The sequence below is a fragment of the Streptomyces sp. NPDC054866 genome, assembly GCF_053610745.1.
In genome coordinates, this window is sequence record NZ_JBSGZA010000004.1 from 1 (window position 1) to 223,745 (window position 223,745).

207 protein-coding genes, 1 rRNA gene, 5 pseudogenes and 1 riboswitch (1 of these 214 running past the window's edge) are annotated in these 223,745 nt (G+C 71.4%); of the genes and pseudogenes, 101 read left to right on the forward strand and 112 right to left on the reverse strand.

The genetic code is table 11. The annotated features are described in order from the left end of the window. From rrf to ACWGI2_RS20750, 11 genes are all read left to right on the forward strand, one after another. Window positions 1-94, forward strand: a 5S ribosomal RNA gene (gene rrf / locus ACWGI2_RS20700); the annotation flags it as partial. Window positions 95-255: 161 nt separating this feature from the next. Further along, window positions 256-864, forward strand: coding sequence for a CDP-alcohol phosphatidyltransferase family protein (locus ACWGI2_RS20705; RefSeq protein ID WP_453696796.1), 609 nt, complete (start codon window positions 256-258; stop codon window positions 862-864). Window positions 865-977: 113 nt separating this feature from the next. Next, window positions 978-3,473, forward strand: a complete 2,496-nt coding sequence (locus ACWGI2_RS20710) for a sugar phosphate nucleotidyltransferase (protein ID WP_453400027.1) — start codon at window positions 978-980, stop codon at window positions 3,471-3,473. An 89-nt stretch (window positions 3,474-3,562) separates the two neighbouring features. Further along, entirely contained in the window at window positions 3,563-4,462 is a 900-nt protein-coding gene (locus tag ACWGI2_RS20715) for a DUF881 domain-containing protein (RefSeq protein ID WP_453400026.1), read from the forward strand. Beyond that, window positions 4,459-4,791: a small basic family protein gene (locus ACWGI2_RS20720; protein WP_030794354.1), complete on the forward strand. Its 333-nt coding sequence runs from the start codon at window positions 4,459-4,461 to the stop codon at window positions 4,789-4,791. The genes ACWGI2_RS20715 and ACWGI2_RS20720 overlap by 4 nt, the downstream gene beginning before the upstream one ends. 5 nt (window positions 4,792-4,796) lie before the next feature. Further along, window positions 4,797-5,651, forward strand: coding sequence for a DUF881 domain-containing protein (locus ACWGI2_RS20725; protein ID WP_453697679.1), 855 nt, complete (start codon window positions 4,797-4,799; stop codon window positions 5,649-5,651). 82 nt (window positions 5,652-5,733) lie between these two features. Continuing rightward, window positions 5,734-6,702 carry an FHA domain-containing protein gene (locus tag ACWGI2_RS20730; RefSeq protein ID WP_453697681.1) on the forward strand — a complete coding sequence of 323 codons (969 nt, stop codon included), beginning with the start codon at window positions 5,734-5,736 and terminating at the stop codon, window positions 6,700-6,702. Window positions 6,703-6,718: 16 nt separating this feature from the next. Beyond that, entirely contained in the window at window positions 6,719-7,462 is a 744-nt protein-coding gene (gene ftsR, locus ACWGI2_RS20735) for a transcriptional regulator FtsR (RefSeq protein WP_453696797.1), read from the forward strand. 53 nt (window positions 7,463-7,515) lie between these two features. Next, entirely contained in the window at window positions 7,516-7,989 is a 474-nt protein-coding gene (locus ACWGI2_RS20740) for a bifunctional nuclease family protein (protein ID WP_006123076.1), read from the forward strand. 192 nt (window positions 7,990-8,181) lie between these two features. Then, on the forward strand, window positions 8,182-8,817 hold the full coding sequence (locus ACWGI2_RS20745) for a MerR family transcriptional regulator (protein WP_453696798.1): 636 nt from the start codon (window positions 8,182-8,184) through the stop codon (window positions 8,815-8,817). Between the two features lie 83 nt (window positions 8,818-8,900). Next, complete coding sequence (locus ACWGI2_RS20750; RefSeq protein ID WP_453696800.1) at window positions 8,901-10,319, forward strand: DNA polymerase IV; 1,419 nt, start codon at window positions 8,901-8,903, stop codon at window positions 10,317-10,319. Between the two features lie 120 nt (window positions 10,320-10,439). Here the strand turns inward: ACWGI2_RS20750 and ACWGI2_RS20755 are convergent, their stop codons facing one another. Next, window positions 10,440-10,817, reverse strand: a complete 378-nt coding sequence (locus tag ACWGI2_RS20755) for a PRC-barrel domain-containing protein (protein ID WP_453400022.1) — start codon at window positions 10,815-10,817, stop codon at window positions 10,440-10,442. 143 nt (window positions 10,818-10,960) lie between these two features. Further along, window positions 10,961-11,058: riboswitch (glycine riboswitch) on the forward strand. A 197-nt stretch (window positions 11,059-11,255) separates the two neighbouring features. On the opposite strand from ACWGI2_RS20755, the gene gcvP reads away from it, so the two are divergent. Next, a complete protein-coding gene (gene gcvP / locus ACWGI2_RS20760; protein ID WP_453696801.1) occupies window positions 11,256-14,141 on the forward strand; it encodes an aminomethyl-transferring glycine dehydrogenase in 2,886 nt (961 codons plus the stop codon). 108 nt (window positions 14,142-14,249) lie between these two features. On the opposite strand, the gene ACWGI2_RS20765 is transcribed toward gcvP, so the two are convergent. Both ACWGI2_RS20765 and ACWGI2_RS20770 read right to left on the reverse strand, forming a co-directional pair. Then, window positions 14,250-14,456, reverse strand: coding sequence for a DUF5999 family protein (locus ACWGI2_RS20765; RefSeq protein WP_160510115.1), 207 nt, complete (start codon window positions 14,454-14,456; stop codon window positions 14,250-14,252). Between the two features lie 304 nt (window positions 14,457-14,760). Next, entirely contained in the window at window positions 14,761-15,345 is a 585-nt protein-coding gene (locus tag ACWGI2_RS20770) for a hypothetical protein (RefSeq protein ID WP_453400020.1), read from the reverse strand. Window positions 15,346-15,828: 483 nt separating this feature from the next. Between ACWGI2_RS20770 and ACWGI2_RS20775 the strand changes: the two genes are divergently transcribed. Beyond that, window positions 15,829-17,346, forward strand: a complete 1,518-nt coding sequence (locus ACWGI2_RS20775; protein ID WP_453696803.1) for a glutamate--cysteine ligase — start codon at window positions 15,829-15,831, stop codon at window positions 17,344-17,346. Window positions 17,347-17,367: 21 nt separating this feature from the next. On the opposite strand, the gene ACWGI2_RS20780 is transcribed toward ACWGI2_RS20775, so the two are convergent. Beyond that, window positions 17,368-19,140 carry a substrate-binding and VWA domain-containing protein gene (locus tag ACWGI2_RS20780; RefSeq protein ID WP_453696805.1) on the reverse strand — a complete coding sequence of 591 codons (1,773 nt, stop codon included), beginning with the start codon at window positions 19,138-19,140 and terminating at the stop codon, window positions 17,368-17,370. Between the two features lie 166 nt (window positions 19,141-19,306). Here ACWGI2_RS20780 and ACWGI2_RS20785 point away from each other — a divergent pair, with 166 nt between their 5' ends. Then, a complete protein-coding gene (locus ACWGI2_RS20785; RefSeq protein WP_160503661.1) occupies window positions 19,307-20,107 on the forward strand; it encodes a CPBP family glutamic-type intramembrane protease in 801 nt (266 codons plus the stop codon). Between the two features lie 81 nt (window positions 20,108-20,188). Here ACWGI2_RS20785 and ACWGI2_RS20790 read toward each other — a convergent pair whose 3' ends face one another. Beyond that, window positions 20,189-21,019 (reverse strand): PhzF family phenazine biosynthesis protein, encoded by an 831-nt coding sequence (locus ACWGI2_RS20790; protein WP_453696806.1) that lies wholly within the window; start codon window positions 21,017-21,019, stop codon window positions 20,189-20,191. Window positions 21,020-21,221: 202 nt separating this feature from the next. Between ACWGI2_RS20790 and ACWGI2_RS20795 the strand changes: the two genes are divergently transcribed. Beyond that, window positions 21,222-21,587, forward strand: coding sequence for a hypothetical protein (locus ACWGI2_RS20795; protein WP_453696807.1), 366 nt, complete (start codon window positions 21,222-21,224; stop codon window positions 21,585-21,587). Window positions 21,588-21,616: 29 nt separating this feature from the next. Here the strand turns inward: ACWGI2_RS20795 and ACWGI2_RS20800 are convergent, their stop codons facing one another. After that, window positions 21,617-22,048, reverse strand: a complete 432-nt coding sequence (locus ACWGI2_RS20800) for a hypothetical protein (protein ID WP_453696809.1) — start codon at window positions 22,046-22,048, stop codon at window positions 21,617-21,619. A 181-nt stretch (window positions 22,049-22,229) separates the two neighbouring features. Between ACWGI2_RS20800 and ACWGI2_RS20805 the strand changes: the two genes are divergently transcribed. Continuing rightward, the gene (locus ACWGI2_RS20805; protein ID WP_160503658.1) at window positions 22,230-22,850 is read left to right on the forward strand and encodes a PadR family transcriptional regulator; all 621 of its coding nucleotides are present in this window, start codon (window positions 22,230-22,232) and stop codon (window positions 22,848-22,850) included. Between the two features lie 94 nt (window positions 22,851-22,944). Here ACWGI2_RS20805 and ACWGI2_RS20810 read toward each other — a convergent pair whose 3' ends face one another. Continuing rightward, on the reverse strand, window positions 22,945-23,373 hold the full coding sequence (locus tag ACWGI2_RS20810) for a type II toxin-antitoxin system Rv0910 family toxin (protein WP_453696811.1): 429 nt from the start codon (window positions 23,371-23,373) through the stop codon (window positions 22,945-22,947). Between the two features lie 305 nt (window positions 23,374-23,678). Here ACWGI2_RS20810 and ACWGI2_RS20815 point away from each other — a divergent pair, with 305 nt between their 5' ends. Continuing rightward, a complete protein-coding gene (locus ACWGI2_RS20815) occupies window positions 23,679-24,494 on the forward strand; it encodes a putative protein N(5)-glutamine methyltransferase (RefSeq protein WP_453696813.1) in 816 nt (271 codons plus the stop codon). A 48-nt stretch (window positions 24,495-24,542) separates the two neighbouring features. On the opposite strand, the gene ACWGI2_RS20820 is transcribed toward ACWGI2_RS20815, so the two are convergent. Next, complete coding sequence (locus tag ACWGI2_RS20820; protein ID WP_453400012.1) at window positions 24,543-24,713, reverse strand: hypothetical protein; 171 nt, start codon at window positions 24,711-24,713, stop codon at window positions 24,543-24,545. Between the two features lie 215 nt (window positions 24,714-24,928). Between ACWGI2_RS20820 and ACWGI2_RS20825 the strand changes: the two genes are divergently transcribed. From ACWGI2_RS20825 to ACWGI2_RS20835, 3 genes are all read left to right on the forward strand, one after another. After that, window positions 24,929-25,546, forward strand: a complete 618-nt coding sequence (locus ACWGI2_RS20825; RefSeq protein WP_453696815.1) for a Clp protease N-terminal domain-containing protein — start codon at window positions 24,929-24,931, stop codon at window positions 25,544-25,546. Window positions 25,547-25,630: 84 nt separating this feature from the next. Continuing rightward, a complete protein-coding gene (locus tag ACWGI2_RS20830; RefSeq protein WP_453400010.1) occupies window positions 25,631-26,647 on the forward strand; it encodes an EamA family transporter in 1,017 nt (338 codons plus the stop codon). Between the two features lie 163 nt (window positions 26,648-26,810). Continuing rightward, a complete protein-coding gene (locus ACWGI2_RS20835) occupies window positions 26,811-27,761 on the forward strand; it encodes a DMT family transporter (RefSeq protein WP_453697682.1) in 951 nt (316 codons plus the stop codon). 304 nt (window positions 27,762-28,065) lie between these two features. On the opposite strand, the gene ACWGI2_RS20840 is transcribed toward ACWGI2_RS20835, so the two are convergent. Together ACWGI2_RS20840 and ACWGI2_RS20845 are read right to left on the reverse strand one after the other, a co-directional pair. After that, window positions 28,066-28,701 carry an FMN-binding negative transcriptional regulator gene (locus ACWGI2_RS20840; protein WP_453400009.1) on the reverse strand — a complete coding sequence of 212 codons (636 nt, stop codon included), beginning with the start codon at window positions 28,699-28,701 and terminating at the stop codon, window positions 28,066-28,068. Continuing rightward, complete coding sequence (locus ACWGI2_RS20845; RefSeq protein WP_453696817.1) at window positions 28,701-29,417, reverse strand: pyridoxamine 5'-phosphate oxidase family protein; 717 nt, start codon at window positions 29,415-29,417, stop codon at window positions 28,701-28,703. Before ACWGI2_RS20845 ends, ACWGI2_RS20840 begins: the two co-directional genes overlap by 1 nt. Before the next feature lie 35 nt (window positions 29,418-29,452). Between ACWGI2_RS20845 and ACWGI2_RS20850 the strand changes: the two genes are divergently transcribed. After that, on the forward strand, window positions 29,453-30,784 hold the full coding sequence (locus ACWGI2_RS20850) for an aminotransferase class I/II-fold pyridoxal phosphate-dependent enzyme (protein ID WP_453400007.1): 1,332 nt from the start codon (window positions 29,453-29,455) through the stop codon (window positions 30,782-30,784). On the opposite strand, the gene ACWGI2_RS20855 is transcribed toward ACWGI2_RS20850, so the two are convergent. After that, window positions 30,775-31,794: a DMT family transporter gene (locus ACWGI2_RS20855; RefSeq protein ID WP_453696819.1), complete on the reverse strand. Its 1,020-nt coding sequence runs from the start codon at window positions 31,792-31,794 to the stop codon at window positions 30,775-30,777. The genes ACWGI2_RS20850 and ACWGI2_RS20855 overlap by 10 nt on opposite strands. A 38-nt stretch (window positions 31,795-31,832) precedes the next feature. Here ACWGI2_RS20855 and ACWGI2_RS20860 point away from each other — a divergent pair, with 38 nt between their 5' ends. Then, entirely contained in the window at window positions 31,833-32,738 is a 906-nt protein-coding gene (locus tag ACWGI2_RS20860) for a LysR family transcriptional regulator (RefSeq protein ID WP_453696821.1), read from the forward strand. Here ACWGI2_RS20860 and ACWGI2_RS20865 read toward each other — a convergent pair whose 3' ends face one another. Then, window positions 32,739-33,218, reverse strand: coding sequence for a pyridoxamine 5'-phosphate oxidase family protein (locus ACWGI2_RS20865; protein WP_453400004.1), 480 nt, complete (start codon window positions 33,216-33,218; stop codon window positions 32,739-32,741). Window positions 33,219-33,412: 194 nt separating this feature from the next. Here ACWGI2_RS20865 and ACWGI2_RS20870 point away from each other — a divergent pair, with 194 nt between their 5' ends. Then, window positions 33,413-34,054 (forward strand): cysteine hydrolase, encoded by a 642-nt coding sequence (locus ACWGI2_RS20870; protein WP_453400003.1) that lies wholly within the window; start codon window positions 33,413-33,415, stop codon window positions 34,052-34,054. 10 nt (window positions 34,055-34,064) lie between these two features. On the opposite strand, the gene ACWGI2_RS20875 is transcribed toward ACWGI2_RS20870, so the two are convergent. Next, window positions 34,065-34,523 carry a Rieske (2Fe-2S) protein gene (locus ACWGI2_RS20875; protein ID WP_453696823.1) on the reverse strand — a complete coding sequence of 153 codons (459 nt, stop codon included), beginning with the start codon at window positions 34,521-34,523 and terminating at the stop codon, window positions 34,065-34,067. 90 nt (window positions 34,524-34,613) lie between these two features. Between ACWGI2_RS20875 and ACWGI2_RS20880 the strand changes: the two genes are divergently transcribed. From ACWGI2_RS20880 to ACWGI2_RS20910, 7 genes are all read left to right on the forward strand, one after another. Then, the gene (locus tag ACWGI2_RS20880; RefSeq protein WP_453696824.1) at window positions 34,614-35,417 is read left to right on the forward strand and encodes a HipA family kinase; all 804 of its coding nucleotides are present in this window, start codon (window positions 34,614-34,616) and stop codon (window positions 35,415-35,417) included. Continuing rightward, window positions 35,414-35,815, forward strand: coding sequence for a DUF3037 domain-containing protein (locus ACWGI2_RS20885; protein ID WP_453696826.1), 402 nt, complete (start codon window positions 35,414-35,416; stop codon window positions 35,813-35,815). The genes ACWGI2_RS20880 and ACWGI2_RS20885 overlap by 4 nt, the downstream gene beginning before the upstream one ends. 135 nt (window positions 35,816-35,950) lie before the next feature. Further along, window positions 35,951-36,712: a 3-oxoacyl-ACP reductase FabG gene (fabG, locus tag ACWGI2_RS20890; RefSeq protein WP_453399999.1), complete on the forward strand. Its 762-nt coding sequence runs from the start codon at window positions 35,951-35,953 to the stop codon at window positions 36,710-36,712. Window positions 36,713-36,734: 22 nt separating this feature from the next. After that, on the forward strand, window positions 36,735-37,490 hold the full coding sequence (locus ACWGI2_RS20895) for an SDR family oxidoreductase (protein WP_453399998.1): 756 nt from the start codon (window positions 36,735-36,737) through the stop codon (window positions 37,488-37,490). 197 nt (window positions 37,491-37,687) lie between these two features. Next, window positions 37,688-39,265, forward strand: a complete 1,578-nt coding sequence (locus ACWGI2_RS20900) for an ABC transporter substrate-binding protein (protein WP_453400048.1) — start codon at window positions 37,688-37,690, stop codon at window positions 39,263-39,265. A gap of 93 nt (window positions 39,266-39,358) precedes the next feature. Beyond that, window positions 39,359-40,042 carry a uracil-DNA glycosylase gene (gene ung, locus ACWGI2_RS20905; protein ID WP_453399997.1) on the forward strand — a complete coding sequence of 228 codons (684 nt, stop codon included), beginning with the start codon at window positions 39,359-39,361 and terminating at the stop codon, window positions 40,040-40,042. Window positions 40,043-40,145: 103 nt separating this feature from the next. Next, window positions 40,146-40,634: a tetratricopeptide repeat protein gene (locus ACWGI2_RS20910; protein WP_160503640.1), complete on the forward strand. Its 489-nt coding sequence runs from the start codon at window positions 40,146-40,148 to the stop codon at window positions 40,632-40,634. A gap of 33 nt (window positions 40,635-40,667) precedes the next feature. Here the strand turns inward: ACWGI2_RS20910 and ACWGI2_RS20915 are convergent, their stop codons facing one another. Then, window positions 40,668-41,123 carry a hypothetical protein gene (locus tag ACWGI2_RS20915; RefSeq protein WP_453696828.1) on the reverse strand — a complete coding sequence of 152 codons (456 nt, stop codon included), beginning with the start codon at window positions 41,121-41,123 and terminating at the stop codon, window positions 40,668-40,670. Between the two features lie 246 nt (window positions 41,124-41,369). Between ACWGI2_RS20915 and ACWGI2_RS20920 the strand changes: the two genes are divergently transcribed. Continuing rightward, the gene (locus ACWGI2_RS20920) at window positions 41,370-42,275 is read left to right on the forward strand and encodes a Gfo/Idh/MocA family protein (RefSeq protein WP_453400047.1); all 906 of its coding nucleotides are present in this window, start codon (window positions 41,370-41,372) and stop codon (window positions 42,273-42,275) included. On the opposite strand, the gene lnt is transcribed toward ACWGI2_RS20920, so the two are convergent. Beyond that, on the reverse strand, window positions 42,199-43,869 hold the full coding sequence (lnt, locus tag ACWGI2_RS20925) for an apolipoprotein N-acyltransferase (protein ID WP_453696830.1): 1,671 nt from the start codon (window positions 43,867-43,869) through the stop codon (window positions 42,199-42,201). The genes ACWGI2_RS20920 and lnt overlap by 77 nt on opposite strands. A gap of 90 nt (window positions 43,870-43,959) precedes the next feature. Then, the gene (locus ACWGI2_RS20930; protein ID WP_453696832.1) at window positions 43,960-44,469 is read right to left on the reverse strand and encodes a nuclear transport factor 2 family protein; all 510 of its coding nucleotides are present in this window, start codon (window positions 44,467-44,469) and stop codon (window positions 43,960-43,962) included. Window positions 44,470-44,657: 188 nt separating this feature from the next. Between ACWGI2_RS20930 and ACWGI2_RS20935 the strand changes: the two genes are divergently transcribed. Both ACWGI2_RS20935 and ACWGI2_RS20940 read left to right on the forward strand, forming a co-directional pair. Beyond that, on the forward strand, window positions 44,658-44,798 hold the full coding sequence (locus ACWGI2_RS20935; RefSeq protein ID WP_453399993.1) for a hypothetical protein: 141 nt from the start codon (window positions 44,658-44,660) through the stop codon (window positions 44,796-44,798). An 8-nt stretch (window positions 44,799-44,806) separates the two neighbouring features. Then, complete coding sequence (locus ACWGI2_RS20940) at window positions 44,807-45,436, forward strand: HAD family hydrolase (RefSeq protein WP_453696833.1); 630 nt, start codon at window positions 44,807-44,809, stop codon at window positions 45,434-45,436. Here the strand turns inward: ACWGI2_RS20940 and ACWGI2_RS20945 are convergent. Continuing rightward, window positions 45,433-45,612 (reverse strand): hypothetical protein, encoded by a 180-nt coding sequence (locus ACWGI2_RS20945; protein ID WP_453399991.1) that lies wholly within the window; start codon window positions 45,610-45,612, stop codon window positions 45,433-45,435. The genes ACWGI2_RS20940 and ACWGI2_RS20945 overlap by 4 nt on opposite strands. 249 nt (window positions 45,613-45,861) lie before the next feature. Between ACWGI2_RS20945 and ACWGI2_RS20950 the strand changes: the two genes are divergently transcribed. Beyond that, window positions 45,862-46,704, forward strand: a complete 843-nt coding sequence (locus tag ACWGI2_RS20950) for a membrane protein (RefSeq protein ID WP_453696834.1) — start codon at window positions 45,862-45,864, stop codon at window positions 46,702-46,704. A 17-nt stretch (window positions 46,705-46,721) separates the two neighbouring features. On the opposite strand, the gene ACWGI2_RS20955 is transcribed toward ACWGI2_RS20950, so the two are convergent. The 13 genes from ACWGI2_RS20955 to ACWGI2_RS21015 form a co-directional block, all read right to left on the reverse strand. After that, window positions 46,722-47,036: a DUF6401 family natural product biosynthesis protein gene (locus ACWGI2_RS20955; RefSeq protein WP_453399989.1), complete on the reverse strand. Its 315-nt coding sequence runs from the start codon at window positions 47,034-47,036 to the stop codon at window positions 46,722-46,724. 90 nt (window positions 47,037-47,126) lie between these two features. Beyond that, window positions 47,127-48,002, reverse strand: a complete 876-nt coding sequence (locus ACWGI2_RS20960; RefSeq protein WP_160503632.1) for an undecaprenyl-diphosphate phosphatase — start codon at window positions 48,000-48,002, stop codon at window positions 47,127-47,129. A gap of 221 nt (window positions 48,003-48,223) precedes the next feature. Then, entirely contained in the window at window positions 48,224-49,864 is a 1,641-nt protein-coding gene (locus tag ACWGI2_RS20965; RefSeq protein WP_453696836.1) for an ABC transporter substrate-binding protein, read from the reverse strand. A gap of 145 nt (window positions 49,865-50,009) precedes the next feature. Next, window positions 50,010-50,147 carry a hypothetical protein gene (locus ACWGI2_RS20970; RefSeq protein ID WP_453696838.1) on the reverse strand — a complete coding sequence of 46 codons (138 nt, stop codon included), beginning with the start codon at window positions 50,145-50,147 and terminating at the stop codon, window positions 50,010-50,012. Beyond that, window positions 50,144-51,568: a serine hydrolase domain-containing protein gene (locus ACWGI2_RS20975; RefSeq protein WP_453696840.1), complete on the reverse strand. Its 1,425-nt coding sequence runs from the start codon at window positions 51,566-51,568 to the stop codon at window positions 50,144-50,146. The genes ACWGI2_RS20970 and ACWGI2_RS20975 overlap by 4 nt, the downstream gene beginning before the upstream one ends. A 128-nt stretch (window positions 51,569-51,696) precedes the next feature. Next, window positions 51,697-53,361 carry a PucR family transcriptional regulator gene (locus ACWGI2_RS20980; RefSeq protein ID WP_453696842.1) on the reverse strand — a complete coding sequence of 555 codons (1,665 nt, stop codon included), beginning with the start codon at window positions 53,359-53,361 and terminating at the stop codon, window positions 51,697-51,699. 89 nt (window positions 53,362-53,450) lie between these two features. Further along, on the reverse strand, window positions 53,451-54,296 hold the full coding sequence (locus ACWGI2_RS20985) for a GNAT family N-acetyltransferase (protein WP_453696844.1): 846 nt from the start codon (window positions 54,294-54,296) through the stop codon (window positions 53,451-53,453). Between the two features lies 1 nt (window position 54,297). Beyond that, window positions 54,298-57,690, reverse strand: a complete 3,393-nt coding sequence (locus ACWGI2_RS20990; RefSeq protein ID WP_453696845.1) for a serine hydrolase — start codon at window positions 57,688-57,690, stop codon at window positions 54,298-54,300. Window positions 57,691-57,745: 55 nt separating this feature from the next. Beyond that, window positions 57,746-58,798, reverse strand: coding sequence for a dipeptidase (locus ACWGI2_RS20995; protein WP_453696846.1), 1,053 nt, complete (start codon window positions 58,796-58,798; stop codon window positions 57,746-57,748). Next, window positions 58,795-59,796 carry an ABC transporter ATP-binding protein gene (locus ACWGI2_RS21000; protein WP_453696848.1) on the reverse strand — a complete coding sequence of 334 codons (1,002 nt, stop codon included), beginning with the start codon at window positions 59,794-59,796 and terminating at the stop codon, window positions 58,795-58,797. The genes ACWGI2_RS20995 and ACWGI2_RS21000 overlap by 4 nt, the downstream gene beginning before the upstream one ends. Then, window positions 59,793-61,775, reverse strand: a complete 1,983-nt coding sequence (locus tag ACWGI2_RS21005; protein WP_453696849.1) for a dipeptide/oligopeptide/nickel ABC transporter permease/ATP-binding protein — start codon at window positions 61,773-61,775, stop codon at window positions 59,793-59,795. Before ACWGI2_RS21005 ends, ACWGI2_RS21000 begins: the two co-directional genes overlap by 4 nt. Window positions 61,776-61,778: 3 nt before the next feature. Beyond that, window positions 61,779-62,732, reverse strand: coding sequence for an ABC transporter permease (locus ACWGI2_RS21010; protein WP_453399978.1), 954 nt, complete (start codon window positions 62,730-62,732; stop codon window positions 61,779-61,781). A gap of 169 nt (window positions 62,733-62,901) precedes the next feature. Further along, the gene (locus ACWGI2_RS21015; RefSeq protein ID WP_453399977.1) at window positions 62,902-63,363 is read right to left on the reverse strand and encodes a winged helix-turn-helix transcriptional regulator; all 462 of its coding nucleotides are present in this window, start codon (window positions 63,361-63,363) and stop codon (window positions 62,902-62,904) included. Window positions 63,364-63,521: 158 nt separating this feature from the next. Between ACWGI2_RS21015 and ACWGI2_RS21020 the strand changes: the two genes are divergently transcribed. Next, window positions 63,522-64,691 (forward strand): thiolase family protein, encoded by a 1,170-nt coding sequence (locus tag ACWGI2_RS21020; protein WP_453696851.1) that lies wholly within the window; start codon window positions 63,522-63,524, stop codon window positions 64,689-64,691. 7 nt (window positions 64,692-64,698) lie between these two features. Here ACWGI2_RS21020 and ACWGI2_RS21025 read toward each other — a convergent pair whose 3' ends face one another. Continuing rightward, complete coding sequence (locus ACWGI2_RS21025; RefSeq protein WP_453399975.1) at window positions 64,699-65,403, reverse strand: TVP38/TMEM64 family protein; 705 nt, start codon at window positions 65,401-65,403, stop codon at window positions 64,699-64,701. Between the two features lie 78 nt (window positions 65,404-65,481). Between ACWGI2_RS21025 and ACWGI2_RS21030 the strand changes: the two genes are divergently transcribed. Both ACWGI2_RS21030 and ACWGI2_RS21035 read left to right on the forward strand, forming a co-directional pair. Continuing rightward, window positions 65,482-66,180: a DNA alkylation repair protein gene (locus tag ACWGI2_RS21030; RefSeq protein ID WP_453696852.1), complete on the forward strand. Its 699-nt coding sequence runs from the start codon at window positions 65,482-65,484 to the stop codon at window positions 66,178-66,180. A 279-nt stretch (window positions 66,181-66,459) separates the two neighbouring features. Then, window positions 66,460-67,101, forward strand: a pseudogene (locus ACWGI2_RS21035) (GTP-binding protein); the annotation flags it as partial. Between the two features lie 80 nt (window positions 67,102-67,181). Here the strand turns inward: ACWGI2_RS21035 and ACWGI2_RS21040 are convergent. The 5 genes and pseudogenes from ACWGI2_RS21040 to ACWGI2_RS21060 all read right to left on the reverse strand — a co-directional run. Beyond that, window positions 67,182-67,372: pseudogene (locus tag ACWGI2_RS21040) on the reverse strand (glycoside hydrolase family 6 protein); the annotation flags it as partial. A 75-nt stretch (window positions 67,373-67,447) separates the two neighbouring features. Then, the gene (locus ACWGI2_RS21045; protein WP_453697683.1) at window positions 67,448-69,502 is read right to left on the reverse strand and encodes a glycoside hydrolase family 6 protein; all 2,055 of its coding nucleotides are present in this window, start codon (window positions 69,500-69,502) and stop codon (window positions 67,448-67,450) included. A gap of 115 nt (window positions 69,503-69,617) precedes the next feature. Beyond that, complete coding sequence (locus tag ACWGI2_RS21050) at window positions 69,618-71,150, reverse strand: GH12 family glycosyl hydrolase domain-containing protein (RefSeq protein ID WP_453696854.1); 1,533 nt, start codon at window positions 71,148-71,150, stop codon at window positions 69,618-69,620. Beyond that, the gene (locus ACWGI2_RS21055) at window positions 71,147-73,903 is read right to left on the reverse strand and encodes a glycoside hydrolase family 48 protein (protein ID WP_453696855.1); all 2,757 of its coding nucleotides are present in this window, start codon (window positions 73,901-73,903) and stop codon (window positions 71,147-71,149) included. Before ACWGI2_RS21055 ends, ACWGI2_RS21050 begins: the two co-directional genes overlap by 4 nt. Window positions 73,904-74,057: 154 nt before the next feature. Beyond that, complete coding sequence (locus ACWGI2_RS21060) at window positions 74,058-75,884, reverse strand: endo-1,4-beta-xylanase (protein WP_453696857.1); 1,827 nt, start codon at window positions 75,882-75,884, stop codon at window positions 74,058-74,060. A 412-nt stretch (window positions 75,885-76,296) separates the two neighbouring features. Between ACWGI2_RS21060 and ACWGI2_RS21065 the strand changes: the two genes are divergently transcribed. Then, window positions 76,297-77,130 (forward strand): spermidine synthase, encoded by an 834-nt coding sequence (locus tag ACWGI2_RS21065; RefSeq protein WP_453697685.1) that lies wholly within the window; start codon window positions 76,297-76,299, stop codon window positions 77,128-77,130. A 309-nt stretch (window positions 77,131-77,439) separates the two neighbouring features. Here ACWGI2_RS21065 and ACWGI2_RS21070 read toward each other — a convergent pair whose 3' ends face one another. From ACWGI2_RS21070 to ACWGI2_RS21080, 3 genes are all read right to left on the reverse strand, one after another. Continuing rightward, window positions 77,440-78,771 (reverse strand): MFS transporter, encoded by a 1,332-nt coding sequence (locus ACWGI2_RS21070; RefSeq protein ID WP_453697687.1) that lies wholly within the window; start codon window positions 78,769-78,771, stop codon window positions 77,440-77,442. A 98-nt stretch (window positions 78,772-78,869) separates the two neighbouring features. Continuing rightward, window positions 78,870-79,925, reverse strand: coding sequence for a hypothetical protein (locus tag ACWGI2_RS21075; RefSeq protein ID WP_453696859.1), 1,056 nt, complete (start codon window positions 79,923-79,925; stop codon window positions 78,870-78,872). 86 nt (window positions 79,926-80,011) lie between these two features. Next, window positions 80,012-80,983: a hypothetical protein gene (locus ACWGI2_RS21080; RefSeq protein ID WP_453696861.1), complete on the reverse strand. Its 972-nt coding sequence runs from the start codon at window positions 80,981-80,983 to the stop codon at window positions 80,012-80,014. Between the two features lie 96 nt (window positions 80,984-81,079). Between ACWGI2_RS21080 and ACWGI2_RS21085 the strand changes: the two genes are divergently transcribed. The 3 genes from ACWGI2_RS21085 to ACWGI2_RS21095 all read left to right on the forward strand — a co-directional run bounded on the left by ACWGI2_RS21085 (window position 81,080) and on the right by ACWGI2_RS21095 (window position 84,105). Next, on the forward strand, window positions 81,080-81,517 hold the full coding sequence (locus ACWGI2_RS21085) for a DUF4442 domain-containing protein (RefSeq protein WP_453400043.1): 438 nt from the start codon (window positions 81,080-81,082) through the stop codon (window positions 81,515-81,517). A gap of 247 nt (window positions 81,518-81,764) precedes the next feature. Next, complete coding sequence (locus ACWGI2_RS21090; RefSeq protein ID WP_453696863.1) at window positions 81,765-83,351, forward strand: carboxylesterase/lipase family protein; 1,587 nt, start codon at window positions 81,765-81,767, stop codon at window positions 83,349-83,351. A gap of 82 nt (window positions 83,352-83,433) precedes the next feature. Continuing rightward, entirely contained in the window at window positions 83,434-84,105 is a 672-nt protein-coding gene (locus tag ACWGI2_RS21095; RefSeq protein WP_453399966.1) for a DedA family protein, read from the forward strand. Between the two features lie 2 nt (window positions 84,106-84,107). On the opposite strand, the gene ACWGI2_RS21100 is transcribed toward ACWGI2_RS21095, so the two are convergent. Continuing rightward, the gene (locus ACWGI2_RS21100; protein WP_453696865.1) at window positions 84,108-84,638 is read right to left on the reverse strand and encodes a gamma carbonic anhydrase family protein; all 531 of its coding nucleotides are present in this window, start codon (window positions 84,636-84,638) and stop codon (window positions 84,108-84,110) included. 133 nt (window positions 84,639-84,771) lie between these two features. On the opposite strand from ACWGI2_RS21100, the gene ACWGI2_RS21105 reads away from it, so the two are divergent. Then, window positions 84,772-85,509 carry an acyltransferase gene (locus ACWGI2_RS21105; RefSeq protein ID WP_453696867.1) on the forward strand — a complete coding sequence of 246 codons (738 nt, stop codon included), beginning with the start codon at window positions 84,772-84,774 and terminating at the stop codon, window positions 85,507-85,509. Window positions 85,510-85,595: 86 nt separating this feature from the next. On the opposite strand, the gene ACWGI2_RS21110 is transcribed toward ACWGI2_RS21105, so the two are convergent. Then, window positions 85,596-86,459, reverse strand: a complete 864-nt coding sequence (locus tag ACWGI2_RS21110) for an EamA family transporter (RefSeq protein WP_453696868.1) — start codon at window positions 86,457-86,459, stop codon at window positions 85,596-85,598. 94 nt (window positions 86,460-86,553) lie between these two features. On the opposite strand from ACWGI2_RS21110, the gene ACWGI2_RS21115 reads away from it, so the two are divergent. Both ACWGI2_RS21115 and ACWGI2_RS21120 read left to right on the forward strand, forming a co-directional pair. Beyond that, a complete protein-coding gene (locus ACWGI2_RS21115) occupies window positions 86,554-87,138 on the forward strand; it encodes an XRE family transcriptional regulator (protein WP_453399962.1) in 585 nt (194 codons plus the stop codon). A gap of 38 nt (window positions 87,139-87,176) precedes the next feature. Further along, on the forward strand, window positions 87,177-87,734 hold the full coding sequence (locus tag ACWGI2_RS21120; RefSeq protein WP_453696870.1) for a YbaK/EbsC family protein: 558 nt from the start codon (window positions 87,177-87,179) through the stop codon (window positions 87,732-87,734). 35 nt (window positions 87,735-87,769) lie between these two features. Here ACWGI2_RS21120 and ACWGI2_RS21125 read toward each other — a convergent pair whose 3' ends face one another. The 3 genes from ACWGI2_RS21125 to ACWGI2_RS21135 all read right to left on the reverse strand — a co-directional run bounded on the left by ACWGI2_RS21125 (window position 87,770) and on the right by ACWGI2_RS21135 (window position 91,378). Beyond that, entirely contained in the window at window positions 87,770-88,987 is a 1,218-nt protein-coding gene (locus ACWGI2_RS21125) for a CaiB/BaiF CoA transferase family protein (protein ID WP_453696871.1), read from the reverse strand. A gap of 104 nt (window positions 88,988-89,091) precedes the next feature. Continuing rightward, window positions 89,092-90,630 carry a sensor histidine kinase gene (locus ACWGI2_RS21130; RefSeq protein WP_453696873.1) on the reverse strand — a complete coding sequence of 513 codons (1,539 nt, stop codon included), beginning with the start codon at window positions 90,628-90,630 and terminating at the stop codon, window positions 89,092-89,094. A 91-nt stretch (window positions 90,631-90,721) separates the two neighbouring features. Next, entirely contained in the window at window positions 90,722-91,378 is a 657-nt protein-coding gene (locus ACWGI2_RS21135) for a response regulator (protein ID WP_453696875.1), read from the reverse strand. Window positions 91,379-91,646: 268 nt separating this feature from the next. Here ACWGI2_RS21135 and ACWGI2_RS21140 point away from each other — a divergent pair, with 268 nt between their 5' ends. The 8 genes from ACWGI2_RS21140 to ACWGI2_RS21175 all read left to right on the forward strand — a co-directional run bounded on the left by ACWGI2_RS21140 (window position 91,647) and on the right by ACWGI2_RS21175 (window position 99,080). Beyond that, complete coding sequence (locus tag ACWGI2_RS21140; RefSeq protein WP_453696876.1) at window positions 91,647-92,414, forward strand: GNAT family N-acetyltransferase; 768 nt, start codon at window positions 91,647-91,649, stop codon at window positions 92,412-92,414. After that, the gene (locus tag ACWGI2_RS21145; protein WP_453399956.1) at window positions 92,411-93,208 is read left to right on the forward strand and encodes a lysophospholipid acyltransferase family protein; all 798 of its coding nucleotides are present in this window, start codon (window positions 92,411-92,413) and stop codon (window positions 93,206-93,208) included. The genes ACWGI2_RS21140 and ACWGI2_RS21145 overlap by 4 nt, the downstream gene beginning before the upstream one ends. A 198-nt stretch (window positions 93,209-93,406) precedes the next feature. After that, window positions 93,407-93,631, forward strand: a complete 225-nt coding sequence (locus ACWGI2_RS21150; RefSeq protein WP_453696878.1) for a hypothetical protein — start codon at window positions 93,407-93,409, stop codon at window positions 93,629-93,631. Continuing rightward, on the forward strand, window positions 93,628-95,997 hold the full coding sequence (locus ACWGI2_RS21155) for a heavy metal translocating P-type ATPase (protein ID WP_453696879.1): 2,370 nt from the start codon (window positions 93,628-93,630) through the stop codon (window positions 95,995-95,997). Before ACWGI2_RS21150 ends, ACWGI2_RS21155 begins: the two co-directional genes overlap by 4 nt. Continuing rightward, window positions 95,994-96,554 (forward strand): copper chaperone PCu(A)C, encoded by a 561-nt coding sequence (locus ACWGI2_RS21160; RefSeq protein WP_453696880.1) that lies wholly within the window; start codon window positions 95,994-95,996, stop codon window positions 96,552-96,554. Before ACWGI2_RS21155 ends, ACWGI2_RS21160 begins: the two co-directional genes overlap by 4 nt. Further along, window positions 96,551-97,384, forward strand: coding sequence for a DJ-1/PfpI family protein (locus ACWGI2_RS21165; protein WP_453696881.1), 834 nt, complete (start codon window positions 96,551-96,553; stop codon window positions 97,382-97,384). The genes ACWGI2_RS21160 and ACWGI2_RS21165 overlap by 4 nt, the downstream gene beginning before the upstream one ends. Before the next feature lie 190 nt (window positions 97,385-97,574). Beyond that, window positions 97,575-98,273, forward strand: coding sequence for a hypothetical protein (locus ACWGI2_RS21170; RefSeq protein ID WP_453696882.1), 699 nt, complete (start codon window positions 97,575-97,577; stop codon window positions 98,271-98,273). 213 nt (window positions 98,274-98,486) lie between these two features. Then, complete coding sequence (locus ACWGI2_RS21175) at window positions 98,487-99,080, forward strand: sigma-70 family RNA polymerase sigma factor (RefSeq protein ID WP_453399950.1); 594 nt, start codon at window positions 98,487-98,489, stop codon at window positions 99,078-99,080. Window positions 99,081-99,367: 287 nt separating this feature from the next. On the opposite strand, the gene ACWGI2_RS21180 is transcribed toward ACWGI2_RS21175, so the two are convergent. Next, window positions 99,368-100,276, reverse strand: coding sequence for a helix-turn-helix domain-containing protein (locus ACWGI2_RS21180; RefSeq protein ID WP_453696883.1), 909 nt, complete (start codon window positions 100,274-100,276; stop codon window positions 99,368-99,370). A 202-nt stretch (window positions 100,277-100,478) separates the two neighbouring features. Here ACWGI2_RS21180 and ACWGI2_RS21185 point away from each other — a divergent pair, with 202 nt between their 5' ends. After that, on the forward strand, window positions 100,479-101,366 hold the full coding sequence (locus ACWGI2_RS21185; protein WP_453400042.1) for an ABC transporter ATP-binding protein: 888 nt from the start codon (window positions 100,479-100,481) through the stop codon (window positions 101,364-101,366). After that, on the forward strand, window positions 101,363-102,211 hold the full coding sequence (locus ACWGI2_RS21190) for an ABC transporter permease (RefSeq protein WP_453696884.1): 849 nt from the start codon (window positions 101,363-101,365) through the stop codon (window positions 102,209-102,211). Before ACWGI2_RS21185 ends, ACWGI2_RS21190 begins: the two co-directional genes overlap by 4 nt. A 71-nt stretch (window positions 102,212-102,282) precedes the next feature. Here the strand turns inward: ACWGI2_RS21190 and ACWGI2_RS21195 are convergent, their stop codons facing one another. The 3 genes from ACWGI2_RS21195 to ACWGI2_RS21205 all read right to left on the reverse strand — a co-directional run bounded on the left by ACWGI2_RS21195 (window position 102,283) and on the right by ACWGI2_RS21205 (window position 103,968). Beyond that, window positions 102,283-102,687, reverse strand: coding sequence for a CoA-binding protein (locus tag ACWGI2_RS21195; RefSeq protein ID WP_453399947.1), 405 nt, complete (start codon window positions 102,685-102,687; stop codon window positions 102,283-102,285). Window positions 102,688-102,765: 78 nt separating this feature from the next. Further along, window positions 102,766-103,341, reverse strand: coding sequence for a TerD family protein (locus ACWGI2_RS21200; RefSeq protein WP_453399946.1), 576 nt, complete (start codon window positions 103,339-103,341; stop codon window positions 102,766-102,768). Between the two features lie 171 nt (window positions 103,342-103,512). Continuing rightward, entirely contained in the window at window positions 103,513-103,968 is a 456-nt protein-coding gene (locus ACWGI2_RS21205) for a tellurite resistance TerB family protein (RefSeq protein WP_453399945.1), read from the reverse strand. Window positions 103,969-104,061: 93 nt separating this feature from the next. On the opposite strand from ACWGI2_RS21205, the gene ACWGI2_RS21210 reads away from it, so the two are divergent. Then, window positions 104,062-104,739, forward strand: a complete 678-nt coding sequence (locus ACWGI2_RS21210; protein ID WP_453696885.1) for a transcriptional regulator — start codon at window positions 104,062-104,064, stop codon at window positions 104,737-104,739. 41 nt (window positions 104,740-104,780) lie between these two features. Here the strand turns inward: ACWGI2_RS21210 and ACWGI2_RS21215 are convergent, their stop codons facing one another. After that, window positions 104,781-105,425, reverse strand: a complete 645-nt coding sequence (locus ACWGI2_RS21215; protein WP_453696886.1) for a TetR/AcrR family transcriptional regulator — start codon at window positions 105,423-105,425, stop codon at window positions 104,781-104,783. Between the two features lie 125 nt (window positions 105,426-105,550). On the opposite strand from ACWGI2_RS21215, the gene ACWGI2_RS21220 reads away from it, so the two are divergent. Continuing rightward, complete coding sequence (locus ACWGI2_RS21220) at window positions 105,551-106,999, forward strand: APC family permease (RefSeq protein ID WP_453696888.1); 1,449 nt, start codon at window positions 105,551-105,553, stop codon at window positions 106,997-106,999. After that, entirely contained in the window at window positions 106,996-108,663 is a 1,668-nt protein-coding gene (locus tag ACWGI2_RS21225) for an amidohydrolase (protein ID WP_453696890.1), read from the forward strand. The genes ACWGI2_RS21220 and ACWGI2_RS21225 overlap by 4 nt, the downstream gene beginning before the upstream one ends. Here ACWGI2_RS21225 and ACWGI2_RS21230 read toward each other — a convergent pair. Then, a complete protein-coding gene (locus ACWGI2_RS21230) occupies window positions 108,638-109,324 on the reverse strand; it encodes a 4'-phosphopantetheinyl transferase family protein (protein WP_453697689.1) in 687 nt (228 codons plus the stop codon). The two genes, ACWGI2_RS21225 and ACWGI2_RS21230, sit on opposite strands and share 26 nt — an antisense overlap. 100 nt (window positions 109,325-109,424) lie before the next feature. On the opposite strand from ACWGI2_RS21230, the gene ACWGI2_RS21235 reads away from it, so the two are divergent. The 4 genes from ACWGI2_RS21235 to ACWGI2_RS21250 all read left to right on the forward strand — a co-directional run bounded on the left by ACWGI2_RS21235 (window position 109,425) and on the right by ACWGI2_RS21250 (window position 114,695). Continuing rightward, the gene (locus tag ACWGI2_RS21235; protein ID WP_453696892.1) at window positions 109,425-110,051 is read left to right on the forward strand and encodes a YigZ family protein; all 627 of its coding nucleotides are present in this window, start codon (window positions 109,425-109,427) and stop codon (window positions 110,049-110,051) included. Window positions 110,052-110,131: 80 nt separating this feature from the next. Then, a complete protein-coding gene (locus tag ACWGI2_RS21240) occupies window positions 110,132-112,489 on the forward strand; it encodes an FHA domain-containing protein (RefSeq protein ID WP_453696893.1) in 2,358 nt (785 codons plus the stop codon). Between the two features lie 35 nt (window positions 112,490-112,524). Beyond that, entirely contained in the window at window positions 112,525-113,673 is a 1,149-nt protein-coding gene (locus tag ACWGI2_RS21245; RefSeq protein ID WP_453696894.1) for a hypothetical protein, read from the forward strand. Continuing rightward, window positions 113,673-114,695 carry a serine/threonine-protein kinase gene (locus tag ACWGI2_RS21250; RefSeq protein WP_453696895.1) on the forward strand — a complete coding sequence of 341 codons (1,023 nt, stop codon included), beginning with the start codon at window positions 113,673-113,675 and terminating at the stop codon, window positions 114,693-114,695. Before ACWGI2_RS21245 ends, ACWGI2_RS21250 begins: the two co-directional genes overlap by 1 nt. Here the strand turns inward: ACWGI2_RS21250 and ACWGI2_RS21255 are convergent. Continuing rightward, window positions 114,684-115,961, reverse strand: coding sequence for a streptophobe family protein (locus ACWGI2_RS21255; RefSeq protein ID WP_453696897.1), 1,278 nt, complete (start codon window positions 115,959-115,961; stop codon window positions 114,684-114,686). The genes ACWGI2_RS21250 and ACWGI2_RS21255 overlap by 12 nt on opposite strands. A gap of 147 nt (window positions 115,962-116,108) precedes the next feature. Here ACWGI2_RS21255 and ACWGI2_RS21260 point away from each other — a divergent pair, with 147 nt between their 5' ends. The 3 genes from ACWGI2_RS21260 to ACWGI2_RS21270 all read left to right on the forward strand — a co-directional run bounded on the left by ACWGI2_RS21260 (window position 116,109) and on the right by ACWGI2_RS21270 (window position 121,675). Beyond that, on the forward strand, window positions 116,109-117,302 hold the full coding sequence (locus tag ACWGI2_RS21260; RefSeq protein WP_453696898.1) for a DUF6777 domain-containing protein: 1,194 nt from the start codon (window positions 116,109-116,111) through the stop codon (window positions 117,300-117,302). Between the two features lie 126 nt (window positions 117,303-117,428). Beyond that, the gene (locus tag ACWGI2_RS21265; protein ID WP_453696900.1) at window positions 117,429-118,592 is read left to right on the forward strand and encodes an exonuclease SbcCD subunit D; all 1,164 of its coding nucleotides are present in this window, start codon (window positions 117,429-117,431) and stop codon (window positions 118,590-118,592) included. Beyond that, a complete protein-coding gene (locus ACWGI2_RS21270; RefSeq protein WP_453696901.1) occupies window positions 118,589-121,675 on the forward strand; it encodes an AAA family ATPase in 3,087 nt (1,028 codons plus the stop codon). Before ACWGI2_RS21265 ends, ACWGI2_RS21270 begins: the two co-directional genes overlap by 4 nt. Before the next feature lie 55 nt (window positions 121,676-121,730). Here ACWGI2_RS21270 and ACWGI2_RS21275 read toward each other — a convergent pair whose 3' ends face one another. After that, window positions 121,731-122,177 carry an Lrp/AsnC family transcriptional regulator gene (locus tag ACWGI2_RS21275; RefSeq protein WP_453696902.1) on the reverse strand — a complete coding sequence of 149 codons (447 nt, stop codon included), beginning with the start codon at window positions 122,175-122,177 and terminating at the stop codon, window positions 121,731-121,733. 103 nt (window positions 122,178-122,280) lie between these two features. On the opposite strand from ACWGI2_RS21275, the gene ACWGI2_RS21280 reads away from it, so the two are divergent. Next, complete coding sequence (locus ACWGI2_RS21280) at window positions 122,281-122,799, forward strand: rhodanese-like domain-containing protein (RefSeq protein ID WP_453697690.1); 519 nt, start codon at window positions 122,281-122,283, stop codon at window positions 122,797-122,799. 6 nt (window positions 122,800-122,805) lie between these two features. On the opposite strand, the gene ACWGI2_RS21285 is transcribed toward ACWGI2_RS21280, so the two are convergent. After that, window positions 122,806-124,527, reverse strand: a complete 1,722-nt coding sequence (locus ACWGI2_RS21285; protein ID WP_453696903.1) for a DUF885 domain-containing protein — start codon at window positions 124,525-124,527, stop codon at window positions 122,806-122,808. A gap of 35 nt (window positions 124,528-124,562) precedes the next feature. Continuing rightward, a complete protein-coding gene (locus ACWGI2_RS21290) occupies window positions 124,563-125,075 on the reverse strand; it encodes a winged helix-turn-helix transcriptional regulator (RefSeq protein WP_160503580.1) in 513 nt (170 codons plus the stop codon). Window positions 125,076-125,135: 60 nt separating this feature from the next. On the opposite strand from ACWGI2_RS21290, the gene ACWGI2_RS21295 reads away from it, so the two are divergent. Further along, complete coding sequence (locus ACWGI2_RS21295) at window positions 125,136-126,434, forward strand: trans-sulfuration enzyme family protein (RefSeq protein WP_453696905.1); 1,299 nt, start codon at window positions 125,136-125,138, stop codon at window positions 126,432-126,434. Here the strand turns inward: ACWGI2_RS21295 and ACWGI2_RS21300 are convergent. Then, window positions 126,355-127,824: an N-acetyltransferase family protein gene (locus ACWGI2_RS21300; protein ID WP_453696906.1), complete on the reverse strand. Its 1,470-nt coding sequence runs from the start codon at window positions 127,822-127,824 to the stop codon at window positions 126,355-126,357. The two genes, ACWGI2_RS21295 and ACWGI2_RS21300, sit on opposite strands and share 80 nt — an antisense overlap. Window positions 127,825-127,977: 153 nt before the next feature. Continuing rightward, a complete protein-coding gene (locus ACWGI2_RS21305; protein WP_453696907.1) occupies window positions 127,978-129,561 on the reverse strand; it encodes an alkaline phosphatase D family protein in 1,584 nt (527 codons plus the stop codon). 276 nt (window positions 129,562-129,837) lie between these two features. Between ACWGI2_RS21305 and ACWGI2_RS21310 the strand changes: the two genes are divergently transcribed. Next, window positions 129,838-130,248: a VOC family protein gene (locus ACWGI2_RS21310; protein WP_453399926.1), complete on the forward strand. Its 411-nt coding sequence runs from the start codon at window positions 129,838-129,840 to the stop codon at window positions 130,246-130,248. An 82-nt stretch (window positions 130,249-130,330) separates the two neighbouring features. Here ACWGI2_RS21310 and ACWGI2_RS21315 read toward each other — a convergent pair whose 3' ends face one another. The 5 genes from ACWGI2_RS21315 to pdxR all read right to left on the reverse strand — a co-directional run bounded on the left by ACWGI2_RS21315 (window position 130,331) and on the right by pdxR (window position 134,607). Next, on the reverse strand, window positions 130,331-130,654 hold the full coding sequence (locus ACWGI2_RS21315; RefSeq protein ID WP_453696908.1) for a hypothetical protein: 324 nt from the start codon (window positions 130,652-130,654) through the stop codon (window positions 130,331-130,333). 15 nt (window positions 130,655-130,669) lie between these two features. Continuing rightward, window positions 130,670-130,924, reverse strand: a complete 255-nt coding sequence (locus tag ACWGI2_RS21320; RefSeq protein WP_160503574.1) for a hypothetical protein — start codon at window positions 130,922-130,924, stop codon at window positions 130,670-130,672. A 49-nt stretch (window positions 130,925-130,973) separates the two neighbouring features. Then, entirely contained in the window at window positions 130,974-132,680 is a 1,707-nt protein-coding gene (locus ACWGI2_RS21325) for a S8 family serine peptidase (protein ID WP_453696909.1), read from the reverse strand. Window positions 132,681-132,786: 106 nt separating this feature from the next. Next, window positions 132,787-133,077: a hypothetical protein gene (locus ACWGI2_RS21330; protein ID WP_453696910.1), complete on the reverse strand. Its 291-nt coding sequence runs from the start codon at window positions 133,075-133,077 to the stop codon at window positions 132,787-132,789. Window positions 133,078-133,158: 81 nt separating this feature from the next. Continuing rightward, window positions 133,159-134,607, reverse strand: coding sequence for a MocR-like pyridoxine biosynthesis transcription factor PdxR (gene pdxR / locus ACWGI2_RS21335; RefSeq protein ID WP_453696912.1), 1,449 nt, complete (start codon window positions 134,605-134,607; stop codon window positions 133,159-133,161). A gap of 142 nt (window positions 134,608-134,749) precedes the next feature. On the opposite strand from pdxR, the pseudogene ACWGI2_RS21340 reads away from it, so the two are divergent. Beyond that, window positions 134,750-135,586: pseudogene (locus ACWGI2_RS21340) on the forward strand (DMT family transporter); the annotation flags it as partial. Window positions 135,587-135,610: 24 nt separating this feature from the next. Here ACWGI2_RS21340 and ACWGI2_RS21345 read toward each other — a convergent pair. Then, window positions 135,611-136,456, reverse strand: coding sequence for an alpha/beta fold hydrolase (locus ACWGI2_RS21345; protein WP_453696913.1), 846 nt, complete (start codon window positions 136,454-136,456; stop codon window positions 135,611-135,613). Window positions 136,457-136,637: 181 nt separating this feature from the next. Between ACWGI2_RS21345 and sigJ the strand changes: the two genes are divergently transcribed. Further along, on the forward strand, window positions 136,638-137,528 hold the full coding sequence (sigJ, locus tag ACWGI2_RS21350) for an RNA polymerase sigma factor SigJ (protein ID WP_453696914.1): 891 nt from the start codon (window positions 136,638-136,640) through the stop codon (window positions 137,526-137,528). A gap of 246 nt (window positions 137,529-137,774) precedes the next feature. Next, window positions 137,775-138,536: a GntR family transcriptional regulator gene (locus ACWGI2_RS21355; protein ID WP_453399919.1), complete on the forward strand. Its 762-nt coding sequence runs from the start codon at window positions 137,775-137,777 to the stop codon at window positions 138,534-138,536. A 49-nt stretch (window positions 138,537-138,585) separates the two neighbouring features. Here ACWGI2_RS21355 and ACWGI2_RS21360 read toward each other — a convergent pair whose 3' ends face one another. From ACWGI2_RS21360 to ACWGI2_RS21370, 3 genes are all read right to left on the reverse strand, one after another. Next, complete coding sequence (locus ACWGI2_RS21360; protein WP_453696916.1) at window positions 138,586-139,743, reverse strand: ROK family transcriptional regulator; 1,158 nt, start codon at window positions 139,741-139,743, stop codon at window positions 138,586-138,588. A gap of 96 nt (window positions 139,744-139,839) precedes the next feature. After that, the gene (locus ACWGI2_RS21365) at window positions 139,840-140,454 is read right to left on the reverse strand and encodes a hypothetical protein (protein ID WP_453696917.1); all 615 of its coding nucleotides are present in this window, start codon (window positions 140,452-140,454) and stop codon (window positions 139,840-139,842) included. After that, window positions 140,444-141,958 carry an ROK family protein gene (locus tag ACWGI2_RS21370; protein ID WP_453696918.1) on the reverse strand — a complete coding sequence of 505 codons (1,515 nt, stop codon included), beginning with the start codon at window positions 141,956-141,958 and terminating at the stop codon, window positions 140,444-140,446. Before ACWGI2_RS21370 ends, ACWGI2_RS21365 begins: the two co-directional genes overlap by 11 nt. A 271-nt stretch (window positions 141,959-142,229) precedes the next feature. Between ACWGI2_RS21370 and ACWGI2_RS21375 the strand changes: the two genes are divergently transcribed. Continuing rightward, on the forward strand, window positions 142,230-143,717 hold the full coding sequence (locus tag ACWGI2_RS21375) for a hypothetical protein (protein WP_453696919.1): 1,488 nt from the start codon (window positions 142,230-142,232) through the stop codon (window positions 143,715-143,717). Window positions 143,718-143,754: 37 nt separating this feature from the next. On the opposite strand, the gene ACWGI2_RS21380 is transcribed toward ACWGI2_RS21375, so the two are convergent. Together ACWGI2_RS21380 and ACWGI2_RS21385 are read right to left on the reverse strand one after the other, a co-directional pair. Continuing rightward, window positions 143,755-144,417 carry a response regulator gene (locus ACWGI2_RS21380; protein WP_453696920.1) on the reverse strand — a complete coding sequence of 221 codons (663 nt, stop codon included), beginning with the start codon at window positions 144,415-144,417 and terminating at the stop codon, window positions 143,755-143,757. Window positions 144,418-144,431: 14 nt separating this feature from the next. Then, window positions 144,432-145,646 carry a sensor histidine kinase gene (locus ACWGI2_RS21385; RefSeq protein WP_453696922.1) on the reverse strand — a complete coding sequence of 405 codons (1,215 nt, stop codon included), beginning with the start codon at window positions 145,644-145,646 and terminating at the stop codon, window positions 144,432-144,434. A gap of 108 nt (window positions 145,647-145,754) precedes the next feature. Here ACWGI2_RS21385 and ACWGI2_RS21390 point away from each other — a divergent pair, with 108 nt between their 5' ends. The 3 genes and pseudogenes from ACWGI2_RS21390 to ACWGI2_RS21400 all read left to right on the forward strand — a co-directional run bounded on the left by ACWGI2_RS21390 (window position 145,755) and on the right by ACWGI2_RS21400 (window position 147,612). After that, the gene (locus ACWGI2_RS21390) at window positions 145,755-146,687 is read left to right on the forward strand and encodes an ABC transporter ATP-binding protein (protein WP_453696924.1); all 933 of its coding nucleotides are present in this window, start codon (window positions 145,755-145,757) and stop codon (window positions 146,685-146,687) included. A gap of 52 nt (window positions 146,688-146,739) precedes the next feature. Continuing rightward, window positions 146,740-147,045 (forward strand): annotated as a pseudogene (locus ACWGI2_RS21395) (ABC transporter permease); the annotation flags it as partial. 75 nt (window positions 147,046-147,120) lie between these two features. Further along, window positions 147,121-147,612, forward strand: a complete 492-nt coding sequence (locus tag ACWGI2_RS21400) for a hypothetical protein (RefSeq protein ID WP_453696925.1) — start codon at window positions 147,121-147,123, stop codon at window positions 147,610-147,612. Between the two features lie 32 nt (window positions 147,613-147,644). Here ACWGI2_RS21400 and ACWGI2_RS21405 read toward each other — a convergent pair whose 3' ends face one another. Further along, window positions 147,645-148,718, reverse strand: coding sequence for an enoyl-CoA hydratase/isomerase family protein (locus ACWGI2_RS21405; RefSeq protein WP_453696927.1), 1,074 nt, complete (start codon window positions 148,716-148,718; stop codon window positions 147,645-147,647). 324 nt (window positions 148,719-149,042) lie between these two features. On the opposite strand from ACWGI2_RS21405, the gene ACWGI2_RS21410 reads away from it, so the two are divergent. Further along, a complete protein-coding gene (locus ACWGI2_RS21410; RefSeq protein WP_453696929.1) occupies window positions 149,043-149,768 on the forward strand; it encodes a hypothetical protein in 726 nt (241 codons plus the stop codon). Window positions 149,769-149,783: 15 nt separating this feature from the next. Here ACWGI2_RS21410 and ACWGI2_RS21415 read toward each other — a convergent pair whose 3' ends face one another. The 7 genes from ACWGI2_RS21415 to ACWGI2_RS21445 all read right to left on the reverse strand — a co-directional run bounded on the left by ACWGI2_RS21415 (window position 149,784) and on the right by ACWGI2_RS21445 (window position 158,833). Next, the gene (locus ACWGI2_RS21415; protein WP_453696931.1) at window positions 149,784-151,034 is read right to left on the reverse strand and encodes an alpha/beta hydrolase family protein; all 1,251 of its coding nucleotides are present in this window, start codon (window positions 151,032-151,034) and stop codon (window positions 149,784-149,786) included. A gap of 121 nt (window positions 151,035-151,155) precedes the next feature. Further along, window positions 151,156-152,178: a methylmalonyl Co-A mutase-associated GTPase MeaB gene (gene meaB, locus ACWGI2_RS21420; protein ID WP_453696932.1), complete on the reverse strand. Its 1,023-nt coding sequence runs from the start codon at window positions 152,176-152,178 to the stop codon at window positions 151,156-151,158. A gap of 2 nt (window positions 152,179-152,180) precedes the next feature. Next, window positions 152,181-154,391, reverse strand: a complete 2,211-nt coding sequence (gene scpA, locus ACWGI2_RS21425; protein WP_453696933.1) for a methylmalonyl-CoA mutase — start codon at window positions 154,389-154,391, stop codon at window positions 152,181-152,183. Then, window positions 154,391-156,244: a methylmalonyl-CoA mutase small subunit gene (gene mutA, locus ACWGI2_RS21430; RefSeq protein WP_453696935.1), complete on the reverse strand. Its 1,854-nt coding sequence runs from the start codon at window positions 156,242-156,244 to the stop codon at window positions 154,391-154,393. The genes scpA and mutA overlap by 1 nt, the downstream gene beginning before the upstream one ends. A 141-nt stretch (window positions 156,245-156,385) precedes the next feature. Continuing rightward, complete coding sequence (locus tag ACWGI2_RS21435; RefSeq protein WP_453696937.1) at window positions 156,386-156,958, reverse strand: hypothetical protein; 573 nt, start codon at window positions 156,956-156,958, stop codon at window positions 156,386-156,388. 153 nt (window positions 156,959-157,111) lie between these two features. Then, window positions 157,112-157,912: a GNAT family N-acetyltransferase gene (locus ACWGI2_RS21440; protein ID WP_453696939.1), complete on the reverse strand. Its 801-nt coding sequence runs from the start codon at window positions 157,910-157,912 to the stop codon at window positions 157,112-157,114. 105 nt (window positions 157,913-158,017) lie between these two features. Beyond that, window positions 158,018-158,833: an SDR family NAD(P)-dependent oxidoreductase gene (locus ACWGI2_RS21445; protein WP_453696940.1), complete on the reverse strand. Its 816-nt coding sequence runs from the start codon at window positions 158,831-158,833 to the stop codon at window positions 158,018-158,020. Between the two features lie 603 nt (window positions 158,834-159,436). On the opposite strand from ACWGI2_RS21445, the gene ACWGI2_RS21450 reads away from it, so the two are divergent. Beyond that, complete coding sequence (locus tag ACWGI2_RS21450; RefSeq protein ID WP_453399900.1) at window positions 159,437-159,841, forward strand: SAV_915 family protein; 405 nt, start codon at window positions 159,437-159,439, stop codon at window positions 159,839-159,841. Window positions 159,842-159,903: 62 nt separating this feature from the next. Beyond that, entirely contained in the window at window positions 159,904-161,244 is a 1,341-nt protein-coding gene (lysA, locus tag ACWGI2_RS21455) for a diaminopimelate decarboxylase (RefSeq protein WP_453696941.1), read from the forward strand. Between the two features lie 34 nt (window positions 161,245-161,278). Here lysA and ACWGI2_RS21460 read toward each other — a convergent pair whose 3' ends face one another. After that, on the reverse strand, window positions 161,279-161,914 hold the full coding sequence (locus ACWGI2_RS21460; protein WP_453400039.1) for a response regulator: 636 nt from the start codon (window positions 161,912-161,914) through the stop codon (window positions 161,279-161,281). Beyond that, window positions 161,914-163,050: a sensor histidine kinase gene (locus ACWGI2_RS21465; RefSeq protein ID WP_453399898.1), complete on the reverse strand. Its 1,137-nt coding sequence runs from the start codon at window positions 163,048-163,050 to the stop codon at window positions 161,914-161,916. The genes ACWGI2_RS21460 and ACWGI2_RS21465 overlap by 1 nt, the downstream gene beginning before the upstream one ends. Before the next feature lie 134 nt (window positions 163,051-163,184). On the opposite strand from ACWGI2_RS21465, the gene ACWGI2_RS21470 reads away from it, so the two are divergent. Beyond that, window positions 163,185-163,862: a DedA family protein gene (locus ACWGI2_RS21470; protein ID WP_453696943.1), complete on the forward strand. Its 678-nt coding sequence runs from the start codon at window positions 163,185-163,187 to the stop codon at window positions 163,860-163,862. Between the two features lie 19 nt (window positions 163,863-163,881). On the opposite strand, the gene purB is transcribed toward ACWGI2_RS21470, so the two are convergent. Both purB and ACWGI2_RS21480 read right to left on the reverse strand, forming a co-directional pair. After that, a complete protein-coding gene (gene purB, locus ACWGI2_RS21475) occupies window positions 163,882-165,324 on the reverse strand; it encodes an adenylosuccinate lyase (RefSeq protein ID WP_453696945.1) in 1,443 nt (480 codons plus the stop codon). 110 nt (window positions 165,325-165,434) lie between these two features. Next, a pseudogene (locus tag ACWGI2_RS21480) lies at window positions 165,435-165,794 on the reverse strand (DUF4259 domain-containing protein); the annotation flags it as partial. Window positions 165,795-165,918: 124 nt separating this feature from the next. Here ACWGI2_RS21480 and ACWGI2_RS21485 point away from each other — a divergent pair. Together ACWGI2_RS21485 and ACWGI2_RS21490 are read left to right on the forward strand one after the other, a co-directional pair. After that, window positions 165,919-166,269, forward strand: a complete 351-nt coding sequence (locus ACWGI2_RS21485; protein WP_363206557.1) for a hypothetical protein — start codon at window positions 165,919-165,921, stop codon at window positions 166,267-166,269. 109 nt (window positions 166,270-166,378) lie between these two features. Continuing rightward, window positions 166,379-166,891 (forward strand): hypothetical protein, encoded by a 513-nt coding sequence (locus ACWGI2_RS21490; RefSeq protein ID WP_453696947.1) that lies wholly within the window; start codon window positions 166,379-166,381, stop codon window positions 166,889-166,891. Between the two features lie 33 nt (window positions 166,892-166,924). On the opposite strand, the gene ACWGI2_RS21495 is transcribed toward ACWGI2_RS21490, so the two are convergent. Continuing rightward, on the reverse strand, window positions 166,925-167,704 hold the full coding sequence (locus ACWGI2_RS21495) for an SGNH/GDSL hydrolase family protein (RefSeq protein ID WP_453399893.1): 780 nt from the start codon (window positions 167,702-167,704) through the stop codon (window positions 166,925-166,927). 17 nt (window positions 167,705-167,721) lie between these two features. Here ACWGI2_RS21495 and ACWGI2_RS21500 point away from each other — a divergent pair, with 17 nt between their 5' ends. Beyond that, window positions 167,722-168,213, forward strand: coding sequence for a GNAT family N-acetyltransferase (locus ACWGI2_RS21500; RefSeq protein ID WP_453696949.1), 492 nt, complete (start codon window positions 167,722-167,724; stop codon window positions 168,211-168,213). A 32-nt stretch (window positions 168,214-168,245) separates the two neighbouring features. On the opposite strand, the gene ACWGI2_RS21505 is transcribed toward ACWGI2_RS21500, so the two are convergent. Beyond that, on the reverse strand, window positions 168,246-168,716 hold the full coding sequence (locus ACWGI2_RS21505) for a DNA-binding protein (RefSeq protein ID WP_453696951.1): 471 nt from the start codon (window positions 168,714-168,716) through the stop codon (window positions 168,246-168,248). A gap of 349 nt (window positions 168,717-169,065) precedes the next feature. On the opposite strand from ACWGI2_RS21505, the gene ACWGI2_RS21510 reads away from it, so the two are divergent. After that, a complete protein-coding gene (locus tag ACWGI2_RS21510) occupies window positions 169,066-169,686 on the forward strand; it encodes a hypothetical protein (protein ID WP_453399890.1) in 621 nt (206 codons plus the stop codon). Between the two features lie 49 nt (window positions 169,687-169,735). On the opposite strand, the gene ACWGI2_RS21515 is transcribed toward ACWGI2_RS21510, so the two are convergent. Next, complete coding sequence (locus ACWGI2_RS21515) at window positions 169,736-172,927, reverse strand: carboxyl transferase domain-containing protein (RefSeq protein WP_453696953.1); 3,192 nt, start codon at window positions 172,925-172,927, stop codon at window positions 169,736-169,738. Window positions 172,928-173,006: 79 nt separating this feature from the next. On the opposite strand from ACWGI2_RS21515, the gene ACWGI2_RS21520 reads away from it, so the two are divergent. Together ACWGI2_RS21520 and ACWGI2_RS21525 are read left to right on the forward strand one after the other, a co-directional pair. Next, complete coding sequence (locus tag ACWGI2_RS21520; RefSeq protein WP_453399888.1) at window positions 173,007-173,684, forward strand: TetR/AcrR family transcriptional regulator; 678 nt, start codon at window positions 173,007-173,009, stop codon at window positions 173,682-173,684. Window positions 173,685-173,759: 75 nt separating this feature from the next. Continuing rightward, a complete protein-coding gene (locus tag ACWGI2_RS21525; protein WP_453697692.1) occupies window positions 173,760-174,074 on the forward strand; it encodes an AMP-binding enzyme in 315 nt (104 codons plus the stop codon). On the opposite strand, the gene ACWGI2_RS21530 is transcribed toward ACWGI2_RS21525, so the two are convergent. From ACWGI2_RS21530 to ACWGI2_RS21560, 7 genes are all read right to left on the reverse strand, one after another. After that, window positions 174,025-174,714 (reverse strand): HAD family hydrolase, encoded by a 690-nt coding sequence (locus ACWGI2_RS21530; RefSeq protein ID WP_453696955.1) that lies wholly within the window; start codon window positions 174,712-174,714, stop codon window positions 174,025-174,027. The genes ACWGI2_RS21525 and ACWGI2_RS21530 overlap by 50 nt on opposite strands. Before the next feature lie 59 nt (window positions 174,715-174,773). Next, window positions 174,774-175,256, reverse strand: coding sequence for an Lrp/AsnC family transcriptional regulator (locus ACWGI2_RS21535; RefSeq protein WP_453399886.1), 483 nt, complete (start codon window positions 175,254-175,256; stop codon window positions 174,774-174,776). A 110-nt stretch (window positions 175,257-175,366) separates the two neighbouring features. Then, a complete protein-coding gene (locus ACWGI2_RS21540) occupies window positions 175,367-176,530 on the reverse strand; it encodes a MalY/PatB family protein (protein WP_453696957.1) in 1,164 nt (387 codons plus the stop codon). 3 nt (window positions 176,531-176,533) lie between these two features. Further along, window positions 176,534-178,138, reverse strand: a complete 1,605-nt coding sequence (malX, locus tag ACWGI2_RS21545) for a maltose/glucose-specific PTS transporter subunit IIBC (protein WP_453696959.1) — start codon at window positions 178,136-178,138, stop codon at window positions 176,534-176,536. A 216-nt stretch (window positions 178,139-178,354) separates the two neighbouring features. Continuing rightward, window positions 178,355-179,140, reverse strand: coding sequence for an ABC transporter permease (locus tag ACWGI2_RS21550; protein ID WP_453696961.1), 786 nt, complete (start codon window positions 179,138-179,140; stop codon window positions 178,355-178,357). Continuing rightward, window positions 179,137-180,654, reverse strand: coding sequence for an ABC transporter permease subunit (locus tag ACWGI2_RS21555; RefSeq protein WP_453696963.1), 1,518 nt, complete (start codon window positions 180,652-180,654; stop codon window positions 179,137-179,139). Before ACWGI2_RS21555 ends, ACWGI2_RS21550 begins: the two co-directional genes overlap by 4 nt. Further along, on the reverse strand, window positions 180,651-181,616 hold the full coding sequence (locus ACWGI2_RS21560) for an ABC transporter ATP-binding protein (RefSeq protein WP_453696965.1): 966 nt from the start codon (window positions 181,614-181,616) through the stop codon (window positions 180,651-180,653). The genes ACWGI2_RS21555 and ACWGI2_RS21560 overlap by 4 nt, the downstream gene beginning before the upstream one ends. 111 nt (window positions 181,617-181,727) lie before the next feature. Between ACWGI2_RS21560 and ACWGI2_RS21565 the strand changes: the two genes are divergently transcribed. The 3 genes from ACWGI2_RS21565 to ACWGI2_RS21575 all read left to right on the forward strand — a co-directional run bounded on the left by ACWGI2_RS21565 (window position 181,728) and on the right by ACWGI2_RS21575 (window position 185,642). After that, entirely contained in the window at window positions 181,728-183,053 is a 1,326-nt protein-coding gene (locus ACWGI2_RS21565; protein WP_453696967.1) for a sensor histidine kinase, read from the forward strand. Further along, window positions 183,050-183,739 (forward strand): response regulator, encoded by a 690-nt coding sequence (locus ACWGI2_RS21570; protein WP_453696969.1) that lies wholly within the window; start codon window positions 183,050-183,052, stop codon window positions 183,737-183,739. Before ACWGI2_RS21565 ends, ACWGI2_RS21570 begins: the two co-directional genes overlap by 4 nt. A gap of 70 nt (window positions 183,740-183,809) precedes the next feature. Next, window positions 183,810-185,642, forward strand: coding sequence for a glycoside hydrolase family 15 protein (locus ACWGI2_RS21575; protein ID WP_453696971.1), 1,833 nt, complete (start codon window positions 183,810-183,812; stop codon window positions 185,640-185,642). A gap of 9 nt (window positions 185,643-185,651) precedes the next feature. Here the strand turns inward: ACWGI2_RS21575 and ACWGI2_RS21580 are convergent, their stop codons facing one another. From ACWGI2_RS21580 to ACWGI2_RS21610, 7 genes are all read right to left on the reverse strand, one after another. Continuing rightward, window positions 185,652-186,386: a class I SAM-dependent methyltransferase gene (locus tag ACWGI2_RS21580; RefSeq protein WP_453696973.1), complete on the reverse strand. Its 735-nt coding sequence runs from the start codon at window positions 186,384-186,386 to the stop codon at window positions 185,652-185,654. A gap of 6 nt (window positions 186,387-186,392) precedes the next feature. After that, window positions 186,393-190,805 (reverse strand): aminotransferase class I/II-fold pyridoxal phosphate-dependent enzyme, encoded by a 4,413-nt coding sequence (locus ACWGI2_RS21585; protein ID WP_453696975.1) that lies wholly within the window; start codon window positions 190,803-190,805, stop codon window positions 186,393-186,395. A 181-nt stretch (window positions 190,806-190,986) separates the two neighbouring features. After that, window positions 190,987-192,681, reverse strand: a complete 1,695-nt coding sequence (locus ACWGI2_RS21590) for a right-handed parallel beta-helix repeat-containing protein (RefSeq protein WP_453696977.1) — start codon at window positions 192,679-192,681, stop codon at window positions 190,987-190,989. Window positions 192,682-192,686: 5 nt separating this feature from the next. Then, window positions 192,687-193,649 (reverse strand): UDP-glucuronic acid decarboxylase family protein, encoded by a 963-nt coding sequence (locus tag ACWGI2_RS21595; RefSeq protein WP_453399874.1) that lies wholly within the window; start codon window positions 193,647-193,649, stop codon window positions 192,687-192,689. Then, window positions 193,646-195,016, reverse strand: coding sequence for a UDP-glucose dehydrogenase family protein (locus ACWGI2_RS21600; RefSeq protein WP_453696979.1), 1,371 nt, complete (start codon window positions 195,014-195,016; stop codon window positions 193,646-193,648). The genes ACWGI2_RS21595 and ACWGI2_RS21600 overlap by 4 nt, the downstream gene beginning before the upstream one ends. 11 nt (window positions 195,017-195,027) lie before the next feature. Continuing rightward, on the reverse strand, window positions 195,028-196,122 hold the full coding sequence (galE, locus tag ACWGI2_RS21605) for a UDP-glucose 4-epimerase GalE (protein WP_453696981.1): 1,095 nt from the start codon (window positions 196,120-196,122) through the stop codon (window positions 195,028-195,030). A gap of 6 nt (window positions 196,123-196,128) precedes the next feature. Next, window positions 196,129-197,958 (reverse strand): glycosyltransferase family 2 protein, encoded by a 1,830-nt coding sequence (locus tag ACWGI2_RS21610; protein ID WP_453696983.1) that lies wholly within the window; start codon window positions 197,956-197,958, stop codon window positions 196,129-196,131. 123 nt (window positions 197,959-198,081) lie between these two features. Between ACWGI2_RS21610 and ACWGI2_RS21615 the strand changes: the two genes are divergently transcribed. Further along, a complete protein-coding gene (locus tag ACWGI2_RS21615; RefSeq protein WP_453696985.1) occupies window positions 198,082-198,780 on the forward strand; it encodes a TetR/AcrR family transcriptional regulator in 699 nt (232 codons plus the stop codon). Here ACWGI2_RS21615 and ACWGI2_RS21620 read toward each other — a convergent pair. The 4 genes from ACWGI2_RS21620 to ACWGI2_RS21635 form a co-directional block, all read right to left on the reverse strand. Next, window positions 198,775-199,173, reverse strand: coding sequence for a MerR family transcriptional regulator (locus ACWGI2_RS21620; RefSeq protein ID WP_453696987.1), 399 nt, complete (start codon window positions 199,171-199,173; stop codon window positions 198,775-198,777). The genes ACWGI2_RS21615 and ACWGI2_RS21620 overlap by 6 nt on opposite strands. A 90-nt stretch (window positions 199,174-199,263) precedes the next feature. Continuing rightward, on the reverse strand, window positions 199,264-200,625 hold the full coding sequence (locus ACWGI2_RS21625; protein ID WP_453696989.1) for an aldehyde dehydrogenase family protein: 1,362 nt from the start codon (window positions 200,623-200,625) through the stop codon (window positions 199,264-199,266). Between the two features lie 42 nt (window positions 200,626-200,667). Continuing rightward, complete coding sequence (locus tag ACWGI2_RS21630) at window positions 200,668-201,237, reverse strand: TetR/AcrR family transcriptional regulator (protein WP_453399867.1); 570 nt, start codon at window positions 201,235-201,237, stop codon at window positions 200,668-200,670. Window positions 201,238-201,242: 5 nt separating this feature from the next. Next, the gene (locus tag ACWGI2_RS21635) at window positions 201,243-201,938 is read right to left on the reverse strand and encodes a type 1 glutamine amidotransferase domain-containing protein (RefSeq protein ID WP_453399866.1); all 696 of its coding nucleotides are present in this window, start codon (window positions 201,936-201,938) and stop codon (window positions 201,243-201,245) included. 111 nt (window positions 201,939-202,049) lie between these two features. Between ACWGI2_RS21635 and ACWGI2_RS21640 the strand changes: the two genes are divergently transcribed. Beyond that, window positions 202,050-203,000 (forward strand): LysR family transcriptional regulator, encoded by a 951-nt coding sequence (locus tag ACWGI2_RS21640; RefSeq protein WP_453399865.1) that lies wholly within the window; start codon window positions 202,050-202,052, stop codon window positions 202,998-203,000. 11 nt (window positions 203,001-203,011) lie between these two features. On the opposite strand, the gene ACWGI2_RS21645 is transcribed toward ACWGI2_RS21640, so the two are convergent. Continuing rightward, complete coding sequence (locus ACWGI2_RS21645) at window positions 203,012-203,404, reverse strand: nuclear transport factor 2 family protein (RefSeq protein WP_453399864.1); 393 nt, start codon at window positions 203,402-203,404, stop codon at window positions 203,012-203,014. 82 nt (window positions 203,405-203,486) lie between these two features. Here ACWGI2_RS21645 and ACWGI2_RS21650 point away from each other — a divergent pair, with 82 nt between their 5' ends. Beyond that, window positions 203,487-204,062, forward strand: coding sequence for a PadR family transcriptional regulator (locus ACWGI2_RS21650; RefSeq protein ID WP_453399863.1), 576 nt, complete (start codon window positions 203,487-203,489; stop codon window positions 204,060-204,062). Window positions 204,063-204,100: 38 nt separating this feature from the next. Here ACWGI2_RS21650 and ACWGI2_RS21655 read toward each other — a convergent pair whose 3' ends face one another. Further along, a complete protein-coding gene (locus ACWGI2_RS21655) occupies window positions 204,101-207,331 on the reverse strand; it encodes a bifunctional cytochrome P450/NADPH--P450 reductase (protein WP_453696991.1) in 3,231 nt (1,076 codons plus the stop codon). 182 nt (window positions 207,332-207,513) lie between these two features. On the opposite strand from ACWGI2_RS21655, the gene ACWGI2_RS21660 reads away from it, so the two are divergent. Next, complete coding sequence (locus ACWGI2_RS21660; RefSeq protein WP_453697694.1) at window positions 207,514-208,095, forward strand: PAS domain-containing protein; 582 nt, start codon at window positions 207,514-207,516, stop codon at window positions 208,093-208,095. 54 nt (window positions 208,096-208,149) lie between these two features. Here the strand turns inward: ACWGI2_RS21660 and ACWGI2_RS21665 are convergent, their stop codons facing one another. The 7 genes from ACWGI2_RS21665 to ACWGI2_RS21695 form a co-directional block, all read right to left on the reverse strand. Then, complete coding sequence (locus tag ACWGI2_RS21665) at window positions 208,150-208,488, reverse strand: helix-turn-helix domain-containing protein (RefSeq protein WP_453399861.1); 339 nt, start codon at window positions 208,486-208,488, stop codon at window positions 208,150-208,152. A 439-nt stretch (window positions 208,489-208,927) separates the two neighbouring features. Then, entirely contained in the window at window positions 208,928-209,236 is a 309-nt protein-coding gene (locus ACWGI2_RS21670) for an SCO5918 family protein (protein WP_453399860.1), read from the reverse strand. Window positions 209,237-209,283: 47 nt separating this feature from the next. After that, a complete protein-coding gene (locus ACWGI2_RS21675) occupies window positions 209,284-209,463 on the reverse strand; it encodes a CBS domain-containing protein (protein ID WP_453697695.1) in 180 nt (59 codons plus the stop codon). Between the two features lie 91 nt (window positions 209,464-209,554). Further along, a complete protein-coding gene (locus ACWGI2_RS21680; protein ID WP_453696993.1) occupies window positions 209,555-211,063 on the reverse strand; it encodes a DEAD/DEAH box helicase in 1,509 nt (502 codons plus the stop codon). A 288-nt stretch (window positions 211,064-211,351) separates the two neighbouring features. Further along, the gene (locus tag ACWGI2_RS21685) at window positions 211,352-211,555 is read right to left on the reverse strand and encodes a cold-shock protein (RefSeq protein ID WP_361840963.1); all 204 of its coding nucleotides are present in this window, start codon (window positions 211,553-211,555) and stop codon (window positions 211,352-211,354) included. A gap of 323 nt (window positions 211,556-211,878) precedes the next feature. After that, window positions 211,879-212,337 (reverse strand): PRC-barrel domain-containing protein, encoded by a 459-nt coding sequence (locus ACWGI2_RS21690; protein WP_453696995.1) that lies wholly within the window; start codon window positions 212,335-212,337, stop codon window positions 211,879-211,881. Beyond that, the gene (locus tag ACWGI2_RS21695; protein WP_453696997.1) at window positions 212,334-212,921 is read right to left on the reverse strand and encodes a PRC-barrel domain-containing protein; all 588 of its coding nucleotides are present in this window, start codon (window positions 212,919-212,921) and stop codon (window positions 212,334-212,336) included. Before ACWGI2_RS21695 ends, ACWGI2_RS21690 begins: the two co-directional genes overlap by 4 nt. 307 nt (window positions 212,922-213,228) lie before the next feature. Between ACWGI2_RS21695 and ACWGI2_RS21700 the strand changes: the two genes are divergently transcribed. Together ACWGI2_RS21700 and ACWGI2_RS21705 are read left to right on the forward strand one after the other, a co-directional pair. Further along, window positions 213,229-214,137 (forward strand): RNA polymerase sigma factor SigF, encoded by a 909-nt coding sequence (locus ACWGI2_RS21700; protein WP_453696999.1) that lies wholly within the window; start codon window positions 213,229-213,231, stop codon window positions 214,135-214,137. Between the two features lie 70 nt (window positions 214,138-214,207). Further along, a complete protein-coding gene (locus tag ACWGI2_RS21705; RefSeq protein WP_453399854.1) occupies window positions 214,208-214,615 on the forward strand; it encodes an STAS domain-containing protein in 408 nt (135 codons plus the stop codon). Window positions 214,616-214,699: 84 nt separating this feature from the next. On the opposite strand, the gene ACWGI2_RS21710 is transcribed toward ACWGI2_RS21705, so the two are convergent. Continuing rightward, window positions 214,700-214,846, reverse strand: coding sequence for a hypothetical protein (locus ACWGI2_RS21710; protein ID WP_202121071.1), 147 nt, complete (start codon window positions 214,844-214,846; stop codon window positions 214,700-214,702). 242 nt (window positions 214,847-215,088) lie between these two features. Between ACWGI2_RS21710 and ACWGI2_RS21715 the strand changes: the two genes are divergently transcribed. The 4 genes from ACWGI2_RS21715 (at window position 215,089) to ACWGI2_RS21730 (ending at window position 218,528) form a co-directional block, all read left to right on the forward strand. Continuing rightward, on the forward strand, window positions 215,089-216,597 hold the full coding sequence (locus tag ACWGI2_RS21715; protein WP_453697001.1) for an FUSC family protein: 1,509 nt from the start codon (window positions 215,089-215,091) through the stop codon (window positions 216,595-216,597). A gap of 158 nt (window positions 216,598-216,755) precedes the next feature. Next, complete coding sequence (locus ACWGI2_RS21720; RefSeq protein ID WP_453697003.1) at window positions 216,756-217,517, forward strand: GAF domain-containing protein; 762 nt, start codon at window positions 216,756-216,758, stop codon at window positions 217,515-217,517. Then, window positions 217,489-217,881, forward strand: a complete 393-nt coding sequence (locus ACWGI2_RS21725; RefSeq protein WP_453399851.1) for a DUF2267 domain-containing protein — start codon at window positions 217,489-217,491, stop codon at window positions 217,879-217,881. The genes ACWGI2_RS21720 and ACWGI2_RS21725 overlap by 29 nt, the downstream gene beginning before the upstream one ends. 86 nt (window positions 217,882-217,967) lie before the next feature. After that, window positions 217,968-218,528 (forward strand): VanZ family protein, encoded by a 561-nt coding sequence (locus tag ACWGI2_RS21730; RefSeq protein ID WP_453399850.1) that lies wholly within the window; start codon window positions 217,968-217,970, stop codon window positions 218,526-218,528. Here the strand turns inward: ACWGI2_RS21730 and ACWGI2_RS21735 are convergent, their stop codons facing one another. Then, entirely contained in the window at window positions 218,529-219,383 is an 855-nt protein-coding gene (locus tag ACWGI2_RS21735; protein ID WP_453697005.1) for an RNA polymerase sigma factor SigF, read from the reverse strand. A gap of 210 nt (window positions 219,384-219,593) precedes the next feature. On the opposite strand from ACWGI2_RS21735, the gene ACWGI2_RS21740 reads away from it, so the two are divergent. From ACWGI2_RS21740 to ACWGI2_RS21755, 4 genes are all read left to right on the forward strand, one after another. Further along, entirely contained in the window at window positions 219,594-220,070 is a 477-nt protein-coding gene (locus ACWGI2_RS21740) for an ATP-binding protein (RefSeq protein ID WP_453399848.1), read from the forward strand. A 58-nt stretch (window positions 220,071-220,128) separates the two neighbouring features. Then, window positions 220,129-220,362, forward strand: a complete 234-nt coding sequence (locus ACWGI2_RS21745; protein ID WP_453399847.1) for an XRE family transcriptional regulator — start codon at window positions 220,129-220,131, stop codon at window positions 220,360-220,362. A gap of 195 nt (window positions 220,363-220,557) precedes the next feature. Beyond that, window positions 220,558-221,784, forward strand: a complete 1,227-nt coding sequence (locus ACWGI2_RS21750) for a nitric oxide synthase oxygenase (protein WP_453697007.1) — start codon at window positions 220,558-220,560, stop codon at window positions 221,782-221,784. A 73-nt stretch (window positions 221,785-221,857) separates the two neighbouring features. Next, the gene (locus ACWGI2_RS21755; RefSeq protein ID WP_453697009.1) at window positions 221,858-222,922 is read left to right on the forward strand and encodes a lactonase family protein; all 1,065 of its coding nucleotides are present in this window, start codon (window positions 221,858-221,860) and stop codon (window positions 222,920-222,922) included. A gap of 93 nt (window positions 222,923-223,015) precedes the next feature. Here the strand turns inward: ACWGI2_RS21755 and ACWGI2_RS21760 are convergent, their stop codons facing one another. Beyond that, on the reverse strand, window positions 223,016-223,745 hold the 3' portion of the coding sequence (locus ACWGI2_RS21760) for a sirohydrochlorin chelatase (RefSeq protein ID WP_453399844.1). Its footprint extends 212 nt past the window's final position; only the last 730 of its 942 coding nucleotides appear in the window; the start codon falls outside the window, past its right edge; it ends in the stop codon at window positions 223,016-223,018.

Here is a 223,745-nt window from a genome sequence, read left to right on the forward strand (position 1 = left end):
AACGCCCGGTTACATTCCGAACCCGGAAGCTAAGCCTCACAGCGCCGATGGTACTGCAGGGGGGACCCTGTGGGAGAGTAGGACGCCGCCGAACTCAATTTATAGCCGTGGTCCCTGGACTTATTGTCCAGGGACCACGGCTTTTTGTGTTTCCGGGGCCTTTCTGGCCCTTGGCCACCCCTCTGCACCGCCGGCTGACAACTGACGGTAAGGTCAGGGGGCATCATCGGCTCGTTTCCCACAGGAGGCCCCCGGGTGGAGGTCCAGGAGACTCGCGTCCAGACGGACCGAGTCCTCACCATCCCGAACATCCTCAGCATGGCGCGCCTCGTTGGCGTACCCCTCTTCCTGTGGCTGATCCTCAGGCCCGAGTTCGGCGGGCCCAAGAGTGATCACTGGGCGCTCCTGGTGCTCATGCTGAGCGGGATCAGTGACTACCTCGACGGCAAGCTGGCCCGTCGCTGGAACCAGATCAGCAACTTGGGGCGGTTGCTCGACCCGGCCGCTGACCGGCTCTATATTTTGTCGACATTGGTCGGGCTCACGTGGCGGGAGATTCTTCCGCTCTGGCTGACCGCGGCGCTGCTGCTGCGCGAGATGATGCTGCTGGTGATGGTCGGGATCCTCAGGCGTCACGGCTATCCGCCGCCCCAGGTGAACTTCCTCGGCAAGGCAGCCACCTTCAACCTGATGTACGCCTTTCCACTACTGCTCCTCAGCGACGGAAGTGGCTGGATCAACACTCTCGCTGCTATTTTCGGATGGGCGTTCGCTGGATGGGGTACAACTCTGTACTGGTGGGCAGGGATCCTCTACGTGGTTCAGGTCCGCCGACTTGTCCGTGCGGACACCACGGCCGATTGAGCTTGCCGATTTGGCAGCTGTAGAGGCTTGCAGTCCCGTGAATGACATTTGCGGGACTATATTGGCGGGCTAAGTCGGCTAGATCGTCGTCTATTGAGGAGGACGCTTCCGACATGAAGGCCGTCGTAATGGCCGGAGGCGAAGGCACGCGCCTTCGCCCTATGACCTCGAGCATGCCCAAGCCGCTCCTGCCTGTGGCCAATAGGCCCATCATGGAGCACGTGCTGCGGCTGCTGAAGAGGCATGGGCTCACCGAGACCGTAGTGACAGTCCAGTTCCTGGCCTCCCTGGTCAAGAATTACTTCGGCGATGGTGAAGAGCTCGGGATGGAGCTCACCTATGCCAATGAGGAGAAGCCACTCGGCACTGCCGGGAGCGTGAAGAACGCCGAGGAAGCACTGAAGGACGATGCGTTCCTCGTGATCTCCGGTGATGCACTGACTGATTTCGATCTCACCGAGCTGATCAACTTCCATAAGGAGAAGGGCGCGCTCGTCACCGTCTGTCTGACGCGCGTGCCCAATCCGCTGGAATTCGGCATCACCATCGTGGACGAAGAAGGAAAGGTCGAACGCTTCCTGGAGAAGCCGACCTGGGGGCAAGTCTTCTCCGACACGGTGAACACGGGCATCTACGTCATGGAGCCCGAGGTCTTCGACTACGTCGACGCCGATGTGTCGGTGGACTGGTCCGGCGACGTCTTCCCCCAGCTCATGAAGGAAGGCAAGCCCATCTACGGCTACATCGCCGAGGGCTACTGGGAAGATGTCGGCACCCACGAGAGCTACGTCAAGGCTCAGGCCGACGTGCTGGAGCGCAAGGTCGACGTCGAGCTCGACGGGTTCGAGATCTCGCCCGGTGTGTGGGTTGCCGAAGGCGCCGAGGTGCACCCCGACGCCACGCTGCGGGGGCCGCTTTACATCGGTGACTACGCCAAGGTCGAGGCGGGTGCCGAGATCCGTGAGCACACGGTCCTGGGATCGAACGTCGTGGTCAAGGCCGGTGCCTTCCTGCACAAGGCCGTCGTGCACGACAACGTCTACATCGGTCAGCACAGCAACCTGCGTGGCTGTGTCATCGGGAGGAACACCGACATCATGCGGGCCTCCCGCATCGAGGACGGTGCCGTCATCGGCGACGAGTGCCTCGTCGGTGAGGAATCGATTATCCAGGGCAACGTCCGGGTCTATCCGTTCAAGACGATCGAGGCCGGCGCATTCGTCAACACCTCCGTCATCTGGGAGTCCCGGGGCCAGGCCCATCTCTTCGGTGCGCGTGGCGTCTCCGGGATCCTGAACGTGGAGATCACGCCGGAGCTCGCGGTGCGGCTCGCGGGGGCGTACGCCACGACCCTCAAGAAGGGCTCGACCGTCACCACGGCCCGTGACCACTCGCGAGGCGCGAGGGCGCTGAAGCGAGCGGTGATCTCGGCTCTGCAGGCCAGCGCCATCGACGTACGGGACCTGGAGAACGTCCCGCTGCCCGTGGCGCGGCAGCAGACGGCTCGGGGCAGTGCCGGCGGGATCATGATCCGTACGACGCCAGGAGTGCCGGACTCCGTCGACATCATGTTCTTCGACGGGCGCGGGGCCGACCTGTCGCAGGGGAGTCAGCGGAAGCTGGACCGGGTGTACGCGCGCCAGGAGTACCGGCGGGCCTTCCCCGGGGAGATCGGGGATCTGCACTTCCCGTCCAGTGTCTTCGACTCGTACACGGGTTCGTTGCTGCGCAATATCGACACCACAGGTGTGGCCGAGTCGGATCTGAAGGTTGTCGTCGATGCCTCCAACGGAAGCGCGGGCCTTGTGCTGCCGAGCCTTCTCGGGCGGCTCGGCGTCGACGCGCTGACCATCAACCCGGGGCTCGACGAGTCGCGTCCGACCGAGACCTACGAAGCGCGCAGGTCGGGCCTGGTGCGGCTGGGCGAGATCGTGGCGTCGTCACGTGCTGACTTCGGTGTGCGGTTCGACCCGGTGGGTGAGCGGCTCTCGCTCGTCGACGAGAAGGGGCGGATCATCGAGGACGACCGGGCGCTTCTCGTCATGCTCGACCTGGTCGCCGCGGAACGCCGCAGTGGTCGGGTCGCGCTGCCGGTCACGACGACGCGCATCGGCGAGCAGGTGGCCGCGTACCACGGGACTCAGGTGGACTGGACGACCACGTCGCCCGACGATCTGACGCGCGTGGGGCGTGACGAGTCGACCATCTTCGGTGGAGACGGCCGGGCCGGTTTCATCATTCCCGAGTTCAGCAGCGTCTTCGACGGTACGGCCGCCTTTGTGCGGCTCATCGGTCTCGTGGCGCGGACGCAGCTCACGCTGAGCCAGATCGACGCACGTATCCCGCGCGCCCATGTGCTGCGCCGTGACCTTGCGACGCCCTGGGCGGTCAAGGGGCTCGTGATGCGGACCGTGGTGGAGGCGGCGGGGGAGCGTTCGGTGGATACCACCGATGGCGTGCGGGTCGTGGAGTCCGACGGGCGCTGGGTGTTGGTGCTGCCCGACCCCGCGGAGGCCGTCACTCATCTGTGGGCCGAGGGGCCCGACGACGCGTCCGCTCAGGCGTTGCTCGACGAGTGGTCCGCCGTGGTGGACAGCGCCGGTCGCTGACCGGTGGCACGGGCCGGACGGCACCCTTGAGAGGTGCCGTCCGGCACGCCGGTGGGGCCATTCGGAGGTAACGCCCGCGACGTGCGACGATGTGCGGCATGCCGCAGCAGCCCCCCGTTCGGAGCACCCCCTCGCGCCCCCGGCGCCCGGACGCCTCCATGTCGCTGCTGAACACGGTCATGGACCACAGCCTGGACGAGGGCTACGCAGAGGCGGCGGCCCGCAAGAAGGCCAAGGGCGCAGGTGGCGTGCCGCGTCCGCTGCGGGCGAAGCTCGGTCTTGCCCTCGGCCTTGTCCTCGCGGCCCTGGTGGTGACGGTGGGTGCCGCGCAGGCACGGATAGCCGCTCCGGTCGTCGCCAAGGAGCGCGCGGAGCTCATCGACCGGATCGAGACGGCGACCTCCGACGCCGACGAGCTCGAAGAGGACGTCGAGACGCTCCGTGACGACGTGGACGAACGGCAGCGCGAGGCACTGAAGAAACACGGGGGCAGCCAGGGCGAGTTGGTGTCCCTGCTCTCCGGCGCCACAAAGGTCCAGGGCCCCGGCGTGAAGCTTGTGGTGGACGACGCCAAGGAAGCCGACCAGGGCGGGGGCGGGCCGCGCGAGAGCGCGGGATTCTCCGACACCGGACGGGTGCGCGACCGCGACATGCAACGGGTCGTCAACGGTCTGTGGCAGTCCGGCGCGGAGGCGATCACCATCAACGACCAGCGGCTGACGGCGCTGTCGGCGATCAGGGCCGCGGGGGACGCGATACTGGTCGACAACAAGCCGCTGGTGCCGCCGTATACGGTGCTTGCCGTAGGCGACGGACAGCGCTTGAGCACGAGATTCCAGAACAGTCGCGACGGTCAGTATCTGCATGCTCTGCAGGAGAACTTCGGCGTCCGGACCAGCATTTCCGTCCAGGATGATGTCCGACTGCCGGCAGCACCGAGTGTGACCGTACGTACAGCAGAGCCGAAGGCAGGAAAGGGCACATCGTGATCGCCGTACTGGGCCTCGTCGTGGGAGTCGTGGCCGGATTGTTGGTCCGGCCCGAGGTTCCGGCAGTGGTCGAGCCGTACCTTCCGATCGCCGTGGTGGCGGCACTCGACGCGGTGTTCGGAGGCCTGCGCGCGATGCTCGACGGCATCTTCGACGACAAGGTCTTCGTGGTGTCATTCCTCTCGAACGTGGTCGTTGCCGCCCTTATCGTGTTCCTGGGCGACAAGTTGGGCGTAGGTGCTCAGCTCTCCACCGGCGTCGTGGTGGTGCTCGGCATCCGGATCTTCTCCAACGCCGCCGCCATCCGCCGACACATCTTCAGGGCGTGACGCGGATGGCTACGGAGGAGACCTCCGGGGGCGAGAACCGGAGCAGGGAGCTGCCCGCAGAGGTGCGGAGCGCGCCCGCGGAGCCCGGGGAGGGCGCGGCGCCCGAGCAGGCCGAGCAGCGGGACGAGCAGGCGTCGCTCAGCGGCCGTCAGCGGCTGATGGAGGGGCTGTGGCCGCCTCGCGTCACGCGCCCTCAACTCATCGTGGCCCTGCTGCTGTTCGTGCTGGGGCTCGGCCTTGCCATCCAGGTGCGCTCCAACAACGACAGCAGCGCGCTCCGTGGCGCACGTCAGGAAGATCTCGTACGCATCCTCGATGAACTGGATGACCGTACACAGCGTCTGGAAGGTGAGAAGCAGCGTCTCGAGGACCAGCGGACCGGGCTTGAGAACAGCTCGGACCAGGCCGAGGAGGCTCGCAAGCAGACTGTCGAGAAGGAGCGTCAACTCGGCATTCTGGCGGGCACCGTGGCCGCGCAGGGTCCTGGAATCACGCTGACCATCGATGACAAGAAGGGGTCGGTCGAGGCGGACATGCTGCTCGACGCCATTCAGGAGTTGCGTGCCGCGGGGGCCGAGGCCATCCAGATCAATGACGTACGCGTAGTGGCCAACACCTATCTGTCGGATACGGACAGTGGTGGTGTCCGGGTGGACGGCCGCAAGGTCGGCAAGCCCTACCGGTTCAAGGTCATCGGCAAGCCGCAGGACCTCGAGCCGGCGCTGAACATCCCAGGTGGAGTGGTGCAGACTCTGGAGAAGGAGCAGGCCACCGTCACCGTGACGCGAGCGGAGAAGATCGTGGTGGACGCCTTGCGAGCGGCGAAGCGGCCTGACTACGCTCGGTCGTCGTCCCAGTGAGGCGGGGGTGCATGGGGGCCGCCGGTCGAGGGCATGAGGTTGCGGGGGGTCGGCGCACCGTAAGCGTGGTGCGTGGTGGAAACTGTTTGGCGGATACGGACGTTGTGAGGATGTCTGTGCTGCCGATGTACGCCGGTGTGTGCAATCAGGGTTCGTCCTGCCCCACGGGCGGGTCTGTTTCGGTCAAGGGGAATCGCCCGTGAAGTTGTTTGCGAAGTTGTTCGGCAAGAGCGCACGTGAGGACAGTGGCAATCCCGCCACCGCCCGGCACCGTGCCCCACGCCATGGAGATGCCGAGGAGCAGGGCGCCGAGCGCCCGATGTTCCGTGACCAGGTCGGTGGGCCAGGCGGTGACATTTCGGGCGCGCAGGGCGCGTCGTCTGTTGACCCTGCCGGTCCGGGCCGCATAGGTTTCGGAGAACCGTCAACCTCAAGTACGGGTGGAGGGTTTACCCCCGATCCGTACGCATCGAATGCCCCCGCGGGGCAGCCGCGGCAGGAGGATCCGTCCATGGCCCTGGTGTGTACGAGGTGCGGGAACCGCAACGCCGAGGCGAGCCGGTTCTGCTCCAACTGCGGCGCGCCGCTGCGGGCCGGGGCCGCGCCGGAGCGTCCGTCCGAGACGACCTCGACGATCTCCATCTCGGGCCTGGAGGCCTACGACGCGGAGGTGACGGGGCAGACCGCCTCGCCCGCCCTCTCGCCGGAGGCCCAGGCCGCCGTTGACGCACTGCCGCTCGGTTCCGCGCTCCTCGTGGTGCGCCGCGGACCGAACTCGGGCAGCCGCTTCCTTCTGGACGGCGAGCTGACCACGGCGGGGCGTCACCCGCAGAGCGACATCTTCCTGGACGACGTGACCGTCTCGCGCCGCCACGTGGAGTTCCGTCGCCTCGGGGACGGTTCCTTCACCGTCGCCGACGTGGGCAGCCTCAACGGCACGTACGTCAACCGGGAGCGCATCGACTCGGTCGCGGTGTCGAACGGCGACGAGGTGCAGATCGGCAAGTACCGGCTGGTCTTCTACGCGAGCCAGCGGGGCATCGGTATCTGATCTGTCAGGAAGGTCCATGCTTCAAACACCGAGGGGCGGTGCCGGCAACGGCACCGCCGCCGAGGACCGTCGGCTGATGAGCATCGGCGCCGTCCTGAACGCGCTGCGTGACGAGTTTCCCGAGGTCACGATCTCCAAGATCCGTTTCCTGGAGTCGGAAGGGCTCATCGAGCCGGAGCGCACGCCGTCGGGCTACCGGAAGTTCAGCCCTCAGGACGTGGAGCGGCTCGGTCACGTCCTGAGGATGCAGCGGGACCACTATCTGCCGCTCAAGGTCATCCGGGAGCACCTGGACGCCCTGGAGCGCGGTGAGCGGGTCTCCACGCCCTCCCTGGGGCAGCCGCGCGAGCCCGGTGACGCCTGGGGTGTGAGTGACGCCGTGGAGCCCACTGCCGCCCGTGTGGGCCGTGCGGAGCTGCTTGCCGCCGCCGAGATCGACGCGGAGCAGCTCGCCGACTGGGAGACGTACGGGCTTGTCGTGCCGTTGCCCGACGGTGGTTACGACGCGGAGGCCGTGACGGTCGCCGCGCTCGTCGTCGAACTTGGGCGATTCGGTATCGAACCCAGGCATCTGCGCGCCATGAAGTCGGCGGCCGAGCGTGAGGCCGGCCTGGTCGACCAGGTTGTGGCGCCGCTGCGCCGGCACCGCAATCCGCAGACCAGAGCCCATGCGGAAGCCCGTACGAAGGAACTCGCCGGGCTGACCGGAAAGCTGCATTCTGCACTGGTGCAGAGCGCGCTCGGGGTGCGGTTGCCCTGACTCGGGGGGTGCCCGACTACCCAAACCTGCCGGGCACGTCCTAGGGTTGCTGTGTGAACGAGCTCGACGTCGTAGGTGTCCGGGTGGAAATGCCCTCCAACCAACCGATCGTGCTCCTGCGTGAAGTGGGAGGCGATCGTTACCTCCCCATCTGGATCGGACCAGGTGAGGCGACCGCGATCGCCTTCGCACAGCAGGGGATGGCGCCCGCACGGCCGCTGACCCACGACCTGTTCAAGGACGTGCTGGAGGCGGTGGGTCAGGAGCTCACCGAAGTGCGCATCACGGACCTCCGAGAAGGGGTCTTCTACGCGGAACTGGTCTTCGCCAGTGGAGTCGAGGTGAGCGCCCGGCCGTCCGACGCCATAGCGCTCGCGCTGCGCACCGGAACGCCGATCTACGGCAGCGACGGTGTTCTCGACGACGCGGGCATCGCCATTCCGGACGAGCAGGAGGACGAGGTGGAGAAGTTCCGCGAGTTCCTCGACCAGATCTCGCCCGAGGACTTCGGTACCAACAGCCAGTAGGCCGTCACCAACAGCCGGTGGGCCGTCGCTTCCTGAGGGTCCGGCGGACCATTCGGCTAGCCTTTCCCGGCGGTGCGGTACAGCAAACCACTCTTAGGGTGATTATCACTCGGCGTGCCGAGTGTGGCGATCGTTGACGAGCCCCGGGCGACTGCCTACCGTCGTGAAGGCAGGTCAAGGACGGAGGTCGGCGTGAGAAGCAGCGGCGACGGTACGGCGATGGGCGGTCCGTATCCGCTTCACGGCAGCGCGGCCGGTCACTCTCCGCAGAGGCCGATGGCGGTTCAGGGGAGCGTTCAGGGGAGCGGGGACGCCACGTCCGGACAGTCCGAACAGGAACAGATCGGTTACCGGGGGCCGACCGCGTGCGCGGCCGCCGGCATCACGTATCGACAGCTCGACTACTGGGCCCGTACGGGCCTCGTCGAGCCCAGTGTGCGCTCCGCGGGGGGATCGGGGACCCAGCGGCTCTACAGCTTCCGGGACGTCGTCGTCCTCAAGATCGTGAAGCGGTTCCTCGACACCGGTGTGTCCCTGCAGAACATCCGGACCACGGTCCAGCACCTGCGTGACCGCGGTTTCCGGGACCTGGAGCGGATGACGCTGATGAGCGACGGCGCGACGGTCTACGAGTGCACGTCGCCCGACGAGGTCCACGACCTGCTCCAAGGCGGCCAAGGGGTCTTCGGGATCGCCGTGGGCGTCGTGTGGCGGGATGTGGAAGCGGCGCTTTCGCAGCTGCACGGGGAGCGGATCGACACCGGGGAGACGCTGGTGCGGCAGAACCCCGCCGACGAGCTCGCGAGGCGGCGCAACAGGGCCGTGTGAGCGGTCGCGGCCGCCGCCCGGTGTCCCGGGCGCGCGGTGGCGTTCTCGGGGCGTTGTCAGTGGCGTAGGGCAGCATCAGAGGTGTGAGAACCGCGCCCACGATTCTGCATCTCGACATGGATGCCTTCTACGCGTCTGCCGAGCAGGCCGCGAAGCCGAGTCTGCGCGGGAAAGCCGTGGTCGTGGGCGGGCTCGGGCCGCGGGGTGTGGTGGCCACGGCGTCGTACGAGGCGCGGAAGTTCGGTGTGCACTCGGCGATGCCCATGGGGCAGGCGCGGCGCCTGGCGCCCAATGCCGCCTATCTGGTGCCGCGCTTCGGGCTCTACCGCGAGATCAGCGAGCAGGTGATGGGGCTGCTGCGGGAGCTGTCGCCGCTGGTGGAGCCGCTCAGCCTGGATGAGGCCTTCGTCGATCTGGAGGCGGGGGGCGTTGCCGATGACCAGACGTCGGCGCTTGCCGTGGGCGAGCTGTTGCGTGCGGACATCAAGGCGGTGACGGGGCTCGCGGGGTCGGTCGGGCTCGCCGCGTCCAAGATGCTGGCGAAGATCGCCTCGGAGGAGGCCAAGCCGGACGGCCTGCGGCTCATAGTGCCGGGGACCGAGCGGGACCTGCTCGGTCCGATGCCGGTCCGGACGCTGCCCGGTGTCGGTCCTGCCACCGGGGACCATCTGCGGCGGGGCGGGATCACGACCGTGGGGGAGATCGCGGAGGCGGGCGAGGACGAGCTCGTACGGCTGCTCGGGAAGTCGCACGGCAGCGCGCTGTACGCGATGGCGCTCGCGCGGGACGAGCGGCCCGTGGTGGCGGAGCGGGAATCCAAGTCGGTCAGCGTCGAGGACACGTACGACGTGGACATCCATGACCGGGTGAGGGTCAGGGGCGAGGTCGCGCGGCTCGCCGACCGGTGTGTGGAGCGGCTGCGGGCGGCGGGGCACTCAGGGCGGACCATCGTCCTGAAGGTGCGGCGGTTCGACTTCTCGACGCTGACGCGCTCGGAGACGCTGCGTGGGCCCACGGACGACCCCGGGGTGGTGCGGGAGGCCGCGGCGCGGCTCCTCGAGGCCGTGGACACCACCGGAGGCGTGCGGCTCCTCGGGGTGGGGGTCACGGGACTCGCCGACTACACGCAGGAGGACCTCTTCGCGCAGGCCCAGGCCCAGGCGCAGGCGCAGGCGCAGGCACTGGCCGAGGGCCTTGAGCACGGGGAGGGCGAGGTTGCCGTGGGGGAGGAAACGGCCGTGGAGGAGCGGCCGCCCGTGGAGGAGGTGCCGCTCGCCGAGCGGCGGTGGGCCGCGGGGCACGATGTGCGTCACGCGCGGTTCGGGCACGGGTGGGTGCAGGGGAGCGGGCTCGGGCGTGTGACGGTGCGGTTCGAGACGCCGGGGTCCCTGCCGGGGCGGGTGCGGACCTTCCGGGTGGACGATGCCGAGCTTGTTCCCGCGGAGCCGTTGCCGCTGGTGGGACCACCGGAGGTGGGAGCTGAGCAGTGCCCCTTGGGTTAGCGGTGCCCGGCGATGGGCGTTGTGCCCACCCGTTCCGCCGGTGCGGAACGCCTGCCCACGGTGCGGAACGCCTGCCCACAACGAGGGCGGACGAGGGTGGTCGGCTTGCGGTCTGCGGGCTCAGGGCTCCTCGCCCGCTATGCGGCCGAAGTCCTTGTCCGGTGGCGTAGGTGACTCGGGAGGTGTGATGTCCAGGCCGTAGTGGTGGTAGAGCTGCAGTTCCTGTTCGGGGGAGAGGTGGCGCCCGACGCCGAAGTCGGGGGCGTCCTTGATCAGGGAGCGCTCGAAGGGGATGCGCAGGGTGCCGTCGCTCCTGAGCTCGCTGGGCTCCAGGGGCACGAACGTGTCCCGGCTGAACAGGCCCGTGCGTATGGCCGCCCACTCCGGGGCGCCGGTAGCGTCGTCGAGATAGACCTCGTCGATCGTGCCGATCTTGGCCCCGTTCCGGTCGAACGCCTTCCGGCCGATCAGGTTGCGCGGATCGATGTCGGTCTGCACGGGCCCTCCAACTGGTCGAGACGTGTCGAAGTGGGGCGTAACTCATCCTTGTTCATTCGTATTCACTACGAAAGAGCACTTCGGGGCAGGCGGCCACTCGAGGGATCCTCCATCGCCTCGCTGGTAGGCTGGCGATTGGCTGCTGACCCCGTGCGGGAGAGCTCTCCGGTTAAGGCACCGGAGGCGCCGAAGGAGCAACTCCTCCCCGGAATCTCTCAGGCCCCTGTACCGCACGGACGAGGTCACTCTGGAAAGTAGGGCGGGCGTCGGGCGGGCACGTTCGGAACCCTTCCTCACCGACGGTGAAAGCCGGTGCGGCGCCTCTCGCGGGGCACGGGCCGGTGAAGCTCTCAGGTTGAGATGACAGAGGGGGAGGCCGTCCGGGTACCCGTGCCGTGGTGCCCCTCGCAGGTCGCGTCAGACCAGGAGGCCTCCGCAATGACCGCCACTCCTCGCACCCCGCTCTCCCAGCTCGAACAGGGCATCCCCTTCGAGCAGCGGCACATCGGTCCCGATGTGGAAGCACGGGCCAAGATGCTCGCGCAGGTCGGATACGGCTCGCTCGACGAGCTGACCGCCGCCGCCGTGCCGGATGTGATCAAGAACGCCGAGGCGCTGAACCTCCCCGGGGCGCGCACCGAGGCCGAGGTCCTGGCCGAACTGCGCTCCCTCGCGGACCGTAACCAGGTTCTTGATTCCATGATCGGGCTCGGTTACTACGGGACCTTCACTCCGCCCGTGATTCTGCGGAACGTCATGGAGAACCCCGCGTGGTACACCGCTTACACGCCGTACCAGCCCGAGATCTCCCAGGGACGGCTCGAGGCGCTGCTCAACTTCCAGACCGTCGTCGCCGAGCTGACGGGGCTGCCCACATCCGGTGCCTCGCTCCTTGACGAGGGGACCGCCGCCGCCGAGGCCATGGCGCTCTCGCGGCGCATGGGCAAGGTCAAGGACGGTGTCTTCCTCGTCGACGCCGACGCGCTGCCGCAGACCATCGCCGTCATCCAGACCCGCGCCGAGCCGACCGGTGTCGAGGTCGTCGTCGCCGATCTGAGCGAGGGCATCCCGGCCGAGGTCGCCGAGCGCGGTGTCGTCGGCGTACTGATCCAGTACCCCGGCGCCTCCGGTGCCGTACGCGACATCAAGCCCCTCATCGAGCAGGCGCACGAGCTCGGTGCGATAGTCTCCGTCGCCGCCGACCTGCTGGCCCTCACGCTGCTCACCTCGCCCGGTGAGCTCGGCGCCGACATCGCCGTCGGGACCACGCAGCGCTTCGGCGTCCCGATGGGCTTCGGCGGCCCGCACGCCGGTTACATGGCGGTGCGCGAGAAGTTCGCGCGCAGCCTGCCCGGCCGGCTCGTCGGAGTCTCCGTGGACGCGGACGGCAACAAGGCCTACCGGCTCGCGCTGCAGACCCGTGAGCAGCACATCCGCCGCGAGAAGGCCACCAGTAACATCTGTACCGCTCAGGTGCTGCTCGCCGTGATGGCCGGAATGTACGCGGTCTACCACGGGCCCGAGGGGCTCAAGTCCATCGCGCGGCGTACTCACCGCTACGCGACCGTGCTGGCCGCGGGACTCACCGCCGGCGGGGTCGAGGTCGTGCACGGCGCGTACTTCGACACCCTCACCGTGCGGGTGCAGGGCAAGGCCGAGCAGCTCGTCGCCGCGGCCCGCGAGGGTGGCGTCAACATCCACCAGATCGACGCCGACCACGTCTCCCTGGCCTGCGACGAGACCACCACGCGCAAGCAACTGACCGCGATCTGGACCGCGTTCGGGGTCGAGGCCGACATTGAGGCGCTCGACGCGGAGACCGAGGACTCGCTTCCCGGCGGCCTGCTGCGCTCCGACGAGTACCTCACGCACCCCGTCTTCCACCAGTACCGCTCCGAGACGGCGATGCTGCGCTACCTGCGCAAGCTGGCCGACCGTGACTACGCGCTCGACCGCGGCATGATCCCGCTGGGCTCCTGCACCATGAAGCTCAACGCGACCACGGAGATGGAGCCCGTCACCTGGCCCGAGTTCGGGCAGCTGCACCCCTTCGCCCCCGCCCAGCAGGCGCAGGGCTATCTGACGCTCATCCGTGAGCTGGAGGAGCGGCTCGCCGAGGTCACCGGGTACGACAAGGTCTCGCTGCAGCCCAACGCCGGTTCGCAGGGCGAGCTCGCCGGACTGCTCGCCGTGCGCGGCTACCACCGCGCCAACGGCGACGAGCAGCGCACCGTCTGCCTCATCCCGTCCTCCGCGCACGGCACGAACGCGGCGAGCGCCGTGATGGCCGGCATGAAGGTCGTCGTCGTGAAGACCAGCGACGACGGCGAGATCGACATCGAGGACCTGCGCGCCAAGATCGAGAAGCACCGCGACGAGCTGTCCGTGCTGATGATCACCTACCCGTCCACGCACGGGGTGTTCGAGGAGCACGTCGCCGACATCTGCGCCCAGGTGCACGAGGCGGGCGGCCAGGTCTACGTCGACGGGGCGAACCTCAACGCCCTGGTGGGCCTCGCCCAGCCCGGCAAGTTCGGCGGCGACGTCTCGCACCTGAACCTGCACAAGACGTTCTGCATCCCGCACGGCGGCGGTGGCCCCGGCGTCGGCCCGGTCGGTGTGCGCGAGCACCTCGCGCCGTACCTGCCCAACCACCCGCTGCAGCCCGCCGCGGGCCCCGATACGGGCGTCGGTCCGATCTCCGCCGCGCCGTGGGGCTCGGCCGGAATCCTGCCGATCTCCTGGGCGTACGTACGCCTCATGGGCGGCGAGGGCCTCAAGCGCGCCACGCAGGTCGCCGTGCTCTCCGCGAACTACATCGCCAAGCGCCTGGAGCCGCACTACCCGGTGCTCTACACCGGTCCCGGCGGGCTCGTCGCGCACGAGTGCATCATCGATCTGCGGCCGATCAGCAAGGCGACCGGTGTCAGCGTCGACGACATCGCCAAGCGGCTCATCGACTACGGCTTCCACGCACCGACCATGTCGTTCCCGGTCGCGGGGACGCTCATGATCGAGCCGACCGAGAGCGAGGACCTGGTCGAGATCGACCGGTTCTGCGAGGCGATGATCAGCATTCGCGCGGAGATCGAGAAGGTCGGCGGCGAGTGGACCGCGGAGGACAACCCGCTGCGGAACGCCCCGCACACCGCCGCCGCGCTCGGTGGTGAGTGGGAGCACGCGTACAGCCGCGAGGAGGCCGTCTTCCCGGCCGGTGTGGTGGCAGCCGACAAGTACTGGCCGCCGGTGCGCCGTATCGACCAGGCGTACGGCGACCGGAACCTGGTCTGCTCCTGCCCGCCGCTGGATGCGTACGAGGACTGATATCGGGGCCTGCACATGCGTGGGGGCCGGTCCGGAGGTTTGTCTCTCCGGGTCGGCCCCTTTGTTGTCCGTGCTTGTCCGTGCTGTCCGTGCCGTGCTGCCGTCGCGTCAGGCGGCGGTCATGATCGTGTCCGTGCCCAGCGGTCGATGCGGGGCGATGATCTGACCGTCCGGCAGCAGTTCACCGGTGTCCTCGAAGAGGAGGACGCCGTTGCACAGCAGGCTCCAGCCCTGCTCCGGGTGGCTCGCCGTGAGGAGCGCGGCTTCCCGGTCGGCGGAGTCGGCTGTCGGGCACGGTGGTTGGTGCTGGCACATGGAAGGGTTCTTTCGCTGCGATGTGATGGCTGTGACGTCTGCCTTGCGGCTCGATGCGGTGTTCATGGCCGCCCCCCGTTTAGTCGGTCGGTCCCAGTGTTGCCCTACGGGCGTCAATCCGCAGGGATTTAGCGGCAGCGCTCCTTACTGCTTAATGACGTATCACCCGCCCGGACGGTTCAGCCCAACTGCACTGTCTCTTCGGGTGGTTCGGGGTGGTCATACCGGGCTAGTCCGTATGGGCACACGGCGCACCGAGCCCCGCGGCCGGGAAGGCGGCGGGGCACGGGGACGTACGGCGAGGTCAGGCGGGTGAGCCGAGCAGCGGGGCCGGGGTCATGCGGTGCGTGAGGACCTTGAGGAGCTCCGCGGCGCGGTGTGGGCGGTGCGCCGCGATGCCGGGGGGTGCGGGCGCCAGGGGTACGAGGACATCGGAGGGCGCGAGATGGCCGCTCGCGCCGTCCGCGGTGCAGTCGCCGTGCAGCCAGAGTGTGAGCATGTAAAGCTCGGGTACGGACAACAGTCGTGGCTGGTACGGCATGGGCATCGCTTCGGCCTGACGGAGGGCGCGCTCGGTGGAGGCAATGTACGGACCTTCGAAGAAGTGCGAGAAGGTCCACCCGTCAGGCGTCAGCATCGTGTCCGCGGCGGCGACGGCTCGCTCGCCGGAGCGGATCAGGAAGCGCCACCCCGCGAGCCGGGTGGGCGACGTGTCCGACGGGGTGATCCGGTCAAGTACGTGGACGGGCAACGGGAGTTCGGGGCTTGCGGGTCCCTGCGCGGCGCGCAGGGACGGGGTGCGGGCTTCGCGTACGGCGGTGGGTGAACCGAGTGCCGCGAGGACGCTGCGCAGGGCGGGCGCGGGAGCCGGGGGGACTTGCAGCGGCATGATGGGTCGCCTCTCTCATTCGACAGGCACGGTGGAACGAGGACAGGTGCGGACGTCGCTGTCTGCTCCGGGGTCAGAGGGGCGGGGGCTGGGGACCGCGAGCGCCAACTCTCTGCCTCGTTCGCGGAGTTTATACGACACGTGTTCAGGCAGTGTTTCGTCTAACCGCACCCGATATTGCCTGCAAGGCGTAATTCGGTCGCCATTTTGTGGTCTTTAACCCGATTCTGGAAGAGCCCGGACCTTTGACCTCGGACCCCTTCACGGGAGCGGACGGCCGATTCTCATCGGTGTTTTTCACCAGGCGCCGGTGCGAGGATTCCCCGGCACACCTCATGCCTGGCGAATGTGCCGCTCGTACTTGGCGTAGAGCGTACTGGGCCGGGGGCATGTGCGGGGCGTTATCGATCACATTGCAGGGCATCATCCACCGAGACACAGCGGCCGGATCATTGGCTGCCCATCCGAGGAGGGGACGCTTCGATGGGGGAGAAGGTCGTAGCAGGAAGTTTTGATCTGGCCGAACGGAACCGGTACCGGACCAAACTCAAGGAGTGTCTGGCGGGGTTGCGGAGGCTGCTGGACGAGGAGCGGTTCGACCGGCCCAAGAACCTGATGGGCGTGGAGATCGAGCTGAATCTCGCGGGGCCCGACGGCATGCCGAGAATGCTGAATGCTGAAGTTCTCGAACGGATCGCGAGCCGGGACTTCCAGACGGAACTCGGAATGTTCAATCTTGAAGTCAATATCGCACCGCACCGATTGGGCGGACGTGTTCTCGACCGTCTCGCCGAGGAGTTGCGCACCGGCCTCGCCTATGCCCACCGGAAAGCGAACGAGGTGAACGCCGGCATCGTGATGATCGGCATTCTGCCGACACTCGCGCACCATGACCTGGTCTCGGGAAACCTCTCCGACGTCGACCGCTATGCGCTGCTCAACGACCAGATCGTGGCCGCGCGCGGCGAGGAGTTCGTCCTGGACATCCAGGGCGTGGAGCGGCTCACCTGCACGTCCGCGTCGATCGCCCCCGAAGCGGCGTGCACATCCGTGCAGTTGCACCTCCAGGTCACGCCGGGCAGGTTCGCCGATGTGTGGAACGCGGCCCAGGCCGTCGCCGCCGCGCAGGTCGCCGTCGGCGCCAACGCGCCGTTCCTGTTCGGGCGTGAGCTGTGGCGCGAGTCGCGGCCGCCGCTGTTCCTGCAGTCCACCGACACCCGCCCGCCCGAACTCCAGGCCCAGGGCGTGCGGCCGCGGACCTGGTTCGGTGAGCGCTGGATCAGCGACGCGTACGAGCTCTTCGAGGAGAACCTGCGCTACTTTCCCGCGCTGCTGCCCCTCATGGACGACGAGGAGCCGCTGGAGGTGCTCGACGACGGCCGTGTGCCGCAGCTCGGTGAACTCGTCCTGCACAACGGCACCGTGTACCGCTGGAACCGCCCCGTGTACGGCATCGCGGGCGGCGTTCCCCACCTGCGGGTCGAGAACCGCGTCCTGCCCGCGGGCCCCACCGTCACCGACGTCATCGCCAACGCCGCCTTCTACTACGGCGTCGTACGCGCCCTCGCCGAGGAGCCCAGGCCCGTGTGGACGCGGCTGCCCTTCGAGGCCGCGGCCCGCAACTTCGACACCGCGTGCCGTGATGGCATCGAGGCTCGTCTGCGGTGGCCGCGGCGCGGCCGCTCGGGCGGGATCGTGGAGGTGCCCGCGGTCGCACTCGTACGCGACGAGCTGTTGCCGCTGGCCGCGGCCGGGCTCGACGCGTGGGGGGTCGAACCGGCCGACCGGGACTTCTACCTCGGCGTCATCGAGGAGCGGTGCAGGCGCCGGGTGAACGGGGCGTCCTGGCAGGCGGCGACGTACCACCACGCCCTGGAGACCGGGCTCGATCGCGAGGCCGCGCTCGCGGCGACCACCCGGCGCTACGCCGAGCTGATGCACGCGGGGGACCCGGTGCACACCTGGCCGGTGGGGCTGCCGGAACCCGCCGTCCTCAGCTGAGGGGCAGGGAGGCGGGCGGGCTCAGCCGTGGCTGCCCGCCTCCATGATGGCCTTGAGGATGACCGCGTGGATCTGCGCCGGGTCGTCGACCTGGTGGCCCGATCCGCCGGTCGCCTCCGCGATCTGCACGACCTCCTCCTTGTCCGCGTTCGGGCCGACCGCGATGGCGATGAGCGGCACCGGGCGCTTGGGGTCGGAGAGGTTCTCCAGCTGCGCGATGAGGTTGCTGCGCGAGAGGGAGCCGGGGTCCTGGTTCGCGCCGTCCGTGAGCACCACGAGGGCGTTGAACTTGCCGCGCGCGTAGGTGGACGTGGCTTCCTTGTACGCCGCGAGCGTGGTGTCGTACAGGCCGGTCGCGCCGCCCGGGATGGGCGTCAGGTCGCTGAAGGCCTCCGCGATCCTGTCCCGCTGGGTGCCGCCGCCCTTGCGGTCGCCGAGGCGCTCGGTCGGCACGAGCTTGCGGTAGTCGCGCTCGCCGTCCAGGAGGGTGGCGAACTCCCACAGGCCGATCTCGTCCTCGTCGGTGAACCCCGCGAGCGCTTGGAGGAGGGAGGACTTGGTGACCTCCATCCGGGACTGCTCGCGGCCCGGCACGAACTCGCCCATGGAGTCCGAGACGTCGACGACCGTGCTGAGCCGGGCACTCTGGACGGTGATCGTCCACATGCCGAGCGTCTCCTGGAGCTCCTTCTCGGAGGGCGGCTCGCTCGCGTCGTCACCGTACGGCTGGGGCGTGCGCCCGCCGGCCGCCGTAATCAGCTTCTCCGACGGGTCCTCGGCGCCCGTCCTGAAGCCGTGTTTCTCCAGGATCGCGCGGCCCTCCTCGTCGCTGAACAGGGTCATGAAACGCAGGGCGGCCCGGCTCTGGTCCGTGGACAGCTCGTCCTCCTGGACCAGCGTGTACGGGTAGTCGAGGCGCGGCGAGCCGTCCTTCGGATAGAACATGTCCAGGCTGTTCTCCTCGCCCGCCGACGCGTTGTGCGCGAACGCGGCCTGCTCGGAGAGGATCAGCGCCTGGTTGCGCCGCGGGTTGCCCTGTTCGGTCCCGGAGGAGTCGCGGGCCAGGGTGTCAAGGAGCTGGCCGTCGCTGTCGGACGTGCGTGCGGACAGCGCCTTGGCCATCCCGGCGGCCTGGGTGTCGCCGTCCTTGCCGCCCGACTTCTTCGCCGACGCGCTCAGCTGCGCCAGCGCGAGCAGGCCGGTCGCGCTGCGCGCGGGATCGGCGGCGCCGAGCCGCAGCTTGTCGCCCTTCATCGCCGCACCGGTCAACTCCGGCCAGCTGTACGTCTTCTTGGGCCAGCCCAGGGTCTTGGACGCGGAGGGGACCATGGCCATGCCGACCGGGGACGAGGCTATGTTCCCCGCGGGCGCCACCTTGTTCTGCCTGCCGCCCAGGCCCACGCGCTGCAGCCACAGTTCGGAGTCCGGCACCCACACGTCGTAGTCCGGATCGCCCTTGCCCCTGCGCAGTTCGTCGGCGACCTTGTACGAATCACGCGCCGAGACCCGTACGTCGATGCACGCCCCGTCGGACGTGACGTCGTTCTCGCGCGCGTCGTCCGCTGCCGCGCGCAGGGCGGGAGCGATGTCGGGGGCGGCGACCACGTCCAGCTTCACCGTGTCGTCGTGGCACGAACCGCCGAAGGTCAGCAGGTCGCTGCGGACCGCGACCGCCGTGCCCGCCGCGACCGTCAGGACGAGTGCCGTCGCGATGGCCACGGTGCGGCCGCGCGTACGCGGCCGAGGGTCGGGTGCGTCCGTCCCGTACTCATCGGGCAAGCTGTGACGTCCCATGGCGGTGGTGCCCCTCCTTGAGCGATGAAGCAACGAAAGAGGGGGCGGCATGACCGCAATCGGCGTCCGTCCCCCTCGGCCTGTCGCGCACGGTCTTCGTAACTTCTTTCGAGACCCTAGCGGGGCGGGGGTGGGGATGAGGCGGGATTACTCAACTGGAGGCGGAGTGCAAGCGGAGTCCGGGCCGTTGGCCGGTTCTTTTCGGGGCGAGGGGCCATCGCGACGGATCTTCCGGGACGAGACGCTGCTCGTCCTGGCGCTCTCACTGGGCGCGAGCGGTGTCTCCGCGCTGATCAGCTTTGTCGGATCGGTGACCAAACCGGGCGGTCTGAAGGACCAGGCGGCGACCATGAACGCGTCGGCCGCTCCGGGGCGGCCGTGGCTTGATCTCGCGTGGCAATTGTTCGGAATCACGACCGCGTTGGTGCCGGTGGCGCTGGTCGCGCACTTCCTGATCCGGGAGGGCGCGGGGCTGCGCTCGATCGGCTTCGACCGGAGCAGGCCGTGGCCGGACCTGGGGCGCGGGGCGGCGATCGCCGCGGTGATCGGCAGCACCGGGATCGCGTTCTATCTGGCGGCGCGGGGGCTCGGGTTCAACCTGACGGTGGTGCCCGAGGATCTGCCCGACGTGTGGTGGAAGTACCCGGTGCTCGTGCTGGCCGCGGTGCAGAACGCGGTGCTCGAGGAAGTGATCGTCGTCGGCTATCTGCTGCGCAGGTTCGGGCAGTTGGGGTGGACGCCGATGGCCGCGCTGGTCGGGAGCTCGGTGCTGCGCGGCTCGTACCACCTCTATCAGGGCATCGGCGGGTTCATCGGGAACATGGCGATGGGGGTGGTCTTCGTGCTCCTGTACCGGCGGTGGGGGCGGGTCGGGCCGCTGGTGGTGGCCCATTCGCTGCTGGATATCGGCGCGTTCGTGGGGTACGCGCTGCTTGCGGGGAAGGTGGGGTGGCTGCCGACGCCTTAGGGGTCGGGCGCTTCCGGCGGGCAGGTCCGGCGGGCAGTTCTGTGGGGACGTACGACTGGGGCGTACGTCCCCACAGCTGTGTCAGGCGTACAGCTCGCCCTCGATGACGGTGACCGCGCGGCCCGTCAGGAGGGTGCGGTCGCCGCGCAGTTCCGTGCGGACCAGGCCGCTGCGGGCCGACGCTTGCAGGCCGGTGAGCTCCGTGCGGCCCAGGCGCTGGGACCAGAAGGGGGCAAGGGCCGTGTGGGCGCTGCCGGTCACCGGGTCCTCGTCGATGCCGACGCGCGGGAAGAAGCCGCGGGAGACGAAGTCGTAGCCGTGGGTGGGGTCTTCGGCGCGTGCGGTGGCGATGATGCCGCGCTCGGAGTGCTGGGCGAGGGCCTTGTGGTCCGGGGTGAGGGCGCGCACGGTCTTCTCGTCGGCGAGCTCGACCAGCAGGTCACCGAGGTGGACCCCGGTGTCGTACGCGGCGAGCGGTTCGGCGCCGAGGGCTTTGGCCGCGCCGTCGGGGACCTCGGCCGGGGTGAGCGGGGCGGTCGGGAAGTCCATGGTGATGGTGCCGTCGGTGTGCGCGACCGTGGTCAGGACGCCGCTGCGCGTGGCGAACCGTACGGGGCCTTCGGCTGAGCCGGTGGCGTTCAGGACGTGGGCGGTGGCGAGCGTGGCGTGGCCGCAGAGGTCCACCTCGGTGGCGGGCGTGAACCACCGGAGCGCCCAGTCGGCTTCGGAGTCCGCGGGGAGGCGGTGGGCGAAGGCGGTCTCGGCGTGGTTGACCTCCGCGGCCACGTTCTGGAGCCAGGCGTCCTCGGGGAAGGCGTCGAGGAGGAGGACGCCGGCGGGGTTGCCCGCGAAGGGGCGGTCGGTGAAGGCGTCGACGATGCGGATGCGGTGGGGAGTCGGAGAAGTCGGCATGTCGACGACGCTAGCGGGCCAATGCGGGGCTGGGACAAGGCCAATTGCGGGTGAGTGGCCCGATTGGCCTGCTCGGCGATCTCGCCTCGCGTCCCGCAGGGGGCGGGCACAGGCTGGAAGGGAGGGGATTTCTGGGCCCCGACACCGGGACCGATGAGTCGGATGAGCTCGATGAGCCGGACGAGCCCCATGAGGAGGAGCCATGACGGCGACGACGCGGAACGACACTCCTGTGGCGATCGAAGGAGGCGGCGTGGAGCTGCGCATGCGGGATGTCGGGGGAGGCATGGCCGTCGCGTTCGTACAGCTTCCGGAGGGCGCGGACATGGCACCGGCCCTCACGGGGATGCCGGGCGGGTTGTGCCAGTGCCCGCACTGGGGGTACCTGCTCAAGGGGCGGCTGAAGATGCGGACAGCGTCCGGCGCCGAGATCTACGAGGCCGGTGAGGCCTTCTACTGGGCGCCGGGCCATGCGCCGGAGGCGCTCGAGGACTGCGAGTACGTCGACTTCTCGCCCGCGAAGGAGCTGGGCGAAGTGGTCGACCACGTCAAGGCCAACATGGGCTGAGCGGTCCGGACGGCCTGGCGAGGTGGCGGCTACGGGCCGGCCTCACGGGCTCGCGCGGCGACCGCGGCGACCGCGGCCTCCAGCAGGGTCCATCCGTCGACCTCGACCGCCGGCTGCCCTCCTCCCGGCTGCCCTCCTGGCTGCCGCCACCCGCGGGCCGACGCGACGTCGAGCAGGGCCCGGACGGCGCCCGGTTCGTGCAGGTTCAGAGAGTCGCCTCCGGTATGGCCCACGTCCCCGGAGCCCATGGGGAACCCACCCGGGACGTACCGGCCTGGGCCATCGGCGAAGGCGATACGCAGCGGGGCGCCGCTCCCGGTCGGCTGCGGATACAGGGTGAGGGTCTGGCGGCAATCCGCGGATCGGCCGCTGTCCAGCACGCGGTGGCTGTGGCGGAGCGTCCACAGGTACGCGCGCCCGTCTGCGACCAACCGGCGGGGCTTTCTCGGATCGCGGGGCACGGGGCCGAGCGTACGCGGGCTGATCCACGCCCTATGCGGCCTGATCCGCGCCCTCCTGGCGGTGATCGAACCTCGATGAGAGGGAGGGGGTTGTCAGGCGAACAGTTCCGATATATCGTTGACGCATCGCGACTGATCACCGACTACACGGTTGATCACTGACACAAGAGGAGTGATGGCGATGCGTTCCCACGGTTATGAACACGAGCACGGACGTGGAAAGTGCGGCCCCGGCCATGAGGGCCGCGGCGGCTTCGAGGGGCGGCGCGCGGCGTTCGGTCCCTTCGGGCCCGGCTTCGGCGGACCCGGTGGACCCGGTGGTCCCTGGGGTGGCCGCGGCGGCAGGGGCGGTCCGCGAGGCAGGGCGAGGCGCGGTGACGTACGCGCGTCGATCCTGGCCCTCCTGAAGGACCGGCCGATGCACGGCTACGAGATGATCCAGGAGATCGCCGAGCGCAGCGGCGGGGCGTGGAAGCCCAGCCCCGGTTCGGTCTACCCCACCCTCCAGCTGCTGGAGGACGAGGGCCTGATCAGCAGCGCGAGCGAGGGCGGCAAGAAGCTCTTCTCGCTCACCGATGCCGGTCGCACCGCGGCCGACGAAGGTCCCGACGCGCCTTGGGAAGAAGCCGGGCGCGGGGTCGACTGGGAGGCGCTGAGCGAGATCCGGCAGGCCGGTTTCGGTCTGATGGAGGCGTTCGGCCAGGTCTGGAAGACCGGCAGCAAGGAGCAGCGCGAGAAGGCTCTCACGGTCATCAACGACGCCCGTAAGAAGCTGTACCTGATCCTCGCCGATGAGGACTGAGCCGGTGGGGGCCGATGGTCCCCACCGCTTCTGAGGCGCCCCGCACTTCGCGTGTGGGGCGCCTCTTTGCGTGCGAGGGAGCCGTGAGTCAGGGTCAGGTCACCAAAGCCGCCAGCTTCCGCAGCGACTCGTTCAGCGCGGCCGTCGCCGAGTCCTTCAGCTTGCCCGCCATCAAGGAGACCGCCGCGCCCGTGAACTCCCCGTCTATGCGTACGTTCGTCGCGTCCCCCTCGGGGGAGAGGGTGTAGCGGGTGCCGACCGTGACGCCCATCGGGCCCTTGCCCTTGATCGCGAGGGTGCGCTCGCTCTCCAGCTCCTCGATCGTCCAGTTGACCTCGGCGGGGAAGCCCATCAGCTTCATGTTCTCCGCGAACGTGCCGCCCGCTTCCAGCGTGGTGGGAGCGCCGTTCGGGAAACTCGTGTGCGTGGCGTTCCACTCGCCGTACGAGGAGAAGTCGGTGAGTTGGGCCCAGACCTTCTCGGCGGGCGCCTCGATCCGTGCTTCCGCGCTGACTTCGGCCATGCGACGACCCCATTCCTTTCGGGCGCTGCGGCGGGGCGCAGCTGCGGTGTCGCGGAACGTAGCCGCAGGGCCCGGAACATTCAATACTGATGAACCGTCAGATGCTGTGGACGCTCCGGCCATGCCGCCCGGAACCGGGTCGGGTACTGTTGCCCTCCCCGTGACGGACGCGGGGAGACGGACCCAGGAGGTGAGCCCCATTACCGCAGTAGCAGGTCGGGTGCTCCCTCTTCGCGACCGCGCGGTTCACCCGGCATAGGTGACCGAAGGGAGCCCCACAGGCGTCCCGAAAGGTTTCTCTTCTCATGTCGGCTTCACCTTCCTCACCCGCGTCACCGTCCATAACGCCCCTCACTCCCGCCGCCATCGTCACCAGGCTGCGTGCCGCCGGCTGTGTCTTCGCCGAGGACGAGGCGGAGTTGCTCATCAGCACCGCGCGTGACCCCGCCGAACTCGCCGCCATGGTGGAGCGGCGCGTCACCGGTCAGCCGCTCGAACACGTCCTGGGCTGGGCGGAGTTCCGTGGTCTGCGGATCGCCGTGGACGTGGGGGTCTTCGTGCCCCGGCGGCGCACCGAGTTCCTCGTGCAGCAGGCCGCGGCCCTCGCCCGGCCCGGTGCCGTGGTCGTCGACCTGTGCTGCGGCTCGGGGGCGCTCGGGGCCGCGCTCGGCGCGTCCGTCGACCGGGTCGAGCTGCATGCCGCGGACATCGACCCCGCCGCCGTGCGGTGCGCGCGGCGCAACGTCGCCGACGTGGGGGGACGGGTGTACGAGGGCGACCTCTACGAGCCGCTGCCCGACGCCCTCCGGAGCCGCGTCGACGTACTGCTGGCGAACGTCCCCTACGTACCCACCGAAGAGGTCGGTCTGCTGCCGCCGGAAGCCCGTGTCCATGAGGCGCGGGTGGCGCTCGACGGCGGAGCGGACGGGCTAGACGTCCTGCGGCGGGTGACCGCGGACGCGGCGCGCTGGCTCGCTCCCGGCGGCCGGCTGCTGTTCGAGACGAGCGAGCGCCAGGTGCCGTACGCGCTGGAAGCGGTCGCCGAGGGCGGCCTCGCGCCGCGGTCGGTGAGCGACGAGGAGATGTACGCGACGGTCGTCATCGGGACGCGGCCCTCCTAGCAGGCGCCAGGTGGGGCTTGTCCGGGCAGGCGTGCAGGCGTGCAGGCGTCAGCCCACCCTGCGTATCACTGCCGCGTCGAAGAGATCGCACGCCCTCGGAAAGGGGCCCTCGTCGTGGCAGTGCCAGGCTTCCCAGAAGAGGTCGGCGGGCAGCGCGTTTTCGGGTGCGTACACCCGGTACACGTACTGCCTGCCGTCGATCGCGGGCAGCGCGACCATCCAGCACCTGCACTCCATACCTGAAAGACGAGCGGCCGGTGCGCCGTGGTTGCGTGCCCGGCGCGAATCAAGGCGGCGCGCGCCCCTCGGGGAAGAACAGCCAGATCTCATCCGTAAGGAGGAGAAGCCGCTCATGCGTACCCAACCTGTGTCGGACGCGAAGATGCTTCCCGCCGCCGATGACGCCGCCGCAGGGGACTGATGGGGTGAGAGATGTGCAAAGCCGTACTCCGCGGGGCGCCGAGCCCGGCCCGACCCGAGCAGAGACCGACTCCCGACTGAGCGCCGCGCTGACGTCGGTGGTGGCCGGCGCGCGCCGGCGTGCCGTACGGGACGGGGACCGGCAGATCGACACCGCGCATCTGCTGCATTCCCTCATGGAGACCGACCCGGGCGTGCGGGCTGCCTTCGACGACGGGGCGCAGGTGGTGCGGCTCCTCGGCTACCTGGTCCAGCGCAGCATCGGCTACGGCCTGCAGTGGCAGGGGACGGTCGAGGACTCCGGAGCGGTGCCGATGGTGCGGGCGGGCGACTCCGCCCCTGTGACTCCCGTGAATCCCGTTAACCCCGCGCCCCCCGTGAACCCTCGTATGAAGGAGGCGGGTTGGTCGCCGTCCGCGAGCGCCGCCATGGAGGCGGCCATCGAGCGGGCCGACCGCCGTGGCGAACCGCGGGCTCTGGGCATCGATCTCCTGGCGGCGCTCCTCGCCGATCCGGACTGCCGCGCGGTCGAGGTCCTGAGGCGGGCAGGGGCCGATGCCCGGGTGGTCCTCCGGCGGATCGATGACGATCAGTACGCGGATCAGTACGCGGATCAGTGCGCCGATCAGTAGCGGATCCGTACGCCGGGACGTCCGCCGATTGAGACAGGGTCTATCGGGGGTGACGCTCATGACACGTCCTGTCATGATGTGCCGGTGCAAGCGTCTCAGGGGAATCACACAGGCTCGCGGCCAAGCCGGGGGAGAGGCGTCGGCCTGGGGCTAGCCCTTGGCTCGGCGATCGCTTTCGGTGGCTCGGGCGTCGCGGCCAAGCCGCTGATCGAGGCGGGCCTCGACCCGCTCCACGTGGTGTGGCTGCGGGTGGCGGGCGCCGCCCTCGTCATGCTGCCGGTCGCCTGGCGTCATCGCGGGCTGCTGCTCCGCAGGCCCGCGCTCCTCCTCGGCTTCGGCCTGCTCGCCGTGGCCGGTGTCCAGGCCTGCTACTTCGCCGCGATCTCCCGTATCCCCGTCGGTGTCGCGCTCCTGGTCGAATACCTCGCGCCCGCGCTCGTCCTCGGCTGGGTGCGCTTCGTGCAGCGGCGGCCCGTGACGCGTGCGGCCGCGGTGGGCGTGGTGCTCGCTGTCGGCGGGCTCGCCTGTGTCGTCGAGGTGTGGGCCGGGCTGAGCTTCGACGCCGTGGGGCTGCTGCTCGCGCTGGGCGCCGCGTGCTGCCAGGTCGGCTACTTCGTCCTGTCCGACCAGGGCAGCGACGCGGGCGACGACGCTCCCGACCCGCTCGGCGTCATCGCGTACGGACTGCTGATCGGTGCCGTGGTGCTGACCGTCGTGGCGCGTCCCTGGGGCATGGACTGGTCGGTGCTCGCCGGGAGCGCGGACATGGACGGCACGGCCGTGCCCGCGTGGCTGCTCATCGGCTGGATCGTGCTCCTCGCGACCGTCGTGGCGTACGTGACCGGGGTGCTCTCGGTGCGTCGGCTCTCGCCGCAGGTGGCGGGTGTCGTGGCCTGTCTCGAAGCGGTCATCGCCACTGTGCTCGCCTGGGTCATGCTGGGCGAGCACCTGTCGGCACCGCAGATCATCGGGGGCGCCGTGGTGCTCGCCGGGGCGTTCATCGCGCAGTCGTCCACGCCCGCCAAGCCGCGCAAGGGGCCGGCCGCGGGCGGGCTGCCGGAGCCGGAAGAACAGTTGTCGTCAACCGGTACTGCCGTTTAGGGTGTTGATCATGCATTCACGCGCGCTCGTTCTTCCGCCCCCCGCCGCTTAGGCGCGGGCACCCTCCTGGATCACACCCGGCCGGTGGCCGGGTGGAACGACGCTGCCCGCAGACGGAGCCAGGGACCTTCTTTCCTTTCTGCGGAGAACTCACGTGTCGAATGTGTCGACTGCTGCCTCCGGCCTGTCCGTCGGACGAGGCCTCTTCTATCTGATCATCGCCGGTACGGCCTGGGGCACCGCCGGTGCCGCCGCCGCGCTGGTATTCAACGCCAGTGACATGGGGCCGGTCAGCCTGTCCTTCTGGCGCTGTGCGGGCGGCTTCGTGCTGCTGTTCGCCGTCCGTCTGGTGCGCTCGCGCCGCCGGTCGGTGGGCGCCGCCGTGGGCGCGCCGCTGCGGCGCAGGCTGCCGCGGATCGTGGCGACCGGCGTGGCCCTCGCCGTGTTCCAGACCGCCTACTTCGCGGCCGTCGAGTCGACCGGACTCGCGGTCGGCACGGTGGTCACGATGGGGGCAGGGCCCGTACTCATCGCGATCGGGGCGCGGTTGACCATGGGGGAGCGGCTCGGGCGCGGCGGTGTCGTCGCGGTGGGCGGGGCGCTTGCCGGGCTCGTGGTGCTCGTCCTGGGCGGCGGGGAGGCGAGCGTGCGTCCGCTGGGCGTCGGGTGGGGGCTGCTCTCGGCGGCCGCGTACGCCGCGATGACGCTGCTGACGCGGTGGTGGGGGCGGGACGGCGGCGCCGACTCGGCCGACACGACGGTCTGGTCGTTCGCCGTGGTGTCCGTCTGCCTGCTGCCGCTCGCCGCGGTGGAGGGGCTCGTGCCGCACGCCGCGGAACCGGCCCGGATGGGCGTCTACCTGCTGTACATCGTCGTGATCCCGACGGCGGTCGCCTACGCCCTGTACTTCGCGGGCGCCGCCGTCATCCGGTCCGCGACCGTCTCGGTGATCACGCTCCTGGAGCCGCTGAGCGCGGCGGTCATCGCGGTCGTGCTGCTCGGCGAGGAACTCACCGTGTCGACGGTGCTCGGCACCCTGGTGATGCTGGCGGCGGTGACGGGCCTCGCGGTCGCGGAGACGGTTGCTGTGCGGCGGGAGACGGTGCTGGCCTGAGTGTGTTCGCGGGGCGCGGCCGGTCTGGCCGCGCCCCGCGGATGCTGTCTCTCGGGGTTCAGGTGGACGTGCGGTGGTGGAATCGCGGGACGGTAGGGCTGGTCGTGCCCGCGTGGCGGGGCCGTATGTGTGTCAGTCCCGCGCTCCGGAGCTGCATATGTCTCAGTCCCGCGCCCCTGACGGGGTGCTCGGCGGCGGCGTGTTCGCTGTGCTGGCGCTGTCGCGTTCCGCGAGAGCTGCCACTGCGGTGGGGCTGGTCGTGCCCGCGTGGCGGTGGCGTATATGTCCCAGCCTCGCGGGGCGGTCAGCGGCGGCGTAGTTGGTGGGTGCGCGCTGCCGCGTCGTGGGGGCCGGCGCGGTTCGCCAGGGCTGTGGCTATTTGGTCCTGGACCTCCTGTGGTTTGTGGCTGGCGTACTTGAACTTCGCTCGTACGTCGGTCACTTCGAGGCACAGGGCGCGGATGCCGGAGAGCATGCGGCCGAAGGGGGCCTCGCCCACCGCTGCCGGGGCCGAGCCGCCCTCCGGCTGGAAGTGGGCGACCTGGCGGTTGAGGAGCTCGGCCTTCTCCTCCGGGGCGTCCACGATGCGGGCGGTGCAGCGGAGTTGGACGGCGGCGTAGAAGCTCGTCGGCACGCCGTGCTCGGGCGGGGTGTCCGGGGGCGCCTGCCAGGGGCCCGGCACGTACACGTAGTCGTCCACCACGCTGAGCAGCACTTCGGGATCGGCTTCGAGCGCGGGCCACAGCGGGTTGGGGCGGGCCAGGTGGGTGATCACCCTGCCGAGCGGGCCGTGGCCGGGTTCGAAGGCGAAGTGGGCGGGCTGGACGTGCGGCGGCTCTCCGGGGAGGCCGTTCACCGCGAGCTGGCCGAAGTCGTGGTCCGCGAGCCAGTGCTGCCACTCGGCGTCGGAGCGTGGGGCGTCCCAGGGGTGGATCAGCATCACAGTTCGATCAGGTAGTCGGGTACGTCGATGCCGGGGGTGAGGTCGGCCGAAGGGACGAGCGGGTCGTGGCCCTTGCGCAGCGGGACGACGCCGGCCCAGTGGGGGAGGTCGAGGTCCTCGGGGTCGTCGTTCGGGCCGCCGGTGCGCACCTTGGCGGAGACCGCGGCGAGGTCGAGGCTGAGTACGGCGGTCGCCGCGAGCTCCTTCGCGTTCGCGGGGCGGGAGTCGGCGGAGCGGCCCGGCACGACGTGGTCGACGAGCGCGTCGAGGGCGGCGCGCTTCTCGTCGGGGTCCGTGACCTGGTGGGCGGTGCCGTGGATCACCACGGAGCGGTAGTTGATCGAGTGGTGGAAGGCCGACCGGGCAAGGACCAGGCCGTCGACGTGGGTGACGGTCAGGCAGACCGACAGGCCCGGATCCTCCTGCGGGGCGGCGGCCGCCATCCGCAGCGGCCTGGATCCCGTCGAACCGTGCACGTACAGGCGCTCGCCCACCCGGCCGTACAGCGTCGGCAGGACGACGGGGGCGCCGTCGCGCACGAAACCGAGGTGGCAGACGTAGGCCTCGTCGAGTATCGCGTGCACCAACTCCTGGTCGTACGCGGCACGGTCCCGCCCGCGGGTGGGGACGGTGAGGTCGGTCGGCGCGTACGAGGCGGTGTCGGTGGCGGTCTCGACGCCGGTCTCGATGCCGGACTCGGATGCGACGCTCATTGCCTTCTCCATTGCACTAGTGCATAATCTGGTTTGTGCTAGGAGAGTATCGGATCGAAGGCCGGCGCGCAGCTGAGATCGCTGCCAGCGTGGAGCGTGCGGTGGGGGGCGGAGACCTGGAGCCGGGTCAACTCCTGCCGCCGATGCGTGAGTTGGCGGAGCGGCTCGGGGTGAATCCCAATACGGTGGCTGCCGCCTACCGCACGCTGCGCGAACGCGGTGTCATCGAGACGGCGGGGCGGCGCGGCAGCCGCGTACGCCCCAAGCCCGCGACGACGGTGCGTGAGCTGATCCGCGTGGACGTGCCGGACGGTGTGCGTGACGTGTCGAACGGCAATCCGGACACGGCGCTGCTTCCGCCGCTCGCCGAGGCGTTCGCGGCGGCCGCCGCCGAGGGCGACCGGCGTCCCGTGCTGTACGGGGAGGAGGCCGTGGACCCCGAAATGACCCGCCACGCGCGCGTGGCCCTCGACGAGGACGGAGTGCCGGACGGTCCTGTCGCCGTCACCTCCGGTTCGCTCGACGCCATCGAGCGCGTGCTGGCCGCCCACCTCAAGCCCGGCGACGCCGTCGCGGTCGAGGATCCCGGCTGGGGCAGCCTGCTCGATCTGATGCCGGTGCTCGGACTGCGAACGGTCCCGGTGGGCGTCGACGACGACGGGCCGCTGCCCGCAGAGGTGGAGGCCGCGCTGCGCGGCGGCGTACGGGCGCTCATCGTCACCGACCGCGCCCAGAACCCGACCGGCGCCGCGATCAGTGCCCCACGCGCGCGTGCACTGCGAAAAGTCCTCTCCGCGCACAAGGACGTGCTGCTCGTCGAGGACGACCACGGCCATGCCATCGTCGATCTGCCGCTGCATCCGCTGGCGGGCGTGACCCGCAGCTGGGCCTTCATTCGCTCCACGGCCAAGGCGTACGGCCCTGACCTGCGCCTCGCCCTGCTCACGGGGGACGCCGTCACCGTCGATCGCGTCCAGGGGCGGCAGCGGCTCGGCCCCGGGTGGGTGAGTCACGTCTCGCAGCGCGCCGTCGTGCGGCTGTGGACGGACGGGGCGGTGGACACGGGCGAGGTGGCCGCGTCCTACGGGAAGCGGCGTGACGCCCTGATCGCCGCGCTCGCCCGGCGGGGCGTCACGGCGCACGGGCGCAGCGGCATGAACGTATGGGTGCCCGTGCCGGACGAGACCGGGGCCGTCGCCAGGCTGCTGCACGCGGGGTGGGCCGTCGCTCCGGGGGCGCGCTTCCGGATGAGCGCGCGGCCCGGGGTGCGGATCACGGTGTCGACGCTCGGGGACGCGGACATCGAGGTGGTGGCGGACGCCGTCGCCTCCGCCACCGGGCCCGCCCCCGCGCGGCGCTATGAGTGATCGGGCCGGTTCCGCGCGCGATCACGGGGCCTGGACTGGGTGAGCGCCGCACCCGCCAGGATGATCACCGCGCCGACCGGCGTCGACCAGCTCAGGGACTCGCCGAGCACGGCGACGCCCGCCGCGGTGGCGATGACCGGGACGAAGTACGTGACCATCTGGGCCGTCGTCGGACCGACCTCGGCGACGAGGCCGTACTGGATCAGGAAGGCGAGCCCGGTGCCGACGGCACCCAGTGCCACGACGGCGAGGAGCGACACGACGGGGAAGTGCGTGGGCAACGACGTGAACAACGGCGTCACGACGGCCAGTTCGACGGTCGCGACCAGCAGCTGTGCGCCCGTCAGCGAGAGGTTCGAGTGACCGGATCCCGCCAGGGTGCGGCGCACGTAGATCCAGCCGACCGGATAGCTCAGCGAGGCGAGCAGCGCCAGCGACGTGCCACGGAAGTCGATGCCGCTGAAGCCCTGCCAGGCGCCGAGCACCGTGAGCACGCCGAGGAAGCCGATGCCCAGCCCCGCGACCCTGCGCCGCGTCGGCCGGTCCTCGGAGAGCGCGACCATGGAGAGCGCCATGCCCCACAGGGGCGAGGTCGCGTTGCAGATGCCGGCCAGCGTGGACGGGATCGTCAGCTCCGCGTACGCGAAGAGCGAGAACGGCAGGGCGTTGAGCAGCAGCGCGGAGACCGTGAGGTGCGCCCATGTCCGTGCCCCGCGCGGCAGCCGCTCGCGCTTCATCACGAGGACGGCGGCGACGACCAGGGTGCCGAACAGCAGGCGCCCCAGGGTGACTTGGAAGGGGGCGTAGCCCTCCGTGCCGACCTTGATCAGCAGGAAGCTGAAGCCCCAGATCAGCGAGAGGATGCCGAAGCGGAGGCGCCAGCCGAGGGCGCGGCGGCGCTTCGGTCGAGCGGGTTCAGCGGTGGCGGGGGAAGCGGTGGCGAAGGAGCCGGGAGGGGTGGTGGTGACGCGCATGTACGTCACATTGAAGCCTCCGACCTCGTAGAACAAGCGAAATTAGCTGCCCAGTACCGCGTAGCATCGCTTACATGTTGAACCTGGAGCGCCTGCGCACGCTCGACGCACTCGCCCGGCACGGCTCGGTCAGCGGCGCCGCGGCCGGGCTGCACGTCACGACGTCGGCCGTCTCCCAGCAGATGACCAAACTGGAGCGCGAGGTGGGCCAGCAGCTCCTCGCCAAGAACGGCCGCGGAGTGCGCCTCACCGATGCCGGACGGCTGCTCGCCGAGCATGCCGCGCGCATCCTCTCCCAGGTCGAACTCGCCAAGGCCGACCTGGAGGAACAGCGCGGCAAGGCCGTCGGCGAGCTGCGGATATCCGCGTTCCCCACGGCGATGCGCGGCCTGCTGCCCGCCACGCTCACCGCCCTGCGTGCCGGACACCCCGGCCTGCGCGTCCGCTCCCAGGAGATGGAGCCGCAGCCCGGAGTGGCCGCCGTGGTGCGCGGCGACATCGACCTGGCGGTCGTCCTCGACTGGTACAACAAACCGCTGCCGATGCCCGGAGGCCTGGTCAAGGCGTCCCTCCTCGACGACCCCGCCGATGTCGCCATGCCCGCGGCGCACCCCCTCGCCGACCGCGCCGAAGTGGACCTGGAGGAGTTCGCGGACGACGAGTGGATCGCCTGGGCGGAGGGGGAGTTCTGCCACGAGTGGCTGATGTTCACGCTGCGCGCCAAGGGCATCGAGCCGCGGATCGCGCACCGCGCGGAGGAGCACCACACCCAGCTCGCGCTGGTGGCCGCGGGCCTCGGCGTGTGCGTGGCACCCCAGTTGGGGCGAGATCCGATGCCGGCCGGGGTCAGGACCGTTCCGGTGCGCCACCGGGTGCGCCGCCATGTGTACGTGGTGTGGCGCGCGGACGCCGACCGCCGCCCCTCGATCAGGGCGGCGGTGGAGGCGCTCCAGGTGGCGGGGGAGGCTGTGGGCCGGTGATCAGGGGCGGGGCTGCAGGTCGGCCAGTTTCCGGAAGTCCCAGGACGCGATCGCGTCGGGCGTGAGCCGGATCCAGGCGTGCTTCCCGTCGTACGGCATCGTGTCCATCCCGAAGTACTTCTGATTGAACAGCCGCTCAGGGGCTTCGAGTTCGGGGCAGGGGTCCCCCACGCGCGGTGACTCGGCGACGAAGTCCGCCGTCCCGGACAGCTCCACGCCCCGCAGCTCTCCGTACTCCGTGCCCGCGTCGACGACCACGGCGATGCGCCGGTCGCCGCGCAGGTCCGCCCAGCGCTTGCTGCGGGTGATCGAGAACAGCCACAAGGACGTGCCGTCCCAGGCGAACCAGAGCGCGCTGACGTGCGGTGCGCCGTCGGCGGACACGGTGGCGACCCGGCAGGTGCGCTCCTCGGTGAGGAACGCGTCGAGCTCGCCCGGCGACATCATGATCCTGCGGCCCCGGCGCTGTGTGACGGCCATCGGTCCTCCCGTGGCAAGTGGAAAAGGTGGGCGCACAACCGAAACTGACAACCCGTCAGGACGGTGCGTGGGGAAAGCATGCGGTCTCTTCCGCCGTGGCGCAATGGCGGCTAACCTCCGCGCATCCCGGGCGCCGGCCGCCCGGGCCGACCCGTTCGACCCGTTCGACCCGGACTATCCGGACAGGGGGAGCGATGCCGCCGCAGGAACAGCTCAGGGAACTCCTCGACCCCGCCACCACCGTGCTGCTGACCGTCGAGTGCCAGCAGGGCGTGGTGGGGACGGAGAGCGCACTGCCCGAACTCGCCGACGAGGCACGCTCGTCGGGCTGCCTCGCCAATGTCGCGCGGCTCGTCTCCGCCGCCCACCAGGCCGGCGTCCAGGTCCTGCACGCCGTCGCCGAACGCCGCCCCGACGGGCGCGGCGCCAACCGCAACGCCCGCCTCTTCCGTGCCGCGGGGCGACTGCCCGTGCAGCAGCTCTCCGGGACGAGGGCGGTGCGGATCGCACCGCCCATCGAGGTGGCCGATGAGGACTTCGTCGTACGGCGGCTGCACGGGCTCTCGCCCCTGGCGGGCACGGACGTCGACCCGCTGCTGCGCAACCTGGGCTGCCGCACCCTCCTGGTGACCGGGGTCTCGGCGAACGTGGCGATACCGAACGCCGTCTTCGACGCCGTGAACCTGGGCTACACCGCCGTCGTGCCCTCGGACGCCATCGCGGGAGTCCCCTCCGACTATGCACCCGCGATGATCCGCAACACGCTCGCCCTGGTGGCCACCATCGCCACCACCGAGGAGGTCCTCGGCAGCTGGAAGCGTCCCCGGCCGGTGTGATCAAGATGTCCTAGGCCAGGGTGATCGAGTCGCCGTCCACGCTGATCTCGGCGGCGGGCAGCGGTTTCGGCGCCGGGGAGGCCTTCACGCTCCCGTCGGTGATGGAGAACTTGCTGCCGTGACAAGGGCAGTTGATGGTGCCGCCCTCCACGCTCGTCACCGGACACTGTTTATGAGTGCAACGGTTCGAGAAGGCCTTGAACTCGCCCTTCGTCGGCTGGGTCACCACCACCCCCTCCTCCTTGAAGATCTTGCCGCCGCCCACAGGGATGTCCGACGTCTTGGCGAGCGCGGCCCCCGCCGCGCCACCGGCGGCCTCGTCGGGCGTCTGCTCCGCGGCCGCGTCGGAGTCGTAACCGTCGTCGCTCTCACCGCAGGCGGCGAGGGCCGCGGCCAGGCTGACGACGCCCGCCGCGGAGACGACCGAACGGCGGGAGAGCTGGGGAAGAGGTTCTTTCGAAAGGGTCATGTCTGGTGGTACGAGGCCGCGCGCCGCTGTGTTCAAGCCCTCAAGCACTTCTTGCGCGAGCCCAGTTCGGACCGGCATTAACCTGGGGCAATGCTCACCGAAGTCACCGCGGTCCGCTACGCCACGCCCCTGCGGGAGGGCGGATCGCTCCCCGGCCTCGTCGAGGCCGCCGACGGCCGGGGAACGTACGCGCCGTACGTCATGAAGTTCACCGGGGCCGGACAGGGCCGCAAGACGCTCGTGGCCGAGGTGATCTGCGGGCAGCTGGCGCGCGGCCTCGGGCTGCGGGTGCCGGGCCTCGCGCAGGTCTGGCTCGACCCGGTGCTCGGCCTCGGCGAGCCCGATCAGCAGGTGCAGGAACTGCTCAAGTCGAGCGGCGGACTCAACCTCGGGATGGAGTACCTCTCCGGCGCGCTCGGCTTCGACCCGCTCGCGTACGACGTCGACGCGGCCGAGGCGGGCCGCGTCGTGTGGTTCGACGCGCTCATCAACAACGTGGACCGCTCCTGGCGCAACCCGAACATGCTCCTCTGGCACGGCGACCTGTGGCTCATCGACCACGGCGCGAGCATGATCTGGCACCACAACTGGCGCACCGCCGAGACCGCCGCCGCCAAGCCGTACGACGCGTCCGACCACGCCCTCGCCCCCTTCGGGCCGGACATCGCCACGGCCGCCGCCGAGCTCGCCCCGCTCGTCACCGAGGAGCTGCTCACCGCCGCCGCGGCCGACGTGCCCGACGCGTGGCTGGCGGACGAGCCGGGCTTCGACGACCCCGACGCCGTACGCCGTGCCTATGTGGCGGCACTGCTGCCGCGCGCCAAGACCATCCACGAACGGATCCAGCTGCCCGAGAGCCTCTCCGGGCCGCAGCGGAAGGGTGCCAACCAGTGACCGAGCAGCCGGCGCCGACCGTGCGGGACGTCTTCGAGTACGCCCTGGTGCGCGTCGTGCCGCGTGTGGAGCGCGGGGAGCAGTTCAACGCGGGCGTGGTGGTCTACTGCCGGGCCAAGTCCTTCGTGGCCGCCCGTACGCATCTCGACGAGGACAAGCTGCGGACCCTGGACCCGGAAGCCGACCTCGGGGGCATCAGGGCCGCGCTCGGCGCCGTCGAGCGGATCTGCGCGGGCGGCGAAGGGGCAGGCCAGGCCGAGCGGGACGACGCCGGGCGGCGCTTTCGGTGGCTGATCGCGCCGCGCTCGACCGTCGTACAGCCGGGGCCGGTGCACACGGGCCTCACGGCGGATCCTGCCGCAGAGCTGGACCGACTCCTGGACCTCCTGGTCAAGTAAGAATCACACGCACCCGGTGTGCCGTTGACACCGGGTGCCAGGGCTTCTAGCGTCTCGTTCAGCTGAAGGTACTAAGCGGTCGCTCACCAACGGGGCGTACCGTAGAGCCGCATCCCAAGGGCGAGGAGAACCAGCATGTCCACCACTGAGCAGCGCGTCGCGGTCGTGACCGGAGCAGCGCGAGGCATCGGCGCGGCGACCGCCGTGCGCCTGGCCGCCGAAGGCCGCGCCGTCGCGGTGATCGACCTCGACGAGGCCGCCTGCAAGGACACCGTCACGCAGATCACCGCTGCCGGTGGCAAGGCGATCGCCGTCGGCTGCGACGTGTCCGACGAGGCTCAGGTCGAGGCGGCCATCGCCCGGATCGCCGACGAGCTCGGCGCGCCCACGATCCTCGTGAACAACGCCGGTGTGCTCCGCGACAACCTCCTCTTCAAGATGAGCGCGAACGACTGGGACATGGTCATGAACGTGCACCTGCGCGGTGCGTTCTTGATGTCCCGCGCGATCCAGAAGCACATGGTGGACGCCAAGTTCGGCCGCATCGTGAACCTCTCCTCGTCCTCCGCGCTCGGCAACCGCGGCCAGGTGAACTACGCCGCGGCCAAGGCGGGACTCCAGGGCTTCACGAAGACCCTCGCCAAGGAGCTCGGCAAGTTCGGCGTCACCGCCAACTCCGTGGCCCCCGGCTTCATCGTCACCGAGATGACCAAGGCCACCGCCGACCGCGTCGGCATGGGCTTCGAGGACTTCCAGGCCGCGGCCGCCACGCAGATCCCGGTGCAGCGCGTCGGCCGCCCCGAGGACATCGCCAACGCCATCGCCTTCTTCACGGGCGACGAGGCGGGCTTCGTATCGGGACAGGTCATGTACGTGGCCGGCGGCCCGCTCAACTAGTTCTTCCCGGAGGGATGCGGAGATGACTGTGCAGGACAGCGGAAAGGCCGCGCTCGTCACGGGCGCGAGCCGCGGCATCGGCTACGGCATCGCGGAGGCGCTCGTCGCCCGCGGTGACCGCGTGTGCATCACCGGACGCAACGAGGACGCGCTGAAGGAGGCCGTCGAGAAGCTCGGCGCCGACCGCGTCATCGGCGTCGCGGGCAAGGCCCACGACGAGGCCCACCAGGCGGTCGCCGTCGAGCGCGCCATGGAGGCCTTCGGACGGGTCGACTTCTTGATCAACAACGCCGGTACGAACCCGGTGTTCGGGCCGATCGCGGAGCTCGACCTCAATGTGGCGCGCAAGGTCTACGAGACCAACGTGATCTCGGCGCTCGGCTTCGCCCAGCAGACCTGGAAGGCCTGGCAGAGCGAGAACGGCGGTGCGATCGTGAACATCGCCTCCGTCGCGGGTGTCGCCCCCTCGCCCTTCATCGGCGCGTACGGCATGAGCAAGGCCGCCATGGTCAACCTCACCCTGCAGCTCGCGCACGAGTTCGCACCGAAGGTGCGGGTCAACTCGATCGCGCCCGCCGTGGTCAAGACCAAGTTCGCCCAGGCGCTGTACGAGGGCCGTGAGGCGGAGGCCGCCGCCGCGTACCCGCTGGGGCGGCTCGGTGTGCCCGAGGACATCGGGGGCGCCGCGGCGTTCCTCACGTCCGGGCAGTCCGACTGGATCACGGGACAGACACTCGTGGTCGATGGCGGCATCTTCCTCAATGCGGGCGTCAGCTGACGAAGGGCGAACAATCGCCAGGTACGCCCTTCAAAAGGGACGTACACGCGCATCAAGTGCCCCGTCGGCGCCGCGAGTTGGCCCGGCGGGGCATTGCGATATTGTCTGCCGACCCATGGCATGGCCGATCGAGGAGCGTGCGCGTGTTCAGTGAAGTTCGCCTGGTGGCGGCGGCGGGTCTCCGTGGCCTGGCCGGGCTGCCCCGCCGGGGCCTGCGGCCGGCCGCGGCGCTGGTGTCCATATCCCTTCTCTCGGGATGCGGAATCTTCTCGTCGGACGAGTCCGACGAGGAGCGTCAGATCACCGTCGGCACGATGAGTGCCCCCAGTACCCTCGATCCGGCCGCCGCCTGGGACAGCTCCTGGGAGCTGTACCGCAACGTCTTCCAGACGCTCCTGAGCTTCCCCAGCGGGGCGGCCGAGCCCGAGCCGGACGCGGCCGAGTCCTGCAAGTTCACCGACGCGACGAACAAGGTCTTCACCTGCGAGCTGCGGGAGGACCTCAAGTTCTCCAACGGCCACGCGCTCGACGCGAAGGCGGTCAAGTACACCTTCGACCGCATGCGGCGCATCGATGTGAAGGGCGGGCCCACGGGGCTGCTCGGGTCGCTCGGCTCGGTCGAGACGAAGGGCGACCGGACGGTCACGTTCCGGCTCAAGAAGTCGGACGCCACCTTCCCGTTCGTGCTCTCCACGCCCGCCATGTCGATCGTCGACCCCAGCGAGTACCCCGCGGACAAGCTCCGCGAGGGCACCTCGATCGCGGGCTCGGGGCCGTACGACCTGGAGTCGTACAAGCCAGGCGAGCGGGCGGAGCTGGTCAAGAACGGCCACTACAAGGGCGCGGCCGACCGCAAGAACGACGCCGTCACGATCCGCTACTTCAAGAAGTCGGCCACCATGGTCGAGGCCCTGAAGAACAAGCAGATCGACGTCACCTTCCGCGGGCTCGCGGCGGAGGACATCGTCGAGATGCAGGCCAACAAGCACGCGCGCGAAGGCATCCAGCTCGTGGAGGGCTCGGGCACCGAGATCCGCTACCTGGTGTTCAATCCCGACGACCCCTGGGCCAGGAAGAAGCCGGTCCGCCAGGCCTTCGCCCAGGTCATCGACCGCCCGGCCATCGCCCACAAGATCTACCAGGACACCGTCGAGCCGCTGTACTCGATGGTCCCCCAGGGGCTCACCGGGCACGGCACGGGCTTCTTCGACGACTACGGAGACCCCAGCGACAGCAAGGCCGCGAACATCCTCAAGAGCGCGGGCATCAACGAACCCGTACCGCTCACGCTCTGGTACACGACCGACCGATACGGTTCGGCGACCGCGGGGGAGTTCAAGGAGATCAAGCGGCAGCTCGAGGACTCGGGCCTGTTCAAGATCACGCTGAAGAGCCGTCCCTGGACCGAGTTCGACGCGGGCACCAAGAAGCGCGAGTACCCGGTCTTCGGCCGTGGCTGGTTCCCCGACTTCCCCGACGCGGAGAACTTCATCGCGCCGTTCATCGGCACGAAGAACGTGCTCAACACGCCCTATCCGTCACGGGAGATCACCGACGAGGTGCTGCCGCGTTCGCGCCGTGAGGCCGACCGGGGCGCGGTGGCCGACGACTTCGAGCGGGCCCAGCAGCTCCTCGTCGACGACGCGCGGCTGCTGCCGCTGTGGCAGGGCAAGCAGTACATCATGGCGAGCGAGGAGATCGCGGGCGGCGAGCGCGCCCTGGACCCCTCGGCGATCATGATGATGTGGGAGTTGCAGCGCAAGACCAGCTGGTAGCGGGAGGCCGCGGGCAGCGGGCGACGGGTCGATTGTCAGTGGCCGCCGGTAGGTTCTGTGGTGAGAAGTGACCGCACACCGGAGGTTGTTGACGTGACCGACATCGCCATGCTGCCCGCGTCCTGGCGCGGAGTCCTCGGCGAGGAGCTGCAGAAGCCCTACTTCAAGGAGCTCACCGATTTCGTCGAGGAAGAGCGGGCCAAGGGGCCCGTCTACCCTCCGCGTGACGAAGTGTTCGCAGCGCTCGACGCGACGCCGTACGACCAGGTCAAGGTCCTTGTCCTCGGTCAGGACCCGTACCACGGCGAAGGGCAGGGGCACGGCCTCTGCTTCTCCGTGCGGCCCGGCGTGAAGACACCGCCCTCGCTGCGGAACATCTACAAGGAGATGAAGGAAGAGCTCGGCCACCCCGTGCCGGACAACGGCTATCTGATGCCGTGGGCCCAGCAGGGCGTCCTGCTCCTGAACGCGGTGCTCACGGTCCGCGCGGGAGAGGCCAACTCCCACAAGGGCAAGGGCTGGGAGAAGTTCACCGATGCGGTGATCCGCGCGGTGGCCGAGCGCCCCGACCCCGCCGTCTTCGTCCTGTGGGGCAATTACGCCCAGAAGAAGCTCCCGCTGATCGACGAGGAGCGGCACGTGGTCGTGAAGGGCGCGCACCCCTCGCCGCTCTCCGCGAAGAGGTTCTTCGGCTCGCGCCCCTTCACGCAGATCGACGAGGCGGTCGCGGCGCAGGGGCATGCGCCGATCGACTGGCGCATTCCGGACCTGGGCTGAGGTCGGCCGATCGACACTGGATCGCGCCTGTCCGCGATTCTCGGCGGGGGCGGATAGCGTCGAGAGCGGTGTGCACGATGGGCGTACGAGTGTGGAGGACCCGGTGGCGGAGCAGCAGGAGCAGGCGGCGGAAGACGCCATGATGACCCGGATCGGGCAGGCGGTCATGCTGCACCACGGGGGCGACCGTGAGGAGGCGCAGGGCCGCTTCCTCGGTCTGTGGTCGGAGATCGGCGAGGAGGGCGACCCGCTGCACCGCTGCACGCTCGCGCACTACATGGCGGACACGCAGGAGGACCCGTCGGACGAACTGGCGTGGGATCTACGGGCGTTGTCGGCGGCGGACGAGCTCACGGACGAGCGCCTGCACGAACACCACGACTCGATCGCGGTCCGCGGCTTCTACCCGTCCCTGCACCTGAACCTCGCCGCGGACTACGCGAAGCTGGGGCGCCCCGAGGCTGCGCGCAACCACATCCGGCGGGCGCGGGGCGCGGTCGGGGCGCTGGGGGACGACGGATACGGGGACGGGATCCGGGCGGCCATCGGGAGGCTGGAGCTGCAACTGGGGGAGGGCAGCGAGGTGGAGTGAGACCCGGCCGGGGGGGGCGTGTGCGGTGCGGGTTCAATGACCGTAGGCGTCCTGGCAGATGACTGCCTCGGGGCTGCCCGGCTGCCAGCCGCCGTACTGCTTGCCCAGGGCGCAGAGGTCGGGGACCGTGGGCGCGGCGGTGGGAAGAGCAGGCGGTTCGGCGGCCTCGGGGCGGCGGTCGTGGCGGCGCGGGGGTGGCTCCGAACGCCGCTCGGGGCTCGCCGAGCGGGGTGGTGCGGCGGGGACGGTCGGGGCGGTACCGGTGGCGCGGGGCGCCGGGTCGCGGGGCGGTCCGATGAGCTCCAGTGCCTCGCGGGCGGGGGCTTCCACGACCCGCGGGCGGGAGTCGCCGTCGGTGCGGGGCGCCGGGGGCGGGGCGCTCGCGGCGGACGGTCCCGGGGCGGGCTGCCGCTCGACGCTCACACAGCCGGAGAGGGCGGTGACCGCCACGGAGGCCAGGAGCGTGGCGGTGGTCGTGGTTCGGTGCATTCGCGCAACTCTGAGGGGTGGGGGGTGCTTTCGGCGAGGGAACGGGGGGAAGTTGGCCCGCATGGGTGAGGGCGCCTCTGGCCGGCGGGGGGAGCGGAGGGGACTGGGGGGCGGGGGTTTTGTCTGCGGGTTGACTTCGGTTTGGGCCGCCGCTTCGCGGCGGATCTTTCCCGCCCACCCACCCGATTGCCCGGCAGTATGCTGCTGGCGGAACTCATGCGGCGGTAGAGGAGACACAGGACAGTGGTGAAGGTCGGCTGTATCGGACTTGGTGACATCGCGCAGAAGGCGTATCTGCCCGTGCTCACCACCCTGCCGGGGGTCGAACTGCACCTGCAGACGCGCACGCCCGCGACCCTCGCCCGCGTCGCGGGCGTCCACCACATCCCCGACGAGCGCTGCCACACCGACCTGGACGCGCTGCTCGCCCAGGGCATCGACGCCGCCTTCGTGCACGCCTCGACCGCCGCCCACCCGGAGATCGTCACGCGGCTGCTCGAAGCGGGCGTGGCCACCTACGTCGACAAGCCCCTCGCGTACGAACTCGCCGACTCGGAGCGGCTCGTGCGGCTGGCCGAGGAGCGTGCGGTCAGCCTCGCCGTCGGCTTCAACCGCCGCTTCGCGCCCGGCTACGCGCAGTGCGTCGAGCACCCGCGCGAGCTGATCCTGATGCAGAAGAACCGCGTCGGTCTGCCCGAGGACGTGCGCACGCTCGTCCTCGACGACTTCATCCACGTCGTGGACACGCTGCGCTTCCTCGCGCCGGGGCCGATCGACCACGTCGGCGTGCGCGCCCGCGTCCAGGACGGGCTCATGGAGCATGTCGTGCTCCAGCTGGCGGGGGACGGGTTCACCGCGCTCGGCGTGATGAACCGGCTCAGCGGTTCCACCGAGGAGATCCTCGAGGTGTCCGGTCAGGACACCAAGCGGCAGGTGCTCAACCTCGCCGAGGTCATCGACCACAAGGGCCAGCCCAGCGTGCGGCGGCGCGGCGACTGGGTGCCGGTGGCCAGGCAGCGCGGCATCGAGCAGGTGGTGCTCGCGTTCCTCGACGCCGTGCGCGCGGGCAAGGTGCTCAGCGCCCGGGACGCGCTGGCGACCCATGAGCTGTGCGAGCGTGTGGTCCGTGCGGCTCAGGAGCAGGCTGCCTGAGCCGCCCCTTCGCGGGCCCCCGCAGGGAACGCACGCCCTCGGCCGCGCACAGCACCGTGAGCACGCCGAGTGCCGCGTGCACGGGCCAGTCGCCCAGCCGGACGTACGGCGTGACGCCCTCGGCCAGCGGTATGTCGTACGTCGCCGTGGTGCTCGCCGAGGTGCCGAGCGGCGCTCCGACCCGCTCGCCGCCCGCGGCGTACACCGCGGAGACGCCGGTGAGCGTGGCGTGCACCATGGGGCGGCCGGTCTCGGCGGCCCGCACCGCCGCGAGCGAGGCGTGCTGCTCGGGCGCCCAGCTCGACTGGAACGTCGAGGTGGACGACTGCGCGAGCAGCAACTGGGCGCCCTCGCGCGTCAGATGACGGCTCATGTCGGGGAACGCCGACTCGAAGCACACCAGCGGACCGACCTTCAGGCCGTCCCCGACCTTCATCACCACCGGACGCTCACCGCGCCTGCGGTCCTCGCCCGCCGCCTTGCCCACGGACGTCGCCCAGCCGAGGAGCGAGCGGGCGGGGACGTACTCGCCGAAGGGGACGAGCCGCATCTTGTCGTAGCGGTCGCCGGTCGGGCCCTCGGGGCCCACGAGGACGGAGCTCTTGAAGATGCCCGGCCGATCGGAGCGGCGGGCATCCACGTTCACCAGGATGTCGGCGCCGACCTCCTGGGACAGCGCCGCTATCCGCCGGGCGACGTCCGGGCGGTCCGCGAGGTCGTAGCCGACGCTGCTCTCGCCCCAGACGACGAGGTCCAGGTCCCGCCCCGCCAGGTCGCGGGTCAGCTCCTCCTCGCGCGCGAGCCGCTTGTCGGCGCTGCCGACCCCGTCGATGACACCCGGCTGGACGACGGCCACGCGCATCCGGCCCGCGGGCTCGGGGCGCGGCGCCCACGCCCAGGCGGACGTGGCCACGGCGGCCACGGCCACGAGCCCGGCGGTGGCGGGGACCGCCCTGGCGGCGGCCGTAAGTGACGTACTGGTGGGGCGCGCGGCGGCGTGGGGCGCGACGAGCGCCGCGATCCCGGTGTTCACGGTGACGATCAGGGCGCTGACCAGCCACACCCCGCCCACCGACATCAGGCGCAGGGCGGGCTCGACCTGCCACTGACTGGAGCCGAGCAGCCCCCATGGGCCGCCGAGCCCCTCCCAGGACCTGACCAGTTCGACCATCAGCCAGCCGGACGGCAGGACGACCAGCGCGGCCGCCGTCCGCCCCGGTGAGACCACCCCGCCCAGGAGGCGCCGCACCATCCAGCCCCACGGCGCCCACAACAGGCCGAGCAGCGCGGCGATGACGAGGGTGAACACATGCAGGCTCGGCAGCAGCCAGTGATGCACCGCCACCATGAACCCGATGCCGCCGAGCCACCCGTCGAGCGCCGCCCTGCGCCCGCTCTCCGCCGAGCGGGCAAGGAGGATCCAGGGCACGAGCGCGACGTACGCGAACCACCACAGCGACGGGGCGGGGAAGGCGAGGGCGGGCAGCGCGCCGGCGGCGATGGCGAAGGCGCCGCGCCATCGGGCCGAAGCGAGCGGCCCCGCGGCTGAGAGGCGTGGCCACCGCCGGTCCCGGTCGTCGCTGAGCGGATCCATGCAGCGCCTCCCTCGGTCCCCGACGCCCGGTCGTGCCTCCAGTGTGCGCGCCCCGGACGATCTAGGACAGTGCGCCTGCCATGCGTTTTCTCAGCCGGGTGTGCGGGTCCGTGATCGCTGCTGTGTCTGGCGCCACTTCTCCTGCACCGTCACCTGGCGCAGCCGCCAGCCCTGGTGCGTACGCAGCGCCGAGAAGGCGTAGCGGCCGCCGCAGATGAAGTCCGGGGCCGCGGACGCCGCGCCGTCGCCGCCCTCGCCTTCGCCTTCGCCTGAGGTGAACCGCATCGGGTTCACGTAGTCGGCCTGGACCTGCGCGGTGTCGCCGATGTCCTGGTCGAGTGTCCCGAACCGCAGCCTCCTGTTGACGATCAGATGCTGGCGCATCGGGAAGAGCTCCATCGTCCCTGCCAGCCACTCGGCCACTTCGGCGGCGCTCGCGTCGACACCGCCTGCCGAGCTGTAGTCGGCGCGTCCGTCCGGGGTGAAGAGCTGCCGGTAGGCGTCCCAGTCGCCGTCGTCGACGGTCACTGCGTACTCGGTGATGAGGGAGTCGATGGCCAACCGGTCCATCACGGCGGCGAGTTCCACGCGCTGCGTCATCGGGTCAGTGTTGGGCACAGGGGGTTCCCAGCCAAGAGGCGTGCAGGAACGTGCCGGAAAGGGTGCGGGAAAGGGCGCGGGAACGCGGCGCGTATCGTGCGGTCGATGAGGGGCGGGCTCGGGCCAACTGTCGTACGATGCCCGGCAGTTGGCGGTTCGCATGAGCTTCGTAGGAGCTTTGCAGGAGCATGGACACTCCGAGCTGGGAGGGAGGCCCGGTGAAGAACGAGCAGCGCATCGCGGCGTACAAACGGCAGGGCAACCGCAAGGAACTGACGGGGCGGCAGAAGCGCCGCATCGCTAGGAAGGCGCGTCAGGGCAAGGGGTGACGCGCCGGGTGAGCCCGCTCACCCGCGGCGTACTGATCGACGTCGGCGGTGTGCTCGTCCGCGAGTACCTGCCCGGCGTCGCCGCCGCCTGGGGAAGACGGCTGGGCATCCCGGCCGCCGCCTTCATGGCCGCCCTGTACGAGGGGGACGACTCCGGGGTCCTCATCGGCCGCGTCAGCGAGGACGCGTGGTGGGAGACCGTCCGGGGGCGGCTGCGCGCGGGACCGGAGGTGATCGCCGAGCTGCGCGGGGACCTGGCGTCCAGGGAGAGCTGGGACGAGGAGCTGGTGGCGTGCCTGCGCGGCCTGCGGAGGCGGGGCGTTCCGACGGCCGTGGTCAGCAACACCTGGCCCGGCCTGCGTGAACGGATGTCGGCCGGGGGTCTGCTGGACGTCGCCGACCACCTCGTCCTGTCCTGCGAGGCCGGATGCGCCAAACCGGACCGGCGGATCTACGAGATCGCGCTGCGGCTGACCGCCGTCGAGCCCGCGCAGGCTCTGTTCATCGACGACACCCCAGGCAATGTCGCGGCGGCGCGGGCGCTGGGGATGGCGGGGCACGTGCACACCGGCACGGCGGAAACCCTCGCCCGCATAGAGGAGTTCACGGCCTGGGCGATAGAGGAGTTCATGGCCTAGGCCGCTTTGACGACCTCTTCGCGCACGGCGGCAGCCCACTCCGTCACCAACTGTTCGTACTCACGGCGCTGTTCGGCCGAGAGGCGTCCTCCGGCACGCATCCACAGACCGCGGATTCGCTCGTTCAGTTCCGCGGCAGACCGCACGGAACCACGGGGCTGAGGGGTTAAGGGCATGCGTCAAGCCTAGGGGATAGCTACGACAATCGGAACTCTCAGCTACTGGGCAGATCCTCCAAGTGAGCAGATGCACAAGCGGCCGGGCCCGTCACACGCCGTCACCCGTACGGCGCATCACCGGGCGGTCCCCGGCCGTGGCCCCTGATATCCAGGGGAGAAGGGACGCGCCGGAAGCCGCGCGCCGTGGGGGATTCATCGCCCTGACGCCGTAGTGGCGGCCGGGGCCCACCGAGTGGAGGACCACTCATGTCCCAGTACATCAGTCTCTCCGTGGACTTCACCCAGGGCCTGAACGACGCCTGGTCGAAGGTCGCGCAATTCGTGCCGAAGCTGATCGGCTTCCTGGTCGTCCTGGCCATCGGCTGGTTCGTGTCGAAGATGATCGCCAAGGTCCTCGACCGGGTTCTGCGCAAGGTCGGATCCGAGCGGCTCGCCGAACGTGCGGGCGCGTCCCGGATGTTCGCGAACTCCAAGTACGACATGACGGGGATCGTCTGCAAGGTCGTGTACTTCGCCCTGCTCCTGGTCACCCTGCAGATCGCCTTCGGCGTCTTCGGGAGCAACCCGGTCTCCAACATGCTCGACGGCATCGTCGCCTGGATCCCGCGGGCCGTCGTCGCCATCGTCCTGATGGTCGTCGCCATGGCGGTGGCCAACGTCGTACGCGACATCGTCACCAGCGCCCTGTCCTCGATGTCGTACGGGAAGACCATCGGCACGATCGTCTGGGCCTGCATCGTCGCGCTCGGTGTGATCGCGGCGCTCGGTCAGGCGGGCATCGCCACGACGGTCACCCAGCCCGTCCTGTACGCCGCGCTCGCGGCCGGTGCGGGCATCCTGATCGTCGGCGTGGGTGGTGGCCTCATCGGCCCGATGCGGCAGCGCTGGGAGCGCTGGCTGAGCACGGCGGAGGTCGAGACGGCCAAGGCCCGCGGCAGCGTCAGCGCCTACCAGGCCGGCCGCCAGGACGCGATGGCCAACCAGCCCGTGCAGGAGCGCGAGCGCAGCGACATGCGGGGTGACATGCGCGGTGACACCCGCGGTGACACGGGCAGCCACATGCGTGGCGACATGCGCGACGACATGTGACCACCCGGAGGACTCCGTCAGAACCCGGAGGACTCAGGTACCAGGTCGTGCCGCCTCACGAGCCAGGAGATGGCGGTGAGGCGGCACACCGCGTAGTCATGACCCACCGGCTCGCGCCACCCGTTCTCGGACAGCGCGTCGAGGAATCCCAGGGCGTAGTCGGAGAGGATCTCCGGGTCCGGCGCAGGCGGCACGAGCCCGGCCCCGCCCATCTCCAGCCGATCCCGCAGCTCCGCGACGTGCTGGTCCACGGCGGCCGTGAAACCGGGCTCGAAGGCGAACTCGGCGAAGCGCGGGGCGTACGAGGCGCTGATGCGGGCGAGGGGCGACATCCCATCACCGTAGGACGGCCAAACCCTCCTGAAGAGGGTCTTTAGGCATGCCATTGGTCACAACGCCCCCGGCCGCGGCCGGTTCGGAACTCAGCCCGCGGACTCTCCGGCGTGCGGGCTGAGCACGCCCGCGCCGACGAGGGCGAACAGCACGATGCCGAGCAGGATCCGGTAGTACACGAACGGCATGAAGCTCTTGGTCGTGATGAACTTCATGAACCACGCGATGACCGCGTAGCCGACGATGAAGGCGATGATCGTCGCGAAGATCGTCGGGCCCCAGGACACATGCCCGCCCTCGCCCGCGTCCTTGAGCTCGAAGGCGCCGGAGGCGAGGACGGCCGGGATGGCGAGCAGGAACGAGTAGCGGGCCGCGGCCTCGCGGGTGTAGCCCATGAGCAGGCCGCCGCTGATGGTGGCGCCTGAGCGGGAGACGCCCGGGATCAGGGCCATCGCCTGGCAGATGCCGAAGATCAGGCCGTCGCGGACGCCCAGTTCCTTCAGGCTCTTGCGCTCCTTGACGGCGCGGTGCTTGGCGCCGGTCTCGTCGCGGGCCGCGAGGCGGTCGGCGATGCCGAGGACGATGCCCATCACGATCAGCGTCGTGGCGATGAGCCGCAGATCGCGGAACGGACCCTCGATCTGGTCCTTGAAGGTGACGCCGAGCACGCCGATCGGGATCGAGCCGACGATGACGAGCCAGCCCATCTGCGCGTCGTGGTCCGAGCGTGGCACCTTGCCGAAGAGGGAGCCGAACCACGCGGAGATGATCCGTGCGATGTCCTTGCGGAAGTAGATCAGCACGGCGGCCTCGGTGCCGATCTGGGTGATCGCGGTGAACGCGGCCCCCGGATCGTGCCAGCCCGCGAACGCCGCGGTCAGCCGCAGATGCGCGCTGGACGAGATCGGGAGGAACTCGGTCAGTCCCTGGACGAGCCCGAGGATGAAGGATTCAAGCCAAGACATGGAAACTGCGCCGTCCAAGTACGGATCATGGGCTGCGGGTGCGGTCATGTGATGGGAGATACGGGAGGTCTGAGAGCGAGGGGTGATCACTCCCTTGCCGTGGGGCAGCGTAGCGTCACTTGGTTACGAGACCGCCGGAGGGCCGCCGTATGCGGGGCGGTGGCCCTTCGTGCCGGGCGGTGGCCCTCCGTGCCGCTGGTCCGCCTCAGTCCCCGTACACCTCAGTCCCCGTACATCCGGATCGACGACGGCATGATGCTGCCGTGGTTCACCTCGAAGCGTGCGCCCGCGCCGAACGTCGGAAGCACGGCGTCGACGAACGGCAGCACGTCCACCGACGTGATCAGTGCCGACTCGGCGCGGCTCCAGGTGGGGCAGCCCTTGGTGCCCGGCATGCGCGAGGCCTTGTCGGCGAGGGTCGCGTACGCCTTGTTGTCGATGTGGGCGAAGTTCGCGCCGTCAGGGGGCTTCGGCCCGGAGACGAAGGGCCTGAGCTGGGGCGGGAGCCCCAGGCCGAGCGGCAGGATGGCGGCGTCCCAGGACGCGTTGCCCGCGACCACCTGGTTGATGCCGGTGTTGTCGATCCCGCGGATCGTCACGTCGGCCCCCACCTCCTGCCATGCCTTCTGGATCAGCTCGGCCGCGGACGCGGCCGGCTGCCCGATCAGGCTGGGATAGACGAGGGTCAGGGCGAGGCGCTTGTCGTCCTTCACGCGTACTCCGTCGGCGTTCTCCTTCCAGCCCGCCCTGTCCAGGAGGGACTTGGCCGCGCGCAGGTCGTGGGCCGGCAGCTTCCCGGCCACCGTGTTGTCCTTGCAGGCCTTCGGGTCGATGGTGATGAGCCCCCGCGAGGGCTTGCCGGTCCCGGCGGTGAGCACCTTGCCGATGTCCCCCAGGTCGACGGCCTGGGCGAGGGCCCGCCGCACAGGCTCGTCCCGTGTCGGGCGCCCCGGACCGTGGTGGAACCACATCTCGCCCCGAGCGGAGGCCGAGTCGGCATGGAACTGGCCGCGGCCGAGCAGGCGCTGCTGGTCGGGTCCGCCGAGGCTCGCGGCGTTCAGTTCGCCGGACAGGAGCAGATTGGCCGCGGTGGTCTCGTTGGCGACGACGCGGATGTGGACCTTGTCCGGCAGGCCCTTCCCTGCCTTTGCCTCTGCTTTTGCCTCTGTCTTTGCCCGCTGCCGCGGCTGCCGCGCGCCCGGGCCCCACGCGTAGTCCTTGCGCCGGGTCAGCGTGTAGTGATCGCCCGGAACCGCCTCGGTGAGGGTGAACATGCCGGTGCCGTGCTGTCCCTTGGCGACCGCTCCACGGTCGTCCATGCCTTTGCCGCAGACCATCGGCACACTGCCGATGTTGCGCAGCAGGAAGGCGTCGGGGACCTTGCTGGTGACGGTGATCTCACGGGTTCTGGCATCGGCCTTCACCGTGGTGCCCGGATTCACGTACAGACCGGCCAGCGGTGACCTGTTCTTCGGGTCGGCCACGAACGCGATGTTCGCCGCCACGTCCCGGACGGTCAGCGGCGCACCGTCCGCGCAGGTGACGCCGGGGCGCAGGGTGAAGCGGGCAGTGGTGGTGTCCGCCTGCCACTTCTCGGCGAGGCCCGAGGTCACGCCGCCGTCGCTCGCCACGTGGATCAACGGGTCGTAGAGGAAGCGGTTGACCTGGATGGCGGCCGCCATGACCGTCATCGCCGGGTCGAGCGTGCCAGGGTCGGACGGCATCGCCATGGTGAAGTTCCTGCCGTCGGCCAGGCTGCCGCCCGAGGCCGCCGGGCCGCCGGCGTTCGGCGCCCCGCCGCAACCGGTGAGGACCAGAGCGGCGGCGCCGCCGACCGCCGCGGCGATCCGCGCGGCTCTCATCGCAGACCTCGTCGCAGTTCTCATCCGTGTCTCCCTGCGGGTCGGTGGTGTACGGGCGGCGGGCGCCGCCGCGGGGTGTGCAGCTGTGTCCGTGTGCGTCCGGCTCCCGTCCGGCTCCCGTCCGGCTTCCGTTCGGGGCGTGGGATCAGGCGGCGTACGCCCGCAGGTGCTCGATGGCGGGGACCCGTTCGTCGCAGCGCGGCCCCGCCTCCGCGTCCGCCTCCGCCTCCGCCTCCGCGAAGATCGTCTCGATCCGCTCGCTCACAGCCTTCACAGCCCTCACGGCGCTACCCTCCGGTCAGCCCGCCCGGTGTGCAGGAACTGCGCGTGGCCCTCTCCGTCGTCGCCGACGAAGGAGTGCAGCCGGTGCATGCCCTGCTCGGGTTCCGCGGCGATCAGCGTGCCCTCACCCGCGGCCACCAGCTCGATCCGCTCCGGCACGCCGCCGATCTCGGCGAAGATCCCCTTCGGGGTCCGCTCGGCCCAGACCCGGCCGTCGGCGTCCTGGCTGATCACCGTGTCGGCGGCCGACGACGCGTACGTCCCGACGTACCGGGACGCGTCGACGCGCGGTGCCTCGGGGTCCGGCACCGGCAGTGCGGGCAGTTCGATGCCGGCGAGGTCGCGCAGGACGCGGCCGACGATCTCCGTATACAGCGCGACCGGGTCACCGCCGTTGGTCAGGACCGCCACCGCGATGTCGTGCCCCGGCACGGCGCGCAGGAACGCGGACTGGCCGATGGTGCCGCCGTCGTGGCCGACGACGGTGCCGCCGGGGAAGTCGAAGATCTCCCAGCCGAGGCCCCAGGAGTCGCCCATGAGCCCCAAGGGCGGCACGTCCACCTGCGGTCGGCGCATGGCTCGCGCGCTGTCGGCGCCGAGCACCCGTGAGCCGTCGGGGCCGAGGCCGTCGGCCAGGTGCATCCGGGCGAACGTCAGCAGGTCGCGGGGCCGCATGGCGAGCATCGCGCCCGCCGCGGCGTTCGAGCGGGCCAGCGCCCACACCGGCGCGGGCCGGGGATCGGCGTCCGGGGTGGCCCGGAGGTGGCCGACCGCGGCCCGGTGCAGGATCGCCTCGTAGGGTCCGGTGGCCGCGTGATTGAGTCCGAGCGGGGCGAAGAGGTGCTCGCGCAGACACGCGTCGTACGGCTTATCGCGCAGCACCTCGACGATCCGGCCGAGCACGCAGTAGGCGGCGTTGTTGTACGAGAACCGCTCGCCCGGCGCGAACAGTTGAGGCGTGTCCCCGAGTGTGGCGACGAACTTCTCCAGGCAGTCGTCGCCCTGGCCGGTGTCGGTGAAGAAGTCGCCCTCGAATCCGCAGACATGGCACATCAGCTGCCGGACGGTGATGCGTGCGGCGGCCTCGTCATCGGCGATCTTGAAGTCCGGCAGGTGGTCGCGCACGGGGCCGTCGAGATCCAGCTTTCCCTCGTCGACGAGCTGCATCGCGAGGGTCGCCGTCCAGACCTTGGTGATGGATCCGATCTGGAACACGGAGTCCGGTGTCGCCGCGACCCCGGTGTCCTTGCTGAGCACGCCCGCGGCGGCGTCGATCACCACGTCACCGAGGCTCACGGCCACGGCGGCGCCCGGTACCTGGTTCTCGTCGAGCAGCGCCGCGAGGCGTTCGGTCAACCACGCCTGGAGTGCGTTGAGTTGTGACTGTGCCCCGCCCTGAGACGGTGATGGTCCCTTCGGCATGCGTCTCCCTCGTGGGTCGGTCGAACTGGCAGCGAGGTTAGGCCGCGGGCCCCGCGCGGCGATTCGTCCGCGCGCACCATGCGGGAGGCCTCGTTCATCGACGGGTACCAAACCGGTGGGGCGAGCTGCTAGGACCGTCGCGTGTGCGGCCACAGGCGCAGTTGCAGCATGGCGGCGAAGCGCTCGTCAGTGTCCGTCAGATCGATGCCGCCCACCTCCGCGAGCCGTCGCAGCCGGTAGCGGAAGGTGTTCGGGTGCACATGGACGGCGGCGGAGGCCGTGGCGACGTCGCCGAACGCGTCGAGCCACGCCCGCAGCGTCTCGACGAGACAGGTGTGGTGCGCCGCGTCGTACGCGCCGAGCCGGGCCACGGGACCGGACGGCGGGTCGCCGCGTTCGGCGATCACATCCGTGAGTTCAAGGAGCAACGACTCGACGAGTACGTCGGTGATGCGGGCCACCGAGCGGTTCCCCTCGCCCGCCCGCAGCACTCGCAGCGCCCGGTCGGCGCCCGCCCGTGACGCGGGCAGTGCGGCGCTCCCCGGCGCCGGAGAGCCGACCCCGACGAGCAACTCCTGCCGCGCGCCCACGCGTTCCAGGAACTCCTCGGCGACCCGGGCGGCACGCTCCTCGGCGTCGGGCCGCCCGGCGGGGGCCGGGACGATGCCGTAGACGACGTCACCGACTAGCGCGGCGGCCGAGCGGGGGTGGACGGCAGTCAGATGCATCGCGAACGCGTCGGCGAGGCGCTGCCGTTCGGCCACGTACCGGGCGTGCCGCGCGGCTGACCTGTCGTCCTCCGCGCGGTCGGCGAAGGCAAGGGCGAGCACCACGCCCGGCTGTTCGGCGAGCCCGAGGCGGGCGACGGCCTCGGCGGCGCCGGGGCCGCCCTCCAGGGCCGTGCCCACGAGGTCGGCGCGCAGCCTGCGTTCGACGTCGGCGCCCGCGCGCAGCCGCAGCAGATGCAGCGCGACCAGCTTGGCGGCGTCGCGCAGTGCCTGGTCGCGCTCGGCGCTGAGCGGTCCGTGGACCGCGGCCCAGATGGAGCCGAGTATCTCGTCGCCGGCGCGGACGGCGAGGGCCACGCGCGGCAGGCTGAGGGCGCCGCCCTCCACCTCCACGAGGGGCTCCACGTAGACGGGCCGGTCGCTGCGGTACATGGCCTGGAAGACACCGCGCTCCTCCAGGACGCGCGTGTAGCGTTCGGGCACCTGGCGGCCGAGGATGGTCTCGACGCGCGAGGGGTCGGCCTCGTCCTGCCGCCCGGAGAAGGCGAGCACCCGCCAGCTGCGGTCCTCGATGGTGACGGGCGCGTCCAGGAGCGCCCCGACGGCGTTGGCCAGCGCGAACAGGTCCCCGGACGACACCCCGCCCAGGGTCTCGTGGCCCGTCTCCCCGACGTCCCCCTCCGCGATGAGCGCACGCAGCATCGCGGCGAGCTGCGCCCACGACGCGCCGCGCGTCAGGCCCAGCAGTGCGACCCCGGTCCGCCGCACCGCCTCGGTGACCTTCTCGTCGGCGGCGACCGGCGCACGGACGACGAGCCCCGCGGCCCCCTGCGCGGCGAGGGAGCCGAGCAACTGCACGATCTGCACCGGATCTTGTACGGCGACGCCGAGCACGAGCGCCTGCGGAGGCGGCACCGGTTCGTCGTGCGGGTCGTGGATGACGACGCCGCCGATGTCGTCGGCGCCGTCGGGGTCGCCGCACACGAGGTCCAGGAGGGTGGGGCCCAGATCCTCGAGGACGCGCCGGAGACTGGCTCGGGGGTGGGTGGTCACCGGGATGAGCACGCTTCCTCCCATGGGGGTGGCGAGAACCGGCTTCGTTCACGGCCTCTTATGCGTCGTTCACGGCTTCTTATACGTCGTACAGGTTCGGGTCAAGAGTTCTTCCTCTCGACGACGTACCGGCCCGCCCGGTCGAAGCCGGTGATCCGCGCCCCGTCCGCCAGCAGCCCGCCCAGGACGTCACGCAGGGCGGAGCGCCAGGCGGCCGCCCGGGCCGGGTCGGTGGCGCGCAGCTTCTCGATGTCGCCGGGCACGGCGACCAGGACGGTGGGCCCGTCGAGGGTGCCGGGGACCGGGCCGTCGTGCGGGGAGACGTCGAGGCCGGTGACGGCGCCTTCCGTGAGCGGCGCGGGGCGCTGTCCCGCGCAGGCCAGGGCGACCTCCGGGGCGGTGAGGCGCCAGGTGACCAGGAGGCGGTCGGTTTCGTCGGAGCCGTTGATGCCGTCGTTCATCCGGCCGTAGAAGTCGGGCAGGTACTCGGTGGGCGCCGCGGCCAGTTTTCCGATGTTGAAGTAGGCGTTGCGGCGCACCAGCGGGTCGAACGTCCAGGAGATCTCGGTTACTTGGTGCTGGAGCGCCCAGGCCCGCTGGTGCAGCTTCAGGGCGTAGCCGACGTTGCGGCCGCGCATCCCCGCGGCCACCCCGGCGATGTGACTGTGCAGGGCCTTGTCGGCGGGCGGCGCGAAGAAACCGACGCAGGCGCCCACGAGTTCGCCGCCGTCGAAGGCGCCGCCCACATAGCTGCCCGCCTTGGTGAGCGCGCGCAGCAGCTCGGTCGTCACCGGCGGGGTCTTTCCGTCAGGGCGCCAGATGCCCTCGTAGAGATTCCGCACGGCCTTCAGGTGTGCCAGCTCGGTGAGTTGGCACACGGATACGCCGGCCGTACGCGCCGCGGACTCCGCCGCCGCGACGGCCGAGCCGGCCACGCGCCCCCGCATGTCAGCCCGCCTTCGGGGTGGCGCGCGCGCCGTAGTGGACGTACGGCTCACCGGTCGGGAGCGTGTAGAAGGTGACCGGGACCCACGTCCGCGTGCCCGGCTGCCGGAAGGCGAAGAGGGAGTCGTCCCCCGGAACGAGCGGAACGAGCGCGAACTCCTGGGTGGGCGTGGGCTCCAGCGCGGCGAGCGGTCCCGTCACGGTCTGCCGCAGCCTCAACCCGCCCTCCACGGCGAGCACTTCGACGTACGCACCGGCCCGCTCGTAGACCCCGGCGTGCCGGGAGCCGTCGACGTCCGGCGGTCGCTCCGAGGGGGTGAGCGGGCTGGGCATCGTGACGCCCGCCAGGTCCTCGAAGATCTCCCGGAACAGGTCCCCGTACAGGTCGCGCGCGTTGCCGCCGTTCGTCAGCAGTGTCACCGCGAGGCCCTGGTCCGGCAGGACCCGCAGGAACGCGGACTGGCCGATGGTGTTGCCGTCGTGCCCGTACAGCCGCTGCCCGTCCCAGCCGAAGCGGATCCAGCCGAGGCCCCAGGAGTCGCCCAGGGTGTGCCGGTCCGGCAGGCCGGTCTGATGGGCGGCCATCCGGGCCGCGCTCTCCGCGCTCAGGACGCGGGCGCCGTCCGGGCCGAGGCCCCCGGTCAGATGCAGCCGCGCGAAGGCGAGCACATCGGCGGTGTCGGCGCAGACGAGCCCGGCGGGGCCGACCGAGCGCGGCAGCCCCCAGACCGGAGCGGGCGCGGGATCAGCCTCGCCCTCGGCGACGTGCCCGACCGCGGTGCGGTGGAGCAGCGCCTCCTCCGGGAGCGTCAGCGTCCGCCCCAGGCCGAGCGGCGCGAAGAGCCGCTCGCGAAGGGCTCCGTCCCAGGTGAGCCCCGTCAGTTTCTCGATGACCCGCCCGGCCAGACTGAAGCCCGAGTTGCAGTACGAGAACGTCGCGCCGAGTGGATGGCTCTGCGGCGTCTCCTCCAGGAGTTCGACATAGCGCTCAAGGCAGTCGTCGCCGCGGCCGGTGTCGGTGAAGACGTCGCCGTCGATGCCGCTGGTGTGGGTGAGCAGATGCCGCATCGTCACCTGCTTGGTGACAGCGGGGTCCGCAAGGCGCAGTTCGGGCAGCACGTCGACGAGCGGGGCGTCCAGGTCCAGCTTGCCCTCGTCGACGAGCTGCATGACGACGGTCGCCGTCCAGACCTTGGTGATGGACCCGATCTGGAAGACCGATTCGTCGGTGACATCGACTCCGGTGGCCGTGCTCAGGACGCCGTGGTGGGCCCGCAGCATGTCGTCCCCCACGCCCCGCGGACCGAGCCGCAGAATGCCGAGTGCCGCGCCGGGAACCCGGTGAACGGTGGCCAGTTCGGCGAGGCGTCGCTGCCAGTGGGCCGTGTCGAGCGGCACCCTGCGCGGCCGTCCGGGCTCACCGGCGTAGCACTCCACCCAGTCCACGACCCGCTGGTTGAAGTCGGCCCGGTGGGAGGGGCGCCCGTCGAGCGGGAACAGATGCGCGCCGCCCGGATACAGCACCAGCTCGGTGGGGACTCCCCGCGCGCGCAGCGCCGTGAACCACTGCTCGGCCTGGCCCACGGGGCAGCGTTCGTCCTCACCGCCCTGGATGACGAGGGTCGGAGTGCGCACACGGTCGACGTGGGTCAGCGGCGACTGCCGCGCGTAGCGCTCGCGGTCCGTCCACGGCTGGCCGCCCAGCTCGGCCACGCCGAGCAGATGCGCGGCGTCGGACGTACCGGCGATGCTCGTGAGATCGCTGACCACACCGCCGGCGACGGCCGCGGCGAAGCGGTCGTCACGGCTGGTCAGATAGCAGGTCATGAACCCGCCGTAGCTGTACCCGGTGACGGCGAGGCGCCGCGGGTCGGCGATGCCTTCGGCGACGAGCTGGTCGACGGGTTCGGTGAAGTCCGCGGCATCACTCACTCCCCAGGCGCCGAGCGCCGCGGTGAAGAACTCCTCGCCGTAGCCGTCGCTGCCGCGCGGGTTGACGAGCAGCACCGTCCAGCCACGGGCGGCGAGCACCTGGTGGTAGAGGTGCCCGGCGTCGGCCGCGCCGTTCCACGCGTTGTGCGGGCCGCCGTGGATGTCCAGAAGCAGGGGAGCGGGGCCGTCGCACGCCGGGTCGCGCACCAGCCAGCCGTGCACGACCGTGCCGTCGGACACGGTGAACTCCCGCTCCTCGCGCACGAACAGCTCGGGAGCGTCGGTGCCGCCGTGCTCGGTGCTGCCATGCGCGGTGCGGGTGCTGACCGTGCCGGTGGCGAGATCGACGGTGGCGATCTCCCCGTAGGAGGTCGCGGTGGACAGGACGACCGCGACGGTGCCGCCCGCCGTGGACACCCCGCTGACCTGGCGCGCGTCACCGCCGACCACGCGGTGCGGGATGCCGCTCCCGTTGGTGTCGGCGACGTACAACTGCGTGCAGCCGCGGTCGCGCAGGCAGACGAGTACGCGGCTATGGTCGGCGGTGAGTTGGGGCAGCGCGCCGGGGTACGCGGGGCCGCCGGTCATGACGTTGCGGTCCAGGGGGCCGGTGAGGTCGGTGGGTGGCGCAGCCTGCGAGGCGGCTCCCTCACCGCCCACCGGCACACGCAGGAGCCGCGCGTGGCCGACGGTGGTGCCGGTCGCGCCGACGACGAGGAGCGCCGCGCCGTCCGCCGTCCACGTGACGGCCGCGGCCTGTCCCTCGGCCGGGCCGACGCGTACGGGCTCCGCATGGCGCGGACCCGCCTCGACGACGTACGCGGCGCTGCGGAACGTCAGGTCGGCGTCCGCGTCGCGTGCCGCGGGGAACGCGAGGCGGGTGCCGTCGGGGGACCAGGCGGGGGGACCGGCGTGCCAGTCGCCGCGGGTGATCTGCCGGACCTCGCGGTCGGCGACGCGGACCACGTGCAGGTGGGTGCGGATCGTACGCAGGAGGCCCGGGCCGTCGGCCTTGTAGCCCAGGCGCCGGGCGACGACGGGCGCACTGCCCTGCCCCTCACCGTCGGCCGCGGCGGAATCGACCGGTGCGTCGAACGCCAGCTCGTCGCCGTCCGGACTCCACACGGGCGGACCTGCGCCGAGCGGCAGCGTCGTGAGCTGCTCGGGCTCGCCGCCCGCCATGGGCAGCAGCCACACCTGCGCGGGCCCGTCGCCCGGCGCGCGCAGGAACGCGACGCGGGTTCCGTCGGGTGACCAGGCGGGCGCCGAGTCGGCGTGTCCGTGGGTCAGTTGACGGGGTTCGCCGTCGGTGGCGCCGACGTGCCACAGCGTGCGTACGTCGCGGTCGGCGGCACGATCGGCGGTGCGCAGCACGTACACGATCTCGGCGCCGTCCGGCGAGACCGCGGGCTGCTCGGGCACCGCGAAGTCGTACAGGTCGTCGATGCGCAGGCGTGAGGTCACGGTGCGCCACCTCCTAAGAAGTCGGAAGTCGGGGGCGGTGGTCAGGAGGCGGTGGTCAGGAGGCGGCCTTTCCCAGGCCGTCACGGAAGAGACGGAGCACGTTGCCGCCCAGGACCCGCGCGATGTCGCCGTCGGCCCAGCCGCGCCGCAGCAGCGCCTCGGTCACCAGCGGAAGTCCGGCAGGACCTTCGAGGCCGGGCAGGAACTGGTCGGTGCGCACGCCTTCGATGACCGGGTGGGCGCAGCAGGGCGGGATCGTGTCATCCATGACCTCTTGGACGAAGTCCGGTCCGAGGCCGACGTGTTCGAGGCCCGCCACGTCCGCGAGGTGCTCGATGTGGTCGACGAGCCGGTCGAGGGTGTAGTCGCTCTCGTGGAGGAACGGGGCGAAGAAGTTCACGCACACCACGCCGCCGTTCGCGGCGGTCGCCTTCAACTGGTCGTCGGTGAGATTGCGGTGGTGGTCGCGCAGCGCACGCGCGGAGGAGTGCGTGGCGATGACCGGCTGGGTTGCCAGCTCCAGCACGTGGTCGACACCGGCGGCGCCGAGATGGCTGATGTCGAACATCATGCCGATGCGCTCCATCTCGGCGAGCGCGGCCACCCCCGCCCGGGTCAGCCGGCTCCCGGCCGCGTCCTCGCCACTGCCGTCAGCCAGCGGCGTACGTCCGAAGTGCGCGAGCGAGGCGATCCGTACGCCCAACCGGTAGAGGGTCTCCAGGAGTTCCACGTCCTCGGCGACGCCCGGCGCGCTCTCCAGGGCGAGCACGAGGGCGATCCTGCCGTCGTCCAGGGCGGCGTCCACCTCGGCGCCGTCGCCGCAGAGCCGGACCGCGTCGGCGTTTCCGGCCGCGAGGCGGTGCGCGGCCTCGATCATGCGCAGCGTCTGCCGCAGCGCGCCCTCGGGCCGGTAGGTGTCGTCGATGAACACGGGAAGGACTTGTACGTTGACGCCGCCCGCCACGAGTTGGGGCAGCCACTGCTCGCGGAAGAACCCGGGCCACTGGTCCACGGGCCTCGCGGTCACCGCGCAGAGCAGGTCGTTGTGGGTGTCGGCGACGATACTGCGCCGGTGCAGTTCGGCGGCGTGGCTCGGTGCCGTGGTCATGTTCGGGCTCCCTTCGGTTCTGCGGGTTCCCCCGCGAAATGGCATGCCGCCCGGTGCGGTCGCCGCTCGGCTCCCTGCGTGGGGTCGGCGGTGCGGCAGAGGTCGCGGCCGGCGTCGGCGAGGGGGCCGAGCGCGCAGCGCGGGTGGTAGCGGCAGCCGGGCGGCGGGCTGTGCGGGTCGCTCGGCTCTACGTCGACGGCCCCGGCGGTCCCGGCGGACCCAGCGCCACCGATGGCACCGTTGTCGTCGAACAGCGGAGTGTTCCAGGACGGTGCCGCGCTCAACAGCTCGCGCGTATAGGGGTGTTGAGGGTCGGAGAGCACCTGTTCGGCAGGGCCCGCCTCGACGATCCGCCCGAGGTACATGACGGCGATGATGTCGCTGAGATAGCGCACGATGGCGAGGTTGTGCGAGATGAACAGCATGGACAGACCCAGACGCCGCCGTACGTCGCGTACGAGGTTGAGCACGGCGCCCTGGACCGACACGTCGAGCGCGGAAGTGATCTCGTCGGCGATCACCACCTGAGGCTTCCCGGCCAACGCGCGGGCAAGCGCCACGCGTTGGCGCTGGCCGCCGGAGAGCTGGGCGGGCAGCGCCGTGGCCCGGTCCGGGTCGAGATTGACCAGTTCGAGGAGCCGTGCGACCTCGGCCCGTCTCTCCTTGGCCCGGTCGCCGCGCGGTATCGCCTCGCCGATCGACGCGCCGACGCTCATGCGGGGGTCCAGCGAGGAGTACGGGTCCTGGAACACCATCTGCAGCGGACGGCGCCCCGCAAGGTGCCGTACGTCGGTGCCGTCGAGCAGGACCCGCCCCGCGCTGACCGGCGCGAGGCCGACGGCGCTGCGGGCGAGCGTCGACTTCCCGGACCCCGACTCGCCCACGAGACCGACCACTTGACCGGACGGCACGGTCAGGCTGACTCCGTCCACGGCGGTGAGCCCGCCGCGCCGGCTCCCGTATCGCACACTCACCTCTTCAAAGACAAGCTCGCTCACGCGCCGCCTCCGGTGGTCTCGACATTGACATCGGTACTCGTACGGACGCCTGCGTCCTGGGGGTGCCAACAGGCCACGCGATGCGTGCCGCTGACGGCGCCCACGTCCACCGGCGCCGGATCCTCGGCAAGGCACCGCTCGTCCGCGAACGGGCAACGCGCGGCGAACGCGCAGCCCCCGCCCACCTGTCCGGGCTCCGGTGGCCGGCCTGGGATGACCGCGAGCGGCGCGTTTCGGTCGGTGTCGAGCGCGGGGACGGCGGAGAGGAGCGCCCGCGTGTAGGGGTGGCGCGCGGCTGAACGCAGGTCGGCGGTGGGCAGGTCCTCCACGATCCGCCCCGCGTACATGACCAGGACGCGGCGGCAGCTCTGCGCCACGACGGTGATGTCATGGCTGATCAGCAACAGCGCCGCCCGCTCGCCCTGTTGAGGGCCCCCGGCGGCCTCGTTCTCCCGCACCTGGGCGAGCAGCCGAAGCACCTGGCGCTGCACGGTGACGTCCAGCGCGGTGGTCGGCTCGTCGGCGATGACCAGGCGCGGCTCGCCCATCAGGCCCATGGCGATCATCGCCCGCTGCCGCATGCCGCCGGAGAACTCGTGCGGGTACTGGTGTGCCCGGCGCTCGGCCGCGGGCACCCGCACCCCGCGCAGCCGCTCGACGGCCCGCGCGAGCGCCTTGCTCCGCGAGAGGCCCTGATGCTGCTCGGACACCTCGGCGAGCTGGCGTCCGATCCGCCGGGTCGGGTTGAAGGACGTCATCGGATCCTGGAACACCAGCGCGAGCGACGTACCGAGAAGCCCGCGCACCTCGGCATCGGACGCCCCCAGGAGCGGCGTTCCGAGGAACTCCAGACGGGCCGCGGACACCACCCCCGGCGCCTCGATCAACCGGGAGACGCCGAGCGCGGTCAGGCTCTTCCCGGAGCCGGACTCACCGACCACGCCGACGGATTCCCCGGCACCGACGGTGAAGCTGACACCCCGCACCGGTGTCACCGGCCCCGCGGCTCCGGGGAAGGCGACGCGCAGATCCTCCACGACCAGTACGGGGTCGCACTCGGCCGACCCTGCCGCCCCCATCGGCTTCGGCTCGGGCTCGAACGCAGGCTTCGGCTTCGGCGAGGAACGCACCAAGGACGACGGCAGGCCGGAACGCGCCCCCACCACCCCCGCCACGGTCTCCCCGAACAGGTTGAACGCGAGCCCGGCCACCACCACCGCGACGCCCGGCGCGAGGGCCGCCGTGGGATTGACGTAGATCTGGTTGAGCCCCTCCCCGAGGAGCCGCCCCCAGTCGTAGTCCGGGGCCTGCACCCCGATGCCGAGGAACGAGAGCCCGGCGAAGGCGAGCAGCGCCATCCCCGCGCTGATCGTGGCGTTGACCACCAGCGGCTCGCCGATGTTGGGCAGCACGTGCCGTACGAGGAGCCGGATCCGCCCCACCCCGGCCACCCGCGCCGCCGCCACGAAGTCCCGCCCCGCGACCCCCGCGGCCAGCGTCTGCGTGAGGCGGGCGAACGCGGGCGCCATGGCGAGACCGATGGCGAGCACGGCCCCCTTGGCCCCGACCCCGAAGATCATGGCGAAGAACAGGGCGAGCAGCAGGCCGGGGAAGGCCACGGCGATGTTCACGGCCGAGGTCACGAGCCGCCCCGCCCACCGGGGCAGCACGGAAGGCGCCGTCCCCAGGAGCGTGCCGGTCACCACTCCGATCACCGTGGCCGTCACGGCGAGCAGGAGCGAGAGCCGCGTGGCGACCAGAACGCGGGCGAGGATGTCCCGCCCCAGGCTGTCGGTGCCGAGCAAGTGCGCGCCGGTCGGCCCCTGTTGGAGGGCGTCCACGTCCACCGCCGACGCCCGGTCGCCCCAGAGGACGGGCGCGAACAGGGCAAGCGCGATCAACAGCACCAGAAGCGCGGCGGAACATGCCCCCACGGGCGTCCGGACGACAGCCAGGATCTTGCTACCGGCGTTCCGCATGGCTCAGGCCTCCCGGATCGTCGAGCGCGGATCGAGCACGGCGAGCAACACGTCGACCAGCAGATTCACTGTCAGTACGCCGATCCCGTAGACGAGAACGATCCCCTGGACCACGGGGTAGTCCTTCTGCTGGATCGACTGCACGATCGTCGAGCCGAGGCCCGGCCACGCGAAGACGTTCTCCACCAGGACCGTCCCGGCCACCAGGCCGGTCAGGACGAGGCCGCCCATGGTCAGCGTCGCGGTGAGCGCGTTGGGCAGCGCGTGCCGTGCGTAGATCCGCCGTGCGGGCAGCCGCTTGGCGCGTGCCGTGCGGATGAAGTCGTCGCCGAGTACGGCCAGCATCTCGACCCGCACGATGCGCGCGAGGACGGCCGCGGGGCCGACGGCCAGCGCGAGCACGGGCAGCACGTACGAACTCAGGTCTCCGCGCCCGGCCACGGGGAACCACCCCAGATGGACCGAGAACACGTAGACGAGCCCGACCGCCAGCAGGAACTCGGGGATCGCCGCGAGGAGCACGCTGGTCGACGTGAACGCAAGTTCCCCGCCCCTGCGCCGGCCGCCCCGGGTCAGGACGGCCATCACCACGCCGACCGGAACCGCCACCACCATGGCGACGGCGAACGCCGCGAGGGCCAGTTGCGCCGTCGCGGGCAGGCGGTCACCGATCTGCTGCGACACCGGGAGGTTGCTCAGGACGGATGTGCCGAAGTCGCCGCCGCACACCGACCGCAGGTAGTGCAAGTACTGCGTGAGGAGACCGTCGTCGAGGCCGAGGGCCTGGCGCCGGGCGTTCACCGTCTCCACGGGCGCCGTCATGCCGAGCGCGGACCGCACCGGATCCCCGGGCATCAGATGGATCATCACGAAGGCGGCGGTCACCACCACCCACAGCGACACCACGAACCGCCCGAGCCGCCGTCCGAAGAAGGACAGCCACGGGCTTCCCAGCACTCGCGCCGGCGCACCTGGTGGTGCGGGCCTGGCAACCACAGTGGACACCGGCATCGACCTCCGTCGGACTCCGTGTCGGAACCCAGCGAGTGTCGCGCCGGTCAGGGAGCGGGCGATTCGTCCCCGCGCACAAGAAGAAGCGGCCGGCTTGTGCCACAGGACAAGCCGGTCAGGCCGCCGTGGGGCCCGTCGTCGTCCAGCCGGGGGCCTGCGGGTGCGCGGTGAGGTCGGCGTGGCGGACCTGATCGCCGCAGGCCGCGCAGGTCACGACCGGGAGCATCTCGTGGCCGCAGACGTGCTCGATGACCATCGGGCGGTCGTCGTCCTCGCGGAGGTGGCGGTCGCCCCAGGCCATCAGGGTCATCAGGACCGGCTCCAGTTCGAGGCCGGCCTGCGTGGGCCGGTACTGGAAGCGCTGCGGGCGTTCGCTGTAGGCGACCTTCTCCAGGACGCCGGCGTCCACCAGGCGGCGCAGGCGCGTCGCGAGGATGTCGCGCGGGGCGCCGATGTTGCGCACCAGTTGGTCGAAGCGTCCGTTGCCGAGGCAGACCTCGCGCAGGACGAGCAGGGAGTACTTCTCGCCGACCAGGGCGAGAGCGTCGGCGATCGAGCAGGGGCGCGCATCCTTCATGCGGGCAGTCTAGGGGAGGGTTTGTTTTTCCAACTCACCGGGCTATGGTGAGTCCAGATTTCCTACTCACTGGTAATCGCCAGGGGGAGTCAGGGGCAGGCGCCTCGTGCTGCCCTCCCCGGCGCTCCAGGCCCCTGGCCCTCTAGGAGGACCGCACCATGCGTGACGCCGTCATCGTCGAAGCCGTACGCACCCCGGTCGGCAAGGGGAAGCCGAACGGCTCCCTCGCCCACATCCACCCGGTCGAACTCCTCGCCCACACCCTGCGCACCCTCGTGGAGCGCACGGGCATCGACCCCGCGCAGGTCGACGACGTGATCGGCGGCTGCGTCGACCAGGTCGCCGAGCAGGCCATGAACACCACCCGTTACGCCGTCCTTTCCGCGGGCTTCCCGGAGTCGGTGCCCGCGACCACCGTCGACCGCCAGTGCGGCTCGTCCCAGCAGGCCGTGCACTTCGCCGCGCAGGGCGTCATCTCCGGGGCGTACGACATGGCAGTCGCCTGCGGTGTGGAGTCGATGAGCCGCGTCCCGATGTGGTCGAACGTCCCGGCGGGCGCCGACCCCTTCGGGCCCGGCGTGGCCCGGCGCTTCCCCGAAGGGCTCGTCCCGCAGGGCATCAGCGCCGAACTCATCGCCGCCAAGTGGTCCATCAGCCGCGAGCGGATGGACGCCTTCGCGACGACCTCGCACCAGCGGGCGGCGCGGGCCTGGGACCAGGGCCTCTTCGACGCGGAGGTCGCCCCGATCGACGGCGTCACCCGCGACGAGTCCGTACGCCCCACCACCACCCCGGAGATACTCGCGGGCCTGAAGCCCGCCTACGAGGACCCCGGCTTCGGCGAGCGCTTTCCCCAGATCGACTGGTCCGTCACGGCGGGCAACACCAGCCCCACCAATGACGGGGCGTCCGCCGTCCTCATCACCACCAGCGAGAACGCCGCACGGCTCGGTCTGCGCCCGCTCGCCCGGCTGCACAGCTTCGCCGTCACCGGATCCGACCCGCTCCTGATGCTCACCGGCATCCTGCCCGCCACCGAAAAGGTGCTGCGCAACGCTTCGTTGAGCCTCGGCGACATCGACCTCTTCGAGGTCAACGAAGCCTTCGCCAGCGTCGTGCTCGCCTGGCTGCAGGAGACCGGAGCCGACCCTGAGAAGGTGAATGTGCACGGCGGGGCGATCTCGTTGGGACATCCCCTGGGCGCCAGTGGCACGCGTCTCATGACCACCCTCGTCCACGCCATGCGGGCCCGCGGCGCGCGCTATGCGTTGCAGACCATGTGCGAGGCGGGTGGACTCGCGAACGCCACCGTCCTCGAAGCGTTGTAGCGGGGCCCTACCGGCCTCGGAGCTGATGGCGCTTGAACCACGCCACCAGCGCCCCCGCAAGACCCGTCACCGCGATGAAGCCCATCGCGACGAGGAAAGCGGGGGACGTCGGCGTCGACGCGCGGGCGCCCGCGACGACGTACGCGGCGGTGTTCGGGATCGACCCCAGGCCGGTGGCGAGCAGGAACGGCAGCCACCCCATGCGGGACACCGCCGCGCAGTAGTTGGCGGCCGCGAAAGGCACCCCGGGAAACAGCCGCGCCGCCAGCATCGACCGGAAGCCGTGCCTGCTCAGCTGCCCGTCGGCAGCCTTCAGCCAGCGTCCACGGAGCAGCGGGCGCAGCGCGTCCTGCCCCAGCATCCTGCCGAGCCCGAACGCGATCCCGGAGCCGAGGACCGTGCCCGCGATCGCCGCGGTGAGGCCCGCCTGCGAACCGAACAGGGCGCCCGCCGCCAGATTGAGCAGCGGACGCGGCACGAACGCGGTGGTGCACAGGCCGTACGCGACGGCGAACACCGTCACGGCGGCGACACCGCCCAGTTGCCGGAGCCCTCCGTCGGACAGGAGCCGCTGGGGCTCGAAGAGCAGCACGCACGTCCCTGCCGCCGCGAGCAGCACCACCAGCAGAGACAGCCGCGACCAGGGTGAGAGCAGGGCCCTGGTGCAGCGCACGGCGAGGCCTTGCGGGCGGGCGGCGGCGGTGTCGAGCATCCGGGGAGACTAACCGACAAATGTGTGTGATCGCCGTATGGTGCGTCTCATGAGCGTCACAGTCTCAGGACGCGTCTCATGAGCGTCACAGTCCCGCACAGCGACTTGGCGGACACCGTCATGGAGCGGCTCACGGCGGCGTACCCGATGGCGGCCGATCCGGTGCGGGCCGCGCAGGCACAGGCGTACATGAAGAACATCGCTCCCTTCCTGGGCCTGCCGTCGCCACTGCGCCGCGAGCTGTCCCGCACGGTCCTCGCCGGGCTGCCGAGCCCCGACGAGGCGGACTGCACGGCGATCGCGCTGCGCTGCTGGGAGCTGCCGGAGCGCGAGTACGCCTACTTCACCGTCGACTATCTGCGCCGCCACGTGAAGCGGCTGTCCTCCGGCTTCCTGCCCGTCACCCGCCACCTCGTCACCACCGTCTCCTGGTGGGACACGGTCGACGCGCTCGCCGCGCACGTCGTGGGCGGCCTGGTCGCCGCCGACCCGAAGCTCAAGGCCGAGATGGACGCCTGGATCGAGGACGAGGACCTGTGGGTGGCCCGCACCGCCCTCCTCCACCAGCTCCGGCACAAGGACACCACCGACGTCGAACGCCTCTTCGCCTACTGCCTGCGCCAGTCGGGGCACCCCGACTTCTTCATCCGCAAGGCCATCGGCTGGTGCCTGCGCGAGTACGCCAAGACCGATCCGGAGGCCGTACGCGGCTTCGTCGAGCGGGAGCGCGGGCGCCTGGCGCCGCTCTCGGTGCGCGAGGCGCTGAAGAACCTCTGAGCGCACCGGACTTCACGAGTCAATCCCGCCACCACCCGGCGAAAACCATTCGACGTACCCCCACCCGTGGGCAAGGATCTGCGACATGTCCCGGTACGTCTTCCTCGCAGCTCCGACCGCGGTCGCGGTCGCTGCGAAGACTGCCGTCCTCCTCTGCGCCGCACCTCCTGTCGACGGCGCCCGACGCTGACCCTCCCCGGACACTCCGGCTGACCCCATAGGGGGAGGGTCGGTTCGGCCCCGGGGTCTTCAGCTTCGAGTTCCGGAGAAGGAACCGCCATGTCCAAGACGGCATACGTCCGCACGAAACCGCACCTCAACATCGGCGCGATGGGCCACGTCGACCACGGCAGGACCATCCTGACCGCCGCCATCACCAAGGTCCTCAGCGAGCGGGGCACCGGCACGTTCGTGCCCTTCGGCCCCATCGACCGCGCCCCCGAGGAGGCGCGGCGCGGCAGCACCGTCAACATCGCGCACGCGGACATGCCGGGCCACGCCGACTACGTCAAGAACATGGTCACCGGCGTCGCGCAGCTGGACGGGGCGATCCTCGTCGTCTCCGCGCTCGACGGGATCATGCCGCAGACCGCCGAGCACGTCCTGCTCGCCCGCCAGGTCGGCGTGGACCACATCGTGGTCGCGCTCAACAAGGCGGACGCGGGCGACGAGGAGCGCACCGACCTCGTCGAGCTCGAGGTGCGCGATCTGCTCACCGCGCACGGGTACGAGGGCGGCTCCGTTCCGGTCGTACGGGTCTCGGGGCTGAGGGCGCTGGAGGGCGACCCGCGGTGGGCCGCCGCCATCGAGGCGCTGCTCGACGCGGTGGACACCTATGTGCCCATGCCCGAGCGGTACGTCGACGCGCCCCTTCTGCTCTCGGTGGAGAACGTGCTCACCATCACCGGGGTGGGGGACGTAGGGGGTTTCACGTTCCGAATGGAGTGTGGCGGATGCGTCGCGGGGCTACGGGCCGCAGGGGTGAGGGATTGGCCCTTCGATCAGTAGCCGTAGATCATCTTGTAGGCGACATCGGGGAGGAACTGTCCGGCCGAAGAGCCGCTTCCAGCGCCGCAGTTGCCGTCGGACTCACCCGGAACCTTGATCCACAGGAGCATCTCGGCGCCGCCCCCCCCAGCTGGGTGGGGGTGCCGATTCGGCGGCCTGAGGGATTGCACCACTGGCCGTTGGAAAGGGGAGGAAGGAGCCCCCGGGCCGGAAGGGCCCCGGGGGCGCGTCGTGCCGTACGTGTGTCAGGCCTTGCGGGTTACGGGGCGGTACCCCAAAGGAGTTGGCCGCCGGAGTAGACGCCGATCTTTGGTGCGTCCGTGTAGGTGCTCGCGGTGCCGTGGCTGTAGTCGTCGGCCTCGTTGAGGTTCGACCAGTCGCTGCGGTGCAGCCGCAGTTGGATGTCGCCGGTGGAGGCGCCCGCGGCGAGTGTGCCGTTGGTGACGTTGACCTTCAGGTAGCGGTTGGCCCCGGTCGTCGTGCCGTTCGTCGATACCGAGTGGGTGAGGTTCGAGCAGCCGATCTGTGCCCAGTCGCACCAGGTGGTGTACGAGGAGGCCGGGTCGTCGAACCAGTAGCGGATCTCGACGTCCTTCAGACTCTGCGCGCTGCTCCCGGTGTTGACCACCCGCAGGTTCATCCCGATGGCGTTGTCCGTCAGGCCCGTATTGGCGGTCTTGTACTGCACCTTCAGATTGCCGGTGCCCGTCCCACCCCCCGAAGTCGTCGTGCCGGCGACCTGCGCGGACTGGGCCGAGGCGTTCCCGGCCGCGTCCCGCGCCCGCACCTTGTACTGGTAGGTGGTGGAGGCGGTCAGAGCGCTGTCGGTGTACGTCGTGCCGCCGGTGGAGCCGACGAGGGTCCCGTTGCGGTACACGTCGTACGACGCGACGCCCACGTTGTCCGTCGAGGCGGTCCAGGACAGTGACACCGACGACGAGGTGGCGCCCGTCGTCTTCAGCCCCGCCGGGACGCTCGGCGCCTCGGTGTCGGGGCCCGGGTCTCCGCCGCCGTTCAGCGGCGGGTAGGCGTTGGTCAGCAGCATCTGGAACTGTGCGGAGAACCAGTGGCCGGCCAGCGGGGCGTTGGCCATGGCGCCGGTCGGATTGTTGCCGTTGCGTGCGTTGCCCTCGTAGGTCGGGTCGCACATCCGGTCGAAGCCCTTGCCCTCGTCGTTGTCGATGGGCTGGCTGTTGCCGTCCGACTCGCCCGGGGGCTTGGCCCACACGTACGCGTCGATGCCCGGCTCGGGCGCGGTCCGCGGGCGTTCGCCGACTCCGGCTCCCTGCTGGTTGCACCAGTTGCCGGTGTGGATGCGGCGGTCCACCTTGCCGCCGTCGACGTAGGCGTCGACGGAGGTCTGCGGGCCGGGTCCTGTGGGTCGTGCGGTGCCGCCCCAGCCGTTGCGTGCGGTGTCGATGAGCATGCCGAGGCCGGGGTTGAAGCCGCCGCGGCTGACCAGGCGCTCACGCAGTGCCTGGGCGAAGCCCAGCTCGTCGACGTAGTAGTTCCAGTCGACCCACTTGGACTGGCGCACGGTGGTGCCGTTCACCGAGTCGGTGACCTTGAAGTTCGGCTCGTGCAGCGCCCCGTAGTTGGCGGTGTTGACGATGAAGCCGGTGACGTCGTCGACCGTCGCGCCCTCGGTGGTGGCGGCCTTCTTGAACTGGTCCACCGCCGGGTCGAAGTTGGTGTCCCAGCCGAGCCAGCCGTGGTGTCCCGCGTCGATGTAGTTGTAGACGTTGGGGATGTCGCCGAGCTTGTTCAGCGCGTAGCCGACGCCCTTCTCGTACGACCCCAGCTCCTTCACGTGCCGGCAGGCCTCCGTGGCGCCGGCCGCGCTGCCCGCGTTGGTGACCATGTTGGGCAGCGAGTCCGGCTCGATCAGCGCCGAGATCCGCAGGGCCGCGTACTTCGGGTCGGCGAGGATCGCCGCTATCGGGTCGATGTACTCCGACTTGTACCGGCCGAGCTCCTCCGCCTTCAGCTCGCCGTTGGAGGCGAGCGCGGAGCAGTCGCGGCCCGGCAGGTCGTAGATGACGACCTGGAAGAGCGTGGCGCCCTGCGTCAGCGCGGTGTCGAGGTGGGCGCGCAGGCCACGGCCGTTGGAGGTGCCGGTGATCGCGGCGATCCGGTCCATCCAGACGAAGCTGGGCTCGTCGGCGATGACGGAGCCGCCCGGCTCGGCCTTCGCCTTGGCGGACCAGTCGGGGTTGACGTACGGCTTGGCGCCCACGTACGGGTTGTCGACGCGGGCCGCCGCGGCCGCAGAGGCCGGTGCGGTAGGCAGCGCGACGCTGAGCGCGGCGCCCATGGCGAGCGCAGGCAGCAGCGCCGCGAGCCTTCTGAAGCGGCTCTTGCGTCTGAGGTGCATGGTGGTGTTCATCGTTGCTTGGTGTTCCTCTCGGATGAGGGTGTGCGGGGGTTGATCAGGGCGCGGTGCCCCACAGGAGTTGGCCGTCGGAGTAGACGCCGATCTTTGGTGCGTCCGTGTAGGTGCTCGCGGTGCCGTGGCTGTAGTCGTCGGCTTCGTTGAGGTTCGACCAGTCGCTGCGGTGCAGCCGCAGCTGGATGTCGCCGGTGGAGGCGCCCGCGGCGAGTGTGCCGCTGGTGACGTTGACCTTCAGGTAGCGATTGGCCCCGGTGGTCGTGCCGTTCGTCGACACCGAGTGGGTGAGGTTGGAGCAGCCGATCTGCGCCCAGTCGCACCAGGTGGTGTACGAGGAGGCCGAGTCGTCGAACCAGTAGCGGATCTCGACGTCCTTCAGACTTTGCGCACTGCTCCCGGTGTTGACCACCCGCAGGTTCATCCCGATGGCGTTGTCCGTCAGGCCCGTATTGGCGGTCTTGTACTGCACCTTCAGGTTGCCGGGTCCGGTCCCGCCGCCGGGCTCAGTGGTGACGCTCACCGGACCGGCGGGCGGCGAGGCGTTCCCGGCTGCGTCCCGGGCGCGCACGGTGTAGCTGTACGCGGTGGACGCCGTCAGTCCCGTGTCGGTGTACGTCGTGCCGCCGGTGGAGCCGACGCGCGTGCTGCCGCGGTAGACGTCGTACGACGTGACGCCGACGTCGTCCGTGGCGGGATCCCAGGCCAGCGAGGCGGACGACGAACTCGCCCCGGTGGACCGCAGGTTGCGGGGCGCGGTCGGCGCCGTGGTGTCCCCGCCGCCCGAGCCCTTACTGGCGTCGAACGAGAAGGAGTTCACGCCAAGACCCTGGCCGCCCTGCCAGATCTCGAAGCCGGCCTCGGCGTCGATCAGGTAGTGCGCGGGGTTGATCTGGCCGCGTGCGGTGGCGTCGTCGACGAGGTCCTTCACGTCGAGGTCGGTCACCGCGGTGGCGCCGCCCTGCAACACGTACGAGATGACCTTCCACCCGGACGCCCCAGGACCGGTCCACACGTCCCACGTCCGGCCGTCCGCGGTGATCGTCGCCGTTCGGGAGCCGATGGGCTGGACGCCGCCGCGGTGGTTGATCCAGATCATCAACTCGGTGCCGTCCGGCTGATCGTCGGTGGTGGGCGTGGAGTTGAACCACAGGTCGTACGCGGCGTTCCAGGCACCGGAGGCGACCTGCGTGGTGTCGAACGTCGAGCGGGCGCTGCCCAGTTCGCTCACTCGGATCGGCAGACCGCTGTTCGCGGTGCACGCGCCCCAGTGGCAGCCCTTGTAGCTGGACGGGTAGGTGGCGGGCGGCCCCGCCGTGGTGAGCGAGAAGTTCGCCTCGGTCAACTTCCAGGCGCCGGTCGCGGTGTCCACGCTGACGCACTGGCGGGCCGAGGAGTTCCACTCGTTCTGCTGGTACGTGTACGCGCCGTCCTGCATCTCGGTGGTGCCCCACTGGGTGCAGTCGGTGACCGGCGCGGCCGCCGCCGGGCCCGCCCCGGTGAACAGCGCGAGCCCGGCTAGCAGGATGCCCGCGGCGGTGGCGGCGAGGGCGCCGCGCAGGTGTCGTCCCCTCACGGCGCCGTCCCCCAGACGAGCTCGCCGCCGACATACGCGGTGATCTTGGAGGCGTCCGCGAAGGACGCGTTGGTGCCGCGGCTGTAGTCGTCGGCCTCGTTGAAGTTCGACCAGTCGCTCTTGTGCACGCGCAGCTGTATCTCGCCGGAGTCGCCGCCCGCGGCGACGCTGCCCGCGCCGGCGCTGAAGCCGACCTCCAGGTAGCGGTCCGCGCCGGTCTTCGGGCTGCTCATGGCGACCACCCGGTGGGTGATGTTGGCGGCGCCGAGCATCGCCCAGTCGCACCAGGTGGTGTACGTGGACGGGCCGCCGTCGCCGGTGAAGTAGTAGCGGACGGTCACCGTGGACAGGCTGAGCGCGCCGCCGCCGGTGTTGCCGACCTTCAGGGACATGCGCAGGGCGTTGTCGGTGGCGTTGGAATCGGTGCTCTTGTACTGGACCTTGGCCCCGCCCGTACCGCCGCCGGCTTTGGTGGTGCCGGTGACCTCGGCGGACAGTGCGGAGGCGTTGCCCGCGGCGTCGCGGGCGGCGACCCGGTAGCGGTATGCGGTGGCGGCCGAGAGCCCCGTGTCGGTGTAGGTGGCCGCGGTCGGGGTGCCGACCGGGGTGCCGTCGCGGTAGACGTCGTACGCCGCGACGCCGGTGTCGTCGGTGGACGCCGTCCAGCTCAGCGACACGCTGGTGCCGGTCGTCGCCGTCACCGTCAGGCCGGTCGGGACGGTCGGCGCGGTGGTGTCGCCGCCGCCGGGGCCGCCCTCGTCGCCGAGGAGCTCGGCGTACGAGGCGAAGGAGAGCGCCAGCGCCGCCTGCGCCCAGAAGCGGTGGTACGTGAAGACCGGCGGGGCGCCGCCGTCGAGGTACGTCTGCACCTTCGACCAGCCCGGCTCCTGCTTGAGCCACGGCCGCATCCCGATGAAGGTCGTACCGGAGCCAAGCTTCACGCCCTGCGGGGAGGTGCCGGACCAGCCCGCCGGGAAGTACACCGGGTCGTCGAAGCGGTCGTAGTCGCGGCGGGTCTCGGGGACGGCGATGCCCTTGGCGTCGGCGTGCTCGGCCATGGCGTCGAGCAGGGACTTGGCGAGTCCGGCGGCGTCGGCGTCCCCGGACTTCGCGGCGTAATAGATCAGCGTCATGGACAGCGCCGCGCCCACGCCGACGTCGTCGCCGTAGTCGACGACCGATACGTGCAGGCCGGTGTTGGCGCCGGGGCTCGTGGCGTTCCAGGTGTCGGGGGCGCCGGACCACTTGAGGGTGGCGGGGAAGCGGTAGCTGCCGTCGGCGCCGACGGTGGTCTCCTCGGAGGCCCAGGCCACCCACTTGTCGAGGACCGCCTTGGCGGTCGCGTTGTTGGTGACGTAGTAGTACTGGGCGACGCGCTCCATGCACCAGACCTGGAAGCCGAACCAATTGTTGCTCGGCGGGTCGTGGTAGACGGGCTGCCAGTCGTACGCCATGCCGTAGAAGGTCGGTGTGCCAGCCGGCGGGGTGCCGTACTGGCCGTCCCAGCTGTTGGAGCAGCCGCCGGCGAGCGCGCCCTCGGTGGACTGCAGCCAGCGCAGGAACTCCAGCTGCCGGGTGAGCGACTTCTGCCAATCGCCCTTCGCTGTCGGTGACTTGGGGGTGAGGGCGGGGACGGTGGACAGCGCCCAGGCGGCGAGTGGGTTCTGGTAGCCCTGGTGGGCGATGCCGTCACCGATGCGCCAGGCCCAGCCGCCGCCGGTGCCCGCGGAGCCGCCCCAGGCGTAGTACCAGGACAGCAGGTAGTGCTGGGCATCGCGGCCGGAGGCGGGCTGGCAGCCGGTCGGGCTGGTGCAGTTGCCGATTTTCTTGAAGTACTTGTCGAACATCGAGTAGCGCAGGTAGTCGCCCATCTTCGCGGCCTTGGCCACGGAGGAGGAGACCTGGCTCGCCTTGCCCTGCGCCGTGGCCCACGTCAGCGCCCAGTACGCGGCCTGCACGGCGCGCGCGTCGGCGTCGGGGGCGTTGGTGTACTTCCACTGCTTCGCGTACGAGGCGTCCTTGACGAAGAGGTCGAGGTAGCCGTTGGGGCCGCCGTACTTGAAGAGGTCGGTGCTGGGCTGCGGGATGGTCTCCCAGACCGACTCCTGCGCGCCGCGCTGGTAGCTGTTGATGAAGGACGCCATCTTGCCGGGGCCGAGCTCGTCGCCGGTGCCTGGCTTGTTGCCGAAGCCGTAGACGTTGTCGAGGTCCATCAGCCAGTGCATGCCGTAGACGTCCATCGTCCCGTACGCGGAGGCGAGTTCGGTGGCGATGGGGTCGGCGCCGACGGAGACGGAGGAGTTCAGCTCGGACGGGTAGCTGGTGACCTGCGGGTGCTCGGGCGCGTAGGTGGCAGGCTTGGAGGGGGTGTACGAGTCGTTGGTGGGCTGGTCGATGTGCGGCGGGATGATCGAGGCCTCGGCGACCTCCCAGGACTTGTTGAACGGGGCCCAGTCGCCGGTGATCCGGCCGTACGCCGCCTCCAGCCAGATCCAGAAGCTGAACGCCTCGGAGGTCGTCTGGTGGCCGTGGTCGGGAGCCTCGACGATCAGGGTCTCGGCGCAGTGGTACGGGATGCCGTCCGGGCTGAAGTAGCCGCTGGCCGGGTTCTTGATCTTGTTGTACTGAGTGAGGAAGGCCTCCGTGTAGGGGCCGTCGGCGGCGGCCGCTTGTGCGGCGGACCCGGCCGGGGCATCGGCAGCCTGGGCGAACGCCTGCCCGGCGCCGAGGGCGACGAGCGCGCCGCCGGTCACGCCGACGAAGGAACGCCGGGAGAGTAATGCGGATCTTTCGGATCTTTCGGGCATCTCGGGGTGTGCGGACACAGGTCCTCCAAGAGGGGGTCCGGGTGGGAGTGGTGGTGCCGAAACGGTCCGGGCGGGCGGGGCCGGCCGCCCGGACCGTGGTTCAGGGGGTGGTGCCGTAGACCGTCCGGCCGTCGAGGTGGACGGTGATCTTCGGCGCATCCGCGAAGGAGGTGTTCGTACCGCGGCTGTAGTCGTCGGCCTCGCTGAAGTTCGACCAGTCGCTCTTGTTGAACCGCAGTTGCGCCTCGCCGCTCGAAGCCCCGGGGGCGAGGCTGCCCGCGGTGGCGGCGAAGCCCACCTCCAGGTAGTGGTCGGCGCCGGCCTTCGGGCTGCTCATCGCGGCGACCCGGTGCGTGAGCGTCCCGCAGCCGAGCACTGCCCAGTCGCACCAGGTGCTGTACGTCGTGGCGCCGGACCCGCTGCTGAAGTAGTAGCGGACGGTCACCTTGGAGAGATCGACGGCCGAGTCGCCGGTGTTGACCAGCTGCAGCCCGGGCTTGATCGAGTTGTCGCCGGCGGACTGGTCGTTGTTCTTGTACTGGACCTTCAGGGCGCCGCCGCCCGTGCCCGCAGGCTGCGTCGTCGCGCTCACCGGGGCGGACCGCGCCGAGACGTTCCCGGCGGCGTCGCGGGCCTGCACCGTGTAGGCGTACGCGGTGGAGGCGGCGAGCCCGCTGTCGGTGAAGGACGTACCGGAGGCCGTACCCACCTTCGTGCCGCCCCGGTAGACGTCGTACCCGGTGACGCCCGTGTCGTCGGTGGCGGCGTTCCACGCCAGGGAGACGGAGGCCGAGGTGGTGCCGGTCACCCGCAGCCCCGACGGCACGCTCGGGGCCTGGGTGTCGACCGCGCCGGTGTCGCCGAGGGCCTTGCGGATCGCGTCCATGACGACGGGCTTGGGCTGCAGGTTCCCGTCCCACGGGAGGGCGGAGCCCTCGCCGTCGAAGACGCCGGGGATCCAGGAGTACTTGTCGGTGTAGTCCCAGAGTGTGATCCCGACGCACCGGGTGACGGCCAGGCAGGCCTCCGTGACCCGGCGGTAGTAGTCGGCCTGGGTGGCCTCCTTCGCCGAGTCCTTCGGCAACTGCATCCGCACGTCGAGCTCGGTGACGGCCACGTCGAGGCCGAGGTCGGCGAAGCGCTGGATGTTCTGCCGCATCTGGTTCGGGAATCCGTACTGGATCGCCAGATGCGCCTGTAGCCCGACGCCGTCGAGCGGCACGCCTGCCGCCTTCAGATCGCGGGCGAGGGCGTAGAGGGCGTCGCTCTTCGCGCCGAGCCCCTCGACGTTGTAGTCGTTGATGTACAGCTTGGCGTCGGGGTCGGCGGCCCGGGCGGCGCGCAGGGCGTGGGCGATGAAATCCTTGCCCATGGCGTTGTGGAACGGGGAGTTGCGGAAGCTGCCGTCCTCGTTGAAGGGCTCGTTGACGACGTCCCAGGCGGACACCTTGCCGCGGTAGTGGCCGGCGACATTGGCGATGTGGTTCTCCATGGCGGGGCGCACCTGCGAGACGGGCAGCTGCCCCACCCAGCCGGGTAACTGGCTGTGCCAGACCAGGGTGTGGCCGCGAACGCTCTGACCGTGCGCCTGGGAGAAGTCCACGACCTGGTCGCCGCCCGAGAAGCTGAACTGCCCCTGGGTGCGCTCGGTGCTGTCCCACTTCATGGAGTTGCCGGGGGTGATCGGCCCGAACTGGGAACCCAGGATCTGGGAGTACGGGGCGTCGGACAGTTCCCCGTTGTCGGTCGCCGAGCCGAAGTACCTGCCCTTGGCGTCGGCGAGCTGATGCAGCGTCGGCGGCTCGGCCGCGGACGCCGGCGAAGGCGTGAGCCCGATCGCGGCCGCCGCGAGGGCGAGGGTGGCGATCAGGGCGGCGATGCTCCGAGACGCCCGTCTTCGGGCGGGGGTTATGGGCGCCAGCGTCATGCTGGTTCCTCTCTCCGAATGCGGGAGGGGGGGTGCTCGGGTGTCACCGAAGCCCTGCGACCGGGGTCCCACCGGTCACGGCGCTCCGTCTCCTCCCCGCGGCTCTGGTGGGAGATGGTGCAAGCCTTGAAGTCGTGGGAGCGCTCCCAAAGTGCTGTAGCGGGGTGCACCTGTCAAGAGTTGGGTCGAAACTTGCGTATGAACTGGCGAAACTGCCGACAGCTCGGGCCTGGCGGATATTGGCCCTCCGCCAACATGTGAGGCCGGTGGGCCATGCCTCCCGTCATGTACTGAAATCGACGGACGATGGCGGACGGTCGACGTCCTGACGCCCGCGTCCCTCGGGGGATCCACCCTCGGGGGAGGCGGGCACAATGGACCGGTGACTGAGGACGAAAGCGCGGACGAGGCCATGGCCGTCATCAAGGACGTCGATCACGGCACCGCCAAGCTGATGCCGGACGTGGACCGGCCCCGCGCCTGGCTGCTCACGGTCGACGGAGCGCCTCAGTCGTACGTCGACCTGGACACGCCCACTCACCTGGAGTTCGAGTACGCGCAGCGACTCGCGCACGTCCTGGACACGGCCGACGACCAGGACCGCCCCCTGGACGTGATCCACCTCGGCGGCGGCGCGCTCACCCTGCCCCGCTATGTCGCCGCCACCCGGCCGGGCTCGCGGCAGGACGTGGTGGAGGCGGACCGGGGGCTGCTCGAACTGGTCACGGAGCGGCTGCCGTTGCCCGCGGAATCCGGGATCACGGTCCACGGCGCGGACGCCAGGCAGTGGCTGGAGGCAGCGGCGCCCGACAGCACCGACGTCCTCGTGGCCGATGTGTTCGGCGGCTCGCGGGTGCCGGCCCACCTGACATCGGTGGCCTACGCGCGCGCCGCGGACCGGGTGCTGCGCGCGGGCGGCCTCTATGCGGCGAACCTCGCCGACGGGGCGCCGTTCACCTTCCTCCGCTCCCAACTCGCCACCTTCGCCGAGGTGTTCGGGGAGGTCGCGCTGATCGCCGAGCCGAACGTGCTGCGAGGCCGCCGCTTCGGCAACGCGGTGCTCGTCGCCTCCCACGACCCCATCGACATCGAGGCACTGTCCCGCCGGACGGCAGCCGACATCTTCCCTGCACGCGTCGAGTACGGGGCGGCGCTGCGTCGGTTCATGGGTGACGCGAAGCCGGTGCGGGACGAGGACGCGGTGGCGTCACCTGAGCCGCCTGATGGGGCTTTCAGCGTCGGTTGAGGGGCCGGTTGAGGGCGTAACCGCCCGGCACATGTCGGGTACGGGACCGTGGACGGTGCGTCTGTTCATGGGTGGTGCGAAGCCGGTGCGGGACGAAGGTGCGGTCGTGTCACCTGAGCCGCCTGATGGGGCTTTCAGCGTCGGTTGAGGGGCCGGTTGAGGGCGTAACCGCCCGGCACATGTCGGGTACGGGACTGTGGACGGTGCGTCTGTTCATGGGTGGTGCGAAGCCGGTGCGGGACGAGGATGCGGTGGCGTCACCTGAGCCGCCTGATGGGGCTTTCAGCGTCGGTTGAGGGGTCGGTCGCGTCACCCGAGCCGCCCGACGGGGCCTTCAGCGGCAGCTGAGGTGACCGCGGGGTCGAGCGATGGGCCGCCGCTGGTGGGAGCGGGTACCTTGGCGATCTCCTTCGACGGCGTGCGCCGCGTCAGGTTGCGTACGTCCGGCACGAAGAGGACCAGTGCCGTCACCACGACCACCAGCGCCGCGCAGCCCCACAGCGACGCCGAACGTCCGAAGGCGAGCTCCGCCGGGCCCGCGAGTGCCGTGGCGAGCGGGACCATCGCGATCGAGCCGAACCAGTCGTACGCGGAGACACGCGACAGCTTCTCCTCGGGGATCTCCTGATGCATCGCCGTCATCCAGGAGACGCCGAACACCTCGATCGCGATGCCGCTCACGAACATCACCGCCGCGAGCCCCCACACAGGCAAAGGCACCGCGAGCGCAGCCGAAGGCGCCGCCAGTGGGAAGACGCAGAGGGTGCCCGCGAGCAGCAGGCGCCGCGGCTTCCACCGCATCATCAGGAACGCGCCGCCGACCGTGCCCGCGCCGAAAGCGCCGAGCGCGAGACCCCAGGGCCCGGCGCCGCCCAGCTCGTCGCGGGCCACCAGCGGTCCGAACACCGCCTCGGCCGCGCCGACCACCGCCACCACCACGGAGAACTGCGCGACGATCGCCCACAGCCACGGCCGCCCGGTGAACTCCCGCCAGCCCTCCCGCAGATCGGAGAGCAGCCCGCCGCCGGGTGCCCGCTTCGGTATGTGACTCACGTCGAGGAACGACCGCAGCGCTCCGGCCACCGCGAACGCCGCCGCGTCCACCGCCAGCACCCAGCCGGGCCCCATCGCAGCGACCATCAGACCGCCGAGCGCCGCGCCGCCGAGCCCCGCGCCCTGCATCGCCATGCGGTAAAGGGCGAAGGCGCGGCTCGCCTGTTCGCCGCTGACGGTCGACATCAGCATGCCTTCGGCGGCCGGGCCGAAGAACGCCTGGCCGGTGCCGCCGAGCGCGGTGAGCAGCATCATCGACCAGAGCGGGGGCGCGCCGGAGATGACGAGCACCGCGAAGACCGCCTGCGAAAGGCAGTTGAGGGCGTTGGCCGCGACCATCACATGGTGGCGCGGCAGCCGGTCGGCGACGGCGCCGCCTATGAGCAGGAACAGCACGAGCGGCAGCGTGCGCGCCGCCGCCACCAGACCCACGTCACCGCCGTCACCGCCCGAGTCGAGCACGGCGAACGCCGCCGCGATCAGGGCGCCGTGGCTGCCCAGATTGGTCACGATCGCGGCGGCGGTCAGCAGGCTGTAGTTGCGCCCGGCCCAGGAGGGGCGGCGCACGGCGGCGGGTTTGATCACCAGGGGACTATCGCCGCCGGAACACCGACTTGCCAAACCGATTCCGCACGGGTCCGGAACCCCGGTCATGCACCGCCACGACGGCTCAGCGGCTCAGCGGATCAGGACTCCTCGGCGTCCCCGTTCAGGCGCACCGTGCTCAGGATCTTCTTCACCGTCGCGTCGGGGATCTCGTCCTTCACGCCCTTGGCGCCGTACAGCGACCAGGCGACGTACTCACCCTCGGAGTTCTTGAAGGCGAACGTCGTGGCCTTGCCGTCCGAGTCGCACTTGTCGTTCTTGGCGACACCGGAGGTCGTGGAGGTCGCGACGCTGCCCTTGATGCCCGACGCGGTCGTGAACGACTCCACCTTGCCGACCTTGATCTTCTTCTTGTCGGCCTTCTTCTGGTCCGTGTAGCCGCCGAAGACCCACCACGCGGAGTCGTTGCGCGCGACGTCCTTGGTGTTCTTCGCGCCGTTCTGACCCTTGGTGCCGACCGCGCCGAGGGCGGTGTCGTCCTTGTTGCCGTCCTTGTCGTCGTCGGAGGAGCACCACTTGGACTTGTAGTACGCGGGCGCGGACATGCCGATGAGCGCGCTGCCGTCACCCTTCTCGCTGTCCTCGAAGCCGATGAAGGTGTCGGGGGTCTGCACCTCCCAGTCGGCCGGGACGTCGAAGGCGGTGCCCCACTTGGGGTTCACGACGACCTGCCAGCCCTTGACCGTCGGCTTCGGGCCGTTGCCCGTGCCGCGCTCGTCCTCGCCGCCGCCGGTCGCAGGGTCCGGCTTCTTGGAGGCGGTCTTGGCGGGGGACTTGGACGGCTTCGCGTCCGCCTCGTCGTCCTTGTCGCCGCCGAGCACCAGGAAGCCGGTGACTCCGGCGGCCACCACGACCGCCGTCGCCGCGACGATGGCGACCAGCTTGGTCCTGCCGCCGTTGCCGCCGCCCCCGTCACCGCCGGCCTTGGGCGTCACGCCCATCGGCGCGGTCGGAGCGCTCCACTGCCCCTGCTGCTGTCCCGGCTGCCCCGGCCCCGGCTGCTGATAGGGGTTGGGCTGCTGGTATCCCGGCTGCTGGTACGGGTTCGGCTGCTGGTACCCCGGCTGCTGGTACGGGTTGGGATTCTGGTCCTGCGGGTTCTGCTCGCCCCCGGGCGGCTGCTGTCCTGGCCACATGGCGGGAAACGATACGGGGTGTTGGAGCGGACACGTCACGGACGCCCCCGGGCGACGGGGCGACGGGGCGCCGAAGGGCCGGTTGCTCAGGGCTTCGGCCGGGCGCGGTACTCGCGGACCGTGCTGAGTATCTTCCTGACCGTCGCCTCCGGCACTTCCTCATCCACGCCCTTGGCGCCGAAGAACGACCATGAGACCAACTTCCCCTCGGAGTCCTTGAAGCCGAAGGTGGTCGCCTTGCCGTCTGTCCGGCACTTGTCGTCGTCATCGACTCCGGAGACCGAGGAGGTGGCAACGCTGCCCTTGATGCCGGACCTGGTCGTGTACGGCTCCACCGCGCTGGTCCTGATGTTCTTCCGGTCGGGCTGGGAGTACTGGCCGTACACCCACGTCGCCGAGTCCTTCGCGGCGATCTGTTCGGTGCTCTTCGCGCCACGGTTGCCTCTGCTTCCGGCCTCCGCGAGCGGCGTGTAGTCCTTGATGCCGTCCCGGTCGGGATCGCTCGCGCACCACCGCTGCTTGAGCGCGGCGGGTGCCACCATCCCGATCAGGATGCTGTCCTCGTCGTCGGCCTCCCCGACGGCGTCCACCCAGTCGCGCGCCTTGAGCTCCCACTCAGGGGGTACGTCGAAGGCGATCCGGCGCTCGGCGTTCGTGACCGTCTTCCAACCCGGAACGGTCGGCTTCGGCCCGCCGTCGACACCGCGTGAGTCGGCTTCCTCGGAACCGGCCGGGCTCGGAGAGGCGGACGGGGACCGCGTCGGGTCCGGCTTCGCGCTGTCGTCCTTGTCGCCGCCGAGGAGGAGAAAGCCCGTGACGCCGGCGGCCACCACGACCGCGGCCGCGGCGACGATGGCGATGACCTTGGTCCGGTTGCCGCCGCCCCCTCCGTTGCCGCCGGTCTGCGGCGCCTGGGGTGTGCCGCCCGGAACGGTGGGCGCGTTCCAGGGCGCCGGTTGCTGATAGCCAGGCTGCTGGTGCTGCTGGTATCCCGGCTGCTGGTACGGATTCGGCTGCTGGTTCGGCCCGCCCCCGGGCTGCTGCTCTCCTGGCCACATGCGCAGCAACGATAGGTGACCGTGATCCAACCCCGGCAGGCTCCTGGCCAAAGAACGCTACTGGTGGGTAACCTCCTGGCCATGAGCACTGACCAGATGTCGATAGGCGAGATGCTCGCCGCCACCGTGCCGATGGCCCGGACCCTGAACCTCGAGTTCCGCGAGACCACGCCCGAGAAGGCCGTGGTCGCTCTGCCCGACCAGGGTGAGTACCACAACCACGTCGGCGGGCCGCACGCCGGAGCGATGTTCACGCTGGGGGAGTCGGCGAGCGGCGCCATCGTGCTCGCCGCGTTCGGCGAGCAGCTCTCGCGGGCTGTGCCCCTCGCCGTCCGCGCCGACATCGCGTACAAGAAGCTCGCCATGGGGCCGGTGACCGCCACCGCGACGCTCGGCCGCCCGGCCGCCGAGGTCGTCGCCGAACTGGACGCGGGGCAGCGGCCCGAGTTCCCCGTCGCGATCGCGATCCAGCGCGAGGACGGCGCCGTGACCGGCGAGATGACGGTCGTCTGGACGCTGCGCCCCAATAACTGAGTCGCGTACGGGCGTTCGCTTCCGTACGTTCATTGAACACAGCGGCGTCGCACCGGCCGGGCCACGGGGGTCCCGACCGGCGCGGCGCCGTTTCTCATGACCTCATCGCGCCGTTTCGGGCGGCCTTCTGTTCAACTCATTGACACGAGTCACCGTCGGTCATAGTTTTCCCGCCGCCAGTGGTTCGACGTCATCCAGGGGAGTCGCCATGAGCCGCATGAGCCGCATGAGAAGAACGGGACGAAGCGTGTCCGCCTTCGTCGTCATGGCCGCCGCCGCGGCCCTGCTCACCCCGCACCCCGCGCAGGCCGCCCCCGGCAAAGGCGCGCTTGTCCGTACGGACGCGGGCTGGCTGCGCGGCGAATCCACCGCCGAGGGGCGGCAGTTCCTCGGCATCCCGTACGCGCAGCAGCCCGTCGGCGACCTCCGCTGGAAGGAGCCACGTCCCGCCAAGCCCTGGCAGGGCGTGCGCGGCGCGACCTCCTTCGGCAACCGCTGCGTACAGAACGCCAGTTGGGATCCCGGCTACGAGAACCCCAGCCACACGGAGGACTGCCTAGACCTCAACGTCTACGCACCCAAGGGGCAGCACAAGCCCCGGCCCGTCATGGTCTGGCTGCACGGTGGCGGGCTCACCGCGGGCGCGGGGGAGGACATCGTGCCCGACGCCTTCGCCCGGCGCACCGGCACGGTGGTCGTGACCGTCAACTACCGCCTCGGCGCCATGGGTTTCCTCGCGGACAAGGGCCTCGACGGTGAGGCCTCCGACCGCGTTTCGGGCAACTACGGCATGCTCGACCAGCAGGCCGCGCTGCGCTGGGTGCGCGCCAACATCGGGTCGTTCGGCGGCGACCGGCAGCGCGTCACCATCGCGGGCGAGTCGGCGGGCGGCCGCTCCGTCTGCACCCAGCTCGCCTCGCCCACCGCCAAGGGCCTCTACCGCGCGGGCATCGTGCAGAGCGGCGCCTACGGGGACTGCGCGGCCCGGGAGCGCGACGAGGCGCTCACGCAGGGCGCGGCCTTCGCGAAGAAGGCGGGCTGCGCCGACCCGGCGACCGCCCTCGCCTGTCTGCGGAAGAAACCCGCCAAGGAGATCCTCGCGGCGCAGGCCGGGTTCGACTGGGGCCCGGTGGCCGGCGGTGACTTCCTGCCGGTGCAGCCGGAGGAGGCGTACGAGAACGGGAGCGCCGCCCGCGTGCCCGTCCTGAACGGCGCGAACAGCGACGAAGGGACGCTCTTCGCCTACGGGCAGTTCGACGGACAGGGCAAGCCGCTGACCGAGGAGCAGTACCCGGGCGCGCTCACCCGGACGTACGGCGCCGAGCTGGGCGCCAAGGTTCTCGCGCGCTATCCGGCGTCCGGGCACGCCTCGCCGACGCACGCGTACGCGGCCTCCCTCGGCGACCGGATGTTCGCCTGCACGGCGCTGCGCATGGACAGGTCGCTCGCGGGCCGTGGTCCCGTCTACGCCTACGAGTTCGCCGACCGCACCTCTCCGCCCTTCGCCTCGATCCGCGAGGCGGGCAAGACGTTCGACTTCGGGGCGACCCACGTCAACGAAGTGCAGTACCTCTTCAAGCACTTCGGGCTCGCGTCGCCGCTCAACGCGGAGCAGAAGGTGCTGGCCCGGCAGATGGTCCAGTACTGGGGCTCCTTCATCCACGGCGGTGCGCCGCGCGCCGATGGCCAGCCCACTGCGCCCGACCAGCGGACGCAGGCAGGCCAGGTGCTCTCGCTGCGGACCGCGTCCGCCGGAGGGAACGAGCTGAGCGGCGCTGTGGCCCGTGAGCACCGGTGTGACCTGTGGGACTCCGCCCCGGCCGACGCCGGGTGAGCGGGTAGGCTGCCCGGCGTGCGCGATCTTGGGGGGAACGCGCACGCCGGGTACACGCACATCAGCACAGGAGGAACCGGCGTTGCACGTCCAGGAATGGCTGGAGACCGTACCGGCCGTCAGTATCTACGCGCTGGTGGGCGTGGTCATCGGTCTGGAGAGCCTGGGCATCCCGCTGCCGGGTGAGATCGTCCTCGTCTCCGCCGCGCTGCTCTCCTCGCAGCACGGCGAGCTCAACCCCGTCATCCTGGGGATCTGCGCCACCGCGGGCGCCATCATCGGCGACTCCATCGGGTACGCGATCGGACGCAAGGGCGGCCGGCCACTCCTCGCCTGGCTCGAACGGAAATTCCCCAAGCACTTCAGCGCCGCGAACGTCGGAAGCGCCGAGCAGTCGTTCCAGAAGTGGGGCATGTGGGCGGTCTTCTTCGGCCGCTTCGTCGCCCTGCTCCGGATCTTCGCCGGCCCCCTCGCGGGCGTCCTTCGCATGCCGTACTGGAAGTTCCTGATCGCCAATGTCCTGGGCGGCATCGTCTGGGCGGGCGGCACCACCGCCGTCATCTACTACATCGGTGTCGTCGCCGAGGACTGGCTCAAGCGGTTCTCGTACTTCGGCCTCGCCATCGCCGTCCTGATCGGCGTCGGCTCCATGCTGCTCGTCAAGCGCCGCGCCAAGAAGGCAGCGGCGGCGCGCGAAACCGAGAAGGCCGTGGCGCCGGCGGCCGAGCCGGTCCCCGTCCCGGCCGCCGACTGACGTCACTTGGCGTGGGCGTCCCGGTGGGCCTTGGCCAGCTCCACGTACATCGTGCCGTTGAGGGTGATGCCCGCGCGCTCCTCGTCCGTGAGCGGGCGGCGCACCTTGGCGGGCACGCCCGCGACGAGTGAGCCGGGCGGCACGATCATCCCCTGCGGCACGAGCGCCTGCGCCGCGACCAGCGAACCGGCGCCGATCACCGCGCCGTTGAGGACCGTCGCGCCCATGCCGATGAGGCAGTCGTCCTCGACGGTGCAGCCGTGCAGGACGGCGTTGTGGCCGACCGAGACCCGCTCGCCGATGGACATCGGAAAGCCCAGGTCGACGTGGAGGCTGCAGTTGTCCTGGATGTTGCTGTCGGCGCCGACGACGATCGGTCCGCCGTCCGCGCGGAGCACCGCCCCGTACCAGGCGCTCGCACCGGCATTCAGCGTCACCTCGCCGATGAGCACCGAGGTGGGCGCGGTGAAGGCGTCCTGATCGATCTTCGGGTCCTTGCCGCCGATCCCGGTGATGAGTGCCTCGTGGCTCATCGGATTTCTCCATTCGTACGTGTCTCGCGCCTGGCGGAACCGTACGGGACGGGGGCGGGCCCGCCGCCCTGTGGGGTGAAGATCACAGGGGTACGGGCTCACCGGGGCGGCCGGGGCTGAGTAACGTGAGCGCGTGCCGAAGAACAGGAACACGTTCTCATCCGGGGTCGCCGACTGGCGGCGCCGCGCGACCCAGCGCGCCGTCCACGCGGGCTGGGCCTGGGTGCAGCGGACGGGGGCCGTCACCGCGCAGCGGCCGGGGCGGCTGCGGTTCGGCGCGATAGGACAGGGCACGAAGCTGTCCTTCCCGCAGGGGACCGTCTTCGGTGAGCCGTGGATCCGCATCGGCGACCACTGCATCATCGGCGAGCAGGTCACCCTCACCGCCGGGATGATGCCCGACCTGGACCTCGGGCCCGACCCGATCCTGCGCATCGGCAACGGCGTCGTGCTCGGCCGCGGCAGCCATGTCATCGCCGACACCACGGTGACCATCGGCGACGACTGCTACTTCGGGCCCACGGTGTACGTGACGTCCACGAACCACTCCTACGACGATCCGCACACGCCCATCGGCAAGCAGTGGCCGCGCATGGAGCCCGTCGAGATCGGGCCCGGCTGCTGGATCGGCACGAACGCGGTGATCCTGCCGGGGGCGAGGCTTGGCCGCAATGTCGTGGTCGCCGCGGGCGCGGTCGTGCGGGGCTCCGTGCCCGACCACTCCGTGGTGGCCGGGGCGCCTGCCCGCGTGGTGCGGATGTGGGACCCGGAGGCGGGGTGGCAGCCGCCGTTGCGGACGCCTGCGCCTGTGCCTATTCCTGACGGGGTTACGCCGGAACAGTTGCTTGCTCTGGGGGAGTTGGAGGGGTAGTCGCGGGTTTCTTCGGCTGCGGGTGCGTCGGGGTTGCTCGCGCAGTTCCCCGCGCCCCTGACGGGGCGCCCCCTGGGGCTGATTGCTCAGCTGGCCAGCAGTACCGTGCCCACCAAGGCCAGGCCCGCCCCCGCCGCCTGCACTCCGCGCAGCCGTTCCTTCAGCACCGCCCGTGCGGCCAGCGCCGTGATCACCGGGTAGGTCGAGGAGAGTACGGCGGCCAGCGTGACCGGGCCGTTCTGGGCGGCGATCGAGTACGTGCCGTTGGCCGCGACGTCGGCCAGGCCGACGAAGGCGAGTGCCGGGAGCGCCGCCCAGAGCAGCCGCATGCCCGTGCCCTCCGGCAGCGCGACTCCGCCACGCTTCACGGAGACGAACAGCGCGGCGCCGCCCGCGGCCACATTCGTCACGCGCTGCACGAACAGGGCGAGGAACAGCCCGGTCAGGTTGCTCGACGCCTCGGAGATCAGGGCGAGGACCGCGCCGAAGCCGAAGGCCGCGAGGAGAGTGAGCAGTACCGCCTGCCGCTGCACGGGGGCGCCGCGCAGCTCGGGGCCGCCCGCGAGCACGATCCCCACGATGGCGACGGTGAGCCCGGCGAACTGCGGGACCCCCGGCCGCTCGCCCATGAAGAGCCCCACCGCCACCGGCACGACGACGCCCACGGAGGCGAGCGGGGAGACCACGCTCATCGGGCCGATGGCCAGGGCCTTGTAGAAGGCGAGCATCGCCACCGGGCCGAGCAGGCCGGCCGCCACGGCGAACCACAGCTGCGGGCCCCACTCCGTCCAGCCGCCCGTGGCGACCACGATCACGCCGAGGACGATCACGGCGATGGTCTGCGAGGCGACGACTACGGTGAGCGCGGGGATGCGTCGCGTCAGCAGTCCGCCGCCGAAGTCGGCCAACCCGTACATCAGGCTGGTGGCCAGAGCGAACAGTGCTGTCATCGAACATCCTCGCAGTACAGTGTGGTGAACCCTTAGGTGCACCACACCGTAGTTCACTATCTTGAACTCTGTCATCCAAAATAATGGACGGAATGTGTCGGACCTCGATCAGCTCACCCAGTCCCTCGCCCGCAACCTCAAGCGCTGGCGCTCGGAACGGGGCTTCACGCTCGACGCGCTCGCCGCCCGCGCGGGCGTGAGCCGCGGCATGATCATCCAGATCGAGCAGGCAAGGACCAACCCCAGCGTCGGCATAACGGTCAAGCTGGCCGACGCCCTCGGAGTCAGCATCACCACGCTCCTCGACTACGAACAGGGCTCCCACGTCCGGCTCGTACCGCCGGAGCAGGCGGTGCGGATGTGGTCCACGGAGGCGGGCAGCAGTACGACGCTTCTTGTCGGGACCGAGGCGCGCGGCCCCTTCGAACTGTGGGCGTGGAAGCTGATGCCCGGCGAAGGAAGCGACTCGGACGCGCACCCACCGGGGACCATGGAGCTGCTGCACGTGGCCGCGGGCGAGCTGACGCTCCTCGTGGACGGCGTGGAGCATCTCGTGCCCGCCGGGTCGGCCGCGTCGTTCGAGGCGAACGTGGAGCACGGCTATCACAACAAGGGTGCCGAGCCGGTCGAGATGACCATGTCGGTGTCGGTGCCCCCGGCGCACGCCTCGTCGTACTGACTCCCACTGACTCGCACCGCGCCTGTTAGCGTGCCGCCATGCGTGCACCCATGGGGAATTTCGACGACGTCCGTCCCGCGCCCGAGGCCCTCGATCTCCTGGTCGCGCCCGTCGCCGACGCCGTGCGCGGTTGGAGCGGGACCGTCCCCGCCGAGCAGCTCCTCCACGTCGACACCGACCCGCGGTGGGCCGACACCGCCACCTTCGTGGAGCATTACGGCCAGGACATCCTGGAGCGTTCCGCGAACTGCGTCGTCGTCGCGGGCAAGCGCGGCGGCGAGACCTCGCTCGCCGCGTGCCTGGTCCTCTCCACGACCCGCGTCGACGTGAACGGCGTCGTGCGCCGCCAACTCGGCGCCCGCAAGGCGTCGTTCGCGCCGATGGACACGGCGACCGGCGAGACCGGCATGGAGTACGGCGGCGTCACCCCGATCGGCCTGCCCGCCGGCTGGCCGCTGCTCGTGGACGCCGCCGTCGTCGACCTGCCGCACGTCCTGGTCGGCAGCGGCAGCCGCCGGGGCAAGCTCATCGTGCCCGGCAAGGCCTTCGCCGAGCTGCCGAACGCGGTCGTACTCGAAGGGCTCGGCGTCGCCTGACGCGGGCGGGGTTCACGCGCCGCTCACCGGCGGACTCACCCGCAGACGCCCGACTCGCGCAGCCGGGCGATGGTCTGCCGGTCGCGCCCCAGCTCCCCGAGGATCCGCTCGGTGTGCTCGCCCGCGGCCGGCACCGGATCCATGCGCGGGGCGACCCCGCTCAGATCCGCGGGCGGCACCAGCGCCTGAACAGGGCCCTGGCTGCCCGGAATTGCCACCTCCCGCCAGCGGTCGCGTTCGATGAGCGCCGGGTGGTCGAGGAACTCGGCGACCGAATTGACGCCCGCGTTGGCGATGTTGGCGCGGTCGAGCAGCTCCATCGCCTCGTCGCTGCCGAGTTCGGCGAAGCGCGCGGAGATGATCGCGTCGAGTTCGTCGCGGTGCGCGACACGGTCGGAACCGGTGGCGAACCGTGGATCGTCGGTCAACTCGGGCCGCCCGACGACCTGTTCGCACAGAGCGGCCCACTCGCGTTCGTTCTGCACGGACAGCAGGACGTCCTTGCCGTCGGACGCGGTGAACGGGCCGTAGGGCGCGACCGTAGCGTGCCGGGCGCCGACGCGCGGCGGCTGCGTGCCGCCGTAGCGCGTGTAGTACGCGGGCTGGCTCATCCACTCGGCGAGCGCGTCGAAGAGGGAGACCTCGACCGCTGGGGCGCGCCCCTTGGTCACCCGGGTGAAGAGCGCGGAGAGGATGCCGCTGTAGGCGTACATCCCGCCCGCGATGTCCGCGACCGAGATCCCCGCCCGCACCGCCTCGTCGGGCGTACCGGTCAGCGAGAGCAGCCCGGTCTGGCACTGCACGAGCAGGTCGTACGCCTTCCGCTCGGACCAGGAGCCGCTGGTGCCGTACCCGCTGACGGTGCAGGGGATCAACGAGGGGTAGCGGGCCTGGAGTTCGTCCGCCCCGAGGCCGAGGCGGTCGGCGGCGCCGGGAGCCAGGTTCTGCACGAACACGTCGGCGCCCGCGAGGAGTTCGTGCAGGATCTCCCTGCCCTCATCGGACTTGAGATCCAGGGTGAGGGACTCCTTGGAGCGGTTGAGCCAGACGAAGTAGCTGGCCTGTCCGTGCACCGTGGTGTCGTAGCGGCGGGCGAAGTCACCGCCGCCGGGGCGCTCGACCTTGATCACGCGGGCGCCGAGGTCGGCCAGCTGGCGGGTGGCGAACGGAGCGGCGACGGCCTGCTCCAGGCTGACGACGGTGATGCCCTCCAGGGGGAGGTGACCTGCCGGTTCGTGGTGCGTCGTCGCCATGACTGCCTTTCGTTCGCGGGTGCTGCCTGAGTCTGTCGCGGGTGTTACCTGAGTCTGTTGCGGGTGCTGCTGCCTGAGTCTGTACGGTCACACAGGGCGCCTCCTCAGTCGCCCCCGCCCACGACCGACTTGGACACGAGCCGTCCGTCGGCGAAGCAGAGGCGGTAGCCGTCGCCGGACATGAAGCGCGTGCTGTAGTACGCGCAGTCCTGGCCGCGCGGCGTCGCGGGCGCGCCGTCCGGCGGGCCGTCCCTGGTGAACCTCGGCAGCCGGGACTCCACTTCGTCGCGCGGCTCCCCGGCCGTCAGGCCGTCGTACACCTCGCGGTCGAGGACCGAGAAGACGGAGCTGATCAGGCTGAGGGGGATCATGAGGAGCAGGATTGCGGCGAGGACCGCGAGCGGGGCGAGGACCGCCTGGACGAGCCGCCTTCTGATCTGCCGCCTGGCCAGGTCCAGTTCGCGTGCCGAGGCGGTCGGCCGGGGCGGTTCGACCGCGCGCGGGGCGGCCCCCGCCGCGGGCAGCTCGGCGGTCGCCTCGAAGCCGCCGTCGTCCGTGGGGCCCGCGCGCAGCGTGCCCCCGGCCAGGCGCACCCGCTCGTCGAGGCCGACGAGTCCGCTGCCGCCCGACGCCACCCCGGGCAGGCGCCCCGCCGGGGCAGGGCCGTTCACCACGGTCAGGCGCAGCATGTCGCCGTCCCGCGCGAGGCGGACCCGGACCGCGGCGCCGGGCGCGTGCTTGGCGGCGTTCGTCAGGGACTCCTGGACCACGCGGTGGACGGCGAGGGCCACCATGGGCGGCAAGTCGTCCGTGGCCCCCGAGCGTTCGAGGGTGACCTCGACCCCGGAGGACCGCGCACGCTCGACCACGGTGTCCGTGCTCTCCTCGGACGGCGCTCTCGGCGGCACTTCGTCGTCGGCCCGCAGCACGCCGATGATCTCCCGCAGCCGTTCGGTCGCCGCCCCCGCCGCCTCGCGCAGTTCGCCGACGGCGGCCTGCTGGCGGGCGTCGAGGGTGGGGTCGACTTCGAGGACGCCCGCCTGGACCGCGATGAGCGTCAGGTCGTGGCCGAGCGAGTCGTGCATGTCGCCCGCGATCCTGGCCCGTTCGCGGATACGGGTGCGGTCGGCGACGGCCTGCTGCTCGTGCTCCATGCGCTCCGCGAGCCGCCAGCCTGTGGCCATCAGGTCGGCGTACTGACGGCGGAAGCGGCCGAGCAGCCAGGGCAGCACCACGCCGATCAGGAGCGTCAGGAGCATCGTGAGCCAGCTCCACAGGTCGCTCGCCACGACCGCGCACAGCACGAGCCCGGCCACGGCTACCGCCCCGAAGAACCACAGCGCCGGACGCACCGCGACCGTTCGGCTCCCGGCGAGGTACCCGAAGATCGCCAGTGCCGCCCAGTAGGCGGGCGTGAGCATCTCCGGGTCCGTCAGCAGACTCAGCGCGACCGGCACGGCGAGCGCGACGAGCGGCCACCGCCTGCTGAACGCGACGGCGCCCCCGAGCAGCGGGACACCCACGGCCGCCACGACCGCGTCGCGTCCGTCGAGACCGAGGGCGGCCGAGACCGGTGGCGCGCACACCACGAGCCACAGCCCGATGTCGAAGAGCCGGGTGAGCCAGCCGTTTGCGCCGCGCATCCGCCAAGCATCGCCGATCACCCACGGCTCGCGCCCCTGACGAAGGTGGGGGATCGCCGATCGCCCCGGAGCGCGCGTACGGGAGCGTCGTTCACTCTGCGCCGACGAGCCCCGCCTCGTACGCGAGGATCGCGGCCTGCACCCGGTTCTTGAAGCCGAGGCGGGCCAGGACCTGGCTGACGTACGCCTTCACCGTGCCCTCGACGACGTGCAGCCGCCCGGCGATCTCCGCGTTCGACAGACCGGCCCCGACCAGCGCGAGCACTTCGCGCTCGCGCGCCGTCAGCTCTTCGACGCGGGCCCGCGCGGTGGCCTGCTTGCCGAGCTGCCCCGCCCCGAGGTGGGAGATGACCCGCCGCGCGATCGACGGGGAGAGGTACGCGCCGCCATCGGCGACGGCCTGGACTCCGGCGATCAGTTCGCGCGGATTGCCGGACTTGAGGAGGAAACCGGCGGCTCCCGAGCCGAGCGCGCTCGCGATGTACTCGTCCTCGGAGAACGTGGTGAGCATCGCCACGGCCGCGTCGGGCGCGACCTTGCGCAGCTCGGCCGCCGCCTGGAGACCGTCGAGCCGGGGCATCCGGATGTCGAGGAGACAGACGTCCGGACGGTGCTTGAGCGTGAGGTCGACCGCCTCGCGCCCGTCGGAGGCCTCGGCGACGACCTCGATGCCATCGGCCGTGCCGAGGATCGCCCGCACCCCGGCCCTGATCATCGCCTCGTCGTCGGCAAGCAGCACTCGGATCATGCGAGCACGCTACCCCGGCGGTCCGGGACGGCGTCCGTGACTTTGTTCGTGACCTTACGAAAGCGCTTCGGGACCATACGAAAGTGCAGGGCAGGTGTTTGCGGTCGCCGTTCACCTGATGCTCATGAGTGTCCTGACCGTCGGCCTCGCGGCCATCGTGCGCAGTTCAGCCGGGGCCAGCACCGTGCTGTTCGTGCTGCTGCTCCCCGCGGCCTGGACGGCCGTGTTCCGAACTCCCTGAACTCCCCGAACGGAGACCGGACCTGTCATGCCCTCGACATCCGCTACGCCCCTGACGCCCTCCGCTCCCCCCGTCCCCAGCTCGTACGTCACCTCCATCGCCGACTCCGAGGAGCAGATCCGGGCCGCCCAGCGGTTGCGGTACCGCGTCTTCGGCGAGGAGATGGGCGCCGCGCTCCACACCTCCCTGCCCGGCCACGACGTGGACCCGTTCGACGACCTCGTGGACCATCTGATCGTCACCGACACCGCCACCGGCGAGGTCGTCGGCACCTACCGCCTGCTGCCGCCGGGGCGGGCCGAGCGGTCCTACTCCGACAGCGAGTTCGATCTGCGCGCCCTTGACGGACTGCGGTCCTCCACGATCGAGGCGGGCCGCTCCTGCGTGCACCCCGACCACCGCTCCGGCGCGGTGATCAACCTCATGTGGTCGGCGCTCGCCCGCTACGTCCTGCTCTCCGGCCACCGCTATCTGGCGGGCTGCGCCTCGGTGCCGCTGGGCGACGGCGGCAACGCGGCGTCAAGCGCCTGGCTGCTCGGCACGTCCAAGCACGCGTCCCCGCCCGAGCTGCGGGTGTATCCCCGGCGCCCCTGGGTGCCCACCGCGCCGACGGTGGAACGGCCGGTCTACGCCGATCTGCCGCCGCTGCTGAGGGGATATCTCCGCCTCGGTGCGTGGATCTGCGGGGCTCCCACGCACGACCCCGAGTTCGATGTCGCCGACTTCTTCGTCCTTCTCGACATGGACCGGCTCGGTGACCGCTACCGCCGCTACTTCCTGGGGGAGACGCCATGAGCCCCAGCCCCACGGGAGCCCCGGCGGCGCTGTGCACCCCGGCCTGCGTCACGCCATCGGCGCCGCAGGTTCCGCCGGCCGAACTGGCCCGCCGGTACGCCGCGTTGGCGTACGAGATCGGCATCGGCGTGGCTCAGGGCGAGCGGCTCGCCGGGCCGCGCGCGCTGCGGGCACGGGCCCGGGGGATCCTGGGCGCGCTCGGCATACGTCTCGAAGCGGGGCCCGAGCGGCTGACGGTGACCGGTTCCCGTCCCGGCACCTTGATCGTCGCCAATCACATCTCCTGGCTCGACGTCGTCAGCCTGCTCGCCGTCGAGCCGGTGACCGTCCTCGCCAAGCGCGAGGTGGGCCAGTGGCCGGTCATCGGCGCGCTCGCCCGGCGGGCCGGGTCCCAGTTCATCGACCGCGACGGACTGCGGCAACTGCCCCATGTGGTCGCGGATCTGGCGTCGACCCTGAGCTCAGGCCGCTCCGTCCTCGTCTTCCCGCAGGCCACGACCTGGTGTTCCGTCGCGGGTGGCCGCTTCAGGCGGGCCACCTTCCAGGCGGCGGCCGACGCGGGCGCGCCCGTACGGCCGGTGACCATCCGCTACTACCAGCACGGCACGCGCAGCACCACGGCCGCCTTCCTCGGCGACGAGACCTTCGGGGCCTCGCTGCACCGCGTGGCCCGCGCCAGGGGACTGACCGTGCGGGTCACCGCGCACGCCCCGCTGCGCGGCTCCGACCGGCGAGCGATGGCTGCGGAGGCCCAAGCGGCCATCGGGGCACATGAGTTGCCCGCTCATGTCTGAGTTGCCCGCTCGTGGCTGAGCCGCGGCGCGGCAGTCCTCAGGAGCCCCCGAGAGCCCCGATCGGTCGCACCTGAAGCTTGATTGACGTCAAGCGCGGCGTGTGTCGCGGGAACTCGGGCCCCTCCGCGGCCGACTCCTGAACAGGCGCGGGCGCGACGGTTCCGCGCTGTCGCGTTCACGAGTGTCAGGAGAGCGGCGATGAGCGATCGCCCCCAACTGCCCCTGCTCTGCGGGTTCCTCGCGCTGCTCGCGGTGATCTTCGCGGTGTCGTACGCCGTGGGGGATGCCGTCGGGCCGGTCGCACCCGGGATGCAGCGGAGCGAGACGGAGACTGGCAAGACTGACAAGGAGCCCGGCGACGGTGGCGGCGGGTCTCATGGGGGCGGAGGCATGGGGGACATGCACTCCGGCGGCGGCCGATGAGCGGATCCGTAGCGTCCGGAGCGGCCACCGGTGCCGCCGCCGACGTGGTCACCGACCTGGCCGTCGGCGGGATGACCTGCGGCGCCTGCGTGGCACGCGTCGAGAAGCGGCTCGGCAGGCTGGACGGCGTCAACGCGGTGGTGAACCTGGCCACCGGGCGGGCCAGGGTGACCCACCCGACAGCCGTCTCCCTCGGTGAACTCGTCGCGGCGGTCGAGCGAGCGGGCTGCACGGCGGAACCCGTCCGGCAGCCGGAGCGGGATCAGGAACGCCCACCCGCATCGGATTCCGTGCCGGCGCGCGACGAACACGTACGAGAGGAACACGTACGAGACGAACACGTACGAGAGGAACGCGTACGAGGTGAACGCGACCGCCTCCTGACCGTCGCCCTGCTCGCGGCCCCCGTGCTCCTCCTCTCGATGGTGCCCGCCCTGCAGTTCCGCAACTGGCAGTGGCTGTGCTTCGTGCTGACCGCGCCGGTCGCCGTCTGGGGCGCCTGGCCGTTCCACGCCCGCGCGCTGCGTGGCCTGCGGTACTCCGCGGCGACCATGGACACGCTCGTCTCGCTCGGCGTCGCCGCCTCGTTCGCCTGGTCCTCGTACGCACTCTTCCTCGGCGGTGCGGGCGACCCCGGCATGCGGATGCCGTTCAGCCTGCTGCCGACCGCGCCGGACGGGACCGCGCACATCTATCTGGAAGCGGTGGTGGGCGTACCGCTGTTCGTCCTGACGGGCCGGTACCTGGAGGCGCGCGCCCGGCACGGTACGGGCGCGGCGCTGCGCTCCCTGGCGAGCCTGACCGTCAAGGACGTCGAGGTCCGCGACGGCGACGCGGAACGGACCATCCCCCTCGCCCGGCTGCGCGTCGGCCAGAGCTTCGTCGTGCGGCCGGGGGAGCGGGTCGCCACCGACGGCGTGGTACGAGAGGGCAGTTCGGCCCTGGACCTCTCCCTGGTCACAGGGGAGAGCGAGCCCGTCGAGGTCGGCCCCGACGTCCCGGTGACCGGTGGCGCCGTCAACGTCGGAGGGCTGCTCGTGGTGCGTGCCACGGCGGTCGGTGCCGACACGCGGCTCGCCCGCATCACCCGCCTGGTCACCGAGGCACAGGCGGGCAAGGCGCGGGCCCAGCGCCTCGCGGACACGGTGGCGGGCGGGTTTGTGCCAGTGGTGCTCGCCCTTGCCGTCACGGTGCTCGGCTTCTGGCTCGGCGCTGGAGCCGCCCCGCAGTCCGCCGTGACGGCGTGCGTGGCGATCCTGGTCGTGGCCTGCCCCTGCGCGCTCGGCCTCGCGACCCCCACCGCCCTGCTCGCCGCCACCGGGCGTGGCGCCCAACTCGGCGTCCTGGTACGCGGACCGCGGGCCCTGGAGACCCTGCGGCACGTCGATGCCGTGGTCCTGGACAAGACCGGCACGCTCACCTCCGGGCGGATGAGCGTCGCCCGGGTCACGGTGACGGCGGACGGCATGGGGCGGGAGGACGTACTGCGGCTCGCCGGTGCGGTGGAGCGGGGTGCGGAACATCCGTTGGGCCGGGCGGTCGTGGCGTACGCGGGGCGGGACCGGGACCTGCCCCGGGTGAGCGGGTTCCGTGCCACGCCGGGCAGCGGGGTGAGCGGCCGCGTCGAGGGCTTCGCCATCGAAGTCGGAGCCCCCGAGGGCGAGTTGCCCGACGAGCTGGCCCTGGCGCTGACCGCTGCCGAAGCCGCCGCGCACACCGCGGTCGTGGTCCGCGTGGACGGCGCGGCCCAGGCCCTGATCGCGATCGGCGACGTCGTACGCCCGGGAAGCTACCGAGCCGTCGACCGGCTCCGCCGCCTCGGCGTGCGTCCGGTGCTCGCGACGGGGGATCGCGAGGCGACGGCCCGCGCGGTCGCCGCGGACCTCGGCATCACAGAGATCCACGCGCGCTGCACCCCCGAAGGAAAGGCCGACCTCGTAAGGGAGTTGAGGGAGGCGGGCCACAGGGTCGCTGTCATCGGGGACGGTGTGAACGACGCGGCGGCCCTCGCGGGCGCGGACCTCGGCATCGCCATGGGCGGCGGCACCGACGCGGCAGCCGGAGCCGCCGACGTCACGCTCGTACGCGGCGACATCGAGACCGTCGCGGACGCGGTCCTCCTGGCCCGCCGCACCCTGCGCACGATCCGGACGAACCTCGTCTGGGCGTTCGGCTACAACGCGGTCACCGTGCCCCTGGCGGCGGTCGGCCTGCTCAACCCCATGGTCGCGGCCGCCGCGATGTCGGTCAGCTCGCTCCTGGTGGTGGGCAACAGCCTGCGGCTGCGCACCTGGCGGCCGAGTCCGGTGCGGGGCGGTGCCGCACGGGCAGCACGGGCACGGAAGGGCGGAGGCGGCACGCGATGAGTGAGGACTTCCGGTCGGCAGTCGGCCGCCTCCGCGGCCCCCTGCTCGCCGCGCTCGCGCCCGTCACGGCGTGCGCTGTCGCGCTCGGTGGACTGACCACGTGGGTGGGCTCGGGCGGCGCGGGCAGGCCCGCGCGGATCGAGGTCGGGGCCGGACGGGTGTTCCTCCCGTTCGGGGAGACGGAGGACACCTCGGCCTACTTCCGCATCACCAACAGGGGAGCCTCGGCCGATCAGTTGACCGGCGTCACGTCCGGCTCCCCGGCCGCCGACGAGGCCATGCTGGGCCGCCATCGGACCACGGGCGGCGGGGCGGCGTACATGAGCGGCGCTGACTCGGTGGAGGTCCCCGCGCACGGGACCCTCGCGATGTCGCCGCTCGGTGTGGACGTGATGCTGCGGGCCCGCGGCCGGTGGCGGGTGGGCGACACGGTGCCGTTCACCCTGCACTTCCGGGACGGCGGCAGCATCCGGGCCGAGGCGGTCGTGGTCCGACCGTCTACAGAAGGAACCGACAGCCCAACATCTGCAACGACACAGGGAGTTGAGAAGAGATGAGCGCTGAGGAACCCGGGATCGGTACGGGCCGTCGTCGGCTGCTGCGGGGCGCGGTCGCCGGTTCGCTCGGCGCGGCCGGACTCGCCGCCGCGTCGGGCCGCCCCGCGCACGCGGCGGAGCGCGAGGTCTCCGGGGAGGATGACGCCTCCGGGCAGGGCGACGCCTCCGGACAGGACGACGCGCGGGCGCTGAGCGTCGCCGTGCTGCTCTACGACGGCTTCACCGCCCTGGACGCCGTCGGTCCGTACGAAATGCTGTGCCGCCTGCCGGGCGTCCGCGTGACGATGGTCGCCCGGCAGGCGGGCCCGGTCCGCACCGACACCGGCGAGCTGACGCTGGTGGCCGAGCGGGCCATGAGCGACGTCACCCGGGCCGATGTGCTGCTGGTGCCCGGCGGCGGCAACCGCGGGACCGTCGCGATGATGGAGGACGCCGACGCCCACCGGTGGATCCGCCGCATCCACCGCCGCTCCACGTGGACCACCTCGGTCTGCACCGGCTCCCTGATCCTCGGCTCAGCGGGCCTGCTCCGCGGACTCCCGGCCACCACCTACTGGGCGTCGCGCCCGTACTTGAAGGAGGTCGGCGCCGTCTACACCCCCGGCCGCTTCGTCGAGACCGGGAAGATCATTACGGCGGCGGGCGTATCCGCGGGCATCGACATGGGCCTGCACCTCGCCTCCCGCCTCTCCGGCGAGAAGGTCGCCATGGCGATGCAGCTGGCCGTCGAGTACGACCCGGACCCGCCGTACGACACGGGCAGTCCCGAGAAGGCCGACGCGGAGACGGAGGCGCTGGCCCTGAAGCTCCTGGAGGACTCCGCGCGCTGACCCCCCCTCTGGCTCTCCCCCTGTCTAGCCCTCCCCCTGGCTCCCCCCCCCAGGAGTCGGGGCGGAGTGCCGTCCAGTTCCCGCGGGTTGGTGTGCCGTGGCTCACACGGGCGGGGCGGGTGAGCGGGCCGGGTTCATTTCGCGTACCCGTCCGTGAAAGGAGTGGCGCGAATGCAAAGATGTCCCCGCCATGACTGCTGGGTGGTGTTCTCGCGCGGTACGGGCTGCGGTGTTCGCGGCCGCCTGTGTGCTGCTCGCTGCCCTGGGGCACGTCATGATGTCGGGGACCTCGGTGCCCTGGTGGACGCTGGGTGCCGGAGCCGTCGGAGTCGGCGGCACCGCGTGGCTGCTGGCCGGGCGCGAGCGGGGGCTGCCCCTGGTCGTCTCCCTTGCGGTGGCCGCGCAGGCCGCGCTGCACTCGGGGTTCTCCCTGGCCCAGGCCGCGGCTCAGCCCTCGGGCGGAGAGCCGCTCGTGCGGCGGTGGGTGCAGCACATGCTCTGCGCCGCGCCGATGCCGGAAGCGGGCGCGACGCCCATGCCGGCCATGCCCGCGTCTTCGATGGGCTCCTCCATGGAGCACATGGATCACATGGGCGGCGGCCACGACATGAGCGGCATGTCGCCGACCGGCATGCTCGCCGCCCACCTTCTCGCCGCGCTCGTCTGCGGCCTCTGGCTCGCGCACGGCGAACGCGCGGCCTTCCGTGTCGCCCGTGCCTTCGCCGGGTGGCTCGTCGCCCCGCTGCGGGTGCCTCTGGCGCTGCCCGCGCCCGCACACCGGCCCCGCATCCGGCCCCAACGCCACCGTGTGGCGGGCCGGCCGCGGCAGTTGCTTCTGGTTCACGCCATCACTTCTCGGGGTCCGCCCGCGGGGACCGCTGTCGCCTGACAGCCGGCTCCCCGACGCCGTTCCCGCGCGCCACATCGCGCTGCCGGGCGGCTCGGGCATCGGTCGTACGCACTCGCGCGCGGCCGTACCCCCCTCACCGGACCCGCCGACGCACGTACGCAGGTACACGCAGGTACACGCACGTACTCAGGTACGTACGGCGCGGCTACGTACGGCGCGTCCCGGGTCCCGGACTCCCGAGAAGGACACCAGGTGATCATTCCTGCCCTGCCCAGCTCACCCGACGAGTCGATAACGGCCTGGGCGCTGGCCGCCCGCGCCGGAGACCCCGAGGCGGTCGAGCACTTCGTACGCGCCCTGCACCGGGACGTCCGCCGGTACGTGACGTACCTCGGCGGCGACCCGCAGGCCGCCGACGACCTGACGCAGGACACGTTCCTGCGGGCCCTCGGCAGCCTGCACCGTTTCGAAGGGCGCTCGTCCGCCCGTACGTGGCTGCTGTCCATCGCCCGGCGCGCGGTGATCGACAGCCTGCGGCACGCCGCGGCCCGGCCCCGCCTCTGCGACACGGACGACTGGCAGTCGGCCGCGGAGCGGGCCCAGCCGAGGGGCCTGCCGGGCTTCGACGACGGCGTGGTCCTCGCCGACCTCCTGGCGACGCTGCCCGACGAACGGCGTGAGGCCTTCGTCCTCACCCAGCTCCTCGGGCTGCCCTACGCGGAGGCCGCGCTGCTCACTGGCTGTCCGGTGGGCACGGTCCGCTCGCGCGTGGCGCGGGCGCGCATCTCGCTGATGGAGCGATTGCGCGAAGCCGAGCGCCCCGCGCTGGCGGGCGCCGCGGCCTGACACCCCGCGCGGCCGCCCGGCTGTGACGCCGGGCGGCCGTCATCCCGTTCGGTCGGTGGCGATGGGCCGTCCGGCCTGCTCGGCCTGCTCGCCAAGCGTGAGGGCCCAACGCCTTGCGGTACTGCCCCGCCCGACGGGCGTGCTCGGCGGCCCCCCGGGGCAACCCGTCCATCGGCTACTGCAAGTCCAGGGCGGGGAGGTCGCCCCCTCGAAGACCGTCGCTGGCTGCATGTTCGGTGACGGTCCGGTGATCGACGCCTGGGGACTCAAGTGCCGCTCGGGCGACGTCATCCGGGGCGCGGGCCCGGCGCAGAAGTTCCGCTCGGACATTCCGTGGATCGGCGCTGGTCCAAGGCCTTGAGCTGCGCCGGGGTGAGGCGGTCGGGGCCGGCGCAGCGCAGGGCCTCGGTCAGGCGGTCCGGGGGCCAGCCCAGTGCGGTGGCCAGGCGGTGCGACGGGAGAGGCGCGCCCGCTTGCCGCAGCGCGGCCAGTACGGTCAGTGCGTCGTCGACGGCCCCGGAGCCGCCGCTCATGTCGTCGCTGAGGGTCGCGAAGAACTCGCTCATGTGGGCCAGCCGGGCGCCCGCGGGCGTCGCCGCGTCGAGGACGTCGACCCCGCGCCGGGCTACCTCCGCCCACATCGCGTGCTTCCGGGCGCTCGTCAGCCAGGCCTGGAGCCAGACGTCGTCGTCGATGACGTAGTGCTGGCGGCGGTGGCCGGGCTCCCGTACGCGGCGGATCACCTCGAGGCTCTCCAGATAGCCGATGGCCAGGGACACCGACGCGGGGCTGACCCGCAGCCGCTGGACCAGGTCGGCGGCGGTGAGGCTGCCGGAGTCGTCGGTGATCAGACGGGCGAGCACCCGCGCGGCCATGCGGGGAACCCCCGTCCTGACCATGAGCGCCGCCAGCTCATCGGCGAAGTCGCGTACGGCGTCGGGGTCGCGTCCGTACGCGTCGGGAGGCGTGGCCGGGTCGCGGTGCGGGACCCGCCTGCGGCGGCGGGCACGCCGCTCGGTGGCGAGATGGGCGTGGTCGACGCGATACCCCTCGGGCCCGCCGTTGCGGGCCACCTCGCGGCTGACGGTCGAGGTCGGTCTGTCGATGCGCCGGGCGATCTCGGCGTAACCGAGCCCCTCGGCGAGGCCCGCGCCGATGTCCCGGCGGTCCTGGTGGGTGAGCCTGCCTCCCGGCACGGGTGTCGACCTCCTTGCGTTCAACGGCAAGTCCATTGCAATGAATCCCCGGATTTCCCCAACTGGAGAGCCCACTCGTCCAGTTATTCATTGAAGAAGGATTGAACGCAACATAGCTTCGCCGGTATCTACACGGACTGGGGGAGGAGTTGACGTGACGGCGACGAGCGAGGACGTCGTGCTCGATGTCGAGGGACTGCGCATGCGCTACGGCACGGCCGACGTGCTGCGCGATGTGACGTTCCGGGCGCGGCACGGTGAAGTGCTCGCCCTGCTCGGGCCGAACGGGGCGGGCAAGACCACCACCATCGAGATCATGGAAGGTTTCCGCATGCGCTCGGCGGGCCGGGTCCAGGTGCTCGGAACGGACCCGGCGCTGGGCACCGAGGCATGGCGTGCGCGCATCGGGGTCGTCCTGCAGTCCTGGCGCGACCACGGCAAGTGGCGGGTGCGTGAGCTGCTCGCGCACCTCGGGACGTACTACGCGCCCTATTCCACCGGCTCGATCAGGCGGCCGTGGGACACCGATGAACTCATGGCGGCGGTAGGCCTGACGGCGCACGCGGGCAAGAAGATCAAGACGCTGTCCGGCGGGCAGCGGCGCAGGCTGGACGTCGCGATCGGCATCGTCGGCCGCCCCGAACTGCTGTTCCTGGACGAGCCCACCGCGGGCTTCGACCCGGAAGCCCGGCGGGAGTTCCACGCACTCGTCCGCCGCCTCGCCGACGATGAGGCGACCACGATCCTGCTCACCACGCACGACCTGCACGAGGCGGCCAGACTCGCGGACCGCATGATGATCCTCGTCGGGGGACGGATCATCGCGGACGGTTCGCCGGGCGATCTAGCGCGGCGGATCGCGGGCGATGACGAGGTGCGCTGGACGTGCGGCGGACGGCGCTTCGTGAAGTCGACGCCCGAATCGACCGCGTTCGTCCGCGAGTTGTTCCGCGAGTACGGGGACGCCGTGGGCGAACTGGAGGTCCGCAGAGCCTCGTTGGAGGACACCTACCTGGCGCTGGTACGGCGCCAGGGCGAGGCCGAGACGCGTGCGAACGCGACCGCGAACGCGAAGACGGTCGCCCTGTGAACGCGACGAGCGTGGCGGTACGGGCGGGCTCGGCCCGGGGTCTGATCGAACTGCGGCAGTCGTTCACCAACGGCGGCGACGTGGTCTCCCACCTGCTCTGGCCGGTGCTGATGCTGACTGTCCTGTTCTTCATGCGGGACACGGCGTTCGGCACGAGCGGACTCCTGCTCGGCACCCTCGCCCTGCCGAGCATCCTCGGCATGAACGCGGCGATGGGCATGGTCAGCATGAGCCAGGCGCTCACCGCCGAACGCGAGGACGGCACCCTGTTGCGCGCCAAGGCCACGCCGAACGGGATGCCGGGCTACCTCATCGGCAAGGTCGTCTCCGTGGCCGGCGGCCTGCTCGCCGACCTCGCGATCCTGGTGATCCCCGGGGTCCTGATCGTCGAGGGCCTCGCGATCGGAGGCCCCGGCTCCTGGCTGACACTGGCCTGGGTGCTGGTCCTCGGCATGGTCGCGACGCTTCCCATCGGCGCGATCCTCGGCTCGGTGTTCACCAGCGCGCGCAGCCAGGGCCTGATCCAGCTGCCGGTCATGGCCATGATCGCGATCTCCGGCATCTTCTACCCGATCACCGCCCTGCCGGACTGGCTGCAATGGGTCGCCCAGGCGTTCCCCATCTACTGGCTCGGCCTCGGCATGCGCTCGGCCCTGCTGCCGGAGAGCGCGGCCGGCATCGAGATCGCTGACTCCTGGCGGCACTGGGAGACGGCCGGGGCGCTGGGCGCCTGGGCCGTGCTCGGCCTGCTGGTGGCTCCCGCCGTACTGCGCCGGATGGCACGCAGGGAGTCGGGCTCCAACGTGGCGAAACGCCGGGAGAGGGCGCTGCGGCGGGTGGGTTGAGGAGACGCGCCCGCCGGACCCGCGGGCCCATCGCCGGGCCCGCGGGTCAACACCGCCCTCCCGGCGGAGCGTTACAGCATGGGCAGTTCGATCGCCGGGCAGCGGTCCATCACCATCTCCAGGCCCGCCGCCCGCGTCCGCCCGTACGCCGCTTCGTCTATGACGCCCAGCTGGAACCAGACCGCCTGTGCGCCGATCGCGACGGCTTCATCGGCGGCCTGACCCGCGAGGGCGCTGTTGAGGAAGACGTCGACGACGTCGATCTTGAACGGCACCGCGGAGAGGGACGGGTAGCCCTGCTCGCCGTGCACCGCCTCGGCCTTCGGGTGGATCGGGACGATGCGCTTGCCGTAGCGCTGCAGGACGCCCGCGACCCCGTACGCCGCTCGCTCCTCGTTCGTGGACAGGCCCACGACCGCCCAGGTGTCTCCGAGCTCCGTCAGGATCTTGCGCACTGTTGCCGGATCGCCGTACACGTCCCGCTCCTTCTGCCGCCGTTGGTCGGATGACTGCGCGATGACGTGTACGTCGAACGCGTACGTCAGACGCGTACGTCAGACATTCACGCCGAAGTCCGACGCGATGCCGCGCAGCCCACTGGCATAACCCTGGCCGACCGCGCGGAATTTCCACTCCGTGCCGTGGCGGTAGAGCTCGCCGAAGACCATGGCGGTCTCGGTCGACGCGTCCTCGGTCAGGTCGTAGCGGGCGATCTCCGCGTTGTCCGCCTGGTTGACCACGCGGATGAAGGCGCCTCGGACCTGGCCGAAGCTCTGGCCGCGGTTCTCGGCGTCGTGGATCGACACCGGGAAGACGATCTTCGTGATCTCGGCGGGCACCTGCGCGAGGTTCACCTTCACGGCCTCGTCGTCGCCCTCGCCCTCACCGGTGAGGTTGTCGCCGGTGTGCTCGACCGAACCGTCGGGGCTCTTGAGCTGGTTGTAGAAGATGAAGTGCTGGTCGGACAGGACCTTCCCCGAGTCGTCGCAGAGCAGTGCGCTGGCGTCGAGGTCGTAGTCCGTGCCGGTGGTCGTGCGGACGTCCCAGCCCAGGCCGACCAGGACGGCGGTGAGGCCGGGGGCCTCCTTGCTGAGCGAGACGTTGCCGCCCTTGGCCAGGGAAACTCCCACGATGTCCTCCTGAAATCCTGAGGTGAAGTGCGTACCGGCCGTGGTCAGGGCCGGAAGCTTGAATCTACAGCACTGTAGAAGTTACGGCAGTGGGGGTGCCGCGTCCCCGATACCGCGTCCCGTTACGATGTGGCGCTTCGTGAGGGGGCGTCAAGAGAGCCGTCCGGTCGATCAGAGGTCGAACTCGTGCGGCGGCAGGTCGAGGGCGAAGCACGCCTCCCGCACGACAGCCCGCTCCGTGGCGTCGAAGTCGCCGTCCGCGCCGCCGATGACGATGCCGATCTGCACCACGGCACGCGCTTCGGCGGGCTTCTTCTTCGCCTTGGCGACCTCCTGCAACACGCTGACCTTGCCGAACGCGAAGTCGGCGGTCAGCTTGTCGAGGTAGTCGTCGAAACGGCGCCGCAACTCGTCGGCGGGGAAGTTCTGCAGCACCTCGTTCGTGGCGATGAGCTGGGCCACGCGCTGCCGTTCGGACGGATCGATCGAGCCGTCCGCGGCCGCCACGAGGGCGCACATCGCCATACTGGAGTCGCGGAAGGCGCCGCTCTTGAGGTCGTTCTTCTTCGCCATGAGCTGGGTCTGCATCGTCGATGCGGATTCCTTGACGCGGTCCCACAGGGCCATGAGAGCTCCGTACGTTGATAGCTAGTTTCTACAGCACTGTAGAAACTAACAGGAGTGCCGAGAAGTTCCGCGGAAGGCCAGGGAGGACGGACGATGACACGGACCCCACAGGATCTGCTCGACGACGTGGTGGCGCGGCTCGCGCCGGACCCGGCGGCCAACCCGCTCGTCCCGCGCCTCGCGGACGGCACCGCGAACCGTTCCGTGATCACCGCTCTCGCTCTGGAGCAGCGCTCCGTGATCCCCGCGGACCGCCGCTCCTTCCTGCACCTGGCCGAACGCTCGGCCGCCACCGGAGAAGAGGCGTGCGCGGCCTTCTTCCGCACCCTCGCCGAAGGCGAGACGCTCGCCTTCGACCGCCTCGGCGCCCTGATCGAGGCCTGCGGCGTGGACAAGACCGACGCCGACGCGTACGAACCGCGCGCGGGCTGCCAGGCCTATCCGGCGTACGTGGCCTGGCTCGCCCTGAACGGCGATCCCGTCGACGTGGTCCTCGCCCTGACCGCCAACTTCGCTTCCTGGGGCGCCTATTGCGCGACACTCGCCCGTGCGCTGCCGACGCGTTACGGCTTCAGCGAGGAGGCCTGCGGCTTCTTCGCCTTCTTCGCCGAGCCCGCGCCCGACCTGGAGCGGCAGGCACTCGCCGCGGTGCGCGCGGGCATGGACCGGGGCCTCGACGCGAGCGGGTCCGCTCTGCGCTACGGGAAGCTCCTCCAGCGGTACGAGGCGATGTTCTGGGAGACGCTCGCCGCCCCGGCGCGCGACCTCTGACCGCCTCTGGCCCCGTCCTCGCCACCGCCTTCGCCCCCGCCCTACTCCCCACGGAGCTCGGCAAGTTGGGCCACGAGCCCGCGGACCAGCGCGTCGAGCCCCGAAGCGAACGCGTCCTCGGCCCGCCCCGCCTTGTCGCCGCCGACGGCGCTCTCCAGCGCCGCCGCCAGGACCGGCACCCGTGGCGCGTGCCCGGCCGGGTCGATCATCAGCGGCGGCGCCACGAGGTCGAGCGCCGAACCCAGGAGGAACGACTCGACGCTGGTCATGGCCGCGATCAGCCGGTCCCGCGGCCAGCCGCCACGGGCCAGCGCCGCCACGACCGCCTCGTACATGCTGAGGGTGGCCGGTGAGCTGATGGTCGTGGTGGCCAGCAGGTCGATGGAGTGCGGATGCCTGGCGAAGGCGTCGCGGTACGAACGGGCCCACGCGGCAAGGGCGTCGGGCCACGGCAGCGTGTCGAAGGCGGAGACGTCCATCTCCTCGACGATCAGCCGCCGTACGCCCTCGATGACCTCGGCGCGGCCGTCCAGATGGTTGTAGAGCGACGCGGTCCTCACGCCGAGCCGCGCGGCCAGGCGGGGCAGGCTGAACGCGCCGGACCCCTCGGCGTCGATCAGCGCGAGGGCCTCCCGCGCTATCAGTTCCGCGCTGAGCACCGGTATGCGCGGTCTCCCTCTGCCCATGGCCTGGCAACTCCCCTTGTCGGACGGGGGCTTCACAGCCGCCCGTGTGCAGAGTACGGTCCTGCCGAGCCTGAACTAAAGGCTTTAGTTTTCGGACCTGTTGTCTGGCCCCTTGGAGTGCCCGCGTGACCGCACCCACCTCCGGCGCCGCCAAGGGGCTGAGCGGCGGCGCCGTCGGCACCGGCGACCTCGTCTTCTTCGTCGTGGCCGCCGCCGCGCCGCTGACCGTGATGGCCGCAGTGGCCCCGCTGGCGATCGGCATGGCGGGGCGGGCGGCGCCTCTCGGCTACTTGATGTCAGGGCTGTTGCTCATCGTCTTCGCGGCCGGATTCACCGCGATGAGCCGCTTCGTCCGCAACGCCGGCGCCTTCTACGCCTACATCGGCCGCGGGCTCGGACGCCCCGCGGGAGCCGGGTCCGCGTACGTCGCGCTCTTCTCGTACAACGCCATCGAGGTCGGACTCCTTGTCGCCTTCGGCTGGTTCACCGAGTCCGGGTTCGAGGATCTGACCGGGGTCCGCGTGGCCTGGTGGATCTGGGCGCTCGCCGGGCTCGTCGCGATCGGTGTGCTCGGCTATCTGAAGGTCACGCTCAGCGCCAAGGTCCTCGGTGTCGCCCTGGTCCTCGAAGTCCTCGTCCTCCTGGTCCTGGAGGCCGGAGTCCTCGCGCACGGCGGCGGGCCCCAGGGACTCGACCTCGGCACGCTCGCGCCGGAACACCTGGGCGGTTCGGGGGTGGGCGGCATGTTCGTGCTCGCCGTCGGAGCCTTCGTCGGGTTCGAGGCGACGGCCATCTACGCGGAGGAGGCGCGGGAGCCGGAGCGCACGGTGCCGCGCGCCACCTACATCGCCGTGGCGTTCCTCGCGCTCTTCTACACCTTCACGGTGTGGACGATCATCAACGCGTACGGATCAGACCGCGCCCAGGCCGTCGCCAACGGCGAGGGAGGCGCCGACATGGTCTTCACGGCCACCGAACGGTTCGCGGGCGCATGGGCCGCCGACTCCATGCACGTACTGATCATCACCAGCGCCTTCGCCGCGACCCTGGCCTTCCACAACGGCGCCGCCCGCTACTTCTACGCCCTGGGCCGCGAAGGGCTGTTGCCGCGCCGCCTCGCCGCCGTGTCCCCGAAGACGCGGGCGCCCGCCACGGCGGTCGTGACGCAGTCGGCACTCGCCCTGGCCGTGGTCGCCGTGACCCTCGTGAGCGGCGCCGATCCGTACACCGTCACCTTCCTGTGGAGCAACGGCTCCGGCATCCTCGGCGTGATGCTGATGCAGGCGCTCGCCGCGCTCGCGGTGTACGGCTTCTTCCGGCGCGACCGCAGGGGCATGCCCGCCTGGCGGGTGGTCGCGGCACCGCTGATCGCCTGTGCGGGCCTCGCGGTGCTGATGGCCCTGGTGTGCGCCAACCTCGATCTCCTGACGGGGGCTTCGGGCAGCGTCAACGCCGCGCTCATCGCGCCGCTGCCCGTGCTGTTCGTGGCGGGAGCGGCCCTGGCCCTGAGGATCCGACGACGCGAACCGCGGGCGTACGAACGGCTGACGACAGTGGACGCGGAGAGCGTGTGACGGAGGAACGGAACACCATGGAGGGGCAGGCAAGCATGGCGGACGAGACGGTGACGCGGGTCTTCCTGGGGCGGGTGCGCACCGGAAGCGACGTCCACGCGGACACCACGGCACTCGCCGTACGCGACGGACGTGTCCTCGCGCTCGGGGACGACGCCCGCGCGCTGGCGGAAGTCGCCGACGAGGTGGTCGAGTTGGGGGACGGACTGCTCCTCTCCGCCTTCGGTGACGGCCACGCCCACCCCCTCTTCGGAGGGTTGGAGAGCTTCGGCCCGCAGATCAAGGACCTCACCTCGGTCGACGCGATCGTCGCGGAGGTCGGGCGGTGGGCCGAGGCGCACCCGGACGCGGAGTGGATCGTCGGCGCGTCCTACGACCCCGCGCTCGCCCCGGGCGGCGAGTTCGACGCCCGGTGGCTGGACGCCGCGGTCGCCGGGCGGCCCGTCGTACTGCGGGCCTTCGACTACCACACGGTGTGGTGCAACTCAGAGGCGCTGCGCAGGGCCGGTGTGCGGGACTCGACGCCGGACCCGCGCCTCGGCTGGATCGTCCGGCGCCCCGACGGCTCGCCCATGGGCACCCTGCGCGAGTGGCACGCCTGCGACCTGGTGCTCGACCAGGTGCCCGCACGCGAGGAGGCCGAACTGGTCGAAGCCGTGCGCCGCGCGGGCCTGGCGTACGCGCGAGCGGGCATCACCTGGGTGCAGGACGCCTGGGTCGAGCCGGAGATGGTGGAGGCCTATCTCGCGGCCGCCAGGCACGACGCGCTGAGTGTCCGCGTCGACCTGGCCCAGCGCGCCGACCCCGACCGCTGGCGCGAGCAGCGCAAGCAGTTCGACGCGGCACGTGCGCGCGTGACTGCCGAGGGCGGCCCGCTGCTCTCCGCGCGCACGGTGAAGTACTTCAGCGACGGCGTGATCGAGGGCGGTACGGCCGCCCTGCTCGACCCCTATCTGGACGCGCCGCACAGCTGCGGCATGCCCGTGTGGGAGCCGCGCGCGCTCGCCGAAGCGGTGTGCGCCTTCGACGCCGACGGCTTCCAGACGCACATCCACGCCATCGGCGACGCGGGCGTACGGGCCGCGCTCGACGCGGTGGAAGCCGCGGTCCGCGCCAATCCGGCCTGGGACCGGCGGCCCGTGATCACCCATGTCCAGCTCGTCGACCCGGCCGACCTGCCGCGGTTCGCCGCACTCGGCGTCATCGCCAACTTCGAGCCGCTGTGGGCACAGCCCGACCCGCTCCAGACCGACCTTTCGATGCCGCGGATCGGCGCCGAACGGTCCGGCCGGCAGTACCCGATGGGGGAGTTGGCGCGCGACGGGGCGCGGCTCTCCTTCGGCAGCGACTGGCCCGTCAGCTCGTACGAGCCGCTCGAAGGCATCCAAGTCGCCGTCACCAGGCGCACGTTCGACGGGGCGCCGGAGGGCGGATGGACCCCGCACCAGCGGCTCACCGTGGAGCAGGCGCTCGCCGCGGCCACCAGCGGTGTCGCCCACCAGGCGGGCGCGGACGACCGCGTCGCGCTCGTGCCAGGCGCGCCCGCGGACCTGGTCAGCCTCTCCGCCGATCCGCGCACGGTGGACCCGATGGCCATCCGGCATGTGCGGGTGCTCGGCACGTGGCTCGGCGGGGACCCTACGTACCGGGCGGGGCAGGGGTAGGAGTGAGGGGCAGGACGATGGCGGTGACCGCTATGCCGTCACGTATCAGCCAGTTGCCCCGGAAGCCTGTCAGCGCGCGCCCCGCCACCGTCGGCCCGGGGACGAGGAGCGCCGCGGTGAACGTGCCGTCCGGGGCCAGGTCCACCCGCGCCTCCTCGAAGCCGAGCCAGCGGCCCGTGAGCGGGAACCACGTCTTGTAGACGGCCTCCTTGGCGCTGAAGAGCAGCCGGTCCCAGGGGACGTGCGGATGCCGGCTGCCAAGGTCGGCGAGGGCCGCGCGCTCTGTCTCGTCCGAGACCAGCCGCAGGACGTCGGCGTCGCCGAGCGGAGCGGCCGGCTCCGCGTCGATGCCGACGGAGACGACCGCCGAGGCGCGGGCCACGACGGCGGCGCGGTAGCCCGCGCAGTGCGTCATGCTGCCGACGATGCCCTCGGGCCAGCGCGGCGCACCCTTCGGCCCCGGCAGGATCGGCCCGGCCGGCACGCCGAGCCCGGCCAGGGCGGTGCGGGCGCACTGCCGGACCGTGGCGAACTCGCTGCGCCGCTTGTCCACGGCCCGCGCCACGACCTCCGCCTCCTCGGGAAAGAGGAACGGATCGGCCGGGTCCTCGCGGGTCTCCACGACGGTGACGGGCGCAGCGGCGAGCAGCGATTCCAACACGACGGTACGGCCCGGGACTTGGCGCACGTGGTTCAGGGGTGACGTCACAACGGATCACCGTACCGGGGCCTCGCTGTGAGCGGGGGCCTACCCTGGCGGGATGCACGACGAGTACCGCACAGTGGCCCGCGAGGCCGTGCACGAGACCGAGATCAACCGCTCGCGCTTCCTGTGCGCCCTCGCGCCCGCCGCCACCGAGGGGGAGGCGCAGGACTTCGTCGCGCGCATCCGCAAGGAACACCCGTCCGCCTCGCACAACTGCTTCGCGTACGTCATCGGGGCCGACGCGGGGGTGCAGAAGGCGAGCGACGACGGGGAGCCCGGCGGGACCGCGGGTGTGCCGATGCTCCAGATGCTGCTGCGCCGCGACATGCGGTACGTCGTCGCCGTCGTGACCCGCTACTACGGCGGGGTCAAGCTCGGCGCCGGCGGCCTTATCAGGGCCTACGGAGGTGCGGTCGGCGAGGCGCTCGACGCGGTCGGCACGCTGACCCGCAGGCGCTTCAGGCTCGCCACCGTCACGGTCGACCACCAGCGCGCGGGCAAGATCCAGAACGATCTGCGCTCGGCGGGGCGCGAGGTGCGCGACGTGCGGTACGGGGACGCGGTGACCATCGAGATCGGCCTTCCCGACTCCGACGTCGAGGCCTTCACGGCCTGGCTGGCGGACGCGACCGCGGGCAGCGCGGTGTTCGAGCTCGGGGGAGAGGCGTACGGGGACGCCTGACCCCGTACGGGACGCTCGCGAACGCCGGGCGGGGGGCCCGCGCCCAGGCGTGGATGCGTGCGAATGGGTAGAATTCGGGCATGGGAGAGCGGCCTGTGGCGCCGACTGCGCCCGAACTCGTCCTCGAGACCGATACCGGCTCCACGGTGATGAGTCCGAGCCGGGACTATCACGTCGGGCGCGACCCACTGAGCGACATCGTCATCGACGACGCGCGCGTCTCCTGGCACCACGCCGTCCTGCACGCCGACCTCGACCACTGGACGATCGAGGACGAGCACAGCACGAACGGCACGTACGCCGACGGGCAGCGCGTCCAGGAGTGGGGCGTCGGACCGGGCAGCGTCCTGCGCTTCGGCAGCGTCACGGACGGCCCGCGCGCGGTACTCGTCGGCCGCGAGCCTCCACCGGCCGCCGCCCCCGAGCGCCCCTCCGCCGTCCGCACCCCCTCGGCCACCGGCACCTTCCGGCAGCCGACGAGCGTGCGCCCGCTGCCCGCCCGTACCGTCCGCATCGGCCGCGCCGCCGACAACGACCTGGTCATCGACGATCTGGTCGTCTCGCGCCGCCACGCCGAGCTGCGGGTCCTCGACGACGGTACGTACGAGATCGTCGACCTCGGCAGCCACAACGGCACCTACCTCAACGGCCAGCCGGTCGGCCGTGCCCCCGTGTCGCCCGGGGACATCGTCGGCGTCGGCCACCGTGCGTACTGCCTGGTCGGCGACGAGCTCCAGGAGTACGTCGACACCGGTGAGGTGTCGCTCGACGTCCAGGAGCTGACGGTCGCCGTCGACAAGGGCCGCAAGACGCTCCTGGACAAGATCTCCTTCCCCGTCGGCGAGAAGTGCCTGCTCGCCGTGGTCGGTCCCAGCGGCGCCGGAAAGTCCACCCTCCTGAACGCCCTCACCGGCCTGCGGCCCGCCGACGACGGCACGGTCCTCTACGACGGCCGCGACCTCTACCGCGACTACGCCGAGCTCCGTCAGCGCATCGGGCTCGTGCCGCAGGACGACATCCTGCACGCGCAGCTCACCGTGCGCCGGGCTCTTGGATACGCCGCCGAACTGCGCTTCCCCCAGGACACCGAGAAGGCCGAACGCCGGGCCAGGGTCGACGAGGTCATCCGCGAGCTCGGCCTCGAACAGCGCGTCGACCAGCCCATCCACAGCCTCTCCGGCGGCCAGCGCAAGCGCGTGAGCGTCGCCCTCGAACTCCTCACCAAGCCGTCCCTGCTCTTCCTCGACGAGCCGACGTCCGGGCTCGACCCCGGCATGGACCGCTCGGTGATGCACATGCTGCGCGGTCTCGCCGACGACGGCCGGACGGTCATCGTCGTCACGCACAGTGTGCTCAGCCTCGACGGCTGCGACCGGCTCCTCGTGCTCGCCGCGGGCGGCAGGATCGCCTACTACGGGCCGCCGGGGGACGCCCTCCCGTTCTTCGGCTTCGAGGAGTGGCCCGAGGCGTTCGAGGCCTTCGAGGGGGACCGCGACCGGGACTGGGCGGGGGAGTACCGGCGCTCGCCGTTCCACCAGCAGTACATCGTGAACTCCTCCACGCAGGCCTATCTGCCGCAGGCGGACGCGGGCCCGGTCGCCGCGTTCGCGCCCCCGCCGAAGGCGCAGAGCTGGGGATCCCAGCTGCGGACGCTGGTGCGGCGTTACGCCGCCGCGCTCGGCGCCGACCGGACGTTCCTGGCGATCATGATCGCGCTGCCCTTCGTGATGGGCGCCATGGCCCGCGCGCTTGCCGGGAGCAAGCTGACGCAGGAGACGGCGATGAACGCGCTGCTCATCCTCTGCGTGGGCGGCGTCCTCACCGGCGCGGCCAACGCCGTGCGGGAACTGGTCAAGGAGCGCGTCATCTACCGGCGCGAACGGGCCGTCGGGCTCTCCAGATCGGCGTACCTGATGTCCAAGGTCGTCGTACTGGGAACCATCACCGTCCTTCAGGCCGTCGTGCTGACCCTGGTGGCGCTGCTGGGCGTCGACCTCAACGCGCCGGCCGGCAAGGGAGTGCTGCTCCCGCCGCTGGTCGAGATCACGCTTGCGGTGGCGATGCTGGCGTTCACGGCGATGATGCTGGGGCTCCTCGTGTCCGCCCTGGTGCGCAAGGAAGAGGTGACGATGCCGCTGCTCGTGCTCCTTGCCATCGTCCAGGTGGTGTTCTGCGGCGCGCTCCTGAAACTCCACGGGGTGCCCGGGGTGGAGCAGCTGGCGTGGCTGGTCCCTTCCCGGTGGGCGCTGGGCGCGATGGCGGGGACGATCGGCCTCGGCAGGATCGTGCCGGGGGAGCTGACCACCGATCCGCTGTTCCGCCACTCCGCGGGGATCTGGCTGCTCAACATGGGCATGCTGCTGGCCCTTTCGGTCGTGTTCGGTTACGTGGTCGCCAGGCTGCTGAGACGGCACGAACCTGCGGTCATGCGGAAATAGCGAGCGCGGAGCACGGGAGATCAGGAGCGGACCAGATGACTACTGAGGCGGACTTCCGTCCCACCCATGTCGTCCCCCAGGACGGGCTGCTCGCCTGGGAGGCGCCGGACGTGAACCGCCCGACGGCGCCGCTGGACGCGCTGCTGCCGGTACAACTGGTCGACAGGCTCGGCGACTGGGCCCGCATCGTCTGCGCGAACGACTGGTCGGCCTGGGTGGACGGCCGCCTCCTGATCGCCGTACCGAGCGACCCGCCGGCCGCGAGCCACTCCCTGACCCGCACGGCGGACCCGACCCCGCTCCTGGCGCGAGCCGAGGAGGCACTGAGCCGCTACCGCCGGGCGACGGAGGAACTGGCGTCCGGCGGAACCGATGGCGAGACGTTCCGCGGCAGGACGCGCGGACTGCGGGTGGGCGTGGTCGTGGACGGCGAGTCGATGTGGCTCTACGACGCCGAACACGAGCGCTGGGTGTACTGCGACGGAACCCGCCTCACCACGTACGCGGCAGGGGAGGGCCCGAGCGTTCAAGGCGAGGCCGACACGCCTCGCGTCCAGCCCGCTGTGCCCCCTGGCAGCGCGGCGGGTCCGGAGCCGACGCAGGTGGTGGAGGCGATGGCGCGGTCCGGCGGGACCGCCACCACCGGCGATCCGGACGCTCCCGGGCCCGCGCCGCCGGCCGAGGCAGCCGACGCCACGCCCGGAGACGATCCCACCCCCCGAGTACGGCCCACGAGCGGCGACCCCCCGGACCCTGCAAGCACGGCACCCCCTCCCGAGCCGACGCAGGTGGTCGAGGCTGTGCCCGATCCGGGGACGGCGGGTGGGAACGGCGGGGGACTGGCCGCTGCTTCGTACGACGAAGGATCTGCCCGCGGAGGTGCCGTGTACGGCGAAGGGCCGGTCGGCGCTTCTGTTGCGTACGGCGCAAGGCCCGCCGCCCCCGCCGAGCACCGCGATGAGCCCGCCCGTGCCCGTGCCGCGTACGGCGAAAGGGCCGCCGCGCCCGCCGCGTCCCGCGAAGAAGCACCCCTCGCCCCTGCTGCCTCCGCCTCCGGCGAAGACCCTGTCCCGGCTGCGTCCCGCGAAGACCCCGCCCCCGCTTCGTACGCCGACGAACCCACCCGTCGTATCCCGCCCGTCACGGTCGATCCCGGCTCGGTGACTCGGGCTCGGGACGAGTGATGGGGGCCCCGTCGCGCGACGGCCTGTCGGAGGGCTCCAGCAGTCATTCCGGGCGGCCCTCCGCGATGGTCGGGAAGCAGATCGCGGGGTATCGGGTCGAGGGTGAGATCGGGCGGGGTGGCATGGCTGTCGTCTATCGCGCCAAGGACCTGAGGCTCGACCGGACCGTTGCCTTGAAGCTGCTCGCCCCCGAGCTCGCCCGCAACGACACCTTCCGGCAGCGCTTCACGCACGAGTCACGCGTGGCCGCCGCGATCGAGCACCCGCACATCGTGCCCGTCTTCGAGGCGGGCGAGACCGACGGTGTGCTCTACATCGCCATGCGGTACGTTCCCGGGCTGGATCTGCGGCATCTGCTCGATGGATCGGGCCCGCTCCCCGTAGGGGCCGCCCTCCGCATCGCCGCCCAAGTCGCCTCCGCGCTCGACGCGGCCCACGATCACGGCCTGGTCCACCGTGACGTCAAACCGGGCAACATCCTCGTGGCGAAGGGCACGGACAGCGACCACCCGGAGCACGTCTACCTCACGGACTTCGGCCTGACGAAGAAGTCGCTGTCGCTGACCGGCTTCACGACCGTGGGCCAGTTCGTCGGAACCCTCGACTACGTGGCGCCCGAGCAGATCTCGGGCCGCCCCGTGGACGGCCGGTGCGACGTCTACAGCCTCGCCTGCGTCGTCCACGAGACCATGGCCGGCGGGCCGCCCTTCCAGCGCGACGACGACATGGCGCTGCTCTGGGCCCATCAGTACGACCAGCCGCCCCGGCTGACGGAGAAGCGTCCCGGAGTTCCCGCCGCCCTCGACGGCGTCCTCGCGAAGGCGCTGGCCAAGCGCCCCGAGGACCGGTACGGCTCCTGCCTCGAATTCGCGGCCGCCCTGCGCGCCGCGGCCACCGGAAGCGCGGACGGACATGCCCCCACGCAGGTGGATCTGGGCGTCGTGGAAGCCCCGGCGGACCCGGGAGCGCCTCCGGAGCCGCCGAGCTGGGCGCGGCCGGTCTTCCGGCGGCTAGGACGGTGAGGAACCGTCCTGCCCCACCTCACCGCGCCGGTGGACGGGACGCGCGAGCAGCCCGCCGATGAAACCGGTGACCAGACCCCACGCCACGGCGAGGATCAGCGCGGTCCCCAGGTTCGGGTGGAGTTTCACCAGGCCGGACAGGCCGCCGCCCAGATCCCCGATGCCCAGGAGCGACAGACCGTAATGGGCGGAGAGGCGGGCCAGCAGACAGACGGCGAGCACGGTGAGGGTCAGCGCCACCGCCATGTGCACGGCGTGCTGCCAGGCCCGCATCCGGGCAGGTGAGCGCGCCGCCATCAGGAACGCGGCCCCCAGGACGAGGACCGCCGCGACGACAAGGAGCCACCACACACGCCCGTCGTGGTCGGAGAGCGTCCGCAGACTCAGCGTCGAGTCCTCCGGGGTGCGCAGTACGTCGTCGAGGACCTTCGGCATGGGCAGCCCGAACGGCCCGTCCACGCGGCCCTCCCAGGACGCGCCGAGACCGATGGTGAAGGCGAGCCAGACGAGGTTGGGAAGCCCGAGCAGCAGCACCGCGAGGGTCTCGGCGGCATGCCCCTTGGTCACCGCCACGACCACGCCGATGACGAGCCCCAGGGCGACGTACGCGAGCAGCAGGACCACCATGGCGTACGCCGCGGGACGCACCGACTCCTGGAAGCGCACGAGGCGGGCCGGGAGCGGGGCCCCGCGCGAGACCAGCAGCGCCACGGCGAGGACGCCCGCAAGCCACAGCAGCCCGAAGAGGATGGTCAGGGGTACGTCGGTCTCGAAGCCGACCTTGGGCGTCGCCCCCAGCGCGTCACCGATGTCGGACGCGGTCCCCTCGCCGAGCGAGATCGTGAACCGGTGGCGGGCCAGCAGGCCGAGGGCGATGAGCAGCAGCACCCACAGCGCCGCGAACCGTGCCGCCCAGCCGGCCAATTCCCTGGTGTCGGCGACAGCCCGGTGCCGCAGCGGCCTGAGGAACCCGGCAGCGATCACCAGAGCTCCGGCAAGGGTGACCGAGAGGGGCAGCACGGAGAGCCCGGCGTTCGTCTCGGCGATCGCCCCGGCGTCGCCGGAGAGCCCCACGGAGCCGCCGACCGCCATCACGACGACGGCCGCGACGACGCTGGGGAACGCGCCGCCCGGCAGATCCGCCGCCCCGGCGGCCCACAGGCCGAGCGCGGCGACGACGGCCATGGCCACCAGCGCGGCGAGCACGGCGAGCAGGGCGTGGATCCAGCCGTGGGGCGCCCGACCGGGCGGTTTCTGGTCGCTCACGTTGTCACGCTAAGCAGCGCGGCGGCGGTCCGCCCCTCGGGAGGGCCGACCGCGTCGGCTTGCGGGCTCCCGGGAGGCGGGACACACAATAGGCGCGTAAAGGAAATACCGTACGTAGTGGTCCCCCTACGCAGGGAAGAAGTGTTCGTGAGCGCCGAACCGCCGTCGTCAGGACGACCCACAGGACCCCCGTCCGGCCCGCTCTCGGGCCCTTCACAGCCTGGCGCGACCCAGCCCGGCGCCACCCGGCCCGGTTCGACGCCACCGCCCGGCGGGGACCGGCCTTCGGGCCCGCCGGGCGGCCCGCCCGGTCCACCCGACCGGCCTGGTCCGCCCGGTGGGGCGAGCCCGGAACCCGGCCCTGGCAAGGGTCCGCAGCCGGACCGCCCCTGGTGGAAGTCCGCGCCACGCGTGGCGGCCATCTCCCTGGTGGTCGTGGCCGCGGTCGTGCTGACCGTCGTCCTCACCCGGCCCGACGGCACCTCGAAATCCGGCGGCGACGTCGCCCTCCAGCCCGCGGGGGAGAAGGGGCCCGACCCCTTCACCGAGTCGACGGCACGGGACGGCTCCACGCCGCCGTCCCCGAGCGCCCTGCCGAGTTCCTCGGCGTCGGCCAACGTGACGCGCGGCGTCGACGGCGCCGCTCCCGGCCTCTACGGCGGGACGCGCAAGGTCGGCAGCTGCGACGTGGAGAAGCAGGTCAGCGCCCTGAAGGCGGACCCGGCGAAGAACAAGGCGTTCGCCTCGGTCCTCGACATCGAGGCCTCCGCCGTCCCCGCGTACCTGCGCGCGCTCACCCCCGTACAGCTGCGCATGGACACCCGCGTCACCAACCACGGCTACCGCGACGGCGCCCCCACCGCCTATCAGGCCGTCCTCCAGGCCGGGACCGCCGTACTCGTCGACGACCGGGGCGTGCCGCGCGTGCGCTGTGCCTGTGGCAATCCGCTGCTGCCCCCCGTCGCGCAGAAGAGCGCCCCGAAGGCGACGGGCGACGCGTGGCCCGGCTACAAGTCGTCGAACGTCGTGGTCGTGGCACCGGCCACCCAGGTCGTGAACGTCTTCGTCATGTACGACCCCGAGAGCGGCGATTGGTTCGAACGTGACAAGGGCGACACGGGCGCCGGTGACACGAAGACCGAGCCGCCGGTGAAACAGCCGTCTCCCTCGCCGTCCGAGGCCCCGTCCTCGGCGCCCCCGTCGTCACCTTCCACCTCCCCCTCCTCAGTCGAGCCCTCCTCGCCGCCCCCCTCGTCGGCGCCGCAGACACCCTCCTCGGAGCAGGAACAGCCGCCCTCCTCGGAGCCCGCGCAGCCGCCGTCCGCACCGGTGACAGATTGAGGTTCGTGATCGAGGAGGTGCCGACAGGCGCTAGCGTGGTGGGTGCTGTCGGCGAGGCCCGTGCTGGGGCGGTCCTCGATCCGGGGCGTGGGAGGGGAGAGCGAGCATGTGGGCCGGAGTGGCGTCTTGAGGATTCTGCACACGTCCGACTGGCATCTGGGCCGGTCGTTCCACCGCGTGAACATGCTCGGAGCCCAGGCCGAGTTCATCGGCCACCTCATCGCCACCGCGCGTGAGCGCGAAGCGGACGCCGTCGTCGTCTCCGGGGACGTGTACGACAGGGCGGTGCCGCCGCTCGCCGCCGTGGAACTCTTCGACGACGCGCTGCACCGCCTCGCGGACCTCGGCGTCCCGACCGTGATGATCTCCGGCAACCACGACTCGGCGCGCCGCCTCGGCGTCGGCGCCGGACTCATCGGCCGCGCGGGCATCCACCTGCGCACCGCGCCCGCCGCCTGCGCGGACCCGGTGGTCCTGGCCGACAGCCACGGGGACGTGGCGTTCTACGGCCTGCCCTATCTCGAACCGGCACTGGTCAAGGACGAATTCGGGGTGAAGCGCGCCGGACACGAGGCGGTCCTCGGCGCCGCCATGGACCGGGTACGCGCAGACCTCGCCGACCGCACGCCGGGCACCCGTTCCGTCGTCCTCGCCCACGCCTTCGTCACCGGCGGCGAGGCGAGCGACAGCGAGCGTGACATCACCATCGGCGGGGTGGCCGCCGTGCCGTCGGGGGTCTTCGACGGCGTCGACTATGTGGCGCTCGGCCACCTCCACGGCAGCCAGGCCATCAGCGAGCGCGTGCGCTACTCGGGCTCCCCGCTGCCGTACTCGTTCTCCGAGTCCGCGCACCGCAAGAGCATGTGGCTCGTCGACATCGGCGCCGCGGGGGAGATCGACGCCGAGCGGATCGACTGCCCGGTGCCGCGGTCCCTCGCCCGCATCCGCGGCGACATCGAGACGCTGCTCGCCGACCCGGAGCTCGCACGGCACGAGGAAGCCTGGGTCGAGGCCACGCTCACCGACCCCGTGCGCCCCGACGACCCCATGGCCCGCCTCTGCGAGCGCTTCCCGCACACCCTCAGCCTCGTCTTCGAACCGGAACGCACCCCCGAGGACCCGGACGTCTCGTACGCCCAGCGTCTGAAGGGCCGCAGCGACGAGCAGATCGCGGAGGACTTCGTGACCCATGTGCGGGGAGCGGGACCCGACGTACGCGAACAGGCCGTGCTGCGGGCGGCGTTCGACACCGTCCGTACCGACGACACGCTGCGCGAGGTGGCCCGATGAGGCTGCACCGGCTGAGGATCACCGCGTTCGGCCCCTTCGGCACCACCCAGGACATCGACTTCGACGACCTCTCGGCCGCCGGGCTCTTCCTGCTGCACGGACCGACCGGCGCCGGGAAGACGTCCGTCCTGGACGCCGTCTGCTACGGCCTGTACGGCTCGGTGCCGGGGCCCCGGCAGGGCAGCGGCCAGGGAGTGACGCTGCGCAGCGACCACGCGCGCGTCGACGCGCGGACGGAGGTGTGCCTCGAACTCACCGTCGCCGGACGCCGGTTGGAGGTCACCCGGCAGCCGCCGTGGGAGCGCCCGAAGAAGCGCGGCACCGGCACGACCATGGAGAAGGCGCAGAGCTGGCTCCGCGAGTACGACGCCGCTGCGGAGGGAGGCGCCGAGTGGAAGGACCTCAGCCGCTCCCACCAGGAGATCGGCGAGGAGATCACGCAGCTGCTCGGCATGAGCAAGGAGCAGTTCTGCCAGGTGGTCCTGCTGCCCCAGGGCGACTTCGCACGTTTCCTGCGGGCCGACGCCGAGGCCCGCGGCAAACTGCTCGGACGGCTCTTCGACACGCGCAGGTTCGCCGCGGTCGAGCAGCGGCTCGCCGAGCAGCGGCGCGACGCCGAGGGCGCGGTGCGGGAGGGCGACGGGGAGCTCCTCGCCGACGCGCACCGGATGCAGCAGGCCGCCGGGGGCGACATCGAAGCCCTGGAGCACGCGGAGTCGCCGCTGCCCGACCTGTCGCCCGGTGATCCGGGGCTCGCCGAGGCCGTCCTGGCCTGGGCCGCCGTCGCCCGCACCAGCGCCCGTGAACGGCGCACCATCGCCGGGTGTGCCCTCACGGCCGCCGAGTCCGCGCAGACCGCCGCGGGGCGCCGCCTTGACGACGTACGCGAACTCGACCGGCTGCAGACGCGGTTCGCCCAGGCACGGGAGCGGGCGGGGCGCCTTCAGGGGCGCGCGGACGAGCACCGGCAGCGGCAGACCCGGATGGAGCGTGGCCGCAAGGCCGAGACGGTCGCCCCCGCGCTCGGCCTTCGCCGGGCCACCGAGGAGGAACACCGCCGCGCGAGCGCCGACGAGGCACGCGCGCGTGGGCAGCTGCCCGCCACGTTCGCGGACTCCGGCGCGTCGGGGCTCGCCGCCGCCGCGCGCAAGGTCGCCGAAGAACTCGGCGGCCTCGAATCCGCCCGGCGCGCCGAGCGACGCCTCGCCGAACTCGGCACGGAGCGCGCGTCCTTGGAACGCGAGGAGCGGGCCGACGACGAGCTGCTGCGCGAGGCGGCGGGCTGGCTCGACGGCTGGGAGGCGAACCGGGCCGCGCTTCAGGAGCGCATCGAGTCCGCCCAGGAGGCGGCGACACGCGCGGAGCACCTGGCGGGCCAACTGGAGCCCACACAGGGCAGGTTGGACGCGGCTCGCCGCCGTGATCGCCTCACGCGGGAGGCTGCCGCCGCGTACGAACGCGCCCTCGCGGCCCGCGAGGGCGCCACCGGGGCCCACGAACACTGGCTCACCCTGAAGGAGCAGCGTCTCAACGGCATCGCGGCGGAACTGGCCGCGAGTCTGACCGACGGCGCCCCCTGCGCCGTCTGCGGAGCCACCGAACACCCCACGCCCGCGCCGAAGTCGGCCGGTCACGTCGACCGCGTCACGGAGGAGTCCGCGCTTGCCGCCTACCGGCAGGCGGAGGAGCTGCGCGCACGGGAGGAGAGGCAACTCGGTGAGGTGCGGGAGTCGTTGGCGGCAGCCGGGGCGGCGGCCTTGGGGTCGTCCGCCGGGGAGTCGAGTGCCGAAGAGTCGGAGGCCGCCGCCCCCCAGGGGCCCTCGGTCGAGCAACTCGCCGCGCTGGTCGAGGAGTTGCGAGGTGAACACGCCGGGGCACGCAGCCGCGCCTCCGGGCTGCACGCCGCACGGGAAGCCCTCGCTCAGGCCGAGCGCGAGCACGACCGCAGGGTCACCGTGCAGCAGGAAGCCGCTGTGCGGGCAGCGTCCCGCGCCACTCTGCGGGATGCCCTGGAGCGCGAACAGGCAGCTCTGGACGCCGAGTTGGCCCGCGCGCGGGGTGCTAGCGGCAGCGTCGCCGCCCGAGCCGCCCAACTGGAGCGGCAGGCCGCGCTCCTGACCGAGGCGTCGGAAGCTGCCCGCGTCGCCGACGACACCGCCCAGCGGCTCAAGGACGCCGACGCGCGACTCGCCGACGCGGCCTTCCGCGCCGGGTTCGACACGCCGGCGGACGCCGCCGACGCCCTGCTCGATGACGCGAGCCACCGCGAGCTCCAGCACCGTATCGACGCGTGGCAGAACGAAGAGGCGGCGGTGCGATCCCTCCTCGCCGAGCCCGACGCGGCCGCCGCGGCGCAGCAGCCGCCCGCCGACCTCAGGGCCGCCCAGGAAGCCGCCGAGCACGCCGACCGGCGGGCCCGCGCGGCCGCTTCCGCGCTCGACGCGGCCACGCGGCGCTGCGCCGAACTCGACCGGCTCTCCGACCGGTCGGCCGCAGGCGCCCGGCGGCTCGCGCCGCTGCGCGCCGAGTACGACCGCGTGGCGCGCCTCGCGGGCCTCGCCGCTGGCACGTCGGCGGACAACGAACGCAAGATGCGCCTGGAGTCGTACGTCCTCGCGGCCCGGCTCGAACAGGTCGCGGCCGCGGCGACCGCACGGCTGCGGCGCATGTCGTCGGGCCGTTACACCCTCGTCCACTCCGACGACCGTACGGGGCGCGGCCGTTCGGGCCTCGGGCTGCACGTGGTCGACGCGTGGACGGGGCGCGAGCGCGACACGTCCACGCTCTCGGGCGGCGAGACCTTCTTCGCCTCGCTCGCCCTGGCGCTCGGTCTCGCGGACGTCGTCACCGACGAGGCGGGCGGTGTACGGCTCGACACGCTCTTCATCGACGAGGGCTTCGGCAGCCTCGACGATCAGACACTCGACGAGGTCCTCGACGTCCTGGACTCCCTCCGGGAGCGGGACCGCAGCGTCGGCATCGTGAGCCACGTCGCGGACCTGCGGCGCCGCGTCCACGCGCAGCTGGAGGTCGAGAAGGGGCGCGCGGGGTCGATCGTACGGCAGCGGGGCGGCGGGGCCTGAGCTGCCGGGACCTGAGCCGCCGGGACCTGAGCCGCCGGGACCCGAGTCGCCGGGCTCAGCGGCCCAGGGGGCGCCTCGGCAGGGGAGAGGAGTAGACGATGCTGGTGGTCACCGACCCCAGCGCGCCGATCTTCCCCGCGACCTCCTCCAGGTGACCCATGGAGCGCGCCGCCACCTTGATGACGAAGCAGTCGTCGCCGGTGACGTGGTGCGCCTCCAGGATCTCGGGGGTCACCTCGACCAGGTCGTGGAACGGCTTGTAATTGCCGTTCGGATAGCGCAGGCGCACGAACGCCAGGATGGGCAGGCCGAGACGCTCCGGGTCGACCACGGCCGCGTACCCCTGGATCACGCCGGCCTCCTCCAGGCGGCGGACCCGTTCGGTGACGGCGCTTGCGGACATGGAGACGGCGCGTGCCAGCTCGGCGTAGCTGGCGCGGCCCTCACGCTGGAGGACGTCGAGGATGCGCCAGTCGGTGGCGTCCGTGGAATAACCGGTCATGCCTGAGAGGTAACAGGGGAATCCCCGGCCGATCAAGAGGTAGGCCGGTGATCGGCTCTTCTGGGCCGTCGGATTCGCCCGTAGATTTCTGGCCATGAGCACAGTGACGAACACAGAGCCGACGACCGCCACGAGCACCCAGGCCGCAGCCGCGGGCGCCCAGAATGCCGTCCTGCGGGTGGCCCCCGCCGCCCCGGCTGCCGCCGCCGCGTACTTCGGCGCGAGCCTCGCCTTCCACGCCGACGTGTCCGATGTCGCCGCGGCGCTGGCCGCCGACGGCGACCCCGGCTTCGTCGTGATCGACTCCCGCTCGACGGCGTCCTGGGACCAGGGCCACGTTCCCGGCGCGATCCACCTCCCCACCGCCCTCATCCCCGAGCAGGCGGACCAACTCCTCGACAAGTCCGTCCCGGTCGTCACGTACTGCTGGGGCCCCGCCTGCAACGGCGCGACCCGCGCCGCCCTCGCCCTCGCCCAACTCGGCTTCCAGGTAAAGGAAATGCTGGGCGGTTTCGAGTACTGGGCCCGTGAGGGCTTCGAGTTCGAAACCTGGGAGGGCAGCGAGCGCCGCACGCCCGATGCCCTGACGGCCCCGCTGGACGCGGACGACTGCGGCTGCTGAGGCCCCTTAAAGGGTCGACAACTCGTCCACCAGATCGTCGAGCCCCAGCGACCCCTGCGACAGCGCCGCCATGTGCCACGCCTTCGCGTCGAAGGCGTCACCGTGCCGGCGTCGCGCGTTCTCGCGGCCGAGGAGCCAGGCCCGCTCGCCCAGCTTGTAGCCGATGGCCTGGCCGGGGATCGACAGATAGCGGGTCATCTCGCTCGCCACGTACTCCGTGGGACGGCTGCAGTGCGCGTCGTAGAACTCCTGCGCGAGGTCAGGGGTCCAGCGCTCGCCCGGGCGGAAGGGCGAGTCCGCCGGGATCTCCAGCTCCAGGTGCATGCCGATGTCGACGATGACGCGCAGCGCCCGCATCATCTGGGCGTCCAGATAACCGAGCCTGCGCTCGGCGTCCTTGAGGAAGCCGAGCTCGTCCATGAGCCGCTCCGCGTACAGCGCCCAGCCCTCCGCGTTGGCGCTGACGATGCCGATGGTCGCCTGGTAGCGGGAGAGGCTCTCCGCGACGTGCGCCCACTGCGCCAGCTGGAGGTGATGCCCGGGCACACCCTCGTGGTACCAGGTGGAGACCAGGTCGTAGACGGGGAAGCGGGTCTCGCCCATCGTCGGCAGCCACGTCCGCCCGGGGCGCGAGAAGTCCTCCGACGGGCCCGTGTAGTACGGGGCCGCGGCGCCGCCCGGAGGGGCGATGCGGGACTCCACCTTCCGTACCCGCTCGGCGAGTTCGAAGTGCGTGCCGTCAAGCGCCTCGATCGCCTCGTCCATCAGCTCCTGGAGCCAGACCCGCACCTCCTCCACGCCCTCGATGTGTGTGCCGTGCTCGTCGAGATGGGCGAGCGCCACCCACGGCGTGGCCGCGCCGGGCAGGATCTTCTCGGCCTCGGCGCGCATCTCGACCAGCAGCCGGTGGAATTCGGACCAGCCGTACGCGTATGCCTCGTCCAGGTCCAGGTCGGTGCCGTTGAAGTAACGGGACCAGCGGGCGTAGCGCTCGCGGCCCACCGTGTCGGGGGCGCCCTCGATCGCGGGCGCGTACACGTCCCGCATCCAGTCGCGCAGCGCCACGACCGACGCGGTGGCGGCGCGGGCCGCGGCGTCGAGCTCGGAGCGGAGCGCGTCCGGGCCCTCCGCGGCGAACTCCTCGAACCAGCCTCGGCCCTTGTCGCCGCCGGGTCCCGCCCACTCGCCGAGTTGCTCGATGAACACGGCCGTGGGACGCGGCGCCGCGAACAGCTTGCGCTCAAGGCCGAGTTCGAGCGATGCACGATATCCCTCGTACGCGGCCGGCACGGCACGCAGCCGTTCGGCGATCGTCGCCCAGTCCTCTTCCGTCTCCATAGGTGTCACGGTGAAGATCTCGCGCACCGCGTGCGGAATCGTGTGCAGATTGCCGACCGCACGCAGTCCCTCATCTGCGTCGTGCACGGCGAGTTCGGCGGTGAGCCGCTCCCGCAGGAGCCGCGCGCACCGGCGCTCGGCGTCGCTGTCGGCCCCGGGCGCGCGCTCGGCCTTGTCGAGGCGGGCGAGCGTCGTGCGGGCCAGTTCCGCGACGGCCTCCTGGCCCGTGGGCGAGGTGTCCGGGAGCTTGCTGTGGCTGGCCTTGACGCCGAGGAACGTGCCGTTGATGGGGTCGAGGGCGATGAACTCGTCGACGTAGGCGTCGGCGACCTGGCGAGGCAGCGGGCTCTCGCTCGCGTTGTCCGTGTTCGGGATCTTCGTGGCTGACATGCGGACATCCTCGTACGCGGGACGCGTCCCCGTCATCACGATTGGCCGGAGGCCTCCCCTTGGTCATCGGCCCCCGGCCCGGGCGGCAGGAGCGGGCCGCACTCCCACTGCTGGAAGATCAACCGCGTCTCCACGCGCGCCACTTCGCGCCGCGCGGTGAACTCGTCGAGGACGAGCCGTTGGAGGTCCGCCGTGTCGGCCACCGCCACGTGCACCAGATAGTCGTCGGGCCCCGCGAGATGAAACACGGAGCGGGACTCCGGAAGCGCCCTGATCCGCTCCACGAACGGCCCGACCAGCTCCCGCCGGTGCGGCCTGACCTGCACGGACAGCAGCGCCTCCAGGCCGCGCCCGAGCTTCCCCGGATCGAGCCGCAGCTGGTGTCCGAGGATCACGCCGGAGCGGCGCAGCCGGGAGATACGGTCGAGGCAGGTCGACGGCGCGACGCCGACCTGGGCCGCGAGATCGCGGTAGGTGATCCGGGCATCGTTCTGCAGCAGCCGCAGTATGCGGAGATCCACCGGGTCCAGTACGACAGAATCAGCCACTTGCCGAACGTAGCACGGGGTTCAACTACCAGGCACCGGCCTTTGTTCAGGCTGTCGGGCATGGACACGAACACGGAACCACGCACCGGATCCGGCCACCCGGCCGCCAAGCAGGCATCGCCCGCTCCGCGCGCCCTGGCCACCGAGGCCGTGCACGCCGGACGCGACGACCTCGCCGGACTCGGCCTGCACGCCGCGCCGATCGACCTGTCCACCACCTACCCGTCGTACGACACCCGTGGCGAGGCGGCGCGCATCGACGCCTTCGCCGCCGACGGCGCCCTGGACGACGGACCGCCCGTCTACGCCCGGCTCGCGAACCCGACCGTCGCCCGTTTCGAGACGGCTCTGGCCCGGCTCGAAGGGACGGAGAGCGCGGTCGCGTTCGCGAGCGGCATGGCGGCGCTGACCGCGGTCCTTCTCGTACGGGGAGCGGCGGGCCTGCGCCATGTCGTCGCGGTCCGCCCGTTGTACGGCTGCAGCGACCACCTCCTCACGGCGGGGCTCCTCGGCTCCGAGGTGACCTGGGTCGACCCCGCTGGGATAGCCGACGCCATCCGCCCCGAAACGGGCCTGGTCCTGGTCGAGTCACCCGCCAACCCGACCCTCGCCGAACTCGATCTGCGCGCGGTGGCCCACGCCTGCGGCACCGTGCCGCTCCTTGCCGACAACACCTTCGCCACGCCCGTCCTGCAACGGCCGGCCGAGAGCGGGGCGCGGCTCGTGCTGCACAGCGCCACCAAGTACCTGGGCGGCCACGGCGACGTCCTTGGGGGAGTGGTCGCCTGCGACGAGGAGTTCGCGCGGCAGCTGCGGCAGGTCCGGTTCGCCACCGGCGGGGTGCTGCATCCGCTCGCCGGATATCTGCTGCTGCGGGGCCTTTCCACGCTGCCGGTGCGGGTACGTGCCGCCTCGGCGAACGCGGCGGAGCTGGCGCGGCGCCTGGCCGCCGACCCGCGCGTGAGCCGCGTGCACTATCCGCGGCTCGGCGGCGCCATGGTCGCCTTCGAGGTCGAAGGCGATCCGCACGCGGTGACCGCCGGGGTGCGGTTGATCACCCCGGCGGTCAGCCTCGGCAGCGTCGACACGCTCATCCAGCATCCGGCGTCCATCAGCCACCGCGTCGTCGACCCGGCGGACCGGCGGTCGTCGGGCGTGAGCGACAAACTGCTGCGCCTTTCGGCCGGGCTCGAGGACGTCGATGACCTGTGGCAGGACCTCGACCGCGCCCTCGGCCCTCAGCCGTCGGGCACCCGCGCGGCAACCGAGGCGCCCCGGGTCAGTGCTGCTCCGCCCGCCCCTGCGGCTGGTCGTACGGCAGTCGCGAGCTCACCGGCGTGGCTTCGAGGCGCGCGGTGATGACCAGCGTGCCCTCCTCGATCTGGTAGTCGAGGGGAAGCCCGAGGCCGCGCATCGCGGCGACCATGCCCGTGTTGGACGCCTGCGTCACCGCGTACACGCTCTCGCAGCCCGCCTCGACCGCCATCGTCACCAGGCGGCCGAGCAGCTCGCTGCCGATACCGCGGCGCTGCCAGTCGTCCTCCACGAGCAGCGCGATCTCGGTCTCGTCGCCGTCCCAGAGCAGATGGCCGAGGCCGACGATGCGACCGGACGCGGTCCGCACCGCCAGGGTGCGGCCGAACCGCGGGCTGAGCAGGTGGTTGAGGTAGCGGTCGGCGTCCCGCACGGGGCCGTGGTAGCGCATGCCGAGGGTGCGCTGCGAGCAGCGTTCGTGCATGGCCTTGGCCGCCTCGACGTCGGCGGTGTCGGCCCGGCGCACGGTGATGGAGCTGCCCTCGGCGAGGGTCAGTACGTCCTGGCTGCGCGGGATGCGCGGGCCGAGCCGGGTGTCGAGCTCGACCAGGGCACGCGCGCGGGCGAACTCGGTGGGCGTGAACGGCAGATACGGCCGCTCCACGGTGATCACCTCGCCGTCCGGCGCCTGGAGCCGCAGCACCGTCCCTTCGCCTTCCAGGGCGCCTTCGACGGGTGCGCCGTCGGCGGGCTTGTCCACCGGCGGCCCGGACGCGCCCTGTGCCTTCGCGGGCAGCGACCGGATGGTGCAGCGGCCCAGCAACTGCCGCAGCGCGAGCGGGAGTTCGGCGGCGTCCAGGGCGGTGCGGGTGGCGAGGCCGAGGATGCGGGTGGGGGCGTCCACCAGGTCGTGGGCGTCCGCACGCTCGATCCAGGTGCCCGAGCCGCCCGCGTGCGCGACGCCCCGCGTGATCTCGGCCGCGGGCAGGTCGGCGGGGGCGCGCAGCAGGAACTCGTCGACGGTGCCTTCGGCCAGCGGGTGCGCCTGGAGGCTCAGGATGTCGACCTTGCCGTGGGCAAGGGCGGTGCACAGGGAGGCGAGCGAGCCCGGCTCGTCCCGCACCGTGGTGCGCATCCGCCACAGGGTCGTCGCCCCTGCGGACGACTCCGTGGCGATGGTCCCGGCACGCTCCATGGGCCCGGCCTGCTCCGTGGCCCCGGTCCGCTGCCCGGCGGTGAGCGGCCGGGCGCCGGTATCGTCCGCTGTCGGGGGCGCGTGGTTGTGGCGGCGTGCCCACCATGTGTGGAACCCGACCGTGGCGAGCAGCGCCACGGCCGAGATCACGAGCAGGGCGGGGCCGTCGGGGCCGTGCCCGATCATGTTCGCCACCGCGTCCGCCACGGCCACGGCCGTGAAGAGGGCGGCGAGCTCCACCAGATCCCGCCGCCAGTGGTGGACGGGGCGGCCGTGTTTGGTCCGTGTCACATCAGACATGTCAGCACTCATACAGCCACTGTGGAGGAAGGGTGTTGCGTGATCACGAACGTTTTGTGACTGATGAGTTAAGACACCTTCTGCCCGTTTAGTTCATCTTTGGCCTTTCATGGCGGCCGGACGTGACCTCTCGTTGCGTGTTCAGGCACGTAATCACTGCTGCCCCACGCGACCCGGCGACAGCACCTTCGTGAACAGCACGGCGCCGTCCTCCTGGCGCAGCCGCACGGTCAGCTCCCCGCTGCCGCCGTCGATGTCGACCTCGCCGAAGTACTGCGGGGTCTCGGCCGGCGAGGTGTTGGCGCGGTTCGGCGCCTTGACGAAGCGCTGCTCGGCGCCGAACGTCCCGTCGAGCTTGAGGGCCTGGAAGCCGCCCGCCGCCAGCGGCCCCGACACGAACTCCCAGAACGGCGCGAAGTCCTTGAACGCCGCACGCGAGGGGTCGTAGTGCTGCGCCGACGTGTAGTGCACGTCGGCCGTCAGCCACAGAGTGCCGGTGATCTTACGGTGCTTGATGTGCCGAAGGAGCTCGGCGATCTGCAGCTCGCGGCCCAGCGGCGCGCCGGGGTCACCCTGCGCCACCGCCTCGAAGTTCGCCGAGCCGTCGGGCACGATAAGGCCAAGCGGCATGTCGGAGGCGATGACCTTCCAGGTGGCACGCGAGCGCGACAACTCACGCTTCAGCCATTGCAGTTGCCGGGCACCCAGGATGCCGGTGGCGTCGTCGGGCTGCCGGCCGTGCGAGTTGGCGTTGCGGTACGAGCGCATGTCCAGGACGAACACGTCGAGCAGGGGGCCGTGCCGCTGCACGCGGTAGACCCGCCCGTCCTCGTCGCCCGGCGGGAGCGTCGAGATCGGGTAGTACTCGCTGAACGCCCGCAGGGAGCGCTCGGCGAGTACGTCCACGTTCTTCTCCGTGTAGCGGGGGTCGGTCAGGATCTGCCCCGGGTACCAGTTGTTGCGCACCTCGTGATCGTCCCACTGGACGATGGAGGGCACCTGCGCGTTGAAGCGCCGCACGTTCTCGTCGAGCAGGTTGTAGCGGAAGGCGCCACGGAACTCCGCGAGCGACTCGGCGACCTTCGACTTCTCCTCCGTGGTCACGTTCCGCCACACGCTGCCGTCGGGGAGGGTGACGCTCGGCAGGATGGGCCCGTCGGCGTAGATGTTGTCGCCGCTGCACAGGAAGAAGTCCGGGTCCCTGCGGCGCATCTCGTCGAAGACGCGCCAGCCGCCGCGGTCCGGGTTGATGCCCCACCCCTGGCCCGCGATGTCACCCGACCACAGGAAGCGCACCCCGTCCTTGCGCCCCTTCGGTGTCGTACGGAACGTGCCGGTGACCGGCTCTCCCGTTCGTCTGGGGTCGTCGGGGTCGGCCAGGACCACGCGGTAGTGGATCTGCTCGCCCGCGGGCAGTCCGCGCAGCCGTGTCGTCCCGGTGAAGTCGGTGTCCGGGCCGAGCACCGGGCCCTTCCAGCGGGTGGGGTTGCGGAACGACTCCGTGGCGGACGTCTCCACGATCATGCGGGCCGGACGGTCGGAACGTACCCACACCAGGCCCGAGTGCGCCGTCACGTCACCGGCCTGCACACCCCACTCGGCCCGCGGGCGGCCTGACCGGGCGAACGCCGGAGCGGCCCCGGCGAGCGACGGCACGGCCAGCGCCGCCGGTACGGCGAGCGAGCCGCGCAGCACACTGCGGCGGCGAGGGGACGGGCTCGGCTGAGGGTGTGACATGAATGCGCCTCCAGTGACAGGTCCGACCAGTGTGCAGGGCCACAACTAGCGGTGCGCGGCGGCGCACACACAAACCACAAGTGAACAACTGCCCATGGGGCCAAGGGAACCGGTGTGCGAACACCATGTCGGCCACATCGCCGCCCGCGTCCCCGGCCCCGTCGTCGCCTACATCCCCGGTCGCAGGTCTTGAGCCCGATGCCGGAAGATCGTTCGCTGTCTACGCTCGGCGGCAGAGGCGCGCGGCCGAGCGCGCCCGTCCGAAGGGGGAGCCCCATGCCTGTCAACGGTCAGAGCCACATCCGTATCGCCCGCCCGTCCCGCGACCTCGCGGTGGCCGAGCGGTTCTGGGTGACGGGCCTCGGCCTGGACGTCGTATGGCGTTCGGAGGGCGGTGATGCTCCCGGAGAGCACGACCTCCTCATGGTCGGCTGGCCGGACGCCTCCTGGCACCTTGAACTCGTCCACGAGGCCGGCAAGCCGGTCCTGCCCCGCCCCACGGAGGAGGACCTCCTCGTCATCTACCTCGACGAGCCCGTCCCCGACGACCTGGTGGCCCGCCTGGAGGCGCACGGCGGCACGCGCGTGAAGTCGCCCAATCCGTACTGGAACGAGTGGGGCGTCACCATCGAGGACCCGGACGGCTACCGCCTGGTGCTCTGCACGCGCGCGTGGGCCAACTCCTGAGCCAGGTGCGGGTATCCGGACGGGGCCGTCACGCGTCGCGTGACGGCCCCGCTACGTGACGGTCCCGCTCGTCGATGCCCGCTCAGCGCGGAGCCGGTCCCGCGCTCCCGGCATCCATGGACAGGCCCTCCGAGGACTCTCGGATCTCCTGCGGCTCCTCGCCCGGGCGGGCCACCTCTCCGGCATCGGCGAGCCGGACGAGTTCGGCGAGCCAGGCCGGAGCCTCGCCGCCGTCCGTGGCGGACCCTTCCGGACGTGCCGATTCCGTGCCGGCAGCGGCGGGCCCGGCGTCGACGGCGGCCGTGATGTCCGCGGCCCGTGTCACGTCGAGCTGCCGCTCCGCCCCGGCGGCCGGGGCGGACGGGGCCGCGCCCGCGTCCTCCGCGATCGTGATGTGCACCTTCATGGCCGTTCCCCCCGCCTAGTTGAGAACCGCGTACCGGCCTTCGAAGTTCATCTGGGTGCTGCCGATGTTCTTCACCGTCAGCCAGTACGTGACCGCCGTGGCCGATGCCCGCTCGACCTCGGTCTCCCACTCGATCTGAGGGCTGCCCGTCTGGGGTGTCGTCGGCATGAAGTACCAGACGACGTGCCAGTCCTGCGGCCAGCCGAAGGTGAACCAGCGCCCGGTCTGCCCGGGGTTGAGTGTTCCGGTGAACTGTGTGCCTACTCGCATCGTTGTTTTCCTCTCACCATCCGAGAACCGCGAATCCGAGAACCGCGCATCACCATCCGAGAACCGCGAACCGCGCCTCGAAGTCGACCGAGTCGGCCACGAGGTTCGTCACGTCGATCCAGTACGTCGCGTACGTGTCGTTGGCCCGCTCGACCCTGACCCTCCAGCGGATCTGCGGGGCGCCGGGGCGCGGACTCGTCGGGACGACCGTCCACACCACATGCCAGTGGGCGGGCCAGTTGAAGGTGAACCAGCGGCCGGTTCGGTTCCCGGCGAGGGTGCCCCGGAACTGGACGCCGACCCAGCTGCTCGTCTGGAGCGCCGCGGGGACGAGCTGCCGCAGGTCGGGCCGCCTGCCGATGCGCTGGGTCGCCGGGCGGCCGGGCGCGTCCTGCTGCGGTGAGCCGGTGGCGCGCAGCAGCTGCCGGGCCCGTGCGGGCGACAGAGGGATACGGCCGTTCGCGCGCAGGACGCCCTGCGTGCCGGCCAGCGCGCCCACGACGATCGGCGAGGCGCTGGACGTGCCGCTGAACTGGTCCGTGTACCAGAAGTCCGGATTGGTGCCCGCCTGGAGGTCTCCGTAGCCGGTGGTGGTCACCTCGCGTCCCCAGCCCTGCGCGTCCACGCAGGCGCCGTAGTTGGAGAAGTCGAGCCGGGAGCGGTCGGGGCCGTGCTGGCGGCCGTGGGTGCCGGGCGGCGGCGCACCGGCACCGACGATCACGGCGCCGGCGTCGAGCGCGGTGCGCCGGAAGGGGTTGCGCCACCAGGAGGGGAAGCCCGCCCGCGGGGTGTCGTAGTCGGCGTGGTCCAGGTCCTCCGCGCCGTTGCCCGCGGCCTCGACGACGGTGATGCCCCTGTTGACGGCGTAGCGGATCGCCAGATAGTCGTCCGGCCACCACTCGACGGCGATGTACCCCACCTGTCCGACGCCGGTCGCGTGCGGCCCCGCGCGGTGGATCTCAAGAAGGATGATGTCGCCTGGGCCGAGGCGGTCGGCGGCGTTCCTGATCGCCGTGGCGGTGGGGATGGAGAACGCGGACGCGCTGGTGATCGCGTCCGGCGCGATCCCGGTGACCCCGATCGCGTTGACGTCACCACCGATTTCACCGAGCACCGCGGTGCCGTGGTTGGTGTCCGTGCTCCCGGTGCCGGAGACGATGCCGCCTTGGTTCAGCCGCAGGTCCTCATGGGTGAAGCGCCAGCCCCACTCGCAGTCGATCACCCTGACGCCGGCGCCGCGGCCGCCCGGAAGGGTCCACGCGTAACGTGCGTCGACGCCACCCGGAGCCGCGTCGAGATAGCCCTGCCGGGTCGTGAAGTCCGGGGTCGCGGGCGGCGCGTCGGCGCCCGTCGGCTGCATGTCGTTGAGCGGTGGGAGCTCGGTTTCTCCGCTCTTCTTCTTCTGGTCGGTGACGGCGAGGGCGGCGGCGGGCTTGACGTAGGCGCCCTCCACGGCGTCCGACGCGCGCAGCCGCTCGGCCAGCGCGTCCAACTGGTCGACCGGGGCGTCGACATGGAAGAAGAGCCCCATCCGGTCGAGGATCTCCAGCGTGGCCTCGTCGCCCCCGGCGCCGGGGCCGTCAGCGGTGGCCCCCGCCTGGGCGCGCAGCCTCTCCTGGTCCGCGCCGAACAGCGGCCTGATGGTGACGTCCTCCTGGGCCGCCACCGCGTCGAGTCCGCTCACGGAGACGTCCGCCGCGGCGGTCGCGCCGGTCGGGGTGATGCGTACCCCGGCGTCGGCGCGCGTGACGCACACCAGCTCAGGGCGTCCGAAGAGTGGCTCGAATCCTGGAGCCGGGCGGTTGTTCCCCCGACTGTTCCCCGCACCTGATCGCTGTGGCACAGCTGACTCCTTCACCACGTTACGGAAGGTCCGCCGGTGGTTTCACATAGGCGGCCTCGACTGCCGGGTGGCCGCGCAGGGCCGTGGCGACGGCCTCGGCGTCCATGCCGGCGGAGACGGCGACCCGTTGCCATCCGATGAGGGCCGGGTCGTCGACGCCGGGGTGCAACGGCTCCGGCGTGACGCCGAACCGCTGCTCCAGAAGGGTTCGGACGTCCCTGACATCACAGGCGTCACAGACATCCGCGGTGCCCGTCGTCGCGCGACGCGGCGGGGTACGGAGCTGGACGATGACTTCGGCCTCGGCCACGGTTCTGCCCCCCGGACACCCCCGGTACCGCGTGCGTCTCGCTCGCGGTCACCGGGCCCGGCCGACCCTAATGAGGTGCTGTCACCGGAGCGTCGCGGCAGCGTCACCACGCCCCTGAGCCGCCTCGGCGAGGAGCCGCACCCCCTCGGCGATCCGGGCGGGCGCGAGATGGGCGTAGCCGAGCACCAGGCACACCTCCGGGCCGTCCGCCGAGCCGTAGTCGCTCAGCGGGCGGACCGCGACCCCGGCCGCGGAGGCCCGCCGCAGGAAGTCGTCCTGCGAACCCCGGTGTTCGGGCAGCCGGGCGATGACGTGCAGTCCGGCGGCGATGCCGGTCACCTCCGTACCCGGAAAGTGCTCGTCGAGCGCCGCGACGAGCGCGTCCCTGCGCTCCCGGTAGGCACGCTGACAGCGGCGCAACTGACGGTCATAGTCGCCGCGTTCCACGAAACGCGCGAGCAGCGCCTGGTCGAGCGCCGGATTTCCCAGGTCCATCATGCGCTTGCGGGCGACTACCTCATCGGCCATCGACTCCGGTACGAGCAGCCATCCGAGGCGAAGCCCCGGAGCGAGCGACTTGCTGACCGAGCCCGTGTACGCGACGTGCTCGGGGTCGAGCCCTTGCAGCGCGCCGACCGGGGCGCGGTCGTAGCGGAAGTCACCGTCGTAGTCGTCCTCGATGACCAGACCGTCCACGGCCCTTGCCCAGTCGAGGAGTTCGGTGCGCCGCCGCGCCGAGTACCCGATGCCCAGGGGGAACTGGTGGGCGGGCGTGGCGACGACCGCACGCAGACCCCGCTCCCTCAGTACGCCGGTGACGACACCCTCGTCGTCGAGCGGCACCGGCACCGTGGCGACGTCGGCCGACGCGAACAGCTCGCCGTGCTGCGGGCTTCCGGGGTCCTCGACGCCGACGACGCGCACCCCGCGCGCGTGCAGCACGAAACCGACCAGCCCCATGGCCTGCGCCACGCCGGAGCAGACGACGACCGCCTCCGGGTCCGCGACCACGCCCCGGCGGCGTACGAGCAGTTCGGCGATGGCCGTACGCAGCCGGGGCAGGCCCCGCGGGTCCGGGTAGCCGAGTGCGTGGTGGGGGAGTTCGGCAAGGGCGCCGCGGTGCGCGGCCGCCCACGCGGCGCGCGGGAACAGGGACAGGTCGGGGGTGCCCGCGATGAAGTCCACGCGCGCGTGGACGGGACGCGGCGCCAGATCGCGTGCGCCTCGTGCGGCCTTGCGCGCCGCGCCGCCCACCCAGGTGCCCGCGCCGCGGTCGCTGCGCAGATACCCCTCGGCCGTCAACTGCTCGTACGCCTCGGTGACGAGCCCCCGTGAGACGCCCAGGTCGGCGGCGAGTTCACGGCTCGACGGCAGCCGCGTCCCCGGCGCGAGCCGACCGGACCTGACCGCGTCGCGCAGCGCCGACTGGAGGCTGCGGCCACGGCTGCGGGCGGGGGCGGACGCGGCGGGGAGCAGCAGCTCCCAGGCGGCCGTGCCAGGTGCCTCGCCCTCGCCCGAACTTGATGCCACCGGGATGCGCCTCCTGAGAGTGACGGACGGCCGGGACCCGGAAAGTGGTCCCGAGCAGGCCCCGGGAAAGGGAAAGTGGTCCCCGAACAGGCCCCGGAAGTGGACCTTAAACCGGGCCGCGTCCGTTCCTAACGTCAGGGACATGAACGCGAACCTCACGCGCGGGTCCCTCCTCGCCGCCTTCGCCTGCCTCCTCGTGGGCGGCTCCTTCACCGCCAACAGCCTCCTCGGCGACTACCCGTACGCGGGCGGCCAGTTCCTGCGCTACGGCCTGGCCTTCCTGCTGCTCCTGCCGCTGCTCGGGCGGGGCGGCACGGCGCCGCTGCGCCGCCTGACGCGACGCCAGTGGGGGCGGCTCGCGGTCCTCGCCGCCGTCGGCATGGTCGGCTTCAACCTGGCGATCCTGGCGGCCGAACGCACGGCGGAACCTGCCGTACCGGGTGTCTTCGTAGGCTGCGCCCCGGTCGTCGTGGCGGTCATCGTGCCGCTCCTGGAAGGGCGGAAGACTCAACGGGCTGTCGTGTACGGGGCGTTGATCGTGGCCGCGGGAGCCTTCACCGTGCAGGGGTGGGGCCGTACGGACACGGTCGGCATCCTCTTCTCCTTGTGCGCGCTCGCGGGCGAGGTCGGCTTCGCGGTGCTCGCCGTTCCCGTGCTGCGGCCGCTCGGGCCGAAGCTGCTCTCCGCGACGGTCTGCGGGATCGCCGCCGTCGAGTCCGCCGTCATCGGTGTCGTGGCCGACGGAGGGGACTGGCTGCGGATGCCCGACACCACAGAGGCGGCGGCCCTGCTGTGGCAGGCGGGGATCGTCACCGTCATTGGCTTCGTCTGCTGGTACGCGGGCATCCAGCGCATCGGCGCGGAGCGCGCCACCCTCTTCTCCGGTCTCATCCCCGTCGCGGCGGCCTTCACCGCGCCCTTGGTAGGCACCGGCACCTACGGCGTCCCGCAGGCCGTGGGCAGCGCGCTCGTCGGCGCCGGGGTGGCCCTGGGCTCCGGCGTGCTACGCGGCAGGCAGGCGGCGGCAGGTGTCGAGGACGACGCGCGAGACGAGGGCCGGGTCGTCGTTCATCGGCACGTGCCCGCAGCCGGGAAGGCGCACCAGACGCGCCCCGGGGACGGCGTGCTTAGCGCGGACACCCTGGCGGCGCAGCAGGATCCGGTCGCGCGAGCCCCACGCGACGGTGACCGCGAGACCGGGCACGTCGTCGCTGAAGAGCACGTCACGCCCGGCGGCGAGGGTCTGCTCGAACCCCTTGGCGCCGCGCAGCGCGAGCGTCTCGGCGACGACGGCCTCGGGTGAACGGCGCCCGGGATGGGCGTAGATGGTGCTGGTCAGCGCGGCACGCCCGGCCGCGGTCCGCGAGAGCCGTTCGATCAGCGGCAAGGGGAGGAGCCGCGCCCCGTGCCGCATGGCGAGCAGGGTGTTGAACGCGTACCGCCGCTCCCCGGGCGTCCAGAAGCCCGCGGGGGACAGCGCGGTGACCGAGCGCACGAGCTTCTCCCGGCCGAGTTCCAGGGCGAGCAGGCCGCCCAGCGAGTTGCCCGCCACGTGCGGACGCTCGATCTCCAGGGCCTCGCACAGCGCGCCGAGCACGGACACCACCGTCGAGATGTCGTAGGGGAGCCCGTCGGGCAGGGCGGGGGACTCCCCGAAGCCCGGCAGGTCCACGGCTATCACGTCGCACTCGGCGGCCAGAATGCCGAACACCGGGTCCCACGCCTGGCGGTGGTGCCCGATGCCGTGCAGCAGGAGCAGCGGCTCGCCCGCGCCCGCGCGTTCGTACGCGACGGACAGCGTCCGCGGGCCGCCGGGGGATTCGACGCTGAAGGACACCTCTGCGGCCATTGCTGCTCCAGTCCCCGTCGCCGGGCGACGGTCCTCAGACACCTTAGACACCTTGTCAGCAACAATTACCGCTCAGTAGCCTTCAGTTCAAGGGGGTGGGCCGGACGGTTGCCGGCCGGTGTGGTCCGCGACGCACCGAATTCGCCTGGACACCGGCTGGTCCGTCGGCTGGGATGGAGTGGTGGCGACCGACTCCGTGACCGACGTCTTCGAAGAGCACCGGCCCGTTCTGATGGGCGTGGCCTACCGCATGCTCGGCCGCGTGGCCGACGCCGAGGACGTCGTGCAGGAGTCCTGGCTGCGCTGGTCGGCGGCCGACCCGTCGCAAGTGCGCGAACCGCGCGCCTACTTGGTGCGCATCACCACGCGGCTCGCCATCGACAGGCTGCGCCACGTGCAGTCACGACGCGAGTCCTACGTGGGGCAATGGCTGCCCGAACCCCTCGTCACGGACTACGGGCCGAGGGTCCCCGACACCGCCGAGCAGGCGGTGCTCGCCGACTCCGTGTCCATCGCCGTCATGGTCGTCCTGGAGTCCCTGTCGCCCCTGGAGCGCGCGGTGTTCGTGCTGCGGGAGGCCTTCGGGTTCCCGTTCTCGGAGATCGCCCTCACGCTGGACCGCGGCGAGCCCGCCGTGCGGCAGCTCGCGGCGCGGGCCCGCAAGCACGTCGACGAGGGAAGGCCGCGCTACGACGTGGATCCGGACGAGCGCAGGGACCTGACCGAGCAGTTCCTCGCCGCGGCGGCCGGCGGCGACCTGGACGGCCTCATGACCCTGCTCGCTCCGGATGTCCGCCTCGTCGGCGACAGCGGCGGCAAGGCCAAGGCCCCGCTGCGCGTCATCGAGACCGCCGACAAGGTGGGCCGCTTCCTCGGCGGCGCGGCCCGCAGGGGCGTGCCGGAGGGGGCGGAGCTGGAAGCCCGATTCATCGAGGTCAACGGCGCGAGCTCGGTGCTGTTCCTGGTCGACGGCAAACCGCACTCGCTCTTCCAACTGGACGTCGCCGACGGCCAGATCACGAACGTCTACATCATCCGCAACCCGGACAAGCTGGTCGGACTCGTCTCCTAGACCGCCCACGGCAGACCCCCGCCCTGTACGGGCGGGGGTTTTTTGTCTTGTTCCCTACGCGTGCGTGACCCGACGCCAACATCGCGTGAATGCTCTGTGGCATCGTCCCTGTGCGCGCTGTAACGGATCGAGGATTGGTCTTGACCAAGGGTGGGTGCCGCTCTATCGTCGCAGAGATAGTGCAAGAACCTTTAATAAACAAGGGCGCTAAAAAGCCGCCGACACACGGCGATTGCGGAGGACAGGGTGGGGACCACGCAGCTGGAAACGGCACCGGAGCCGAAGTACTGGCACCTCAAGACCGTGCTCAGCGAGGCACTCGACTCCGAGTTCGCCGTCGGCGAGATCCTGCCCAACGAACGTGATCTCGCGGCCCGGTTCGGCGTGGCCCGCGCCACGCTCCGTCAGGCACTGGAGCAGCTGGAGCTGGAAGGCAGGCTGCAGCGCCGCCGCGGGGTCGGCACGACCGTCGCCCCGCCGCGGATGGGTGTGGCCGTCGGATCCGCACAAGGCACCTGGCCGGGCGAGGTCGGCGACGCCTGGCAGCCCGCCGACTGCGCACCGGCGGTCCCGCCCGCCGAGGTGGCCCGCATGCTGGCGGCCCACCCCGACGACCAGGTGCACGTCGTGCGGCGTACGCGCGTCTCGCACGGCCAGCCCGTCGCCGCCGAGCTGCTGTACGTGCCGATGTCATCCGTAGCGGAGCTCTCCGCCGTCGACGCCCCGTCCGGACCGGCACGCGCGCGTGCCGTACTGCGCGAGCTGCACCGGCTCGGCCTCGAAGGACAGGACCGCGCCGTCGAGCTCGGCTCGGCCCGCGCGGACGACGCCAAGGCGCTCGACCGGCTGCCCGGAGCCCCGGTCCTCGTCGTGACGACCCGCTTCCTCGCCGAGGGACGCACAGCGGCGGTATCCGTGGCGACGTACCGCGCGGACACCTGCCGCCTCACGTTCGGCGACGCGGGCGGCGTCGAGATCCACCACGGCCCGGAGCGCCAGGCTTCCTGACGCCGCTCTTCTCACGCACCGCCGCTCTTCTCGTGCACCGCATGGCGCCTCAGCGCCGCGCGGTGACCGTCCCCTCGACCGCGAACAGCTGCTCCTCGACATGGTCGAGGGCGAGGCGCAGCGCGCCCGTGGCGACGGCGGCCTCGCCGAGCATCGACAGGGCCACCCGCGGCGGCCGCAGGCAGTAGCGGGCCAACTCCCGGCGCAGCGGCTCCAGTACGCCGTCCAGACCTGCCGCCCAGCCGCCCACGACGACCAGCTCGGGGTCCAGGGCGAGCACCAGCGCCGCCACGTCGTGCACCAGGCGCTGCATGAACCGCTCGACAGCCTGCCGCGCCCGCTCGTCACCCTCGCGCGCGTGGGCGAAGACCTCCGCCACCGCCTGCTCGTCGAGCGGGTGCAGTGGCTCGTCCGTGGTCGAGAGGAGCGTCTCCGGAGTCACGTCACGGCCCAGGAGATGCAGGGCCCCGATCTCCCCGGCGGCGCCGCCGTAGCCGCGGTGCAGCCGCCCGCCGATCAGCGCCCCGGCTCCCGGGCTGAGCCCCGCGAGGACGAAGACCACGTCGTCGGACTCGGTCGCCGCGCCCTTCCAGTGCTCGGCCACCGCCGCCGCGTTCGCGTCGTTCTCCACCAGGACCGGGCACTTGAAGGACCTGCGAAGACGCTCGCCCAGCTGGAGTCCCGTCCACTCGGGCAGCGCGGTGCCAAGCCGGACCGTGCCGTCCGCCTCCACGATGCCGGGGCTGCCGACGCCCACCGCGCGCAGTGAGCTGCGGGCGATGCCGCCACGGCGCAGCAGATCGGCGACCGCAGTGCGCAGCCGCTCGATGCGTTCGTCCGCCGGGGCCGTCTCGTCCACGTCCTTGGCGGCCGTGCCCAGCACCCGGCCGTCCAGGTCCGAGAGGACGGCGGCCACCCGGTGCGGGCCGATCTCCAGGCCGAGCAGATGCCCCGCCTCCGCCCGGAAGCGGAACCTCCGCGCGGGCCGTCCCTGGCGTCTGGCCGCGCCTTCCTCGGCGGCGGTCTCCACCACGAGTCCGGCCTCGATGAGCCCCTCGACCACGCCCTCGACGGTCGGCCGTGAAAGCCCCGTCACCCGGGTGATCTCGGTGAGTGTCGCGAAGTCCGCCCCACGCAGAGCGTGCAGCACCACCGCGGAGTTGATCCGCCGCAGCAGAGAGGGATCCCCGCCGGTCAGCCGCCCCAACGTCCGTCCTCCCAGCTCGTGCGCATGATGGGCGGATCGTACTCGCCGGGGCCTACCGCTGCGAGCGCCGGGCCCACCTGTGACACAGAGTGCCGATCAGCGGTCGTCCCGGCCCGGTGCGTCCCTCCTGCCGCGTCGCGGCTCTGCGCCGGGCGGCATCGCGTCCGCCCCTTGCTCGGCCGGGGCGAGCAGCGTCGCGAACACGGCACGCAGTTTGCCCGCTGTCTCGCGGGAGAACATGCCGACGAGCGCGCCCAGCGCGGTCACACCGTACGGGTTGATGTCGGCGGACGACGCCATCGTGGTCGTGAGGCCGCCACGCAGCACGAAGTACACGACGAGTGCGAGACCCGCCCCGGCGAACGGCTCAACGACGTACATCAGCACCCAACTGCGCCGCAGCCCGCGGTTGCCCACGTACCAGTAGAGCGAACGCAGCGTGTGTATCACCGCGCCCAGGCCCCCGGCGGAGGCGACGACGATGAACAATCTGGTCTCACGCAGTAGATCCGGGGACCAGAACAGCACGCGCACCTGTACCGCCTTGTCCGCGGCCTGGGCAGTTCCGGGGGAGGGCGCGGGTGGCCAGGTCTGGACGAGCGTGACCCCGAGCATCGATGCCATGAGGATCAGCAGGCCTGCCAGGAGGATGATGTCCCGCGTCCCGGCGTACTCCGTTCCCACGGTCGACGGAACCGGGTCATCCGCCATGACGGCTCAGGTGCTGCCTGGCGGCTGCCGCGGCGGCCAGGGCGCCGACCCCGTCGTCGTAGGGCTTGGCTGTCAGGGTCACGTCGTCGGCGGCCGTCGAGAAGGCCTGTTGGCGGACCGTCCTGCGGACGGCGGCCATGAACAGCCGCGCCGAGTCGAATTCGCCGTCCGAGACGAGTCGGGCGGGGCCGTAGAGCACGATCCGGTCCGGGTTGGTCAGGTTGATCAGCGCGGAGAGGCCGATGCCCAAGGCCGCGCCGGTCCTGGCGAGCACGTTCTCGACGTACTTGCGGCATGCGGCGTTCGACAGGAGGGCCAGCGCCGCGTCCAGGTCTTTGGCGGTCCGTTCGGTCGAGCCGCGGATGTCGTTGGCGATGGCGTCGGTGCCCGCCACGCTCTCCAGGCAGCCGCTGTTGCCGCAGCTGCACAACGGGCCGTCGGACTGCACCACCACATGGCCGATCTCCCCTGCGGAGCCCGCCGCTCCATGGTGGATGCGGCCGTCGAGCATCAGGCCCGCGCCGATGCCCTGGTCGAGGATCACCGCAGCCTCCGTACGCCCCGCCGCGGGCCCGGCGAAGGTCTCCTCCAGCTGGACCAGAGCGTTGGCGTCGTTCTCCAGGACGGTCGGCAGCCCGGTCGCCCGGTGCAGCGGCTCCGCGAGGGAAAAGCCCGACCAGCCCGCCCCTGCCGCGTAGTTGGGCGCGTAGACGACGCGGCCGCGGGCGGCGTCGACATGGCCGCCGATCTCGACTCCGAGCCCCACCCGGCCGGCAGCCGCCGGTGCTTGGGCCGCTGGGGCCTCGGCGAGCAGTCCGTGGACGAACTCCGCGAGGACCGTGACCGCCTCGTCCGCGTTCCAGACGGGTTTGAGCCCTCGCTGGGCGCGCGCTATGGCCGTGCCCTTGGCGTCGGTCACGACACCTGACACCCGTCCGGGCCGGACCTTGATCCCCGCGAAGTAGTCGAAGGCCGCCGGCTGTGACAGCGGGCGGGGCTCGGGGCTGCTCTCGCGCGGGCCGAGGCCGGACTCTTCGAGATACCGCAGGCCCCGCGGCGTGATGTCCCAGGAGTTCTGCCGCCACTGACGGCGCTTCCAGGCGACGTCGGCGTCGACCAGCTTGCGGCCGATCCGGCTGACCTCGGTGATGTCCACGTCGAGTCGAGCGGCGAGCTGGGCGTTGCTCTGGCCCGGCCGGCGGGCCACCTCGACGAGAAACCGCGCCGCGTGGCCGGCCGGGTCGAGCGAGAGCTGCAGGGCGGACGGCAGGCGGCGCAGCGCCCAGTACGTCACATCGATGAGGCCGAGGAGGCGGCCGCGTAACTCCGAGGACGATTGGCCGTGGTCGTGGCCGTCGCGCAGTTGGCGCCGGCGTCCGTACTGGCGGCGCAGGCCTTCGTGGGCCGCTTCCAGTGCCTCTTCATCGCCCGCCAATGAGGCGTCCGTGACCATCATGCCCAGCGAACTGAACAGCCCGTCGGATATGTCTTCCGAAGTCTTCATCTCGTCGATCAGACTCTGGACCTCGGTTGCTCGGTCGTATCGCTGACGCCTTCCGTCACTCATGGCACTCCCCGTGTCCCTATCTCGCACATTGGCAGACCTTTCCAGCGTGGGGCCGATGTCAAGTGAGTGTCAAGTGAGGGCGTCATGATATTTTCGGGCATTTCCAAGATCGATGCCGACGTGGGCTCGAATTTTCGTCAATTTCTTTGTGAATATGACGGCACTCTACGTTAATATCTGGTTAAGCGGCATGAGCTCGGGGGGGATCATGAACGAAAGCATGTCAGCGAGTGGTGGCAAACATTCGATCGAAGGCATTCTCCTGCCCACCGACCCGGCAGATCTCTTCGTCGTCCTCTACGACCTCCTCCCGGACCGCCCTTTCCGGGGTCTCAAGGCGAACGAGTGGCAGAGTGACGAGACCGTGAGCCAGGTGTCCGAGGCGGTGTGCGAGGACGTGAGGACCTTCGGCAACGCCGATACCGCCCGCGTCGAGCAGGCCTTCCGTCACCACGGCGACCAGGGCATCTTCGCCGCACTGATCGGGCTCGACGAGGCGCTCGGTGTCGCCAACCCGTTCGGTGGCGCTCGCTGCGCATCAGCTTTGTACAAGATCGCCCGGCGGTACAACGAGAAGAATCAGCTCAATGATCCGGAAGGCGAGACGACCGGCAAGCTGCTGCCCCGCTGCACGCGGCCCGGAAAACTGCTCGTGCAGCCCACGGGAAAGCCAGATTTCTTCAAGAACGTGCATCGCGTCACTGAAGAATACTTCAGGAACGTGCACCACATAGGTTTCAAGCAGCGCAACGGTGCGCATTTCTCCGGAAAGAAAGCGATTCCTATAGGTTCCGCACCGTTACTGGAAAGCTATGAGGATCTGTTGTTCGATTTCCCTGAGGTGGACGGTAAAACCTTTTACAAGGTGTCGCCACGGGACGAACGGCTGTGCGACCGCATCGATCACGTGGTCAAGAACCTGGATGACTCGGGCGCGGAGATCGGGGTGATGCCGGAGAGCAGTCTGTCCAACGCGCTCATGGCTCACTGGGCCACCCACATCGGCACGGACCCCGAGGGCAGCCGTCTGCGGTGGGTGCTCCTGGGAACCGGCCCGCTGGGCGAGGACGACCCGCGACCGAACCGCGCCGTCATGGTGGACCGCTCCACCGGGGAGACCATCCTGACCCACGACAAGATGCACGGATTCACCATGGGCAAAGGTCAGGCTGACCGGTGGCGGCTGCCGGACCGGCCGGAACACGAAGCGGCCGCGGAGTACCTGGAGCGTGGAGACACCGTCACCGTCGCCGAAACCGCGATCGGGCGTGTGGCTGTCCTGATATGCGAGGACATCAAGCAGTCGACCGACTGGGAGGCGGCGCTGCGCGTCTTCGGGGTCTCCCATCTTTTCGTGCCGCTGCTCTCCTCACCGATCAGCAGGAAGTTCGCTCGCTGGGACCGGCTGGCCGCGGAGCGCTGCGTCGAGGTCATCGGTGCCTGGGTGGTCCTGGCCAACAGCCTCGCCGTAGGAGCCCACATAGAACTGCCGCCGGACAACTGTTTCAACACCCTCGTCGTCGGCCCGAGGCTGCCCCGTGCGCTGGACAACGGCGACTGTGTGGCCCAGTTCGCCCGGTCGGAGAACGGCTCGGAGCTGGCCCGCGTGGTGAATCCGGTCCTGGCGAGCGCGGCGATGCGGCGCCGTCCGGAGGACGCACCACTCCCGACGATCGGCCGGGGCGGGACCGCTTAGTCGAACACGTGCAGGTCATCTCTCCGGAGGCGCTCGCTCACCCCGGTGCCACGAAACCGGATTCGTACGCGGCGATGACCGCCTGCGTCCGGTCGCGGGCTCCCAGCTTCGCCAGCAGGGAACTCACATGCGACTTGACCGTCTCGGCGCCGACGATCAGCTCCGTCGCGATCTCCGCGTTCGACAGGCCGCGCGTCATGAGGCGCAGCACGTCCGCCTCGCGCTCGGTCAACGCGGCCCGGTCGAGAACGTCCCTGGCCGCCGCGTTGCCGGGTCGCCGCCCGTACTCGCCCGCGAGCTGCCGCACCGCCGCGGGGAACAGCAGCGAATCGCCCTCCGCGACCAGACGGACGGCGTTGACGATCTCCGCGGGGCGGGCGCGCTTGAGCAGGAATCCGTCGGCGCCCGCGCGCAGCGCCTCGTACACGTACTCGTCGTTCTCGAAGGTCGTCACGACCAGGATCTTCGGCGGATCCTGCACGGTGCGCAGGACCGCGCGCGTGGCCTCGATGCCGTCAAGGAGCGGCATGCGGACGTCCATGGCGACCACATCGGGCCGCAGTTGGCGCACGAGCGGAATCACCGCGGCGCCGTCGGCCGCCTCGCCGACCACCTCGATGTCGGGCTGCGCCTCCAGAACGGCGCGCAGGCCCGCGCGTACGAGGGGTTCGTCGTCGACGAGGAGGACGGTGACCGGCATCCGGTCAGAGTAGATCACCCGAGGGGCAACTCGACGTGCACCTGCCACTCGCCCTCACGCGGTCCCGTGGTGGCCCGGCCGCCGAGCAGTGTGGCCCGCTCCCGTATGCCGCGCAGCCCGCTGCCACCACGCCCGGTGGCCTCTCCTCCCGTGGGCAGAGGGTTGCGTACGTCGATCTCCAGAGCCGCATCGTCGACCGCGAGCCGCACTTGTACCGGAACGGGGCCGGAGTGGCGCAGCACGTTCGTGAGGGCCTCCTGGAGCATGCGATAGGCCTCGCGGGACACCGCACCCGGCAGCTGTTCCAACGGGCCCGTCACTTCGGTGTCGACCTTCGCCCCCGAAGCGCGCGCGGAGTCCAGGAGTTGGCCGGCGTCGGCGAGCGTGGGGCGGCGGCTCGCGGTCTTCCCGTCCTCCCGCAGCACGCGCAGGACGCGCTCCAGGTCCTCCAGGGCGGCCCGGCCCGTCTCCTCGATCGCGCCAAGGGCGCGGTCGGTGAACTCCGGGTCGGCCGCGGCCCGCGCGGCGCCCGCCTGGACGACGGCGACGGTCAGCGCGTGCCCGATCGAATCGTGCAGTTCGCGGGCGATGCGGTTGCGTTCGAGGAGCTGCTCCGTGCGCTCCTCCAGGGCGGCGAGGCGCTCCTTGGGGGAGGGCCCGAGCAGACGCCGGGCGGCCGCCGCCATCAGCCGTCCCGCCACCACGGCCAGCGCGAGGAGGACCAGCACGGGGAGCGGCGCGAGCAGCGCGTTGGTCCAGTGCGGGGCGGGAAGGGGGAGGAGCACACCGGGGTCCTCGCCGGGCTCCGTCGCCGATCCCAACAGCGCCAGCATGGTCCCCAGCAACTGCCCCGTGCAGAACGCCGCCACGGCCCCGGCCTCAAGGCGCAGCACGAGCCACACCGCCGTCCTGCCCCGATCGCGCCAGGACGCGGAAGGAGCAACGGAGACACCGGGATCCTCATCATCACCCGGCACGCGCGCGTGCTGCCCCGGAAACAGCATCAGCCGGGCCTGCAGCCCCTCGGCCCGGCGCATGGACGGCAGCAGGGCTGCCGCCGCCACCAGCGGGACCGGCTGGACCGCGATGAGTACCCACTCGGCGACCGAGGGGTCACTGAGGCCGGGATAGATGAACGCGAGCATCAACGAGACGGCCGAACCCATCAGCAGGTGCAGCCAGCGCGTGTAGGTCACCGCGCGGGTGAGCGGCCTGAGGAAGCGGGGCATCACGCCATCGTGCCAGTGGGGCCTAGCCGCACGGCTCCCCCGTGAGGGGGAGACGCAATCCCCGGGCGGGGGAAGCCCCACCGCACCGCAGGGCGCGAGGCTGAGCCCATGACCAGCATCGATGTCCAAGACCTCACCAAGGAGTACGGCACCACCCGCGCGGTGGACGGCCTGACGTTCACCGTCCGGCCGGGCAAGGTCACCGGGTTCCTCGGCCCCAACGGCGCCGGCAAGTCCACCACCATGCGGCTCGTCCTCGGCCTGGACCGGCCCACTTCGGGCACGGCGACGGTGGGCGGCCGCTCCTATGCGGCCGTCGACGAACCCCTGCGCCACGTAGGGGCCCTGCTCGACGCCCAGGCCGCACACGGATCGCGTACCGCACGGAACCACCTCCTCGCCCTCGCCGTCAGCAACCGCATCCCCGAGCGTCGCGTGGACGAGGTCCTCGACGAGGCGGGGCTCGCCACCGTGGCGGGGCGCCGGATCAAGACGTTCTCCCTCGGCATGCGCCAGCGCCTCGGCATCGCGGCGGCACTGCTCGGCGACCCGCGCGTCATCATGCTGGACGAGCCGTCCAACGGCCTCGACCCCGAAGGCATCATCTGGATCCGCGAGCTGCTGCGGCGTCTCGCCCGCGAGGGCCGGACGGTCCTCGTCTCCAGCCATCTCATGAACGAGACCGCCACGTTCGCGGACCACCTGGTGGTGCTCGGCCGCGGCAAGCTGCTCGCGGACACCTCGATGCCGGACTTCATCGCGGCGCACAGCAGCCCGCGGGTGCGGCTGCGCACTCCGGAGAGCGACCGGCTGCGGGGCCTCCTGAGGGACAAGGGGTACGCGATGACGGAGGGGGACGACGGCCGCTGGACGGTGGACGGCGCGAAGGCCGACGAGATCGGGTCCATCGCCGCGGGACACGGCATCCCCCTCCTCGAACTCTCCGACGAGCAGGCCTCCTTGGAGCAGGCCTACCTCGCGCTCACGGCCGACGACACCGAGTTCGCCGCCACCCCATCGACGCCCCGCCAGGAGGCCTGACCATGTCGACGACCGCCGTGCTCCGCTCGGAGTGGATCAAGATCAAGTCGGTGCGTGCGTCGGCGGAGGCATCTACCTCGCGCTCATGGCGCTGCTCGCCGCGGGCCTCACCATGCTGCTGCGCAGCGGCGTCGCCGTACTGAGCATCCTCATCCCGTTCACTCTGATCGTGTCCTTCGTCGTCGGGGACGTGGCGGGCGGCGTCGCGGACTTCCTGCCGGACCGGGCGGGACAGCAGGTGCTCCACGAGAACCCGGCCGGAAGTCTCGGACCGTGGGAGGGGCTTGCCGTCAGCGCGGCGTGGGCGGCCGCAGCGCTGCTCGCGGGCTGGTGGGCGGTGCGGCGGCGCGACGCGTGAGGCAGGTGTCCGGATGGTGACTTTCGGCGCCTGACGGCGGGCCAGTTGTCAGTGGCGGCCGCTTTACTGGGTGTCATGAGTACCGCAGAGCATCTCGCCGCGATCGACCTGCTGCGCTCACGGGAGTTCCCCGCGGAGCACGGCAGGTCGCCGTGCGGTGTCGGCGGTCCCGGGTATCACATAGCCGAGTTACTGACGAGCGGCGACTTCTGGGAGGACGACGGCACGGAGTGGGAGGCGACCTCCGTTCAGTACGACGCCGAGCGCGACGGCCTGACGGTCCTGCTCACCGAGCGCTGGGGAGCGCCGCAGATATTCAGCCTGGCGAGTGTCTTCGCGCGGGCGCAGGGCGATGTGTACGACGACGGGGGCGAGGGCGGTGGCGACGGGGACGAGGCCGGTGCGGCCGAGGAGATACCGGAGCCCTGGGGCTCGCTGAGCTCCTCGGTCCCGGACCTTCATCTGTGGCGGGTCGACGGGCGGTGGATCGCTCTCGGCGTCTCCCAGTGGGACAAGGAGCTGCCGTTCCAACTGCTCGCCGTGGTCACGGAGATCGATCCGCCGTAGGGGGGGGCCTGCCCGGGGCGTGTGGATCAGGGCTACCGCGGCTCCGCCTCCGGGGCGAGGCCGAGCTCGTCGCCGTCGCGCGGCGCGAAGTGGCGGGTCACCTCCGCGTCGGTCACCTGGGGGAGTTCGGCGGGGGACCAGTGCGGGTCGCGGTCCTTGTCGACGACCTGGGCGCGGATGCCCTCGACCATGTCCGGTGCGGTGATCGCGGTGGCGGACACGCGGTACTCCTGGTCGAGCACCTGCTCCAGTGAGGCGAGGGCGCGGGCCCGGCGCAGGGCGGCGAGGGTGACCTTCAGGGACGTCGGCGACTTGCCGAGGATGGTCTCGGCCGTCTCCTTCGCCGCCCGGTCACCGGAGTTGTAGAGCCGGTCGACGATCTCCTCCACGGAGTCGGCGGAGTAGCAGGCGTCGATCCACTCGCGGTGGGCGGCGAGTTCACCATCGGGCGCGGCGGCGGCGTACTCCGCGACCACCTCGCTCACCTCGGCGTCGGCCAGCGCGGCGGTGAAGCCCGGAAGCCGCTCCGACGGCACGTAGTGGTCGGCGAGGCCGCACAGGAGCGCGTCGCCCGCACCCACCGCCGAGCCGGTCAGCGCGAGGTGGGTGCCGAGCTCGCCGGGCGCCCGCGTCAGCAGGTACGTACCGCCGACGTCCGGCACGAAGCCGATCCCGGTCTCCGGCATGGCGATCCTGGAGCGTTCGGTGACGATCCGCACGCTGCCGTGCGCCGAGACGCCGACGCCGCCGCCCATCACGATGCCGTCCATGACGGCCACGTACGGCTTCGGGTAGCGGGCGATGCGGGCGTTGAGCCGGTACTCGTCACGCCAGAAGGCCACGGACGCGGCGCCGCCGCCCGCACGGATGTCGTCGTGGATGGACCGGATGTCGCCGCCCGCACACAGACCACGCGTACCGGCACCCGTGAGGACGACGGTGGCGACGGCGTCGTCCCGCTCCCACGCGGTGAGGGCGTCGTCCATCAGCCGGACCATGGCGTGGTTGAGGGCATTGATGGCACGGGGGCGGTTGAGAACGATGTGCCCCGCGCGGCCGTGGGTGCGCAGGAGAACGGGAGCTTCGTCGGAGTCGGCGGTGGGCATGGGGCGGTTGGCTCCTTCGACGACGGATCATTCGGCCGGCCGGCACACGAGGGTCTGCGCCCGCACAGATCGAATCTACGGTGTGGCTTCACCGGCCGACGGAGGGGGCACGGCCAGGACGTGAGCCGACCCCGCCCCCCCTCAGGCCTCCCCGGCCGAGCAGCCGCTCGCAAACCGAATACGGCGTGGTGGGATGGGGGCCGTCGATGCGGTCAGCGGAGGCGAAGGGGGGCGAACGGGGGTGTCATGGCGAGCGAGCACGACAGGGCATCGAACGAGCACGACAGGCATCGAGCAAGGCACGGAGCAGCGCCAGGCTCTCTGTTGACGCGCGCCCTCACCCGAGAGGCCGGACTGGCCCGGCAGCGCATCAGCACAGGCACGTGGCGCCTCGCCGCCCCGGATGCCGAAGCGGCGGCGGACGTCCTGGCCCGTCTCACGGCCCCGCTCCCGGTGCGCCGGGGCTCGGCGGCACGGACCCAGGAAGCGGACCGGGACCGACGGCTTCAACGCGTTCTGCGCACCGCCATGCATCACCTCGACGCGGGGGGCCAGGTCGGTCCACCCACCGCCGCCCTGCTGGCCGCCGTCGCCCGTGCGCTGCTCCCCTGGCATGCCGCCCCGAACCCGCCCGCCGCGGCGGCGGCCCCGAGGTACGGGGCGCCGAGGTACGGGGCGCCGAGGTACGGGGCGCCGAGGACGACGGATGGCATGTCGCCGCCGACCGATGCGGGCGAAGCCCTGCTCCCCGGGCTGATCGCACTGTTCACCGACCTCGTGGCGACGGGCGTGCGGGAGACCATTCCGCTCACCCCGGAGGTCGAGCCCTGGCAGGTTCGTTACGAGGGCCGGTTCCGTCGCCATGCCAGGCCCGCACCCGGGGTGTGGACCGCCGAGACCGTCGGCTGCCCGGAGTGCGGGGGCACTGACGGACCGTGGACCGTGACCTGCGACTGGCGTCGGGTCACGCTGGGCTGCGCCTGCGGGGCGGGGACCGATGAGCACGGTCTTGCCCTTTCCGAGGTCTGGCTCGTCCTGCCGGATGCCTGACCGCGTCCCCCGGCTTCAGGGCGAGTGGAACGCGACCTCCGGGTTGGCCTTCGAGGGGCCGTCAAGGAGGGGGCTGTGCCGGTCGCGGAGGTGCTTGTCGAAGAAGGCCGTCACGTATCCGGTGGTGATCTCTCCCGATCGCTTGCCGGAGAGCGGGGCCGACGGGTCGGTCATGTTGAGCTGGCCGCCGAGTATCGGCAGGTCGGTGAAGGTGAGGTGCCCGGAGCCCGCGACCGTGAGCCAGCGCTTCCAGCCGTGCAGACGCTGCCACTGGTGAGCCCAAGTGGCGTCCTCGGCGGAGGGGTTGTGGTCCTTGCGGGTGCCGAGCATGAGGACGGGGCGGTCGGTGCCGGCCGAAGGGACCGGGGCGAAGAACGTGCCGTCCAGGTTGGCGGCGGCGCGGATCCGGTGGTCCGTTCCGGTGGCCACGGCCGCCGCGTTGCCGCCGAGCGAGTGGCCCGCGGCCCCGATCCGCCGGGTGTCGATGAGCCCCGCGTAGTCATGGCGCCGCCCGTCGCCGGGCCGGGACCGCCCGGTCAACTCGTCGACGACGAAGGAGATGTCCGCTGCCCGGTTCCGGGCCGCCTCGGCCAGTATCTGCTTCTCCCCGGCGTCACCGTTCGGTGCCTCCTCGACCTTCTCGCACGCGACACAGGTGCGGATGCGCGAGGATCCCTTCTTGCCCGGGAATGCCGTCCCGAAGGACTCGTAGGCGTGGTCCACGAGGGCGACGAGGTAGCCATGGGAAGCCAGTGTCTCCGCAAGGGCGGTGAGTGTGGCGCGATGCAGGGTGAAGCCCGGGGAGAGGACGACCAGCGGGTGCTTGCCCCTGGCGGGACGGGCGTCGGAGCGGGCGTTGGTACGGACGGAGGTCAGCTGCTGGGCCTCGTACAGCTTGTCCAGCTTCTGCCCCTTCAGGAGCAGTTCGGCCTCTTTCGTCGACATGTACGGAGCGCGGTCGCCGTCGTCTCCGTCGCCGCCGCGCCGAGCCGGGTAGAAGACCGACACCATCAGCTCCCGGGTCCCCGCCGAGGGCACCCACGGGTCACGGCGCTTGTCGTCCACGAGATGGAGGGTGTCCCGTCCGGTCTCGTAGGGACCGGACGGGCGTGGCAGGGAGAGCGCCGCGGCTTCCGCTGCCGACGAAGAAGCGGCTCGCGCAGACGACGAGCCGCCCTCCTCGGCACAGGCCGCGACGGCAGGGGAGAGGAGGGAGAGGGTCAACAGAGCGGTGACGGCGTTGCGCTGTGCGCGGGTTCTGATCATGCCCTGGAGCTTATGAACTGGGGGAGTTGACCGGCATCGACGAAGGTGCCGGTCAACCCTCTACTTTCGTAAGGAGTTTCGGGGATCATCCCTAACCGACGGATCGGTCCGAACCGAAGGATCAGCCCGACCCGACGGATGAGTCCGACCCGCCCCCGCCCCCCTGAAACGCCTCCAGGATCCGCTCGGCCGCGATCGTCGCCGTCAACGTGCCTTCACGCACCCGCTGTTCGAGGTCAGGTGCCAGATCCCGCACCGCCTCGTGCCCCCGCAGCCGTTCCAGGATCTCGTCCCGCACCATTGTCCACGTCCAGTCGACCTGCTGGTCACGCCGCTTGGCGGCGAGACGGCCGGTGGAGTCGAGGAGCGTGCGGTGCTGTTCCAGGCGGTCCCAGACCTCGTCCAGGCCGCTGGACTCGCGGGCGCTGCAACTGAGCACCGGCGGCGTCCACGCGGCGTCCGCGGGGTGCATGAGCCGCAAGGCGCCCGCCAGTTCGCGCGCTGCCGAGCGCGCGTCCCGCTCGTGCGGGCCGTCCGCCTTGTTGATGGCGAGGACGTCCGCCAGTTCGAGGACACCCTTCTTGATGCCTTGGAGCTGGTCGCCGGTGCGGGCCAGGCTGAGCAGCAGGAACGAGTCGACCATGTTCGCGACCGCCGTCTCCGACTGGCCCACGCCCACCGTCTCCACGAGCACCACGTCGTAGCCCGCCGCCTCCATCACCACGATCGACTCGCGCGTCGCCTTCGCGACCCCACCGAGCGTCCCGGCGGTCGGGGAGGGGCGCACGAACGCCGCCGGGTCCACCGCGAGGCGTTCCATCCGCGTCTTGTCGCCGAGGATCGAGCCGCCGGTCCGGGTCGACGACGGGTCGACGGCGAGGACCGCGACCCGGTGCCCGAGCCCGGTCAGCATCGTGCCCAGCGCGTCGATGAACGTCGACTTGCCCACGCCGGGCACCCCGCTGATGCCGATCCGCCGCGCCCGCCCGCTGTGCGGAAGCAGCTGGGTCAGCAACTCCTGTGCCAGGGCCCGGTGTTGAGGCCGGGTCGACTCGACGAGGGTGATGGCGCGCGCGATCTGCGCCCGCTTCCCGTCGAGTACGCCCTTGACGTACGCGTCGATGTCGATCCGCGGCGCCGCCATGCTCACAGCTCGTGGCCGAGGTCGGCCGCCAGCCGCTTCACCAGGTCGTACGCGGCGTCCGGGATCACCGTGCCGGGCGGGAAGACCGCCGCGGCACCCATCTCCAGGAGGGTCGGCACGTCCTGCGGCGGGATCACACCGCCCACGACGATCATGATGTCCTCGCGGCCCTCGGCGGCGAGTTCCGCACGCAGCGCCGGTACGAGGGTCAGGTGCCCGGCGGCCAGCGACGAGACGCCGACGATGTGCACGTCCGCCTCGACGGCCTGGCGCGCGACCTCGGCCGGGGTCTGGAAGAGCGGGCCGACGTCCACGTCGAAGCCGAGGTCGGCGAAGGCGGTGGCGATGACCTTCTGGCCGCGGTCGTGGCCGTCCTGGCCCATCTTGGCGACCAGGATGCGCGGACGGCGCCCCTCGGCCTCCTCGAAGGACCCGACGAGCGTGCGGGTGCGCTCCACGGACGGGGACGAGCCTGCTTCGGTGCGGTACACACCGGAGATCGTACGGATCTGCCCCGCGTGCCGCCCGTACGAGGTCTCCAGAGCGTCGGAGATCTCACCGACCGTCGCCTTCGCGCGGGCCGCGTCGACCGCCAGGGCGAGGAGGTTGCCTTCGAGACCCGGGCCCGGGTCTCGCTCGGCCGCCGCCGTCAGCGCACGCAGCGCGTTCTGGCAGGCCGCCTCGTCGCGCTCCTCGCGCAGGCGCTTCAGCTTGGCGATCTGCTGGCTGCGTACGGAGGAGTTGTCGACCTTCAGGACGTCGATCTGCTCGTCGGTCTCCACGCGGTACTTGTTGACGCCGATCACGGGCTGGCGGCCGGAGTCGATGCGTGCCTGCGTGCGCGCGGCGGCCTCCTCGACGCGCAGCTTCGGGATGCCCGCGTCGATGGCCTGCGCCATGCCGCCCGCCGCCTCGACCTCCTCGATGTGCTGCCAGGCGCGGCGCGCCAGGTCGTGCGTCAGCTTCTCGACGTACACGCTGCCGCCCCACGGGTCGATCGTCCGCGTCGTGCCCGACTCCTGCTGGATGAGCAGCTGGGTGTTGCGGGCGATGCGCGCGGAGAAGTCGGTGGGCAGAGCGAGCGCCTCGTCGAGGGCGTTCGTGTGCAGCGACTGGGTGTGGCCCTGCGTCGCCGCCATCGCCTCGACGCACGTACGCGTGACGTTGTTGAACACGTCCTGCGCGGTGAGTGACCAGCCCGAGGTCTGCGAATGCGTGCGCAGCGAGAGCGACTTGGGGTTCTTCGGGTCGAACTGCTTGACCAGCTTCGCCCAAAGGAGGCGCGCGGCGCGGAGCTTGGCGACCTCCATGAAGAAGTTCATGCCGATCGCCCAGAAGAAGGAGAGCCGCGGCGCGAACGCGTCGACGTCCAGGCCCGCCTCCTGACCGGCCCGCAGATATTCCACGCCGTCGGCGAGGGTGTACGCCAGCTCCAAGTCGGCTGTCGCGCCCGCCTCTTGGATGTGATAGCCGGAGATCGAGATGGAGTTGTAGCGCGGCATCTTCTGCGAGGTGTACGCGAAGATGTCGGAGATGATCCGCATCGATGGCTTGGGCGGATAGATGTAGGTGTTGCGGACCATGAACTCTTTGAGGATGTCGTTCTGGATGGTCCCGGCCAGCTTCTCGGGCGGTACGCCCTGTTCCTCGGCGGCCACGATGTAGAGCGCGAGCACGGGGAGCACGGCGCCGTTCATCGTCATCGAAACCGTCATCTTGTCCAGCGGGATGCCGTCGAAGAGCTGACGCATGTCGTAGATCGAGTCGATTGCCACGCCCGCCATGCCGACGTCGCCCGTCACGCGCGGGTGGTCACTGTCGTAGCCGCGGTGGGTCGGCAGGTCGAAGGCGACCGAGAGACCCTTCTGCCCGGCCGCGAGGTTGCGGCGGTAGAAGGCGTTGGATTCCTCGGCGGTGGAGAACCCCGCGTACTGGCGGATCGTCCAGGGCTGGTTGACGTACATCGTCGGGTAGGGGCCGCGCAGATACGGCGCCACACCGGGGTACGTCTCCAGGAAGTCGAGGCCTTCGAGGTCGGCGCCCGTGTAGAGGGGCTTGACCGCGATGCCCTCCGGGGTCTCCCACAGGAGGTCGTCGTCGGCCTTGCCGGTGGACTCCTTGACGGCGCTGCGCCACTGGTCCTTGGAGACGGCGGAGGACTCAGAGGCGGCTTCGGACGTCAGGCCGACGCCGGTGAAGTCGGGGATCGCCATTACGCCACTCCCATGTGGTCGAGGGTGGAGGAGAGCACGGACACGGCGTCGCAGCCCGCGAAGACGTAGGCGTCGACCGCCTCGTACTCGGCGGGCCGTCCCGCGAGGAACACCCGTTGCGCACCTGCCGACTTGAGCGCCTCGGCAACCGCTTCGGCCTGTTCCTCGTACAGCGCGTCGCTGGAGCAGAGGCACGCCACCGTGGCGCCGCTGGCCTTGAACGCCTCCGCGGCCGTCGACGCGTCCACCGTCACCGGGTCGTGCACGGCTTCGATGCCGCCCGCCTGGAAGAGGTTCGAGGCGAAGGAGGCCCGTGCCGTGTGCGCGGCGGCGGGGCCGAGCCCGGCGATGAACACCCGGGGGCGGGCCCCCGTCGAGGCGAGGTGCGCGTCAGAGCGCGAGCGCAGGATCTCGTATGCCTCGTCGCGGCGCACGCGCGGCAGGCCGCCCGACGACTCGGGGGCGGGCGGGGCCACACGCTCGACCGGACGCTCCGTCAGGTTCGGGAACTCGCTGACGCCCGTGATCGGTTCGCGCCGCTTGGCCAGCTTCTCGCTGCGCTTCGCCCAGGTGGCGGCGAGCCGTTCGCCGATCAGACCGGAGCGCAGGGCCGCTGCCTGGCCGCCCGCGCGCTCGATCTCCTGGAAGAACTCCCAGCCCGCGTGGGCCAGTTCGTCGGTGAGGCGCTCCACGTACCAGGAGCCGCCCGCCGGGTCGATCACGCGGGCGAGGTGCGACTCCTCCAGGAGGATCGTCGAGGTGTTGCGGGCGATGCGGCGCGCGAACGCGTCCGGCAGGCCCAGCGAGTGGTCGAAGGGCAGCACGGTCACGGAGTCGGCGCCGCCGACGCCCGCGCCGAGGCAGGCCACCGTCGTGCGCAGCATGTTCACCCACGGGTCGCGGCGCGACATCATCACCGGCGAGGTCACGGCGTGCTGGCGCTGCGCCCCCGCGTCCGGGGCGCCGCAGACCTCGGCCACGCGGGCCCAGAGCCGCCGGGCCGCCCGCAGCTTCGCGATGGTCAGGAACTGATCGGCTGTGGCCGCGTACCGGAACTCCAGCTGGGCGCAGGCCGCTTCGACCGTGAGCCCCGCATCGGTCAGCTCGCGCAGGTAGGCGACCCCCGTGGCGAGGGAGGCGCCGAGCTCCTGCCCGGCCGAGCCGCCCGCCTCGTGGTACGGCAGGGCGTCGACGGCCAGCGCGCGGAGGTTGGGGTACTCCTGCCCGCACAGCCGGGCCAGTTCGACCGCGGCGGCCGGGTCGAGCCGCTCACCGGTGCGGGCCTCGTGACCGAGCGGGTCCGCGCCGAGGGTGCCGCGCGCCGAGTCCTTCGGGATGCCCCGCTCCTCGTAGAGCCGGAACAACTCGCGTGCGGCGGGCTCGAATTCGGCGCCCGCGTCCAGGGCGACCGGCGCCAGATCGAGGAAGACGCCGTCGAGGGCGCGCGCGATGCCGGACACCGGGAGCGCGCCGGGGCCGACGCCGAGCCACAGCGAGGTGACGCCGTTCTCCAGGTCCGCGAGCACCGTCTCGTTCGAGCCCGCGGGATCCGTGGCAGCGTGCCGCTGCCGTACGTCCCAGCCGGCCGCGGCAGTGCCCGCGGCGGTGCCGCCCCTGACAAAGGGGGCGAAACCCGGGTAACCGGCGTCAGGCGCGGCTTCTCGGGCGGTGTACAGGGGGCGGGTGCTGAGCCCGTCCTCGAGTGCGGTGGACAGCGCTTCCTCGGCGGCCGGCCCCGATACGTCCTTACCCGATTTGCGCAGCACGCCTTCCACCAGGCGCTGCCACTGCTCATGGGTCGCATCAGGGAACTCGGCGGCCAGGGAAAGCCCGTCGTCAGGCAGGACCGTCATGGGCATGATGCTAGGGCGGAACCCCTGGCACTCGGTGCCGTCCAGGGCTGTGACCTTGGCCTCTTCCGAACTCTCTTGATCTCAAACGAGCGGGCGGCTACGGCGGGGCGGGGTCCGGGCCCCTCCGCGCCCTCTCCGGAGTCATTCCAGGCCAGAGGCCTTGAAGACGCCCTCGGCCGTCTCGCGGTCGACGCGTTCCGCGAGCCGGCGCAACGCGGTCGCCCCGCACAGGAGCCGGCCGTCGTCGACAGATGTGCGGGCGCCCGCGGCCACGAGACGCCAGAGCGCCGGATTGACGACGAGCACCTCGGGGTCGAGGACGACCTCGCCACCGGACGCGTCCCGCAGGACGAGCCGCGGCGCGATCCCGTCGGAACGGCGCACCGCCACGAGACGGTCGAGGCGCACCGACCGGACGCGTACTGGACCGCGGGAGACCAGGACCGTGCCGTGCCCCGCCACACGCGGCGGCGTGAGCACGGCGAACAGCAGCACGCCGAGTCCCAGCCAGAGCAGCGCACGGCCGACGCCGAGCCTGCCGGTCGCCGCGTCGAGCGCGAGGAGCAGCCCGGACAACAGCACGGCACAGGAAGCCGCGGAGCGCGCCTCCCCGGCCCAGCCGCGGTCGTGCGTCCACGGACCGTGCGCCGCGGACCGGGACGTCGTACGGGCGCCGGGGATGCGCCGAGCGGGGCGCGTCATGCGTGGGGCCATGAGGGGGACGCTAGGCACATCGCCGGGCCGGGAGCGTCGCCGCGCGGAACGTTGACGCGGCACTGACACGGCGCGCGGCGACCTTTACGGGGGCCTGACGGGGCGGGGTGCGGGCGCGCGTGCGCCGGGGGCGAGTCACCTTCGCGGGCAAGTTCACGCGGGCACCCTCGCCGCCTTCGACGCGGGGCGCACGGCCGGGTTGCCGGTGGCGTGGTGGACGTACTCCCGGTGCAGCCGGAAACCCGCGGTCCAGGCCAGGAGGCGGCTCGGCCGGTTGTCGCGCGCGCACGTCCAGCTCGCGGTGCGGCCACGGGCGGCGATGTCCCCGCACAGGGCGGTGACGCAGGCCAGGGCGAGGCGCTCGCGGCGGCGCTCGGGCGCGGTGACGACGGCGACGTCCTCGTACGCTTCCCCGGCGAAGTAGCCGCAGGCGACGGCGGCGACGCGGCCGTGCCGGTCGAACGCGGCCCAGCCGTGGCCGGAGGCGGCGAGTCCCTCAGGGCCGCCCCAACTGGCGTGGATCCAGCCGGAGTCCGGAGCGGCCTGGGTGAGCGCGGCCAGCGCGGAGGCGTCGTTGGCGGCCAGGCGGCGAACGGTCACGCCCCGCGGCGGGCGCGGAGCGGACACCGGCTCGCGATGTACGTAGAGCATGCGCTCGGCAGGCACTACGCGGTCGAACGCGGCGCCGAGCAGCGGAAGGAAACGGGCCGTGGCCCCGACATGACTGTGGGCGAAGGGCGCGAGTTCCGCGGGGTCCACGGCCTCCGGAGCTCCGCGCAGCAGCACGTGCCCCGCACAGCTGACGGCCACGAACCGTGGGCTCAGGGCCCGGTCGGCCCACCACGTGCCCACACCGGTGGTGAAGGCGTGCTCGGGCAGCGAGCCGGTGCCGGGCGACCCCGCGGGGAACCAGCGGGCGAGTGCGTGCAGTTGATGCGGCGGAAGCTGGATCACGGGACGGTCCTCCTGGGACGGGGAAGCGGTGCGGGCACGCGGGGGCGTGCCCGCACCGCCGGTGGCTTCAGCGCGATGCGCCCATGGACATGGTGGCGTCACCTCTCACGTGGTGAGGGTGTTTCCGACGAGCAGGTCGGCGAGCTTGCTCAGGCGCTTGACGGTGCGGTCCTCCGTGGCGGCCGCGGCCGGTTCGACGCGCTCGTCGCATTCGTAGTACGCGCCGTTGACGATCTCCGTCGCCGGGTCGCAGAGGCGCACCACGTGCGCGGCGCCCTGCGCGGCCGACGCGCCTTCGTCGCCGTACAGGGACAGCAGCGCGGTGTCGCACACGCCGGGGTGCACGGAGACCGCCGTGACGCGCGGGTCCGACGCGAAGACGGTGAGCGCCAGCTGAGACTGGGCGTACGCGGCGAGCCGGGAGTAGCGGCGGGCGCGGTTCGGGTCGTTCCACTGGATGGACGCCGTGCGGTGCAGCGAGGACGAGACGTTGACGACACGGCCGCCGGGCTCTGCCGTCAGCGCGGGCTCGAGGAGGCCGGTCAGCAGGTAGTGCGCGAGGAAGTTGACCTGGAAGACGATCTCGTTGCCGTCCGACGTGATGGTGTGCCGCTCGGGCGCGGCCATGCCCGCGTTGTTCACCAGGACGTCCAGGTGCGGGTGTTCGCTGACCACGCGGTGCGCGAGGTGCTCCACCTCGTCGAGGCGGGCGAAGTCCGCGGAGAACGGGCAGAGTTGACCGGCGCCGATGCCCGCGGTGGCGGCCAGACGGTCGGCCGCGGCCCGTGCCTCGTCGGGAGTACGCCCGTGCACCAGCACGGTGGCCCCGCGTTCGGCGAGGAACCGTGCGCTCTCGTAGCCGATCCCGGAGGTCGCTCCGGTGATCAGGACGGTCCGTCCGGACAGGGATGCAGAAGACATGGCTGGTTCCTGGATTCGTGAGTGGGTGCACGCCGAGCGGCCCCCGGTGGGGGCGGTGGCGTGTGCGGTGGTGAGACGGCCGATCACGGCCGACGGGGGAGGTGCGGCGTCAGCGCACCGTCGAGTGAACAGGGCGCGGGACCGGCACCGCCGTATGAGGCGGCCGGTCGGCACGGCGCGAAATGCTGTTCACATCCCCTATCCAACTGCCGGACGGCCAGGGCCTCAAGAAGACCACGGAGTATTTGATGAGGCCCTGACGTACGTCCGGGCCGTCTCTGCGCAGGGGCCCCTGCGCAGAGACGGCTGATCGCGAACACGGCCGCGCGGCGGCGGGAAGGCAGGCGCGGCCGGTGCGAACAGCAAACGTAGCTTCCGCGATACCCCCGAACGGCTGTTGTACCTGGGTGTTTACGCGCCCCTGACGGTGCCCGCCCGCCCCCGTCAAGCCCTCGTCAACGCGGGCCGCCCCTCCGTCAACGTCCCGTCATGGAGGGGCGGGTGGCACCTGGTGCCGGGCATAGCGTCGGTGCAGGCCCCCGGGTTCCTGCCCGGCCCCTGGGGGCCGCCGTACACCGAGCAGGATCCTCAAGGAGGAACCCCATGGCAGAGATCCAGTGCGCCGAGGACCCCGAGCCGTCCGAACCCGGCCCGGCCGGACCGCTCTTCGTCCCCGTCCGGCCGGGACCCGCGGGCTGCGTCGCCCGCCTGTTCCGCACACCCGTGGGCGGCCGCACCGCCGTCGCCTTCACCACCCCGCAGCGGCTCAGTGCGGCCCTGGGCGGGCGCCAGGCCTGGATCAGGCTCTCGGAGCCGGCGCTGCGCGCGCTCACCGAGCCGCTCGGCGTCCACGAGGTGACCGTCGACCCACGCCTGGCCGCGCATCCCGTCGGCGCCCCCGCGCGGCGCACTCCCGCCTGGCGTGAGTGGGACCCGCAGGCGGTCGGCGCGCTCCGCGTCACGGGCGCCGCCGCGCTGGTCGGCGCCCTGACCACCTGGATCGGCTGAAGACGCGGAGACGGAATCGGAAGCGGACAAGGACGAGGACTAGGCGAAGAGAGAACCTGACCATGACCACCCTGCACGAACCCGTGACCCCGGACGCCACCGCCGACGACGACCTGTCCGTCTGGCCCGCGTCCACCGCACGTCTGGCCCACGGCGACCTCGCCATCGGCGGCGTACCGCTCACCGAGATCGCCGAGCGCTTCGGCACCCCGGCCTATCTCCTCGACGAAGGCGACGTACGTACACGCTGCCGCACCTACCTGCACGCCTTCCCCGACGCCGAAGTGCACTACGCCGCCAAGGCGTTCCTGTGCCGCGCGATGGCCCACTGGGTGGCACAGGAGGGGCTCGGCCTCGACGTCTGTTCCGCCGGCGAGCTGGAGCTCGCCGTCACCACCGGCTTCCCCGCCGAGCGCATCGTCCTGCACGGCAACGCCAAGAGCCCGCACGACCTGGAGGCCGCGCTGCGGCTCGGCGTCGGGCGCATCGTCATCGACAGTGCCTCCGAGATCGCCCGGCTCGCCGCCGCCGTGCCGCCGGGCAGCCATCAGAAGGTGATGGTCCGTGTGGTGCCCGGCATCGCGGCGGGCGGCCACGCCAAGATCCGTACCGGGACCGACGACCAGAAGTTCGGCCTGTCCATCACCGACGGTTCCGCACAGCACGCCATCGCCCGCATCATCGGCCAGCCCGGACTCGAACTCACCGGCCTGCACTGCCACTTGGGCTCGCAGATCACCACGGACAAGCCGTTCCTCGCGGCCGTACGCCGCCTGGTCGGCCTGATGGCCCGCATCAAGGACCAGCACGGCGTCACCCTCCCCGAACTGGACCTCGGCGGCGGCCACGGCATCGCGTACCGCCCCGGCGAGCCGGCGCTCGACATCACCACCCTCGCCCGCAAGGTGCGCGCCGAACTGATCGAGAGCTGCGCGGCGGCCGGGCTCACCGTGCCCCGGCTGCTCATCGAGCCGGGTCGCGCCATCGCGGGCCCCGCCGGAGTGGCCCTCTACCGCGTACTCGCCGTCAAGCGGACCGGCGGACGCACCTTCGTCGCCGTGGACGGTGGGATGAGCGACAACCCGCGGCCCGCGCTGTACGGCGTGCGGTACGTGCCGCGCCTGATCGGCCGGCGCTCCACGGTCCCGTCCGCTCCGGTGACCGTCGTCGGGCGGCATTGCGAGGCGGGCGACGTGCTGGCCTCCGACGTCGAACTGCCGGGCGACGTAAGGCCCGGAGACATTCTGGGCGTGCCGGTGGCCGGGGCGTACCACCTGTCCATGGCGTCCGGCTACAACCTCGTCGGGCGCCCGCCCGTGGTGGCCGTCGCCGACGGGAACGCGCGGCTCCTGGTGCGGCGCGAGTCCCTTGAGGACTTCCGCAGCAGGGATGTCGGCCTGTGAACGCCTGGAATTGATGGCTCGTCAGGATGGTTCGTCAGGAGCCGAGATAGCGCAGGACGGCGAGTACGCGGCGGCTGTAACCGGTCGTCCCGGTCAGTTCCAGCTTGTCGAAGATCGCGTTGATGTACTTCTCGACGGCGCTCTGCGAGACGTACAACTGCCCGGCGATCGCCGCGTTCGTGTGCCCCTGCGCCATCTTGCCGAGCACCTCGCGTTCCCGTGCGGTCAGGCGCTTGAGCGGGTCGGTGTGGCTGCTGAGGGTCAGCAACTGCCGTACGACCTCCGGGTCGAAGGCGGTCCCGCCCGATGCGACCCGCTCCAGCGCGTCCAGGAACTCGTCGACCTGGACGACCCGGTCCTTGAGCAGATAGCCGACGCCTTCGGTGGCGGTGGTCAACAGCTCGGTGGCGTAACGGCGTTCGACGTACTGCGACAGCACGAGGACGCTCGTCCCCGGCCACTCCTTGCGGATCTCAAGGGCGGCCCGCAGCCCTTCATCGGTGTGTGTGGGCGGCATGCGTACGTCGATCACGGCGGCGTCGGGCGGGTCCTCGGCCACGGCGGCGAGCAGCGCCCGCGCGTCACCGACCGAGGCCGTGACGGTATGGCCCTCGTCCGCGAGGAGCCTGGCAAGGCCCTCCCGCAGCAGCGTCGAGTCGTCGGCGAGCATTACGCGCATGGGAGCTCCGCGGTGATGAGGGTGGGCCCACCGGCGGGGCTTTCCACGGTGAGGGTGCCGTCGAGGGCGGCAACGCGCCGGGCGAGCCCGAGCAGACCGCTGCCGGACGGGTCGGCGCCGCCCCGCCCGTCGTCCTCGACGCGCAGGCGCAGCACGGCACTTCGCCGCTCGGCGTGGACGGTGACGAGGGTGGCGCCCGAGTGCTTGACGGCGTTCGTGACGGCTTCGGCGGCGACGAAGTACGCCACGGCCTGCGCGGTCGGCGGCGGGGTCTCGTGCAGGGCGCAGTCGAGACGTACGGGAATGGCCGCCCGCTCGGCGACCGTCTCCAGGGCGGCGGCGAGCCCGCCCTCGTCGAGGGCGGCGGGGTAGACCCGCCAGGCGACGTCGCGCAGCTCGACGAGGGCCTGCTGGGTCTCCTCGTGCGCCTGGGCGAGGAGACGGGCCGACTTCTCGGGCTCGGAGGCGCGGCGGGCCCTGCCGAGCAGCATGCCGAGGGCGACGATGCGCTGCTGGACGCCGTCGTGCAGATCGCGTTCGATGCGGCGCCGCTCGTCGTGCACGGCCTCCACCACCCCGGCGCGGCTCGCGACGAGCTCGCCGATCCTGCGCTCCATGAGCTGCCCGTCGTTCGGGCCGAGGAAGCGGCGCGCGTGGCGCTCGTCCGCGAGCGCGACGCCGTACGTCCCCTGCACACAGAGATAGAGCAGGAAGAGACCGCCGACCGAGGAGAGGATCAGGGTGCCGGGGGCGCGGATGTCGGCGACGAACCAGCCCCACACCGCCAGCGAGGCATATCCCGCCCCGAGCAGCGCGCAGGCCAGCACGACACCGCCGAGCAGCCCGAAGGCCCAGCGCGACGCGATGTAGTTCACCGCGGGCAGGCCGGTCGGAGGCGTGGCGAGCTCGGTGCGGAAGAAGACGGCCATGCGGCGCCGCTCCAGCTCGGCGAGCCTGCGGGCGCCGCCCACGATGCGGGCCTCGGCACCGCGCCCGGTGCGCCGCCCGAGCGTGGCGAGCAGCCACAGGCCGGCCACCAGGGCGAAGGCCAGCTCGACGAGCCCGGTGAGGGCACCGAGGAGGACGCCGACCGTCACCCTGAGCCAGCGCTGTAGATGCGTACGCATGATCGGTCACGCTAGCCGAGCGGCTGCCGCGCCGGGACTGCGGAAAACCACAATGCTGACCTGCGGTCCACCGCACACGACGTTTGTGGCCCCCCTCATACCGCCGGGCTCCGCTCTTTCCTAGCGTCGAACGCATGATCCTCACTGCCGGGTACGAAGCCACCGCCGCCGCGAACGAAGCGCCCACCGGCGGCATCGCGGGCTGGGCCACCGACCTCATGGACTCGATGGGCGCCGTCGGCGCCGGAGTGGCCATCGCCCTGGAGAACCTCTTCCCGCCGCTGCCCAGCGAGGTGATCCTGCCGCTCGCCGGCTTCGCCGCGAGCCAGGGCAAGTTCGGGGTCGTCGAGGCCCTGATCTGGACCACGGCGGGCTCCGTGATCGGTGCGCTCGCCCTCTACGCGATCGGTGCGCTGCTCGGCAGGGGCCGCACGGTCGCCGTCGCGGCCCGCCTCCCGCTGGTGAAGGCGTCCGACATCGAGCGCACGGAGAACTGGTTCGCCCGGCACGGCACCAAGGCGGTCTTCTTCGGCCGCATGATTCCGGTCTTCCGCAGCATGATCTCGGTCCCCGCGGGCGTCGAGCGGATGCGCCTGCCCGTATTCCTCGCCCTGACGACCGCGGGCAGCCTCATCTGGAACGCGGTCTTCATCCTGATCGGCCACGCACTCGGCTCACGCTGGCACCAGGTCACCGATCTGGTCGGCCTGTACTCCAAGGGAGTCCTTGCCGTGGCCGCGCTCGCGGTGCTCGCCTTCGTCACGCTGCGGGTCCGCAGGGCGGGCAAGGGCGAGCACCGCGCGACGCGCTAGGCGGCGCCCGGCCGGGCGATCAGAGAATGGCGCCCGGAATGTAGGCCGCGGCCTCGGGGTGCTCCTTGAGCAGGGCCTCGATCTGCGCGACGACTACGGCGACCTGATCGCTCGCCGCGCCCGTGAACGACAGCTTGTCGGCCATGAGAGCGTCCAGCTCGGCGCGGTCCAGCGGAATCCGGGAGTCGGCGGCGAGCTTGTCGAGGAGTTCGTTGCGCTCGGCTCCCTGCTCCCGCATCGCGAGCGCCGATGCGACGGCGTTCTCCTTGATGGCCTCGTGGGCCTCCTCGCGGCCGACGCCCGCCCGCACCGAGGCCATCAGGACCTTGGTCGTGGCGAGGAAGGGGAGGTAGCGGTCCAGCTCACGCGCGACGACGGCAGGGAAGGCGCCGAACTCGTCGAGCACGGTCAGGAAGGTCTCAAGCAGCCCGTCAAGCGCGAAGAACGCGTCCGGCAGGGCGACACGGCGTACGACCGAGCAGGAGACGTCGCCCTCGTTCCACTGGTCGCCCGCCAGCTCGCCGGTCATCGACGCGTAGCCGCGCAGGATGACGGTGAGGCCGTTCACGCGCTCGCAGGAGCGGGTGTTCATCTTGTGCGGCATCGCGGAGGAGCCGACCTGGCCAGGCTTGAAGCCCTCGGTGACGAGCTCGTGTCCGGCCATCAGACGGATGGTCTTGGCCAGCGAGGAGGGCCCGGATGCGAGCTGCACCAGGGCGGTGACGACCTCGTAGTCGAGGGAGCGCGGGTAGACCTGGCCGACCGAGGTGAAGGCGCGGTCGAAGCCGAGGTGCCCGGCGATGCGCTGCTCCAGCTCGGTGAGCTTCTCGGCGTCGCCGCCGAGCAGGTCGAGCATGTCCTGCGCCGTGCCGACGGGGCCCTTGATGCCACGCAGCGGGTAGCGGCGCAGCAGGTCGTCCACGCGGCGGTACGCGACGAGCAGCTCGTCGGCGGTCGTCGCGAAGCGCTTGCCCAGGGTCGTGGCCTGCGCGGCCACGTTGTGCGAGCGGCCGGCCATGACCAGCTCCGCGTACTCGCCCGACAGCTTCCCGAGCCGCGCGAGCACCGCGACGGTGCGGTCGCGCACCAGCTCCAGGGAGAGCCGGACCTGCAGCTGCTCCACGTTCTCGGTCAGGTCGCGGGAGGTCATGCCCTTGTGGACCTGCTCGTGCCCGGCGAGCGCGTTGAACTCCTCGATGCGGGCCTTCACGTCATGGCGCGTTACCTTCTCGCGCTCGGCGATGGAGGCCAGGTCGACGTTGTCGATGACGCGCTCGTAGTCGGCGAGGGCGGCGTCCGGCACCTCGATCCCCAGGTCCTTCTGCGCCCGCAGGACGGCGAGCCAGAGCTGACGCTCCAGCTTGACCTTCTGCTCGGGCGACCAGAGGGTGGCGAGCTCGGCGGAGGCGTAACGCCCGGCGAGGACGTTCGGAATACGGGGCTTTGCAGGCGCGACAGTCACGTGTACGGAGTTTACCTGCCGCCCGACCTGCTCTTTGACCGTCCGTACAGTCCGGAAGGCGCGGGCCATTGGAGCATCGTCCAGAGGGCGACTGCCTGCCGCCACGGTGATCACTCGCCGGGGGCTCCGGGGATGCCGGGGGCCCGCAGCACGCGCCGCAACGCTTCGACGCGCCGGCGCCACGGCTGTCCGTCCGACTCGTCCCAGAGCTCAAGAAGCTCCGAGCCGTCGGAGACCACGCGTCCCAGGGCCTGCCGCGCGGGCGCGCGCAGCGACAGGAGGTCGGGGATGGGTTGCTCCGGCCCGTAAACGGGGTCGACGGGCTCTCCGCCGGGACACTGCGCGGCGACCAGAGCGGCGGCGGCCACGGCCGTCTCGGCGAGGTCGGCGTCCAGCGCCCCGCCGTCGCCGACGGCGTTGTCCAGAGCGGCATGGACGAGGCCGAGTCGCTCCTCGGCCGGGGCGGCGTCGAGGTCCCCGCAGAAATCGACCGCGGTGTCGTTGTCGAACGGCCCGGCATCCCGAGTACCGCGCGCGCCTCCGCCCGGCTGTGCCGCAACTCCCGTTGATCCGTGTGCGTCTAGGCTTCATCGCATGGAGCAGCGCGAGATCATCCAAAGAGTCGTCGGCATCCTGACCGAGGCGATCGAGATGCGCAGACAAGTACGGGAGAACCCGGACGGCGAGGTCGAACCCAGCGGCGCGGTCGGCGCGATGCTCGAGGAGATGCTGCCGCGCATCGAAATCCCCGCCGACGCCACCGCCATAGAGGTCGCCGAGGTGGTGGGCCGGGAACTGAGCCCGGTCATCGAGCAGATCACGTCGGCCTTCGCCTTCTCCTTCGCGCAGCTGGCCGAGGCCCACGACGAGGGCCGCACTGACGTGACGTCGGCGGACGTGCTGCAGTCCATCGCGCTCCACTTCGAGGACGAGGTGGAGGAGTAGGGGCGAGCAGCCGAGCCGGACGGCGCGGGTGACCGGCCCCTCGGGCGGATCACCCGCGCCGTCCTATGCTGTGACCCCTGGTTCGCGGGGGCGTCATGGGGGGCGAGGGATGGATCAAGGACTTGCGGCCCTTCTCGGCGCGGCCGTGGGGGCGATCGCCACGGGGGCGGCGGCGCTCGTCACGGCGCAGTCGGCCTCACGTCTGAACAGGAACAAGGCGCGGCAGGAAGCGTGCCTGGCCTACCTCACCCTGGTCGCCCAGGTCCGCATGGCACTCGTCGACGTCAGCCGCCACTTCCGACCAGAGCTGACCGACCTCTACGAGCCGCTGGACCCCACGACCGCACGCGCCCGCGCCGCGGACATAGACGCCCAGTACCACGAGCTGATCACGAAGCACGCGGTCCTGATGCTGGCGGGACCCCGCCCGGTCTACAGACAGGCGGTACGGACGACGGACCTGATCGCCAAGCCACTGATGCTCGTCACCTGGTGGAGCGCGAGCCAGGAACCATCAGCGGCAACGGTCACGAGCGAGCAGCTGCAAGCTTTCGACCGCGACATGGAAGCCCTGGCCCAGGGCCTGGCCCAATTCGCCGACACGGCCAGGGAAAACGCGTAGCGCGAGCCGGGGTCGGACGCCGGGCGGCCGTGCTTACGCCCGCGGGTCCTCGAAAGGCAGTAGATCCGGGCGCTTCGCCGGGAGGCCGTCTCCTGAGGAGCGGCCCGTGAGGCGGCGGGCTATCCAGGGGGCCAGGTGTTGTCTGGCGAAGCGGAGGTCGGCTGCGCGGCGCGCCGTCCAGTTCGGTGGGGCGGTGGCCGGGAGCGGGGACTGCCAGTCGTCCTCGGGGTCGTAGCCGAGGGACTGCCACACCGCTTCGGCGACCCTGCGGTGGCCCTCGGCCGTCAGGTGCAGCCGGTCCACGTCCCACATGCGCTGGTCGCCGAGCGCGGCCGATCCGTACAGGTCCACCACCGTGGCACCGTGCCGTGCCGCCAACTCGTCGATGTGGACGAAGAGTTCCTCCATGCGGGGGCGGAAACGCTCCATCACGGGGCCGTTCCTGCCGGGGCTCCGCATCAGGACCAGCTGCTTGCACGCCGGGGCGAGCCGTTCGACCGCCTCATCCAGGAGCCCGCGTACGCGGACCATGTCGCACTTGGGGCGCAACGTGTCGTTGAGGCCACCCACCAGGGTGATCACATCGGGCTGCATGGCGGCCGCGACGTCCACCTGCTCGGCCACGATCTGCCCGATGAGTTTCCCGCGCACCGCGAGGTTCGCGTACCGGAAACCGGGGGAGGCGGCAGCCATCCGGGCGGCGAGCAGATCGGCCCAGCCGCGGTAGCTGCCGTCGGGCAGCAGGTCCGACATGCCCTCGGTGAAGGAGTCGCCGACCGCGACGAGACTGGTGTAGTTGGCATTCATCTGCATGGCGGGAGCGATCGTACATGGAGCTTCGACCCTTCGCCGTGGCGGACGCGGACACCGTGGCGCGCTGGCCCGCCTCCGCCGGTGAGGTGGCCCTGTGGTGTGGGCTGCGGGAGTTCCCCGTGGCCGCGAGGGTCGTCGCCGGCTGGCAGCTGGAAGAGGGTGTGCGGGGGCACGTGCTCGTCGAGGGGGAGACGCTCCTCGGCTATGGGGAGGTGTGGTGCGACGAGGAGGAGGGGGAGGCGGAACTCGCCCGGATCATCGTGGCGCCGGGCGCCCGTGGGCGGGGCGTCGGGCGGAGGCTGGTGCGGGGGCTGGTCGGGCGGGCCCTGCGGGCCGGATACGCGGAGATCTTCATGCGCGTCCACCCCGGGAACACCGCCGCCCTGCGCTGCTATCGCGGAGCCGGATTCCTGCCGGTCGACCCCGCTCTCGCCGCGGAGTGGAACGCCCCGCAGCCCGTCCCCTATGTGTGGCTCCGGCACATGGGCGGGGGCTCGGTGCACGAATAGCGGCGCCATCGCGCCGAGCGCCGTGGAGCGTCTTAGCGGGTCGGGGGAGCGGCTTCCGGGTCGGCGATCGCCGTACGGCCGACCAGCCTTTCGTAGCGCTGCCTCGCCGCCTGCGGTGTGCCGAGGCCGAGGCCGAAGGCGATCTCCGGCCAGGTCATGCCGCGCCCGCGCGCCATCTGCAGGAGCCCGGCCTCCACTTCGTCCATCTCGACGCGCGCCATCGGTATGAGCGTCAGCGCCGCGGTGATGTCCGCGTGGTCTACCTCCGGCTCTCCGTCCGCGGGGTCCGCGGTGCCGGTCAGCAGGAACGTCACGAGCCGCGCAGCCTCGTACGGACCGACCATCGTGGCGTGCACCTGTCGGCGCCGCTGCTCGTCGGTGGCCGCGTGGCGCTCGGCGATGCGGAAGAGGGCGGCCGGGGCGCGGCCCGCGCGCACCTGGTCCGGGTGCGTGGGGCTGAAGGGGTCCGCCTCGGCGGGCTGCTGCTCGGGGGTCGGGGTCATGCCGTCCAGCATGGTTGGCACACGTAATGCTGTCAACGGTGTGTTGTGAACATCTTGTTTGCGCGCCCCGGCCCCGTGGTGGTCCAGTCGCCGGGTGGGCCCCCGTATGGAACGGTGGAAAACACCTGAAATGCCATCCATGGCGAAGGGCGAATGGCAAACCTGGCGAGAGAGGGGAATCGCATGTCATCGAAGCGACGCCGTAAGAAGAAGGCACGCCGTAAGCACCCGGCCAACCACGGCAGCCGTCCCCAGTCCTGACCTCTGACGACCTCTGCCCCCGCAACCGTTTTCTGTGTGATCTCGTCAACAGCCTTGCCACCTGGGTCAACGGGTGAACAATGGTGCAATGTTGGAGTTGTTGCGAGAAGTCGGCGTGGAACTGCCGGGCGGCGCTGGGCTGTTGAAGTTCGGGATGACACCCGGCGAGGTCCTGGAACTGCTGCCTCCCGACAGGGTCACACACCACCGGCAGTGCATGGGCCTGACCCTGAGCCAGTACGCGGAGCTCCGGCACGCGCACGACGCCTGGCTCGGCGGCCTCCTCTACGAGCCCGAGTGGAGCTTCGACGCCGAGCTGGACGGCGTCGTCCTCGGCTTCGGCGGCGGCGGTCCGGGCGCCACGGACCGGCTCGCCCGCGTGGAGATCCAGGCGCGGGCCCAGCCGCGGGCAGAAGCGGAGCCCCCAGAGGCGACTCCGGTGGCCTGGGACGACATAGACCTCTTCGGCTATCCCGCCGCGGAGATCGTGGCCGTGCTGCCAGGGGCCGCCGCATCGTCCGGCGGGCCGCCGCCCGCCGAGATGGCCGTGCACGAACTCGGCCTGCGCCTCTCGCGGGCCAGGCCGACCGCCGAGCACTGGGAGCGGGTGACCCTCTTCGGGCCAGGGTCCGGCAGCTGGGGAGCCTGCTGCACGGGCGGACTCGTCTGCGCCGAGCAGGGGGACGGCCTCGTGGGGATCATGTACTGAACGGATCACGTACTGAACGGATCACGTACTGAACGGCCCCGGAAGCCGATCACCGCCGTGGCCCGCCCGCCCCCTCCAGCGCCGTCAGGATCCAACTCCGCGACTCCGCGGGGTCGATGACCGCGTCGATCTCCAGCGCCGCCGCGGCGTTCACCGCCTTGCCGTGCTCGTACAACTCGGCGACATGGGCATCGAACACCCGCTGCCGCTCCCCGGGATCGGCGATCGCGGCCAGCTCCTTGCGGTAGCCGAGACGGACGGCGCCCTCAAGACCCATCCCGCCGAACTCGCCGCTCGGCCACGCCGCCGTGGCCACGGGCGCGCGCGTGGAGCCGCCCATCATGGCCATCGCGCCGAGCCCGTACGCCTTGCGCAGCACCAGGCTCACCAGCGGGACACGGAGCTGTGCGCCGGTCACGAAGAGGCGGGAGAAGTGCCGTACGGTCGCGGTCCGTTCGGCGTCCGGGCCGACCATGAAACCAGGTGTGTCACAGAGCGAGACGACGGGAAGCCCGAACGCGTCGCACAGCCGCAGGAACCGTTCCGCCTTGTCCGCAGCGTCGCGGTCGATCGCCCCGCCCAGATGCCCGGGGTTGTTGGCGAGCAGCCCCATCGGCCGCCCCTCGACGCGCACGAGAGCCGTGATGACGCCGACGCCGAAGCCGCCCCGCAGCTCCAGGACCGAGTCCGTGTCGGCGATCCCCTCGATCGCGGCCCGCATGTCATAGGCGCGGCGCCGGTTCTCCGGGACCGCGTGCCGCAGCAGCCGCGGGTCCGGCGCCTCCCAACTGCGGCCCGTCTCAGGGGAGTACGAGAAGTAGCCGAGGTACTTCCGTGCCACCCGCACCGCCTCGGCCTCGTCGGCCACCGCGATGTCCACCACGCCGTTCGGCACCTGGACCGACAGCGGCCCGATCTCCTCGGGGCGGTACACGCCGAGGCCGCCGCCCTCGATCATCGCGGGGCCGCCCATCCCGATGCTGGCCTCCGGCGTCGCGATCACCACGTCGCAGCAGCCGAGCAGGGCGGCGTTGCCCGCGAAGCACCGCCCCGACGCGACGCCCACCAGGGGGACTTGGCCGCTGAGGCGCCCCATCTGATGGAACGTCGTCACGTCGAGCCCGGCGACGGACGTCGTGTCGGTGTCGCCGGGGCGCCCACCGCCGCCCTCGGCGAACAGCACCACCGGCAGCCGCCGTTCCTCGGCCAGCTGGAGCATCCGGTCCGTCTTGCGGTGGTTCTGCAGGCCCTGGGTGCCGGCCAGGACCGTGTAGTCGTACGACATCGCCACGCACCGCACGCCGTCGATCCGGCCCGTGCCGGTGACCATGCCATCGGCGGGCGTCGACGCGATCAGGTCGTCGAGGGAGCGGCGGCGGCGCTGGGCGGCGATCGCGAGCGCGCCGTATTCCGTGAACGTGCCGTCGTCGCACAGGTCCTGGACGTTCTCGCGGGCCGTGCGGCGCCCGATGCGGTGACGCTTGGCGACGGCTTCGGGGCGGTGTGCGTCCAGGCCGATCGCGTGCCGGGCCAGGGTCTCGGCCAGGTCGGGGCGGATGGCGTCCGGGTCCATGGCTTCCTCGGTGCGTGCCGTGGCCGCCTCGCCCGCAGTCGACGCGTCCACTGTCACCAAGGGGCGGCCTTCCGTCGCCGTGTCGCCCACGCGCACATGGAGGGCGGTCACGGTTCCGGAGGCGTCGGCGCGCAGCACGTGCTCCATCTTCATCGCTTCGAGCACGAGCAACTGCTGTCCTTCTGCCACCTGTTCGCCCGTCGAGACGTCGACGGTGACGACCGTCCCCGTCATGGGAGCGGCCAGCGTCGAACCGTCACCCGCGAGCACCTGCGGCACGTCAACTGGCGTTCCGTCGGCCAGGAGTTCCGCGATGTGCTCGGCCACGAAGTCCGTGTGCGCGCCGCCCGCGGTGAAACCCGGATGGGCGAGCAGCGCGCGGAGCAGTGGAATCCCGGTGCGTACGCCGTCGACGGCGAAGTCCGCGAGCGCGCGGGAGGCGCGTTCGCAGACCGCCGCGAAGTCCCCGTGCGGTGTGTGCGTGATGACCTTCGCGAGCAGCGAGTCGTAACGCGCCCCGATCTCGGCTCCGTTGCGCGCCGCGGTGTCCACGCGCACCCCCGGTCCCGTCGGCACGTCGAAGCGGGTGAGCGTGCCCGTGGAGGGGAGCGCGGTGCCGTCGGACGCCGGTGACTCGGCGTTCACGCGCGCCTGGAGCGCGTAGCCGCGCGGCTCTGGCGGAGGGCCCGCGAGCCCGAGCGCCGCGAGCGAATCGCCTGCCGCCAGGCGCAGTTGGGCCACCACGAGGTCGACGCCCGTCACCTCCTCGGTGACGGTGTGCTCGACCTGGAGACGGGGGTTGGCCTCGATGAAGTGGAACTCCTCGCCGATGAGCAGGAACTCGAAGGTGCCGAGGCCGGTGTAGCCGCACTCCCGGGCCATCCGCAGGGCCGCGGACACGAGCTTCTCCCGGACGGCCGGGGAGAGCCCGGGCGCCGGTGCGATCTCGACGAGCTTCTGGTGGCGGCGCTGTGCGCTGCAGTCGCGCTCCCAGAGGTGGGTGACCTCGCCGGCCGCGTCGCCCAGGATCTGGACCTCGATGTGGCGGGCGCCGTTCAGTAGCTCCTCCACGTACAACTCCGCGCGCCCGAAGCCCTGCAGAGCTTCGGAGCGGCAGCGCTCCCAGGCCGCCGCCAGGTCGTCCGGGCGCCGCACGGCCCGCATGCCGCGCCCGCCGCCGCCACCGATGGCCTTGACCATCACCGCGCCCGAAGGGCCGAGCCCCGCAAGGAACTCGGCGGCCTCGGCCAGAGTCGTCGGCCCCCGCGTGCCCGCCAGGACCGGCACGCCCAACCCTTCGGCGAGCGCACGCGCGCGTGCCTTGTCGCCGAACAGGCCGAGCACCTCCGGGGAAGGCCCCACGAACCGCAGCCCGGCCTCCGCGCACCGCCCCGCGAAGACCGCGTCCTCGCTCAGGAATCCGTAGCCGGGGTGCACCAGTTCGCACCCGGAGCGGAGAGCCGCGGCCAGTACCGCGTCCGCGTCCAGATACGCGGCAGGCCCCGTGCCGCCCAACGGCTGCGCCTCGTCGGCCAGTTGGACGTGCCGCGCGGCGGCGTCGTCATCGGCGTACACGGCGACCGTGCGCAGTCCGGCCTCCGCGGCGGCCTGGAGGATACGGACGGCGATCTCCCCGCGATTGGCGACGAGCACGGCGGCGGAACCCATGAAGCCCTCCTCAAGTCCTCCTGAAGTCTGGCGCCGCCATGCTCATTGACATTGGCGTCAACGTCAATAAGCTCGCCGCGTGGCACGACATCAACAGCCCTGGGCGACCCGCACCGCCCGCGACCGCAGCGACGCCCCGGCCCGCGGGCGGCTCCTGGACGCCGCCGAGGCCGTGTTCGCGCGGCGCGGGTACGGCGCGACGACCATCGCCGACATCACGGCGGAGGCAGAGGTCTCCCGGGCGGGCTTCTATGTGTACTTCGCGTCCAAGGAGGAGATCTTCCGCGTCCTCGCGGTGCGCGTACGGGACGCGTTCCTCGCCGCGCAGGACGTGCCGGGAGTGGACCAGGACGACGCCCGCGAGGTCTGCCGGGCCTCCACCGCCGCCTTCATCTCGGCGTACGCCCAACACCTGCCGCTGCTAAGGCTGTTGGAGCAGCAGGCGCAGAGCGACGACGACGTGCGCGCCCTGTGGGAGGAGACCCAGGAGCGCCCGATCCACCGCTCCGCCCGCTACATCCGGCGGCTCGCGGCCGAGGGCAGGGCCCGGCCGGTCGCGGAGCCGCTCGCCGTGGCCCGCGCGGTCGGCGGCATGAGCATCCAGTTCGCCCGGCTCACGGCGTCCGCCCCGGAAGCGTCCGCCCCCGAGACGTACGACGCGGCCGTGCGCGATGTGACCGCCATGTTCCTGCACCTGCTCGGAGTCGATCACCCACGCAGGACCTCACGCAGGGCCCCACAACAGAACCCACGCTGAGGAGCCGCCCCCCGTCGGCTACCTGGGCCACGACAGGTCAAGGCCAGGAGCGTCTTCCCCGCCGAGGTCGAGACCCTGCTCGCCCGGCACCCCGACGTCCTCGCGGCGGCCGTCGTCGCCGTCCCGGACGCGGAGGCCGGCCGGCGCTTCTACGCCTACGTGCGCACTGCCCCCGGCAGCGTGCTCACGGCGCAGGAGCTGCGCGACTGGGCGGCCGGTGCCATGGCGACGTACAAGGTGCCGGCCGTCGAGATCCTCGACGAGCCGCCCCTCACCGCGACCGGCAAGATCAAGAAGACGGAGCTCGCTGAGCGGGCCGCGACGACGGCCGCAGCCATGCCTACGGCCGTGTCAGCGCGGCCAAGTGGTCCCACGCCGCCTGCGCCGTGAACTCGGCCTGCCCGCCCCGGAGCAGCAGCCCCGCCGACGCGAACGCCGGTTCGTCCGCGTGGGCGGTCACGTAGGGGATCGCGATGCAGCGCATGCCCGCCGCGTGCGCCGCAGTGGCACCCGGAGCGGCATCCTCCAGGACCACGCAGTCGGCCGCGTCCGCGCCGAGGAGCGCAGCGGCGGCCAGGAACACGTCGGGCGCGGGCTTGCCGTGAGCGACCTCGTCGGCCGAGACGACCGTGGTCAGGAGCGCGTCGAGGCCGGTGCCGGAGAGGATCGCTTCGATGGCGGCGCGGGACGATCCGGAGGCCACGGCCATCGGCACCCCGGCACCGTGCAGCCTCTCGACGAACTTCCGCATCTCCGGGAACACGTGCGTGTCGGCGCGGGCCAGCTCCAGATAGCGGCGGTCGAGCTCCGGGAGCAGTTCGGCCACCGGTACGTCGATGCCGTACTGGTCCTGCCAGACGGCGAGGCTCTCCTGGGTGCTGATGCCCACGAACCGCTCGTTGTCGGCCCAGGTGTAGTCGATGCCGTACTCGGCGAGGAGACCGCGCTGAGCCGCGAAATAGTTCGGCTCGCTGTCCACGAGGGTGCCGTCGAGATCGAAGATGACCGAGGTGTCGCCGAAGGTGCTCATGCACTCCAGCATGCCAAAGCCGCAGATCAACGCCGCCGCACGGGTCGGTGGCGGACAGATCACTTCTGCTCGGCGCAGGCCCTGCCGATCGACTCGACCAGCGGCAGCAGACGGTGCGGGACGCGCTCGCGCAGCGCCATCTCGGTACGGGTGCGGACCACGCCCGGCATCTGGATCAGCTGCTGGACGACGTCCTCCAGGTGGCCGTTGTCCCGGGCGACGACGCGGGTCAGGAGGTCACCGCCGCCGGTGATCGAGAAGGCCTCGACGATCTCCGGCACGGCGGCGAGCGCGTCGCCCACCTCGTCCAGGTGCCCCTGCGTGACCTCGATGTGCACGAAGGCGAGCACCGGATGCCCGAGCGCGGCGGGCGAGAGGGAGGGCCCCGTCCCGGTGATCACTCCGTCCCGCTCCAGCCGGTCGAGCCGGGCCTGAAGGGTGCCGCGGGCGACACCGAGCACGCGCGCGTACTCACGGACGCTGGTGCGGGGCTGCTCCAGGAGGAGCCGCAGAATGCGGGTGTCGAGTTCGTCGACGGCCATGGGGCGGGGTCTCCCGGGTACGAGGGATGAACCTCGTGACTGTACCAATGGCAGGGGCCGGTCTCCGCGAAGAGACCGGCCTGACCTGCGCGTACTGGCGCGCCCTGCACCTACATCCGCTGGATCGCCCGCACCGCCTCCACCAGGGCCGTGACGCCCCGCTCGGCCTTGGCGCGTGGGCAGCCCACGTTCAGGCGCAGATGCCCGGGGGAGCCGTACGCCGTGCCGGGCATGATCGCCACCTTCTGGGTCTCGATCAGCTCACGTTGCAGGGTCTCGTCGTCCACGTGCAGGGGGCTTACGTCGATCCAGGCGAGGTAACCGGCCTGTGGCGGGGCCCAGTTGAGGCAGGTGAACGCCGTGTTCAGGCGGTCGGCGACGAGTTGGAGGTTGCCGCGGAGGTAGGTGCCCAGGGCTTCGAGCCAAGGGGCTCCCTCTCGGTACGCGGCGATGTGCCCGACGAGGGAGAGCACCGCCGGGGACGAGAGGCCGTCGGCTTCCTTGAGGTCGCGCAGGTACGCCTCGCGTGTCCCCGGGTCGCCGATGATGCCGTAACTGCCCGTAAGCGCCGGGATGTTGAAGGACTTCGAGGCCGATGTCACCACCGCCCAGCGGCCTTCGCGGCCACCGTGCAGGGACCACGGGCGGTGGACGTACGGCGGGTGGACGAGGTCCGAGTGGATCTCGTCGCTGATCACCGCGACGCCGTACCGCGCGCACAGGGCCGCGAGGCGGTCGAGCTCGGCCTCCGTCCATACGTGGCCGGTGGGGTTGTGGGGCGAGCACAGCAGCAGAACGGCCGTGTCCGGCAGGGCGAACAGCCGTTCCAGTTCGGTCCAGTCGCCGAGCGGGCAGCGCAGCAGCCGCCGTTCGTGCGCGGCGACGGTCTTGGGGAAGGCGTCGTACGCCGGTGTGTGGACGACGACGCCGTCGCCGGGGCGTGACCACAGCCGCAGGAGCCGGCCGACCTGGTAGATCACGGAGGGGCCGTAGACGATCGACCCCGGGTCCACGTCGGTGGCGTGGCGTTCGCCGTACCAGTCGACGATCGCGGAGAGGAAGTCGGCCTGGCGCCAGCGGGAGTAGCCGAGCACGCCGTGGTCGAGCCGGCCGCGGAGGGCCGCGAGTACCGCGGGGGCCGTCTCGAAGTCCATGTCCGAGATGGTGAAGGGCAGCAGGCCGGGGACGCCGAAGCGGTCCTCGACGTAGTCCCACTGCGTGCACCACGTGCCGTGCCGGTCGACGGGCACATCGAAGCCGAAGGGCTCGGTCACCGGTCAGCCCACCCGGACCAGCGACGCGATGGCGTCCTTCACCGACTGCACCTGCGGGCCGATGATGACCTGCACGTTGTGCGCGTCGAGCGTGATGACGCCGACCGCGCCGAGCTTCTTCAGACGGGCCTCGTCGACCTGCTCGGCGTCCTCGACCGTCATGCGCAGGCGGGTGATGCAGTTGTCGAGGGTCTGGATGTTCCCGGCGCCGCCGATCGCCTCCAGGATCGCCACCGCGTCGTACTTCCCGGCGATGAGTTCACGCGGGGACTCAGCCCCAGCCGTAGCCGCCTCTTCCGCCGCAGCCCCCTCTTCAGGCGCGGGCTCGTCGCGCCCCGGCGTCTTGAGGTCGAAGCGGGTGATGGCCCAGCGGAAGAGGAAGTAGTAACCGGCGAACCACACCGCGGCGATGACGGGTATCAGGTACCACTTCGTGGTCGTGCCTTGCAGGACGCCGAAGACGAGCCAGTCGATGACGTTGCCGTCGGTGTTACCGATGAACACCCCGAGGACGGCTGCGGTCAGGAATCCGAGGCCGACAAGGACGGCGTGGATCAGGTACAGCCACGGCGCGATGAACAGGAAGAGGAATTCGAGCGGTTCGGTGATGCCGCCGACGACGCACGCCACGACGCCGGAGATCAGCAGCGCCTTGATCTCCGGGCGCATCTTCTTGTTCGCGCAGTGATACATGGCGAGGGCCGCGCCCGGCAGTCCGCCGAGGTAGACCGCCATCTTGCCCTGGGACAGGAAGTGGGTGGCGCTCGTGACCGAATCACCGGGCGGGTTCGCGCAGTTGAGCTGGGCGTAGAAGAGGTTCAGCGCGCCGGACACGTGGTCGCCGCACACCGCGCCGGAGCCGCCGACATCCGTGAAGCGGAACATCGCGACGAGGATGTGGTGCAGGCCGATCGGGCGCAGGAGCACCTCGCCCATACCGAAGAAGAACGGGCCGAAGACGCCCGCGTGACCGATCGCGCGCCCGAGATCCGTGATCCAGCCGTTGAACGTCGGCCACACCAGCGGGATCAGCAGGCCGAGCAGGCTGAGCACGAGCGTCGAGATGATCGGCACGAACCGCAGACCGCCGAAGAAGGCGAGCGCATCGGGCATCCGCTGGGCACGAAACCGCTGGTGAAGGATGCTGACAACGATGCCAACAGCGACGGCGCCGAGCAGTCCAGTATCGATGGACTGGATGCCGATCACGTCGGCGATGCCGTAGTGGGCGATGGCCTTCTCGTCCTCCAGGTCCACGCCCTTCGCGGTGAGGTAGAAGTTCACCGCCAGGTTCATCGCGGCGTAGCCGACGAAGCCGGAGAACGCCGCGACGCCCTTGTCCTCGCGGGCCAGGCCCAGCGGGATGGCTATCGCGAACATCACGGGGAGGAACTTGAAGGCGACGAGGCCGGTGCTCGCCATCCACGTGAAGACGAGGTGGAAGCCCTCGCCTTGCAGGAAGGTGAGATTGTCGGTGACGGCTTCGCTGGAGAGCGACGAGCCGATGCCCAGCATGATGCCGCAGAACGCGAGCAGGGCCACCGGGAGCATGAACGTCTTGCCGAGGCCCTGGAGGAATTCCCAGAGTGCGGACTTGGTCTTCTGCATGTGTGGGGTCTTTCGGGCCTGAGCGGAGGCGAACAATGACCGGCCCACGGGCGCGCGGGCCAGGACGGTGGCCGGTCACATGCCGCACAGGGATCGCCTGCGGATCGGCGCGGAAGGTCCGTCGATCCACGCCGAAGGTCGATCGATCCGCCCGGACGGATGAGATCACAGCGGCTCGGGGGCTGTCCATGGCCGTTGCACATGGTGTACGACGCCTCAGGCGTCCCGCATCCGCAGCACCGTTCCCCCGGCGAGGAGCGCCGCCCCCGCGTACGCGGCGAGCACCCCGATGCCCGCCCACGGCCCGATCGGCAGCCGGTCCAGGTCTACGGTCGCCTGGATCGCGAGCCCGGCCGTCGCGGGTGCCGCCCGCCGGGCGTACTCCTGCCAGTCGGGGTCGGCGAGCAGCCCCGCGAGCAGCGGGAAGGCGTAGAACAGCCCGAGTACGGAAGTGACGGCGGTCGCCGTGTCGCGCAGCGCGGTGGCCACGCCGAGGCCGATCAGGGCGGCGAGCGTGAGGTAGAGGACCGTACCGACGGCCGCGCGCAGGGTCGCACCGTCCGTGAGGCCCGGTGTCGCGAAGCCGTCGGCGGCCAGCAGCATCCGCCCCGCGAGGAGCGAGCCGAACACCCCGGCGGCACCGGCCGCCGCGGTCAGGGTGCACAGGACGAGGGCCTTCGCGGCGAGCAGCCGTACGCGGCCGGGCTCGGCCGTCAGCGTCGTACGGATGGTGCCCGTGCCGTACTCGCCGCTCATCGTGAGCACCGCGAGGACGACGACCGCGCCCTGGCCGAGCCAGACCCCCGTGAGGCTGAGCTTCACGGTGTCCTCGTGGCAGTCGGCCGGGAGCGGGCACTCCCCGGCGGTGAGCGACGCGGTGGTGGCCGCGCCCGCGAGGACGGTCAGGGCCACCACGGCGAACAGAAGCCACCAAGTGCTCTGCAGCGTACGGAGCTTGGTCCACTCGGCGTGCAGGGTGCCGAGCGCCCGGCCGCCGCTCACGCGTCCCGCTTCCGGACGCGCCACACCGCGATGCCGAGCACCACGACGGCGTACGCGGCCAGCGTCGCGAAGCCTGTCCACGCGCCCTGCGGGTAGCAGCCGTCCTCCGGGAGGCACAGGCTCGCCACCTGGTCGTAGCGCGGCGTCGTCTCCTGGATCGCGAACCCCGCGACAGGCGTGAGCCGTTGCAGCCACTGCGAAAGGCCGAGCGGCAGCACGCTGACCAGGATCAGGGGCAGGACGATCACCACGACGACGGTGGTGATCGCGGCGGCGGTGCTGCGCAGCAGCGCGCCGAGCCCCAGAGCGAGCACGGCGACCAGGGCGAGCAGGGCCGCGGTGCCGAGCACCGCGCGCACGACCGGGCCGTCGGACAGCGAGAACTCGGGGAACAGCGGCGGCTCGTGACCGTTCTCGCGCAGCACCGGCATGCTGAGCAGGAACGACGCCAGCGACGCGACGAGCCCGGCCGCGAAGGCGACCACGCCGACCACCACGGCCTTGGCGACCAGGACCCGGCCGCGCCGCGGACTGGCCACGAACGTGGTCCGGATCATGCCGCGCCGGTACTCGGCGGTGATGAACAGGACGCCGAGCGCGGCGATCAGGACGAGGCCGAGCTGGGAGCCGTTCAGGGAGGCGGCGACGAGGTCGGGCTGCATGGGGGTGCCGGGCGCGATGTCGCCGGAGCCGGAGAGCGTGAACGTGCCGCCGGAGCGGCTCAGTTGGCCCTGGTCGCCGTTGGGCTGCCCGACATCGGTCCGCTGCCAGTCGGCCCCGCCCGCCGCGCCCTTGACCGTCACCTCGTCGAAGCGCGCGGTCGAGCGCGAGGGGCTGTCGCCGAGCGAGACGTTGCCGAACTCGCGTTTCATGGACTGCACGTTGGGCGACGCCACGAAGAGCCCGACGGTGACCGCGCCCGTCGCGTTGTCGAGTTCGGCCGTGCCGACCTTCCTCCAACCGCCGTCGTCGGCGGGCACGTACGCCGTGACGGTGGCGCCCGCCCGGGTCAGCCGCAGCCGGTGCGGCTTGTCGGCTGACGCGGCTCCGCCCGCGACGTCGCCGGTGAAGTGGCTCTGGAACCGCACCCCGTGCCCGGGGGTGACCATCAGGGCCGCGTAGTCGGAACCGCTCTCGGTGTTCTCCTTGACGAGCACCCCGGCCTTGGCCCACTCGGGCGCCCGGTCGGGGCTCACGCCCTTCGGTCCCGTCACCCGCGCGGTGATGCTGCCGTCGGCGGGGAGCGTGCGGTGCACGAAGGTGAAGTCGTCACGGATGGACTGCCCGCCGGGGCCGGTGGGCGCGGACGAGCCGCCGCCCGCGATATCCACGCTCGAACTGGCCGCGGAGAACAGGGAGATCAGTACGGTCACCAGGACCGCGGCCAGCAGAGTGAGGACCCAGCGGCGCACCGTACGCAGCTTGGTCCACTCGGCGCGGAGGAGCTGCAGGAAGCCGTCGCGGCCGACGGTGACCGTGCTCGGCCCGCGAGGTGGCGTCTCGGTGGTGGTCATGGCGTGCTCCCCTCGACGGGGTGCTCGGCGGCGAACTCCACGTCGTTCCTGGTCAGTTCCATGTACGCCTCTTCGAGCGTGGCCCGGTGCGCGGAGACCCCGGAGAAGGAGACGCCGGCGCCGCCGAGCAGTTCCACGACCCGTTCCGCCGCGAGACCGGAGACGGCGAGGGTGTCGCGCCCGGTGGCCGCGACGCTCGCGCCCGCGCCCGCCAGGACGGTCATGGCCGCCGTCCGGTCGGCCGTCCGCACCTCGACTCGGTCGCCCGACGCGGCGGCGAGCAGCTCCCGTACGCTCGTGTCGGCGATGACGCGCCCGCGGCCGACGACCACCAAGTGGTCCGCGGTGTCCTCCAGTTCACTCATCAGGTGACTGGAGACGAGTACGGCCCGCCCCTCGGTGGCCAGGGACTTCAGGAAGCCGCGGATCCACCGGATGCCCTCCGGGTCGAGCCCGTTGACGGGTTCGTCGAAGAGCAGCACGGGCGGATCACCGAGCAGCGCCGCCGCGATGCCGAGGCGCTGCCGCATGCCGAGCGAGTACCCCCCAGCCCTGCGCCGCGCGGCCTGCCCGAGCCCGACGAGCTCAAGGACCTCGTCGACGCGCCGCACGGGAAGGCGGTGCGAATGCGCCATCCACAGAAGGTGATCGCGCCCTCGGCGGCTGGGATGCACGGCGGCCGCGTCGAGCAGCGAGCCCACTTCAAGGAGGGGCGTGCGCAGTGCCCGGTAGGGGCGGCCGCCGATGAGGGCGGTGCCCTCGTCGGCGGAGTCAAGGCCGAGGACGATGCGCATGGTGGTCGACTTGCCCGCGCCGTTGGGGCCTACGAACCCCGTGACCTGCCCGGGTGCGACGGTGAACGTGAGACCGTCCACCGCGGTGACCGAGCCGAACCGCTTGCGCAGCCCGCGCACTTCGATGGTTGCTTCGCCACCATCGGGTGTTGCTGTGATGCCATCCATGGGAAGCGAGGCTAGAGACGCCGTGCCCGCGGGTCGTCACGCCGTGGAGCAGTCTTCGTATCCCTCACGTGAGGGACTCCGAGGGGGCGCCAGCCGGTGACAATGACTCGTGTGAGGGTGAAATCTTCCGGGGCGGGCCTCGGTCGCGGCCACGACCGGGGCCTTTGGGCGGTGCGAGGCCGCATCGCGCGCCGCCCGGAGACCCCGGTCGCGGCCGCGGCGGTGCTGGCACTCGGCGCCGTGATCGAGGTACTGCTGCGCGCGGACGGCGATGTCCCGCTGCCGCTTGCCCTGTCACTCGTACTGGGAACGACGGCGCCGGTCGCGGTCCTTGCGGGCGGCAACGTGGCGTCGACTTTGGGCCTACGCCCGCTGACCGCGCGCCGCCTGACCGCGCGCCGCCTCACTCCGCGCCTCCCCGCCCCACGACCCGCTCCACGCCCCGCCCGCGGCCTCCTCGCCGCCGCTGTCGTGCTCGCCGGCGCGGCGGGCATGCTGTCCCTCGCGCCGTTCCACGTGCTGACCGGCGCCGGTCTCTGCGCGCTGCTCGTCTCGCTCCATCAGGCCGGACGCCGGGGCCTGAGGTACCTCGCCGCTCTCCTTCCCCTGCCCTTCATCGCCTACGCGGTCACCGTGCCCGACGGCTCCGGGGCGGGGGACCGGTTCCTCGCCGCCCTCACCGCGGTGTGCGCCGCCGTCGCCGCCGGGACCGGTCTCGCCCGGAGCGCGCGCGACACCGCCCTCGTGAACAGCGCGGCCGAGCAGGCCATCGCGGACACCTTGCTGGAGCATGTCGCTCGGGGTGAACGGGCCAGGATCGCCCGGGAGTTGCACGATGTCGTCGCCCATCACATCTCCATGATCGCGGTGCAGGCCGAGACCGCGAGGCTGACCACGCCGGGCCTGCCCGCCGTCGGAGCCGAACGCCTCCTGGCCATCGGCGACACCGCCCGCACAGCGCTCACCGAGATGCGCAGACTGCTCGGCGTGCTGCGCGAGGACGCCGGGGGCGCCCCGCCGGACCGCCGCCCCCAGCCGGGGCTCCGACAGCTCGGCGAACTCGTCGACGAGGCCCGCGACGCTTCGGCCGCCGCGGTGCGCCTCATCGTCGAGGGCCCCGTGCGCCCGCTGGATCCCGGCCTCGAACTCACCGCGTACCGCATCGTCCAGGAGGCCCTCACCAACACCCGGCGGCACGCGCCCGGCGCCTCCGTGGACGTCGAACTCCGCTACACCCAGAGCGGGTTGCGCCTGCGCGTACGCGACAACGGGCCGAGTCCGCACACCTCGGACGGCCTCGGCGAAGGGCACGGCCTCGTCGGCATGCGGGAGCGCGCCGCGATGGTCGGCGGCGAGCTGCGCGCGGGCCCCGCGCGGCGCGGCGGGTTCCTCATCGAGGCGACGTTCCCCGCGCCGATGAGGGAGCATGCCGCATGAGCACCCCCGGCACCCCCGGCGCCCCCGCCCTGCGCCTCGTCATCGCCGACGACCACGAGGTCGTACGCGCCGGATACGCCGGGCTCCTCGCCACCCAGCCCGACTTCACGGTCGTCGGCACGGCGGCCGACGGCGCGCGGGCGGTCGAGCTCTGCCGGCAGCTGCGGCCCGACCTGGTCCTGATGGACGTCCGCATGCCGGTGATGGACGGCATCGAGGCGACCGGACGCCTCGCCGGGACCGGCACGCGCGTGCTGATCCTCACCACCTTCGACCTGGACGAGCACGTGTACGACGCGCTGAGCGCGGGCGCCGCCGGGTTCCTGCTCAAGGACGTCACGGCGGAGCGCCTCTTCGACGCGGTGCGGGTGGTGGCCGCGGGCGAGGGGCTGCTCGCCCCCACCGTGACCCGGCGCCTCATCGCGGAGTTCGCCCGCCTCAGGCCGGGACCGCCCGCCGGACCCACGGCCCGCGTCGACGCGCTCACGCCGCGCGAGACCGAGGTGCTGCGGCTGATCGCTGAAGGCCTGTCCAATCCGGAGATCGCCGGGCGGCTGCACGTCAGCGAGGAGACCGTGAAGACCCATGTGAGCCGGGTGCTCGGCAAACTCGGCCTGCGCGACCGCACCCAGGCGGTGGTCGCCGCGTACGAGTCGGGTCTCGTGGTGCCCCGGGCGGGGCCCTGAGCCCAGGCCCGATGGGCCTGCCCGCCGTACAATGGAAGGGCGGCAATGTGCACGACGGCGTAACTCGATCATGAACGCTCGCATCGAGGACTACGCCCTCATCAGCGACCTGGAAACCGCCGCCATGCTCGGCAGGGACGGGTCGATCGACTGGCTCTGTCTGCCGCGCTTCGACTCACCGGCCTGTTTCGCGGCGCTGCTCGGCACGGCGGACAACGGCTTCTGGCGAATCTCCCCCGTCGGCGCGGGCCCCTGCGCCCGGCGGGCCTACCGCCAGGACACGCTGGTCATGGATTCCCACTGGGAGTGCCCCACGGGTGCCGTGCGCGTCACGGACTTCATGCCGCCCCGCTCGGAGCTGCCCTGCATCGTGCGCGTCGTCGAGGGCCTGTCCGGCGCCGTGGCCATGCGCAGCGAACTGCGGCCCCGCTTCAACCAGGGCCGTGTCATGCCGTGGGTGCGGGCCCAGGAGCACTGCACGGTCGCCGTGGCCGGCCCCGACTCGCTCTGGATGAGCGCCGACGGCCCCATGGAGATACGGGCCGGCGCGGACTCCACGGCCCACGAGACCGCCACCGATCCCGGCATCCGTGACTCCACCGTCCTGGACTTCACCGTCTCGGCGGGCCAGCGCCTCGCGCTGCAACTCGTGTGGGCGCCCTCGCACCTGCCCGAACCGCCCGAGCCCCTCACGGTCCCGGCGGAGACGGCGCTGAAGGCCACCGGCGACTTCTGGCGGAACTGGACGGCCCAGTGCCGCTACCAGGGCCCCTGGCGCGAGGCCGTCACCCGCTCACTGATCACGCTGAAAGCCCTCACCTACGCGCCCACGGGCGGCATCGTCGCCGCACCGACCACCTCGCTCCCCGAGTGCGTCGGCGGCGAACGCAACTGGGACCACCGCTTCTGCTGGCTGCACGACTCCACGCTCACCCTGTCCGCCCTGCTGCGCAGCGGCTATCGCGACGAGGCGACGGCCTGGCTCGACTGGCTCGTGCGCGCCGTGGCGGGCGACCCCGCCGGGCTCCAGGCGGTGTACGGGGTGGAGGGACAGCGGCTGCTGCCGGAGGCCGAGGCGCCCTGGCTGACCGGCTACGAGGGTTCGCGGCCCGTCCGGTTCGGGAACGCCGCGGCCCATCAGCTCCAGCTCGACGTCTACGGCGAGGTTCTCGACACGCTCTATCTGTCGCTGCGGGCGGGGATCCCGATGCAGCCCCATCTGTGGAGCCTGGTGGAATCCCTGATGAGCCATCTGCGGGACCACTGGCGCGAACCGGACCAGGGGCTGTGGGAAGTCCGGGGCGCGGGGCGGCAGTTCGTCCACTCCAAGGTCATGGCGTGGGTCGCTGCCGACCGCGCCCTGCGCATGGGCGAGATGCTCGGCAGGAACGGATCCTCGGGGGAGTGGCGCGCCATGCGGGACGCGGTGCACCGGGAGGTGTGCCGCGAGGGGTGGGACGACGGACGGCGGTCGTTCGTGCAGTCCTACGGATCGTCCGCCCTGGACGCCTCGGCCCTGCTGATCCCCAAGGTCGGCTTCCTGCCCGCCGACGACGCGCGCGTGCGCGACACGGTCCGCGCGATGCGGGCCCTGGACCACCACGGATTCGTGCGGAGGTACGCCCACGACGGCCTCGGCACGCACGGCGTGGACGGTATGCGCGGCTCCGAGGGCACGTTCGTGGCGTGCTCCCTCTGGTACGCCGAAGCGCTGGCGGCGACCGGCCGGCTCCGGCAGGCGCGGGAGACCTTCGAACGCGTCCTGGACGTACGCAACGACGTGGGCCTCCTCGCGGAACAGTGGGACCCGGACAGCCGCCGCCAACTGGGCAACGCACCCCAGGCGTTCAGCCACATCGCCCTGGTCGAGACGGCGTTCGCGCTCCAGGAGGCGGGCGCCTGAGAGTGCCTGTCACGCCTGCCGCACAGCCGTCAGCAACACCATCCCGGAGTCGCCGTAGTCCGGCAGCGTCGGATCGGCGTCGATCCGGGTGACGGCGAGGCTCTCGGTGAGCGGGGCGAACACCTCGGTGACGACCGCCGGGTCCACCGGGCAGCCGGGCCACCGCGACGCGGGCCCGATGCGGTACGTCGGCATGTTCTCCATGAACGCCGCGACGAGACGGCCGCCGGGGATGACGGAGCGGACGAAGCGGTGGCAGAAGTCGGTGAACTCCGCGAAGTCCTCCGTGACGCCCTCGGCGACGAAGTTCATCGACGCGATGTCGTACGTGTCCGGAGGCAGTGCCCGGATGTCCTCGTGGACGACGCGCACGCCCGCGAGCGCCTCGGGAAGCGTGGACGGCAGATCGGGGTTGAGGCGGCGGCACAGCGCGTGGAAGGGCAACCAGCTGTCGTCGGGGGACCGTTCGAGCTGCCGGGTCAGATACCCGACGCCCGCCGCGCTCGCCTCGACGGCGTCGATGCGGCGGCTCGCGGCGGCGGCGAGCATCAGCGGATAGAGGTTCGGCCCCGCCCCGAACTCGAGGGAGCGTGCGGCGCTCCCGGGGGCGAACTGCCGGTAGAACGCGGAGTGGTGGGCGATGACCGCGGCGTCGGACGGATGCAGCTCGCGGTAGTTCTCGCCGAGATAGTCCTGGACGGGCCAGCTGTCCCAGTCGACGTCGTCGTTGCGGGTCGGAGCCATGGCGGGTCAGCTCCCCGGCCGCAGCGGGAACCGTTCGGACAGGCGCGTCAGGGCGGCGTTGAGCCGGTCGATGTCGTCGTCGGAGTTCGGGGCCGTGAGCTGCACGCGGAAACCCACGCGGTCGTGCGGCACGAGCGGATAGGCCGCCAGGGTCACATAGATGCCCTGCTCCCACAGGAAGCCGGCCACCGCGTCCAGGTCCGACGCGTCGGCCAGAGGAATCTCCACGATCGGCAGCTGATCGGAGTTGAGCGTCTCCAGGCCGAGCCCGGCCACGTGGTCGAGCACCCGGACGGTCTTGCGGTGCAGATCGGCACGGATGGCGTCGCCGCGCCGGTCATTGACCTCAAGACCGGCGAGCGCGGTCGCGAGCGACGCCGTGGGCGAGGGCCCGGAGTACAGATAGGGGGCGGCGGCGACCTTCAGATGGTCCTTGAGCCAGGGCGGCAGCGCGAGAAACGCGAGGAGCGACGAGTAGGCCTTGGAGAAGCCGCCGACGAGGACGATGTTGTCGTACGTCTCGCCCATGTGCCGCACGACGCTGTTGCCGCGCAATCCGTAGGGGCATGGTTCGTCGGTGCCACGCTCCCCGATCACGCCGAATCCGTGGGTGTCGTCGATGTAGAGCGTGGCGTCGAAGTCCCGGCAGATCCCGGCCAGTTCGGGCACGTCGGCGATGTTCCCGCTCATGCTGTTGACGCCGTCGAGGCAGACCATGCGCGGCGAGCCGTTCGGTACCGCCCGCAGCAGGGCGGCCAGTTCGTCGGGGCGGTCGGCGTGGAACCGCCGCAGCGTCGCGCCCTGCCCGCGGGCCGAGACGCAGCCGTCGTACACGGTGCGGTGTGCCGCGGCCTCGACGAAGACGTGCCCCTTGGCGGCGAGGACGGGGATGACCGAGGCGTGGATCAGCGTGGCCGTGGGGAGCAGCAGGGTGTCCGGCGCCCCGAGCAGCGCGGCAAGCCGTTCCTCGATCTCGGGGTAGAGCCGGGGGCTGCCCAGGAGCCGGGACCAGCTGGGGTGGGTTCCCCAGCGGCGTACGGCGGGTTCGATGGCGTCGATGATCTCCGGGTCGCAGTCGAAGCCCAGGTAGTTGCAGGAGGCGAAGTCGATGAGCCAGTGGTCCGCGCTGCGGATGTGCCGGCCGCGGACCTCGTCCAGGACGCAGTCGCTCATCGGGCTGGTGCGCCGCAGGTGGTCGAGATCGCCCCAGCGCGGTTCGCCCCGTACTCCCCGGAGTTCGGTGTCGGTGTCGGGTTCGCTCATGGAGTTCTGCCTCTCCGAGGGGGCCGTGGCCCGCCCCGCTTCAGGGCGTGGGCGTGGGCTTGGGCGTGGGCCGACCCCGTTGAGTCCCCGGCGCCCCCGCAGGAGCCGCTGCCCCTGCTCGGCCGTGAGCGGCCGCGCGAAGAGATAGCCCTGCCCGAACCCGCAGCCCATCCCGGCCAGCAGATCCCGTTGCGCGGACTCCTCGATGCCCTCGGCGATGACCTGGAGGCCCATCGTGTCGGCGAGGTGCACGATTCCCTCGACGAGGGCGAGCTGCCGGGCGTCGTCGGCGATGTCGTCGATGAACGTCTTGTCGATCTTGAGTACGTCGACCGGGAACTCGCGGAGGTAGCGCAGCGAGGAGAATCCCGTGCCGAAGTCGTCGACCGCGATCCGCACGCCGAGATCCTTCAACGCCTGCATGACCGCCTGGATCTGTCCGTCGCGCCGCATCAGGACGGATTCGGTGAGCTCCAACTGCAGGGATCCCGGGGCGAGTCCGGGTGTCGCCAGGGCGCTGCGCACCTCGTCGAGGAAGCCCGGGTCGCGGAACTGCCGCGCGGAGACGTTGACGCTGATGTAGGGGCGCCGGTCCGTGGCGGCGCCCGCGTTCTGCAGTCCGGCGATGTCCGCGGTGGCGTTGCCGAGGACCCAGGCGCCGAGCGGCGTGATGTGCCCGGTCTCCTCGGCGAGCGGGATGAACTGCTGCGGCGGCACCAGGCCGCGCCGGGGGTGCGGCCAGCGGGCCAGCGCCTCGAAGCCGACGATCTCGGCGGCGTGCGGCGCACCGTCCGACGGGCCACCCGACGGGCCGCCGTTCGCGCCGATGTCCACGACGGGCTGATAGCGCAGCGCGAACTCCTCGTCGGCTATCGCCCGGTCAAGGCCCGCCTGAAGGTCGTGCCGCTCCAGCATGCGTACGTGCAACCGCTGCTGGAAGCGGCGCCACTGACGCTTCCCCGCGGCCTTGGCGGCGTACAGCGCGAGGTCGGCGTGGGCGAGGAGCTCGTCGGCATTCACGCTGTCCACGGCCGTGGCCACGCCCACGCTCGCCGAGACACTCACGCTGTCGCCGGACAGTTGGAACGGCCTGCTGAGTGCCTGCACCATCTGCGCGGCCAGGATCTCGGCGTCGACGGGCTCCTTGGCGTCCTCCATCAGGACGGCGAACTCGTCGCCGCCGAGGCGGGCCGCGGTGTCGCTGCGACGCAGCGTCCGGGAGAGACGGGAACCGACGGCGGCGAGCAGCCGGTCGCCGACCGAGTGCCCCAACGTGTCGTTGACGACCTTGAAGTCGTCGAGGTCGACGAAGAGCACGCACGTCAGCGTCGACTCCCGGCGGCCGCGCAGCAGCGCGCGCTCGATGCGCTCCAGGAGCAGCGTCCGGTTGGGAAGGCCCGTCAGCGCGTCGTGGAAGGCCCGCTGGGTGAGCTCGTGCTCCAGCTGACGCTGCTCGGTCACGTCCCGCAGGGTGACGACGAGACCCCGCACGGTCGGGTCCTGGCGCAGATCGCTGCACCGCACCTCCACCTCGATGCGTCCGGCCTCCCGCGGCATCCACCAGTAGTCGTGCGGCTCCTGCTGTTCGCCGCCGCGCATGGTGGCGAGCACCCGCGCGGCCCGGTCCCTGTCCCGTGGGTCGACCAGCTCCGGCAGCTCCGCCCCGACCAGCCGGACGTCACCGAAGACGGCCTGTGCGGACGGGCTCGCGTACCGGACGGTGTTGTCGTCGTCGACGATGAGGATGACGTCGGAGGCGTTGCGCACCAACGTACGGAAGTACGCCTCGCTCTCCCGTCGGATGATCTCCTGCCGGAGGGTGATGCGCTCCTTCGCCAGGCCCGCGTGCGAGGCGAGGATCTCCAGGGAGCCCCAGATCTCGGTGAGCTGTTTCTCGGAGCCGCCCGCGATCAGTACACCCGGCGGCTCCGCCTCGGCCGGACGGTCGCGCTGGATCATCGGGCACACCAGCGCGCACTGCGAGGCCCCCAGGCGGGCGGAGATCTCCGGGCCGAGGGCGGCGGCCCGGACCAGACGCGTGCGGCGCAGGTCGAGGGCGGCGTAGGGGGCGGGCGCAAAGTCGCCCGGCTCCAGGAGCAGGGTTCCGGCAAGGGCTCCCGGCCCGGACAGCGCGGCGACCGTCGTCTCGCAGGTCTCGGTGATCTCCTCCGTCGTGATCGCCGCCACCAGCGAGGCAGCCGCGCCCCGCAGCGCGAGCTCGCGGTCCACGGCCTTGCGGTGCGCCACGACCATGCCCGCGAGCCGCAGGATCACCAGGAGGAACAGGGTGCCGGAGAAGGCGGCGATCACGGCCGCGTCATGGGCTCTGTCGAGGAGGCCCTCCGTGAGCAGGATCGCCGGAGCGATGAGGGTGGCCGCGGCGAGCAGCACGAGCCTGCGCGGCGGCGGGAGCAGGGTCTGGCGCTGATGCGTGTACGCGGTCAGCTCCACCATCGAGGGGTGCAGCGCGGCGAGGCCCCACGCCGTGTAGAAGACGATCCAGCCCATGTCCAGGAGCGTCCCGGTCTGCCACAACCCGTTGAGCTGCAAAATCCCGTACGCGATGTCGAAGGCGAGCAGGGTGAACGTGCCGAGCACGAGCAGCCGTACGGCGGGATTGTGGCCGGTCACGAAGCCCGGGGTGAGCAGCCGGGCGAGGAGGGCGAGGACCAGTACGTCGCCCAGCGGGTAGGCGATGCTGATGGCGCGCTGCGCCCAGGTCAGGCCCTCGACCTCGGTGAGCGGCTGGACGAGGTAGACCCAGACGGGCAGCGCGAGCCCACCGGTGATGATCAGCGCGTCGAGGAGACTCGGCAGGTCGCGGCCCGCGCAGCGGTAGCGGACGAGACCGAAGAGCCCCGCGGCGAGCAGCGGATACACCACGAGATAGCAGGCGTCGGCCGGGGACGGGAACGGATTCGACGCCTGGAAGTACTGCTCGACCACGTTGTAGTACGTGTCGCCCGCCGCGAACGCGAGCAGCCCGGCCGCGAGCACCCACCACGGCCAGCGGTGCGCGGGACGGTGGACGTGCACACCGACGAGGACCGCCGCGACGCCCCCGAGGCCGATGAGCGCCCACAGAGGGGCGCGCAGGGCCGGGAGCGTCATGTAGACGGTGGTGAGAGCGGCGACCAGGACGACGTAGGCGGCCATGAGCCGGCGTGCCCGTGGTTGATCCCGAGGATGTGCCCGAAGCAATGGCAAAGCGCCTCCCTGCGTGGCAGGGACACCCGGCCGAGAATCATGCGTCAACCCTGTCAATCCGGGGTCTCGCTCCATTCGATCGTAGGCCCGGGCGGTGGGCGCCTGCATCTTCAGCCCGGTCGCGTCCACTTCAGTCCGGCGCGGGCAGCGCGGCCCCGACCGGCGGAGGCGTACCGACGGCACGGCCGAAGTAGTCGACGGATCCGGGGTCGATGCCGAACAGCTTCCGCAGGTCGAGGCCCTTGTCGGCGAGGGCGTCGCACTCCGGGGCGAACAGCCGCGCGTCGTCGGGGGAGGTGATGGACGGCAGCTCGCCTCCGGCGAGGCAGGGGTCGACGGTCAGGCCGGAGGGCCGTCCTTCGACGCGTTCCTGGCCGGTCGCCTTCCGCCAGGTGTCGAGCCCGGTGTAGGCGTGGTCACCCCACTGCACGGCCCACTGGCCTTGCGGCGCACGGTAGTTGTTGCCCTGCACGAGGACGTTCTTGGCGGTGAGCCCCTGGTCCGCCAGGGCCAGCGGGGAGCCGTCGGTGACGAAGGTGTTGTTGCGGACGGTGACCCCCCTCTCGCCGTCCATCAGGCGCAGGGCGGGGCCGCTCTTGCCGTTCTCCAGGGCCGTCATCACCACGGTGTTCTGGTAGATCCGCAGGTTGCGCACGTCATGGCCGTAGACGGCGAGCCCGCCGAAGCGCGGCAGCTTGCGGCCGTCGTCGGAGGTGATGTTGTAGCGGATCGTGTTGTCGGTGTGCGCGCCGTTCACCTTGCGTGTGTACGCGTAGAAGCCGGGGCCGTCGTTGTGGAACGCCAGGTTGTACTGGATCGTCGAGTCCGAGACGTTCTCGTCGAACCCGAACCCGGCACCGTCGACCTTGGAGCCCGTGTGGTTGCGGTAGGCGGTGTTGTGCTCAAGGACTACGTCCTTGGCGTCGTACGCCCAGATGCCCACCGGGCCCGAAGGGGCCTCGCCGGACGACCTCGATCCATTGTCGTGGGCGCTGGAGTCGCGCACCGTGGCGTGGCGCACGGCACCGAGGATGATGCCGTCACCGGTGTGCCGGTCGTCCGCGCCGGGATCACCGGTGTTCCGGTACGCGTCGACGTCCGAGATGTCGAAGTCCTCGTGCGCGTAGGCCGGTTGACCGGGGTCGAACGCGGGGCCGTACGTCAGGAGACCGGCGTCCTTGTTGCCGTGCAGCTGAGCTTGACGGATCGTCACGTTCTTGAATCCGTTGCCCTTCTCCTCTCCGCCGACCGCGATGCCGACCTGGAATCCGGAGACGGTGACGTCGGAGACGGAGACACCGTCCAGCTTCGCGCCGCCCGGACGGTCGGCGTAGAGGTTGATGCCACCATCGCGGGCGTAGGAGGCGCGATCCCCGGTGACGGTGAGGTCGCGGATCTCCACGCCCGCGGTGTTGTGCACGGAGATGCCGGGGGAGCCCTCGGCATCGACCGTCGCACGGCCGTCGCCGTACGAACCGACCACCACGGGCCGGTCCGCACGGCCCGCCTCGGCGCCGCCCAGCGTGATGGTGCCGGTGAACCGTGCGCCGCCCTCCAGGAGCAGCCGGTCACCGGGTTCGAGCGCCACGCGTTCGGCGCGGGCGAGGGAACGCCAGGCCTGGGCGGGCGACGAACCGTCGTTCTGGTCGTCGCCCTGCGGGCTGACGTAGTACGTGCCGGAGCTCGCGCTGGTCGCGGGCGCGTAGTGGGGCGTGGCCACGCAGCCGCTCGCGCCGATCAGCGCGATCGCGGCGACGAGGGCGCCGGGGGCGGTGCGGCGCCCGACGGCGGCCGGTGCGGCTTTCCTGGGCACTTTCCCGGTCATGGGGATCAGGCCTCCACCGGCACCCGTGCGCGCCGCGGCGCGGACTGCGCGGCGAACCACGCCACCGTGTGCCGCAGGCCCTCGTCGAGGGGGACCCGGGGCATCCAGCCGAGCTGCTCCACGGCCCGGTTGATCACCGGGCGACGGCGGGCCGGATCGTCGACGGGTAGCGGGCGATACACGATTCGCGAGGGCGATCCGGTGATGCGCAGGACGAGTTCCGCCAGTTCGCGGACGGTGCGCTCGCTCGGGTTGCCCAGGTTCACCGGACCGCCGCGGTCGCTGTCCAGCATCGCGAGCAGGCCACGGACGAGGTCGTCGACGTAGCAGAAGCTGCGGGTCTGGCTGCCGTCGCCGTAGAGGGTCAGCGGCCTGCCCGCAAGGGCCTGGCGGACGAAGGTGGAGACCACGCGTCCGTCGTGCGGCCGCATCCGCGGACCGTACGTGTTGAAGATCCGTACGATGCCCACGTCGACGCCGTGGCCGCGCCGGTACGCCATGGACAGCGCCTCCGCGAACCGCTTGGCCTCGTCGTAGACGCTGCGCGGGCCGATCGGATTGACGTGGCCCCAGTACTCCTCGGGCTGCGGGTGGACCTCCGGGTCGCCGTAGACCTCGCTGGTGGAGGTGAGCAGGAAGCGGGCACCGTGCCGCTGGGCCAGGCGCAGGGCGTTCTCGGTGCCGCGGCTGCCGACGGCCAGGGTCTCCACGGCGAGCCGGTGGTAGTCCGGCGGTGACGCGGGGCTCGCGAGATGGGCGACGGCGTCCACCGGGCCCGGCACGTCGAAGGGCGTCGTCACGTCGGCGCGGACCAGCCGGAAGCGGGGGGCGCCGCGCAGGTGGGCGACGTTCTCCGGTTCACCGGTGCAGAAGTTGTCCAGGCAGTAGACCGTGTCGCCTCTGTGCAGCAGGGCTTCGCACAGATGGGATCCCACGAACCCGCCGCCGCCGGTCACCACGACCCTCATGACGCACCTCCGGTGAGTGCGGCCACCTTGGCTGTTGAAGAAGCCGCCGCGCAGAGGCGTGGGCGGCCCGGGGCGTGCACGGACCAGCCGGCCGCCGACCAGGACTCCGGGTCGAGGCTGTTGCGGGCGTCCAGGAGGACGGGGGAGCGCACGATGGGGGCGAGGGCCGCGGGGTCGATGTCCCGGTACTCGGGCCAGTCGGTGAGATGCAGGACCAGGTCGGCGTCCTCGCACGCCTTGTCGACGTCCAGGGCGTAGGCCAGTTCGGGGTGGGCACCGCGGGCGTTGTCGATGGCCTGCGGGTCGTGCACGCGGACCGTGGCGCCCTGCTCCTGGAGGGCCGCGGCCACGACCAGGGCGGGCGAGTCACGGACGTCGTCGCTGCCCGGCTTGAACGCCGCGCCCAGCACCCCGACCCTGCGCCCGGTGAACGAGCCGCCGAGCAGCCCGCGCGCCAGGTCGACGGTGCGCGAGCGCTGCCGGGTGTTGATCCGGTCGACCTCGTGCAGGAACTCCACCGCCTCGCCGGCGCCGATCTCCTCGGCGCGGGCGGCGAAGGCCCGGATGTCCTTGGGGAAGCAGCTGCCGCCGAAGCCGAGCCCCGGTGCGAGGAAGCGCGGGCCGATCCGCGAGTCCGCGCCGATGGCCCTGGCAAGGACCGACGCGTCGGCGCCCGCGGCGTCGCACACCTCGGCCATGGCGTTGATGAAGGAGATCTTGGTGGCGAGGAAGGAGTTCGCCGCCACCTTGACCAGCTCGGCGGTCGCCGGATCGGTGCTGAAGAACGGCACCCCGGCGAGGATCATCGGCGTATACACCGCCCGCAGCACCCCTTCGGCATGCCGCGAGGTCACGCCCACGACGAGCCGCTCGGGCCGCATCGTGTCCCGCACCGCGGACCCCTCGCGCAGGAACTCGGGGTTCCAGGCGACCTCCGTGCCCGGGGCCGTCGCGGTCTTGGCAAGGCGTTCGGCGAGGCGTGCCGCCGTGCCCACCGGCACGGTCGACTTGCCCACTACCAGGCTGCCGGGCCGCAGATGCGGGGCGAGACCGTCCACGACGGCGTCCACGTACCGGAGGTCGGCGGCCTGGCTGTCGGGGCGCTGCGGGGTGCCCACGCACACGAAGTGCGTCCTGGCGAACGCGGCGCCCTCGGCGAGCGAGGTGGAGAAGCGCAGCCTGCCCGACGCGACGGTCCTGGCGAGCAGTTCGTCGAGGCCGCTCTCGTGGATGGGCGCCCGGCCCGCCGACAGGGCCGCGACCCGTTCGGCGTCGATGTCGATGCCGAGGACCTGGTGGCCGATGTCGGCCATGCACGCGGCGTGCACCGTCCCCACGTATCCGGTGCCGATCACTGTCATCCGCATGACGTCGCTCCTTACAGGTCGTGACGGGTCGTGTCGTGTCGTGTCTCAGGGGGTCTGCTGCTGTTCGAGTGCCGGCCGGAACCGGCGTAGCCATGGGGGTTGAGCTGCTGGAAGCGCCACGCGTCCCGGCACATCTCGGGCAGCGCCCGGGTGGGCCGCCAGCCCCATGCGCGAGCCACCGCGCTCGCGTCGGCGACGAGTTCGGTCACGTCGCCCGGGCGGCGCGGCATGATCTGGTACGGGATGGCCCTGCCGCAGGCATGGCTGAACGCGGCGATGACGTCGAGGACCGAACGGCCGCTGCCGACACCGAGGTTGAACACCCGCAGGCCCGGCCCGTCGGCGAGGTGGTCCAGGGCGACGCGGTGTGCCTCGGCGGTGTCCATCACGTGGAGGTAGTCGCGGATCGCGGTGCCGTCGGGCGTCGCGTAGTCGTCGCCGAAGACGGGGAGCCGCTCGCGCCGCCCGACGGCGACCTGCGCCACGTACGGCATCAGATTGTCGGGGACCCCGCCCGGGTCCTCGCCGAGGAGCCCGCTGGGATGGGCGCCGACCGGGTTGAAGTAGCGCAGGGCGAGGACCGTGAACTCCGGGCAGCGGGCGCACGCATCGGCGAGCACCTGCTCGCACATCCACTTGGACGCCGCGTACGGATTGGTCGGCCTGGCCGGCGTGGACTCGTCCAGCGGGCCGCGCCCGGCGTCGCCGTAGATCGAGCACGAAGAGGAGAACACCAGCTGGTGCACGCCGTGTTCGCGCATGACACCCAGCAGCGCTGTCGTGCCGCCGACGTTGGTGTCGTAGTACTCGATGGGCATCCGTGTCGACTCGCCCACGGCCTTGTGCGCGGCAAAGTGCACGACGGCGTCCACGGAGTGGCGGTCGAATACGGCCGACAGGGCGCGCCGATCACGGATGTCCAGTTCATAGACGGCGCCGACGAAGCGGTCGGCGATCCGTTCCACCCGGGTGAAGACCTGCGGGGTGCTGTGGGAGTAGTCGTCGATCACGATCAACTCGTAGCCGTGGTCGAGGAGTTCGACGCAGGTGTGGCTCCCGATGAAGCCCGCACCGCCGGTGACGAGGATGGTGGAGGGTGCGCTCATGGCCTTTCACCAGCTCAGGACGGCGGCGGCGTACGCCGGGTAGAAGACGATGGCGGTGGCGACGGGCACTGCTGCCAGAAGGCCGAGGGCGACCGGGAGCCGCGCGGTCGACAGTGCCCGGGTGAAGGGGATACCGGCGGCCCGTGCCGTCTCCCGCACATGGAGCAGCGGGACGGCGAGGGCGACGGCCGCGTAGGCCGTGGCGGCGATGAGGCAGAGGAAGACATAACCGGCCGACGGGCCCGTCAGCTCGCCCACCAGGGCGACCGAGGACAGGGCGGCGGCCAGCGCGACGAACGGCAGGGTGAGCCGGACGGGCAGCGGCCGCGGTCCGCCGGTGTCCTTGGGCGTGACCTTGAAGGTCACGGGCCGCGGGCGCAGCTTCTGCGAGACGGCGCCGAACAGGCCCAGGATGACGAACGGCCAGCGCGCGAGCGCGAACAGCCACGTCTCCCAGCTGATCACCGGGGCGGTGCGCGGGCGCAGCATCCCGCGGCGGCGCATCAGGTACAGGGTCAGGAGCAGCCACACGGGCATGGACCAGAAGTGGATCAGGAAGTCCACGTAGTTGACGTTCATCCACGGCAGGCCGGTGAGGACGGCGATCGGCGGGAGCGTGAGGCCCGCGGTGATCATCAGGCCGAGGAGCGGGTAGTAGGCCAGGGCGTACGAGAAGCGCAGCCGCAGCAAGAGGGGTAGCCGTCGCAGATGGCGCGGCAGCAGACCGAGGAGCATCGTGGTCAGGCTCCGCGACCACTGGTACTCCTGGGTGATCATGTCGGCGAAGGTCAGCGGCCCGTCACCGTGCGCCTCGGCGTCGATGGCGAACGCACCGTGCCAGCCCGCCGAGTTGAGCAGGTACGTGGTGGAGAAGTCCTCGGCGAGCTCGGGACCCAGGCCCCCGATGTCCCGCAGCGCGCGGGTGCGCACGGCGTAGTGGGAGCCGATGCACATCGGCGCGAGGCCGTCGCTGTGCCCCAGCTGCACCGCGCCGTGCCAGACGGCCTCGCGGTGCAGCCGTCCCCGTGCCGCCCACGACTTCGCGCCGTTGGCGTCGCACATGCTGGGCGCCGCGACGTAGCCGATGGCGGGGTCGTCGAAGGGGCGGACCATCTCGGCGAGGTAGGTCGCCGCGGGCACGTGGTCGCAGTCGAGCTGTGCGACCACGTCGTAGCGGCGGTAGCCCCAGTTGTCGTAGAAGTAGGCGAGGTTGCCTTCCTTGCAGCGGGTGCGGCGCGGCCAGTCGCCGCGGTGGTACGGGAGCACGCCACGGCGGCAGGACATCCGCACCCGGTGCGCGCGGCACCAGGCGATGATCTCCTCGGTCGGGTCCTCGTCGCACAGCCACACGTCGTAGCGGTGCGGATAGTCCTGGGCCAGCATCGCCTCCAGCGTCTGCCGGGCGGTGGGCCAGGGCTCCGAGGGCGCGCGGGTCACGGCGAAGGCGACCGGGAGCGCGGGGACCGGCAGCTCCGGGTCGACGCGGCGCAGGCGCAGGGCGGTGACGAAGAAGTAGCAGGGGAGGCTGGTGAGGTAGAGCAGCAGCGCGCTGTTGATGATCAGGCCCGCCCAGCCGACGCGGTGCTCCGGCTGCAGCCACCAGGACCAGAACCACACGAAGCTCAGGGTCCAGCTCACGGCGATCACCAGGAGGGCCGCCCGGTCGCGCCGGGGGAGTGCGGGCACGAAGGTCGTCGGCCGTACGGTGCGCACCGGGGACGGACGGCCGAAGACGGGGCCGCCGGCGGTGACGCGGACGACGTTGCCGTCCGAGATCCGCGCGAGGTCGAGCTCCACCTGGACCAAATCCGCCGACATCGGCTCGCTGTGCGTCATGGCGCGACGCTCCTGAGGGGTCCGACGCTGTACGCTGACTGCGTACGTTTACGTCGTATATGTACGACTTTGCACCCGATGCTCTCTGCGGTCAAGGGGGCCAGAGAGGCGGAGGTGGCGGACATGGTGAAGGGGAAGGGAGCCGACGGGGCCGAGAGGCGGCGCGCCAGCGACCGCGGGCGCTACGGACGCCTCAGCAGGGAGCGCGTCCTCGCCACGGCCCTCGATGTCGTCGACCGCGACGGGCTCTCCGGTCTGAGCATGCGCAAGCTCGGCGCGGAACTGGGCGTGGAGGCGATGGCCCTCTACCGTTACGCGGCCGGCAAGGGGGCCCTCCTCGACGGCCTGGTCGAGGCGTTCTGCCAGGAACTGGAGGGCGATCTGGCGGCGAAGCCCCCGGCCGACGACTGGCGTCGCGAGTTGCACCGCATCGCGCTCGCCACCTACGGAGTCGCCCTGCGGCACCCGAACATGGTCCCCCTGCTCGCCACCCGCCTGCTGTCCACGCCGCTGGCCCGCCGCCCCGCGGCCGTGCTGCGCAGCGACGAGCGGGTCCTGGCCCTGCTCCATGACGCCGGTCTTGGCGACCGCCGCACGGTGCAGGTCCACCGGGCGTTCACGGCGTGGCTGCTCGGCTATCTCCTCGTCGAACTGCGGGCCATGGACGACGAGCCCGGCGAACAGGACCCCGCCTTCCGGCTCGGCCTGCACCGCATGCCCGCGCAGGAGTTCCCGCGGCTGCGGGCCACCGCCATCTCCCTGGACGGGCGGGGCGGCCCGAAGCAACTGGCCGCGGGGCTCGACGCGTTGCTCGGATCATGAGACCGCGGGCTCCTGGGGCACCCGGTCCGGCGGATTACCGTCGCGCACCGCGGCGAGGTACTCCACGATGGCGTCGCGGTTGCGGGCCAGGCAGTCGACGCGCTCGGTCATGCGGTCCCGCTGGTGCTCCAGGGTGGCGATCATCTCCGGTGTCGCGTCCGGGAAGTAGATGGTCCTCGGCTTGTCGAGGCAGGGCAGGATCTGCTTGATGATGCGGGTCGGAAGGCCCGCGTCGAGCAGCCCCCTGATCTGCACGACCCGGTCCACGAAGCGCTCGTCGTACTCGCGGTAGCCGTTCGCCGAGCGCGCGGCCACGATGAGGCCCTGCTCCTCGTAGTAGCGCAGCAGTCGCCGGGGTGTCCCGGTCCGCTCCGACAGCTCTCCGATCCGCATCCGATCTCCCTCGCAGCCCCTCGCTCGACCATCACATCAATGTGAGGGTCGAGCATACTCGGCAGGGGAGTTGGGAGTTGGACTGGGGAGTTACCCCAGGGGAACGTCGAGCCGGGCCTTGCGGTGGCTGAACGTGGCGATGGAGTGCGGGCCGTGGTAATTGCCGACGCCGCTCTCGCCGACTCCGCCGAACGGCAGCTCGGGTACGCGGAGATGAGCCATCGGGAGGCCGAAGCCGAGCCCGCCCGACGATGTCTCCGCGGCGAGGCGCTGCCGTGTCGTCTCGCTCTCGGTGAAGCCGTAGAGGGCGAGCGGCTTGTCGCGGTCGTTGATGAACGCGATGGCCTCGTCGAGCCCGTCGACGTTCACGATCGGCAGTACGGGACCGAAGATCTCCTCCCGCATCACCGGATCGTCGGGCTTCACGTCGGTGAGCACGGTCGGCGCGATGTAGACGTCGTCGCGGTCGCTCTGCCCGCCGAACGCCGTCGTCCCCGAGCCGAGGAGGGCCGAGACCCGGTCGAAGTGCCGCTCGTTCACGATGCGTCCGTACGCTTCCGAGGACTTGGGGTCCGCGCCGAACACCCGCGCCACGGCCGTGCGCAGCTCCCGGGCGAGCGCGGGCGCGGTGTCCGGGTCGGTCAGGACGTAGTCGGGGGCTACGCATGTCTGGCCCGCGTTACGGAACTTGGACTCGGCCAGGCGCGTGGCGACGGCCGCCAGGTCGACGCCCCGGTCCACGAACACCGGTGACTTGCCGCCGAGTTCGAGGGTGACAGGGGTGAGGTGCTCGGCCGCCGCGCGCATCACGATGCGGCCGACGGCGCCGTTGCCGGTGTAGAAGATGTGGTCGTAGCGCTGGGCGAGCAGCGCGGTGGTCTCCGGCACGCCGCCCTCGACGACGGCGACCGCGTCCGTGTCCAGGTACTCAGGGATGAGCCGGGCGATCAACTCCGAGGTGGCCGGGGTGACTTCGCTCGGCTTCAGGACGGCCGTGTTGCCCGCCGCCAGCGCGCCCACGAGGGGCACGAGCAGGAGCTGGACGGGGTAGTTCCACGGCGCGATGATCAGGACGGTGCCGAGCGGTTCGTACTGCGTACCGGCGGTCGAGCCGTCGGGCAGCCCCGCAAGGGCGCCGGACGGGAGCGGCTGCGGGCGCAGCCACTCCTCCAGATGGGCCAGCGTGTGGTCGATCTCCCGTACGGGGAAGTCGACTTCGGCGGTGTACGCCTCGGTGCGCGGCTTGTGCAGATCGGCGTGGAGGGCGTCCGCGATGTCCTCGCGGTGCTCCGTGAACAGGGAGCGCAGCCGGGTGAGCTGCTCCTCGCGCCAGGCCAGGGGGCGGGTGCGGCCGGTGGCGAAGGTGGAACGGAGCTTGGCGACGAGGGCTGCGGGGTCGAGCACTTCGGAGCCGGACGCTTCGGGGTCGAGCACGTCGGGGTGGCGGTGCATGAGGGGTCTCCTCGGGAGGTACGGGAGGGGGGAGGGGGGGGATCAGCGGGGCGTCGTCGTGGCGACCGGCGATCCGAGAAGCCCGGTCAGGAGCGCGTCCGTGGCGGGGCCGAAGAGCCGGTGGCCGTCGGACACGGACTCCAGGCCTATGACCAGGGAGATGCAGATGTCGGCGGCCTCGGCGGGCTCCACCGTGGCCGGGGTCCCCGCTTCGGAGAACAGGTCGATGAGCAGGCGCCGCAGCGAGCCGGTGAAGCCGTGGCAGATGTCGCCGAAGAGGCGGGCCTTGGCGTCGAGGAGTTCGGTGGAGTGCGGTGAGTCCCCGGCCAGGCGCAGGACCAGGTCGAGCTTGGCGGCGAGGACGCCCCGGATCCGCTCGGCGGCGGAGGTGTCGTCGGCCGCCGCCTGCCGGGCCCGCGCGAGCGCCTCGGCGTGCAGGCGCTCGGCGAGCTTGCGGAAGGCGTCGTCCTTGTTGCGGACGTACTGGTAGACCGCTGACCGGGACACGCCCATGGTGGAGGCGATGTCGTCCATCGTGGTGCGCCGTACGCCGTACCGGGTGAGGGAGTCGTAGGTGGCGTCGAGGACCTCTTCGAGCCGGTCGGTGCCCATGAGGGTCAGGCCAGCTTCTTGAGCAGCTCGTCCGCCAACGGAGCTGAGGAGGCCGGGTTCTGACCGGTGATCAGGTTGCGGTCGACGACCACCTTGGGGGCCCACGGCTCGCCCTCCTGGAAGTCGGCGCCCGCCGCGACGAGCCGGTCCTGGAGCAGCCACTTGGCCTTCTCGGCGAAGCCGGACTGCGTCTCCTCGACGTTGGTGAAGCCGGTCAGCTCGTACCCCGCGAAGGCGTTGGAGCCGTCCTCCTTGGTGGCGGCGAGCAGCGCGGCAGGACCGTGGCAGACGACACCGAGCGGCATGCCGATCTCCAGCGCGGCGCTGAGCAGCCTGCCGGACTCGGCGTTGACGGCGAGGTCCTCCATGGGGCCGTGGCCGCCGGGGACGAAGACCGCGGCGTACTCCGCGAGGTCGACCTCCTCCAGCTTGACCGGCGACAGGAACTCGGCGATCTCCGCGAGGGTCGTGGCGACCTTGTCGGCGCCTTCCTGGCCGCCGTTGAACTCGGGCGCGAGGCTCGCCTGGTCGACGGTCGGCACGACGCCCCCCGGTGTCGCGACGACGATGTCGTGTCCGGCGGCCTTGAACGCCTCGTACGGCGCGACGGCCTCCTCGGCCCAGAAGCCGGTCGGGTGCTGGGTTCCGTCGGCCAGCGTCCAGTGGTCGGCGCCGGTCACGACGAACAGGATCTTGGACATGGTGTCTCTCTCCGAGGCTGGAATCTCTGACGTTCTGTGCTCAGGACGTCAGTCGGTGCTGTCCTCGAAGGTAGGTGGGGCGACCCAACGAATTCCAATAGGCTGACCCATATGGGAGATAGGAATTCCAATGAGTCCGATGGGGCGGCGGGAATAGCTCCGCTGGACCTGAACCTGCTGCGCACGTTCCTTGCCGTGTACCGGTCGGGTTCCTTCACCGCCGCTGCCCGCCTCCTCGGCCTCTCGCAGCCCACCGTCACCACACAGATCCGGGCCCTTGAGCGGCAGGTCGACCGGGAGCTGTTCGAGCGGCTGCCCCGGGGTGTGGCGCCCGCACCGTACGCGGACGCGCTCGCCGCCCGTGTCGTCGATCCCCTGGACGCCCTCGCCGCGGTCACCGGACACGGCGGCCCCCTCGACGGCGCACCCGCGGAGCCCGTCCACCTGGCGGGCCCGGCCGAGATGCTCTGCCACTGCGCGCTGCCCGCGCTCGCGCCGCTGGTCGAGAAGGGGGTCAGGCTGCGCGTGACGACGGGCCTGACCGACCGGCTCCTGGACGAGCTGCGGACGGGACGGCACGACCTGGTGATCGCCACGGCCCGGCCCCGGGGGCGCTCCCTGAGTTCCGTGCCGCTGGCGGACGAGGAGTTCATCCTGGTCGCGGCGCCTTCGTGGGCCGAGCGCATCGGCGGCGCCGGGCGGATCGCCGCGGACGGCCCCGGAGTGCTGCTCGGCGTCCCCCTGGTGACCTACGCCGAAGACCTGCCGATCGCCCGCCGCTACTGGCGGCACGTCTTCGGCAAGCGGCTGACCTGCGAGGCCTCCGTCACCGTCCCCGACCTGCGCGGTGTGCTCTCGGCGGTCACGGCGGGCGCGGGCTTCTCCGTGCTACCCCGCTACCTCTGCCGCGACGCCCTGGCCGCCGGCACCCTGACCCTGCTCCACGACCCGGAGGACGCCCCGATCAACACCGGCTTCCTGGTGCGGCGCCCGGGGTCCGCGGACAACCCCCACGTCTCCCTCGTGCACGACCACCTCGTCCAGTCGGCCCGCGCCTGGTAGCCAAAGGGGCGCTAGGCGCCGGCGGCCTCCTCCGTGATCCGGTCCCACTGGGCGCCCATGGCCGCGGCGAGCGCCTGCGCGGCCGACAGAGGGCGGACCATGACCATGAACTCGTCGATCAGCCCCTCCTCGTTCACGTGGAGGAAGTCGCAGCCGGTGATCTGCCGGTCGCCGACCCGCGCCTCGAAGACGAGCGCGAAGTCGCGCCCTCCGGCGTCGTTGATCTCGCGTACGTACCGGAAGTCCTCGAAGACCCTCGTGACCCCGCGCAGGATCGCGGCGGTGGTCGCCTTGCCGGGATAGGGGCGGAACACGACCGGGCTTGAGAACACGACGTCCTCGGCCAGGAGGGCCTCGACGGCCGCGTGATCGTCGGCCTCGACAGCCTTGCGGAAAGCCTGCATGCCCGAACCTCGCATCGCGATCAGTAGTCAATTTGTTGACTAGGTGCGAAGGAGAGTAATCGCATCGGTGTACGGTGTCCAGATGTCTCTCAAGTACGCGGTGCTCGCGGCGCTCCTGGAGGGCGAGTCGTCCGGCTACGACCTGGCCAAGATCTTCGACGTGTCCGTGTCGAACTTCTGGTCAGCGACCCCTCAGCAGCTCTACCGCGAGCTGGAGCGACTGGCCGGCGACGGCCTGATCGCCGCGCGCGTCGTGCAGCAGGAACGCAGGCCGAACAAGCGGATGTTCACGCTCACCGACGCCGGGCGGCGGGATCTGCACGCCTTCGCCGCCGAGCCGCCCCGGCCCATCGCCATCCGGGACGAGCTCATGGTCAAGGTGCAGGCCATGGACGGCGTCGACCCGGCAGCCACCCGCGCGCTGATCGAGGAGCGCATGGCGTGGTCGCGCGGCAAGCTCGCCCGGTACGAACGGCTGCGCCTCCACCTCCTCGGTGGCCGCGAGGAGGAGGCGTACCTCCGCGAGGCCGAGCGCGTCGGCCCCTACCTCACGCTGATGGCGGGCAGGTCCCTGGAGGAGACGAACCTGCGCTGGGGCGAGCAGGTCCTCGAAATCCTCGACCGACGGTTCGACTACGCCGACAAGGGCGGCTCTTGAGGAGGCGGAAGCGGATGGCGTGACCGCCCGGGCCGCACCTATCCCGCCGCGTACACGTCCTCCACGTAACGCCCCTGCGCGGTCAGCTCGGCGAGCCACTGTTCGGAGTCTGCCGCCGTGGCCCCCGGGGTGCGGCCTTGATGGAGCGTGCGCAGGGTGTCGCGTACGCCCGGGGCCATGCGTGAGCCGTCGCCGCACACGTACATCCGGGCTCCGGCGGCCAGCAGCGCCCACACTTCGTCGGCCTCCGCCGCGATGCGGTGCTGGACGAAGGCCACCCCGTCGACGGGGGAGGCGCTGAAGGCGGGGCGCAGCGAGACCGCTCCCGCGGACTCCGCGGCGCGCAGTTCCCCGGCGTGCAGGAAGTCCCCGTCCGGGTCGTCGCAGCCGAAGTAGCAGAGCGCTGGCGGGAGTTGGGCTCCCTCGGTCGTCAGCGCCACGCGGTCCGCGATGGTGCCGCGGAACGGGGCGAGGCCCGTGCCCGCGGCGACCATGATGACCGGCGCGGCGTCCGCGTGGTCGATGCGGAAGGCCTCGCGGCACGGCTGGACCCGGGCCAGGACGGTGTCACCCGGCCGCACCCCGTTGAGATGGCCGGAGCCCGTGCCGCGGTACAGCCGCCCGCTGCCCGAGCGGGCCGGAGCCTCCAGGAGGGACACCATCAGGTCGGCGTGGCCGGGGCGCACCGCCGGTGATGAGGACACCGAGTAGTGGCGTGGCCGCAGGGGCGTGAGTACGTCGAGCAGCCGCGGCCACTCCAGAGCACCGCGCAGGGCGGGGCAGGCCTCGACCAGTTCGAGCAGCGTGCGCCCGTCGGCCGCGCGGGCCTCGGCGTCGTCGGCCAGGGCGGAGAGGGCGGACCGCTCGGGCGGGCAGGGGTTGGCCGCCGCCAGTACGGCCAGCTGACTCTCCGTGGGCCGCTCCTGCAACTCGACGTGGTGGGACAGGAGTTGGCGTACCGTCAGCGGGCGGTCCACGGCGAGACCGTCACGGCGCGGGCGGCTCGCGCGGATGTCGAGAACGGCGTCCAGGTCCACGCCGAGCGCGGCGGCCGCCCGCTCGACGAGCGCCGGGTCGTTGACCGGCAGCACGGTGAGGTGGTCGCCGGTGCGGTAGGCCGTGCCGTCTGGCAGGGCGAGCCGTACGAAGCGCTTCGTGCGGGGGTGGCCGGGCGCGGTGAGGTCGTAGGCCTCGGTGACCGTCATCGGGACGAGGCCGTGCCGCGCGGCGAGCGCGTCCAGCGGGCCGCCGGTCACCTCGCGGACCTCGTACGCGTCCGAGGAAGCGGCGGTTTCCGTGGCCTCCAGGGCGTCGGGGTCGCCGTACCGCTCAAGAAGAGCCGTACGCAGCCGAGCCGTGAACTCCCTTACGCAGCACCCGAGATCGCCCGAGGCATCGGCCGCCGTACGTTCCAGCAGCCGGGTGCCGCCCAGCTCCGCGAGCCGCTCGTCGAAGCGCGTCGGGACATGCTGATACGTGGCGGCCCAGTTGCGGTCGCCCACGCCGAGTACCGCGTACGTGACGTTCTCGGCGGTGGCCGCCGGGGCGCCGTCCAGCCAGGAGGCGAACGCCGTGGCGTCGTCGGTGGGCCGGCCGTTGTAGGAGGCGGCGGTGATGACGACCGGACGGTCGGCGGGCAGCGCGCCGGCGTACTCGTCCAGCGGCGCGACCTGCGTCTCACAGCCCACCGATGCTGCCTCGTCGGCGAGTTGGGCGGCGAAGTCCCGGCAGGTTCCGTAGTTGCTTCCGTGCAGGAAGAGCGCGCGGGTGCCGGGCACGACTCGCGCCGGCAGACCGGCGGCTTCGGGCACTGCTGCTGCCGATGGGGTTGCTGTGCCCGGAAGCCCGCCGTGCACGCGGTCGGCGGCGGTGCGCGGCGTCAGCGTGAGCGTGAAGCCGTCGGGCTTGAGGGTGAGCGTCTCCTTGACGGTGAGCCGGTAGTCGGCGTGGTCGTGAAGGCGGTAGCGGTGGACCAGCATGCCGAGCAGCATGGTCGCCTCGTGCAGCGCGAACTGCCGCCCGATGCAGGCCCGTTCACCGGTACCGAACGGCAGATACGCGTGCGGGGAGCGCGCCGCCTCCGCCTCGGCGGTGAAGCGCGCCGGGTCGAACAGCTCCGGGTTGTCACCCCACACGGGCTGCCGGTGCAGCATCGGCGTCAGGACGGTGACGCCCTGGCCCGCGCGCAGCGGGATGCGGCCGCCGAGAAGCGTGTCCTCGCGGGCGTGCCGGCCGAACGCGGCGGCCGTCGGCCACAGGCGCAGCGCCTCGTTGAGGACCTGCCGCGTGTACGTGAGCCGCCCGACGTCGTCGAAGGACGGCTCGGGATCGGCCGCGTCGCCCCACAGGGCGTCGACCTCGCGCCGCACGAGATCCAGCACGGCGGGATGCTTGGCCAGGTAGTACAGCGCGAACGACATCGCGCCGGACGTCGTCTCGTGCCCCGCGATCAGGAAGGTGATGACCTGGTTACGGATGTTGGCCGTGTCCAGCTTCGTGCCGTCGCCCGGGTGCGCGGCGCTGAGCATGAGGCCGAGCAGGTCGTCGGCGGGTTCCGCGCCCGGCGCGTCGCCCGACCGCGCGGAGATGACCTCGTCGACCACCCGCGCCAGATAGTCGGCGTCCGCCCGGAAGGCCGCGTCCGCCGCCGAGTGGTCACTGCCCGGCGTACGGCTCGGCCGCGTCATGCTCCACTCCAGGCAGCGGACCATGGAGTCGACGAAGGGATGCGGCTCGGCCCGCTCGAACGACCCGAAGTCGTAACCGAACCCGGCGAGCCCGATCGTGTCCAGGGTCATCCGGGTCATGTCGCCCGGAACGTCCACGGGACGCCCGTCCCGCGCTCCCCGGTCCCACGACTCGACGAGCCGGCGGGCGACGCGCAGCATCATCGGGTGGTACGTACGCATCGAACCCAGCGCGAACGCGGGCATCAGGATGTCGTGCGCGCGAGCCCAGTTGGGCTCGTCGTTGTACGCCGTGAACAGTCCGTCGGCGGTGAACTCGCGCACGTTCTCCAGGGCGGGGCCGACATGCTTGGCGAACCGGGTCTCGTCCGCGAGCTCGGTGACGAGATCGAGATCGCTCACGAACAGCGCCTCGCGGCCGTGCAGCCGCCGCCGCACCACGGGCCCGTGGCGCCGGACCAGTTCCATGACCTGCTGCAGTGGGGCGGGCCCCGGCCCGGTGGCGGAGATGTCGATCAACGGTACACCGTCGAGGTCGGAGCCTGCGTCCTGGGGGAGCGGTGCGGTGGTGGTGGGGGGCATGGCGTGACAACTGCCTTTCGCCGTACGGAAGTCACTGCCCACCAGCTTGATCGCCGATCCCCGCAGGTCCGCGCCGTACCACTACATGATTGTGTAGTGGAGAACGACGTTCCGCTCTTGACTGCCCCGGAAGGAGCCGCCCTGTGGACTCCGCGGACTCCGTGCTGTGGCGCAACCGCGCCATGCTCCTCTTCAACCGCATCCCGATGCCGGTCGCGGTCTGTGACGCGAGCGGGGCGATCATCCTCGCCAACCCGGCGATGGCGGCGGAGTGGGGCGAGACCTCCGGCACCCTGCGCGACCGCAACGTACTGGAGCTGTTCCGCCCCGATGAGAAGACACAGGTCCTGCGGATCGCCGAGGCGATGCGGCTGCGGCGCCGCTCCCGCTATCCGGTCGCGGTGCACTGGGAGGCGGCCGACGGGGTGCGGCGCCACGGCGAGCTGACGGCGGAGCCGGTGAGCGACACGGTCGACGAGACCCCCGGCCTGCTCGTGCTGCTGCGCGTCCTGGGCGAGGAACGCGGCCCCGCTCCGGCGCCCGCCGAAGCCGCCACCGCGGCCGAGGCCCGCATCCTGGCCCTGCTGGCAGGCGGCGCCACCACGGCCCAGGCCGCCCGCGGGACGGGGCTCACCACGGACGGCGTCACCTACCACCTGCGCCGCCTGACCGAGCGCTGGGGCGCGGCGAACCGGACGGAACTGGTGGCGCGGGCGTACGCGCTGGGGGTTCTCGCCCCGGGAGTGTGGCCTCCGGTCGCGTGAACCGGGCCTGCCGGGGGGAGGGAGTGGCGTGGCCCCTGACGGGAGGGGCGGGGCTCAGGTCGGGCTTTCGCTCGACTCTGACGTGGCGCGGCGGTACTCGGCGTTGATGCGCTGAGCCTCCTCGAGCTGGTCCTCGAGGATGACGATGCGGCATGCCGCCTCGACGGGGGTTCCCTGGTCCACCAGTTCGCGGGCGCGAGCGGCGATCCGCAGTTGGTAGCGGGAGTAGCGCCGGTGTCCGCCTTCCGAGCGGAGCGGCGTGATCAGTCGGGCCTCACCGATGGCTCGCAGGAAGCCGGGAGTGGTGCCGAGCATCTCGGCGGCCCGTCCCATGGTGTAGGCGGGGTAGTCGTCGTCGTCCAGACGACCACTGAGCGGGGTATCTGCTGTCATGTCACCTCGTTATGCCAACGCGTCGAGGGGCCCTGGTGCCGTACGGCACCAGGGCCCCGAAGGAAATTCAACACCATCTGTCGGCCCTAATGCTGCGCCGACCTCTTGTTTCCGCTGTCCGGCCCTGCCTGAGGGCGGGAACGCGGGGATCGCTGATGCGTAACCGAGGACCACCTTCCGTTCCGGGGTCTTGCGGTACCCGGGCCGAATCGATCTCGGGCCGGGCGATCCTGATGGCGTCTGCTCCCTCCGTTCTCCCTCTGGATTACAGCTACGAGAGAAACCCTAACCATGCGATCGCCCAATGTCTACTGTGGCGAGCATAGATTTTGTGCACTGTCACAGGGGTGCATACGAGTGGGCAACGCGAAGAGGGCCCCGCCGGCACGTGTCGGCGGGGCCCTCTTCGCTGTTCTGGGATCGTGTCCTACGTCTCCCGCTACACGGGAGTGGCGGCGCCGAGCAGGGCCGACGCCGTCTGGAGCGGGGTGAGAGCGCGCGGGGCCACGTCCTCGGAAGGGGTGCGGCAGGTGAAGCCGAGCAGCGCCATGGCGCGGGTGACTTCCCCGGCGCTGAAGTCACGACGGTCCTGCCGGGTGATGACCGCGCCCACCTGCTTGATGGGGTAGTGACGGCGGCCGATGATGACGGAGTCACCCGTGATGGGCTCGGGCTTGATGCCCTTCATCGAGTCCAGCACCCCACTCTTGGTGAGGTCGAACGGGAAACGGGCGATGACGCAGCGCATGATGCCTCACAGATGAGGAGTTGGGGCGGCTGACAGGGGTGAGGCGCTCAACGCGAGAGGGCGAGAACGTCCCGTAGGCGGACCTGGTCCGTGTAGGCGGGGCTGTCACGGACGGCGACGAGCCGGGCCAGGGTGATCAGGCCCGTGCGCTGGTCGTCCTCGTCGCACAGGAACAGATGGCCGGCGCTCGCGCCCGCCATGACCGACAGGGCCAGCTCGACGGTCATGTCGTCACGGACCTGCGGTCCGCGCGACGGTGCCTGAACCGGTGTCAAAGATTCCTCCTGCAAGGGTGGGTGAGCCTGATGGTCGCGAGCCCTAGGCCGCCGGGTTCGAGGCGGGCCGCCCCTGCGGGGCGCGGCGCGGAGCGCGGTCGGTGCGCCGGTCCTGGGCGCTGCGGCTGCGCCGGCCCCGGGAAGCGGAGGAGCCGCCGCGCCGGGGGCGCTCAGCGGCCGGCATGGTGATGGTGACCGGTACGCCCGAAGGAGCCTGGGCGCCGGTGATCCGGTTCAACTCGTCGTCGCCGGAGCGCACTTGGGCGGTCTGCGGGGTGATGCCCGCTGCGGACATCAGACGGGTCATGTCGCGTCGCTGGCCCGGCGTCACGAGGGTGACGACGCTGCCGGACTCACCGGCGCGTGCCGTACGGCCGCCGCGGTGGAGGTAGTCCTTGTGGTCGGTGGGCGGGTCGACGTTCACGACCAGGTCGAGGTTGTCGACGTGGATCCCGCGCGCGGCGACGTTGGTCGCCACGAGCACCGTCACATGACCGGTCTTGAACTGGGTCAGCGTCCGCGTGCGCTGCGGCTGGGACTTCCCGCCGTGCAGAGCCGCGGCGCGTACGCCGCTGTTCAGCAGGTGCTCGGTCAGCCGGTCGACGGCGTGCTTCGTGTCCAGGAACATGATCACCCGGCCGTCGCGGGCCGCGATCTCGGTGGTCGTCTGGTGCTTGTCCGCGCCGTGCACGTGCAGTACGTGGTGCTCCATCGTGGTGACCGCGCCCTGCGAGGGGTCGACGGAGTGGACCACCGGGTCGTTGAGGTAGCGGCGGACCAGCAGGTCGACGTTGCGGTCGAGGGTGGCCGAGAACAGCATCCGCTGGCCCTCGGGACGCACCTGGTCGAGCAGCGCGGTGACCTGGGGCATGAAGCCCATGTCGGCCATCTGGTCGGCCTCGTCCAGGACGGTGATGCCGACCTGGTTCAGCCTGCACTCGCCGCGGTCGATGAGGTCCTTGAGCCTGCCGGGCGTGGCGACGACGACCTCGGCGCCGGCGCGCAGCGCACCGGCCTGCTTGCCGATCGACATGCCGCCGACCACCGTGGCGAGCTTCAGCCTCAGGGCGCGGGCGTACGGCGTGAGCGCGTCGGTGACCTGCTGGGCCAGTTCGCGGGTGGGTACGAGGACCAGGGCGAGCGGCTGGCGCGGCTCGGCGCGCTGACCCTCCGTACGGGCGAGCAGCGCGAGGCCGAAGGCGAGGGTCTTGCCCGAGCCGGTGCGGCCGCGGCCGAGTACGTCACGGCCGGCGAGGGAGTTGGGCAGCGTCGCGCCCTGGATCGGGAACGGCACGCTCATGCCTTCGCGGCTGAGTGCGGCGAGCAGCGGCGCCGGCATCGCGAGATCGGCGAACGCCTCGACGGCCGGGAGCGCGGGGGTGACCGTGACCGGCAGGGCGAACTCGCCCTGGGGCGCGGACGGTCGGCGGCCGTAGCCACCGGAACGGCGGGGTGCGCCGGAGCTGGAGCCGGAGCCTGAGCGGGAACCGGAGCCAAAGCCGGAGCCGGAGCGGGCGCGGAAAGGGCGGTCGTTCGTGCGTGCGCGGTTCATGCGGAACCTTCCTCGATGCGGCACGTACCAAGGAATTTCCGCGGCGAGAGCGCAGCACGGAGAATCGCGAGAACGGGCCGGATGAAATGCGTGAAGCGAATCCGGCCGGCGACAGGTGTTCTGCGGGGCGGATGCGCGGGAACGATTGACGTTCCGGACGGGGCACGGCGAGCGCGGTACTGAAGGACATTCGCGCAAGGAATTCGTGACCCCGGATGATGCGGGAAATGCACGAGCTGGGGCCCGCACCCCAAGGTGCGGGCCCCAGCTACGAAGTACGCGTGAGCGTCAGGCGGGAACGATGTTCTCGGCCGTCGGGCCCTTCTGGCCCTGGGCGATGTCGAAGTTCACCTTCTGGCCTTCCTGGAGCTCACGGAAACCCTGGGCGGCAATGTTCGAGTAGTGGGCGAAGACGTCGGGGCCGCCGCCGTCCTGCTCGATGAAGCCGAAGCCCTTTTCCGAGTTGAACCACTTCACGGTGCCAATAGCCATGTCATATCTCCTTCGGGTGCAGTGCCCGGAGTCCGCACTGTGCGGACCCGGTGTCGCCGCGATGATTGCCCCGCCGGAAATGACCGGAAATACAAAAGTGCTCCCACCGGCCGAAAAAGGCGGTGAGGGCACTTGAAGTTTTTTGGGAACCACAACTGCAACTGAGATCGACAGTAGCACGCTGTGGTCGGCTCCGCGTGGTAAAAAATTCCGTTCCGGGCGTCGCGCAAGAAACCCTCAGAGCGCCTCGCGCTGATTTCTCTCACGGCCGGCACATATATTGGTTCGCTCGAAACACAGCGTTTCTGCGGGCCGGGCCTGACTCAGCCCGCGGGCGTGGGCGACGGCCCCGCGCCGAGGACCAGCGCGTAGGACCCCAGGCCGACCAGGCGGCTGCCGGGGACCTGCTCGCGCCCGACGTACAGATCGCCGACGCTGCCGGTGTCCGGATCGAAGGTGACTTCGGCGAGTGTGCCGATGTCCTCGCCGTACTCGGTGAGGACCCGCATGCCCAACAGCCTCTTGTGCGCGCGGGAGTGCGAGCCGCCGCGGCCCGCCTCGGTCGCGGCGTCGGCGCCGGTGTCGATGATCACGGCGTCCGGCCCCATCCCGCGCACCTGCGACCAAGGAACGCTGTCACCCCCGCTCTTGGCGTGCCGCAGGTACAGCTCCGTGATCCTGCGGGTCCGGGGATCGATGCCGAGTCCGGCCACCTCCCCGGCGGGGCGCGCGTCCTCGGCGCTGATGACCGGGTGTCCCAGAACCTGGCTGAGCAGCATCATCGGTCGTCCCCCTTCCAGAACCCCGTCTCACCCGCGGTCCGGGTCCGGTCCCACGCCGCGGCGAGCGCGTCCAGGTCGTCCACCGCCTGCCCGGCGATCTTGGCAGGGACCACCAACGTGTCCCCGGTCATGGCCAGTTGGCCGTGCGCCGGCAGGAAGGCACGACGCTCGTGCCGGCCCATCGCCTCGGTGGTCGCGACCTCGAAGCCGACCACCCGGCCACTGGTGCCGCCTTCGACCACCGCGTCCAGTACGGTGCCCAACTCGAGCCCCCCGTCGCTCAGTACGCGGGCGCCGCGCACCTGGCCGGTGCCGGCCTCGCCCTTGTCCACCACCGCGTCCCTGGCCTGTAGGACCTCGGCGGAAGGGATCATCACCGCGTCCGGTCCCAGCGCGTGGACGCCGGTCCAGGGCAGGCTCTGCTTGAGCGGCCCTGACAGCAGCCCGCGGCCCGCCAGTGTGAAGCCGGTGATCCGTCCGCCCGACGCGTCGAAGACGGTGTCCTTGACCTGGGCCACCGCCTCCCCGCCGAGGGTGACCACGGGCCGCTTGGTCAGCTCGGCGGCGAGCATCAGCGTGATCATCGAGTCCTCCCGCGTCCCGCGCGGCGGCCCCGCCGGACCACGATCGCGCCGCCGCCACGGCGCCGTGCCTGGGTCCCGAGGACCGCACCGGTCAGCAGGAGCAGTGCGACAAGCACCGCGGTCAGCCACATCCACCAGCTCACAGCCGTCCACCTCCCGTGTCGTCCCGCGGTTGCTCCGAGTTCCCAGAAAGGCGCTTCCTATACGGAGAGTCAAGTCACGGGAATGTAACGGGAGATGGTGGGTAAGAGCCCGTGCACAGCGCGCTCTCACCGGGAGGGTGCCATCTGTTTCGGGAGTGACGACGGTGGCTTCGACGACGAGCAGCCCAGCACCCACGGTGTCGTACGCCGAACGACATACCGCCGGCCCCGACATCGCCGCAGCCGAGCCGACGGCCACCGAGCACCCCCTGTCGCACACGGACAGTCAGACCCACACCGGCAGTCGGAGTACGGCCGACCTCCGGGCCCTCTCCAACGCGCTCTTCGCCCGCCTCGACGCGGTGGAGGAAGGAACTCCCGAGCACTCCTACGTACGCAACTCGCTGGTGGAGCTGAACCTCAACCTCGTGCGGTACGCGGCGCATCGGATGCGCCCGCGCGACGAATCGTACGAAGACGTCGTCCAGGTGGGCACGATCGGTCTGATCAAGGCGATCAACCGCTTCGACCTCCACCGGGGCGTGGAGTTCCCCACCTTCGCGCTGCCGACGATCATGGGCGAGATCAAGCGCTTCTTCCGCGACACCACCTGGGCCGTGCGCGTTCCCCGCCGGCTGCAGGAGCTCCGCCTGGACCTGGTGAAGGCCACCACCGACCTCGAACAGACCAACGGGCACGCCCCGACCACGGCCGAACTCGCCGAGCACCTGGACCTGGACGAGGCCGAGATCAGCGAAGGTCTCACCGCGGCCAACGGCTACACCACGGCCTCCCTGGACTACCCGGCCGACGGCGTCGACTCCGACGACACGCTGGCCGACCACGTGGGTTACCGCGATCCGGAGCTGGACAAGGTCGAGGACCTGCACAGCCTGAAGCCGCTCATCGCCGCGCTGCCGGAACGCGAACGCAGGATTCTCGCGATGCGTTTCGCCGCCGACATGACGCAGAGCGAGATCGGTGCGGAGCTGGGCATTTCCCAGATGCACGTCTCGCGCATCCTCACCCGGACCCTCGGCCGGCTGCGGGTCAAGCTCCTCGACAAGAGGTAGCGACACCGCACGGAGCTGTTCCGGGAGAGGCCACTGGGTTGATCTCGGTACGATGGCTCATGGGGGTGCGATGTCCACTGAGACCCATCGCCTGACCATCACCGAGCTCGCGAGTTGCTCCGACTCCGCGGTGCTACGGGTCAGCGGCGAGCTCGACCAGTCCTGCGAGGAGTACTTTCTGCGTACCCTCGGCGCTTCCGTCGAGGCCGGGCACCGGCATCTGGTCCTGGATGTGACGGCGCTGATGTTCTGCGACTCGCGCGGACTCAACTGCCTGCTCGCCGTGCGCTGGCTGCTCGCCCGCCGCGAGGGCAGGCTGCTGCTCGCGGGGGCCGGGCGCCGCCTTTCGGAGATGCTGGCGCTGACCGGCAGCACGGAACTACTGCCCGCCCACCGCACGGTGGGCCACGCCCTGCAGACCCTCCCGGCCGACGAGCGCCCCCAGTGGCCGCCGACGGAACCGTCGAAGCCGGAGTGATCTCACCGGGAGGCCGGGTTCCGTACGGCGGCGTCGCCCCGGGCTCTGCCCAGGGCGACGCATCAATGGCGTCCTCGGATCAGATCAGTGGCGCCCTCGGAACTTGCGCAGCATCCGCTTGGCCTGGGCCCGCTTCCTGGGGTCGGCCGAAGCCTGGCGGACCTGGCGGATCGTGCGCTGTCCCTGAGGGCTTCGGACGAACTGCTTGATGCGGTCGATGACTCCTGGCATTCCGACTCCTAAGACGTGAGAACTGCCAGCCTACGACGGAGTGCCCAGCTGGAATGGTCCGATGGTCCTCCTGTGGCACGGCAATACGGCTGAGTAGTGGGCCAATGGCTCAATCAATCTGATGCCTGTTGAGCCAGCAGGGCTCTGGATGGTGTGATGTGTCTGTCGATGGCGCTGCGGATCCCCGCGGCGCCTTTTTCATGTGGGCAGGCAGAGCTGGACGCGAAAGGGGCGGGGTAGCCGTGCTGAAGAGGGTGTTCGTGGCGCCGGATCCGGGACGGGTGCGGCTGCGGTTCGCCGCGCGGGCCGTCATCGGCATCGCGCTGGCGGTGACCGTGTGCGGTCTTGCCGGACACTCGCTCGTCGCGGCGATCACCGGTGGGCTCGCGGCGCTGCTCGCCCTGTTCACCGTGAGCGACGCGACGGTACGGGGGCAGGCCCTCAGCACGGCGCTGCTGCCCGTCGTCGGGTTCCCCGTGCTCGCTCTCGCCGCGGTCCTGCACGACGTGCCCGTGGCCAGGGACGTCGCCTTCCTCGCCGTGATGGGCGCGGGCGTGTACGCGCGGCGGTGGGGGCCGCGCGGGCACTCGCTCGGCGTGTTCGCGTTCATGATGTTCTTCGCGACGCAATTCCTGCACACGGGGCCGGGGCAGCTGCCCGAGCTGTTCGCCGCCATCCTGGTGTCGCTGTGCGCCTCGTCGGCCGTACGGTTCGGGCTGTGGTGCTACGAGCGCCGCCTGCCGCCCGCCGCCGTGCCCGCACCGCCGGGAGGCAGGGGCCTCGCCAGGACGACCACCCGGCAGGCGATCCAGGCGGTGCTCGGCGGCGCCTTCGCGCTCGCCGCGGGGCAGGTGCTCTCCCACGAGCGGTGGTACTGGGCCGTGGGCGCCACCTGGTGGGTCTTCGTGAACACCGCGTCGAGCGGGGAGACGCTGGTGCGCAGCTTCCGGCGGGTGCTCGGCACGGTCATCGGCATCGGCGCGGGCTTCGTCCTCGCGCTGCCGCTGCACGGTGCGCCGGTGCCCTCGGCGATCATCGTCGCCGTCAGCGTCTTCGGGATCTTCTACACCGCCGCTGTCTCCTACACCTGGATGATGCTCGCGGTCACCGTCATGGCCGGGGTGCTCTACGGGCTGCTCGGGGTGCTGAACCCGGGGCTGCTCGCCCTGCGGGTCGCGGAGACCGGCGTGGGAGCGCTCGGCGCCGTCCTCGCCGTGCTCCTCGTCCTGCCCGTCACCACACACGCCACGACGAACGCCTGGATCGAGCGCGCCCTGCGGTGCGTGCACGCCTGCACGGCGGAAGCCGCGGCCCGGCTCGCGGGCTCCGCGAGCGCCGACCCCGCGCCGCGCGTCGCCGAACTGGAGCAGCTCCTGGGGAAGGTGCGGTTCTCGCTCGCCCCGCTGGTCCACCCGTTCAGTCCGCTGCGGGCCCGCAAGGAACGCGCCCGTCAGGTGCTCGCGTTGCTCGACACCTGCGCACGCGAGGTGCGCGGGCTCGCCTCGATCGCCGCGGACCCCGAGGCCTCGCACGACGACCGGCTCGCCGCCGCCTGCTGGCGCGTGGAGGCCGCCGTGGAGGCGCTCACCGCTCCGGAGGACGCGCGCGGCCCGGCCGCCGACGCCGTCGCCCTGCCGCACCCCTCCACCGTCGAGCCCGTCCTTGCCCATCTCCACGGCCTGGAGAAGGCGCTCGTCGAACTGGCCGAGCCGCTGCGCAGTCCGACTCGTACGCCCCTGATCGGGGCCTGAGCAGGCTCATTCCCCTCGGTGTGGGACAGCGGACCGGTCATGGCGCTCGGTCGCGCCGATCGATGACTCCGGCCGTCGACACATGAGGTGGCTCATCGCGTGGTAGACGAACTCCCGCTCCTGCTCCTGGAGGCGCGCGACTGAGAGGGATGTTCACCATGCCGGAGGAATCACCGTCGATCGTGCATGACGTGTCGGTCGCGGCAGCCGTGGGGCGACGCGCGCTGCCGAACCGGCTCTGTACCGCCTTCACGGAGTCGCTGGGCGCGCAGCGGGCGGCCCTGTCCTGGCTGCCCCGGCTCGAACACTGGCAACTGCTGCACGCCACCGACGAGCCCGCGCTACAGGCCGAGGCCGCGCAGTTCACCCGCGCCGACGGCCCCTCGGTCAGCGCCGCACTGGGGATGCAGCCCGTGTTCGTACCGGACCTGCGCGACTATCCGTGCCGCACGGGACCGCCCCTGTCGGCGGAACTGCCGGGCACCCGGCGCGTGCTGGCGCTCCCGCTGCACGACGGTCACACACCGCTCGGCGTGCTGTGTCTCTACTACACCGAGCGCACCGACGTGACCTCCAGCCACATCATTCACGCGCAGCGCGCCGCCGCCCTGGCGCTCGACGCGCTGCTGCGCTGGCGGCCCGTGCACGACGCGGCGGGCACCGGCTGTCGGCGCCCGGTGTGGACGACCAGCACGCGCGCGGCGCGCTGGGAGCGCATCCACCAAGCGGCCGACTACGTCGCCGCGCGTCAGGAGTGCGCCGTCGCCGAGGGGTTGGCGTGGCTCCAGGAGGTGAGCGCGCGGGACCGTCTCTCGCTGCTCGACGTGGCCGACACCGTCCTGCAGCCGTCCCACGCCCACCACGAGGACGAGTCCGAAGGAAGGAGCGGCCATGAACGAGCCCGTGGAAGTGTTGCTTGACCGCGTCCAGGAACGCGGAGGGTACGCGGAGCGGCAGGAGGCAGCCGGAGCGGTGCAGAGCGTCCTCGAGGTCCTGGGGGAGCATCTGGTGGGGGACGACCGCACCGATCTCGCCCGCCTGCTGCCCCGTCAGTGCGGCCCGCTGCTCACCGCGGGCTCACCGGCCAGCGAACCCCTGACGCCCGCGGCCTTCATCGCGGCGGTGGGCGCGCGCGTCGACGTCGACGCGGGGCAGGCCCGCCGTGCCGTCACCGCGGTGCTCGCCACCGTCGCGGAGGTCGCCGACGACGCCCTGCTGCGCCGCATCCTCACGCAGCTTCCGCCGGGGCACGCCGGTCTGTTCGGCCGCACGGACCCCACGTGACGCGCAGGGCAATCCACAGAAGGTGCAAAGGCGCAGAAGAGGCAGTCGGAACACCCCCCTGAACACCCCCTGAATGGAGGCTCGTGATGGCACGGACAGTCCCGCAGGGCAAGGACAGGAAGGAAGCGGGGAGCCGGAGAACTCCCGGTGCGCCCCCGCTCTCCGGATGGGCGCGTGCGATGGCCATGCTGGTGGCCTTCGCGGGGACGGTGGTCTTCGCCGTGTTGCTCGCCCGGCTGACGCTGGAACCCTCGGCCGCCTCCGAGCCCCTGACCCACAGCAATCTGCGCCCGGGCGACTCGATCCGCGACTATCTCGCGCAGCCCGCGTTCCGCGACACCGTCAAACAGCTCGGCGGCAACATCGTGCTCGGCCTGCCGTTCGGCATGCTGCTGCCGGTGCTCGTGCCCCGCGCCCGGGGGCTCATACGCGTCATAGCCGTCACGGCACTGGTGATGCTGCTCGTCGAACTCGCCCAGGGCGTCCTGGTCACCGGGCGGGCCTTCGACATCGACGACGTCCTGCTCAACACCACGGGCGCCGTGCTCGGTTACCTGCTGATCGGCCGCAGGCTGGGCCGTGCCGTGCATCCTCGCCGCAGGCACTGGTGGCACCGCTTCACGAAGCGACGCACCGCCGCAGGCTAGTCACACGGTCAGCATGCCGTCGCGCAGGCGGGACAGGGTGCGGGAGAGCAGGCGCGAGACGTGCATCTGGGAGACGCCGAGGTGTTCGCCGATCTGGGACTGGGTGAGTTCGTCGACGAACCGCATGCGCAGGATCTGCCGGTCGCGCTCGTCGAGCCGGGCGAGCAGCGGGGAGAGGGTGTGGAAGTCCTCGACGAGCTCCATGGCGGGGTCCTCCGCGCCGATGAAGTCGGCGAGGGCCGCCTCGTTGTCGTCGTCGCGGTCGCCGTGGACGGCCGCGTCGAGGGACGTGGAGTTGTAGCCGTTCGCGGCGGTGCGGGCCTCGATGACCTCGTCCTCGGTGAGGTCCATCAGCTCGGCCAGTTCGCTGACCCGGGGGGCGCGGCCCAGACGGGTGCTGAGTTCGTCGGTGGCCTTGGCGAGTTCGACGCGGGCCTCCTGGAGGCGGCGCGGGACGTGGACGGCCCAGGAGGTGTCGCGGAAGAACCGCTTGATCTCCCCGACGATGTAGGGCACGGCGAAGGTGGCGAACTGGACCTCGCGGGAGAGTTCGAACCGGTCGATGGCCTTGATCAGGCCGATCGTGCCGACCTGGACGATGTCCTCCATGTCGTCGCCGCGGTTGCGGAACCGTCCGGCGGCGTACCGGACCAGCGACATGTTCATCTCGATGAGGGTGTTGCGGGCGTACTGGTACTCGGGTGTGCCCTCTTCCAGCGTGGCGAGCCTGGTGAAGAACAGCTTCGTCAGGTCGCGTGCGTCGCTGGGCCCGACCTCCTGGGGAGAGACGATCTCCGGCAGTTCCGCGATGCCGGTGTCCGTGGGTGTACCGGTAGCCGCTGTCGCCACTGTCATGTTTTTCCTCCCCAGTTCGCCGGCCTCCTGTCGTCCCCCGACCGGCCGGTGAGGCGCACGTACCCGCACGGCGGTGCTTCATGCGCGTCACTCCGCAACAAGATCCGTTATGTGCCGGGGCGTTACAGGCCCGGCTTAGCGGGCAAGTGTGCAACTCGAACAGCGGCCATCCCATATTCGGACAGAGGCCACCCCGTACGAGGAGGGCTCATGAGGACGCACGGGACGCGACTGAACACCGGACGGTCGGACCTGGACACCGGTCCGCCGGACCTGGACACGGGACCATCGGACCTGGACACGGGGCCGTCGGACGGAGCGGTCTTCGACAAGCGGCCGGAGGCCGTCGCCCACGCGCGGGACTTCGCCCGCGCCTTCGTGGACAGGCTCCGCCCGGCCGTGGAGGCCCAGGACGTCGTGAGTGTCGAACTCACGGTGTCCGAGCTCGTCACGAACGCCGTACGGCACGCACGCGGGACATCGTGCTCCCTGCGCTTGCAAGCCCAGCCGGACGGCATAGCGGTGACGGTCGGCGACGCCGATCCGCGACCGCCGCAGGAGCGGGCGCCCGACCTGGCGGGCGGCACCGGCGGATTCGGCTGGCCCATGGTCCAGCACATGGCCAGGGCGGTCACCGTGACCAGGGGCCCGCACGGCAAGACCATCCGGGCCGTCCTGCCCCGGTAGCGGCGCCGTGCGACGAGACGTACGGCATGAGAGCGCGTGGGCGGGGCAGGAGAGGTCAATGGACGACCTGTCTCAGCTACTCCAACAGACCATGCGCAGCCGTCATTTGACGCCGCAGGCGATCGCGGACAAAACCGGCATCCGCACCCCACGCATCCGGGCCTTCGCGGAGGACGGCGCCGACGGCCCCGTCCGCCCGACCGACGAGGAACTGGCGGAACTGGCCGGCGCCCTCGCACTGCCCGCCATCAAGGACGCCGCGCGGCCCACGGCCGCGGCAACCTCCCCTTGACCTCTTGACCTCTTGAGGCCTTGCCCCCTTGACCTCGGAGACCCTCACCCCGTGGACAATTCGCCCACGTCTGAGGCATGTTCACCGGGCACATACAGGGTGGATCACTCCATCGGAGGGGTAACTCCGCGGCTAACAGACGCGCGGACCGTGCGGGAGCGGTTCGTGCCCCGGAGCCGCCCCTGGGGGTGCACCATGCGGAAATCCCTGCGCGGGCCCGACACGGTCTGCCCGGAGCGTGCCGCGGGCCACGGAGAGACCCCCGCGCCGCCGCCCCCGCGCCCCGCGGACGGCTCGCTGGCCGGACCCGCCCTGCGCCGGGCCGCCGCCGAGTTCGTCCGCCTCCACCACGGCGAGGCCCGCCGCGGCTCCCCCGAGCCACGGATCTCCCAGGTGTTCGCCGAGATCGCGGAGACAGGGACGTACCGCCACACCCACGAGGAGCTCGTGTTCGGCGCTCGGCTCGCCTGGCGCAACGCCGCCCGCTGCATCGGACGCCTCTACTGGCGCTCCCTGCGCGTCCTGGACCGCAGGGAGCTGACCGGTGCCGAGGAGATAGCCGCCGCGTCCGCGGATCATCTGCGGGAGGCCGTCACCGGCGGGCGGCGGATCAGGCCCCTCATCACCGTCTTCGCGCCCGACGCGCCCGGCCGCCCCGGGCCCCGCATCTGGAACGAACAGCTCATCCGGTACGCCGGATACGAGCGGCCCGGCGGTGGTGTCGTCGGGGACCCGCGCAACGTCGGGATCACCGCGTTCGCGCGCGGCCTCGGCTGGCCCGGCGGCCCCGGCACCCCCTTCGACGTGCTGCCCCTGGTGATCCAGGGCACCGACGGCGAACCCCGCTGGTTCCGGCTGCCGCCCGACGCCGTGCTCGAAGTACCGATCGAGCACCCTGACTACCCCTGGTGGGCGGAGCTCGACCTGCGGTGGCACGCCGTCCCCGCGCTGGCCTGCATGTGCCTGGAGATCGGGGGAGTCTGCTACCCCGCCGCGCCCTTCAACGGCTGGTACATGGGCACCGAGATCGGCGCCCGCAACCTCGCCGACAGCGACCGCTACGACCTGCTGCCGCGCGTCGCCGAACGGCTCGGGCTCGACACGGCGAGCGACCGTTCGCTCTGGAAGGACCGCGCCCTCGTCGAGCTCAACCGGGCGGTGCTCCACTCCTTCGACCGGGCCGGTGTCACCATGGCCGACCACCACACCGAGTCCCGGCGCTTCCTGACCCATCTCGGCCGCGAGGAGAGCAAGGGCCGCACAGTCGGAGCCGACTGGTCCTGGATCGTGCCCCCGCTGTCCGGCAGCGCGACCCCCGTCTTCCACCGCACGTACGACCTGGTGGAGCGGCACCCCGCCTACGTCCACCACCCGGAGGCCCTCGCGAGGACGCGCGGCGAGAGCCGGGGCGCCTTGGTCTAGACCGACTGCTAGCGTCTGCCGCACGAGTGCCCCCTGGACACGGCGCTCGGTCGAGAGTCGAGAGGGGAACGCAGTGGTCGGCAGACACGGCGACAGTCACGACAGTCAACGGGCGTACATCGGGTCCTTCACCGCGGCGGGCGGTGCCGGGATCCTCACCGCCGCCGTCGACGCGGACAGCGGCGCGCTGACCGTCCTCGGCGCCACGGACACCGTCGCCGACCCCTCCTACCTCGCCCTTTCGGCCGCGGGCGACATGCTCTACGCCGTCAGCGAGACGTCCGACGGGGCCGTCGCCGCGTACCGCCTGGAAGGCGACAAGCCCGAGCAGACCGGGCCGCCGGTCGCCGTCGGCGGGGCCGCGCCCACGCATATCGCCCTGCACGCGGGACACGTCCTCACCGCCAACTACGGCTCCGGCAGCGTCAGCGTCGTGCCCGTGCGCTCCGACGGCAGCCTCGCGCCCGCCCTCTCGGGCGTCCTGGAACACACCGGCGCGGGGCCCCACCCGCAGCGCCAGCAGAGGCCGCACGCCCATCAGGTCCTGCCCGACCCGAGCGGCCGCTGGGTGGTGAGCGTCGACCTCGGCACCGACTCCGTACGCGTGTGTGAGCTCTCGGCGGCGGGCGAGCCGGCCCTGCGCCGAGAGATCGCGCTGCGGCCGGGTTCGGGCCCGCGGCATCTCGCGTTCCACCCGCGCGGCGATCGCGCGTACGTCCTGAACGAGCTCGCCCCCACCGTCACGATCTGCTCCTGGGACGCGGCCGAAGGGGCCCTCAAGCCGCTCGGCGAGGCGGCCGTCCTGCCGGGCCCCACGAACGGCGACGGCGAGGCCTTTCCCTCCGAAGTCGTCATCGCCCCGGACGGGCGCTTCCTGTGGACCGCGACCCGCGGTCAGGACGTCATCTCGGTGCTCGCCCTCGACGAGGCGGGGACACGGCCGCGGCTCACCGCCACCGTGCCGTGCGGCGGCCACTGGCCGCGTGACCTGGCCATCGACCCGTCGGGGCGCTTCCTGTACGCGGCCAATGAGCGCTCCGGCGACGTGACCTGGTTCACCGTGGACCCGGAGACGGGCATTCCGCGGCGCGCGGGCTCGATCGAGGCCCCGGCGGCCTCCTGCGTGATCTTCAACTGAACCACCGCACCCGCGTACGCCGATGGGCCCGCCCCCTGCATCAGGGGGCGGGCCCATCGGCGTAACGGCATCAGTTCTGCCGGCGCGGTGCGGTCAGTGGGCCGGCGCGCCCGACGGCTGCGGGGCGATCCCGAGCGCCGACGTGTACTTGGAGAGGGCGAGCTTGCCGATCGCCGGGTAGGCGCCGAGCGACTCGGCGACCGAGCAGCCGGCCTCCTTGGCGGCCGCGTCGAGCAGGCTGCCGTCGATCTCGGGACCGATCAGGTACGGGGCGAGCGCCAGCTGCGTGGAACCGGAGCCGCGCAGCTCCTCCGCGGTGTTCGCGATGGCGCCCTCCTGGTCGAGCGCGGCGGCCATCACCGGCACCGCGAGGCGGGCCGCGAGCAGCATGCCGGTGATCCCGGCGGCCTGCACGGCCTCCTCGCCGCCGACCGTGGCGAGGACGATGCCGTCCGCCGCGGTGGCCACCGTGAACAGGCGGGCGCGGTCGGCACGGGCCAGACCGGCCTCCGAGAGGCGCACGTGCAGCCCCTCGGCGAGCAGCGGGTGCGGGCCGAGGACGTCCGTCAGCTCGGCGGGGGCGCGGCTGTCCATCACGGCCTGGCGCACGCGCCGCATCAGCGCGTTGTCGGGGCCCGCGAGGAGGGGCACCACGACGGCGACGGGGCCGTCGGGCTCGGCGACGTCCGCCCCCGCGGCGCGCGCCTGCTCATAGCGTGCGGTGCGCTCGGTGGCGGCGCGCGCGAGCACGGAGTGCAGCGAGGGGAACTCCGGGAACGAGGTGGTCGTGGCGTCCTCGGTCCCGTCGAGGTACCCGATGCGG

What these genes read in the sequence shown, in the direction of transcription:
- ACWGI2_RS20710 (WP_453400027.1), top strand. Translation starts at nt 978, where the DNA reads ATGAAGGCCGTCGTAATGGCCGGAGGCGAAGGCACGCGCCTTCGCCCT.
- ACWGI2_RS20715 (WP_453400026.1), top strand. Translation starts at nt 3,563, where the DNA reads ATGTGCGGCATGCCGCAGCAGCCCCCCGTTCGGAGCACCCCCTCGCGC.
- ACWGI2_RS20725 (WP_453697679.1), top strand. Translation starts at nt 4,797, where the DNA reads ATGGCTACGGAGGAGACCTCCGGGGGCGAGAACCGGAGCAGGGAGCTG.
- ftsR (WP_453696797.1), top strand. Translation starts at nt 6,719, where the DNA reads ATGCTTCAAACACCGAGGGGCGGTGCCGGCAACGGCACCGCCGCCGAG.
- gcvP (WP_453696801.1), top strand. Translation starts at nt 11,256, where the DNA reads ATGACCGCCACTCCTCGCACCCCGCTCTCCCAGCTCGAACAGGGCATC.
- ACWGI2_RS20765 (WP_160510115.1), bottom strand. Translation starts at nt 14,456, where the DNA reads ATGTGCCAGCACCAACCACCGTGCCCGACAGCCGACTCCGCCGACCGG.
- ACWGI2_RS20770 (WP_453400020.1), bottom strand. Translation starts at nt 15,345, where the DNA reads ATGCCGCTGCAAGTCCCCCCGGCTCCCGCGCCCGCCCTGCGCAGCGTC.
- ACWGI2_RS20775 (WP_453696803.1), top strand. Translation starts at nt 15,829, where the DNA reads ATGGGGGAGAAGGTCGTAGCAGGAAGTTTTGATCTGGCCGAACGGAAC.
- ACWGI2_RS20780 (WP_453696805.1), bottom strand. Translation starts at nt 19,140, where the DNA reads ATGGGACGTCACAGCTTGCCCGATGAGTACGGGACGGACGCACCCGAC.
- ACWGI2_RS20790 (WP_453696806.1), bottom strand. Translation starts at nt 21,019, where the DNA reads ATGCCGACTTCTCCGACTCCCCACCGCATCCGCATCGTCGACGCCTTC.
- ACWGI2_RS20795 (WP_453696807.1), top strand. Translation starts at nt 21,222, where the DNA reads ATGACGGCGACGACGCGGAACGACACTCCTGTGGCGATCGAAGGAGGC.
- ACWGI2_RS20805 (WP_160503658.1), top strand. Translation starts at nt 22,230, where the DNA reads ATGCGTTCCCACGGTTATGAACACGAGCACGGACGTGGAAAGTGCGGC.
- ACWGI2_RS20810 (WP_453696811.1), bottom strand. Translation starts at nt 23,373, where the DNA reads ATGGCCGAAGTCAGCGCGGAAGCACGGATCGAGGCGCCCGCCGAGAAG.
- ACWGI2_RS20815 (WP_453696813.1), top strand. Translation starts at nt 23,679, where the DNA reads ATGTCGGCTTCACCTTCCTCACCCGCGTCACCGTCCATAACGCCCCTC.
- ACWGI2_RS20820 (WP_453400012.1), bottom strand. Translation starts at nt 24,713, where the DNA reads ATGGTCGCGCTGCCCGCGATCGACGGCAGGCAGTACGTGTACCGGGTG.
- ACWGI2_RS20840 (WP_453400009.1), bottom strand. Translation starts at nt 28,701, where the DNA reads ATGCTGATCCACCCCTGGGACGCCCCACGCTCCGACGCCGAGTGGCAG.
- ACWGI2_RS20845 (WP_453696817.1), bottom strand. Translation starts at nt 29,417, where the DNA reads ATGAGCGTCGCATCCGAGTCCGGCATCGAGACCGGCGTCGAGACCGCC.
- ACWGI2_RS20860 (WP_453696821.1), top strand. Translation starts at nt 31,833, where the DNA reads ATGTTGAACCTGGAGCGCCTGCGCACGCTCGACGCACTCGCCCGGCAC.
- ACWGI2_RS20865 (WP_453400004.1), bottom strand. Translation starts at nt 33,218, where the DNA reads ATGGCCGTCACACAGCGCCGGGGCCGCAGGATCATGATGTCGCCGGGC.
- ACWGI2_RS20870 (WP_453400003.1), top strand. Translation starts at nt 33,413, where the DNA reads ATGCCGCCGCAGGAACAGCTCAGGGAACTCCTCGACCCCGCCACCACC.
- ACWGI2_RS20875 (WP_453696823.1), bottom strand. Translation starts at nt 34,523, where the DNA reads ATGACCCTTTCGAAAGAACCTCTTCCCCAGCTCTCCCGCCGTTCGGTC.
- ACWGI2_RS20880 (WP_453696824.1), top strand. Translation starts at nt 34,614, where the DNA reads ATGCTCACCGAAGTCACCGCGGTCCGCTACGCCACGCCCCTGCGGGAG.
- fabG (WP_453399999.1), top strand. Translation starts at nt 35,951, where the DNA reads ATGTCCACCACTGAGCAGCGCGTCGCGGTCGTGACCGGAGCAGCGCGA.
- ACWGI2_RS20895 (WP_453399998.1), top strand. Translation starts at nt 36,735, where the DNA reads ATGACTGTGCAGGACAGCGGAAAGGCCGCGCTCGTCACGGGCGCGAGC.
- ACWGI2_RS20915 (WP_453696828.1), bottom strand. Translation starts at nt 41,123, where the DNA reads ATGCACCGAACCACGACCACCGCCACGCTCCTGGCCTCCGTGGCGGTC.
- lnt (WP_453696830.1), bottom strand. Translation starts at nt 43,869, where the DNA reads ATGGATCCGCTCAGCGACGACCGGGACCGGCGGTGGCCACGCCTCTCA.
- ACWGI2_RS20930 (WP_453696832.1), bottom strand. Translation starts at nt 44,469, where the DNA reads ATGACGCAGCGCGTGGAACTCGCCGCCGTGATGGACCGGTTGGCCATC.
- ACWGI2_RS20935 (WP_453399993.1), top strand. Translation starts at nt 44,658, where the DNA reads ATGGACACTCCGAGCTGGGAGGGAGGCCCGGTGAAGAACGAGCAGCGC.
- ACWGI2_RS20945 (WP_453399991.1), bottom strand. Translation starts at nt 45,612, where the DNA reads ATGCCCTTAACCCCTCAGCCCCGTGGTTCCGTGCGGTCTGCCGCGGAA.
- ACWGI2_RS20950 (WP_453696834.1), top strand. Translation starts at nt 45,862, where the DNA reads ATGTCCCAGTACATCAGTCTCTCCGTGGACTTCACCCAGGGCCTGAAC.
- ACWGI2_RS20955 (WP_453399989.1), bottom strand. Translation starts at nt 47,036, where the DNA reads ATGTCGCCCCTCGCCCGCATCAGCGCCTCGTACGCCCCGCGCTTCGCC.
- ACWGI2_RS20960 (WP_160503632.1), bottom strand. Translation starts at nt 48,002, where the DNA reads ATGTCTTGGCTTGAATCCTTCATCCTCGGGCTCGTCCAGGGACTGACC.
- ACWGI2_RS20965 (WP_453696836.1), bottom strand. Translation starts at nt 49,864, where the DNA reads ATGAGAGCCGCGCGGATCGCCGCGGCGGTCGGCGGCGCCGCCGCTCTG.
- ACWGI2_RS20975 (WP_453696840.1), bottom strand. Translation starts at nt 51,568, where the DNA reads ATGCCGAAGGGACCATCACCGTCTCAGGGCGGGGCACAGTCACAACTC.
- ACWGI2_RS20985 (WP_453696844.1), bottom strand. Translation starts at nt 54,296, where the DNA reads ATGCGGGGGCGCGTGGCCGGCTCGGCCGTCGCGGCGGCGGAGTCCGCG.
- ACWGI2_RS20995 (WP_453696846.1), bottom strand. Translation starts at nt 58,798, where the DNA reads ATGACCACGGCACCGAGCCACGCCGCCGAACTGCACCGGCGCAGTATC.
- ACWGI2_RS21005 (WP_453696849.1), bottom strand. Translation starts at nt 61,775, where the DNA reads ATGCGGAACGCCGGTAGCAAGATCCTGGCTGTCGTCCGGACGCCCGTG.
- ACWGI2_RS21015 (WP_453399977.1), bottom strand. Translation starts at nt 63,363, where the DNA reads ATGAAGGATGCGCGCCCCTGCTCGATCGCCGACGCTCTCGCCCTGGTC.
- ACWGI2_RS21020 (WP_453696851.1), top strand. Translation starts at nt 63,522, where the DNA reads ATGCGTGACGCCGTCATCGTCGAAGCCGTACGCACCCCGGTCGGCAAG.
- ACWGI2_RS21025 (WP_453399975.1), bottom strand. Translation starts at nt 65,403, where the DNA reads ATGCTCGACACCGCCGCCGCCCGCCCGCAAGGCCTCGCCGTGCGCTGC.
- ACWGI2_RS21030 (WP_453696852.1), top strand. Translation starts at nt 65,482, where the DNA reads ATGAGCGTCACAGTCCCGCACAGCGACTTGGCGGACACCGTCATGGAG.
- ACWGI2_RS21045 (WP_453697683.1), bottom strand. Translation starts at nt 69,502, where the DNA reads ATGGGCGCCGCGCTCAGCGTCGCGCTGCCTACCGCACCGGCCTCTGCG.
- ACWGI2_RS21060 (WP_453696857.1), bottom strand. Translation starts at nt 75,884, where the DNA reads ATGACGCTGGCGCCCATAACCCCCGCCCGAAGACGGGCGTCTCGGAGC.
- ACWGI2_RS21065 (WP_453697685.1), top strand. Translation starts at nt 76,297, where the DNA reads ATGGCCGTCATCAAGGACGTCGATCACGGCACCGCCAAGCTGATGCCG.
- ACWGI2_RS21075 (WP_453696859.1), bottom strand. Translation starts at nt 79,925, where the DNA reads ATGTGGCCAGGACAGCAGCCGCCCGGGGGCGAGCAGAACCCGCAGGAC.
- ACWGI2_RS21080 (WP_453696861.1), bottom strand. Translation starts at nt 80,983, where the DNA reads ATGTGGCCAGGAGAGCAGCAGCCCGGGGGCGGGCCGAACCAGCAGCCG.
- ACWGI2_RS21085 (WP_453400043.1), top strand. Translation starts at nt 81,080, where the DNA reads ATGTCGATAGGCGAGATGCTCGCCGCCACCGTGCCGATGGCCCGGACC.
- ACWGI2_RS21100 (WP_453696865.1), bottom strand. Translation starts at nt 84,638, where the DNA reads ATGAGCCACGAGGCACTCATCACCGGGATCGGCGGCAAGGACCCGAAG.
- ACWGI2_RS21110 (WP_453696868.1), bottom strand. Translation starts at nt 86,459, where the DNA reads ATGACAGCACTGTTCGCTCTGGCCACCAGCCTGATGTACGGGTTGGCC.
- ACWGI2_RS21120 (WP_453696870.1), top strand. Translation starts at nt 87,177, where the DNA reads ATGCGTGCACCCATGGGGAATTTCGACGACGTCCGTCCCGCGCCCGAG.
- ACWGI2_RS21125 (WP_453696871.1), bottom strand. Translation starts at nt 88,987, where the DNA reads ATGGCGACGACGCACCACGAACCGGCAGGTCACCTCCCCCTGGAGGGC.
- ACWGI2_RS21130 (WP_453696873.1), bottom strand. Translation starts at nt 90,630, where the DNA reads ATGCGCGGCGCAAACGGCTGGCTCACCCGGCTCTTCGACATCGGGCTG.
- ACWGI2_RS21135 (WP_453696875.1), bottom strand. Translation starts at nt 91,378, where the DNA reads ATGATCCGAGTGCTGCTTGCCGACGACGAGGCGATGATCAGGGCCGGG.
- ACWGI2_RS21140 (WP_453696876.1), top strand. Translation starts at nt 91,647, where the DNA reads ATGCCCTCGACATCCGCTACGCCCCTGACGCCCTCCGCTCCCCCCGTC.
- ACWGI2_RS21145 (WP_453399956.1), top strand. Translation starts at nt 92,411, where the DNA reads ATGAGCCCCAGCCCCACGGGAGCCCCGGCGGCGCTGTGCACCCCGGCC.
- ACWGI2_RS21150 (WP_453696878.1), top strand. Translation starts at nt 93,407, where the DNA reads ATGAGCGATCGCCCCCAACTGCCCCTGCTCTGCGGGTTCCTCGCGCTG.
- ACWGI2_RS21155 (WP_453696879.1), top strand. Translation starts at nt 93,628, where the DNA reads ATGAGCGGATCCGTAGCGTCCGGAGCGGCCACCGGTGCCGCCGCCGAC.
- ACWGI2_RS21160 (WP_453696880.1), top strand. Translation starts at nt 95,994, where the DNA reads ATGAGTGAGGACTTCCGGTCGGCAGTCGGCCGCCTCCGCGGCCCCCTG.
- ACWGI2_RS21165 (WP_453696881.1), top strand. Translation starts at nt 96,551, where the DNA reads ATGAGCGCTGAGGAACCCGGGATCGGTACGGGCCGTCGTCGGCTGCTG.
- ACWGI2_RS21170 (WP_453696882.1), top strand. Translation starts at nt 97,575, where the DNA reads ATGACTGCTGGGTGGTGTTCTCGCGCGGTACGGGCTGCGGTGTTCGCG.
- ACWGI2_RS21185 (WP_453400042.1), top strand. Translation starts at nt 100,479, where the DNA reads ATGCGCTACGGCACGGCCGACGTGCTGCGCGATGTGACGTTCCGGGCG.
- ACWGI2_RS21205 (WP_453399945.1), bottom strand. Translation starts at nt 103,968, where the DNA reads ATGGCCCTGTGGGACCGCGTCAAGGAATCCGCATCGACGATGCAGACC.
- ACWGI2_RS21210 (WP_453696885.1), top strand. Translation starts at nt 104,062, where the DNA reads ATGACACGGACCCCACAGGATCTGCTCGACGACGTGGTGGCGCGGCTC.
- ACWGI2_RS21215 (WP_453696886.1), bottom strand. Translation starts at nt 105,425, where the DNA reads ATGGGCAGAGGGAGACCGCGCATACCGGTGCTCAGCGCGGAACTGATA.
- ACWGI2_RS21235 (WP_453696892.1), top strand. Translation starts at nt 109,425, where the DNA reads ATGCACGACGAGTACCGCACAGTGGCCCGCGAGGCCGTGCACGAGACC.
- ACWGI2_RS21240 (WP_453696893.1), top strand. Translation starts at nt 110,132, where the DNA reads ATGGGAGAGCGGCCTGTGGCGCCGACTGCGCCCGAACTCGTCCTCGAG.
- ACWGI2_RS21245 (WP_453696894.1), top strand. Translation starts at nt 112,525, where the DNA reads ATGACTACTGAGGCGGACTTCCGTCCCACCCATGTCGTCCCCCAGGAC.
- ACWGI2_RS21250 (WP_453696895.1), top strand. Translation starts at nt 113,673, where the DNA reads ATGGGGGCCCCGTCGCGCGACGGCCTGTCGGAGGGCTCCAGCAGTCAT.
- ACWGI2_RS21270 (WP_453696901.1), top strand. Translation starts at nt 118,589, where the DNA reads ATGAGGCTGCACCGGCTGAGGATCACCGCGTTCGGCCCCTTCGGCACC.
- ACWGI2_RS21275 (WP_453696902.1), bottom strand. Translation starts at nt 122,177, where the DNA reads ATGACCGGTTATTCCACGGACGCCACCGACTGGCGCATCCTCGACGTC.
- ACWGI2_RS21285 (WP_453696903.1), bottom strand. Translation starts at nt 124,527, where the DNA reads ATGTCAGCCACGAAGATCCCGAACACGGACAACGCGAGCGAGAGCCCG.
- ACWGI2_RS21295 (WP_453696905.1), top strand. Translation starts at nt 125,136, where the DNA reads ATGGACACGAACACGGAACCACGCACCGGATCCGGCCACCCGGCCGCC.
- ACWGI2_RS21300 (WP_453696906.1), bottom strand. Translation starts at nt 127,824, where the DNA reads ATGTCTGATGTGACACGGACCAAACACGGCCGCCCCGTCCACCACTGG.
- ACWGI2_RS21305 (WP_453696907.1), bottom strand. Translation starts at nt 129,561, where the DNA reads ATGTCACACCCTCAGCCGAGCCCGTCCCCTCGCCGCCGCAGTGTGCTG.
- ACWGI2_RS21310 (WP_453399926.1), top strand. Translation starts at nt 129,838, where the DNA reads ATGCCTGTCAACGGTCAGAGCCACATCCGTATCGCCCGCCCGTCCCGC.
- ACWGI2_RS21315 (WP_453696908.1), bottom strand. Translation starts at nt 130,654, where the DNA reads ATGAAGGTGCACATCACGATCGCGGAGGACGCGGGCGCGGCCCCGTCC.
- ACWGI2_RS21320 (WP_160503574.1), bottom strand. Translation starts at nt 130,924, where the DNA reads ATGCGAGTAGGCACACAGTTCACCGGAACACTCAACCCCGGGCAGACC.
- ACWGI2_RS21345 (WP_453696913.1), bottom strand. Translation starts at nt 136,456, where the DNA reads ATGGCCGCAGAGGTGTCCTTCAGCGTCGAATCCCCCGGCGGCCCGCGG.
- ACWGI2_RS21365 (WP_453696917.1), bottom strand. Translation starts at nt 140,454, where the DNA reads ATGGCGGATGACCCGGTTCCGTCGACCGTGGGAACGGAGTACGCCGGG.
- ACWGI2_RS21370 (WP_453696918.1), bottom strand. Translation starts at nt 141,958, where the DNA reads ATGAAGACTTCGGAAGACATATCCGACGGGCTGTTCAGTTCGCTGGGC.
- ACWGI2_RS21375 (WP_453696919.1), top strand. Translation starts at nt 142,230, where the DNA reads ATGAACGAAAGCATGTCAGCGAGTGGTGGCAAACATTCGATCGAAGGC.
- ACWGI2_RS21380 (WP_453696920.1), bottom strand. Translation starts at nt 144,417, where the DNA reads ATGCCGGTCACCGTCCTCCTCGTCGACGACGAACCCCTCGTACGCGCG.
- ACWGI2_RS21385 (WP_453696922.1), bottom strand. Translation starts at nt 145,646, where the DNA reads ATGCCCCGCTTCCTCAGGCCGCTCACCCGCGCGGTGACCTACACGCGC.
- ACWGI2_RS21390 (WP_453696924.1), top strand. Translation starts at nt 145,755, where the DNA reads ATGACCAGCATCGATGTCCAAGACCTCACCAAGGAGTACGGCACCACC.
- ACWGI2_RS21400 (WP_453696925.1), top strand. Translation starts at nt 147,121, where the DNA reads ATGAGTACCGCAGAGCATCTCGCCGCGATCGACCTGCTGCGCTCACGG.
- ACWGI2_RS21405 (WP_453696927.1), bottom strand. Translation starts at nt 148,718, where the DNA reads ATGCCCACCGCCGACTCCGACGAAGCTCCCGTTCTCCTGCGCACCCAC.
- ACWGI2_RS21415 (WP_453696931.1), bottom strand. Translation starts at nt 151,034, where the DNA reads ATGATCAGAACCCGCGCACAGCGCAACGCCGTCACCGCTCTGTTGACC.
- meaB (WP_453696932.1), bottom strand. Translation starts at nt 152,178, where the DNA reads ATGGCGGCGCCGCGGATCGACATCGACGCGTACGTCAAGGGCGTACTC.
- scpA (WP_453696933.1), bottom strand. Translation starts at nt 154,391, where the DNA reads ATGGCGATCCCCGACTTCACCGGCGTCGGCCTGACGTCCGAAGCCGCC.
- mutA (WP_453696935.1), bottom strand. Translation starts at nt 156,244, where the DNA reads ATGACGGTCCTGCCTGACGACGGGCTTTCCCTGGCCGCCGAGTTCCCT.
- ACWGI2_RS21435 (WP_453696937.1), bottom strand. Translation starts at nt 156,958, where the DNA reads ATGGCCCCACGCATGACGCGCCCCGCTCGGCGCATCCCCGGCGCCCGT.
- ACWGI2_RS21445 (WP_453696940.1), bottom strand. Translation starts at nt 158,833, where the DNA reads ATGTCTTCTGCATCCCTGTCCGGACGGACCGTCCTGATCACCGGAGCG.
- ACWGI2_RS21450 (WP_453399900.1), top strand. Translation starts at nt 159,437, where the DNA reads ATGGCAGAGATCCAGTGCGCCGAGGACCCCGAGCCGTCCGAACCCGGC.
- lysA (WP_453696941.1), top strand. Translation starts at nt 159,904, where the DNA reads ATGACCACCCTGCACGAACCCGTGACCCCGGACGCCACCGCCGACGAC.
- ACWGI2_RS21460 (WP_453400039.1), bottom strand. Translation starts at nt 161,914, where the DNA reads ATGCTCGCCGACGACTCGACGCTGCTGCGGGAGGGCCTTGCCAGGCTC.
- ACWGI2_RS21465 (WP_453399898.1), bottom strand. Translation starts at nt 163,050, where the DNA reads ATGCGTACGCATCTACAGCGCTGGCTCAGGGTGACGGTCGGCGTCCTC.
- ACWGI2_RS21470 (WP_453696943.1), top strand. Translation starts at nt 163,185, where the DNA reads ATGATCCTCACTGCCGGGTACGAAGCCACCGCCGCCGCGAACGAAGCG.
- ACWGI2_RS21485 (WP_363206557.1), top strand. Translation starts at nt 165,919, where the DNA reads ATGGAGCAGCGCGAGATCATCCAAAGAGTCGTCGGCATCCTGACCGAG.
- ACWGI2_RS21490 (WP_453696947.1), top strand. Translation starts at nt 166,379, where the DNA reads ATGGATCAAGGACTTGCGGCCCTTCTCGGCGCGGCCGTGGGGGCGATC.
- ACWGI2_RS21495 (WP_453399893.1), bottom strand. Translation starts at nt 167,704, where the DNA reads ATGCAGATGAATGCCAACTACACCAGTCTCGTCGCGGTCGGCGACTCC.
- ACWGI2_RS21500 (WP_453696949.1), top strand. Translation starts at nt 167,722, where the DNA reads ATGGAGCTTCGACCCTTCGCCGTGGCGGACGCGGACACCGTGGCGCGC.
- ACWGI2_RS21505 (WP_453696951.1), bottom strand. Translation starts at nt 168,716, where the DNA reads ATGACCCCGACCCCCGAGCAGCAGCCCGCCGAGGCGGACCCCTTCAGC.
- ACWGI2_RS21510 (WP_453399890.1), top strand. Translation starts at nt 169,066, where the DNA reads ATGTTGGAGTTGTTGCGAGAAGTCGGCGTGGAACTGCCGGGCGGCGCT.
- ACWGI2_RS21515 (WP_453696953.1), bottom strand. Translation starts at nt 172,927, where the DNA reads ATGGGTTCCGCCGCCGTGCTCGTCGCCAATCGCGGGGAGATCGCCGTC.
- ACWGI2_RS21530 (WP_453696955.1), bottom strand. Translation starts at nt 174,714, where the DNA reads ATGAGCACCTTCGGCGACACCTCGGTCATCTTCGATCTCGACGGCACC.
- ACWGI2_RS21535 (WP_453399886.1), bottom strand. Translation starts at nt 175,256, where the DNA reads ATGGCCGTCGACGAACTCGACACCCGCATTCTGCGGCTCCTCCTGGAG.
- malX (WP_453696959.1), bottom strand. Translation starts at nt 178,138, where the DNA reads ATGCAGAAGACCAAGTCCGCACTCTGGGAATTCCTCCAGGGCCTCGGC.
- ACWGI2_RS21555 (WP_453696963.1), bottom strand. Translation starts at nt 180,654, where the DNA reads ATGACCACCACCGAGACGCCACCTCGCGGGCCGAGCACGGTCACCGTC.
- ACWGI2_RS21560 (WP_453696965.1), bottom strand. Translation starts at nt 181,616, where the DNA reads ATGGATGGCATCACAGCAACACCCGATGGTGGCGAAGCAACCATCGAA.
- ACWGI2_RS21570 (WP_453696969.1), top strand. Translation starts at nt 183,050, where the DNA reads ATGAGCACCCCCGGCACCCCCGGCGCCCCCGCCCTGCGCCTCGTCATC.
- ACWGI2_RS21575 (WP_453696971.1), top strand. Translation starts at nt 183,810, where the DNA reads ATGAACGCTCGCATCGAGGACTACGCCCTCATCAGCGACCTGGAAACC.
- ACWGI2_RS21580 (WP_453696973.1), bottom strand. Translation starts at nt 186,386, where the DNA reads ATGGCTCCGACCCGCAACGACGACGTCGACTGGGACAGCTGGCCCGTC.
- ACWGI2_RS21585 (WP_453696975.1), bottom strand. Translation starts at nt 190,805, where the DNA reads ATGGCCGCCTACGTCGTCCTGGTCGCCGCTCTCACCACCGTCTACATG.
- ACWGI2_RS21590 (WP_453696977.1), bottom strand. Translation starts at nt 192,681, where the DNA reads ATGACCGGGAAAGTGCCCAGGAAAGCCGCACCGGCCGCCGTCGGGCGC.
- ACWGI2_RS21595 (WP_453399874.1), bottom strand. Translation starts at nt 193,649, where the DNA reads ATGAGGGTCGTGGTGACCGGCGGCGGCGGGTTCGTGGGATCCCATCTG.
- ACWGI2_RS21600 (WP_453696979.1), bottom strand. Translation starts at nt 195,016, where the DNA reads ATGCGGATGACAGTGATCGGCACCGGATACGTGGGGACGGTGCACGCC.
- galE (WP_453696981.1), bottom strand. Translation starts at nt 196,122, where the DNA reads ATGAGCGCACCCTCCACCATCCTCGTCACCGGCGGTGCGGGCTTCATC.
- ACWGI2_RS21610 (WP_453696983.1), bottom strand. Translation starts at nt 197,958, where the DNA reads ATGACGCACAGCGAGCCGATGTCGGCGGATTTGGTCCAGGTGGAGCTC.
- ACWGI2_RS21615 (WP_453696985.1), top strand. Translation starts at nt 198,082, where the DNA reads ATGGTGAAGGGGAAGGGAGCCGACGGGGCCGAGAGGCGGCGCGCCAGC.
- ACWGI2_RS21620 (WP_453696987.1), bottom strand. Translation starts at nt 199,173, where the DNA reads ATGCGGATCGGAGAGCTGTCGGAGCGGACCGGGACACCCCGGCGACTG.
- ACWGI2_RS21625 (WP_453696989.1), bottom strand. Translation starts at nt 200,625, where the DNA reads ATGCACCGCCACCCCGACGTGCTCGACCCCGAAGCGTCCGGCTCCGAA.
- ACWGI2_RS21630 (WP_453399867.1), bottom strand. Translation starts at nt 201,237, where the DNA reads ATGGGCACCGACCGGCTCGAAGAGGTCCTCGACGCCACCTACGACTCC.
- ACWGI2_RS21635 (WP_453399866.1), bottom strand. Translation starts at nt 201,938, where the DNA reads ATGTCCAAGATCCTGTTCGTCGTGACCGGCGCCGACCACTGGACGCTG.
- ACWGI2_RS21640 (WP_453399865.1), top strand. Translation starts at nt 202,050, where the DNA reads ATGGGAGATAGGAATTCCAATGAGTCCGATGGGGCGGCGGGAATAGCT.
- ACWGI2_RS21645 (WP_453399864.1), bottom strand. Translation starts at nt 203,404, where the DNA reads ATGCAGGCTTTCCGCAAGGCTGTCGAGGCCGACGATCACGCGGCCGTC.
- ACWGI2_RS21650 (WP_453399863.1), top strand. Translation starts at nt 203,487, where the DNA reads ATGTCTCTCAAGTACGCGGTGCTCGCGGCGCTCCTGGAGGGCGAGTCG.
- ACWGI2_RS21655 (WP_453696991.1), bottom strand. Translation starts at nt 207,331, where the DNA reads ATGCCCCCCACCACCACCGCACCGCTCCCCCAGGACGCAGGCTCCGAC.
- ACWGI2_RS21660 (WP_453697694.1), top strand. Translation starts at nt 207,514, where the DNA reads ATGCTCCTCTTCAACCGCATCCCGATGCCGGTCGCGGTCTGTGACGCG.
- ACWGI2_RS21665 (WP_453399861.1), bottom strand. Translation starts at nt 208,488, where the DNA reads ATGACAGCAGATACCCCGCTCAGTGGTCGTCTGGACGACGACGACTAC.
- ACWGI2_RS21670 (WP_453399860.1), bottom strand. Translation starts at nt 209,236, where the DNA reads ATGCGCTGCGTCATCGCCCGTTTCCCGTTCGACCTCACCAAGAGTGGG.
- ACWGI2_RS21675 (WP_453697695.1), bottom strand. Translation starts at nt 209,463, where the DNA reads ATGACCGTCGAGCTGGCCCTGTCGGTCATGGCGGGCGCGAGCGCCGGC.
- ACWGI2_RS21680 (WP_453696993.1), bottom strand. Translation starts at nt 211,063, where the DNA reads ATGAACCGCGCACGCACGAACGACCGCCCTTTCCGCGCCCGCTCCGGC.
- ACWGI2_RS21685 (WP_361840963.1), bottom strand. Translation starts at nt 211,555, where the DNA reads ATGGCTATTGGCACCGTGAAGTGGTTCAACTCGGAAAAGGGCTTCGGC.
- ACWGI2_RS21690 (WP_453696995.1), bottom strand. Translation starts at nt 212,337, where the DNA reads ATGATGCTGCTCAGCCAGGTTCTGGGACACCCGGTCATCAGCGCCGAG.
- ACWGI2_RS21695 (WP_453696997.1), bottom strand. Translation starts at nt 212,921, where the DNA reads ATGATCACGCTGATGCTCGCCGCCGAGCTGACCAAGCGGCCCGTGGTC.
- ACWGI2_RS21705 (WP_453399854.1), top strand. Translation starts at nt 214,208, where the DNA reads ATGTCCACTGAGACCCATCGCCTGACCATCACCGAGCTCGCGAGTTGC.
- ACWGI2_RS21710 (WP_202121071.1), bottom strand. Translation starts at nt 214,846, where the DNA reads ATGCCAGGAGTCATCGACCGCATCAAGCAGTTCGTCCGAAGCCCTCAG.
- ACWGI2_RS21720 (WP_453697003.1), top strand. Translation starts at nt 216,756, where the DNA reads ATGCCGGAGGAATCACCGTCGATCGTGCATGACGTGTCGGTCGCGGCA.
- ACWGI2_RS21725 (WP_453399851.1), top strand. Translation starts at nt 217,489, where the DNA reads ATGAACGAGCCCGTGGAAGTGTTGCTTGACCGCGTCCAGGAACGCGGA.
- ACWGI2_RS21730 (WP_453399850.1), top strand. Translation starts at nt 217,968, where the DNA reads ATGGCACGGACAGTCCCGCAGGGCAAGGACAGGAAGGAAGCGGGGAGC.
- ACWGI2_RS21735 (WP_453697005.1), bottom strand. Translation starts at nt 219,383, where the DNA reads ATGACAGTGGCGACAGCGGCTACCGGTACACCCACGGACACCGGCATC.
- ACWGI2_RS21740 (WP_453399848.1), top strand. Translation starts at nt 219,594, where the DNA reads ATGAGGACGCACGGGACGCGACTGAACACCGGACGGTCGGACCTGGAC.
- ACWGI2_RS21745 (WP_453399847.1), top strand. Translation starts at nt 220,129, where the DNA reads ATGGACGACCTGTCTCAGCTACTCCAACAGACCATGCGCAGCCGTCAT.
- ACWGI2_RS21750 (WP_453697007.1), top strand. Translation starts at nt 220,558, where the DNA reads ATGCGGAAATCCCTGCGCGGGCCCGACACGGTCTGCCCGGAGCGTGCC.